174 protein-coding genes and 1 riboswitch are annotated in these 184,122 nt (G+C 62.2%); of the genes, 106 read left to right on the forward strand and 68 right to left on the reverse strand.

Annotated features, from left to right (window positions below; translation table 11 throughout):
• Positions 1 to 298: 298 nt before the first annotated feature.
• Both IWX85_RS06540 and IWX85_RS06545 read right to left on the reverse strand, forming a co-directional pair.
• On the reverse strand, positions 299 to 1,849 hold the full coding sequence (locus tag IWX85_RS06540; RefSeq protein ID WP_196869189.1) for an acetyl-CoA hydrolase/transferase family protein: 1,551 nt from the start codon (positions 1,847 to 1,849) through the stop codon (positions 299 to 301).
• Between the two features lie 242 nt (positions 1,850 to 2,091).
• Positions 2,092 to 2,514 (reverse strand): hotdog fold thioesterase, encoded by a 423-nt coding sequence (locus IWX85_RS06545; RefSeq protein ID WP_196869190.1) that lies wholly within the window; start codon positions 2,512 to 2,514, stop codon positions 2,092 to 2,094.
• 128 nt (positions 2,515 to 2,642) lie between these two features.
• Here IWX85_RS06545 and IWX85_RS06550 point away from each other — a divergent pair, with 128 nt between their 5' ends.
• Together IWX85_RS06550 and IWX85_RS06555 are read left to right on the forward strand one after the other, a co-directional pair.
• Entirely contained in the window at positions 2,643 to 3,968 is a 1,326-nt protein-coding gene (locus IWX85_RS06550; protein ID WP_196869191.1) for an AsmA-like C-terminal region-containing protein, read from the forward strand.
• A gap of 121 nt (positions 3,969 to 4,089) precedes the next feature.
• A complete protein-coding gene (locus IWX85_RS06555; RefSeq protein WP_196869192.1) occupies positions 4,090 to 4,461 on the forward strand; it encodes a hypothetical protein in 372 nt (123 codons plus the stop codon).
• Positions 4,462 to 4,623: 162 nt separating this feature from the next.
• Here IWX85_RS06555 and IWX85_RS06560 read toward each other — a convergent pair whose 3' ends face one another.
• The 3 genes from IWX85_RS06560 to IWX85_RS06570 all read right to left on the reverse strand — a co-directional run bounded on the left by IWX85_RS06560 (position 4,624) and on the right by IWX85_RS06570 (position 8,661).
• Positions 4,624 to 5,910, reverse strand: a complete 1,287-nt coding sequence (locus IWX85_RS06560; protein WP_196869193.1) for a solute carrier family 23 protein — start codon at positions 5,908 to 5,910, stop codon at positions 4,624 to 4,626.
• A gap of 128 nt (positions 5,911 to 6,038) precedes the next feature.
• Positions 6,039 to 7,526, reverse strand: a complete 1,488-nt coding sequence (locus IWX85_RS06565) for an iron-containing redox enzyme family protein (RefSeq protein ID WP_196869194.1) — start codon at positions 7,524 to 7,526, stop codon at positions 6,039 to 6,041.
• A gap of 175 nt (positions 7,527 to 7,701) precedes the next feature.
• A complete protein-coding gene (locus IWX85_RS06570; RefSeq protein WP_196869195.1) occupies positions 7,702 to 8,661 on the reverse strand; it encodes a methyltransferase in 960 nt (319 codons plus the stop codon).
• A gap of 153 nt (positions 8,662 to 8,814) precedes the next feature.
• Here IWX85_RS06570 and IWX85_RS06575 point away from each other — a divergent pair, with 153 nt between their 5' ends.
• Both IWX85_RS06575 and IWX85_RS06580 read left to right on the forward strand, forming a co-directional pair.
• A complete protein-coding gene (locus tag IWX85_RS06575; RefSeq protein WP_196869196.1) occupies positions 8,815 to 10,059 on the forward strand; it encodes an efflux RND transporter periplasmic adaptor subunit in 1,245 nt (414 codons plus the stop codon).
• A gap of 15 nt (positions 10,060 to 10,074) precedes the next feature.
• Positions 10,075 to 11,340: an FtsX-like permease family protein gene (locus tag IWX85_RS06580; RefSeq protein WP_196869197.1), complete on the forward strand. Its 1,266-nt coding sequence runs from the start codon at positions 10,075 to 10,077 to the stop codon at positions 11,338 to 11,340.
• On the opposite strand, the gene IWX85_RS06585 is transcribed toward IWX85_RS06580, so the two are convergent.
• Positions 11,330 to 11,989, reverse strand: coding sequence for a phosphatase PAP2 family protein (locus IWX85_RS06585; protein WP_051984161.1), 660 nt, complete (start codon positions 11,987 to 11,989; stop codon positions 11,330 to 11,332). The two genes, IWX85_RS06580 and IWX85_RS06585, sit on opposite strands and share 11 nt — an antisense overlap.
• A gap of 222 nt (positions 11,990 to 12,211) precedes the next feature.
• Here IWX85_RS06585 and IWX85_RS06590 point away from each other — a divergent pair, with 222 nt between their 5' ends.
• The 3 genes from IWX85_RS06590 to IWX85_RS06600 all read left to right on the forward strand — a co-directional run bounded on the left by IWX85_RS06590 (position 12,212) and on the right by IWX85_RS06600 (position 14,112).
• A complete protein-coding gene (locus IWX85_RS06590) occupies positions 12,212 to 12,907 on the forward strand; it encodes an ABC transporter ATP-binding protein (RefSeq protein ID WP_036807320.1) in 696 nt (231 codons plus the stop codon).
• 441 nt (positions 12,908 to 13,348) lie between these two features.
• Entirely contained in the window at positions 13,349 to 13,786 is a 438-nt protein-coding gene (locus tag IWX85_RS06595; RefSeq protein ID WP_196869198.1) for a hypothetical protein, read from the forward strand.
• Positions 13,787 to 13,788: 2 nt separating this feature from the next.
• A complete protein-coding gene (locus IWX85_RS06600; RefSeq protein ID WP_231379590.1) occupies positions 13,789 to 14,112 on the forward strand; it encodes a hypothetical protein in 324 nt (107 codons plus the stop codon).
• A 264-nt stretch (positions 14,113 to 14,376) separates the two neighbouring features.
• Here the strand turns inward: IWX85_RS06600 and IWX85_RS20900 are convergent, their stop codons facing one another.
• The gene (locus IWX85_RS20900; protein WP_370584233.1) at positions 14,377 to 15,810 is read right to left on the reverse strand and encodes an ATP-binding protein; all 1,434 of its coding nucleotides are present in this window, start codon (positions 15,808 to 15,810) and stop codon (positions 14,377 to 14,379) included.
• Positions 15,807 to 16,268, reverse strand: coding sequence for a molybdopterin-dependent oxidoreductase (locus IWX85_RS06610; RefSeq protein ID WP_231379591.1), 462 nt, complete (start codon positions 16,266 to 16,268; stop codon positions 15,807 to 15,809). Before IWX85_RS06610 ends, IWX85_RS20900 begins: the two co-directional genes overlap by 4 nt.
• 331 nt (positions 16,269 to 16,599) lie before the next feature.
• Between IWX85_RS06610 and IWX85_RS06615 the strand changes: the two genes are divergently transcribed.
• Positions 16,600 to 18,672: an acetoacetate--CoA ligase gene (locus IWX85_RS06615; RefSeq protein WP_196869199.1), complete on the forward strand. Its 2,073-nt coding sequence runs from the start codon at positions 16,600 to 16,602 to the stop codon at positions 18,670 to 18,672.
• Between the two features lie 12 nt (positions 18,673 to 18,684).
• Here the strand turns inward: IWX85_RS06615 and IWX85_RS06620 are convergent, their stop codons facing one another.
• Complete coding sequence (locus tag IWX85_RS06620) at positions 18,685 to 20,193, reverse strand: CYTH and CHAD domain-containing protein (protein ID WP_196869200.1); 1,509 nt, start codon at positions 20,191 to 20,193, stop codon at positions 18,685 to 18,687.
• A 274-nt stretch (positions 20,194 to 20,467) separates the two neighbouring features.
• Here IWX85_RS06620 and IWX85_RS06625 point away from each other — a divergent pair, with 274 nt between their 5' ends.
• The gene (locus IWX85_RS06625; RefSeq protein ID WP_196869201.1) at positions 20,468 to 20,875 is read left to right on the forward strand and encodes a DUF305 domain-containing protein; all 408 of its coding nucleotides are present in this window, start codon (positions 20,468 to 20,470) and stop codon (positions 20,873 to 20,875) included.
• Positions 20,876 to 21,052: 177 nt separating this feature from the next.
• Here IWX85_RS06625 and IWX85_RS06630 read toward each other — a convergent pair whose 3' ends face one another.
• The 3 genes from IWX85_RS06630 to IWX85_RS06640 all read right to left on the reverse strand — a co-directional run bounded on the left by IWX85_RS06630 (position 21,053) and on the right by IWX85_RS06640 (position 22,859).
• Complete coding sequence (locus IWX85_RS06630) at positions 21,053 to 22,111, reverse strand: DMT family transporter (protein WP_196869202.1); 1,059 nt, start codon at positions 22,109 to 22,111, stop codon at positions 21,053 to 21,055.
• Positions 22,112 to 22,299: 188 nt separating this feature from the next.
• Positions 22,300 to 22,443, reverse strand: coding sequence for a hypothetical protein (locus IWX85_RS06635; protein ID WP_196869203.1), 144 nt, complete (start codon positions 22,441 to 22,443; stop codon positions 22,300 to 22,302).
• 44 nt (positions 22,444 to 22,487) lie between these two features.
• Positions 22,488 to 22,859 carry a histidine phosphatase family protein gene (locus tag IWX85_RS06640; protein WP_370584234.1) on the reverse strand — a complete coding sequence of 124 codons (372 nt, stop codon included), beginning with the start codon at positions 22,857 to 22,859 and terminating at the stop codon, positions 22,488 to 22,490.
• Here IWX85_RS06640 and IWX85_RS20355 point away from each other — a divergent pair.
• Together IWX85_RS20355 and IWX85_RS06645 are read left to right on the forward strand one after the other, a co-directional pair.
• Positions 22,858 to 23,010, forward strand: a complete 153-nt coding sequence (locus IWX85_RS20355; protein ID WP_231379612.1) for a hypothetical protein — start codon at positions 22,858 to 22,860, stop codon at positions 23,008 to 23,010. The genes IWX85_RS06640 and IWX85_RS20355 overlap by 2 nt on opposite strands.
• 30 nt (positions 23,011 to 23,040) lie before the next feature.
• Complete coding sequence (locus tag IWX85_RS06645) at positions 23,041 to 25,464, forward strand: PAS domain-containing protein (RefSeq protein WP_196869204.1); 2,424 nt, start codon at positions 23,041 to 23,043, stop codon at positions 25,462 to 25,464.
• A 41-nt stretch (positions 25,465 to 25,505) separates the two neighbouring features.
• On the opposite strand, the gene IWX85_RS06650 is transcribed toward IWX85_RS06645, so the two are convergent.
• The 4 genes from IWX85_RS06650 to IWX85_RS06665 form a co-directional block, all read right to left on the reverse strand.
• Positions 25,506 to 26,408 (reverse strand): DMT family transporter, encoded by a 903-nt coding sequence (locus tag IWX85_RS06650; protein WP_036807299.1) that lies wholly within the window; start codon positions 26,406 to 26,408, stop codon positions 25,506 to 25,508.
• A gap of 74 nt (positions 26,409 to 26,482) precedes the next feature.
• Entirely contained in the window at positions 26,483 to 27,001 is a 519-nt protein-coding gene (locus IWX85_RS06655) for a flavin reductase family protein (RefSeq protein ID WP_196869205.1), read from the reverse strand.
• 295 nt (positions 27,002 to 27,296) lie between these two features.
• The gene (locus IWX85_RS06660; RefSeq protein ID WP_196869206.1) at positions 27,297 to 27,593 is read right to left on the reverse strand and encodes a hypothetical protein; all 297 of its coding nucleotides are present in this window, start codon (positions 27,591 to 27,593) and stop codon (positions 27,297 to 27,299) included.
• Between the two features lie 125 nt (positions 27,594 to 27,718).
• Complete coding sequence (locus IWX85_RS06665) at positions 27,719 to 29,077, reverse strand: D-amino acid dehydrogenase (RefSeq protein WP_196869207.1); 1,359 nt, start codon at positions 29,075 to 29,077, stop codon at positions 27,719 to 27,721.
• A 109-nt stretch (positions 29,078 to 29,186) separates the two neighbouring features.
• Here IWX85_RS06665 and IWX85_RS06670 point away from each other — a divergent pair, with 109 nt between their 5' ends.
• The 3 genes from IWX85_RS06670 to IWX85_RS06680 all read left to right on the forward strand — a co-directional run bounded on the left by IWX85_RS06670 (position 29,187) and on the right by IWX85_RS06680 (position 34,813).
• Positions 29,187 to 30,101, forward strand: coding sequence for a LysR family transcriptional regulator ArgP (locus tag IWX85_RS06670; RefSeq protein WP_036807287.1), 915 nt, complete (start codon positions 29,187 to 29,189; stop codon positions 30,099 to 30,101).
• Between the two features lie 132 nt (positions 30,102 to 30,233).
• A complete protein-coding gene (locus tag IWX85_RS06675; RefSeq protein WP_196869208.1) occupies positions 30,234 to 30,605 on the forward strand; it encodes a hypothetical protein in 372 nt (123 codons plus the stop codon).
• A gap of 158 nt (positions 30,606 to 30,763) precedes the next feature.
• Entirely contained in the window at positions 30,764 to 34,813 is a 4,050-nt protein-coding gene (locus tag IWX85_RS06680; RefSeq protein WP_196869209.1) for a PAS domain S-box protein, read from the forward strand.
• Positions 34,814 to 34,974: 161 nt separating this feature from the next.
• On the opposite strand, the gene IWX85_RS06685 is transcribed toward IWX85_RS06680, so the two are convergent.
• Both IWX85_RS06685 and IWX85_RS06690 read right to left on the reverse strand, forming a co-directional pair.
• Positions 34,975 to 35,397 carry a universal stress protein gene (locus IWX85_RS06685; RefSeq protein WP_036807278.1) on the reverse strand — a complete coding sequence of 141 codons (423 nt, stop codon included), beginning with the start codon at positions 35,395 to 35,397 and terminating at the stop codon, positions 34,975 to 34,977.
• Positions 35,398 to 35,476: 79 nt separating this feature from the next.
• Positions 35,477 to 36,343, reverse strand: coding sequence for a metallophosphoesterase (locus IWX85_RS06690; RefSeq protein WP_196869210.1), 867 nt, complete (start codon positions 36,341 to 36,343; stop codon positions 35,477 to 35,479).
• 183 nt (positions 36,344 to 36,526) lie between these two features.
• Between IWX85_RS06690 and IWX85_RS06695 the strand changes: the two genes are divergently transcribed.
• Complete coding sequence (locus tag IWX85_RS06695) at positions 36,527 to 36,703, forward strand: hypothetical protein (RefSeq protein ID WP_196862641.1); 177 nt, start codon at positions 36,527 to 36,529, stop codon at positions 36,701 to 36,703.
• Positions 36,704 to 36,739: 36 nt separating this feature from the next.
• Here IWX85_RS06695 and IWX85_RS06700 read toward each other — a convergent pair whose 3' ends face one another.
• A complete protein-coding gene (locus IWX85_RS06700) occupies positions 36,740 to 37,714 on the reverse strand; it encodes a LysR family transcriptional regulator (protein WP_196869211.1) in 975 nt (324 codons plus the stop codon).
• 130 nt (positions 37,715 to 37,844) lie between these two features.
• Between IWX85_RS06700 and IWX85_RS06705 the strand changes: the two genes are divergently transcribed.
• Positions 37,845 to 38,354 carry a hypothetical protein gene (locus tag IWX85_RS06705; RefSeq protein WP_196869212.1) on the forward strand — a complete coding sequence of 170 codons (510 nt, stop codon included), beginning with the start codon at positions 37,845 to 37,847 and terminating at the stop codon, positions 38,352 to 38,354.
• Positions 38,355 to 38,480: 126 nt separating this feature from the next.
• Here the strand turns inward: IWX85_RS06705 and IWX85_RS06710 are convergent, their stop codons facing one another.
• The 3 genes from IWX85_RS06710 to IWX85_RS06720 form a co-directional block, all read right to left on the reverse strand.
• Positions 38,481 to 40,349 (reverse strand): phosphoenolpyruvate carboxykinase (GTP), encoded by a 1,869-nt coding sequence (locus tag IWX85_RS06710; RefSeq protein ID WP_196869213.1) that lies wholly within the window; start codon positions 40,347 to 40,349, stop codon positions 38,481 to 38,483.
• Between the two features lie 340 nt (positions 40,350 to 40,689).
• A complete protein-coding gene (locus tag IWX85_RS06715; RefSeq protein WP_231379593.1) occupies positions 40,690 to 41,337 on the reverse strand; it encodes an ATP-binding cassette domain-containing protein in 648 nt (215 codons plus the stop codon).
• Between the two features lie 139 nt (positions 41,338 to 41,476).
• Positions 41,477 to 41,644, reverse strand: a complete 168-nt coding sequence (locus IWX85_RS06720) for a hypothetical protein (RefSeq protein ID WP_196869214.1) — start codon at positions 41,642 to 41,644, stop codon at positions 41,477 to 41,479.
• Between the two features lie 122 nt (positions 41,645 to 41,766).
• Here IWX85_RS06720 and IWX85_RS06725 point away from each other — a divergent pair, with 122 nt between their 5' ends.
• Positions 41,767 to 42,231, forward strand: coding sequence for a glycine zipper family protein (locus tag IWX85_RS06725; RefSeq protein WP_196869299.1), 465 nt, complete (start codon positions 41,767 to 41,769; stop codon positions 42,229 to 42,231).
• A 10-nt stretch (positions 42,232 to 42,241) separates the two neighbouring features.
• The gene (locus IWX85_RS06730; protein ID WP_196869215.1) at positions 42,242 to 42,820 is read left to right on the forward strand and encodes an MOSC domain-containing protein; all 579 of its coding nucleotides are present in this window, start codon (positions 42,242 to 42,244) and stop codon (positions 42,818 to 42,820) included.
• Positions 42,821 to 42,998: 178 nt separating this feature from the next.
• Here IWX85_RS06730 and IWX85_RS06735 read toward each other — a convergent pair whose 3' ends face one another.
• A complete protein-coding gene (locus IWX85_RS06735) occupies positions 42,999 to 44,201 on the reverse strand; it encodes a threonine ammonia-lyase (RefSeq protein WP_196869216.1) in 1,203 nt (400 codons plus the stop codon).
• A gap of 203 nt (positions 44,202 to 44,404) precedes the next feature.
• Between IWX85_RS06735 and IWX85_RS06740 the strand changes: the two genes are divergently transcribed.
• The gene (locus tag IWX85_RS06740) at positions 44,405 to 46,774 is read left to right on the forward strand and encodes an ATP-binding protein (RefSeq protein ID WP_196869217.1); all 2,370 of its coding nucleotides are present in this window, start codon (positions 44,405 to 44,407) and stop codon (positions 46,772 to 46,774) included.
• 118 nt (positions 46,775 to 46,892) lie between these two features.
• On the opposite strand, the gene recQ is transcribed toward IWX85_RS06740, so the two are convergent.
• Positions 46,893 to 48,791 (reverse strand): DNA helicase RecQ, encoded by a 1,899-nt coding sequence (gene recQ / locus IWX85_RS06745; protein ID WP_196869218.1) that lies wholly within the window; start codon positions 48,789 to 48,791, stop codon positions 46,893 to 46,895.
• Positions 48,792 to 49,049: 258 nt separating this feature from the next.
• On the opposite strand from recQ, the gene IWX85_RS06750 reads away from it, so the two are divergent.
• A complete protein-coding gene (locus IWX85_RS06750; protein ID WP_036812769.1) occupies positions 49,050 to 50,096 on the forward strand; it encodes a homocysteine S-methyltransferase family protein in 1,047 nt (348 codons plus the stop codon).
• 141 nt (positions 50,097 to 50,237) lie between these two features.
• Here the strand turns inward: IWX85_RS06750 and IWX85_RS06755 are convergent, their stop codons facing one another.
• Positions 50,238 to 50,822 carry a cyclic nucleotide-binding domain-containing protein gene (locus IWX85_RS06755; protein ID WP_196869219.1) on the reverse strand — a complete coding sequence of 195 codons (585 nt, stop codon included), beginning with the start codon at positions 50,820 to 50,822 and terminating at the stop codon, positions 50,238 to 50,240.
• A gap of 66 nt (positions 50,823 to 50,888) precedes the next feature.
• A riboswitch (S-adenosyl-L-homocysteine riboswitch) is annotated at positions 50,889 to 50,980 on the forward strand.
• A 14-nt stretch (positions 50,981 to 50,994) separates the two neighbouring features.
• On the opposite strand from IWX85_RS06755, the gene metH reads away from it, so the two are divergent.
• The gene (metH, locus tag IWX85_RS06760) at positions 50,995 to 53,826 is read left to right on the forward strand and encodes a methionine synthase (protein WP_196869220.1); all 2,832 of its coding nucleotides are present in this window, start codon (positions 50,995 to 50,997) and stop codon (positions 53,824 to 53,826) included.
• Between the two features lie 127 nt (positions 53,827 to 53,953).
• Here the strand turns inward: metH and IWX85_RS06765 are convergent, their stop codons facing one another.
• A complete protein-coding gene (locus IWX85_RS06765; RefSeq protein ID WP_196869221.1) occupies positions 53,954 to 55,498 on the reverse strand; it encodes a YifB family Mg chelatase-like AAA ATPase in 1,545 nt (514 codons plus the stop codon).
• Positions 55,499 to 55,835: 337 nt separating this feature from the next.
• Here IWX85_RS06765 and glnK point away from each other — a divergent pair, with 337 nt between their 5' ends.
• The 6 genes from glnK (at position 55,836) to glcF (ending at position 62,285) form a co-directional block, all read left to right on the forward strand.
• Positions 55,836 to 56,174 (forward strand): P-II family nitrogen regulator, encoded by a 339-nt coding sequence (gene glnK, locus IWX85_RS06770; RefSeq protein ID WP_196869222.1) that lies wholly within the window; start codon positions 55,836 to 55,838, stop codon positions 56,172 to 56,174.
• Between the two features lie 34 nt (positions 56,175 to 56,208).
• On the forward strand, positions 56,209 to 57,765 hold the full coding sequence (locus tag IWX85_RS06775) for an ammonium transporter (RefSeq protein WP_196869223.1): 1,557 nt from the start codon (positions 56,209 to 56,211) through the stop codon (positions 57,763 to 57,765).
• A gap of 143 nt (positions 57,766 to 57,908) precedes the next feature.
• Complete coding sequence (locus IWX85_RS06780; protein ID WP_196869224.1) at positions 57,909 to 58,835, forward strand: SMP-30/gluconolactonase/LRE family protein; 927 nt, start codon at positions 57,909 to 57,911, stop codon at positions 58,833 to 58,835.
• A 269-nt stretch (positions 58,836 to 59,104) separates the two neighbouring features.
• Positions 59,105 to 60,256: a glycolate oxidase subunit GlcE gene (gene glcE, locus IWX85_RS06785; protein WP_196869225.1), complete on the forward strand. Its 1,152-nt coding sequence runs from the start codon at positions 59,105 to 59,107 to the stop codon at positions 60,254 to 60,256.
• A gap of 8 nt (positions 60,257 to 60,264) precedes the next feature.
• On the forward strand, positions 60,265 to 61,029 hold the full coding sequence (locus IWX85_RS06790; protein WP_036807234.1) for a YoaK family protein: 765 nt from the start codon (positions 60,265 to 60,267) through the stop codon (positions 61,027 to 61,029).
• 8 nt (positions 61,030 to 61,037) lie between these two features.
• Positions 61,038 to 62,285, forward strand: coding sequence for a glycolate oxidase subunit GlcF (gene glcF, locus IWX85_RS06795; protein ID WP_196869226.1), 1,248 nt, complete (start codon positions 61,038 to 61,040; stop codon positions 62,283 to 62,285).
• 439 nt (positions 62,286 to 62,724) lie between these two features.
• Here glcF and IWX85_RS06800 read toward each other — a convergent pair whose 3' ends face one another.
• From IWX85_RS06800 to lplT, 3 genes are read right to left on the reverse strand one after another with little or no spacing between them, the layout of a single operon-like run.
• Positions 62,725 to 63,222, reverse strand: a complete 498-nt coding sequence (locus tag IWX85_RS06800; RefSeq protein WP_196869227.1) for a glutathione peroxidase — start codon at positions 63,220 to 63,222, stop codon at positions 62,725 to 62,727.
• Between the two features lie 34 nt (positions 63,223 to 63,256).
• Positions 63,257 to 64,189, reverse strand: a complete 933-nt coding sequence (locus tag IWX85_RS06805; protein ID WP_231379594.1) for a DMT family transporter — start codon at positions 64,187 to 64,189, stop codon at positions 63,257 to 63,259.
• Positions 64,189 to 65,469, reverse strand: coding sequence for a lysophospholipid transporter LplT (gene lplT / locus IWX85_RS06810; protein ID WP_196869228.1), 1,281 nt, complete (start codon positions 65,467 to 65,469; stop codon positions 64,189 to 64,191). The genes IWX85_RS06805 and lplT overlap by 1 nt, the downstream gene beginning before the upstream one ends.
• 221 nt (positions 65,470 to 65,690) lie before the next feature.
• Between lplT and alr the strand changes: the two genes are divergently transcribed.
• From alr to IWX85_RS06825, 3 genes are all read left to right on the forward strand, one after another.
• Positions 65,691 to 66,785, forward strand: coding sequence for an alanine racemase (gene alr / locus IWX85_RS06815; RefSeq protein WP_196869229.1), 1,095 nt, complete (start codon positions 65,691 to 65,693; stop codon positions 66,783 to 66,785).
• 109 nt (positions 66,786 to 66,894) lie between these two features.
• The gene (locus IWX85_RS06820; protein ID WP_036807222.1) at positions 66,895 to 67,290 is read left to right on the forward strand and encodes a nucleotidyltransferase domain-containing protein; all 396 of its coding nucleotides are present in this window, start codon (positions 66,895 to 66,897) and stop codon (positions 67,288 to 67,290) included.
• Positions 67,280 to 67,708, forward strand: a complete 429-nt coding sequence (locus IWX85_RS06825; RefSeq protein ID WP_036807219.1) for a DUF86 domain-containing protein — start codon at positions 67,280 to 67,282, stop codon at positions 67,706 to 67,708. Before IWX85_RS06820 ends, IWX85_RS06825 begins: the two co-directional genes overlap by 11 nt.
• Positions 67,709 to 67,795: 87 nt before the next feature.
• Here the strand turns inward: IWX85_RS06825 and IWX85_RS06830 are convergent, their stop codons facing one another.
• The 3 genes from IWX85_RS06830 to hpaI form a co-directional block, all read right to left on the reverse strand.
• Positions 67,796 to 68,770: a 2-dehydropantoate 2-reductase gene (locus tag IWX85_RS06830; protein WP_196869230.1), complete on the reverse strand. Its 975-nt coding sequence runs from the start codon at positions 68,768 to 68,770 to the stop codon at positions 67,796 to 67,798.
• 100 nt (positions 68,771 to 68,870) lie between these two features.
• Positions 68,871 to 69,275, reverse strand: a complete 405-nt coding sequence (locus IWX85_RS06835; RefSeq protein ID WP_196869231.1) for a 5-carboxymethyl-2-hydroxymuconate Delta-isomerase — start codon at positions 69,273 to 69,275, stop codon at positions 68,871 to 68,873.
• Between the two features lie 59 nt (positions 69,276 to 69,334).
• On the reverse strand, positions 69,335 to 70,141 hold the full coding sequence (gene hpaI, locus IWX85_RS06840; protein WP_196869232.1) for a 4-hydroxy-2-oxoheptanedioate aldolase: 807 nt from the start codon (positions 70,139 to 70,141) through the stop codon (positions 69,335 to 69,337).
• A gap of 236 nt (positions 70,142 to 70,377) precedes the next feature.
• Between hpaI and IWX85_RS06845 the strand changes: the two genes are divergently transcribed.
• From IWX85_RS06845 to IWX85_RS06865, 5 genes are all read left to right on the forward strand, one after another.
• The gene (locus tag IWX85_RS06845) at positions 70,378 to 70,734 is read left to right on the forward strand and encodes a diacylglycerol kinase (RefSeq protein WP_196869233.1); all 357 of its coding nucleotides are present in this window, start codon (positions 70,378 to 70,380) and stop codon (positions 70,732 to 70,734) included.
• Positions 70,735 to 70,850: 116 nt separating this feature from the next.
• Positions 70,851 to 71,456, forward strand: coding sequence for a phosphatase PAP2 family protein (locus IWX85_RS06850; protein ID WP_196869234.1), 606 nt, complete (start codon positions 70,851 to 70,853; stop codon positions 71,454 to 71,456).
• Between the two features lie 50 nt (positions 71,457 to 71,506).
• Positions 71,507 to 72,883 carry a bifunctional DedA family/phosphatase PAP2 family protein gene (locus tag IWX85_RS06855; RefSeq protein ID WP_231379595.1) on the forward strand — a complete coding sequence of 459 codons (1,377 nt, stop codon included), beginning with the start codon at positions 71,507 to 71,509 and terminating at the stop codon, positions 72,881 to 72,883.
• A gap of 108 nt (positions 72,884 to 72,991) precedes the next feature.
• A complete protein-coding gene (gene radA / locus IWX85_RS06860) occupies positions 72,992 to 74,371 on the forward strand; it encodes a DNA repair protein RadA (protein ID WP_196869235.1) in 1,380 nt (459 codons plus the stop codon).
• A 34-nt stretch (positions 74,372 to 74,405) separates the two neighbouring features.
• A complete protein-coding gene (locus IWX85_RS06865; RefSeq protein ID WP_370584235.1) occupies positions 74,406 to 75,206 on the forward strand; it encodes a metallophosphoesterase in 801 nt (266 codons plus the stop codon).
• Between the two features lie 115 nt (positions 75,207 to 75,321).
• On the opposite strand, the gene IWX85_RS06870 is transcribed toward IWX85_RS06865, so the two are convergent.
• Complete coding sequence (locus tag IWX85_RS06870) at positions 75,322 to 75,567, reverse strand: hypothetical protein (RefSeq protein ID WP_196869236.1); 246 nt, start codon at positions 75,565 to 75,567, stop codon at positions 75,322 to 75,324.
• 225 nt (positions 75,568 to 75,792) lie between these two features.
• Here IWX85_RS06870 and IWX85_RS06875 point away from each other — a divergent pair, with 225 nt between their 5' ends.
• The 4 genes from IWX85_RS06875 to waaF all read left to right on the forward strand — a co-directional run bounded on the left by IWX85_RS06875 (position 75,793) and on the right by waaF (position 78,785).
• Positions 75,793 to 76,206: a glycerate kinase gene (locus IWX85_RS06875; RefSeq protein ID WP_196869237.1), complete on the forward strand. Its 414-nt coding sequence runs from the start codon at positions 75,793 to 75,795 to the stop codon at positions 76,204 to 76,206.
• Between the two features lie 124 nt (positions 76,207 to 76,330).
• Positions 76,331 to 77,272 (forward strand): branched-chain amino acid transaminase, encoded by a 942-nt coding sequence (locus IWX85_RS06880; RefSeq protein WP_196869238.1) that lies wholly within the window; start codon positions 76,331 to 76,333, stop codon positions 77,270 to 77,272.
• A 51-nt stretch (positions 77,273 to 77,323) separates the two neighbouring features.
• The gene (locus tag IWX85_RS06885; protein WP_036807201.1) at positions 77,324 to 77,533 is read left to right on the forward strand and encodes a zinc-finger domain-containing protein; all 210 of its coding nucleotides are present in this window, start codon (positions 77,324 to 77,326) and stop codon (positions 77,531 to 77,533) included.
• Positions 77,534 to 77,762: 229 nt separating this feature from the next.
• Complete coding sequence (gene waaF, locus IWX85_RS06890; protein ID WP_196869239.1) at positions 77,763 to 78,785, forward strand: lipopolysaccharide heptosyltransferase II; 1,023 nt, start codon at positions 77,763 to 77,765, stop codon at positions 78,783 to 78,785.
• Between the two features lie 236 nt (positions 78,786 to 79,021).
• Here waaF and IWX85_RS06895 read toward each other — a convergent pair whose 3' ends face one another.
• The 3 genes from IWX85_RS06895 to IWX85_RS06905 all read right to left on the reverse strand — a co-directional run bounded on the left by IWX85_RS06895 (position 79,022) and on the right by IWX85_RS06905 (position 82,630).
• Positions 79,022 to 80,353: an ATP-binding protein gene (locus tag IWX85_RS06895; RefSeq protein ID WP_370584236.1), complete on the reverse strand. Its 1,332-nt coding sequence runs from the start codon at positions 80,351 to 80,353 to the stop codon at positions 79,022 to 79,024.
• 7 nt (positions 80,354 to 80,360) lie between these two features.
• Complete coding sequence (locus IWX85_RS06900) at positions 80,361 to 81,083, reverse strand: response regulator transcription factor (protein WP_196869240.1); 723 nt, start codon at positions 81,081 to 81,083, stop codon at positions 80,361 to 80,363.
• A 161-nt stretch (positions 81,084 to 81,244) separates the two neighbouring features.
• Positions 81,245 to 82,630, reverse strand: a complete 1,386-nt coding sequence (locus tag IWX85_RS06905) for an MFS transporter (RefSeq protein WP_196869241.1) — start codon at positions 82,628 to 82,630, stop codon at positions 81,245 to 81,247.
• Positions 82,631 to 82,661: 31 nt separating this feature from the next.
• Between IWX85_RS06905 and IWX85_RS06910 the strand changes: the two genes are divergently transcribed.
• Both IWX85_RS06910 and IWX85_RS06915 read left to right on the forward strand, forming a co-directional pair.
• Entirely contained in the window at positions 82,662 to 83,504 is an 843-nt protein-coding gene (locus IWX85_RS06910) for a M48 family metallopeptidase (protein WP_196869242.1), read from the forward strand.
• 739 nt (positions 83,505 to 84,243) lie between these two features.
• The gene (locus IWX85_RS06915; protein ID WP_036807186.1) at positions 84,244 to 84,804 is read left to right on the forward strand and encodes a transcription termination/antitermination protein NusG; all 561 of its coding nucleotides are present in this window, start codon (positions 84,244 to 84,246) and stop codon (positions 84,802 to 84,804) included.
• Positions 84,805 to 85,157: 353 nt separating this feature from the next.
• Here IWX85_RS06915 and IWX85_RS20360 read toward each other — a convergent pair whose 3' ends face one another.
• On the reverse strand, positions 85,158 to 85,304 hold the full coding sequence (locus IWX85_RS20360; protein WP_231379596.1) for a hypothetical protein: 147 nt from the start codon (positions 85,302 to 85,304) through the stop codon (positions 85,158 to 85,160).
• Between the two features lie 60 nt (positions 85,305 to 85,364).
• On the opposite strand from IWX85_RS20360, the gene IWX85_RS06920 reads away from it, so the two are divergent.
• The 18 genes from IWX85_RS06920 (at position 85,365) to IWX85_RS20905 (ending at position 110,232) form a co-directional block, all read left to right on the forward strand.
• The gene (locus IWX85_RS06920) at positions 85,365 to 87,596 is read left to right on the forward strand and encodes a polysaccharide biosynthesis tyrosine autokinase (protein ID WP_196869243.1); all 2,232 of its coding nucleotides are present in this window, start codon (positions 85,365 to 85,367) and stop codon (positions 87,594 to 87,596) included.
• Positions 87,577 to 89,100, forward strand: a complete 1,524-nt coding sequence (locus IWX85_RS06925) for a mannose-1-phosphate guanylyltransferase/mannose-6-phosphate isomerase (RefSeq protein WP_231379597.1) — start codon at positions 87,577 to 87,579, stop codon at positions 89,098 to 89,100. Before IWX85_RS06920 ends, IWX85_RS06925 begins: the two co-directional genes overlap by 20 nt.
• A 26-nt stretch (positions 89,101 to 89,126) precedes the next feature.
• Positions 89,127 to 90,260, forward strand: coding sequence for a GDP-mannose 4,6-dehydratase (gene gmd, locus IWX85_RS06930; protein WP_036807180.1), 1,134 nt, complete (start codon positions 89,127 to 89,129; stop codon positions 90,258 to 90,260).
• A gap of 6 nt (positions 90,261 to 90,266) precedes the next feature.
• Positions 90,267 to 91,376, forward strand: a complete 1,110-nt coding sequence (locus IWX85_RS06935; protein WP_196869244.1) for a GDP-L-fucose synthase — start codon at positions 90,267 to 90,269, stop codon at positions 91,374 to 91,376.
• Positions 91,377 to 91,605: 229 nt separating this feature from the next.
• Entirely contained in the window at positions 91,606 to 93,165 is a 1,560-nt protein-coding gene (locus IWX85_RS06940) for a lipopolysaccharide biosynthesis protein (protein ID WP_196869245.1), read from the forward strand.
• A 28-nt stretch (positions 93,166 to 93,193) separates the two neighbouring features.
• The gene (locus tag IWX85_RS06945; protein WP_196869246.1) at positions 93,194 to 94,186 is read left to right on the forward strand and encodes a glycosyltransferase family A protein; all 993 of its coding nucleotides are present in this window, start codon (positions 93,194 to 93,196) and stop codon (positions 94,184 to 94,186) included.
• An 83-nt stretch (positions 94,187 to 94,269) separates the two neighbouring features.
• Positions 94,270 to 95,673 (forward strand): hypothetical protein, encoded by a 1,404-nt coding sequence (locus tag IWX85_RS06950; RefSeq protein ID WP_196869247.1) that lies wholly within the window; start codon positions 94,270 to 94,272, stop codon positions 95,671 to 95,673.
• A 12-nt stretch (positions 95,674 to 95,685) separates the two neighbouring features.
• A complete protein-coding gene (locus IWX85_RS06955; protein ID WP_196869248.1) occupies positions 95,686 to 96,771 on the forward strand; it encodes a glycosyltransferase in 1,086 nt (361 codons plus the stop codon).
• A gap of 31 nt (positions 96,772 to 96,802) precedes the next feature.
• The gene (locus IWX85_RS06960) at positions 96,803 to 97,969 is read left to right on the forward strand and encodes a glycosyltransferase (protein ID WP_196869249.1); all 1,167 of its coding nucleotides are present in this window, start codon (positions 96,803 to 96,805) and stop codon (positions 97,967 to 97,969) included.
• A gap of 190 nt (positions 97,970 to 98,159) precedes the next feature.
• A complete protein-coding gene (locus IWX85_RS06965) occupies positions 98,160 to 99,314 on the forward strand; it encodes a glycosyltransferase (RefSeq protein ID WP_196869250.1) in 1,155 nt (384 codons plus the stop codon).
• 31 nt (positions 99,315 to 99,345) lie between these two features.
• Positions 99,346 to 99,921: a putative colanic acid biosynthesis acetyltransferase gene (locus tag IWX85_RS06970; RefSeq protein ID WP_051984476.1), complete on the forward strand. Its 576-nt coding sequence runs from the start codon at positions 99,346 to 99,348 to the stop codon at positions 99,919 to 99,921.
• Between the two features lie 42 nt (positions 99,922 to 99,963).
• Complete coding sequence (locus tag IWX85_RS06975; RefSeq protein ID WP_081932496.1) at positions 99,964 to 101,940, forward strand: acyltransferase family protein; 1,977 nt, start codon at positions 99,964 to 99,966, stop codon at positions 101,938 to 101,940.
• Positions 101,941 to 102,078: 138 nt separating this feature from the next.
• Positions 102,079 to 102,927, forward strand: a complete 849-nt coding sequence (locus IWX85_RS06980; protein WP_196869251.1) for a carbohydrate deacetylase — start codon at positions 102,079 to 102,081, stop codon at positions 102,925 to 102,927.
• Positions 102,928 to 103,036: 109 nt separating this feature from the next.
• Entirely contained in the window at positions 103,037 to 103,924 is an 888-nt protein-coding gene (locus IWX85_RS06985; RefSeq protein ID WP_196869252.1) for a glycosyltransferase family 2 protein, read from the forward strand.
• Between the two features lie 84 nt (positions 103,925 to 104,008).
• Positions 104,009 to 105,256 (forward strand): glycosyltransferase WbuB, encoded by a 1,248-nt coding sequence (locus tag IWX85_RS06990; protein ID WP_196869253.1) that lies wholly within the window; start codon positions 104,009 to 104,011, stop codon positions 105,254 to 105,256.
• Between the two features lie 253 nt (positions 105,257 to 105,509).
• Positions 105,510 to 106,583: an acyltransferase gene (locus IWX85_RS06995; protein WP_196869254.1), complete on the forward strand. Its 1,074-nt coding sequence runs from the start codon at positions 105,510 to 105,512 to the stop codon at positions 106,581 to 106,583.
• A gap of 156 nt (positions 106,584 to 106,739) precedes the next feature.
• The gene (locus IWX85_RS07000) at positions 106,740 to 108,107 is read left to right on the forward strand and encodes an undecaprenyl-phosphate glucose phosphotransferase (protein ID WP_231379598.1); all 1,368 of its coding nucleotides are present in this window, start codon (positions 106,740 to 106,742) and stop codon (positions 108,105 to 108,107) included.
• A gap of 76 nt (positions 108,108 to 108,183) precedes the next feature.
• Positions 108,184 to 110,232, forward strand: a complete 2,049-nt coding sequence (locus tag IWX85_RS20905; RefSeq protein ID WP_196869255.1) for an acyltransferase family protein — start codon at positions 108,184 to 108,186, stop codon at positions 110,230 to 110,232.
• A gap of 510 nt (positions 110,233 to 110,742) precedes the next feature.
• Here the strand turns inward: IWX85_RS20905 and IWX85_RS07010 are convergent.
• Positions 110,743 to 111,417, reverse strand: coding sequence for a GntR family transcriptional regulator (locus IWX85_RS07010; RefSeq protein WP_196869256.1), 675 nt, complete (start codon positions 111,415 to 111,417; stop codon positions 110,743 to 110,745).
• Between IWX85_RS07010 and IWX85_RS07015 the strand changes: the two genes are divergently transcribed.
• The 8 genes from IWX85_RS07015 to IWX85_RS07050 are packed head-to-tail and all read left to right on the forward strand — an operon-like array spanning position 111,416 to position 117,811.
• Entirely contained in the window at positions 111,416 to 111,715 is a 300-nt protein-coding gene (locus IWX85_RS07015; RefSeq protein WP_196869257.1) for a hypothetical protein, read from the forward strand. The genes IWX85_RS07010 and IWX85_RS07015 overlap by 2 nt on opposite strands.
• Positions 111,716 to 111,720: 5 nt before the next feature.
• Positions 111,721 to 113,394, forward strand: coding sequence for a malonate decarboxylase subunit alpha (gene mdcA, locus IWX85_RS07020; RefSeq protein WP_196869303.1), 1,674 nt, complete (start codon positions 111,721 to 111,723; stop codon positions 113,392 to 113,394).
• 9 nt (positions 113,395 to 113,403) lie between these two features.
• Positions 113,404 to 113,724, forward strand: a complete 321-nt coding sequence (gene mdcC / locus IWX85_RS07025) for a malonate decarboxylase acyl carrier protein (protein WP_196869258.1) — start codon at positions 113,404 to 113,406, stop codon at positions 113,722 to 113,724.
• Positions 113,721 to 114,611 carry a biotin-independent malonate decarboxylase subunit beta gene (locus tag IWX85_RS07030; RefSeq protein WP_196869259.1) on the forward strand — a complete coding sequence of 297 codons (891 nt, stop codon included), beginning with the start codon at positions 113,721 to 113,723 and terminating at the stop codon, positions 114,609 to 114,611. The genes mdcC and IWX85_RS07030 overlap by 4 nt, the downstream gene beginning before the upstream one ends.
• Before the next feature lie 9 nt (positions 114,612 to 114,620).
• The gene (locus tag IWX85_RS07035; RefSeq protein ID WP_196869260.1) at positions 114,621 to 115,319 is read left to right on the forward strand and encodes a biotin-independent malonate decarboxylase subunit gamma; all 699 of its coding nucleotides are present in this window, start codon (positions 114,621 to 114,623) and stop codon (positions 115,317 to 115,319) included.
• Positions 115,252 to 116,013, forward strand: a complete 762-nt coding sequence (mdcG, locus tag IWX85_RS07040; RefSeq protein WP_370584237.1) for a malonate decarboxylase holo-[acyl-carrier-protein] synthase — start codon at positions 115,252 to 115,254, stop codon at positions 116,011 to 116,013. Before IWX85_RS07035 ends, mdcG begins: the two co-directional genes overlap by 68 nt.
• Positions 116,007 to 116,897, forward strand: coding sequence for a triphosphoribosyl-dephospho-CoA synthase MdcB (gene mdcB / locus IWX85_RS07045; protein ID WP_196869261.1), 891 nt, complete (start codon positions 116,007 to 116,009; stop codon positions 116,895 to 116,897). Before mdcG ends, mdcB begins: the two co-directional genes overlap by 7 nt.
• Positions 116,894 to 117,811 carry an acyltransferase domain-containing protein gene (locus tag IWX85_RS07050; RefSeq protein ID WP_036812737.1) on the forward strand — a complete coding sequence of 306 codons (918 nt, stop codon included), beginning with the start codon at positions 116,894 to 116,896 and terminating at the stop codon, positions 117,809 to 117,811. Before mdcB ends, IWX85_RS07050 begins: the two co-directional genes overlap by 4 nt.
• A gap of 75 nt (positions 117,812 to 117,886) precedes the next feature.
• Here the strand turns inward: IWX85_RS07050 and IWX85_RS07055 are convergent, their stop codons facing one another.
• The 5 genes from IWX85_RS07055 to IWX85_RS07075 form a co-directional block, all read right to left on the reverse strand.
• The gene (locus IWX85_RS07055) at positions 117,887 to 119,257 is read right to left on the reverse strand and encodes an NAD-dependent succinate-semialdehyde dehydrogenase (RefSeq protein WP_196869262.1); all 1,371 of its coding nucleotides are present in this window, start codon (positions 119,255 to 119,257) and stop codon (positions 117,887 to 117,889) included.
• Between the two features lie 99 nt (positions 119,258 to 119,356).
• Complete coding sequence (locus tag IWX85_RS07060; protein WP_196869263.1) at positions 119,357 to 120,040, reverse strand: type 1 glutamine amidotransferase domain-containing protein; 684 nt, start codon at positions 120,038 to 120,040, stop codon at positions 119,357 to 119,359.
• A 165-nt stretch (positions 120,041 to 120,205) separates the two neighbouring features.
• Positions 120,206 to 121,315 carry an alkene reductase gene (locus tag IWX85_RS07065; protein WP_196869264.1) on the reverse strand — a complete coding sequence of 370 codons (1,110 nt, stop codon included), beginning with the start codon at positions 121,313 to 121,315 and terminating at the stop codon, positions 120,206 to 120,208.
• 113 nt (positions 121,316 to 121,428) lie between these two features.
• Positions 121,429 to 122,586 (reverse strand): iron-containing alcohol dehydrogenase, encoded by a 1,158-nt coding sequence (locus IWX85_RS07070; RefSeq protein ID WP_196869265.1) that lies wholly within the window; start codon positions 122,584 to 122,586, stop codon positions 121,429 to 121,431.
• A gap of 94 nt (positions 122,587 to 122,680) precedes the next feature.
• Positions 122,681 to 123,286: a TetR/AcrR family transcriptional regulator gene (locus IWX85_RS07075; protein ID WP_196869266.1), complete on the reverse strand. Its 606-nt coding sequence runs from the start codon at positions 123,284 to 123,286 to the stop codon at positions 122,681 to 122,683.
• Positions 123,287 to 123,378: 92 nt separating this feature from the next.
• On the opposite strand from IWX85_RS07075, the gene IWX85_RS07080 reads away from it, so the two are divergent.
• Complete coding sequence (locus tag IWX85_RS07080) at positions 123,379 to 124,224, forward strand: PA4780 family RIO1-like protein kinase (protein ID WP_036812733.1); 846 nt, start codon at positions 123,379 to 123,381, stop codon at positions 124,222 to 124,224.
• A 1-nt stretch (position 124,225) separates the two neighbouring features.
• Here the strand turns inward: IWX85_RS07080 and IWX85_RS20910 are convergent, their stop codons facing one another.
• Entirely contained in the window at positions 124,226 to 124,927 is a 702-nt protein-coding gene (locus IWX85_RS20910) for an ATP-binding cassette domain-containing protein (RefSeq protein ID WP_370584238.1), read from the reverse strand.
• A gap of 252 nt (positions 124,928 to 125,179) precedes the next feature.
• Here IWX85_RS20910 and IWX85_RS07090 point away from each other — a divergent pair, with 252 nt between their 5' ends.
• Positions 125,180 to 125,407, forward strand: a complete 228-nt coding sequence (locus tag IWX85_RS07090; protein WP_036807126.1) for a hypothetical protein — start codon at positions 125,180 to 125,182, stop codon at positions 125,405 to 125,407.
• 130 nt (positions 125,408 to 125,537) lie between these two features.
• On the opposite strand, the gene IWX85_RS07095 is transcribed toward IWX85_RS07090, so the two are convergent.
• On the reverse strand, positions 125,538 to 126,443 hold the full coding sequence (locus IWX85_RS07095; protein ID WP_196869267.1) for an exodeoxyribonuclease III: 906 nt from the start codon (positions 126,441 to 126,443) through the stop codon (positions 125,538 to 125,540).
• A 52-nt stretch (positions 126,444 to 126,495) separates the two neighbouring features.
• Here IWX85_RS07095 and pyrE point away from each other — a divergent pair, with 52 nt between their 5' ends.
• Both pyrE and IWX85_RS07105 read left to right on the forward strand, forming a co-directional pair.
• Complete coding sequence (gene pyrE / locus IWX85_RS07100) at positions 126,496 to 127,209, forward strand: orotate phosphoribosyltransferase (protein ID WP_036812731.1); 714 nt, start codon at positions 126,496 to 126,498, stop codon at positions 127,207 to 127,209.
• A gap of 10 nt (positions 127,210 to 127,219) precedes the next feature.
• The gene (locus IWX85_RS07105; protein WP_196869268.1) at positions 127,220 to 127,891 is read left to right on the forward strand and encodes a DUF4124 domain-containing protein; all 672 of its coding nucleotides are present in this window, start codon (positions 127,220 to 127,222) and stop codon (positions 127,889 to 127,891) included.
• Positions 127,892 to 127,981: 90 nt separating this feature from the next.
• Here IWX85_RS07105 and gatB read toward each other — a convergent pair whose 3' ends face one another.
• Genes gatB through gatC form a run of 3 tightly spaced genes read right to left on the reverse strand, consistent with a single transcriptional unit; the run spans position 127,982 to position 131,252 of the window.
• Positions 127,982 to 129,439 (reverse strand): Asp-tRNA(Asn)/Glu-tRNA(Gln) amidotransferase subunit GatB, encoded by a 1,458-nt coding sequence (gene gatB, locus IWX85_RS07110; protein WP_196869269.1) that lies wholly within the window; start codon positions 129,437 to 129,439, stop codon positions 127,982 to 127,984.
• A complete protein-coding gene (gene gatA / locus IWX85_RS07115) occupies positions 129,436 to 130,956 on the reverse strand; it encodes an Asp-tRNA(Asn)/Glu-tRNA(Gln) amidotransferase subunit GatA (protein WP_196869270.1) in 1,521 nt (506 codons plus the stop codon). Before gatA ends, gatB begins: the two co-directional genes overlap by 4 nt.
• Positions 130,953 to 131,252: an Asp-tRNA(Asn)/Glu-tRNA(Gln) amidotransferase subunit GatC gene (gene gatC / locus IWX85_RS07120; RefSeq protein ID WP_036807113.1), complete on the reverse strand. Its 300-nt coding sequence runs from the start codon at positions 131,250 to 131,252 to the stop codon at positions 130,953 to 130,955. Before gatC ends, gatA begins: the two co-directional genes overlap by 4 nt.
• A 307-nt stretch (positions 131,253 to 131,559) precedes the next feature.
• On the opposite strand from gatC, the gene IWX85_RS07125 reads away from it, so the two are divergent.
• From IWX85_RS07125 to mrdA, 4 genes are all read left to right on the forward strand, one after another.
• Positions 131,560 to 132,603, forward strand: coding sequence for a rod shape-determining protein (locus tag IWX85_RS07125; RefSeq protein WP_036807110.1), 1,044 nt, complete (start codon positions 131,560 to 131,562; stop codon positions 132,601 to 132,603).
• Positions 132,604 to 132,684: 81 nt separating this feature from the next.
• Positions 132,685 to 133,605, forward strand: a complete 921-nt coding sequence (gene mreC / locus IWX85_RS07130; protein WP_036807108.1) for a rod shape-determining protein MreC — start codon at positions 132,685 to 132,687, stop codon at positions 133,603 to 133,605.
• Positions 133,602 to 134,120 (forward strand): rod shape-determining protein MreD, encoded by a 519-nt coding sequence (gene mreD, locus IWX85_RS07135; protein ID WP_036807106.1) that lies wholly within the window; start codon positions 133,602 to 133,604, stop codon positions 134,118 to 134,120. Before mreC ends, mreD begins: the two co-directional genes overlap by 4 nt.
• A 217-nt stretch (positions 134,121 to 134,337) precedes the next feature.
• Complete coding sequence (mrdA, locus tag IWX85_RS07140) at positions 134,338 to 136,470, forward strand: penicillin-binding protein 2 (protein WP_196869271.1); 2,133 nt, start codon at positions 134,338 to 134,340, stop codon at positions 136,468 to 136,470.
• A gap of 30 nt (positions 136,471 to 136,500) precedes the next feature.
• Here the strand turns inward: mrdA and IWX85_RS07145 are convergent, their stop codons facing one another.
• Positions 136,501 to 137,259 (reverse strand): TSUP family transporter, encoded by a 759-nt coding sequence (locus tag IWX85_RS07145; RefSeq protein WP_036807103.1) that lies wholly within the window; start codon positions 137,257 to 137,259, stop codon positions 136,501 to 136,503.
• Between the two features lie 382 nt (positions 137,260 to 137,641).
• Positions 137,642 to 139,384, reverse strand: coding sequence for a GMC family oxidoreductase (locus IWX85_RS07150; RefSeq protein ID WP_036807101.1), 1,743 nt, complete (start codon positions 139,382 to 139,384; stop codon positions 137,642 to 137,644).
• A 243-nt stretch (positions 139,385 to 139,627) separates the two neighbouring features.
• On the opposite strand from IWX85_RS07150, the gene IWX85_RS07155 reads away from it, so the two are divergent.
• The 4 genes from IWX85_RS07155 to IWX85_RS07170 all read left to right on the forward strand — a co-directional run bounded on the left by IWX85_RS07155 (position 139,628) and on the right by IWX85_RS07170 (position 143,614).
• On the forward strand, positions 139,628 to 140,776 hold the full coding sequence (locus IWX85_RS07155) for an ABC transporter permease (RefSeq protein ID WP_196869272.1): 1,149 nt from the start codon (positions 139,628 to 139,630) through the stop codon (positions 140,774 to 140,776).
• Between the two features lie 384 nt (positions 140,777 to 141,160).
• Positions 141,161 to 141,952: an ABC transporter ATP-binding protein gene (locus IWX85_RS07160; protein ID WP_036807094.1), complete on the forward strand. Its 792-nt coding sequence runs from the start codon at positions 141,161 to 141,163 to the stop codon at positions 141,950 to 141,952.
• 13 nt (positions 141,953 to 141,965) lie between these two features.
• Positions 141,966 to 142,898: an MlaD family protein gene (locus IWX85_RS07165; RefSeq protein ID WP_036807091.1), complete on the forward strand. Its 933-nt coding sequence runs from the start codon at positions 141,966 to 141,968 to the stop codon at positions 142,896 to 142,898.
• Between the two features lie 92 nt (positions 142,899 to 142,990).
• Complete coding sequence (locus IWX85_RS07170; protein ID WP_231379599.1) at positions 142,991 to 143,614, forward strand: ABC-type transport auxiliary lipoprotein family protein; 624 nt, start codon at positions 142,991 to 142,993, stop codon at positions 143,612 to 143,614.
• A gap of 202 nt (positions 143,615 to 143,816) precedes the next feature.
• Here the strand turns inward: IWX85_RS07170 and IWX85_RS07175 are convergent, their stop codons facing one another.
• The 3 genes from IWX85_RS07175 to IWX85_RS07185 all read right to left on the reverse strand — a co-directional run bounded on the left by IWX85_RS07175 (position 143,817) and on the right by IWX85_RS07185 (position 146,253).
• Complete coding sequence (locus tag IWX85_RS07175) at positions 143,817 to 144,593, reverse strand: fumarylacetoacetate hydrolase family protein (RefSeq protein ID WP_036812727.1); 777 nt, start codon at positions 144,591 to 144,593, stop codon at positions 143,817 to 143,819.
• A gap of 107 nt (positions 144,594 to 144,700) precedes the next feature.
• Complete coding sequence (locus IWX85_RS07180) at positions 144,701 to 145,333, reverse strand: MarC family protein (protein WP_196869274.1); 633 nt, start codon at positions 145,331 to 145,333, stop codon at positions 144,701 to 144,703.
• A gap of 173 nt (positions 145,334 to 145,506) precedes the next feature.
• Entirely contained in the window at positions 145,507 to 146,253 is a 747-nt protein-coding gene (locus tag IWX85_RS07185) for an SDR family oxidoreductase (protein ID WP_196869275.1), read from the reverse strand.
• A 97-nt stretch (positions 146,254 to 146,350) separates the two neighbouring features.
• Between IWX85_RS07185 and IWX85_RS07190 the strand changes: the two genes are divergently transcribed.
• Positions 146,351 to 146,956, forward strand: coding sequence for a 2-hydroxychromene-2-carboxylate isomerase (locus IWX85_RS07190; RefSeq protein ID WP_036807079.1), 606 nt, complete (start codon positions 146,351 to 146,353; stop codon positions 146,954 to 146,956).
• A 74-nt stretch (positions 146,957 to 147,030) separates the two neighbouring features.
• A complete protein-coding gene (locus tag IWX85_RS07195) occupies positions 147,031 to 147,720 on the forward strand; it encodes a dienelactone hydrolase family protein (protein WP_196869276.1) in 690 nt (229 codons plus the stop codon).
• A 204-nt stretch (positions 147,721 to 147,924) separates the two neighbouring features.
• Here the strand turns inward: IWX85_RS07195 and IWX85_RS07200 are convergent, their stop codons facing one another.
• Positions 147,925 to 148,812, reverse strand: a complete 888-nt coding sequence (locus tag IWX85_RS07200) for a LysR family transcriptional regulator (protein WP_036812725.1) — start codon at positions 148,810 to 148,812, stop codon at positions 147,925 to 147,927.
• A 203-nt stretch (positions 148,813 to 149,015) separates the two neighbouring features.
• Here IWX85_RS07200 and IWX85_RS07205 point away from each other — a divergent pair, with 203 nt between their 5' ends.
• The gene (locus IWX85_RS07205) at positions 149,016 to 149,330 is read left to right on the forward strand and encodes a DUF4148 domain-containing protein (RefSeq protein WP_051984147.1); all 315 of its coding nucleotides are present in this window, start codon (positions 149,016 to 149,018) and stop codon (positions 149,328 to 149,330) included.
• Between the two features lie 38 nt (positions 149,331 to 149,368).
• Here IWX85_RS07205 and IWX85_RS07210 read toward each other — a convergent pair whose 3' ends face one another.
• The 5 genes from IWX85_RS07210 to IWX85_RS07230 all read right to left on the reverse strand — a co-directional run bounded on the left by IWX85_RS07210 (position 149,369) and on the right by IWX85_RS07230 (position 154,545).
• A complete protein-coding gene (locus IWX85_RS07210; RefSeq protein ID WP_196869277.1) occupies positions 149,369 to 149,929 on the reverse strand; it encodes a DUF1003 domain-containing protein in 561 nt (186 codons plus the stop codon).
• An 80-nt stretch (positions 149,930 to 150,009) separates the two neighbouring features.
• Positions 150,010 to 150,447 carry a response regulator transcription factor gene (locus IWX85_RS07215; RefSeq protein WP_231379600.1) on the reverse strand — a complete coding sequence of 146 codons (438 nt, stop codon included), beginning with the start codon at positions 150,445 to 150,447 and terminating at the stop codon, positions 150,010 to 150,012.
• Positions 150,448 to 150,722: 275 nt separating this feature from the next.
• Positions 150,723 to 151,112: a response regulator gene (locus IWX85_RS07220; protein ID WP_196869279.1), complete on the reverse strand. Its 390-nt coding sequence runs from the start codon at positions 151,110 to 151,112 to the stop codon at positions 150,723 to 150,725.
• The gene (locus IWX85_RS07225; protein WP_196869280.1) at positions 151,109 to 152,866 is read right to left on the reverse strand and encodes an ATP-binding protein; all 1,758 of its coding nucleotides are present in this window, start codon (positions 152,864 to 152,866) and stop codon (positions 151,109 to 151,111) included. The genes IWX85_RS07220 and IWX85_RS07225 overlap by 4 nt, the downstream gene beginning before the upstream one ends.
• An 80-nt stretch (positions 152,867 to 152,946) precedes the next feature.
• Positions 152,947 to 154,545 carry an ATP-binding protein gene (locus tag IWX85_RS07230; RefSeq protein ID WP_196869281.1) on the reverse strand — a complete coding sequence of 533 codons (1,599 nt, stop codon included), beginning with the start codon at positions 154,543 to 154,545 and terminating at the stop codon, positions 152,947 to 152,949.
• A gap of 307 nt (positions 154,546 to 154,852) precedes the next feature.
• Between IWX85_RS07230 and IWX85_RS07235 the strand changes: the two genes are divergently transcribed.
• Entirely contained in the window at positions 154,853 to 155,509 is a 657-nt protein-coding gene (locus IWX85_RS07235; RefSeq protein WP_036807068.1) for a response regulator, read from the forward strand.
• Positions 155,510 to 155,552: 43 nt separating this feature from the next.
• Positions 155,553 to 155,891 carry a hypothetical protein gene (locus IWX85_RS07240; RefSeq protein WP_036807065.1) on the forward strand — a complete coding sequence of 113 codons (339 nt, stop codon included), beginning with the start codon at positions 155,553 to 155,555 and terminating at the stop codon, positions 155,889 to 155,891.
• Positions 155,892 to 155,928: 37 nt separating this feature from the next.
• On the opposite strand, the gene IWX85_RS07245 is transcribed toward IWX85_RS07240, so the two are convergent.
• The 6 genes from IWX85_RS07245 to IWX85_RS07270 all read right to left on the reverse strand — a co-directional run bounded on the left by IWX85_RS07245 (position 155,929) and on the right by IWX85_RS07270 (position 165,252).
• On the reverse strand, positions 155,929 to 157,044 hold the full coding sequence (locus tag IWX85_RS07245; RefSeq protein ID WP_036807062.1) for a magnesium transporter CorA family protein: 1,116 nt from the start codon (positions 157,042 to 157,044) through the stop codon (positions 155,929 to 155,931).
• Between the two features lie 110 nt (positions 157,045 to 157,154).
• A complete protein-coding gene (hemB, locus tag IWX85_RS07250; protein ID WP_036807059.1) occupies positions 157,155 to 158,171 on the reverse strand; it encodes a porphobilinogen synthase in 1,017 nt (338 codons plus the stop codon).
• A gap of 598 nt (positions 158,172 to 158,769) precedes the next feature.
• Entirely contained in the window at positions 158,770 to 160,587 is a 1,818-nt protein-coding gene (locus IWX85_RS07255; protein WP_196869282.1) for a family 49 glycosyl hydrolase, read from the reverse strand.
• Positions 160,588 to 160,688: 101 nt separating this feature from the next.
• Positions 160,689 to 162,719, reverse strand: coding sequence for a hypothetical protein (locus IWX85_RS07260; protein ID WP_196869283.1), 2,031 nt, complete (start codon positions 162,717 to 162,719; stop codon positions 160,689 to 160,691).
• 86 nt (positions 162,720 to 162,805) lie between these two features.
• Complete coding sequence (locus IWX85_RS07265; RefSeq protein ID WP_196869284.1) at positions 162,806 to 165,013, reverse strand: hypothetical protein; 2,208 nt, start codon at positions 165,011 to 165,013, stop codon at positions 162,806 to 162,808.
• The gene (locus IWX85_RS07270) at positions 165,010 to 165,252 is read right to left on the reverse strand and encodes a hypothetical protein (RefSeq protein ID WP_231379601.1); all 243 of its coding nucleotides are present in this window, start codon (positions 165,250 to 165,252) and stop codon (positions 165,010 to 165,012) included. Before IWX85_RS07270 ends, IWX85_RS07265 begins: the two co-directional genes overlap by 4 nt.
• Before the next feature lie 468 nt (positions 165,253 to 165,720).
• Between IWX85_RS07270 and IWX85_RS07275 the strand changes: the two genes are divergently transcribed.
• The 5 genes from IWX85_RS07275 (at position 165,721) to IWX85_RS07295 (ending at position 169,931) form a co-directional block, all read left to right on the forward strand.
• Positions 165,721 to 166,143, forward strand: a complete 423-nt coding sequence (locus IWX85_RS07275) for a CopD family protein (protein WP_196869286.1) — start codon at positions 165,721 to 165,723, stop codon at positions 166,141 to 166,143.
• A gap of 76 nt (positions 166,144 to 166,219) precedes the next feature.
• Entirely contained in the window at positions 166,220 to 167,461 is a 1,242-nt protein-coding gene (locus IWX85_RS07280; protein WP_196869287.1) for a VanZ family protein, read from the forward strand.
• An 11-nt stretch (positions 167,462 to 167,472) separates the two neighbouring features.
• Positions 167,473 to 167,856 carry a ferredoxin gene (locus IWX85_RS07285; RefSeq protein ID WP_231379602.1) on the forward strand — a complete coding sequence of 128 codons (384 nt, stop codon included), beginning with the start codon at positions 167,473 to 167,475 and terminating at the stop codon, positions 167,854 to 167,856.
• Between the two features lie 130 nt (positions 167,857 to 167,986).
• Complete coding sequence (locus IWX85_RS07290) at positions 167,987 to 168,631, forward strand: alpha/beta hydrolase (protein WP_196869288.1); 645 nt, start codon at positions 167,987 to 167,989, stop codon at positions 168,629 to 168,631.
• A 91-nt stretch (positions 168,632 to 168,722) separates the two neighbouring features.
• The gene (locus IWX85_RS07295; protein ID WP_231379603.1) at positions 168,723 to 169,931 is read left to right on the forward strand and encodes a D-alanyl-D-alanine carboxypeptidase family protein; all 1,209 of its coding nucleotides are present in this window, start codon (positions 168,723 to 168,725) and stop codon (positions 169,929 to 169,931) included.
• Positions 169,932 to 170,523: 592 nt separating this feature from the next.
• Here the strand turns inward: IWX85_RS07295 and IWX85_RS07300 are convergent.
• Entirely contained in the window at positions 170,524 to 170,772 is a 249-nt protein-coding gene (locus IWX85_RS07300; protein ID WP_196869289.1) for a hypothetical protein, read from the reverse strand.
• Between the two features lie 226 nt (positions 170,773 to 170,998).
• On the opposite strand from IWX85_RS07300, the gene rpsL reads away from it, so the two are divergent.
• The 16 genes from rpsL to IWX85_RS07380 all read left to right on the forward strand — a co-directional run bounded on the left by rpsL (position 170,999) and on the right by IWX85_RS07380 (position 181,888).
• Positions 170,999 to 171,376, forward strand: coding sequence for a 30S ribosomal protein S12 (gene rpsL / locus IWX85_RS07305; protein WP_011799633.1), 378 nt, complete (start codon positions 170,999 to 171,001; stop codon positions 171,374 to 171,376).
• A gap of 205 nt (positions 171,377 to 171,581) precedes the next feature.
• The gene (rpsG, locus tag IWX85_RS07310; RefSeq protein ID WP_011799634.1) at positions 171,582 to 172,055 is read left to right on the forward strand and encodes a 30S ribosomal protein S7; all 474 of its coding nucleotides are present in this window, start codon (positions 171,582 to 171,584) and stop codon (positions 172,053 to 172,055) included.
• Positions 172,056 to 172,261: 206 nt separating this feature from the next.
• Positions 172,262 to 174,364 carry an elongation factor G gene (gene fusA, locus IWX85_RS07315; protein WP_036807043.1) on the forward strand — a complete coding sequence of 701 codons (2,103 nt, stop codon included), beginning with the start codon at positions 172,262 to 172,264 and terminating at the stop codon, positions 174,362 to 174,364.
• A 147-nt stretch (positions 174,365 to 174,511) separates the two neighbouring features.
• Positions 174,512 to 175,702, forward strand: coding sequence for an elongation factor Tu (tuf, locus tag IWX85_RS07320; RefSeq protein WP_036807038.1), 1,191 nt, complete (start codon positions 174,512 to 174,514; stop codon positions 175,700 to 175,702).
• A 27-nt stretch (positions 175,703 to 175,729) separates the two neighbouring features.
• Positions 175,730 to 176,044 carry a 30S ribosomal protein S10 gene (rpsJ, locus tag IWX85_RS07325; protein ID WP_007838118.1) on the forward strand — a complete coding sequence of 105 codons (315 nt, stop codon included), beginning with the start codon at positions 175,730 to 175,732 and terminating at the stop codon, positions 176,042 to 176,044.
• A 234-nt stretch (positions 176,045 to 176,278) separates the two neighbouring features.
• Positions 176,279 to 176,959, forward strand: coding sequence for a 50S ribosomal protein L3 (gene rplC, locus IWX85_RS07330; RefSeq protein ID WP_131422429.1), 681 nt, complete (start codon positions 176,279 to 176,281; stop codon positions 176,957 to 176,959).
• Positions 176,959 to 177,579, forward strand: coding sequence for a 50S ribosomal protein L4 (gene rplD / locus IWX85_RS07335; RefSeq protein WP_196869290.1), 621 nt, complete (start codon positions 176,959 to 176,961; stop codon positions 177,577 to 177,579). The genes rplC and rplD overlap by 1 nt, the downstream gene beginning before the upstream one ends.
• Entirely contained in the window at positions 177,576 to 177,902 is a 327-nt protein-coding gene (gene rplW, locus IWX85_RS07340; protein WP_036807029.1) for a 50S ribosomal protein L23, read from the forward strand. Before rplD ends, rplW begins: the two co-directional genes overlap by 4 nt.
• A complete protein-coding gene (gene rplB / locus IWX85_RS07345; RefSeq protein ID WP_036807027.1) occupies positions 177,902 to 178,726 on the forward strand; it encodes a 50S ribosomal protein L2 in 825 nt (274 codons plus the stop codon). Before rplW ends, rplB begins: the two co-directional genes overlap by 1 nt.
• Before the next feature lie 9 nt (positions 178,727 to 178,735).
• Positions 178,736 to 179,014, forward strand: a complete 279-nt coding sequence (gene rpsS, locus IWX85_RS07350; RefSeq protein WP_007866503.1) for a 30S ribosomal protein S19 — start codon at positions 178,736 to 178,738, stop codon at positions 179,012 to 179,014.
• A 9-nt stretch (positions 179,015 to 179,023) separates the two neighbouring features.
• Entirely contained in the window at positions 179,024 to 179,353 is a 330-nt protein-coding gene (gene rplV, locus IWX85_RS07355; RefSeq protein ID WP_011799641.1) for a 50S ribosomal protein L22, read from the forward strand.
• A gap of 8 nt (positions 179,354 to 179,361) precedes the next feature.
• The gene (gene rpsC / locus IWX85_RS07360; protein WP_036807023.1) at positions 179,362 to 180,267 is read left to right on the forward strand and encodes a 30S ribosomal protein S3; all 906 of its coding nucleotides are present in this window, start codon (positions 179,362 to 179,364) and stop codon (positions 180,265 to 180,267) included.
• A gap of 24 nt (positions 180,268 to 180,291) precedes the next feature.
• A complete protein-coding gene (gene rplP, locus IWX85_RS07365) occupies positions 180,292 to 180,708 on the forward strand; it encodes a 50S ribosomal protein L16 (protein WP_029526555.1) in 417 nt (138 codons plus the stop codon).
• A 16-nt stretch (positions 180,709 to 180,724) separates the two neighbouring features.
• Positions 180,725 to 180,928 (forward strand): 50S ribosomal protein L29, encoded by a 204-nt coding sequence (gene rpmC / locus IWX85_RS07370; protein WP_036807021.1) that lies wholly within the window; start codon positions 180,725 to 180,727, stop codon positions 180,926 to 180,928.
• Positions 180,928 to 181,197, forward strand: a complete 270-nt coding sequence (gene rpsQ, locus IWX85_RS07375) for a 30S ribosomal protein S17 (RefSeq protein ID WP_036807019.1) — start codon at positions 180,928 to 180,930, stop codon at positions 181,195 to 181,197. The genes rpmC and rpsQ overlap by 1 nt, the downstream gene beginning before the upstream one ends.
• 184 nt (positions 181,198 to 181,381) lie before the next feature.
• A complete protein-coding gene (locus tag IWX85_RS07380) occupies positions 181,382 to 181,888 on the forward strand; it encodes a peroxiredoxin (protein WP_196869291.1) in 507 nt (168 codons plus the stop codon).
• Positions 181,889 to 182,049: 161 nt separating this feature from the next.
• Here the strand turns inward: IWX85_RS07380 and IWX85_RS07385 are convergent, their stop codons facing one another.
• Both IWX85_RS07385 and IWX85_RS07390 read right to left on the reverse strand, forming a co-directional pair.
• On the reverse strand, positions 182,050 to 182,538 hold the full coding sequence (locus IWX85_RS07385; RefSeq protein ID WP_196869292.1) for a GNAT family N-acetyltransferase: 489 nt from the start codon (positions 182,536 to 182,538) through the stop codon (positions 182,050 to 182,052).
• Positions 182,539 to 182,595: 57 nt separating this feature from the next.
• Complete coding sequence (locus IWX85_RS07390; protein WP_196869293.1) at positions 182,596 to 183,282, reverse strand: cytochrome b/b6 domain-containing protein; 687 nt, start codon at positions 183,280 to 183,282, stop codon at positions 182,596 to 182,598.
• A gap of 180 nt (positions 183,283 to 183,462) precedes the next feature.
• Here IWX85_RS07390 and IWX85_RS07395 point away from each other — a divergent pair, with 180 nt between their 5' ends.
• Positions 183,463 to 183,918, forward strand: a complete 456-nt coding sequence (locus tag IWX85_RS07395) for a cytochrome c (protein WP_196869294.1) — start codon at positions 183,463 to 183,465, stop codon at positions 183,916 to 183,918.
• Positions 183,919 to 184,122: the final 204 nt, after the last annotated feature.

Consider the following 184,122-nt stretch of genomic DNA (forward strand, 5'->3'; position numbering starts at 1 on the left):
AGCTCAGCCCACCCTCGGCAACCATCAGACACATGCCTGTGCACTGTCAAGTCGTTGTTTCTAAATGAGCTTTCTCTTAAGGTAGTGCCATTGGGACTTGATCCGCAATCCATGACCCCGCTGGGGAGAAGGCATGGATCCCGGGTCGAGCCCGTGATGACAGAGAAGGGATAACAGATAAGGGATGACAGACAGGCGGGATGACATTTCCTTCCTCTCTCGTTGGACGTTCACCTGAAAGCGACCCGGGTAGTCACAAAACCCCGCAGCCAGGCCTGGCGCAATCCACCCAACGCCATCAAACCAGATGCACCGGCTCCTGCGAGGCCGTGACCGGCAGCATGTCGCCGGTTTCAAGATAGCGCGAATGCCACGACAGTGCTTCTTCCAGCAGGTGCGGCGTGTGCTTGCCCGAGGCACCCGCGAGCGAGCGCTCGAAGTAGTCGCGCAAGGCGGGGCGGAAATCCGGATGCGCGCACTTTTCGATGATCAGCCGCGCCCGCTGTGTCGGCGACAGGCCGCGCAGGTCGGCCAGGCCTTGCTCGGTCACCATGATTTCCACATCGTGCTCGGTGTGGTCCACATGCGAGACCATCGGCACGATGCAGGAAATGGTGCCGTTTTTGGCCACCGACGGCGTCATGAAGAACGACAAATACGCATTGCGCGCAAAGTCGCCCGAGCCGCCAATGCCGTTCATGATGCTCGACCCCATGATGTGCGTCGAGTTGACGTTGCCGTAAATATCGGCCTCGATCATCGCGTTCATGGCAATCACGCCTAGGCGGCGCACCACCTCGGGGTGGTTGCTGATTTCCTGCGGCCGGAGCACGATGCGCTGGCGGTAAAAATCGATGTTCTGGTTGAAGTCGGCCAGCGCGTCGGGGCTGAACGACAACGCAGTGGCCGACGCCATCGCCAGCGTGCCCGAGCGCAGCATGTCCAGCATACCGTCCTGCAGCACTTCGGTGTAGGCCGTCAGGTTCTTGAACGGGCCGTCGTCCAGGCCGGCCAGCACCGCGTTGGCGATGTTGCCCACGCCCGACTGCAAGGGCAGCAACTCGGGCGGCAGGTGACCGAGTTTCACCTCGTGCTGCAGGAATTCGATGATGTGCGCGGCTATGCGCTTGGAGTTTTCGTCGGGCGCGGCAAAGGCCGAATTGCGGTCAGGCTGGCGGGTCGGCACCACGGCAATCACCCGGCTCAAATCGCACGTCAGATACGCCTCGCCGATGCGTTCGCCGGGTTCTGTCAGTGGAATCGGCACGCGGTGCGGCGGCAGGCGGGTGCCGTAGTAGATGTCGTGCATGCCTTCCAGACCGGCGTTTTGCAGGCTGTTGACTTCCAGGATGATCTTGTCGGCCTGGTCCAGCCAGGTCTTGTTGTTGCCGACCGACGACGACGGAATCAGGCGGCCGTCGGGCAGGATGCCAGCAACTTCCACCACCGCCACGTCGAGCTTGCCCAGGAAGCCGAACCAGACAAACTGCGCCACGTTGGACAGGTGCATGTCGGTGTACTGCATGTCGCCGGCGTTGATCTGGCGGCGGCAGGTCGGGTCCGACTGGTAGGGCAGGCGCATGTCGATGCCGTGGACCTTGGCCAGTGCGCCGTCGAGTTCGGGCGCGGTCGAGGCGCCGGTCCACAGGCCGATGCGGAATTCCTCGCCGGCGGCATGCAGCTTTTCGATGCGCCGGGCCAGCGCCTGCGGCACCGACTTGGGGTAGCCCGCGCCGGTGAAGCCGCTCATGCCGACATGGGCGCCCGCCGGGATCAGCGCGGCGGCCTCGTCGGCCGACATGATTTTTGCTCTCAGGGCAGGGTTTTGCACGCGATCGGCGAAAGACATCTGAAATCACTCCGGGTAAGGCCATGGCGCGGGAACGCGCGAGGGCTGCCAGAATTTTATCAGTCGATGCGGTTTTAGTTAGGGTAAACCCTTGATTTTGGGGCCAAACCAAACGTTCCAATGCTTCCACATTGCAACGCCTCAGGCTGAATACCTTGGCTGACGCCGCAGACGCTATGACTAGCTCATCTATTCATAGCTGCTAACGCATGTCCCATAAGCGCAAACGCCGGTTTTCACCCCTATTTCGATGCCAGAACCGCCATCGTGATGCGCGACACGCAGGTCAGCGCGCCTGCGTCGTTGCGCAGTTCGATGGACCAGACCTGCGTGCTGCGGCCGATGTGCACCGGCCGCGTGATGCCGGTGACCCAGCCGCCGGTCGTTCCCTTGAGGTGGTTGGCGTTGATGTCCAGCCCCACCACGCGCTCGCCTGGCCGCGCGCAATAAGCCGCGCCGCAGGAGCCCAGGGTTTCGGCCAGCACCACCGACACGCCGCCATGCAGCAGGCCGTAGGGCTGGATGGTGCGGCTGTCCACCGGCACCCGGGCGCGGATGAAATCGTCGCCGACTTCGAGGAACTCGATGCCCAGGTGGTGGACGGCAGTGTCGGCGTTCGAGGCGGTGAGCAGTTCGACCGAGATGGCTTGCTTCCAGATTCGCATGGCGGGTCCATAAAGAGAAACAGCCTTCACTATAAGGTGGTCACCTACAGCGGATGGGTCCCTTGTCGCGCCCGCGTCTGCTGCGTCCGGCTTAAGCTGCAGCTTATGGCAATGAACCCGGAAACCGCATGATGCGCACCCGCAAATGGCTGCTGGGCGCGGGCCTTGTCCTGGGCGCGCTGGGCCTGCTGGCGATTGTCCTGGTCCGCCTGGTTCCTTCCGACGAGGAACTCAGGCTGCGCGCCACGGCCGAACTGGAGGCGGCGCTGGGGGTTCCGGTCAGCGTGGGCGCGCTGCACTGGCAGTTGCTGCCATCGCCCCGCGTGGTGATTGAAAACGTCGCGACAACGCAGACCCAGCCGGTTGAAGTGAAGAAACTCACGGCCTACCTGAATACGGCGGCGCTCTGGCGGCGCCGCCTGAAGCTGGATAGCGCCGAACTGGAGGGCGCCGTTCTGCCGCAGCTTTCATTGCACGACCTGGGTAACCAACAGCCCTTGGAAGTGACGCAAAAACCGGAAAAACGGGAAGAAGCGCCAAAGACGGGTCCATTGCCTTTTGATGAACTGCCGCTGGTGCAATTTGCTTTTCGCGATGTGACCTGGATTTCGCGAACCGGCGTGCGGATCGGTTTTGACGGAGAAGCCGACTTTGATGCCGGCTGGCGGCCGCGCTCGGCCCGGATTCGCCGCCCGGAGATCACGCCGCCTGCCGATCTGGCGCTGACCCGCCAGGGACAGGAGGACCGCTGGGAAGCACGCATCAACCTGGGGGGCGGCACGGCCCATGGCGAGCTGCAGCTGCAGCCCCGGGACAAGGGCGGGCTGCGCCTGAGCGGCAAATTCAAGCCGCAAGGCATTGAGGTCGACAGTGCGCTGCGGGCGATCAACCAGCCGCCCATCGTTGCGGGCAAGGCGTCGGGCGACACCACCGTGTCGGCCAGCGGCGACACGGCGGGCGCGTTGGCCCGGTCGCTGCACACCACCACGTCCTTCACCATGGGCCGCTCGACCTTGCTGCGGTTTGACCTGGACAAGGCCATTCGCAGCCTGGGGAAAGCGCATGCCGGAAAAACCCCGCTCGACGCCATCACCGGCCAGCTGGACACGCAGAACACCGCGCAAGGCATGGTGGTGAGCCTGACCCGGCTCACCACCAGCTCGGGCGTCCTGAGCGCATCGGGCCAGGCGCGCATCGCCAGCCGGAAGATCGACGCCGAGTTTTCGGTCGATCTGGTCGATGGCGTGGTCGGCGTTCCGCTCAGGCTCAGCGGCCCTCTGGACAAGGTACAGGTGTCGGTGCCCGCCAGTGCCCTGGCCGGCGCTGCAGCGGGTTCGGTGGTGCTGCCTGGTGTCGGCACCGCCATCGGCGCGCGCATCGGGGCGGCCATCGGCCGGATGCTGGGCGCGGAGCCGGCGGGCGGGCCGCGTCGCCTGGCGCCGGTCGAAAAGTAGTTCCGGTCCTGCCGGCAGTCCAGCGGCGCGGCCGGCCCTGCAAGCCTCGATACCGGCGTTTCCGGACGTGTTTCTGCTAAGCTTGATCGCTTCTTTCTCCTCCCATCCATTGCCCGCGACCATGCCACAAGCCCAGAACGCCTCCAATTCCACCGCGCTGGAGCACGCGCTTGACAAGAACGAGGCCATTCAGGAAGCCGTCGGACAGTCGGCCGCCGAACTGTGCGTCGTCAATGCCGTGCTGACGCAGGAAGTCCCGGCGCACCTGCAAACCGGCGAGGTCGCCCTGGCCATCGAGCGCACCGAGGAGCTTGAAAATCGCATCCAGAATTCGGCCGACGAACTGGCGCAGGTCAACCTGGCGCTGAAGGAAGAAATCATCCTGCGCGCCGACCTGGAGCGCCAGCTGGCCTCGGCCCAGGCAGCGCTTGAGCAGACGCCGGGCCATTTCAAGGCCAAAGACCGTCCGGGCCAGGGCGCGGCTGCCCGCTAGACTGCAACCCCGTTGGACTGGCCACTGCGGCCTGCCGGAACTGCCGCATGTTTTGCTACGGTATTCATAGCTGCCAGCACAGACTCAGTCTGCGCAAAAAGCCTTTTTGATACTGAAAATGTCGTTTTCCGGCCAGTGTGAATCCGCGCCAGCCTTGCCCGGCTATTGCCTGCGGTCCAGCAGCGCGTAGAGCAGGATCGCGCCAAAGGTCGCCGTGCCAATGCCGCCCAGTGCGAACTGGCCGAACTTCAGCGTGAAGTCGCCGGTGCCCAGCACCAGCGTGATGGCGGCGACCAGCAAGTTCTTGTTGTCCGAAAAATCGACCTGGTTCACCACCCAGATCCGGGCGCCGGCCACGGCGATCAGGCCGAACACGACGATGCTCACGCCGCCCATCACCGGCAGCGGAATCGCCTGGATCAGCGCGCCGAACTTGGGGCTGAAGCCCAGCAGCAGCGCAACCAGCGCCGCGAAGACAAACACCGCCGTCGAGTAAATGCGGGTGGCCGCCATCACGCCGATGTTTTCGGCATAGGTGGTCACGCCGGTGCCGCCGGCGCTGCCCGACACCATGGTGGCAATGCCGTCGCCGATGAAGGCACGGCCCATGTAGACGTCCAGGTTCTTGCCGGTCATGGCCGTCACCGCCTTGATGTGGCCCAGGTTTTCGGCCACCAGAATCACCACCACCGGAACGATCAGCAGCATGGCATTGGCGCTGAACACCGGTGCGGCAAAGCCGGGTAAGCCAAACCAGTCGGCCGTCGCGATGCCGGACAGGGCGATGGGCTTGCCCAGGCCCAGACCGTTGGTCAGCAGCGCATAGACCAGCGACGAGACGACCAGGCCGATCAGGATCAACAGGCGCTGGAGCATGCCGCGCGCCATCACTGCCACCAGCGCCACGCTGACGAAGGTGACGACCTGCATCCAAGAATCGAAGTTGCTGGCCGCCATGTTCTTGATCGGAATGCTCGCCAGGTTCAGGCCAATCACGGCGACCACTGCGCCGGTGACCACGGGCGGCATGAGCCGCTCAATCCAGCGCGTGCCGACCAGCTGCACCAGGGCGCCAATGGCCGCATACACCGCGCCGCAGGCGATGATGCCGCCCAGCGCCACGCCGATGTTGGCATTCGGCCCTTTGCCGGCGTAACCCGTGGCGGCAATCACCACGCCGATGAAGGCAAAGCTCGACCCGAGGTAGCTCGGCACCTTGCCCTTGGTGATGACAAAAAAGATCAGCGTGCCGATGCCGCTCATCAAAATGGCGATGTTCGGGTCAAACCCCATCAGCAGCGGCGCCAGCACCGTCGCGCCAAACATCGCAATCACGTGTTGCACGCCCATCAATGCCGTTTGCGGCCAGGGCAGCCGCTCGTCCGGCCCGATGACGCCGCCTTGCCCCAGCACCGCGCTGCTTTTTTCCGTCCAGTCCAGCATGCCCATTGATCGCTCCAGTTTTGAAAGTGGGGCAATGCTAAAGGCAATTTGCCGCGCCTGGCCTTTCCAGGCGAGCGCGGAGCGAAGAAACCGGTTTGCGTCACCCAGGCGCGCTGACCGGCAAGAAGCAAAGCTCAGGCGGTGGACTGCATGAATCGGCGGGTGGCGTACAGGCCTGCCGGCGTCCAGTGCAGCTCGGGCGACATGGCCCGGACCAGCAGTTGCCGTTGCTGCTCAGCGTCAACGCTGGCGGCCAGTTCGGCCTTGAGCGCTTGAAGGTCCGGGTCAGGCGCTTCCTCCTGTGAGGTTTCCAGCACCTTGAGAAGGCCGGGATTGAAAACGCCTGCCTGGTGCTGCACCAGGCGGGAATGCGCGCGGAAGCTGGGGCGGCGCCGGCCGGGCAGCAACGGGGGTTCGTCATGCGCCTGGCCATCGGCGCTGGCGTCGCCGCGAATCCAGTCGTGGATGACCTGCAGCTCGTAGGGGCTGAACACGCCAAACATTTCAGCCTTGTCCCCCTGCAGCAGTTTCCAGAAGCGGCTCTCACCCACCGGCGCGTCGCGCTTGATCCAGCCGGCCTGCTCCAGCGCCGCCAGAAAAGCAGGAATGCCGTCAGGCTGCGCGAGCCAGTCGTTGACGCTGCGTCCCGCCACCCGGCAGTAGTCGGAATGCGCGCCCTGGCCGGTCATGCGCTTGCGCGAGAAAATCGCTTCGACTTCGCACTGCATGTCAAAGCCGGCAATCACGTCGGTGGTGCCGACGCCCGCGTTGCTGAGCTGGCAGCCAGCCTGCACGCGCTGCCAGAATCCGGCGCTGTCGCCAAAGCGCGGCAGCGTGTCCAGCACCGCCTGCACCGCCCGCTGCGCATGGCCGCTGTCGGCGTTGTCCACCGTGATGTGCAGGGTGAAGTAATACGGGTCGATGCCCAGTTCGTTCAATTCGTAGGCCGTGACCAGCAGGTGCAGCGGCAGCTGCTCGTAGCCCAGGTTGAAGCCGATGATTTCAGGCAAGAAATCGCGGGCGTTCCATCCCAGGGCCAGTTGCAGCACGCCTTGCGTATGCAAAACGTCCGGCAGGCCGTGCAACGGATTCAGGCCATGGCGCTCCAGCAGCTTGCGGTAGAGCAGCACATGGTTCTTGTCGGCCCGGCCTTCGCCCAGTTCTTCAACATAGGTGGCAACAAGGTCGGCAAAACGCGGATTCTGTGCATGCGACAGCAGGCCGTACAGCCAGGCGCCGTCGACCAGCTTGGTCGGCGCCACGGCGCGCAAGAAATGCAGCGCATGGGCGCGGTTCTGAAAATAGCGCCGTGGCGCGCCCGCCTTGCGCGCCAGCAGGTAGTCCCGGTAGCTGTCCCCGGCACGCTGTGCCGATTCATGCATCCAGGCGGCCAGGCCGTGCGGCGACCCGGGCAGGTCGCTGTCATCAGCCGCTGCCTGTTCCAGGGCCTGACGCAGAAAGACAAGGGATGCGTTCCGGGTCGCTTCGTCGGGTACGCCGCCAGCCAGCCGGCGATACAAGTCACGCGTGCCGTCCGCTGGCAGGTCCACGCGCTTGGCCGATGCGGCAGCGTCACCGACCGCACTGCCAGGCAAGGTCCATTCATGGGCTGCAACAAACATCGATTATTTTCCGGAGTTGAGTAGTTTTCAGTCTGAGCCAAGCAGCGTGGCGGTTTTATAGGTTCGTGGCCCTATTGCCCGTCGGTGTGTTCCTACCGGCACGGCCCGCGCGTTTCGAAGCCAGCCCGGTATTTGCAGGCGAGCCAAGCCGTTGGTTTTGCCAATGTCAGAAACCTCATGGCGCGGGCCCGCCAGGCTGGGTCACGACCAGTGCCACGGCGGCGATGCGTTCGGTGTCCGCATAGGCGGGCGAATCGAGTTCCTCGCCAAACACGTCCGGGTCGATCTCGCGGTAGCTGAAAGGGCAACCGGCCCTTTCCAGCAGCGGCGTCACCCCATCCAGGAACGGGTCGCGACCCTCGACAATGGGCGCGCCGGTGTACAGCACCAGCCGGCCGCCAGGCGCCAGCCGCGCCAGGCTGCCCTGCACGATGCGCAGCGACAGGCCGCTGCCGAGCGGGCCGCCGCCATGCCGGTAGGTGCGCTCGCCGGCATCGACCAGGTAGGGCGGATTGGCCACGATCAGCTCAAACCGCCCGGCCAGCGACTCGAACAGGTTGCTTTGCTGAAAGCCTGCCGTGGCCAGGCCCGCCAGCGCCGCATTGGCCCGGGCAAACGCCAGCGCCCGGGGGTTGATGTCGGCCAGCAGCAGGCCGGGCTGCGCCGCCGGGCTGGCCAGCGCGGCCACCATGCCACCGGGTCCGGCGCCGCAGCCGATGTCCAGGATGCGCGCACCCGTGCCCAGCGGGCGGCTTTGCAGTTCGGCCGCGATCAGGCTGGCAAAGCGGTAAGTGTCCGGCCCGAAAAACACCGCATCCGCCTCCAGCGTCGGGTAGGCCGAATGCGCGTACAGCGCGCTGCCCAGGCTGGCAAACCGCACCCGGCTGCGCAGCAGATGACCGCTTTCATCGAGCAGCCCGGAATCGCGCAGCCAGGCCAGCGCGTTGCCGGGCAGCAGGCCGGTTGCAAAGGGCCGGCTCCAGCCAAACACATCGCGCAGGTTGCCCGCGGCATTGGCGCCGCCCCGGGCATTCACCCGGGCGTGGCTTGCCGGCGTGATGGCGGTGAACCGGTAGCCGGTTTCTTCGAGCCAGCGGCCCAGCAGGACCAGCGCGTCGGGAACTGAAAGGGCCATGTGCGTCACGCCTCCGGGAAAAAGGAAACAGGCAATCTACGCCATGCAGGCCCGCAGGGTGTGTCGGCCGTCCTGCCGACGGACCGTAGGAAGTTGGCAAGCCTTGACCTTGAACAGCCTCGCACGGCTGTTGAACTGCTACGCTTGCCGGCTATGAAACCTCTTGTCAAATGGGGCATGGCTGCCGCGCTGGTCCTGACCGTGTCCGCCGCAGCGTTGCTGGCCAGCCGGCGCGGCACGCCGGTGCAGCTGGTGTCCGTGGCGCGTACCGGCATCGTGCAGTCGGTGGTCGCCACCGGGCGGCTGAATGCCCCGGCACGCATGGACATTGGTGCTGAAGTCACCGCCACGGTGCGGGAAGTCCGGGTGCGCGAAGGCGACCGGGTCAAGGCCGGCGACGTGCTGCTGCGCCTGTCGGATGCCGAAGCCCGCGCCGCGCTGCAGCAGGCCAGGGCCGCGCTGACCGAAGCGCGCGGCCGTGCCACCCAGCAGGCCACGGTGGCCGCGCCCGTCGCCTCGCAGGCGGTGGTGCAGGCCGAAGCGGCGTTCACCGCCGCCCAGCGCGAACACCAGCGCGCCCGGGATCTGGTGGCGCAGGGTTTCTTTTCGCAGCAAAAGCTCGACGACGCCCGGCGCGCGCTGGACATGGCCAAAAGCGCGCTGCAATCGGCCCGCGTGCAAGCGCAGGCCAACCAGCCCAGCGGCATTGAACACACACTGGCTGCGGCGCGCATCGACCAGGCGCTGGCGGCGGTCGGCGTGGCCGAGGCGCGGCTGGCACGGCTGACCATCGCCAGTCCGGTCGATGCCATCGTGCTCACGCGCAGCGTCGAGCCCGGCTCCATGGCCCAGCCCGGCCATGTGCTCTTGAGCCTGGCTGCGCAGGGCGGCACCCGCATCGATGCGAATGTGGATGAAAAAAACCTGCGCCTGCTGGCGGCCGGCATGCCCGCCAGGGCAGTGGCCGATGCCTATCCCGGCCAGTCGTTTGATGCGCAGCTCAACTACATCGCCCCGGCCATCGACCCGCAGCGCGGCACGGTCGAGGTGCGGCTGGCCGTGCCCAACCCGCCGCCCTTCCTGCGGCCCGACATGACGGTGTCGGTCGAACTGGTCGGCGGCCTGAAAAAGGATGCGCTGGTGCTGCCCTCGGGTGCGGTGCGCGACGCCGACCGCCAGGCGCCCTGGGTGCTGGCGCTGCAGGACGGCGTGGCGGTGCGCCTGCCCGTCAAGCTGGGCCTGCGCGGCATCGGTTCGGTGGAAATCACCGAAGGGTTGAAAGAAGGCGACGCGGTGATTCCGCAGACCGAAAAAGCCGTGGCCGGCGACCGCGTGCGGCCCGGCCCGGTGCTCGCGCCCGTCAAGGGCATGGAAACGCCGTCCTTCATCTCGCGCTGAGCCCAAACCTCCACCATGACCACTTCCCGCCACCGCCCCGCCTTGAGTTCCTGGACCCGCTGGATGCCGTTCGAGCTGTTGGTGGCGCTGCGCTTTCTGCGTGAAGGCCGCATGCAAAGCGTGCTGATCCTGGCCGGCGTGACCGGCGGCGTGGCGGTCATTATTTTTTTGACCCAGCTGATCAACCAGCTGCAATCGACCATCATCGACCGCGTGCTGGGATCGCAGGCGCATGTGGTGATCCGGCCGCTCGAGGAAGTCACCCAGCGCGTCGTCACGCCCGGCGCCGACCGTGCCGTGGCCGCCGTGGTGCAGCCGCGAGCGCAGCGCCTGCGCTCGGTGGACCAGTGGGAGCGCATGGCCGGCCTGGCGGCTGACACGCCCGGCGTGCTGGCGGTGTCGCCGGTGGTCAGCGGCCCGGCCTTTGCATCGCGCGGCAACAGCAGCAAGAGCGTCGCGCTGCTCGGCGTGCAGCCCGACGCCTACCGCCGCGTGGTGAAAATGGACGACTACATGACGCGCGGCCGCTTCGACGTGACCGGCAGCAACACGCTGATCGGCATTGACCTGGCCAGCGACCTCGGCGTCACCGTGGGCGACAAGCTGCGCGTGACCAGCGCCAGCGGCCGCAGCGAAACGCTGGACATCACCGGCCTCTTTGACATGGGCAACCGCGACCTGAACCGGCGCTGGGTCTTCGTCACCCTGAAGCTGGCGCAGACGTTGCTGGACCTGCCCGGCGGCGTGTCGAACATCGACGTCACGGTCAAGGACCTGTTCGGCGCCAACCAGGTCGCCGATGCGCTGCGCGCCCAGACCGGCCTGACGGTGGACAGCTGGATGCAGACCAACTCGGGCCTGCTCAACGCCCTGAGCAACCAGACCGTGTCGAACAACCTGATCCGCAGCTTTGTCATCATCATCGTGGCGCTCGGCATTTCCAGCGTGCTGGTGGTCAGCGTGGTGCAAAAACAGCGCGAAATCGGCATTTTGCGAGCCATGGGCACCGGGCGGCGGCGCATCATGACGGTGTTTTTATTGCAGGGCGGGCTGGTCGGGCTGGCCGGCTCGGTGCTGGGCTCGGCACTGGCCTTCGGCCTGCTGGTGGTGTTTTCGCACATCTTCAAGAGCCCCGACGGCGGCTCGCTGTTTTCGCCGCAGCTTGACCCGATGCTGGTGCTGCTGGCGTCGGTGGTGGCGTGCGGCGTGGGGCTGGCGGCGGCGGCCATACCGGCGCGCAGTGCGGCGCGGATGGACCCGGTGCAGGCGATCAGGGCGTGAGGAGCGGTTCGCGGCGCATCAGGTCGCTGCGCGTGAACGGCGTCTCGTTTCCGGACATGGACATGGCCAGGCGCACCACCAGAGAATGGGTGGGCGAGGCGTGCAATTTAAAAGGCATGACGGCCACCCATGCCATCAGGACAACCGGCACGATGGGCCGGATGCGCAGGGGCGATGTTTGGCAAACAGCCAGCGCCGCCGCGCTCACGGCGCCGCCCACGGCCCAGCCGGCCAGCACTTCGGACCAGGAATGCGCCCCCACTTCAACGCGGCTCACGCCTACCAACAGCGCAAGCGCACCCCCCAGTGCAACCGCCAGCCCGTGACGGCCGCGCAAGGGCGCTGACAAAAAAGCGACCATCAACATGGGGTAAATCGCGGCGGCAAACATGGAGTGACCCGAGACACCCGTGAAGTTGATGGCGGCCCAGCCAATGCCCCATCCCATGAATGCGACCTTGCTGGCGGTGGTGATGACAGCGGCGGCCGCGATGAGCGCCATCCAGCTCACCGCCAGCCTGCGCGTTGGCGCTTGTGCAAACAGCACCAGCACGGTCATCGCTGCGGCGGGCAGGAGGATTTGCGCGTCGCCAAGCCGGGTCAGCAGCTGCCAGAGGTGCAGGGTCGTCGAAGCGTGCGAAAAGATCATGCGCCGATTTTAGGGGGACACCCTATACCCGTCGCAAGCGCTGGCGATCGGGCAAGCGGCCTGGACATTTGAAAATCCACTGCCCGCCTACTGCAATCCGCCGTTTCACAGGGCAGCCCAAAGCCAGGTTCTGCCCCATTTGATGGCCGTGGCGACATGCTTCAGAGCGCTGCCATTCAAGCCGCCGACCTCACAAACCCATGCGTTCACAATACAAGGCGCATGAACACCCCATCCGCTCCCATCCTTCGCCTGGCCGACATTCACCGCAGCTACAACGTCGGCACGGAAGTCGAAACCGAGGTGCTGCACGGCATCAGCGCGAGCCTGCAGACGGCCGAGTTCGTCGCGCTCAAGGGGCCGTCGGGTTCGGGCAAGAGCACGCTGCTCAACATCATCGGCCTGCTGGAGCGGCCCACGTCGGGCACGCTGGAAATTGCCGGGCAGCCCACCCAGTTGCTCGACGACGCCGGGCTGACGAAGCTGCGCGGCGCCACCATCGGCTTCGTGTTCCAGTTCCACCATCTGCTGCCCGCCTTTACCGCGCTGGAAAACGTGTTGCTGCCCTCGATCATTGCCCACGGCACCGCTACCGCGCAGGCTGAAGCGAATGCGCGGGAACTGCTGGCGCGCGTTGGGCTGAAAGGCGCCGAATACAAGCGCCCCGGTGAACTCTCGGGCGGCATGCAGCAGCGCGTGGCGATTGCACGGGCGCTGTCGCTGCGGCCGCGCCTGATCCTGGCTGACGAGCCGACCGGCAACCTCGACACCGTGTCGGCCGACGAGGTGTTCGGCCTGCTGCGCGAGTTCAACCGCGACCACGGCAGCGCCTGCCTGATCGTCACGCACGACCCGCGTCTGGCGGCCGGCTGCGACCGGGTGATCGAACTGGTGGACGGGCGACTGGTGTCGGCTTGAAGCCATCAATAAAGCCGCTGCATATGCCGGTGCTGCATGCACCAGTGCACTGAAGGATGCTGAAAATGGCCAGTTCTGCAGCCTTTTCAGCGCTTGCGGCCTGCCGGGGCCGTTCCTGCCACTGAGGGCGAATTTTCAGTCAAGTTTCAAGCCATACAGCCCGTTCGCGCAAATGCCACATACGTAAGCAGCTATCATTTTTGATATTTTTACCTGCGCAGGCTCATGCGTCCACTGGTGCATTGCCAAGTGCGCCGGCTTGGGGATTTCATCGCGCACAAACGCTATGCGTGGGCCTTGGCAAAGGTGGCGTACGCCTTTTCCGGAGGTTTTGCAAATCCTCAGCCTACAGGACAAGGGTAAACCGACCCACACGCAGGCTTGGGCAACGATCGTCCAATAGCGACTGGCGCTGTTGCCAAAAAGATTCAAAGGACCGCCATGACTGACGACTTCAAGACTTCCTCGCAGATTGCTGATGAGGCCAGGCAAACCGGCCAGAACGCTGCCAGTGCGGCGGGTCAGCTGGCCAGCGAGGCGAAGGCCAACCCGGCCAGTACCGTGCAGGCCTTGCGTCCTGCCCTTGACGATGCCAAGGACACCGGCCGCGACGCCCTGAACACCGCCAAGGGTTTGGCGAACGATGCCAAGGCGATTGCCGGCGATGCCTGGAACACGGCCCGGGGCTACGCCAAGTCTGCAAGCGGCGTGGCAAGCGAAAAGCTGGGCGACTTCAAGGCCAAGGCGTCCGATTTTCAGGAAACGGCCGTCCGCCGGATTTCGGATGAGCCCCTCAAGGCGGTAGCCATTGGCGCTGCGGCCGGCGCATTGCTGGCGGCGCTGGTCATGCGCCGTGGGCGCGACCGAAGGGACGACTGAACATGGATGCGATGAAGTCCATGAAACCGATGGAGCCCCTGAAGCCCCTGAAGCCCCTGAAGCCCATGGAGGCGCCTGATTCCAGCTGGTGGCCCCCGGGGCTTTCGAACCCCTCCAGCAGCGCAAGCCAGAACGGTGTGCGCTATGCCTTTTTTGCCGACCAGCGTCGCCTGGCGGTGGAGCAGGAAGGGAAAGTCAGGCAATACGATACGGGCGAGCATCGCATTTCCGGGGTGAGCCAGGCGCAAGGCAGCCAGGGCGGCACCCTGCGCTTCACCAGCCAGCGCGGCGATGTTGACCTGGGATCACTCAAGGAAGTGCGCTGAAATGCGCTGACCGGCGAGGTGCGACAAGGCACAGCATCCTTCCCGGTTCGTCTCGGTTTGCGTTTCTTTGACAGATCCGGCCACGGCGGGAATGCTGTTCCAACCCGGTCGCGTCCCTTTGAACTCTGGCCGCCATCATGCGTTCCTCGCGGCCGGCAAGACCGCTGGCGGGTGCTTGGCCATCGTTCGTTCCAGTCCCTTGCGCGTCAATGCAGGGCGGCAGGCCGGCAGCACTTGAGGCCAGGGCGATGTTGGTCCCGGCGCCTAGCCCGGTGCCTCGACAGCGCGCAGGGTGAAGTAAAAGATGGCGCCCTCGTTTTCCCTGCCTTCAGCCCAGACGCGCCCGCCATGACGGTCAATGACGCGTTTGACGGTGGCCAGGCCGATGTCGGTGCCCAAAAAATCCGAGGGCGAGTGAAGTCGCTGAAAGGTGCCAAACAGCTTGCTGGCATAAGCCATGTCAAAGCCGGCGCCATTGTCCTTCACGAAATAAACGGTTTCTCCGGCTTTTCCCGGCTGGCTGCCGACCTCGATGCAAGCGAGTTCGCGCCGGGAGGTGAACTTCCAGGCATTGCCCAGCAGGTTCTGCAAAATGACTGACAGCAGGCGCTGGTCGCCAGTGATCGGCATCGTGTCCTGAATCACGACTTGAGCCTGGCGTTCCGGGTCCCGTTCCCGGCATTCCTTCTCGATGTTCCGGGCGATGTCGGCCAGATCGACCTCAGTGCACTGCAGCTTGTCGCGTGACAGCTGGGCCAGGAACAGCAAGCCATCGATCAAATCGCCCATTTGCTGCACGCTGCTGCGAATCCGGTTCAGGTAATGCGCTGCCTTTTCGCCAGGCTTGTCCCCAACGGTTCGCGCCAGCAAGTGGCTGAATCCATCGATGGTTTTCAAGGGGGAACGCAGGTCGTGCGACACCGAGTACGAGAACGCTTCGAGCTCCTGGTTCGCCGCCTCAAGCTGCGCGGTGCGCTGGCGCACGCGTTCTTCGAGTTCGCCGTTGAGCAGCAGAATTTCGTCCGTGGCCCGGCGCAGTTCGTGGCTGCGCTTTTCAAGCGAACGCAGCTGACGAATCAGCATGGCGGCGAAAGCCAGCGTCAGCAGGCCCTGAAAGACAGTCAACGCAATGCTGATGTAAACCTGTTCGCGCGCGGTAGCGTTGCGCTGGCCGATGGTGGTCACCATGACCTGGCTGATCCGCAAGGTTATGTCATGGATGGGTTCGCCGAGCGGCTCCACCTGGCGCATCAGCTTCACGATCGCGCCGGGTGTCAGGGCCGCTTGCGAATTTTCCGACAGGAAGCCATCAGCTTGACGGATGAATTGCTCGATCAGTCTTACCTTGGGCGTTTGCTCTGGCAAAGGCGCCACAAAGGGGCTGATGCGTATGGATTGCATCAGCGAGAAACGGCTGAGAAAAATTTCGTAGCGCTCGCGCAGTGCCTCAGGGTTGATTTTTTCGGGGTAGCGCTCTGCCTGGCGCAGGCTGTCGGCAAGCATCAGGTACTCATGCTCCAGCTGGAAATAGACCCAGGAAATATTCTCTTCGTTGTAGTAGATCGAGTTGTCGATGTGCTTGATCTGGTGCGTTTGTATGGCGCCTATGGCCATGAACACGGCAATCAGGCCGGCTGACACGGCCAGCGTCCAGCGTCCCGATGGCACTGAACCCAAGGCTGCGCCGGCTTGGGTCACTGGACGTCGATGGTGCGGAGTTGCCAGGCTGAGCGGCTGTAGTAGCGCGCCGTGTGAAGCCCGGTGTTGGTGTCGAACGGGTAGACGATGAACAGCGGCCCCTTTTCCCGGATCGGCATGGGTTTGTCGTCCATCAGGCGCGCCAGCACCATAGGGAACTGACGAGTATCCGCGAGGGGAATCTCGACCTTGAAGTTGTTCAGCGTCTGTGCCTGGAGCACGCTTCCCTGAACGCCAACGACTTCCAGCACGTCGCGCAACAGCGGCCCGGTGAACTTCTTCAATTTCTTGTACCAAGGGGTGTTGGTGGTGAAGCTGTGCTGGGGCAAGGCCGCCAGCATGTCCATGTCGAAGTTGGCGCGGTCATCGGCGTCTTTCAGCCGGATGTTGTCGGTGATGGAAAGAATCACCTTGCCTTTGGGCGTGTCCAGCGCATGGGACCTGCCGGCCAGGAGCAAGGCAGTGGCGCCCAGAAGGCATTGCCGGCGACTCAGGGTTGAAAACCTAGGGCATTCCTGGAAATTGGGGTCTTGGCAAAAATTTGCAGTTGTCGGGAAAAATTACGGTCGCATCCGAAAAAAAAAGTTGCAATTTAACAAGATGTTGCAATTTTTCAAGTTAACACGAAAAAACTTACAAATACGTGAACACGCATGTGCTTTGCAAGAATCGTCAAACGCATGCACCTAACCGGCCATTCCAAAGTTGGGCCTGCCGGGAGCCGCAACATCCGCCCGACGCTGCTACCCTGACCATTCCTGGAAACTGGCAAACACGGAGACACAAGAAATGAACCAGACAAGCAAACCACCCCATGTGGCGCAAATCCGCCTTTACCAGGACTGGCTGCGCGACCGGCATGGCCTGGCGTTCGACAGCCACGACGCGCTCTGGCGCTGGTCCACCACCGAACTGGACGCGTTCTGGCAAAGCATCTGGGACTACTTCGACCTGCAGTCGCCCACGCCGCACGACGCGGCGCTGGCGCGCAACGTCATGCCCGGCGCCCGGTGGTTTCCCGGCGCCCAGGTCAACTATGCGCGGCAGGTGCTGCGCCATGTCGATGCGGCCCATGCCGCCGGCCTGCCGGCCCTCGTCAGCAGCAATGAAAAGGGCCAGCGGCGCGACCTGTCCTGGCCCGAGCTGCGCCGCCAGGTGGCGTCGCTGGCGCTGCACCTGCAGGCACAGGGCGTGCAGCCGGGCGACCGGGTGGCGGCGTATCTGCCGAACATTCCCGAGGCGATGGTGGCGTTCCTGGCGACGGTCAGCATCGGCGGCGTGTGGAGCCTGTGCGCGCCCGACATGGGCACGCACGCAGTGCTCGACCGCTTCCGGCAAATCGCGCCCACGGTGCTGATCGCCTGCGACGGCGTGACCCACGGCGGGCGCGACCACGACCGCCTGGGCGTGCTGGCCGAGTTGCGTCAGGCGCTGCCCAGCGTGCGTCACACGCTGCTGCTGGGCAACCTGGATGCTACAGTTTCGATAGCCGGTTGCGCAGTATGGACAAGCGCTACAGCCCTAAATAATGATGAAACCGAGGCTTTCGAGCCGCTCTGGCTGGGGTTCGACCATCCGCTGTGGATCGTGTATTCGAGCGGCACCACCGGCCTGCCCAAGCCCATCGTGCACGGCCATGGCGGCATGCTGCTGGTGCAGAGGCAGCTTGGCACGCTGCACAACGACGTGGGCTGCAGCTACCAGCCCAATTCCTTCGGCGAGCGCTACCACTGGTACAGCTCGACCGGCTGGGTGATGTGGAACGCGCAGCTGGCCGGGCTGCTGGGCGGCACGACCTGCGTGATCTTCGACGGCAACCCCGGCGGCCCCAAGGACCGGCCCGACTGGACCACGCTCTGGCGCTTTGCGGCCGACACCGGCGTGACCTTCTTCGGTGCTGGCGCGGCGTTTTACGCCAGCTGCATGAAGGCCGGCATCGCGCCCGCAGCCTGCGGCGACCTGAGCCGCATCCGGGCTTTGGGCTCGACCGGATCGCCGCTGAGCGCCGAGGTGCAGCAATGGGGGTCAGCCTTCATGGCCATTGCCGGCGTTGACGACATCTGGTGGTGCAACATCTCTGGCGGCACCGACTTTGCCGGTGCCTTCATCGGCGGCCACCGCGAACTGCCCCAGACACCCGGGAAAATGCAGTGCCGCCTGCTCGGTGCGGCGGTCGAGGCCTGGGACGACAGCGGCCGGCCGGTCATCGGCGAGGTCGGCGAGCTGGTCTGCACCCAGCCGATTCCGTCGATGCCGCTGTTCCTCTGGGGCGACGACAGCGGCGCGCGCCTGCTGGCCAGCTATTTCGACATGTACCCGCCCGGCCACGGCCGCCGGCCTGGCGGCGGCGATGCCGGGCCGGCGCTGGGCGCGGTCTGGCGCCATGGCGACTGGCTGAAGATCGACCCGGGCGGCGAAGGCGGCTGCGTGATCTACGGCCGCTCGGACGCCACCATCAACCGCCACGGCCTGCGCATGGGCACCAGCGAGTTGTACAGCGCCATCGAGGCGCTTCCCGACGTGCTCGACTCCCTGGTGGTGGACCTGGAATACCTGGGCCGCGCCAGCTACATGCCGCTGTTCGTGGTGCTCAAGAGCGGCGCGGTGCTCGACGAGGCGATGAAGGCCCGGCTCCACCACGCCGTCAAGACCGCGCTCAGCCCACGTTTCGTACCCGACGACATCTTTCAGGTGACTGAAATCCCGCGCACCCTGTCGGGCAAGAAGCAGGAGCTGCCGATCAAGAAACTGCTGCTCGGCCAGCCGCTGGAAAAAGTCCTGAACCAGGGCGCGATGGCCAACCCGCACTGCCTGGACTGGTATGTCGATTTTGCGCAGCAGCGGCTGGCGCAGCTTGGCTAAAGCGCCTCCGGTTCAGCGCGGCCCTGGTTGCCCGGCGACGACACCGCGCAGGAATTCGGCCAGCCCGGTGTCAATCTCCAGCCGGGCTGCAAGCACGCTGGCCTGCTGCAGGTCACGTGCGCCGCCGATGTCAGCCTGAATCTGGATGGCCTGCGGGAGCCAGCGTTTCGTCTGGCGCCTGGGCAGCAGGGGCCACAGCGCCTCGATGGCGTAGCGCAGCCGCTTGGCCAGGAGGCGGGCGCGGTGCAGGCTTTCCGGTTGGGCGCTGTCAGCCAGCGCGCGCTGCAGGTTGCGGTGCAGCCGCCGGGTGCGCTGCCGTGCCCAGCGGCGCAAGGACTTCCTGGATGCGTCAGCCTTGTGGTTGGTCGGCACTTTCTGCCTCGGCAGGTCTTCCAGCCATTGCGTGATGGCCAGCAGCGTGGCGCCCACGGCGGGCACTTCGAGCGCATGCGCAATCGATTTGCCTAGCAGCCCGGCGGCGTCCGACAGGGCCTGCAGCATCGCCTGCCATTTTTCCGCCCGCTGCGCGTTGCCCGCGCGGTAGGCCTCGGCCAGCGAAGGCAGGGTTTCGGTCCGGGCGACGTCGATGTCGCGCAGCTCGCCGATGAAGTCCAGCAGCGGCGCCAGCGGCTGCCAGTCGGGCAGCTGCTCGGCCGCCAGCCCGGGTTTGAAAAGCCGCACCGCGCTTCTGAAGCGCCGCCAGCCCACGCGCGCCTGGTGCAGCACTTCCGGATCGTCCGTCTGGCCCAGCAGCTTGAGGTTGCTGGTGAACTGGCAAAACATTTCACGCAGCACGCTCTGCGCCGCCAGCGGCAGCGGCATGCCCTCGGTCAGCGCCGGCGGCCGGGCGCGCAGTGGCTGCATCAAGCGCTCCTGCAGCAGCGCATAGCCGCGCTCGGCCTTGCTGACATTGAGTGGCAGCACCGCCACGCTGCGGGCAATCTGCTGCGCGACCTCGAACAGCGCCGCCGGCTTTCCGGCCATCAGTTCGAGTTCCAGCTCGCACAACGGTGCGCATTGGTCGCCCGCCACGATCTGGCCGATGTCCAGCGACACCTCGACCACGCTGCCACCGCGCCGGCGCACCGACCAGGAGGTACGTTCGAAGGCGGTGACCAGGCAGGGCGCCAGCGCATCAAACCGGCTGCCGTCCGGGTCGAACTCGGGCCAGGGCGTGGCCTCCAGCGCTTCGCGCGACAGTCCGGCGCCGGCCAGCGGCACCTCCCACTCGCCGCGATGGCTCAGGGCCGAGTCGCTGCGGCCACCCATCTTCAGCGTTTGCCGCCACTGCGGATCGGTGCTGCTGCCCACGCGGCGCAGGCGCAGCGCCACCCGCTCCTCGTACAGGTCCTGCCCGGGCGTGTCGTAGTAGATGTTGTGCAGCGGCTGCTGCGTGGGCTTGCGGCGCGCCAGCAGCGGCGTGCGCGCGAGCCGCTGGACCAGGCCCTGCGGGTCGGCGGTGGGCAAGGCCAGCTTCAGTTCGATTTCTTCCGGGCGCGGAACAGGGGCAGGTGATTTCATGGGGTTCCGGCTGCCAGTGCGGTGCCGGCAGGGTTCGCTGATTCGGCGCAAGTCGCACTGGACGGGTTGGAGTGTTGGGCAGGGTTTGCATGGCAAAGGCAAGCCTCACAGTAGCAAAAAAACCCCTGCGCAGGCGTAAGAAATTGGCACCGTTCAAAAGGCCGTTTTTTCATGGGAAAAACGCGCTTGACCTTCCCCCCGTGGGAGGCTTCACGATGGCGCCAGCATGCACCGGCATGGCACTGATCTGATCCACCTTCCAGGAGATTTTCCGATGAAGAATTACCGCTTTTCCCGAACCCTGGCCTGCGCGCTCAGCGCCATGGCCTTGTCCGCCGCAGCCTTCACCGCGCAGGCGCAGCCTGCCGCGTCCATGCCGGCGGAGCACGCGGGCATGAACCGCGCAGCAGCAGATGCCAAGGCCTCTGACGCGACCCGGGCCTTCCAGCAGGGCGAGGAAAAGATGATGAAGGACATGGGCCGCCCCTACACCGGCAATGTCGACAAGGATTTCGTGGCGCACATGATGGCGCACCATCAGGGCGCAGTGGACATGGCCGAGGTGCAGCTGAAGTACGGCAAGGACCCCGCGCTGCGCAAGATGGCCCGGGACATCATCAAGGCGCAAAAGCAGGAGATTGCCTTCATGAAAAAGTGGCAGGCCCGGAACGGCGTGAAATAAGGATTGGGCAATCAATAACTTCCCGTCCGTCATTTCCGCGAAGGCGGGAATCCAGCGACACGGGCTGAAACGCTCACACGCGTCTGGATACCCGCCTTCGCGGGTATGACGCAGAAAAGCTGTTTTTGCCTGCCTCCCGAGGCAGGCCACCCGCGCCCTGCGCGCCGCCTCATAACGTCAATGCGGATGCCGGTGGTGAATGTCCGGGTAATGCGCATGCGTGTGCGCCAGCGGTTCATGCTGGTGCGGATGTGCATGTGGCGACGTGCCATCCCATGAAAAATCATGCGCATGCTGGTGGTGCGCGTCGTGACGGTGCGGGTGGCTGTGCCACAGTGTTTCATGCGTGTGTTGATGCGCATGCCGCTCGCTCAAGTGCAGCCAGACGCCCAGCCCCATCAGCGCGGCCGCCGTCCAGAACAGCCCGCCCGGAAGGTCGGGCCAGAGGACCAGCGAAATCACCACACCGAACAAGGGCGCTACCGAAAAGTAAGCGCCGGTGCGTGCGGTTCCCAGCGTCCTGAGCGCCACCACGAACAGGCTCAGGCTCAGCCCGTAGCCCAGGAAGCCCACCAGGGCGGCATAGCCCAGTGGCGCCGTGCCTGGCAGTGCCGCGCCTGCAGACAGCGCGATGGCGGTGTTGGTCACGCCGGCGAGCAGGCCTTTCAGGCAGGCCACCAGCAGGGCATCGTTGCTGGACACCCTGCGCGTCAGGTTGTTGTCCAGCGCCCAGCCCAGGCAGGCGCCGGCGATCAGCAGGGCGCCGGGCGAGAAACTGGCGCCGCCCGGTTGCCAAGAGAGCAGCACACCACCGAGTGCGATGGCCGCCATGCCCAGGACGACGCGGCGATCGGCGTTTTCACGAAAGGCCAGCCAGGCCACCACCGCCGTCAGCACGCCTTCCAGGTTCAGCAGCAGCGACGCCGACGCGGCGCTGGTTTGTGCCAGGCCGAGCATGAACAGCGCAGGCGCCAGCATGCCGCCGGCTACGATGGCGCCCAGCAGCCAGGGCCGTTCGGCGCGTGAAATGTGCAGCCGGGTCACGGGCTGGCCGCCATGGTGCTCGCGCAGGCGCCTCAAAACGAGCAGCGCGCCCAGGCCAAAGCCGCTGCCCAGGTAGAGCAGGCCGGCCAGCAGCAGCGGCGGCATGTTCCCCGCCAGCAGCTTGGCCAGCGGCGTGCTGGCGCCGAACAGCAGCGCGGCGAGTAGGGCGGGAAGGGCAGGGCGAAGCAGCATGGCAAGGTCCGGAAAAAGGAGTCAGGCCCATTGGAACGCATCGTGCGGCAGACGGCGCGGGCCGACAAGGAAACCCTGTGCTGCTTTCACCGGCGCATTGGGCTTGCCGGGGGACGATGTCAGGGATCGCGCATGACCGACGAAATTTCCCGCGCCAGAAAGCCCAGCCGGCCATGCCGCCAGGCCCGTCATGCTGCCCGCCAGCACGTCGCCCCGGTAATTTCCCGGCTGCCGGCGACCACCAGCACCTGTCCCCGGTCTCCCTTGTCAGAGGCATTGCCCGGCTGCGGCAGCGGCCAGTTGCGCAGTGCCAGTCTGTCAAGGGTCCGCATGCGGGGGCCCGGGGGTGGTTGATGCGCAGGGCGGTGGACCGGGTTCAGGAACTGGGTGCGACGGGCGCATCGGGCTCGGAGGTCACCGGTATGCCTTCTTCCAGCAGCGGCGCCAGAAAGTTCACCAGGTCGAGCACCTGCCGGGGCTGGTCATTGCCACCGTTGTCGCCCACGGTCCGGTAAGAGGTGACGCTGCAGTTGGGAACGTCGCCCCGCCGGTCGATGTCCAGGATGGTGGCCTCGTCCATCTGCTCGACCAGGTAGCGCATGCAGTTCACGGTCACCTGGTGGGCCACGACCCGCACGCGCTGGCCGGCATATTCACGCGTCATCATTTCCAGCAGGCTGCGCAGCCGCAGGATCACGTCGCACCAGCTTTCGCCGCCAGGGGGGGCGAAAGCAGAACTTGCCGACATGGCCGCGCTGCTCGCTCAGTTCCGGGTATTTCCGGGTGATGCCAAGGTGCGTCAGGCGGTCCAGGAAGCCGAAAAGCGGGTGTTCGACATCCCCAAAATAGCGCAAGCTGGACCGATACCGCCATGTTCGATTAGCATCCGTCCTGTGTAACTTAATTAACTTAGTTAAAAAAATCAAATTTTGACTCAAGAATCAAAAGCATCCCCCGGCTTTTTGAGGGACGGCGGCACGGCGGGCGCGTTGATGCGCAGCCATGGCTGGGCCCGCTCGCCGCTTGGCCCGCCGGATTCATGGCCGCAAGCGCTCCAGACCGTGGCCGGTCTCATGCTGCGTTCCGCAACGCCAGTGTTTGTGGCCTGGGGGCCTGAGCTGTGCCTGCTGTACAACGATGCCTGCCTGAAAATCCTCGGACAAAGGCACCCGGCGGCGCTGGGCCAGCCCCTGTACCAGGTGTGGCCCGAAGTGCGGCCCGATATCGAACCGCTGATCAACCAGACCCTTGCCGGCGAGGCAGTTCATAGGGAATGCGCGCCTTTCCTGCTGCGCCGAAATGGCGTGGACGAACAGGCCTGGTTCAACTTTTCGTATGCGCCAGTCGATGGTCCGGACGGCACGGTGGCCGGACTGTACTGCGCGCTGGCGGAAATCACCGCCAAGGTCCTGTCCGAAAAAAACCGCCGGACCGAAACCCAGTGGCTCTACAGCATGTTTGAACAGGCTCCCAGCTTCATGGCGGTGGTGCGCGAGCCTGGTCATGTGTATGAACTGGCCAACAGCGCTTACCTGCGGCTGGTCGGACGCGACGGGGTGGTCGGCAAGACCTTCATGGAGATTGGCCGCAAAGTGGAGGGCCAGGACTATGGCGCGCTGCTCGATGCGGTCTATGCCACCGGCAAGCCCTTCATCGGGACCCGGATGCCGGTGATTTTTTCGCAGCATGCCAAGGGCCAGCCGGAGCGGCGCCTGATTGATTTCATTTTTCAGCCCATCACCAGTCCCGAAGGAGTCGTCAGCGGCGTTTTTATCGAGGGCAATGACGTCACCGAACATGCCCGCGCCGAAGACGCGTTGCGTCAGACAGTCCTCAAGTACCACACGATCGCCAATGCCATACCGCAGATTGTCTGGGGCACGCAGCCTGACGGCTTCCACGACTACTACAACCAGCAGTGGTATGACTACACCGGCGTTGCGCGGGGCGCTACCCACGGCGAAGCCTGGAAGGAGCTGTTTCATTCCGAAGACCTGTTGCTGGCAGTGGAAAAGTGGCGCCACTGCATGGCCACCGGCGAGTTCTATGAGGTCGAATACCGCCTGCGCCACCACTCCGGCCAGTACCGCTGGGTGCTGGCCCGAGCCCGGCCGATGCGCGATGCGCAGGGGCTGATCGTCCGCTGGGTGGGGACCTGCACCGACATTCATGAGCAAAAGCTGGCGCAACAGGGCCTGCAGCACGCGGACCGGCTCAAGGACGAGTTCCTGGCCATGCTGGCCCATGAACTCAGGAACCCGCTGGCACCGATTGCGACCGCCGCGGACCTGCTGTCCAGAGGCACGCTGGATCAATCTGGCGTCTTGCAATTGAGCGAAGTGATTTCGCGCCAGGCCAGGCACATGACCCGCCTGATCGACGACCTGCTGGACGTGTCTCGCGTCACCCGGGGCCAGGTGAAGCTGGACCGGCAGCCGGTGGACCTGAAAACCATTGCCAACGAGGCGCTGGAGCAGATTCGCCCCCTGCTGGAGGCTAAGGCGCACCATCTGGACATCCAGCTGTCGCCGGAATGCACCCAGGTGATGGGCGACAGGCTGCGGCTGGTCCAGGTGCTTGTCAACGTGCTTGGCAACGCCATCCGGTACACGCCCAATGGCGGCCGCATCGACCTGCGGATGCTGGCGGACGACGGCCACCTGACCCTGCGTGTGCTTGACAACGGGATTGGCATGTCCAGCGAACTGCTGGAGGTTGCCTTCGAGCTGTTCACCCAGGGCGAAAGAAGTTCTGACCGCTCCCAGGGCGGCCTGGGCATCGGCCTGGCGCTGGTCCGCAGCCTGGTACAACTGCATGGCGGAAGCGTCAAGGCGCACAGCGACGGAATCGGCAGGGGCAGCGAAGTGACGGTGGTCCTGCCACGCCTGGCGCAAGATCACGAACAGCACGGCGTCGATGCTGGCGCTGCGGCTTGCGGCCCTGAAGGCACGCCGCTGCGCATCCTGGTGGTCGATGACAACGTCGATGCGGCGCGCCTGCTGGGAATGTTCATCGAACTGCTCGGGCATGAAGTGTTCGTGCAGTTCCATCCCGCCGATGCCATCGAATGCGCGCGCCGGGTGTTGCCGCACCTGTGCCTGCTCGACATCGGCCTGCCCGACATGGATGGCTACACGCTGGCGCGCCAGCTGCGCTTGATTCCGGGCATGCAGACGGCGGTCCTGGCGGCGGTGACCGGCTACAGCCAGCCCCGGGACAAGCAGGCCGCCTTTGCGGCGGGCTTCAACTTTCACTTTGCCAAGCCGATCGATTCGGGCCAGCTGCAGGTCTGGCTGGCGCAGGTGACCGAGCAGGCCAGGCGTCAGGACCAGCCGGTCATCGCGCAGGCGTGACCAGGGCATGCCTGCAGCTTCGCGTCCCGGTGCCCCATCGGTCAGGCTGCGACGCGCGGCCTGCGGTTGACCAGCATGATGCCCGCTGCCACCGTGGCCAGCGCCGCCAGCAAACCGGGCGTGACTGCCTCGCCCAGCCACAGGGCGCCGAACAGCAGTGCAAACAGCGGCGTGAAAAACACAAAGGTTGAAATTTGCGTGGCCGGGTAGCGGCCCAGCATCCACATCCAGGCCAGGTAGCTGGCAAAGGCCCCAATCACCGTCTGCGCACCGAGCGACGCCAGGCCAAAGGCGCTGAAATGCCAGGTCCAGACTTCGCCCAGTCCCAGCGACAGCGCCGGGAAGACGGCAGCGCTGACGGCCAGCTGGTAGAACAGCAGCTTTTCCGCCGGAATCATCACCAGCCTGGACGCCCGGATCACCACCGTCGTCAGGCCCCACAGCATGCCGGCCGCGAGCGCCAGCAGGTCGCCGCGAACGGTCGATGCCGCGCCGCCGGAAAAGCCTTCGCGCAGGGCGAAGACCACCGCCACGAAGGCGCACAGCAGCCCGACCCACTGCAGGCCGCGCAGCTTTTCCGAGTGCGCCCAGAAAGGCACCAGCACCGCGACCCAGAATGGCGAGGTGTACAAAAACACTGTCAGGCGCGACGCCGTGGTGTGTTGCAGGCCCAGGTAGATGCAGGCAAATTCAGCGCCAAAAAGCGCGCCCGCCAGCAGGCCGGCCGCCAGCGAGCCGTCGCGGCTGAACAGCGGAATCCGGCGCCAGGCGCACCACAGCCAGAGCAGCGCGGTCGCGCCCACCAGGCGCAGCGACGCCTGGAACATCGGCGGTATTTCGGCCAGCGTGGCCTTGATCAGCACCTGCTGCAGGCCCCAGAACAGGCAGCAGCCGAGCAGCAGGGAAACGGCCAGTGCGTCGAGATGGCTTTTTCGTTCAATCATGAAGAATCCGTGGCATTGGAAAACGCAAAAATACGGGCGGTGGTCGCCCTCTGCCGGCAGGCCGTGACGCCGGATTAAAGGGGGTGTTCGGTGTAGAACCTGCCGCCGTGGTAGAGCAGCGGTGCAGCGCCGGCCTGGTGGCTGCAGCGCTCGACCTCACCGACAAAGATCACATGATCGCCTTCCTCGTAGCGGCTGCGGTTGAAGCATTCGAAGGTGGCGACCGAGCCGGTCAGCAAGGGCGCGCCGCTGGCGCCTTCGGTGAAGGCAACATCCGTCCAGCGGTCTTCATGCCGGCTGGCAAAGCGCTCGGCCAGTTCTTTCTGGCCTGCCGACAGGATGTTGATGGCGTAGTGCGAGCCGGTGCTCAGCGCGGCCATCGAACTGGCGCTTTGCGACAGGCTCCAGAGCACCAGCGGCGGGCTGAGCGAAACCGAATTGAAGGAATTGGCGGTCAGGCCGACCAGGACGCCGGCTGGCGTGCGTGCCGTAACGATGGTCACGCCGGTGGCAAACATCGCCAGCGAGGCGCGGAATTCCCGGGGTGAAAAGCTCGGGCTGCTCGCTTTGCGAAGGGGGGAGAAGGGCAACATAGGGGGCTAATTTAACTGAAGCCGCTGGTACGCGCCGGCTTCAGGGTTTGCGCTGCGCTTTTGCGGCGCACGAGGGCGGGGCACGTGGCGGTGCGCGCCGCCTGCCTTCGCTGGGCAAAGGCAGCGCCCAATTCGGCTTGAGCGCTATGCAATAAATAGCTGAAGGTCTATGTGCAACAAGCGCAAGTGTCATTTTTGATGCAAAACGGGAGGTGACGGCTCAAGCGCCCGTCTGCCTGCCACAGGACACGGCCCGGATGGCAGACGCACCGCGCGCCGGAGCGCCGGCAACGGCTCAGAGCTTTCTGTACGCCGCGTCCATTTCAGGCGCCTTGCTGGTGTCCTTCTTGCCGTCCTTGAGATCCTTGGCAGCCTGCTCGATCTGCGGGCTGGGCTGGCCGCTGGTCATGTCCTGCGCCTGGTCGCGGTCGCTTGGCAATTCCAGTTGGCTCGCGGCCGAGCCGTCCTTCAGGTCGGGCTGCCTGCCGACCATGGGCGCTTGCCCTTGCGGGTCCTTGGCTGGCATGCCCTTGCCAGCCGCCGGCTGGTCAGGGGTGTTGGCAGGCGAGGTGCGGGATTTTTGGGATGTCATCTTCTTAATATGGCTGACTTTGGTCCTGATGGCTGTCAGCCTGAAAAAGCATTGGCTGTAGGAAAAGGTGACGGTGCGGGCACTGCCAAAGCAGCCGTGCCCCGGGAATGGCACAAGGAAAAGGCTCAGGCGGCAGACAGTCCGGGCTGGCGGCGGCTGTGCTCGTAGCCGTAAAAGCCAAAAGCCATTGAAGGCGCCTCACCGCTGATCAGCTCGGCCATGGCCTTGCCCGAGCCCGCACCGTGCGTCCAGCCCAGCGTGCCGTGGCCGGCATTGACCCACAGCCGACCCACCCTGGTTTTGCCGATGTAGGGAATGTTGGTCGGCGTGGCCGGGCGCAGGCCGCACCAGAAGTTCGGCTGTCCGCCTTCTTCTTCCAGACGCGTGTCGCACACGCCGGGCAGCACCTGCTCGATGCGCTGGGCCAGCATGCGGCACCTGGCCTTGGCCAGCGGCGTGTCGAGCGACAGGTCGTAGCCGCCGACCTCGATGGTTCCGGCCACGCGCAGCTCGTTGCCGAGCCGGCTGATGGCGCACTTGACCTCGTCGTCGATGGTGCTCACAAAGGGCGCCAGCTCGGGCTTGCGCAGCTTGAAAGTGGCGCTGTAGCCCTTGCCCGGGTAGATCGGCAAGTCCACGCCGACGCTGCGCAGCAGTGGCGCGCTGTAGGAGCCGCAGGCCACCACCACCGCATCGGCCTTTAAATGCGTCAATTGAGCATCTTTTATGCTGCTGGCGCTTGTCCCGCGGGCGCGTATTGCTACGGATTCAATAGCATTGCCGGTTTTTTCCAGCCGCAGCACGTCATGGTTGTACAAAAACTCGACGCCACGTTCGGCGCAGCGCCGGGCCAGCGACTGGGTAAAGACGCGTGCATCGCCGCTTTCGTCGCTGGCGGTGTAGGTGCCGCCGACAATGCGGTCGGCAAACTGGCTGAAGGCCGGCTCGATCTTTAGCAACTCGGCGGTAGAAACCACCCGGCGCGCCACGCCGTACTTGCGCATCAGCGCGGCGGCGTCGCCGGCGGTGTCGAAGGATTTCTGCTCGGTGTAGTAGTGGGCAATGCCGCGCTCCAGCCGGTGGTAGTCGATGCCGGTGGCCTGCACCACGTCCTTGAGCGCGGCGTGGCTGTAGGCGCCCAGGGCGACGAGCTGCTGCACATTGCGCTCGAAGGCGGCATCGTTGCACTGCGCCAGGAACTGCAGGCCCCAGCGCCATTGCTGCCAGCCTTCGCCAAACGGCACGCGCGGCCGGAACAGCAGCGGCGCATCGTCGCGGAACATCCATTTCAGCGCCTTGAGCGGCGCGTCGCGGTTGGCCCAGGGCTCACAATAGCTGACGGAAATCTGCGCGGCATTGGCAAAGCTGGTTTCCAGCGCGGCATCCAGCTGCCGGTCGACCACCGTGACCTCATGCCCGCGCTCCAGCAGATGCCAGGCAGTGCTCACGCCAATGATGCCTGCGCCCAAAACCACAACCTTCATGCCGTTCCCCTTGTGCAAAACGCAAGTGTGCAGGAGCTTGGCGCGGGATAACAGTCAAATTAAACTGTCAGCTAAATCATCAGGCCAACTAATACTGAAAGCCCTCCCAATGAGCACTTTTGACCCGGATGCGCTGGAATGCCTGGCCGCCATCGTGGAAGAGGGCGGTTTTGAGCGCGCGGCGCGGCGCTTGTCGATCACCCAGTCGGCGGTGTCGCAGCGGCTGCGGGCGCTCGAAGCCCAGGTGGGCACGGTGCTGATTGTGCGCAGCCGGCCGCTCAAGGCCACCTCCGCCGGGCAATTGCTGCTCAAGCACACCAAGATGCTGCGCCTGCTGCGCGCCGACCTGGAGCGCGACCTGAAAGAGCTGGCACCCAGTTCGCTGCGCGGCGCGCGCGAGGAAGAGCGCATTTCGATTGCCATCAATGCCGACAGCATCGCCACCTGGGCGCTGCCGGCGCTGACCGGGCTGGCGCAGTCGGGGCTGCCCATGGAAATTGTCACGGACGACCAGGATTTCACGCAGGAATGGCTGCGCCAGGGCGAGGTGCTGGGCTGCGTCACCACGCTCAGGCAGGCGTTGCGCGGCTGCAAGGTGGTGCCGCTGGGCGCGATGGAATACGTGGCTGTCGCCACGCCCGCACTGGTGCTCGAGCGCCTTGGCGGTGAAGTGCTGACGGCGCACAACTTTCGCGAGATCGTCTTTGTCGCCTTCAACCGCAAGGACGACATGCAGAGCGAATTTGTCGGCAAGGCCTTCGGGCTCAAGCGCGTCATGCTGAACCAGCTGTTCGTGCCCTCGTCCGAAGGCCAGGTGCGCGCCGTGCTGGCCGGCTGGGGCGCTAGCGTGCTGCCGCGCCTGCTGGCGCAACCCCTGATTGACCAGGGCCTGCTGGTCAACCTGGCGCCTTCCTGCGTGCTGCCGATCCAGCTCTACTGGCATTGCTGGAACCTGGAGTCCGAAGTGCTCGATGCCCTGACCTGCGCGCTGACGCGGTCGGCTGAAGTGGCGCTGGCCACCTGAATCCGGGTGCACATGATTCAAAGGCTTTGCAACCCGAGGCTGACTTTGTCAAGCCGCTGGTGTCATGGCGGGCTGAAAATTGAGATTTGTACACACGTTGTTTCATATACTCGGGTACTCAGGAGATCTTCAATGTTTTATTTGCGCGCCAGCGGTCTGCCTGTCGTGACCGCAATCGCAGTGTCCCTTGGGGACGCGCTGACGGCCCGGCTGCTCAAACCAGTGCATGTTGCCCGGTTTCCGCCGGGGATGAAGGCCCAGGGCGAAGAGCCCAAGATGGTCGGGGCAACCGGCGCCAACCGCGCCTTGAGCTACGCCGTCGGCCCGGAAAACGCGGTGATTGCCCGCGCCCTCCAGTCACTGCGCTGGAAGGTGCAGCACGTCGGCGCCTGGATGCTGTCGTTTCCCTTTTCCATCGACGGTGCGATGGAAGCAGCCGAGGGCACGCTGATGGCCCAGACCTTCATGGCCGAACCCGGCAACGCCAGGGTGACCTTTGCATAACCCGAAAACGCCAAGCGCAACCTGTTCGTGCCGCGCAAGCAGCAAGTCCGGAGCGCCGGTCTGCCAGACCCCGCCACGCTTTTCATCCAGGCGTTCGCCCGAACGCGTGCCCGCATCGCGTTTGCCCTCCTTTTATTGACCCCGCACGGAAATTCCCGATGTTGAGCCGGCTCGGTCTTCGTTCCCGCCTGGTGCTGCTGATGCTGGCTGCGCTGCTGCCGGTGTTTGGGCTGTTTGCCTGGTCGTCGGCAAAAAACCAGCAGACCGTGCTGACGCTGGCCCAGGCCGGCCTGCAGTCCCAGGCGCTGCTGGCGGCGGCGCACCAGCAGCGCCTGGTAGAACGGGCCGCCCAGCTGCTCGGCGACATTGCCAGCGGCCCTTCCATCAAGGACACGCGAAACCGCTTGTGCGTTCAGTACCTGAAAAACCTGCAATCGCAGGATACGGCGTATTCCAACCTGGGCGTTGTGGACCTGAACGGCAAGCTGTCGTGCCATGCAGCGAGTCCTGATGACGACATCTATGTCGGCGACCGGACCTTTTTTACCAGTGCGCTTGAGCAGCGGGCATTTTCAGTTGGCGACTACGCCATTTCCCGGTCAACCGGCCGGCCCGGCGTGGCGTTCGGCATGCCGGTGTACAGCGCCGGGGGCGTTCTCAACGGCGTGGCCTTTACCGCTGTAGACCTGATGAAGTTTGCCGAAGCCCTGGCGACAGAAAAAATCATGGAGGGCGCGCAACTGCGGGTGATCGACCGCCAGGGCACTGTCTTGGCATCCCATCCGGCCACCGGACTGGCCGGCAGCCGTGAGCAGGATTCGGTGGTGCTGGACGCGGCTCGGTTGTTCTTGCCGGGGGTAGGCCAGGCGACCGATGGCAGCGGCGTTGAGCAGGTGTATGCCTATGCGCCCGTCGGCGGATCCGGCGGCGGGCTGTTTGTGGCCCTCAGCGTGCCGCGCGCTATCCTGGTTGCCACGCCGCGCACGCTGCTGATGGCTGATCTGGTTGCCCTGCTGGGCATGGCCGCCCTGGGCATGGCCTGCGCCTGGGCGATGGGCCAGCGCCTGGTGGTCAATCCTGCCAATGCCATCCTCAAGGAAGCCAACGAAATCGCCCGCGGCAATTTTCTGGCGTGTGTCAGCCTGGGGGTATCACCCCAGAATGAGATCGGCCAGCTGGCGCTGGCCTTTAACCGCATGGCCGCCTCGCTGCAGGCGCAACGCAGCGAACTGGACGCCGCCTTGCACCAGGCCGATGCCGAGCGCGCCATGCTCGACCTGATCCTCAACAGCATGAGCGAAGGCGTGATTGCCATCGACACCCAGGGCCGTTTCCTGCTGTTCAACCAGACCGCAGGCAAGCTCTTTCCCGCGCCCGCAGAAGATGCCCTGTTCAGCGACTGGCGGCACGACAACCCGCTCAAGTCGCTTGATGGAAGCACCCTGCACTCGAACGGGCCGCTGATGCAGACCCTGGCGGGCGCCCGCATCGACAACCGGGATATGCGGCTTTCCCGGGTGGGCGCGCACGACCGCATCCTGCGCATGAGCACCCGGCCGCTGTTCGGCGCGGCGCGCCGGCAGGTCGGCGCCCTGGCGGTGTTCGTCGATGTCACCGACCTCAGGGCCGCCGAAAGCTTCGCACTGGCGCAGGAAGAAGTGCTGGTCCTGATCGCCGGCGGCGCACCGGTGCGCGAGTCGATTGAAGCCATCCTCCGGCTGATCGAAAGCAGCGCACCGCACAGCCTGTGCTCCATGCTGATGTCGCAGGGCGGGCAGTTGTGCCAGGCCATTGCACCCAGCCTGCCGCCAGCCTTCATCCAGGCTACCGAAGGCCTGAGAATCGCCGAAGGCATGGGCGCCTGCGGAACCGCCGCCTTTCGCCGCGAAAGTGTGATCGTCGAGGACGTCACGTGCGACCCGCTGATGCAGGGTTTCCGGAACCTGCTGGCCACCCACGGACTGCGGGCCTGCTGGAGCACGCCGGTCATGGCAACGGACGGTGAAGTGCTGGCCACCTTTGCCATCTATCGCCGCACGCCTGGCAGGCCGCAGCCTGCCGACCAGCTGCTGATTGGCGCGGCCATCCGGCTGACGCGGCTGGCGCTGGAACGCGCGCGCGCCGAGCAAGCGCTGGTCGGCAGCGAGGCGCGCTTTCGCGAACTGGCTGACAACGTCGAGGACGTGTTCTACAACGTCGATGCCCGCCAGGGCCGGGTGCGCTATGTCAGCCCGGGCTATGAAAAAGTCTGGGGCCGGAGCTGCGAGAGCCTGTACGCCACACCGGGTTCCCTGGTCGATGCCGTCCTGCCCGAAGACCTGCCGGTGCTGGCGCTGGCCAATGCGCTCAATGACGCCGGAAAAAACGCCAGCGTGGAATACCGTATTCGTCCACCAGACGGCCGGATTCGCTGGCTGCGCGACCGCTCTTACCCGGTGTCCAACGACGCTGGCGAACTTGAGCGCGTGGTGGGCACCATACGCGACATCACCGACAGCAAGCTGGCCGAGCTGGCGCTGGCCGCTACCCACCGGGCATTGGAGATGCTGAGCCGTTCAGGCATTGCCATCAACCGGATTCATGACGAAGCCGCCCTGCTGGCCGAGGTGTGCCGCGTGGCGGTGGAGGTGGGCGGCTACCGCATGGCCTGGGTGGGCTTTGCGAACGATGACGAGGAAAAAACCATCCAGCCGGTGGCCCATGCGGGCGCCGAACAAGGCTATCTGGAAACCATCAGGCTGTACTGGCGCGACGACCGTCCGGAAGGGAAGGGGCCGGCGGGCCGGGCCATTCGCACCGGGTTGCCGCAGAAAACCGAAGACGTCAGCCGGCTGGACAGCGGGTTTCACTGGCGAGCGGCGGCGGTGCAGCGGGGTTATTGCAGCACCCTTGCATTGCCTTTGTGCAGCAAAGAACACAGTTTTGGCGTGCTGTGCCTGTATGCCGGCGAGCTTCAGCGGTTTACCTCCGAAGAGGTCCAGCTTTTGCAGGAGCTGGCCGACAACCTGGCCTTTGGCATTGTCAGCCTGCGTACCCGGCTGGAGCAGCAGCGCAGCGAGGCGGCCGAGCGCAAAACAGCAGCGCGGCTGCATGAACAGGCGTCACTGATCGACCTCGCGCCGGGCGCCATCGTGGTGCGCAACCTGGACCTGAGCATCCGCTTGTGGAGCAAAGGCGCGGAGCGCCTCTATGGCTGGCCGGCGGAGCAGGTACTGGGCAAGACCATGCAGACGCTGATGTACCGCGACCCGCAGGTCCTGACCGCCGCCATCGAACAGATCAAGGCGGCCGAGGGCTACTGGACGGGCGAGGTGGCGCAGGTCGCCTGTGACGGCTCACCGGTGTATGTCGAGATGCGCGGTACCGTGGTGCGCGATGTCAGCGGACAGGTCAACGGCGTGATGATCGTCAACACCGACATTCGCGAACGCCGCCAGGCGCGTGAAGAAATCCTGCTGCTCAATGCCAGCCTCGAAGACCGGGTGCAGCAGCGCACGGCGCAGCTGAAGTTTGCCAACGAGCAGCTGGAGGCGTTTTCCTATTCGGTCTCGCATGACCTGCGCAGCCCGCTGAGCAGCATCAACGGCTTCAGCAACCTGCTGGCCAAGTCGATCACCGGTCAGGGCGCGACGCCGATGACCGAGCGCAGCCAGCATTACCTGGCGCGCATTCGCGCCGGCGTCGGGCAGATGGGCGAGCTCATCGATGCCATGCTGTCCCTGGCCCACGTGTCGCGTTCCAGCCTGGCCTGGGAAACGGTTGACCTGAGCGCCACCGCCGAGGTGCTGCTGTCCGCCCTGCAGGAGCGCGACCCGGGCCGGGTGTGCCGCCTGGAGGTGCAGCCTGGCCTGATGGCCAAGGGCGACTCGCGCCTGCTCCGGCAGGTGCTGTACAACCTGCTCGGCAATGCCTGGAAATTCAGCGCTGGCAAGGCCTGCACCTGCATCACGCTGGGCCGAATGGCCAGCCCTGATTGCGGAGATGTTTACTCCGTTCGTGACAACGGCGCCGGCTTTGACATGGCGTATGCCCCAAAGCTGTTTGGCGCTTTCCAGCGCCTGCACACCGCTGCGGAATTTGCCGGCACCGGGATCGGCCTGGCGACGGTGCAGCGCATCGTTGCGCGCCATGGCGGCAGGGTCTGGGCCGATTCGGTGCAAGGCGAAGGCGCCACGTTCTACTTCACCCTGGGCGCTGAGGCGGCCTGATCCCGACCAACAGCTTCCCGACGGGATTTTCAAGTCTTTTAGGCCTTTCCCGCTTGCTGGCTAAGCAGTTTTTGCTATGCTATAAATAGCAGGCCCGTGCCAGCAGGGTCGTGGCGTCCATGGACAAGACCGCCGCCTGTCATGACCCGCCTGCTGCGGTGCTATCGAACCAGCAGCACCGGGACCTGGCAGCGCGACAGGACCTGCGTCGCGACCGAGCCCATGACCAGGTTGCCAATCGAACCATGGCCGTGCGAACCCATCACCAGCAGGTCGAACTTGCCCTCGTCGGCAAAGCTGGCAATGGTTTCACCTACATGCCCCACCTTCCATTCGCTCTTGGCCGCCAGATTGTGGTGCGCCAGGAATTCAGTGATGGGCGCCATCACCTTTTGGGTTTCTTCGGTGTAGTAGCTGTCGACGACCTCCTTGCCCACGGCCGCCCGCGCCCGGGGCGGCAAGGGAGGCTGCACCGTGAGCAGGGTGTATTCGTTGCGCGGGCCGAACAACTCGTCGTGCGTGGTCAGGTAAGCCAGCATTTTCTTGGTGTAGGGGCTGCCGTCAACGGCCAGAAGGATCTTCATGGGGTGTACTCCTTGTTCAAAACCGTAGTTTAGCCAGCCGCAGGCCGCTGGCGCATCAATTCAACACGGGGCATCAGGCTTATGGGTGGACCGCTATGCGCAGCGACGGCCGGAAGCCGTCCTGCTCGCCTTTGCGCGCATAACCCAGCGGATTGGCCACCACGCGGCAGCCCTGCCGGACGTAGTCGTTCGGGCAATGCAGGTGGCCATGCAGCCAGACCTTTGCCAGCGGCAGCAGCTCGTCCAGCGAATTGCAGAACCCGGCCGAGCCCGGCGTCAGCCCATAGCGCGGATCGGCGCTGAGCAGGCTGGGCGCAAAGTGCGTCACCACCACCGTGGGACCGTCGAAAGGCTGCGCCAGCGCCTGCCGCAGCCAGGCCTGGCTTTTCAGGCTTTCCTCGCGCATGGCGTCGGCGAGCATGGGCTGGCCCTGGCGCAGCGCATGGTTCTTCTTGAGGTAGAAATTGGCCGCGCGGAAGGCTTTTTCACGCATCTTGAGCTGCTCGCCCAGCGTGATGCGGCCTGCCGCCGCCGGGTCCCGGTTGTTGGCGGCGGTGGTCAGCGCATCAAAATCGGTCCACAAGGTGCAGCCGATGAAACGCACGCCCTGCAACCGCACGCACTCGCGTTCTAGCCAGACCAGCCCCAAGCGCTGGCAGGCTTCGCGCAGCCGGGCGTCGGCTTCGCCCCATTCCAGGCCGTCGTATTCATGGTTGCCCGGCACAAACAGCACCGGCGTGGGCCAGCCCGCGCCGCCCTGCGCCACCGGCAAGGGTGAAAACCGTGCCAGGCCAAAGTCCTCAATCGCCAGGCGGGTCAGCAGCGAGCCTGCCTGGTAGGAGCCAATGTCGCCTGCCAGCACCAGCACGTCGGCACCTGGCAGCGGTGTCGCCTTGAAGTAGGGGTTGGACTCGAGGTGCAGGTCGGAAAGAAGCTGGATGTTCACACCACCGATTGTGCGGGAAGGCGCCAAAGACCTCCTTCACCAGGATTTTTTATGTTGCAAAGACCCGCTTGAATGCGGCCATGCCGCATCGGCATGGCTTTGTGCATGGCATGGACTGTACAAAATTAGGGAAAACCCTTACTATCGATCCATCACCACTTCAAACACAGAACCGAGTTTCTTATGTTCCGCATTCTTTCCAAAATCGCCGGTTTCATGTCTTCCCGCAATGCCGTGGCTGCTGCTGGCGGGGTCGCGCACCAGTTGATGGAGCGCGCCGATGCCGGCGCCGGACGCGACCCGCGCCAGGCGCAGGAGCTGCGCCACGCCGCCCGCGCCTTCCTGAGCGTCATTCGCTGAACACCAGCCGCCCACCGCAAAGCAGCGGCGGCCCATTCAGGCCGTGAAGGCTTTTTCAGCTGCCCGCAGGACGGCGCGCCGCAGCCAGGCATGCGCTCTGAGCCGGTCCGAGCGCCGGTGCCATAGCGAGTCCACATGCACCGGCGACACCGCAAACGGCAAAGGCTGCAGCACCAGTTGCCGGGCAATGCCGGTGACGCGCACGAAATGGCGCGGCAGCACCGTGAGCAGGTTGGAGTGGGCGACCACCCGGCCGGCGGTGAAGAACTGGTTCACGGTCAGCACCACCCGCCGCTCGCGGCCCAGCGCCGCCAGTGATTCGTCGATGAAGCCATAGGGCCGGCCGGAAAAACTCACCAGCATGTGGCGGGCCGCGCAAAAATCGTCCAGGCTCAGCCGCCCGCCCGCCAGCGGATGGTCCTTGCGCATCACGCAGACATATTCGCCGTCATACAGCCGCTGGAAAAAAAATGGCATCGTCTCGCCGTTTTGCGCCTTGGCCGTCAGGTCGGGCAGCACCGACGGGAAATGGCCGACGGCCAGATCGCAAGCCTGCGTCTCCAGCAGCTGCCGGGGGTCGCGCGTGGTCAGGGGAACGACCCGGAGGCTGACGCCTGGCGCTTCCTGCTCCAGGGTGTCACTCAAGCCCGGTATCAGCTCGGCGGCGGTCGCGTCGGCCATGGCCAGCACAAAACTGCTGGTCGCCTGCCCAGGCACGAATTCGTCGGGAATCAGCGACGCCTGCAACTGCCGCAGGGCTTCGCGCACAGCGGGCCAGATCACCACTGCGCGCGGCGTGGGCGCCATGCCCTGGCCGCTGCGCTGCACCAGCTCGTCACCCAGCGTCTCGCGCAGCCGGCGCAGGGCGTTGCTGACGGCGGGCTGCGTCAGCGAGAGGTTGCGCGCGGCCCGTGTCAGGCTGCGCTCGGCCATGACTTCGTCGAATACCCGCAGCAGGTTCAGGTCGAGCGTGCGGAAGTTGGGCGGTCTGACAGGGTTTTGTGATCGCATGGCGGTTAATTCATCAATTTCATGAATGAATACCATCACATATATAAAGTTGAATAGTATTAGTAAAAACCCTAATATTCCCTTACCCGCTGCCCATACCCGGAAGCACATCAGACCGAAGGAAATCACCATGACCCGCTTTATCAACACCCCCCATCCCGACCATCACCATGGCGCCGACCGCATGGAGGCCCTCATGGATGCCGTGCAACACGTTCCGCGCGATGTCCTGGGCAAACGCGGCGCGGCGTTGCTGCTGGGTTCTGCCCTGGCGGCCGCTGTGGCCGCAGTGGCTTATGAAGTCATGGACAGCGCGGCTGAAAGCCACTTGCTGATGATCTGGATGGCGCTGTGGATCGCGCTGTTCGCAGTGCTCGCCCTTTTCGCCGACACCCTGCGCGCCGCCGGCCAGCAGGTCAAAAGCAGCCTCGACGGCTGGTCGCGCGGTTTTGCCGAAGCCCGCGCCGACCAGCGCCTGTGGGCCATTGCCCGGCAGGACGGTCGCGTGATGGCCGACCTGCAGTCGGCGATGTCGCGCAGCGAAGCCGTGCAAGACGCCATGGCCCCGGCCGCGGTGGGCGAGCCTGCTGTGAAACCGACCGCCTTGATGTCCCGGCCACACGCGCGCTACCACATCTGAGCGACCCTGAGTGAAACCAACCGGCGCGCTTTCGCAGCGCCCCAACGCAAAAAAGCCACCTGGCCCAGGTGGCTTTTTTGCGTCTGGCTTCTTGAAAGGAAGCCAGTGCCTGGAGGCGAAGCGGTATCAGGCCGTCAGGCGGCGCTCGATCTCGGCCTTGGTGTTGCCCAGTTCCTTGGGCAGGTGGTAGGCCAGCTGCTGGAACAACTCGTCATGCAACTCCAGCTCCTTGATCCAGGCGGCCTTGTCGATGCTGGTAACGGTGTTGAATTGCTCGGCGCTGAAGTCCAGGCCGGTCCAGTTCAGGTCTTCGTAGCTCGGGCTGACGCCGGTCACATGGTCCTCGCCCTGGCCCTTGCCTTCGATGCGGTCGATCATCCAGGCCAGCACGCGCATGTTCTCGCCGTAGCCGGGCCAGACGAACTTGCCGTCGGCGCCCTTGCGAAACCAGTTGGTGGTGTAAATGCGGGGCAGCGTGGCGCCGGAAGCAGCCAGTTTTTCGCCCAGGTCCAACCAGTGCTGGAAGTAGTCGCTCATGTTGTAGCCCATGAACGGCAGCATGGCGAAGGGGTCGCGGCGCACCACGCCGGCCTGGCCGGTGGCCGCCGCCGTGGTTTCGCTGCCCATGGTTGCGGCCATGTACACGCCTTCGACCCAGCTGCGCGCCTCGGTCACCAGCGGCACGGTGGTCGAGCGGCGGCCACCGAAGATGAAGGCGTCGATCGCCACGCCTTTCGGGTCGTCCCAGGCAGGGTCGAGCGCCGGGTTGTTGGTGGCGGCGACGGTGAAGCGTGAATTGGGGTGCGCGGCCTTGGCGCCGGTTTCTTTCGCAATTTGCGGCGTCCAGTCCTTGCCCTGCCAGTCGATCAGGTGCGCCGGCAGCGCCTTGCCGGGCGCATCCTGCTCCATGCCTTCCCACCACACATCGCCGTCGTCGGTCAGCGCGACGTTGGTGAAAATGGTGTTGCCGCGAACACTCAGCATGCAGTTCGGGTTGGTCAGCATGTTGGTGCCGGGGGCCACGCCGAAGTAGCCGGCTTCGGGGTTGATGGCGTAGAGCTTGCCGTCAGCGGCGGGCTTGATCCAGGCAATGTCGTCGCCGATGGTGGTGACCTTCCAGCCGTCAAAACCGGCGGGTGGCACCAGCATCGAGAAGTTGGTCTTGCCACAGGCGCTCGGGAAAGCCGCCGCCACGTGGTATTTGCTGCCTTGCGGATTGGTCACGCCGAGGATCAGCATGTGCTCGGCCAGCCAGCCTTCGTCGCGGCCCATGTTGGACGCGATGCGCAGCGCAAAGCATTTCTTGCCCAGCAGCGCATTGCCGCCGTAGCCCGAGCCGTAGGACCAGATTTCGCGGGTTTCGGGGTAATGCACGATGTACTTGGTCTTGTTGCACGGCCAGGCCACGTCCTGCTCGCCTTGGGCCAGCGGGGCGCCGACGGTGTGCACGCAGGGCACGAAGTTGCCCTCGGTGCCGAGCACGTCGAACACGGCCTTGCCCATGCGCGTCATGATTTTCATGTTGACGGCCACATACGGGCTGTCGGACAGCTCGATGCCGATGTGCGCGATCGGCGAGCCCAGCGGGCCCATGCTGAACGGCACGACGTACATCATGCGGCCTTTCATGCAGCCGTCAAACAGCGGCTGCAGCGTAGCGCGCATTTCGCTGGGCTCCATCCAGTTGTTGGTCGGGCCGGCGTTCTCTTTCCGGGCCGAGCAGATGTAGGTGCGGTCTTCAACCCGGGCCACATCGGTCGGGTCGGAACAGGCCAGGAAGCTGTTTGGGCGCTTGGTTTCGTTGAGCTTCTTGAACGTGCCGGCGTCCACCAGTTGCTGGCACAGGCGCTGGTATTCGGCGTCGCTGCCATCGCACCAATAGACCGAGTCGGGCTTGCACAGGGCGACCATGTCGGCGACCCAGGCAATCAGTTTTGCGTTTTTGACATAGGCGGGCGTGTTGATTTCAAGCCCTTGCATGCTAGGTTGGTTCATCGAAAAAACTCCAAAGTAAAAAATCAGGATTTCGGTAAACGTCAGCCTACGACACGCATGACAGCTGCAGTGGGGTGCGGACGTTTGTCGGAATGCGGCTTTTTGCTGCTTCACCAGTGGTTGGCGAGAGAGCCATTTTAGGAACATCGGCTTCGGTTACCACCGCGTTACCTGCAAAAGTTATGCAAAACAAGCATGAGGTTATGTTTGTTTAACCTTAAAAGGGTGCCCTTTTTCGACATGCATGGTGTGCGGAGGCCGGCCTAGATGCTATTTTTTTAATAGCGTAAAAATCAAGCTGATTATGCGCAAAAAGCAGATTTCAGTCTTGTTTCCGGGTTCAGGCCAGCAGTTCGAGGGCGGTGGCCAGCGCCACACCTGGCGGCGCTTCGTAATCCGCCACCACCCAGACGCTGCCGGCGCGGCGCGCCGCTTCGGCCAGCAGATGCAGCAGGTAGTCGGTGGATGGCCGGTCCAGCGCCATGAAAGGCTGGTCCAGCAAGGTGAGCGGCGCGCTTGCCGCCAGCGTGGCGGCGATCAGCACCTTGCGCCGGGTGCCGCTGGACATCATGTAAAGCGCCTTGTCCAGGTGCGGCGCCAGGCTCAGCCCGGCAATGTGCGCCTGCAGCACGTCCGGATTCCAGCCGGCGTGGTGCGCCGGCATGTCGGCAAAGATCGCGCGGGCGGTTTGGGCGTCGCGTGCATCATCGCGCGGGTCCAGCCAGGCGACCTGCCGCTGGTAGGCCGACCGGTCTTGCGCCAGGCTGACGCCGTGGAGCCGAAGCTGGCCCTGCACCGCATTGCCGGGCAGGGCACCGGCCAGCAAGCGGAGCAGGGTGGTTTTCCCGCTGCCTTCGCCGCCGCCCAGCCAGGTCACCCCGGGTGGCAGCCCAAAAGACAGGCGGTCAAACAGCGGCGGCGCGGGTGGCGGGGAATGGCGGAAGAGCAGGCCTTGCGCCTTCAAAACGGTCGTTTCCGGATGCATCATGCGAGCCCTTTCAATGGTTGCCGGGTGTTTGCAGTTCCGGCGGTCACGCCTGGCTTTTGCAGGCCTGTGCCCCATGCCAACGAAAAAAAGTCCGCACGCGGCGGACTTTTTCAGCGGGCATGACAGCGGCCGGGCCGAATCAAGCCATGGAGACGGCGATGAAGGCCAGCAGGAAAATCAGCACGCCGCCGACGATGGGCAACACCACGGGAATCATCGGGACAATGGCGTCAACCGCGTCCTGCTCTTCGGCCGGCGTCGGGCTGCTGTGGGCTGCGTTGGTGGTGTGGTCGGCTGACGGGTTCATGAGGGCTCCTGAAATGCTTGGAAAACTATGGCAAGTTTACCTTCTTGACATGAACGAGCGCTTCTTGCGGACTTCAGCAATTGCGCTAACCTTGCAGCATGCAGATGCCCGCAACCCCGATGATGAATTTTTCGATCCGTCTTTTTCCGTTCGCGGCTATCCCGGCGCTGGTGCTGGGACTGGCCGGCTGCGCCAGCAGCGGCCCCAACAGCGCCTCGGCCAGGCCGGTGCTCTACCCCAATGCCACGCTCAGCCGTGTCGGCGATGCACAGGGCCGGATGGAAGTGAACGCCTGCCTGTCGCGTGCGCAGGCATCTGGCCTGAGCCCGTCGCAAAACACCAGCGAAGTGGGCCGCCGCGCCGGCGAAGGCGCTGCCACGGCCGGTGTGGCGTCCGTTGTGGGTGCGCTGATCACCGGCCGGGGCAGCGAAGGCGTGTTGCGCGCGGGTGCGGCAGGCGCGGCCGTCGGCGGCTCGGCCGGCGCCGTGTCGGGCGCTTTTCACAACGACCGGCCCAATGGCGTTTACCGCAATTTCGTTCAGCGCTGCCTGAGTGAAAAAGGTTTTGACGTCATTGGCTGGAACTGACCGGCGCGCCATGCAGCAGCTTCTTTCGGTTCAGGTGGGCACGGCCCGCCGCATCAGGGTCGCAGAGCGCAGCATCCTGACCGCCTACGGCAAGCAGCCGGTGGCCGGGGCCGTGCCGGTGTTGCCGCTGGGCTTGCGGGGTGACGAGCAGGCCGACCTGTCGATTCACGGCGGACTGGAAAAAGCCGTCTATGCCTATCCGTCGGAGCATTACGCCTTCTGGCAGGCCGCGCGGCGCGAAGCCGGCCTCGGTGCAATCGACGACAGCCTGCCCCCCGGCAGCCTGGGCGAAAACCTCACCCTTGAAGGCCTGCTCGAAACCGGCGTCTGGGCCGGCGACGTGCTGAGGTTTCCCGGCTGCGAACTGCGCGTGACGCTGCCGCGCGAGCCTTGCCACAAATTCAATGCGGCGATGGGCTTGGGCCGTGCTTCAAAGCTGATGGCGCAAACCGGCTTTTGCGGCTTTTACCTGGCGGTGCAAACGCCCGGAACGCTGCGCGCCGGCGATGCGTTTGACGTCATCCCAGGCCGGCGCGGCGTCGGCATTCCGGCGCTGTTTGCCGCCAAGCTGTTCAAGCACCTGCGCTGACCGTCGATGGCGCGAAATCACCCTGGCCCTCCCGCATGGCGCTTCAAACGACAACCGTTTTTTTGCTACTGAATCAATAGCTTGCATCGTTTGTCAGCAATGCGCCAGCGGCCTGTTTGATGCTGAAAAGGGGACGGCTGGGTACAACCAAGTCACCCAGGCGTTCCGGGCGTGCGGCTCAGTGCTGTTCTTCGGCCTCGAAGCCGGCCGCACGCAAGGCCTGCAGCACCTGCTCGATATGCGGCCGGCCGCGCGTCTGCACCACCAGCTCGATCTCGACATTCAGCGCCGCCAGCATGGTGAAGGCGCGCTGGTGGTGCACTTCCTCGATGTTGGCGCCAGCGTCGGCGACCGTGGCGGTGATCCTGGCCAGCGAGCCGGGAATGTCGCGCGCGCTGACCCGGAGGCGCGCCAGCCGGCCGGCGCGCACCATGCCGCGCTCGATGATGGCCGCCAGCAGCAGCGGGTCGATGTTGCCGCCGCACAGCACCAGCCCGACCTTCAGGCCCGCAAAGCGCGCCGGGTACTTCAGCAGCGCCGCCAGCCCGGCCGCGCCCGCACCCTCGACCAGGGTTTTTTCAATTTCCAGCAGCATCACCATGGCCTGCTCGATGTCGCCTTCATCGACCAGCAGCAGGTCATCGACGCGCCGGGCAATGATGGCCTGCGCCAGCACGCCCGGCGTGCCTACCGCAATGCCGTCGGCAATCGTGCTGCTGCCCTGCGGGTGGTGCGTGCCCTTGATGGCGTTGACCATGCCGGGAAAGCGCGAGGTCTGCACACCGATGACTTCAATGCCCGGTTTCAGCGCCTTGGCCGCCGTGGCCATGCCGGCAATCAACCCGCCGCCGCCCACGGCCACCACCAGCACCTCCAGGTCGGGCACGGCCTGCAGCATTTCCAGCCCCACCGTGCCCTGGCCGGCCATGACGGCCTCATCGTCGTAGGGATGGACAAACACCAGGCCTTCGCGTTCGGCCATCTGCAGCGCATGGGCGCGCGATGCGTCGAGCGTGTCGCCGTGCAGCACCACCTCGGCGCCAAAGCCGCGCGTGCGCTCGATCTTCACACCCGGCGTGAAACGCGGCATCACGATGACGGCGCGAATGCCCAGTCGCTGCGCATGGTAGGCCACGCCCTGCGCATGGTTGCCCGCGCTCATGGCAATCACGCCGCGCTGGCGCTCGGACTCGGTGAGCTGCGCCAGCTTGTTGCAGGCGCCGCGTTCCTTGAACGAAGCGGTGTACTGCAGGTTTTCAAATTTCAGGTAAATTTGCGCCCCGGTGAGCTGCGACAGCGTGCGCGACTCGACACAGGGCGTGTTCAGCAAATGGCCCTGCAGGCGCTGGGCGGCTTGTTCGATATCGGTCAGGCTGAGCATGGATTTCCTTGAAGAACACGGCGTAGGGCAGGCAGCCGTCATTTTCCGCGCCTTTGGAGCGCGTCCTGCGGCCATTGCCGGGTGCTACTGCTCAAGTAGTGTCTTCCATGGGGCTTCAGCATGCGTTATGGTGCAGTTGCTTCGAATCAATAAAAATTTAGCGCGGGGGAGTTGGCGATACCGTTGAAAACTGGAGTCTGTCCATGAACAAGCGTTCCCTTGTCGAGCATCCGCAGCAGTGGCTGCTGTCACCCGGGCTGAAAGAAGCGCCGGTGCTGGACCTGATGTGTTCGCATTTCGTGCTCACCCTGGCCGCCCGCCAGGGCGCCAAGTTCAATGTGCGGCGCGACCTAACCAGCCTGCTGTCGCTGTCTGGCCGGCACCTGGTCTGGCCCGTGCCGGCGTTCCAGCGCCTGCGCGAATTCTTGGGCCGCCGCTGCAAGGGCAACGAGTTCTGGCAGGACCATGAAACCCTGAGCGATGCCGAATTCATGGCGCGCCACGGCGTCTGGCGCGGCCCCTACGAGGAAGGCACGCTGTTCTTCTACCTCGACGAGCATGCCAAGGACCAGCCCAAGGACCTGCTGTCGGTGCTGAGCGCCACCGGCGACTGGCTGACGCTGGCGCTGAAAAAGCAGTCCACGCTGGTCGAGAAAAACATCGAGTCGCTGGCCAGTTTGCTTCAGCTCAACCGCGCCGAGCGCGCGTTGCTGCTCTACGGCACACTGGCCCGGTACCAGCGCGACCTGCGCTCGCTGCTGGTCGAGTTCAAGGTCAACAATGCGCCCGAAGCCTATGCGGCGATTGCCGACATCGCCGGCGTCAAGGCGCCCGAAGTGGCCGAGGCGCTGCGGCCCGGCTCGCGGCTGGAGCGCATCGGCATGGTCGAGAACCTGATTTCCGAGCACAACATCACCGACCTGGCCGACCTGATGAAGGTCAGCGAAAAACTGCCGCCGGTCTTGATGCGCAAATACCGCGACCACAGCGAGCTGATGGCGGTCTTCACCCGGCCGGCGACCCGCAGCCAGCTGGGGCTGGCCGACTTTGCCTTTGTACAGGAAGACGCGCAGGTGCTGGTGTCGCTGCTGCGCCATGCGGTGGCCAGCAAGGAGCAAGGTGTCAATGTGCTGCTCTACGGCCCGCCCGGCACCGGCAAGACCGAACTGGCCAAGGTGGTGGCGCAGGCCGCCGGGCTGGATTTGTTCGAGGTCGAATATGCCGACCAGGGTGGCAACTCCCTGAGCGGGCGCGACCGCTACCGCTCGCTGCAGATCGCGCAGGTGTTCCTCAAGGGCAGCATGCATTCGGCGCTGCTGTTCGACGAGGTGGAAGATGTGTTCCCGCCGATTTCCAGCGAAGCGGCGCAGCTGATGGCGCGCTCCGAGCAGCTGAGCGCGCCCGGCAGCCATTCGGTCAGCGGCAAGGCCTGGGTCAACCAGATTCTCGAATCGAACCCCGTGCCCACGCTGTGGGTGACCAACCGCATCGAGCAGATCGACCCGGCGTTTCGCCGCCGCTTTGCGTATCACCTGGAGCTGCGTTCGCCGCCGCCCGGCGCGCGCGAAGGCATTGTGCGCAAGACGCTCGAAGGCGTGCAGGTCAGCGATGCGTTTGTCGCCAAGCTCACCGCCCGCAAGGGCCTGACGCCGGCGCAGATCCGCACGGCGGTGCGCTTTGCCCGGCTGGCCAGCGCGCCCGAAAAAACCATGGACGCGCAGGTCGATGGCGCCGGGCTGCAGGCGATTCTGGCGGGCGGGCGGCCGTCACTGATGGAGTCGCTGATCGAGCGCCAGCTCAGGAATGCCGATGTGGCGCTGGGCAACAAGGCCCAAGCCTCGGGCCGGCGCAACGTCACGACGTATGACCTGGCGATGCTCAACGTCGAGTCGCGCTTCGAGATTGCGCGCATCGTGCAGGCGCTCAAAAGCCGGGGCCACGGCAGCCTGTGCTTTTACGGCCCGCCCGGCACCGGCAAGACCGCGCTGGCCGAGCACATCGCCCAGGCGCTGGAGCAGCCGCTGCTGGTCAAGCAGGCCAGCGACCTGATGAGCAAGTACGTTGGCGAAACCGAGCAGCAGATGGCTGCCATGTTCCGCGAAGCCGAGGCCGAAAAAGCCGTACTGCTGCTCGACGAGGCCGACAGCTTTTTGCAGGACCGGCGCGGCGCCCAGCGGACCTATGAAGTGACGGAAGTCAACGAGATGCTGCAGGGCATGGAGCGCTATGCCGGCATTTTCATCTGCACCACCAACCTGCTGGAAAGCCTGGACCAGGCGGCGCTGCGGCGCTTCACCTTCAAGATCAAGTTCATGCCGCTGACGCGCGAGCAGCGCGAAACGATGTTCGTGACGGAAGCGCTGGCGGGTGATGCCTTCTTGCTCACGCCGCCCCTGCAAAAAAGACTGGCCCAGCTCGCGCAGTTGTGCCCCGGCGACTTTGCAGCGGTCAAGCGGCAGGGCGTGATTCTGGAGGCGGAACTGTCCGCCGAAGAATTTCTGGCGCAACTGGAGGCCGAACACCGCATCAAGCCCGAGGTGCGGGAAGGGCGGTCGATGGGGTTCATGCGTTGACGGTTGCTACATAATTAATAGCTGCTATCACTTGCCTGGATTGCGCCAGAGCCACTTTCATTGTAAATTTTGATTGGAGCCACCGGATTGGCGCCTGCAAAGCCACGGGTGAAGTTTCTCAACCCTCTTGCGCACACACCCGCAACACCTCAGCCCCATACGCCTGCAGCTTTTTCACCCCCATGCCGCTGATGCCTTCCAGGTCGCGCAGGCTGTGCGGCGCCTGCTCGGCAATGGCGCGCAGCGTGGCGTCGTGAAAAATCACGAAGGCCGGCAGGTTGTGCTCGCGCGCCACCTCGGCACGCCAAGCCTTCAGGCGCGCCAGCCGTTCCAGCGCGCCGGCATTCAGCGTGGCTTCCGCCATGCCCTTGGCCGATGTTTTCTTCGCCGACGTTTTGCTGCCGCGTCTGGGTCGCTCGGCCTTGGCGCTGACGGCCTGCTGGCGCAGCAGCACATTGACTTCGCCCTTGAGCACCTGACGCGCATCGGGCAGCAGCAGCAGCGTGTTGAAGGCCTCGGCGTTGACCCGCACCAGGTTGCTGGCAATCAGCTGGCGCAGCACGCCGCGCCATTGCGGCTCGGCCAGATCGGCGCCGATGCCGAAGGTGCTGAGCTGGTCGTGGCCGTACTGGACGACTTTTTCGGTCGGTTTGCCGCGCAGGATGTCCATGATGTGGCCGGCGCCAAAGCTGATGCCGCTGGCTTGCTGCACGCGGTAGATGCAGCTCAGCATCTTGCGCGCCTCCTCGGTCGCGTCCCACACGGCCGGTGGATTCAAGCAGTTGTCGCAATTGCCGCAGGGCTGACTGTCCTCGCCAAAGTAGCCCAGCAGGCTGACGCGGCGGCAGCGCGTGCCTTCGGCCAGCGTCAGCAGCGCGTCGAGCTTGCCGCGCATCACGGCCTTGAATTCCTCGCTGGCGACTTCGCTGGTGTCGATCATCCGGCGCTGGTTCACCACGTCCTGCAGGCCATAGACCATCCAGGCGTCAGCGGGCAGCCCGTCACGGCCGGCACGGCCGGTTTCCTGGTAATAGCCTTCGATGTTTTTCGGCATGTCCAGGTGCGCGACGAAGCGCACATCGGGCTTGTCGATGCCCATGCCAAAGGCAATCGTCGCCACCATCACCATGCCGTCCTCGCGCAGGAAGCGGTCCTGGCGCTGCTGGCGCAGCTTGGCGTCCAGCCCGGCGTGGTAGGCCATCGCCTTGATGCCGGCGTCTTCGAGCATGCCGGCAATTTCCTCCACGCGTTTCCTGGACTGGCAATAGACAATGCCGGCTTCGGCGTCGTGCTCGGTCTGGATGAAACGCAGCAGCTGGCGCGTTGGCTCCAGCTTTTCGACGATGGTGTAGCGGATGTTGGGCCGGTCAAAGCTGCTGACGAACGCGCGTGCCTCTTCGAGCTTGAGCCGCTCGACCATGTCCTGGCGTGTCAGGTGGTCGGCGGTGGCCGTCAGCGCCATGCGCGGCACGTCGGGGAAGGTCTCGTGCAGCAGGCTCAAGGATCGGTATTCGGGCCGGAAGTCGTGGCCCCACTGGCTCACGCAATGGGCCTCGTCAATCGCAAACAGGCTGAGCAGTCCGCGCGCGTGCAAGGAGGACAGCAGGCCCTTCATGCGCGGCGTGTTGATGCGCTCGGGCGCGGCGTAGAGCAGCGTCAGTTCGTTGCGCAGCAACTGTTTTTCCAGCGCGCTGCTTTCCTCGTAGGTCTGGGTGGAATTGAGGAAGGCCGCCGAGACGCCGGCTTCGAGCAGCGCGCCGACCTGGTCGTGCATCAGCGCAATCAGTGGCGAGATCACGACGGTCACGCCATGCCCGGCGTTTTGCCGCACGATGGCCGGAATCTGGTAGCACAGCGACTTGCCGCCGCCGGTCGGCATCAGGACCAGCGCGTCGCCGCCTTGAACGACGTGTTCCACGATGGCCCGCTGCGGACCACGAAAGTCGCTGTAGCCAAACACCTGGCCGAGCACGTCCAGCGGCGTGGGCTGGGAGGAGGAAATGGGCAATGAGGACAAGGGCAGGCCAGACAGGTGAGCGGTGTAAATAATCCGGATCGCTATGAAAAAAATAGCTGTTCGTGCAAGTCAGGCATGCGCAAAAGACATTTTCAACCAATTTTTTCAAAAACAGCCTTTGCAGCGCTTGCCTGGGGGCTGCGCTCCGTCATTCTGGCCGGATGCCGGTTCAGGTTGGTCTTCATCCAACGCCAACAGGCTATTGCCGTATTGTCAGGGAAAGTCAACGGCCATGAACCCCGTCCTAAAATGCATGCCATGAAGCCGATACCCTACACCCGCGCCGCACAACTCCCCGCCCTTCTGGCGCAACGCATCTTGATTCTTGACGGCGCGATGGGCACCATGATCCAGCGCTTCAAGCTCAATGAAGCGCAGTACCGGGGCGAGCGCTTCAAGGACTTTCACAAGGACGTGAAAGGCAACAACGAGCTGCTCAGCCTGACGCGGCCCGACGTGATCCGCGACATCCACGAAGGCTACCTAGCCGCCGGTGCCGACCTGATCGAAACCAACACCTTTGGCGCCACGACCATCGCCCAGGCCGATTACGACATGGCCGACCTGGCGTTGGAAATGAACCATGAATCGGCGCGGCTGGCCCGTGCCGCCTGTGACAAGTTTTCAACGCCCGACAAGCCGCGCTTTGTCGTCGGTACGCTCGGTCCCACGCCCAAGACCGCCAGCATCAGCCCCGACGTGAACGACGCGAGTGCGCGCAACACCAGTTTCGAGGAACTTCGCAAAGCCTATTACGAGCAGACCGAGGCGCTGGTCAGGGGCGGCAGCGACGTGCTGATGGTGGAGACGATTTTCGACACGCTCAATGCCAAGGCGGCGCTGTTTGCCATCGACGAGTATTTTGACAATTCGGGCGAACGCCTGCCACTGATCATCAGCGGCACGGTGACCGATGCCTCGGGCCGCATCCTGAGCGGCCAGACGGTGACCGCCTTCTGGCACAGCGTGCGCCACGCCGAGCCGCTGGCCGTGGGCCTGAACTGCGCGCTGGGCGCGGCGCTGATGCGCCCCTACATCCAGGAGCTGGCCAAGGCCGCACCCGACACCTTCATCAGCTGCTATCCGAATGCCGGCCTGCCCAATCCGATGAGCGACACCGGTTTTGACGAAACGCCTGACGTGACTTCGCGCCTGCTGCACGAGTTTGCCGCCGAAGGGCTGGTCAACATTGTGGGCGGGTGTTGCGGCACCACGCCCGAACATATTCAGGCGATTGCCCGGTCAGTAGCGCTGGTCGGCGGTCGCAAGCTGCAGCGCGGTGTTTTCTACGCCGAAGCGGCTTGAGGGCTGGCTGAGCCTGCGGCGCCGCTCTGGCGGTGACGGCGCATGCTTGCCGACCCATCCGGTGTGGCGTTGCTTTGCCTTGGGGTGCTGCCACACAGGCTGCAGCTTTGCGCCTGATCTCGGACTGATTTGAAAACGGATTCAAGCGTCGGGCCGTGATCCAATCTCCTGCTCCATCGCCTGTGTCAGCTGGACGTACATCTTGAGCTTGCCGGTCACCTCGCGCAGGCGCGTTCCAATGCGCAGCGACACGGCCAGCAGCAGTTTGGCAGCAACTCCGGGGTTTTCCTCCATCAGACGGTTCAGGGCCTCGCGCGTCAGGATGGCGCAGCGCAACTGCGTGGCGGCAACACAGCTGGCGTAGCGGGGCAGGCCGTCGAACATGCCCAGCTCGCCAATCAGGCTGCCCGGGCCCAGCACAGTGATGACGATGGGTTCGACGCGGCTGACCACCAGTGTTTCCACCGTCACTTCGCCATTGAGCAGCAGCATCAGGAATCCGGTGTCGCGGGCATCGCCTTCGCGGATGAAGACCGTGCCTTTGGCCACGATTTGCGGCTGCATGTAGCGCACCACCATGCGCGCCTCTGGCATCGTCAGCTGCATCAGGGCTGTGGGCGCCACCAGCAACTGGGCTGCCAGGTCGGCCGCTTCCGAGCCTTCGGTGGCGTCGTGCCGTGGACCTGCCGAAGGGACGCTTTTTTTTCTGAAGAAGGTGCTTAGCATGGGTCAACCCGGTGGAATTTGATCGCTGGCAACCTGCCTGCCGACATTGGTGCTTAAAATCGAGCTTAACTCAAGGAGCGTTGCAGCGAAACATCGTTTCGTCAGGCTTGGGTAAACAGGGCGCAAAGCGTTCTTTTTGGCAACGACGCTCACCTTTGTTCCAAGGTGAGCCATGTCCGCAATTCAAACTACCCCGCAACTCGCCCCGCATGTCCCGCCCATGAAGCTGTCCGGCCTGGAGCCGGTCACGGTTGGCGCCGATTCTCTGTTCGTCAACATCGGCGAGCGCACCAATGTCACCGGCTCCAAGGCTTTCGCCCGCATGATTTTGAACGGCGACTATGAACAGGCGCTGACAGTTGCCCGCCAGCAGGTCGAAAACGGTGCGCAAATCATCGACATCAACATGGACGAGGCCATGCTCGACAGCCAGGCCGCCATGGTGCGTTTCCTGAACCTGATCGCCGGCGAGCCTGACATTGCGCGCGTGCCCATCATGATCGACAGCTCCAAGTGGAGTGTGATCGAGGCCGGACTGCGCTGCATCCAGGGCAAGGGCATCGTCAACTCGATTTCGATGAAGGAGGGCATTGAGGGCTTCAAGCAGCAGGCCAAGCTGCTCAAGCGTTACGGCGCCGCTGCCGTCGTCATGGCGTTTGACGAGCAGGGCCAGGCTGACACCTACGAGCGAAAAATCACCATTTGCGAGCGCGCCTACCGCGTGCTGGTCGACGAGATCGGCTTTGCGCCCGAAGACATCATTTTTGACCCCAACATCTTTGCCATTGCCACCGGCATCGACGAGCACAACAACTACGCGGTCGACTTCATCAACGCCACCCGCTGGATCAAGGCCAACCTGCCCGGCGCCAAGGTCTCGGGCGGCGTGTCCAACGTGTCCTTCAGCTTTCGTGGCAACGACCCGGTGCGCGAAGCGATTCACACGGTCTTTCTGTACCACGCGATCCAGGCCGGCATGGACATGGGCATCGTCAACGCCGGCATGATGGGCGTCTACGACGACCTGGAGCCGGTGCTGCGCGAGCGCGTCGAGGACGTGGTGCTGAATCGCCAGCCCGTCTACAAGGACGGCGAGGAACACCTGACGCCCGGCGAGCGCCTGATTGAAGTGGCCGAAACGGCCAAGAGCGGTGCGCGCGACGACAGCAAGAAATACGAATGGCGCGCACTGCCGATACGCGCGCGGCTGTCGCACGCACTGGTGCATGGCCTGAACGAGTTCATCACCGAAGACACCGAAGAGATGTACCAGGCGATCCTTGCCGGCGACGGACGGCCGCTGCATGTCATCGAAGGCCCGCTGATGGACGGCATGAACGTCGTTGGCGACCTGTTTGGCCAGGGCAAGATGTTCCTGCCGCAGGTGGTCAAAAGCGCCCGCGTGATGAAGCAGGCCGTGGCGCACCTGCTGCCCTACATCGAGGCCGAAAAGCTGGTGCTGCAGGCCGCCGGCGGCGACGTCAAGACCAAGGGGAAGATCATCATCGCCACCGTCAAGGGCGACGTGCACGACATCGGCAAGAACATCGTCACGGTGGTGCTGCAGTGCAACAACTTTGAAGTGGTGAACATGGGCGTGATGGTGCCGTGCCACGAGATTCTGGCGCTGGCCAAGGCCGAGGGCGCCGACATCGTCGGCCTGTCGGGACTGATCACGCCCAGCCTGGAGGAAATGCAGTACGTCGCCAGCGAGATGCAAAAGGACGACCATTTCCGCCTCAACAACATTCCGCTGCTGATTGGCGGCGCCACCTGCAGCCGCGTGCACACGGCGGTGAAGATTTCGCCGCACTACGAAGGCCCGGTGGTGTACGTGCCCGATGCTTCGCGCAGCGTCAGCGTGGCGCAAAGCCTGCTGTCTGACAACGCCGCCAAATACATCGCCGAGCTGAACGCCGACTACGACAAGGTGCGCACCCAGCACGCCAACAAAAAGCAGGTGCCGATGTGGCCACTGGCCAAGGCGCGCGCCAATGCCACGGTGATGGACTGGGCCAGCTACACGCCCCCCGTGCCCAAATTCGTTGGCCGGCGTGTGTTCAAGAATTTTGACCTGGCCGAACTCGCCGAGTTCATCGACTGGGGACCGTTCTTCCAGACCTGGGACCTGGCCGGCCCGTTCCCGGCGATCCTGAAGGACGAGGTGGTTGGCGTCGAAGCGGTGCGCGTCTATGCCGACGCCAGGCGCATGCTCAAGCGGCTGATCGAGGGCCGCTGGCTCACCGCCAACGGCGTGATGGCCCTGCTGCCGGCCAACAGCGTCGGCGACGACATCGAGATCTACACCGACGAGTCGCGCAGCGAAGTCGCCATGACCTGGAACGGCCTGCGCCAGCAGACCGAAAAAACAGCCGTTGACGGCGTGATGCGCCCCAGCCGCTGCCTGTCCGACTTTGTCGCGCCCAAGCTGCTGACGCCTGAATTGATAGCTTCTCGCGCCCTTGCAGTGGGCGTAAAGGGCCAAAATAGCTCAAAAATTGCCGATTACATCGGTGTTTTTGCCGTCACCGCCGGCCTGGGCGCCGAGAAAAAGGAAAAGCAGTTCGTGGCCGAGCATGACGACTATTCATCGATCATGTTCAAGTCGCTCGCCGACCGCCTGGCCGAAGCTTTTGCCGAAGCCCTGCACCAGCGGGTCCGGCAGGATTTGTGGGGCTACGTGCCGGCCGAGTCGCTCGACAAGGACGCGCTGATTGCTGAAAAATACCAGGGCATCCGCCCCGCACCCGGCTACCCGGCCTGCCCGGACCACAGTGCTAAGAAGGAAATGTTCGCGTTGCTCCACGCCGACGACATCGGCATGGCGCTGACGGAAAGCCTGGCCATGACGCCTGCGGCCAGTGTCAGCGGTTTTTACCTGAGCCATCCCGAGAGCACCTATTTCAGCGTCGGCAAGATTGGCGATGACCAGCTCCAGGACCTCGCCCAGCGTCGCGGCACCCGGGCCGAAGACCTGCAGCGCCTGCTGGCGCCCAACCTGTAATTTCCGCAAACGCAAACGCAAACGCAAACGCAAACGCAAACGCGCACCGCACCTGCAGTGCTGCCCTCCAGCCGGCAGCTTCGCGTCGGGTTCGCGCTGCCCGTGCGAGCCGGAACCACGCCGTCTTTCAGTGCGCCGCCTTCAATGCGCGCCGGTACTGCACCGCCTCGGCCACATGCGTCACCTGCACGGTTTTGGCGCCGGCCAGGTCGGCAATGGTGCGCGCCACCTTCAGGCAGCGGTGAATGCCCCGGCCTGACCAGCCCAGCCGCGTTGCCGCCACATTGAGGAACTTGGCCGCTGCCGGGTCCAGCTGGCACTGCGCATCGATGGCCTGGCCGTCGAGCGCCTGGTTGGCGCTGCCCTGCCGGGCCATCGCGCGTTCCCTGGCCTGCACCACCCGGCTGCGCACCGCCTCGGTGGATTCGCCCGGCGCCGCGTTCACCAGCTCATCGGCGGCCAGGCTGCCGACTTCCACATGCAGGTCGATGCGGTCAAGCAGCGGCCCGCTGAGCTTTCCCTGGTAGCGTGACACGACCTCGGGCGAGCAGCGGCAGGCGCGCAGTCTGGAGCCCAGGTAGCCGCAGGGGCAGGGGTTCATGGCAGCGATCAGCTGGAAGCGTGCCGGGAATTCCGCGCGCTGCGCGGCACGCGAAATCGTGATGTGGCCCGACTCCAGCGGTTCGCGCAGCGCTTCCAGTGCGGCGCGGGGAAACTCCGGAAGCTCGTCCAGAAACAGCACGCCCCGGTGCGCCAGCGAGATTTCACCCGGGCGTGGTGGCGAGCCGCCGCCCACCAGCGCCACCGCGCTGGCTGTGTGGTGCGGCGCGCAGGTCGGACGCACAGCCCAGTGGTCCAGCGTGAAGCGCCCGCCCAGCGAGGCGACGGCAGCGGTTTCCAGTGCTTCCTCCGTCGTCATGGCCGGCAGCAGGCCGGCAAAGCGCTGCGCCAGCATCGACTTGCCCGAACCCGGCGCGCCGACCATCAAAAGGCTGTGCCCGCCGGCCGCTGCAATTTCCAGCGCGCGGCGGGCGGCGGCCTGGCCCTTGACATCGGCCAGGTCTGGATAGGCAGGCTGCCGTGACGGCGCGGTGGACGCCACGCGCGTCCAGCCGTCACCGGCTTCGGGAAGGGCATCGCCTGGCAAAAACTGCCGGACCACGTCGAGCAGATGCTGCGCGCGGTACACCTCGGCTTGCGGCACCAGCGCGGCCTCCTGCGCGCTGCCTTCGGGCAGCACCAGCCGGGGCAACGGTTCCGGCGTACCACGCGCCGGCCGGGCAATGGCCACGCTCATGGCCAGGGAACCGCGAACCGGCCGCAGGTCGCCGCCCAGCGACAGCTCGCCGGCAAACTCATACCCCGCCAGCTTGCGCGCGTCAATCTGGCCGCTGGCGGCCAGGATGCCCAGCGCAATCGGCAGGTCAAAGCGGCCCGAGTCCTTGGGCAGGTCGGCCGGCGCCAGGTTCACCGTGATGCGCTTGTTGGCGGGAAATTCCAGCCCGGCATTCTGGATCGCCGAGCGCACCCGCTCGCGCGCTTCCTTGACTTCGGTATCGGCCAGTCCGACCAGCGTGAAACTCGGCAGGCCGTTGGCGAGGTGCACTTCAACGCACACCGGACGCGCTTCAAGCCCCAGCAAGGCACGGCTGTGCACTAAAGACAGGCTCATTCGGTGACTTCCTTATAAATGCATCAATGTTGTGCGTTGCAATTGCATCAAAATGGTGCGTAACAGCTTGTAAGTCTCTAGCGTAACCCGGTAGCCGATGAAATCCGCCAAGCGTTTTCGGGCGAGCAAAAAATAGCTGGCACGGTCCCTGCTAAACAAGTTCCGCCAACCTTAAAAAATTTTCGGGGATTCCATGAAATCAAGCTTCGTCACCCTCGTTGATAGCGGCCGCTTTCGCATCAAGAACACGCTGGACGTGATGCTTACAACAACCCTGTAATGCGTCGGCAGCGCCATCGGACTGCTGCCTCGTCATTCATCCTGGAGGAAAACTGAAATGAAACTCATCACTGCCATCATCAAACCGTTCAAGCTGGACGAGGTGCGCGAAGCCCTCTCCGGCATGGGCGTGCAGGGCATCACCGTGACCGAGGTCAAGGGCTTTGGCCGTCAGAAGGGCCATACCGAGCTGTACCGGGGCGCCGAGTACGTCGTCGACTTCTTGCCCAAGGTCAAGATCGAAGCGGCTGTGTCCGATGACCTGGTGGAACGCGTGATTGAAGCCATCGAAACCTCGGCCCGCACCGGCAAGATCGGCGACGGCAAGGTTTTTGTGTACGACCTTGAGCAGGTCGTGCGCATCCGCACCGGCGAAACCGGCAAGGAAGCGCTCTGACATCACTCCCCTGAAAAAAAAGAGAAACATTGCCATGAAAAAAATGATTGCTTCCCTCCTGCTGGGACTGAGCTTGCTGGGCACGGGCGCATTCGCTCTGGCGCAGACCCCGGCACAGGCGCCTGCCGCTGCCGCATCTGCCCCGGCTGAAGCCAGTCCCGATGCCGCCGCCGCACCCACCGTGCCCGCTGCCGCGGCCGCACCTGCCGCCGCCACAGCAGCTCCGGGCGCCGAGGCCGCCGCTGCGCCGGCCCCTGTTCCCAACAAGGGCGACACGGCCTGGATGATGGTCTCGACAATCCTGGTGATATTGATGGTCGTGCCTGGCCTGGCGCTGTTCTACGGCGGCCTGGTGCGCAGCAAGAACATGCTGTCGGTGCTGATGCAGGTCATGGTGACGTTCTCATTGATCGTCGTGCTCTGGTTCATCTACGGCTACAGCCTGGCCTTCACCGAGGGCAGCGCTTTCATCGGCGGCTTTGACCGGTTGTTCATGAAAGGCATCTGGGACAACGCCGCGGGCACGTTTGCCAGCGCGGCCACGTTCAGCAAAGGCGTCGTGATCCCCGAGATCGTCTTTGCCGCCTTCCAGGCCACCTTCGCCGGCATCACCTGCACCCTGATCGTCGGCGCCTTCGCCGAGCGCATCAAGTTCTCCGCCGTGCTGCTCTTCATGGTGATCTGGTTCACCTTCAGCTATGCGCCGATGGCGCACATGGTCTGGTTCTGGATGGGGCCTGATGCCTACACCGGCAAGGAAGTGGTCGATGCGATGAACGGCAAGGCCGGCTACATCTGGCAGTCGGGCGCGCTGGACTTTGCCGGCGGCACCGTGGTGCACATCAATGCAGCCGTGGCCGGCCTGGTCGGCGCCTTCATGGTCGGCAAGCGCATCGGCTATGGCAAGGAAGCCATGGCGCCGCACAGCCTGACGCTGACCATGGTCGGTGCCTCGCTGCTGTGGGTGGGCTGGTTCGGTTTCAATGCCGGCTCGGCCTTGGAAGCCAACGGCTTTGCCGCCCTGGCCTTCATCAACACGCTGGGCGCAACGGCCGCAGCCGTGCTGGCCTGGTGCCTCGGCGAGGCGCTGATGCGCGGCAAGGCGTCGATGCTGGGCGCTGCCTCGGGCGCCGTGGCCGGCCTCGTGGCCATCACCCCGGCAGCCGGCAACGTCGGCATCGGCGGCGGCCTGGTGATTGGCTTTGTCGCCGGTTTTGCCTGCCTCTGGGGCGTGCATGGCCTGAAGAAGCTGCTCGGCGCCGACGACTCGCTCGACGTGTTCGGCGTGCATGGCGTGGGCGGCATCGTCGGCGCGCTGCTGACCGGCGTGTTCAACTCGCCGGCCTTGGGCGGCCCCGGCTTTGTGGCCGACTGGGTGACGGCCACCGGCATCGCTGCCGCCGACTACTCGATCGTCTCGCAAGTGTGGATCCAGGCCAAGGCCGTGCTGATCACGGTGGTGTGGTCGGGTGTTGTGTCGTTCATCGCCTACAAGATCGTGGACCTGACCATCGGCCTGCGTGTCAACGAAGAAGACGAGCGCGAAGGGCTGGACATCACCTCGCACGGCGAAACCGCCTACAACCGGTAAAGAGTGCTTGGGTTGAGAAGCTGACAGAAGTCTCTTGGGGAAGTTTGGCCCGCTGGTATCTCGCCAGCGGGCTTTTTTTTTGCCGCTACAGTCGCAGTCGTGGCCGACCCCTTCGCTGAACCACACGGCCCAAGGAGAAAAGCATGCCCTGGCAAATCGCCATTTCACAGCCCAGCGAACTGGGTGAATCCCCGTTTTGGCACCCGGACGAGCAGCGCCTGTACTGGGTGGACATTCCCGCCCGGCAGGTCTGCCGGTCAACAGGCTCGGACGGCAGCGTCGAGCGCTGGAGCCTGCCGTCCGAGCCCGGCTGCATCGCACCGGCCCGCAGCAACGCCCAAGGCACCGGCCTGGTCATTGCCCTGCGCGACGGCATCTACCGCGCCCGGCACTGGGGCGGTGAGCTGGCGCTGCTCGCCCCCGCGCTGCACGACCCGGCCACCACGCGCTTCAACGACGGCAAGGCCGATCCGCTGGGCCGCTTCTGGGCCGGCACCATTTATGAACCGCGCGACGCCGCCCGCGCGCAGCTTTTTTGCCTGGACGCCCGGGGCGGCCGCCCGCCGGTCCTCGACGTGAAGGCGGCCGACGCCACCACGGCCAATGGCCTGGCCTGGTCGCCCGACGCAGCCACCCTGTACTGGGCCGACACGCCGCGCCATGCGGTCCGCGCCTGGGACTGGCATGCCGCCAGCAACACCCTGAGCCGTGAGCGGGTGTTTCATTCATGGCCCGGCAAACCCGAAGGCTGGCAGCCGGGCAGGCCCGGTTATGGCGGCCGGCCTGACGGCGCGGCGGTCGATGCAGAAGGCAACTATTACGTCGCCATGTATGAAGGCGGGCGGCTGCTCAAGCTGTCGCCCGCCGGCGAGCTGCTGGCCGTGTTCGCGGTGCCTGCGCCATGCCCGACCATGCCCTGCTTTGGCGGCGCCGACCTCCGGACGCTTTACCTCACGACCGCGCGCCATAGCCGTCCGTCGGACGAGCTAAAACGCTGGCCTGATTCAGGCTGCATTTTTTCGATGCCGGTCGAGGTGCCGGGGCTGCCGGTGAATTTCTTCACGGATTGAAGACCCACCTGCTGTTTATCGATAAAAAAAGGTGTTTGCGCACGCCGATATTGCATATATAGCTATATTATTGATAGCGTTTTGGGGCGTTTTGGGGCGTTTTGGGGCGTTTTGGGGCGTTTTGGGGCGTTTGCATGGCGCTGCATGGCGCTGCATGGCGCTGCATGGCGTTATATGCCGTTAACAAGCGACAGCCCGCAAAAAACCGCACACGCCGCATTCAAAAAAATCAAACCCCCTGAACGCCTTGCACGCGTACCATTCTGGCCATGAATGCAGACACTGACATGACGACATTGATGGCCGGGCGCGTTCGCGCTGCGGCGCGCACAGGCACGCCCTTGCGCATACGCGGCGGCGGCAGCAAGGACTTTTACGGCCAGGCGCTCCGGGGCGACGTGCTCGACATGGACGCTTATTCCGGCGTCATCAGCTACGAGCCGAGCGAGCTGGTCGTTACCGTGCGTGGTGGAACCCCGCTGGCCGAACTGGAGGCGCTGCTGGCCGAACAAGGCCAGTGCCTGCCCTTCGAGCCGCCGCACTTCGGCCCCCATGCCACGGTGGGTGGCATGGTCGCCAGCGGCCTGAGCGGCCCGGCGCGCGCCAGCAGCGGCGCGGTGCGCGACTACCTGCTGGGCGTGGTGCTGCTCAACGGCAAGGGCGAATGCCTGACCTTTGGCGGCCAGGTCATGAAAAATGTCGCTGGTTATGACGTGTCGCGCCTGATGGCCGGCACGCTGGGCACGCTGGGCGTGCTGATGGAGCTGTCGCTCAAGGTGCTGCCGGTCGCCCCCGGCGAAGCCACGCTGCAGTGCAGCGGCTTGAGCCAGCAAAAGGCGCTGGACCTGCTCAACCGCTGGGGCGGCCAGCCGCTGCCGCTCAACGCCAGCTGCTGGGTGCGCGATGCAAGCGCTGTCCCGACGCAGGACTTGCTGTTCGTTCGCCTGCGCGGCGCGCTGGCCGCCGTCGAGGCCGCATGTCCGCGCATGGTGGCCGATGTGCAGGCGGCCGGCGGCCAGGCGGTGCCCATGGACCCGTCCCAGGCTGGCGCCGACTGGCATGCCTGCCGCGAGCAGACGCTGCCGTTTTTCGCGCAGCCGCCTTCGCCTGATGCCTGCCTGTGGCGCCTGAGCGTGCCGCAGACCGCGCCGGCGATGAATTTGCCGTATGTGCCACTGGTCGAATGGCACGGCGGCCTGCGCTGGCTCTGGGCGCCGGCGTCTGCGGCCGAGCAGCTGCGCCAGCTGGCGGGGCAGGCGGGCGGCCATGCCACCCTGTTCAGGCGCGCCGCCCTGATGCCGGAAAACGTGCCGGTGTTCACGCCGCTGTCCCCGGTGCAGTCGCGCATCCAGCGCGAGCTCAAAAAGCAGTTCGACCCGGCCGGCATTTTCAATCCAGGCCGCATGCCGATGGACGGCTGAAGCAGCGCATGCGTCGTTTTCGCCACCTGACCAGCCAGCACCGGACCGCGTCCACCAACCGCCTGCTCGGCGGCATTCTGGCGTTCAATGCCGGGGCGGTCAATGCCGGCGGCTTCCTGGTGGTGGCGATGTACACCTCGCACATGACGGGCTTTGCCTCGCTGCTGGCCGACAACCTGGTGCTGGGCAACATGCGCCTGGTGCTGGGCGCCATCGGGGCCTTGCTGGCCTTTACCTGCGGCGCGGCCTTCACCGCCATCCAGGTGAACTGGGCGCGCCAGCACGGGCTGCGCAGCGAATACGCGCTGCCCCTGCTGGTCGAAGCCTTGCTGCTGCTGCTGTTTGGCCTGATAGGCGCCACGCTGAACCGCCAGACGCCGTTTGCCGTTCCGCTCACCGTGCTGGTACTGTCCTTCACCATGGGGCTGCAAAACGCGCTGGTCAGCAAGATATCGTCATCGCAAATCCGCACCACCCACATGACCGGCATCGTGACCGACATCGGCATCGAGCTGGGCAAATTGCTGTACTGGAACCGCACGGCCAGCCCGTTCGAATCCCGGGTTCGCGCCAACCGCATCAAGCTGCGGCTGCTCGGCACGCTGCTGGGCGCCTTCATCGGCGGCGGTATCGTCGGCGCGGCGGGCTTCAAGCATGTCGGTTTCGTCTGGGTCATTCCACTGGCCCTGCTGCTGCTTGGCCTGTGCCTGCCGCCCCTGTATTCCGACCTCGTGCGCACCATCCGGCGCAAAACCGCCCGCCAAAGTACCTGAAGACCACCATGCAGACCCAACTCGCCCCCGAATTCCAGAACACCCCCGACGGCCTGCAGGCCGAGGCCATCCTGCGCAAATGCGTGCATTGCGGCTTTTGCACCGCCACCTGTCCGACCTACCAGCTGCTCGGCGACGAGCTCGACGGCCCGCGCGGGCGCATCTACCTGATCAAGCAGGTGCTCGAAGGCGAGGTGCCGACGCGCAAGACCCAGCTTCACCTGGACCGCTGCCTGACCTGCCGCAACTGCGAAAGCACCTGCCCCAGCGGCGTGCAGTACGGCCACCTGATCGACATCGGCCGCAAGCTGGTCGATGAACGCGTGCCGCGTCCAGCCGGCGATCGCGCGGTGCGCTGGGCGCTCAAGGAAGGCCTGCCGTCGCCACTGTTCGCCCCCGCCATGAAAATTGGCCAGGCGGTGCGCGGCCTGCTGCCGCATTCGCTGAAGAACAAGGTGCCCGCCAAACAGGCGGCCGGCGCATGGCCCACGCGCACGCAGGCCCGGAAAATGCTGATGCTCTCGGGCTGCGTGCAGCCGGCCATGATGCCCAACATCAATTCGGCCACGGCCCGTGTGCTGGACGCCGCCGGCATCCAGACCGTGGTGGCGGCCAAGGCCGGCTGCTGCGGCGCGGTGAAATTCCACCTGAACGACCAGGACGGCGGCAAGGCCGAGATGCGCCGCAACATCGACGCCTGGTGGCCTTTCGTGGAGAGCGGTGTCGAAGCCCTGGTGATGAACGCCTCGGGCTGCGGCGTCACGGTCAAGGAATACGGCTTCATCCTGAAGGACGATCCGGCCTATGCCGAAAAAGCCGCGCGCATCAGCGACCTGACCCGCGATTTGAGCGAGCTGCTGCCAGTCATTGCCGAATCGCTGCAGGCCAGCCGGCCCGAGCTGATGGAAAAAATCGCCGCCAGCGCTCCGCGACTCGCGTTTCACCCGCCCTGCACCCTGCAGCACGGCCAGCAGCTGCGCGGCGGCGTCGAGCAGCATCTGGGCCGGCTGGGTTTTGACATCAAGGTGTCGAACAACGAGGCGCACCTGTGCTGCGGCTCGGCTGGCACTTATTCGGTGCTCCAGCCGGAGATCGCCTACCAGCTGCGCGACCGCAAGCTGGCCAACCTGGGCGACATGGCGCCCGAGGTGATTGTGTCGGCCAACATCGGCTGCATCACCCACCTGCAAAGCGGTACGGCAACGCCGGTACGCCACTGGGTCGAGGTGCTGGATGAGGCGCTATTGAATCAGTAGCGATTGATGCCTGCCGGCGTTGCGTGATCGGCCTGTTTGTTCATGAAATGGAAGGTCGGGCATGGCGTTGGTGTGACGGGCCACCGGCAGGCCTTCCTACCTGCGTTTCAAGCCCCGTACTGCCCTGAAGCCCTTTCGCCGGCGCGCCGCGCAAGCAACGGCGCAACAACATACGCCGTCCATCGAGGCACGGCTGCCGTGCCGGTCCTTTCTCAACTTGTTGACGAGGCCATCGAAATGGCATCCCGCAACCAAGGCGCAAACCAGAGCGGTAGCGGCGCCCCGCCCCGGCAGCATGCCCAGGCCGGCCCGGAAAAGCCACAAGAACGACACACAGTCGGTCTGGAATAAAGGGCGCTTCGGCGTCCTGATCCCTGAAAAAAGCCAGCGTCGAGCCGCCTTTTTCAAGTGACGCCAGTCCCGGGGGTGTGCACACGGCTCAGGCTGCCAGCGCCTTTTTAATGTCTTTGGCCAGGTCGGCCGGCTTTTCCAGCGGCGCATAACGCCTGATCACGCGGCCGTCCTTGCCTACCAGGAACTTGGTGAAGTTCCATTTGATGGCCTTGCTGCCCAGCAGGCCGGGCGCCTCGCTGGAGAGCCACTGGTACAGCGGATGGGCCATGGGGCCGTTCACGGCGATCTTGGACATCATTGGAAAACTCACGCCGTAGTTGACCTGGCAAAAACTGGCGATATCGCTGTCCTGGCCGGGGTCCTGCGCGCCGAACTGGTTGCACGGGAATCCCAGCACCACCAGTCCCTGGCCGGCATGGGTCTTGTGCAGTTCCTCCAGTCCGCCGAACTGCGGCGTGAAACCGCACTGGCTGGCGGTGTTCACGATCAGCATGACCTTGCCCCTGAATTCGGACAGCGCGAGGTCCTGGCCGTTGATCTGGCGCGCCTTGAAGTCGTACACCGTGGATGTGTTGCTGGCCATGAATCTGGCTCCTGTTCGGATGAATAAAGACAGCCTATTTTGCGCCAGTTGAGCCTTTTTCTGCAGACGGCGCCACTGACGCCAGCACCGCTGCCAGCACGATCAGGCTGCCGCCGAGCAGCACGCGCGGCGTCAGTTCGGCGGCATCCAGGGCAGCGGACGACAGGCTGGCAAAGAGGATTTCGGTCAGCATCACAATCGCCGTCGTGCCCGCTGCCAGGCGTGCTGCGCCGTACTGCAGGGCCGCGTTGCTGGCCATGAAGGCCAGGCTGAGCCCCAGCAGCACCGGAATGCCGTCTGCGTGGAGTGCCGGGCCCGGCACCAGATGCAGTGACATGCCCAGCAGCGCGGCCAGCGTCGCCATCAGGCCGCTGCCGCCAAACATGGCCAGCATGCAGGTGTTGCCGGGCGCATGGGCGAATTTGCGCAGCAGGCCATTGGTGACTGCAAAACTGAAGCCGCCCCCAATGGCCAGCCAGTCGGCGGCACCCTGCGGCACCGGCCACGCAGAGTCTGGTGCCTTCAGCACGATCAGCACCCCGGTCATGGCCAGCAACAGCCGCAAAAGCGATGCGGCGGTCGGTTTTTCACCCAGCAGCAGCCACGCCACCAGCACCGACCAGGCGGGCATCAGGTAAAACAGCAGCACCACCCGCACCACGTCGCCCACGGTGACGGCCCAGTTGAAGCCGATATTCGTCAGTCCCGCCGCCAGGCCCAGCAGCCACAGCTGCGGATGCGCCGCAAAGCCGCGCCAGGCCTTGAACTGCACGAGCAGCAGCCCGGTCACGATCATCAGGTACATCAGCGCCGTGGCCCACAGCGGATGCAGGCCGTAGCCCTGCAGCTGGCGAAACGGCCACCAGGAAACGCCCCACACCAGCGCATTGAAGACCAGCGCTGCGGCTGCCAGCGTGACGGTGCGTCCCTTGGCCGTCTGCCCGGCCGCCATGTCGCGCCCCGTCATCAGTGCGATTTGTCGCTGCGGGCAATGCTCAGCAAGTGGTCCAGCTGCACCTTGTGCTTGACGGTATTGCTCTTGTGCCAACGCTGGATCAGCCACATGAAGCCGGCCACCACGATACCGAAGCCGGTGATGGCACCAAAAGCCGACAACCCCATGCCGGTGGACAGGCTGTAGCCTGCGCCCAGGCTCAGGATGCAGGCCTGCTCGTTGAAGTTCTGCACGGCAATCGAGCGGCCCGCGCCCATCAGGTTGTGGCCCCGGTGCTGCAGCAGCGCGTTCATCGGCACCACCAGGAAGCCGCCCAGTCCGCCCAGCAGGATCAGGAAGGGCGCGGCCACCCAGACGTTGCTGATGAAGTTCATCAGGATCACCAGCACGCCCATGGCAATGCCCAGCGGCATGACCTTGGGCGCATGCTCCAGCCGCATGCGCATTGACGCCAGGATGGCGCCGACGGCCGTGCCGATCGCCACCACACCGACCAGTGACGAAGCCTGCGTGGTGCTGTAACCCAGCGCCGCTGCGCTCCATGCCAGCACGATGTAGCGCAGATTGCCTGACACGCCCCAGAACAGCGTGGTGGTGGCCAGCGAAATCTGGCCCAGCTTGTCGCGCCAGAGCGCCGAGTTGCAACTCCAGAAATCGGGCAGCAGTTCAAACTTGTTGCGCGGCATCGGACGCATCTCGACGCCGGTGTCGAGGATGCGCAGGTTGAACCACGCGGCAATGGCATACAGCAGGATCAGCAGGGTGATGGCCGCTTCGGGCGGGGTGTCGATGCCGGTGTTGATGTAGGGAATATCAAACGCCAGCAGATGGCTGGAGATGGCGGGGCCGACCAGCTGTCCGCCCAGCAGCACGCCCAGAATGATCGACGCGATCGTCAGGCCTTCAATCCAGCCATTGGCCTTGACCAGCTGCGAGGCCGGCAGCAATTCGGTCAGGATGCCGTACTTGGCCGGTGAGTAGGCGGCGGCGCCCAGGCCGACGATGGCATAGGCCAGCAGCGGATGCGAGCCGAACAGCATCATCAAACAGCCGACGACCTTGATGGCGTTGCTGGCAAACATGACGTTGCCCTTGGGCCGGGCATCGGCATAGGCGCCGACGAAAGGCGCCAGGATCACATAGAAAAGTGCGAACATCGGCACCAGCGCGGCCGGTTGCCATTTGGGTGCCCCATTGGTTTTGAGGAGTTCTACAGCCGCTACAAATAGCGCGTTGTCAGCCAGCGAACTGAAAAACTGGGCTGCCATGATGGTGTAAAAGCCGCGCTTCATTGAACTGTATTGATCACCGCAGAAAAATGCACCAGTGGGTCCGGTGTCTCAAGATAGGGGTGAATGTCTCCAAAATATGGCTGTTTATAGCATGGGGGCCGGATGTCAAAATGAAGGGTGTCCCGCCGTCCGATGCCAGCGCCGATTGCATCCGTCCGCACCTGCCCGTCCTTTGCCACACTTTGTCGTCCGTTCCTGTCCTTACCCACTTTCATTGCACCATGCCCCGTCCCATTCTTGCCACCGTCCACACCGCCGCCCTGAGCCACAATCTTGCGCGGGTGCGCGCTGCCGCGCCGGATTCCCGCGTCTGGGCGGTCGTCAAGGCCAATGCCTACGGCCACGGCATCGAGCGCGTGTTTGACGCGCTGCGCAGCGCCGACGGCTTTGCGCTGCTCGACCTGTCCGAAGCGCAGCGCCTGCGTGCGCTGGACTGGCGCGGCCCGATCCTGCTGCTCGAAGGCTGTTTTGACGCGCGCGACCTGGAGCTGTGCTCGCGTTTGGGGCTGTGGCACACGATCCACTGCAACGAGCAGATCGACCGGCTGGCCGCGCACAAGACGCAGCTGCCGCACCGTGTCTTCCTGAAGATGAACACCGGCATGAACCGCCTGGGTTTCGCGCCCGAGCGTTTTCGCGCCGCCTGGACGCGGCTGAGCGCGTTGCCGCAGGTTGAGGAAATCTCGCTGATGCAGCATTTTCCCGATGCCGACGGACCCCGGGGCATCGACGCGCAGCTGCAGGCCTTCGACGCTGTCACCCATGACCTGCCCGGCGAGCGCAGCTTGAGCAACAGCGCGGCGATCCTGCGCCACGGTGCTGCGCTGGCCGGCTGCTCCGACTGGGTCCGGCCCGGCATCGTGCTGTACGGCAGCGCGCCCGACGTTCCCGAGCACAGCGCTGCGGACTGGGACCTGCAGCCAACAATGACGCTGTCGTCGCGCATCATTGGCCTGCAGCAGCTGCAGGCCGGTGACACCGTTGGCTACGGTTCAAGCTTTGCCGCCGACCAGCCGATGCGCATCGGCGTGGTCGCCTGCGGTTACGCCGACGGCTACCCGCGCCACTGCCCGACCGGCACGCCGGTGCTGGTGAACGGCGTTCGATGCCGCATGGTTGGCCGCGTCAGTATGGACATGATCACGGTGGACCTGACGCCGGTGCCCAAGGCCGGCATGGGCAGCGAGGTCACGCTCTGGGGCATGGCCTCCAGCGGCGCGGTGCTGCCCATCGACGAGGTGGCGCGGGCCGCCGGTACGGTGGGCTATGAGCTGATGTGCGCCGTGGCGCCGCGCGTGACGATGGGGGCCGATTGAAAAACCTGTCGAACTGGCGCTCGGCGTGGCTGATCAGCGGCCGGTTCTGCAGGACAAATCCGATCAGGCGGTACCACCTGGCACTGCCCGAGCTGCGTTACGCTAGGGCATGAACCGAAATGCCCTTCTTGACATGCTGCGCAGCCGCGTGCCGGACCTGATGGCGATTTATGCTTTTGGCAGCCGCACACAGGGCACGCACGGGTCACAAAGCGATCTGGACTTGGCCGTGCTGGTGGCAGGGTATGCGGAGCCGCTGGCCTTGTGGGCATTGTCTGGCGAACTGGCGGATGTGGCGCAATGCCCGGTTGACTTGCTGGACCTGCGCGCGGCGTCTACCGTGATGCAGTACCAGATCATCACGACGGGCATGCGCTGGTGGGCCCGTGACGCGCAGGCCGCCTTGTACGAAGCCGCCATCCTTAGCGAAAAAACCGCGCTCGACACGGCCCGGGCCGGCCTGCTGGAAGACATCGATAAAAGGGGGCATGTTTATGGCCGATGACGTGCTCATCAACAAGGCCGCCACCATTGAGCGCTGTGTGAAACGGGCACGCGAGGAATATGACCGCGACCCGGTTACCTTCGCCACTGATTTCTCACGCCAGGATGCCGCCATCCTGAACATCCAGCGCGCCTGCGAAGCGGCGCTCGACATGGGCCAGCATTTGATTCGCCGCGAAAGACTGGGCGTGCCGCAAAGCGCCCGCGACGTGTTTGCACTGCTGGCGCAAAGCGGCTGGATAGACGCGGCGCTGGCCGATGGCCTCAAGCGCATGGTCGGCTTTCGCAACATTGCGGTGCATGACTACCAGGCGCTGCAGTTGCCGATCACGGTGGCCCTCATTCAAAACCACTTGGACGAGTTTTTGCACTACAGCCAGGCCGTGCTGTTGCGCGATGCAGCGCAATCGGGCGGGTGACGGGAAATTCTTGCGCTTACGCTTGAGTTGCTGCGCATTTGATAGCTGCTTGCGCCCATGCAGCAAGCGCAAAAACCATAAAACTCCCTAATACAGCCCATGCACCTGCGCCTTCAACCGTGCCAGGCCCAGCAGCGCATCGGTGAATGGCGTCGCCACGCCAGTCAGCTGGCCCAGTTCCCGCACGGCGCCTACCAGCGCATCGAGTTCCAGCGCCTTGCCGGCTTCCACGTCCTGCAGCATCGACGTCTTGAAGGCGCCCAGCTTCCGGGTGATCTGGTGCCGGTCTTCGGGCTGCTGGTCAATCGGAATGCCGATGCGCGCGCCGACTTCCTTGGCTTCGAGCATCACCTGCGAGATGAAGCCGCGCACCAGCTCGTCATTCATGATCAGGTCGGTGGTGGCGCCGGTCAGCGCGCTGATCGGGTTGACGGTCATGTTGCCCCAGAGCTTGAACCAGATGTCTTTCTGGATCTGGTCGGAGACCGCCACGTCGAAGCCGGACTTTTCCAGCAGCGCGGCCAGTTGCTGCACGCGCCCGGTTTTCTCGCCCGACGGCTCACCCAGGATGAGCTGGTTGCCGAAATGGTGGCAGACCTGCCCCGGCTCGTCGACCGAGCAGCTGGCATGCACCACGCCGCCGACAATCTGCTGCACCGGCAAGGCCCCGGCCAGCGTGCCGTCCGGATCGACCGAGTTCAGCCGCGTGCCGGCCAGCGCGCCGCCAAAGCCCTGCAAAAACCACCATGGCACGCCGTTCATGGCCGTCAGCACCAGGGTTTGCGGCCCCAGCAGCGGCGCGATCTGGCGCGCCACCTCGGGCAGCGACGGCGCCTTGATCGCCAGCACCACCAGGTCTTGCACGCCAAAGTCAGCCGGCGTGTCGCTAGAGGCGACGGCCTGCGAAGTGACCTGATTTCCCGTGCGCAGGCGCAGCCCGTGCAGTTGCAGCGCGTCGAGCGTGGCACCGCGCGCCACCACGCTGACGCTGCAGCCGGCATGCGCCAGCCCGCTGCCTATCCAGCCGCCAATGGCGCCCGCGCCGTAAATGCAAACTTTCATGGTGACGGTCTCCAGATGTCGAAATTTAAGAGAAAAAGGCCTTTTGCGCAATGCACACCGATGCTGGCGGCTATTGATTAAATAGCAGATTGGTCCAGACTCAGGCCGGCGTCAGGTGCGCCGCCAGGTTGTTGTGCTTGCCTTCATAAACCGGCGCGCCTTCGTGGACCTGCAGCGTCAGCCCGACAGCATGGGCTGCAAACACCGGCGCCAGGTGTGCCTTCACGCTGGCCAGCACCGCTTCGCCGGCGCGCGCGACCATTGCCGGGCTGCGGCCCGGCGTGATGAGCAGGTTCAGGTAGACGAAGGCCCGGTCGGGCTGGCCGTCGGCCACCGCAAAATGCGGCGCCGGCCAGGCCATCACGCGCGTGCCGGCCACCGGAAACAGCGCGGCGCCGTCGTCATGGCGCAGCGCCACCAGCGTGGCCGCCAGGGTGGTGCACAGCGTGCCCATGTCGGCTGAAGCTTCAAGGTTGGCGGTGTATTCGATCGTCAAATGCGGCATGGCGAACTCCAAGGGGGAAAACGAAACGTGGGGACAGGGCAAAAATGAAACGGTCGCTCTCAGTAGGTCGGGCTGGCCGGCGCAACCGACACGCTGGTTTTGAAGCGCGCTGCCAGCGCGCTGGTGGTCTTGGCCAGCAGGCTGGTGTCCAGCCCGACGGCGACAAAGGTGGCGCCGAGTTCCAGGTAGTGGTGGGCCAGCGCCTCGTCGGGCGTCAGGATACCCGCTGCCTTGCCGGCTTTGACGATGCGCGCAATGGCGTCGGCAATCGCCGCCTGCACCTCGGGGTGGCCGGGGTTGCCGACATGGCCCATCGAGGCCGACAGGTCGGCCGGACCGATGAACACGCCGTCCACGCCTTGCGTCGCGGCAATCGCGTCCAGGTTGCGCAATGACAGCGCGGTTTCGGCCTGCACCAGCAGGCAGACCTGCGCATTGGCGTCATGCACATAGGCCGGGTTGCGGCCCCAGAGCGACGCCCGTGCGCCGCCCATGCCGCGAATGCCCTGCGGCGGATAGCGCATGGCGCGCACCAGGTCGGCGGCCTGCTCGGGCGTGTCGACCATGGGCACCAGCAGTGTCTGCACGCCCAGGTCGAGGTATTGCTTGATCAGCGTGGTGCCGATGTGGCCGTGGCCGACCGGGACGCGCGCAATCGGGTGCGACGCATACGGCGCAATCGCCTGCAACTGGCCCAGGATGCTGCGCAGGTCATTGGGCGAGTGTTCGCCGTCGATCAGCAGCCAGTCGAAGCCGGCGCCGGCGCAGAGTTCCGCGCTGTAGGCATCGGCCAGGCCCAGCCAGAGGCCGATTTGCGGCCGGTTTTCGGCCAGTGCTTGCTTGAAGGGATTGATCGGGGTGGTCATGCGGGGTGTCCGGTGTCGGGTTGGAGGAAGCAAGGCAGACAGGAATGCTACAACGTGTCCGCGCTGCCGGCGTCACTTTGCCTCCTCGATGCCGACTGGCACCGGGAAAGGCACCAAACGACGAAAAAAAAGAAGGTGTAAAAGACGACAACCGACGCCATGAAATGCGTGCAACGTGCACCGGCGCATCCAGCCCCCACGTCGGTCCGGCTTTCAGAAATCAACCAGAACCCGCCATGAAAAACCAGTCTTTTCGCCAACGTGCCGGATTTGCCGTGCAAGGCATCGTGTGCGCATGGCGCGGCGAAGCGAGTTTTCGCCAGCAGTCGGTGGTGGCCGCCGGCGTGTTGCTGCTCCTGCTGTGGCGCCGCCCGGCCCTGGTGTGGTGGGCGTTGCTGCTGATGAACTGCGGCCTTGTGCTGGCGGCCGAGTTGTTCAACACCGCGCTGGAAAATGCGCTGGACCATCTTCATCCGGAACAGCATGATGCGATTCGAATTGCCAAGGACTGCGCGGCCGGCGCGGTGCTGGTGTTGAGTCTGACGGGATTTGGCGTATTTATTACCTTCCTGGCATCGACCTGGCTCGCGTAGACTATTTATCAAAACATTGATCGCAATTTCTCTGGCCCTGATGACGAAACAAGGCCATGAACCGCTTGAGTGCCTTCCCGCCATTCGGCTCGCATCTCTAAACCCACCAAACCTCGATGGACACTCTGGAAGCGCTCAACCTGGCAACTTTTTTGGGCATCAATGCCGACCTGAACACGCCCCATTGGCGGATCGGCACGGCGATTCTGCTGGCGAATGGCTTAATCTATCTGATTCCGTTGGCGTTGATTGGCCTGTGGTGTTGGGGAAAAGAAAGGCAACGCAACCTGGCGCTCAAAGGGTGCTTTGTGGTGCTGCTTGCATTGGGAATGAATCAAATCATTATTTTGCTCTGGCCTCATCCGCGGCCCTTCATGATGGGCTTTGGCCATTCGTTCATGGCGCACGCAGCTGATTCGTCCTTTCCCAGCGATCACGCCACTATTTTTGTGGGTATCGGGCTGACGCTGGTTTTCAATTCCGTGCGTTCACTGATCGGCTGGAGCGTTCTTGCAGCCGGTGCGGTTGTGGCGTGGGCACGCGTGTATCTGGGCGTGCACTTTCCGCTGGATATGGTGGGGGCTGTGGCCGTGGCAATCCTTGCTTGGCTTGCCATCCACATGATGTGGCTCAGGGTTGGCGAGGCCGTTACGTGGCGGATTGAGCAGTTCTACCGGCTCGTTCTGGCGCAACCCATCTCGCATGGCTGGATTCGCCGCTGAGCCACTAATGGTGACCGGGCCCTCATGCCCAAAACAACGCAGGAAAGTCGATGTTGCAGTACCTGGTCAATGTGGTTGAGCGGCTTGGGCAGTGGGGCTACCTCATCATTTTCCTGGGTGCAATGCTGGAATCGGCGGCGTTTTTGGGGCTGGTCATTCCTGGCGAGAGCCTGGTGCTGGTGGCCGGTTTTCTGGCCGCTCAGGGCTCTCTGGACCTCGATGTGCTCATCGTCGCCGTGGCGGTCGGGGCCGCCATCGGCGACAGCATCGGCTATGAAATGGGCCGCCAGATGGGGCGCCCGGCCCTGTTGCGCTACGGCGGGCGTTTTGGCCTGAACGAGGCGCGCGTGCAAAGCGCTGATGACTTTTTTGCGCGGCACGGCAGCAAGGCAGTGTTCCTGGGCCGGTTCGTCGGTTTTGCCCGAGCGCTGGTGCCCTTTCTGGCCGGCTCCTCGCACATGGCTTACCGAACGTTTTTGCCCTACAACGTGCTTGGCGCGGTACTTTGGGCATCTGCGGTGGCGTTACTCGGTTACTTTCTGGGTGCCAGCTGGCAAACGGCTGAACGTTGGATTGGACGAGCCAGCGCCATCGTCGGCGGCCTGGTGGTGGTCGCATTGCTGGTTTCCTGGCTATGGCGTTGGGCGACCCGGCATGAAGCTGTCCTGGGGCAAGCATGGAGCCGCTTTCTGGAGCGTCCACGCATCAGTGCAGTGCGCCAGCGCTTCGCACCGCAGATTTCTTTTGTCCAGGACAGGTTCTCGCCCACCAGCTATTTGGGCTTGCAGCTGACGGTGGGGGCGGCAGTGTTGATCGGCGCGAGCTGGCTGTTCGGTGGAATTGCCGAGGACGTGGTGAGCGGCGACCCGCTCACCGTCATCGACCTGCAGGTGGCGCAATGGTTTCATGCGCACTCCACCCCGCTGATGACCGGGGCGATGCTGGCGGCGACAAACATTCTCGGCCCCATTGCGATTGTGCCGGGGGTGATATGGGTGGCTGCCTATCTGGCCTGGAAGCGAAACTGGTACTGGCTGCTGTGTGTCGGCTTGACAGTGCCTTCCGGAATGCTGCTCAACGTTGTCATGAAGTACGCCTTTCACCGTGTCCGCCCGAGCTTTGACGACCCCTTGCTGATACTGACCACCTACAGCTTTCCCAGCGGCCATGTGGCCGGCGCCACGCTGTTTTACGGCGTCATGGCGGCGATGGTGGTGGCCAGGACCCCGGTCTGGCACTGGCGCGTGACGGCAATCCTGGGCGCCTTCACGCTGGTGGCGCTGGTGGCGCTGACGCGGGTGTACCTGGGCGTGCATTACCTGAGCGACGTGCTGGCCGCATTTGCCGAAGGCATTGCCTGGCTGACGCTGTGCCTCACCGGAATACACACTTACTGGGCGCATCGCCTTGCCGCCAAAAAATCCTGACGAGGCAAGGCCGGCACCGTGCAGGCATGCCCGGTTCCTGTCAATGACTTCAACGGCACCGACGGCCAGGCTGACCTGGCCTGGGCGCGCCGTCAATACACTAGGCGCATGGCCAAAGAAAAAACGATTTACACCTGCACCGAATGCGGCGGCATCAGCCCCAAGTGGCTGGGCAAGTGCCCGCACTGCAACGCCTGGAACACGCTGATCGAGTCGGTTGCCGAGAACCCGGGCGCTGTCAAGAACCGCTACAGCACCCAGCGCCAGGGGCTGGCAAAAGCGTCTGAAGTCACCGCGCTGGCCGACATTGAGGCCAGCGACATGAGCCGCACGCCGACCGGCCACGAGGAACTCGACCGGGTGCTGGGCGGCGGCATCGTCGAAGGCGGCGTGGTGCTGATCGGCGGCGACCCGGGCATTGGAAAATCGACGCTGCTGCTGCAGGCGCTCGATTCGCTGCAGCGTGCCGGGTTGAACACGCTGTACGTGACCGGCGAGGAAAGCGGCGCGCAGGTAGCGCTGCGCTCACGCCGCCTGGGGCTGGACGGCTCGCAGGTGAAAGTCATGGCCGAGATCCAGCTCGACAAGATCCTGGCGACGCTGGAGGGCACGCAGCCAGCGGTTGCCGTGATCGATTCGATCCAGACGGTGTATTCCGACCTGCTGACGTCAGCACCCGGCTCGGTGGCGCAGGTGCGTGAATGCGCGGCGCACCTGACGCGCACGGCCAAGTCCAGCGGCGTGTGCATCATCCTGGTCGGCCATGTGACGAAGGACGGCGCGCTGGCCGGCCCGCGCGTGCTGGAGCACATGGTCGACACCGTGCTGTATTTCGAGGGCGACACGCATTCGAGCTTTCGGCTGGTGCGCGCCATCAAGAACCGCTTTGGCGCGGTCAATGAAATCGGCGTCTTTGCCATGACCGAAAAGGGCCTCAAGGGCGTGACCAACCCGAGCGCGATGTTCCTGAGCCAGCACAGCGAGCCGGTGCCCGGCAGTTGCGTCATGGTGACGCTCGAAGGCACGCGGCCGCTGCTGGTCGAGATTCAGGCGCTGGTCGATGACGGCGGCGCCAATCCGCGCCGCCTCAGCGTCGGCCTGGACAAGGACCGGCTGGCGATGCTGCTGGCGGTGCTGCACCGCCATGCCGGCGTCGCCTGCATGGACCAGGACGTGTTCGTCAATGCCGTGGGTGGCGTGCGCATCAGCGAGCCGGCAGCCGACCTGGCAGTGATGCTGGCGATTGCGTCCAGCCTGCGCGGCAAGGCCATGCCCAAGGGTTTCCTGGCATTTGGCGAGGTCGGCCTGGCGGGCGAGGTGCGTCCCGCGCCGCGTGGCCAGGAGCGGCTGCGCGAAGCGGCCAAGCTGGGCTTCAGCGTGGCCGTCGTGCCCAAGGCGAATGCGCCCAAAAAGCCGATTGAGGGACTGACCATCCACCCGGTCGAGCGGATCGAGGAAGCACTGGATTTGGTGCGCAGCTTGCAGTGAACTGGCCAAGTATGTTTGCAGCCAAAAGCACACCATGAAAATCGCGGTCATTTCAGATATTCAGGGCAATTTGCTGGCGCTGCAAGCCGTGCTGGCTGACATCGCGCGGCAAGGCGTTGAGCAGACAGTGAACTTGGGCGACATGCTGAGTGGCCCGTTACAGCCCGCTGAAACAGCGGATTCGCTGATGGCACAGCACTTTCCGACGATTCGTGGCAACCATGAGCGGCAACTGCTGGCCTTGCTGGCCCGGTCCGCCGCGCTGATCGACCCGGTTACTTCCGATGGCTACGCCGCCACGCGGTTGTTGCCAAACCACATGGCCTGGCTCGAATCCCTGCCGGTCTCCATGGCCCTGAACAGTGACATCTGGCTGTGTCACGGCACGCCGGACAGCGACCTGCAGCACTGGCTGGAAACCGTGGTGCCCGGCTTTGCGCAGAGCCAGAGCACCGGCGTGAGGGCCGCTACGCTCGCCGAAGCAATGGCCCGGCTGGGCCAGGCCACACATCCCGTGCTGCTGTGCGGCCCTACGCATGTGCCGCGGCTGGTGCAGTGTGGCGGCGTGTTGGTCGTGAATCCTGGCAGCGTGGGCCTGCCGGCCTATGACGACGACCGTCCTAATCCGCACGTAATTGAAAATGGCGCCCCGCATGCGCGCTATGCAGTGCTGGAAAAAACCGGTCAGGACTGGCAGGTCGATCTGCGCGCCGTGCCGTACAACCACCTGGCACAAGCTGAAGTGGCGGCGCGGCCGGGCAGACTGGGCACATGCGCTGGCAACGGGATTTGCCAAACGCGCAAACTGAAAACTTCGCATTTTGCTACAAAATAAATAGCTGCTTGCGCAAGCTCTATATGCGCAAAAGCCCTAAAAGGCTTAAAGATCAGATGTAGCCTGTCCGAATTGCGCTGCTACTGGAAAGCGCCGTCGGTTACCGCGCCCCGGCTCAGTTCCACTTGACATAAAGCCATCCGCACAAACCCGCGCCGACCGCCCAGAGCAGCCAGGTTTGGGGCACTGCATACGGGTAGAGCATCAACGCCACACCGGTCCAGGTCATTGACGCGGTCGATGTCTTGCGGCCGCGCCTGAACGCCACGTAGCCAATGATGCCGAACAAAATAGCGCCCCCTATGTAGGCCGGGCTGGGCAGGACAAGTCCTAAAGATGCAAGCTGGTTGAGTTCATCCATCGCCCGCATCGTAAACCCGTCGCGCTGTCCGCAGGCGCTCCTGAAGAATTTGTCCGCTGATTGGTTGGCGGCAGATGTTGCCCAGCGGCGGCACCCGCCAGGGCGACGGATCCAGCCGACGGACCGAGGCGTTCCCGCGCAGAACAAATGCCTTGAAAAAATTAACCGTTGCCGCTACGCATTCCCCGCAGGCCGGCGGCCCGCCGGGGCTGCGAAAATAAGGCCATGAACTTTCAGAAAATCTTTATTCCTGTCGCTGGCGTGGTGGCGGTCGCGCTGGCTTACCGGCAGTATGGCTGGCTTGGGGTGGTGGCGGTTGCCACCGGTCTGGTGATGTGGATGCTGCTGCATTTCACCCGCATGATGACCGTCCTCAGGCGCGCGGCCGACCGGCCGATAGGCTATGTGGGCAGCGCCGTGATGCTCAACGCCAAGCTCAAGCCCGGCGTGAACCTGATGCATGTGATTGCCATGACGCGGGCGCTGGGCAAGCCGCAGTCCGAAAAAGACGTGCAACCCGAAGTCTTTCGCTGGACCGACGGCACGCAGTCGCATGTCACCTGCACGTTTGTCGGTGGCAAGCTGGCGCATCACGAGTTGTTTCGGCCCGCTGAAAACGGGCTGCCGCCCGCGCCTTAGAATCGTTGTTTCGGGTTTTGTCACCGCTTGCGCCGGCTGTTTTTTGCGAAGCAGGAAGCAGGAAGCGGGCAGCGGGCCAAGCCCGTGTTCAGGCCCACCCCTTTCACTCACCACAGGATCACTCATGTCCCCAGCAGCACCCTCCATGGAAAATCGCGACGGCAAAATCTGGATGGACGGCCAGATGGTCGAGTGGCGCGATGCCAAGATTCATGTGCTGACCCACACCCTGCATTACGGCTGCGGCGCCTTCGAAGGCGTGCGCGCCTACAGGATGCCCGACGGCGGCACGGCGATTTTCCGGCTGGAGGAGCACACCGAGCGCCTGTTCAACAGCGCCAAGATTCTGCGCATGAAGATCCCGTTCACGCCGCAGGAGGTGATGGACGCGCAACTCGCCGTGGTGCGTGAAAACAAGCTCGAAAGCGGCTACATCCGCCCGCTGACCTGGATCGGCTCCGAAAAACTCGGCGTCAGCCCCAAGGGCAACACGATTCACCTGATGGTCGCCGCCTGGACCTGGGGCGCGTATCTGGGCGAGGAAGGATTGAAGCGCGGCATCCGCGTCAAGACCAGCAGCTTCACGCGCCACCACGTCAACATCACCATGATCCATGCCAAGGCGGTGAGCAACTACACCAACTCGATCCTGGCCAACATGGAAGCCACCGACGAAGGCTACGACGAAGCGCTGCTGCTGGACCCGCAGGGCTTTGCCTCCGAAGGCGCGGGCGAGAACCTGTTCATCGTGCGCAAAGGCGTGGTGTACACGCCGGACTCCAGCGCCGGCGCGCTCAACGGCATCACGCGCAACACGATTTTCAGCATCTGCGAGGATTTGGGCATCACCATCAAGGAAAAGCCGATCACCCGCGATGAAATCTACATTTCGGATGAAGCCTTCTTCTCGGGCACGGCGGCTGAAGTGACGCCGATCCGCGAGCTCGACCGCATTGAAATCGGCAGTGGCTCGCGCGGCCCGATCACCGAGAAAATCCAGGCTGCATTCTTTGACATCGTCAATGGCTGCAACCCCAAGTACGCTTCCTGGCTGACCAAGGTTTGAACAGTCAATTTCAACCCCTCCACGTCAAAACAACAAGCGAAGCCTGAAATCATGAGTCAATCATCCACCATCGAGCTGCTGGCCAGCGACCTCAATGCACAGGGCTGTGTGATCTGCCCCAGCCCCAAGGCCGACATGACGCTGTGGAACAACCACCCCCGGGTTTACCTGGACGTGGCACGCACCGGCGAGGCCAAGTGCTCTTACTGCGGCACCGTGTACCAACTCAAGGCGGGTGAACACTTTGGCGGTGGCCATTAACAAGCCGCCACGCGTGTCGCTGCGCGTACTGCGCTGCCCCCCAAGGGGGCCGCTGCGCCTGCGGCCCGGCAAAGCCGTAGATGTTGCCCCCACGCTCAGCCGCTGCGCGGGTCGCCGCCCCCCGAGAGGGCTGTTGCGCCTGCGACCCGGCAAAGCCGGTTCTGCGGCCCCTGCTGGGGGAGAGGGGCGCCCCCACGCTCCGCCGCTGGTGTGCGGCGCTAAACCCTGAATGTCCAACGCCCTCGTCATCGCGCCGCAGTGGATAGGCGACGCGGTCATGACCGAGCCGTTGCTGCGCCGTCTGGCTGCGCGCGGCGAGCGCCTGACGGTCGGCGCCTTGCCGTGGGTGGCGCCGGTGTACCGCGCCATGCCGCAGGTGGCTGATGTCATCGAACTCCCGTTCGCCCATGGCGGCCTGCAGTTCAAGGCGCGCCGCAGCATTGCCAGGCGCCTTGAAGGGCAGTTCGACAAGGCCTATGTGCTGCCCAATTCGCTGAAAAGCGCGCTGCTGCCGTTTCTGGCGAGCATCCCCGAGCGCATCGGCTACCTGGGCGAGGCGCGTGTCGGCCTGCTCACGCACCGGCTGAAAAACCCGAAAAACAAGCCACCCATGGTGGCGTTTTATTCGGCCCTGAGCGGGGAAAGCGGTCTGGAGGGCGACCGGCCCCAAATGCACCTGGAGGCGGCGCAGGTCGAGGCCACTTTGCGCGAACTGGGCTTGTCGCGCGGTGCCTATGTGGTGTTTGCGCCTGGGGCCGAATTCGGCCCCGCCAAGCGCTGGCCCGCCCGCCATTTTTCAGAACTGGCCGCCCAGCTGGACGCGACAGTCGTGCTGCTCGGCTCCGGCAAGGAAGCGGCGCTGTGCGACGAGATTGCCGCGCCGGTGAATGCGCAGCAATTGGGCAAATGCCTGAACCTGGCGGGAAAAACCTCGCTGCCGCAAGCATTGGCGCTGATCGCTGCCTGCCGCAGCACGGTCAGCAATGACTCCGGGCTGATGCATGTCGCGGCCGCATTGGGCGTGCCGCAGGTGGCTATTTTTGGCTCGTCCAGTCCGCTGCACACGCCGCCCTTGAATGCGCATGCCCGCATGCTCTGGCTGAAAGCCGACCCCGACTACCACCCGCCCCTGGACTGCTCGCCGTGCTTTGCACGCGAGTGTCCGCTGGGGCACACGCGCTGCCTGAATGACATCGACGCAGCGCGGGTGCTGACGGCGCTTCATTCCAGTGAATGGGTGCTGCCGGTGTGAAAAAGTGTTGCAGGTATTGCCGCAATGAGCAGGCAAAAAAAGGCCACCTTGCGGTGGCCTTGTAAAAGTCCTCTCAGAAAAATCTTGTGTGGTGAGGCGCTGAATCTTTCTTGTTCGATAGCCCTGGCCGAATTTTTGTTAATCTTTTCTGATTTCCAGTGTTGTGACAGCAACACCTGTACTGTGCTTCAGCTTGGGTGGTACGAACATCCCTAAAAGAGGGGATTTTCGTATTTTTAATTGAAACTTCCAGTTTCGTGAACTAATTCACGGTTGGGTTCACCCACGGGCAGCTCGACAATGAATGAGGCGCCACCGCCCGGCCGGGCCTCGCAGCGCACGGTGCCGCCATGGCGCTCGCTGATTGACTTGACCAGCGCCAGCCCCAGGCCCACGCCGCCTTCGCGCTCGCTGGCGCCGGGCAGCCGGTAAAACGGCTCGAAGATACGCTTTCGCTGGTCGGCCGGCACGCCTGGGCCCCGGTCGTGCACGCGGATCCTGGCCTTTTGCTGCTGGCCTGCGCCGCTCTGGTCCAGCTCCAGCGTGATGTCGCCATGGGTGTAGCGCCGCGCATTTTCCAGCAGATTGCGGATCAGCCGGCGCAGCAGCCGGGGCGAACCCTGCACCGTCAGGCTGTGGTCCGCATCCGGCCCGGATGGCAGCTCTGCCATCAGCTCGGCATTGACGCGTGCGCATTCCTCGGCGGCCAGGCCTGTCAGGTCCAGCGTCTCGAACGGTTCGGCGTCCGCCTGCTTGGTATCCAGCCGGCTGGCCAGCAGGATTTCATCGATCAGCTGGTCCAGCTCGGTGATGCTGCGCAAAATCTCGGCCTTTTGCTTGCTGGCAGTAGCGCCAGCCAACGGCCGCCGCGAAGCAAGGCCAGCCCCCTCGGGGGGCAGCGCAGTACGCGAAGCGACAAGCGCGGGAGCCTCTTGCTCCATCAGTTCCAGTCCCATGCGGATGCGCGCCAGCGGCGAACGCAATTCGTGCGACGCATTGGCCAGCAAGGATTTGTGCGAGTCCATCAGCGTCTCGATGCGCTCGGCGGCATGGTTGAAGCGCCGGGCCAGGAAAGCCACTTCGTCGTGGCCTTCGGTGTTGATGCGCGCCGACAGGTCGCCCGCGCCCCAGCGCTCGACGCCGCGCTGCAGGGCTTCGAGCCGCAGCGTCAGGCGCCGCATCACCGGGTAGGCGCCCATGGCCACGGCAAGCCCGACCAGGCCCAGCATCCACCCAAAGCTGAAGCCGAACGGCGGGCGGTTCCAGGCGCTGCCGGGTGGGCGTTGCGGGCGGGGCAGCAGCAGGTTCAGTGTCTGGCCGTCGCTGGTGAGCACTTCAAACTCGATGTCTTCGCCCCGCTGGCGGTCGGGCTTGGTCTGGGCCTTGCCGATGACCTCGCCCACGGCGTTGTGCACCAGCACTTCCCGTATCGGCAATTGTGGCGGGTCAGTGCTTAAATGCCAGGCAGCGGCGACCAGAAAGGTCAGCACCACCACTGTGGCCACGACGGCCAGCCAGATGCGCACATACAGGTGCGAGGTGAACCGGGACCAGATTTGCGAACTCACGCGGCGCTCAGTCTTGCTGCTTGGCAAACACGTAGCCAACGCCGCGCACCGTCAGGATGCGCTTGGGGTCCTTGGCGTCCAGCTCGATGGCGCTGCGGATGCGGCCCATGTGCACGTCGATCGAACGGTCGAAGGCTTCGAGTTCGCGGCCGCGCACGGCTTCCATGATCTGGTCGCGGCTCAGCACGCGGCCGGCGCGCTCGCTGAGGGCCACCAGCAGGTCGAACTGGTAGGAGGTCAGATCGCACGGGTTGCCCGACACCGACACCGAGCGCGCATCGCGATCGATCTCCAGCGAGCCAAAGCGCATCACCTTGTGGCTGCCCGCCGAAACGCCATTGCCGCCGCCGCTGTCGCCACCCCGGCGCAGCACAGCGCGAATGCGCGCCAGCAACTCGCGCGGCTCGAAGGGCTTGGGCAGGTAGTCATCGGCACCGATTTCGAGGCCGACGATGCGGTCCATCGGGTCGCCTTTGGCAGTCAGCATCAGCACGGCGGTGCGGGATGCGTCGCCATCTTGGCCCTTGATGCGGCGACACACTTCCAGGCCGTCCATGTCGGGCAGCATCAGGTCCAGGATCACCAGGTCCGGCGGTTTGGCCTGCAGCGCTTGCAGGCCACTGGCACCGGTGGCGGCATGCGCAAAAGCATAGCCGGACTGGCGCAGGTATTCGCCCACCATCGTGGCCAGTCGGGTGTCGTCTTCGATCATCAAAAGTTGCTGTGTCATGGACGGTCCTCTTGTTGGAATGGCGCATCCTTTCTCAGGACGCGGCGCCATGGATTTTCCATGGTGCGCCGGGCGCAACAATTACGCTTGAAGCCGCCGTAAAGTTGGCGTAAAAAATTATTTCGATATGCTATTGAAATAATAGCTGTGAGCATGGGTAGTTACTGCGCTGGCGCCGTCTTTGAACGTGAAGCCAGTCCAATCAGCAGCAGCACCGGCAGCCCCAGTAGGGCCGTGGCTGTAAAAAAGTTGCTGTAGCCGAACGCATCCACATACACGCCCGAATAACCCGCCAGCGTCTTGGGCAGCAGCAGCATCATCGAGCTGAACAGCGCGTACTGGGTGGCCGAATAGTTGATGTTGGTCAGGCTCGACAAATAGGCGATGAAGGCGGCCGACGCTATGCCGCTGGACAGGTTGTCGGCCGAAATCACGAAGATCAGCGACGTGACGTCATGGCCGCGCGTGCCCAGCCAGGCGAACAGCAGGTTGCTGGCAGCGCTCAGCACCGCGCCCAGCATGAGCACCTTCATCACGCCAAAGCGCATTGCCAGCCCGCCGCCCAGAAAGGCGCCGACCAGCGTCATGATGACGCCGTAAATTTTGGTCACGGTGGCCACCTCGTCCTTGGTATAGCCCATGTCGACGTAAAACGGATTGGCCATGATGCCCATCACCACATCGCTGATGCGGTACATCGCAATCAGGCCCAGGATCAGCAGCGCCTGCTTGCCGTAGCGGCGCAGGAAGTCGGCAAACGGCTCGATCAGCGCGCCCCTGAGCCAGTCGGCGGCGTTCTTGCTGGGCGGCAGTTCGCGGCGCTGCGGTTCGGGTGAAAACAGCACGGTCACCACGCCCAGCAGCATCGACGCCGCCATCACCAGATAAGCCGTTTGCCAGGCGCCATGCTGGTAGGCCGTCACACCGACGATTTCCGCGCGCGCGGCAATCCACAGTGCCCCGGCACCCGACCAGATCATCGCCAGCCGATAGCCGGTCTGGTAGGCAGCGGCCAGCGCGGCCTGGCGCTGGATGTCGGCCGATTCGATGCGGTAGGCATCCAGCGCGATGTCCTGCGTGGCCGAGCCAAAGGCCACGGCCAGCGCGCACCACACCACCGGCAGCAATGCCAGCTTGGGGTCAGTCAGGGCCATGCAGACCAGGGCCACCGTGATGGTGACCTGGGACAGCACCAGCCAGCTGCGCCGCCGGCCCAGCCAGCGCGTGAGCAGCGGAATTGGCAGCCGGTCGACCAGCGGCGCCCAGGCCCACTTGAAGCCGTAAGCCAGGCCGACCCAGCTCAGGTAGCCAATGGTGGTGCGGTCAATGCCCGCTTCGCGCAGCCAGAAGCTCAGCGTGCCAAACACCAGCAGCAGCGGCAGCCCGGCCGAAAAACCAAGCAGCAGCATGCGCAGCGTGGCCGCTTCCGCATAGACGCGCCAGACCTCGCGCCAGCCAGGCTTTGGCGCAGGCGCGCTTTGGGCAGGCCCGGCGGCTGCAGAAGATGGCGAGGTGGTGAGAGGAGAGGAAAAGGTTTTGTCTGACATAGGGGTTGCAGTTTGTGGCTATTATTCCCGCATGTGCTTTTTATGCGATGTCAAACACTCTGCCTGGTCGGGCCGGCGCGGCTTTTTACTGGCGGCTGCCGGGTCGGCCGCCACGCTGGTCTCTGCGCCCCTGCTCGCCCAGGTGGACGTGGGCCGGTCGTCAAGCCTGCGCAACCTGGTGCCGGCCGAAGAACTCGAATCTGCCGCTGTCCAGCAATATGCAAAACTCCTGGCCGAAGCCAGGTCGCAAGGTGCGCTGGCGCCAGCGGGCAATGCACAGCTGCAGCGCTTGAGCGCCATTTCCCGGCGGCTGATTCCGTTTACGACGCAGTGGAATGACCGCGCACGGCAATGGCGCTGGGAAGTCAACCTGATTGGCAGCAAGCAGATCAACGCGTTTTGCATGCCCGGCGGAAAGATCGCTTTTTACACCGGCATCCTGGAGCAGCTCCGACTCACCGACGACGAGGCGGCCATGATCATGGGCCACGAGATGGCCCATGCCCTGCGCGAGCACGCCCGTGCGCGCATTGCCAAAAGCCAGGGAACCGGCACGCTGCTGTCGCTGGGCGCGCAGTTGCTGGGGCTGGGCGAGCTGGGCAACGTGGCCGCCAATGTCGGCACCGAATTGCTCACGCTGCGCTTTAGCCGTGACGATGAAAGCGATGCCGATCTCGTCGGCCTTGAGTTGGCTGCGCGCGGCGGCTACAACCCGCAGGCCGCCGTCAGCCTGTGGCAAAAAATGGCCCAGGCCGGCGGCGGCGCCAGTGGGCCGAGTTTTTTGTCGACCCACCCCTCGGGTCCGCAGCGCATCCAGGAACTCCAGTCCAATGTGCCCAAGGTCCAGGGCTTGTACCAGCGGGCACGCAGTTAGCCGACTTCCGGGCGCCCCGTTTTTGCCTCGTGCGCCTGCGTGACCTGCACGCTCGGCTGGTTCTGACCCAGGCTGGCAAAGCTTTTCCCAATCCTCAGGTCCGGCCCCAGGGTGGCAAGCCCCAAGCCGCCCCGCAATTTCCGGCAATTCTGTGGCAGGGCTGATGCCAAGCACGCTGGAAAAGTATTCGGCCATCAGCGCCGGGCTATCCCCGTTAGAAAATTCGCAGTTTGCAAGCCTCCATGCGCTTGCGATTGCGCCGGCTTTTCTGCGCCGCGCACGTTAAAAATCCTTTGAAGGAATTTTCAGCAAGGTGCTTGCACCTGTCTTCGAACGCTTCGAACCGATCGAAACTTAAAACGAAATCCTTTGATTACACATAGTAACGACTTAGATACATAGAAACATTTATTTTCAAGCTCATCAGCGCAATTTGACGATCTTCCGGTCCCTCTGAAAATCCCTTTCGCAATGCCTGAACACGGGCAAACAAGTTAACTATTTCTCATATACCCAACTCCAAGATAAAAGTTGTGCATTTGTACGTTTCCGGTGGCAGAATTTAATCAACAGTTTTTCCGGTAAGGATTTGCAAAAATGCATGGCAGTAGCCAGGAATGCTGGGTAATTAAAGAATAAATAAGCCTACGAGAGTTTTTAATAAGAAACCGCATGGTTTGCTACTGAAATTAAAGTTAATTGCTTTAAATAAAAAATACGGAACAAGGGAGTTGAGGGAATGAATATTGCGCTGTCACGTGTTGAACCTTCCGAGCCTGCCAAGGGAGAATCGGACGAGCCGGGCTGGTATGTTGCATATACCCAGCCTCAGCGTGAGCAGCTTGCACAGATCAACCTGGCACTTCAGGGGTTTGAGGTTTATCTTTGCCAATATAAAACATTCAAGAAATCTCCAGAGGGCTTGATGGCGGTGTGGCAGCCCATGTTTCCGCGCTATATCTTTTTCAGGCCCGCACATGCCGGCCAATCCATCTCAGTGGTGAGCTCCACACGCGGTATTTCCTTTGTCCTTCGGTTCGGCTTGATTCCTGCCAGGCTGAAACCAGAAGAACTTTGCATGCTCAAGGCATTGGAAAGTGCGCAGAATCAGGTCGATGCGGGCCAAACCAGCCCTTTTCAGCCCGGACTCAGGGTGCGTCTGCAAAATTGCGGCTTGAATGGTCTTGAAGGTCTGGTTCATTCGGTTTCCAGCAAACGCGTCACCTTGCTGATTCAACTGTTGGGCCGAGAGAAAAAACTGCAGCTGGAACACCACCAGGTAGAACTGCTGGATCAATAAACATTCCTTTTAAAAGAAAGCAAGGACAGCGTTGTCTGGACTGTGCTGTTTGTATTGACAGGCTAAACAGGGTTGAAATCGGTTGAATGGGCGTAAAGGAAGAAGAAGAAAAGTGTTTTTAGGCCTTAAAAAGCCAGAAACACTGCGGCAGCCATCCACTTTCAGGTTTCAGCAGGAAAACAGGCGTGCATCACTCTGAATCTCGGACAAGCGGACTGAATGAAATAACCATAAGGCCAGGCTGCCTTGAATACTGCGGCATTGATCTTTTTTTCATTCCCCGACAAGCTACACCTGCCGGTTAATCCTTCAGGTTGATCAAATATCTGAATCAACCATATTTTTTATTTAATTTAGAAAATATGGCGCAAGTATTCATTTCCGCTGGTGGCAAGTAATGGCGGAAGATGATTTCTTTCAGCTCCTAAGCCGTTATTTTTTGTTGCAAAAGCTGATGTGTCTTCACCCTCTGCCCAGCAGCACTGTTTCTGCTTGGTCAAGCAAATTCTGTTTTTAATGTAACTGGGCCAACACTGCCCATTCAAAAAGCGAGGTCCGTCATGTACATCCAGCAGCTTAATCTTCCACCTCCACCGACCGTCTTGCGCCAGGACCCGGAAACCAATCTGTTTGACCTGCTGGGCGTGGTGGCGGACAACCGTTGGCTGATTGCAGGCATCACCGCACTGGCACTGCTGCTCGGAGGCGCTTATGCGGTCCTGACGACGCCGGTGTACGAAGCCAACTCTCTCATACAGGTAGAGGAAACCAAGGAAAACACAGGCACGACACCCAGTGCGCTGGGGGCAGCAGCCAACCTGTTTGAAATCAGGTCGCCGGCATCGGCCGAAATGGAAATTCTTCGCTCACGCCTGGTCGTCGGACAGGCGGTGCAAAGTCTTCAGCTCGATTTGTCGGTCTGGCCCAAATATGTTCCGGTCGTCGGCAAGTGGCTGGCCCGTGGGGCCACATCGCCCTCGGAGCCTGGTTTTCTGGGAATGAAGGGTTATGTCACCGGCAACGAATCTCTGAAGGTGGAGAGTTTTGTCGTTCCTTCCAAATTCGAGACCAAGCGCTTTCTGGTTCGCCTCAATGGCGATGGCTACGAGCTGGTTTCGCCCGATGGCGGCACCCTTGCAAATGGCCGTTTTGGAACACCCCTTGCGTTCACGGTGGGAGGTCAAAAGGGACAGATGCTCGTCAGCACGGCTGTCGGAAACCCCGGGGCTGAATTCAACCTGGTGCGATTTCCCAGGTTGGCCGTCATTGAAGAGTTGCAGCGCTCACTCCTGATTGTTGAGCAGGGCCGCCAGTCGGGCGTGATTCTGACCAGCCTGACCGGCAACAACCCTGAAATCATTGCGCAAACCCTGAATGAAATTGGCCTGACGTATGTTCGCCAGAACGTGGCACGTAAAGTGGCCGAAGCAGAAAAGATGCTGGGGTTCCTGAAAGTCAATTTGCCGCAACTGCGCGCAAAAATCGAACAGTCTGAAAACAAGTTCAACCAGTTCCGCAATCGCAACGGCGCTTTCGACCTGACCACCGAATCCAAGGTGGTGCTTGACCAGTCGGTCAAGCTCCAGACTTCATTGCTCGAACTGCAGCAAAAGCGCTCGGACCTGGATGGGCGCTTTGGCTCACAGCACCCCAGCATTCAGACCATTGATGTGCAGATCAAGAGCCTTACCAGTGAGCTGGCTTCGATCAACAACCGGATGAAGACGTTTCCGACGGTCGAGCAGGATTTTCTGCGGCTGACGCGCGACATGAAGGTCGATACCGAACTGTACGCAAGCCTGCTCAACAGTTCGCAGCAACTCCAGCTGGTCACTGAAGGCAAGGTCGGCAACGTACGCATTGTCGATGTGGCGGCGGTTCCCCAGATTCCCATCAGGCCGTTGCCCATGAACATCACGGCCATCGCCGGGATGCTGGGCCTGCTGACGGGTCTGGTGTTCGCATTTTTGCGCAACAGCATGCGCGACGGCATCAAGCACCCTACGGACATCGAGCAGCGGGCGGGCTTGCGCGTGTTTTCAACCATTCCGTTCAGCAAGGTACAAGCCCGGCAGTTGCTCAGGATTGGCGGCAAGGCCACCGGGCAGCACATTCTGGCCATCACGTCTCCGGATGAGCCGGCCATTGAAAACCTGCGCAGCCTGCGCACTTCGCTGCAGTTCGCCATGGTCGATGCCACAAGCCCGATCGTGCTGGTGACCGGTCCGACCGCAGGCACCGGCAAGTCCTTTATCAGCAGCAACTTTGCGGCGGTTCTGGGCGCGGCCAACAAGAAAGTGCTGCTCATTGATGCCGACCTTCGAAAAGGCCATCTGCACCATTACTTTGGACTGGAACAGGGCAGCGGATTCAGTGACGTTTTGAGTGGCCATGTGAAGCTGGAAGACGCGCTGCACCGCAAGATTGCGCCCAATGTCGATTTCCTGGCGGCAGGATCCATCCCGGCCAATCCGGCGGAACTTCTGATGACCGGTGCCACCCAGCAGTTGCTGCAGCTTGCCGCCAAGTATTACGACATGGTCATCGTGTGCCCGGCGCCTGTGCTGGCGGTGTCAGACGCGGCGATCCTGGCGCCCATGGTGGGAGCGGTGTTTTTGGTGGCCCACGCCGATGTCACCAGCCTGGGCGAACTTCACGAATCCGGCAAGCGCCTGTCGCAAAACGGTGCCCAGGTCAAAGGCGTGATTTTCAACGGGCTCAACCTCAGCAAGAGCCGATACAGCCGGGGCTATGCCTTCAACGATCACCGTTATGCCAGCAACCAGTATTGAGGTGCGCACCATGTTTCAAGCCCCTGAACTGTCAGCCGATTATTTCAGCGGATTGCCTGCCGATCACCATGTGGTGCAGCCGGTTATTCTTTGCGGCGGGTCCGGCACGCGCCTTTGGCCGCTGTCGCGCAAATCGTTTCCCAAGCAGTTTGTTCCCTTGATCGGTGACAAAAGCCTGCTGCAACTGACGCTTGAGCGTGTGGCCCAGCTGGGCGGCGCCACGGCCGTCGAGGTACTTTGCGTGGCCGCTGAAGAGCACCGTTACCTGGTAGTCGAGGCCATGCAGGCCGCCAGGGTCAGTGGCTCGGTGATTCTGGAGCCCGTGGCACGCAATACCGCGGCAGCCATGGCGCTGGCAGCCTTGAAGGCGCAACCCAACCAATGGCTGCTGTTTTGCCCGGCAGACCACCACATCCCCGACGCGCGGGCCTTTGCTGCCATGGTCGAGCAAGGCAAGTCGGCAGCGGGGCAGGGCGCCATTGTTTCCTTTGGCATCAAACCGAGCTACCCCAGCACGGCTTACGGCTACATCGAGCAGGGGGAACTCCGTTCCGACAGCAGCTATTCGGTGTCACGCTTCATTGAAAAACCTCTGGTGGAAAAGGCCGAAAACCTGATCCTGCAAGGCAACGTGTTGTGGAATGCGGGTATCTTCCTGTGCAAGGCCAGCACCTTGCTCGAAGCACTTGGCCAGCATGCCCCCGACATCCTGGCCAGTTGCCGCAAGGCAATGGACGCGGCCATTTCCGATGAACCGTTCATTCGTCCCCAGACGCAGGCCTTTACCGCATGCCGTTCGGAAAGCATCGATTACGCGGTGATGGAAAACTACCCGAATATTGCCGTGGTGCCTTTCGCCGGTGCCTGGAGCGACGTCGGCAGCTGGAACGCGGTGGCCGACATGACCCTGGCGGATGGCAATGGCAACCGGGTCGATGGCCAGGGCCTGGCCATCGAGGCAACCAAGACCTATATCCATGCGCCCTACCGACCCGTGGTGGCGCTGGGCACGCATGACCTGCTCATCATCGACACGCCCGATGCGCTGCTGGTGGCCACCTCCAGCCATGCCGAAAGCGTCAAGATCGTGGTGGCTGAACTCGAAGCGCGCCGGACCCCGCAAGCCGCCATGCATCGCAAGGTGTCCCGTCCCTGGGGCTCGTACGACAGCATCGACATGGGGGAACGGTTTCAGGTCAAGCGCATTGTCGTCAAGCCTGGCGGGACCCTGAGCCTGCAAAAGCACTACCACCGGGCCGAGCACTGGATCGTCGTCAAGGGGACTGCGAAAGTGACACGGGGGGATGAAACCTTTCTGCTGACTGAAAACCAGTCCACCTACATTCCCATTGGCGAACTTCACCGCCTGCACAACCCCGGCAAGACGCACCTGGAAATGATTGAGGTGCAGTCCGGAAGTTACCTGGGTGAAGACGACATCGAGCGCCATGAAGACAGCTACGGCCGCGTGATTCCGGTTGAACTGAGCAAGAAACGGGCTTGATGCCTGCCCACTCACACTGCCACCACATGAACAAAAACACCACCCAAAAAGTCGCCCTGATCACCGGTATCACCGGCCAGGATGGCTCCTATCTGGCTGAATTCCTGCTGTCCAAAGGCTACATGGTGCATGGCATCAAGCGGCGCGCCAGCCTGTTCAACACCACGCGTGTCGACCATATCTACCAGGACCCGTGCATCAACAACCGCAACTTTGTGCTGCATTACGGCGACCTGAGCGACAGCTCCAACCTGATCAGGATTGTTCAGCAGACCCAGCCAGACGAAATCTACAACCTGGGTGCCCAGAGCCATGTGGCGGTGAGTTTCGAGTTGCCTGAATACACCGCCGACGTCGATGCCCTGGGCACGCTGCGGCTGCTGGAGGCCATTCGCATCCTGGGGCTGGAGAAAAAAACTCGCTTTTACCAGGCTTCCACCTCCGAGCTGTACGGCCTGGTGCAGGAAACGCCACAGAAGGAAACCACGCCGTTCTACCCACGCAGCCCTTACGCAGTGGCCAAGCTGTATGCCTACTGGATCACCATCAATTACCGCGAAGCCTATGGCCTGTATGCCTGCAACGGCATTCTCTTCAACCACGAAAGCCCGCGCCGCGGCGAAACCTTCGTCACGCGAAAAGTCACGCGTAGCCTGGCCAACATTGCACTGGGGCTGGAGAACTGCCTGTACATGGGCAACATCGACTCGTTGCGCGACTGGGGCCATGCCCGCGACTACGTGCGCATGCAGTGGCTCATGCTTCAACAGGACCATCCGGAAGACTTTGTGATTGCCACCGGGCAGCAGGTCAGCGTGCGCGACTTCATCACGCGCAGCGCGGCGCAGCTCGGCATTACCCTGGGTTTTGAAGGGCATGGCCTTGACGAGGTCGGCATGGTCCAGGCCATCAGCGGCGACAACGCGCCGGCATTGGCTGTGGGTGACGTCATCGTCAAGATCGACCCGCGCTACTTCCGGCCCGCCGAAGTCGAGACCCTGCTGGGCGACGCTGGCAAGGCCAGGAGTTCCCTGGGATGGGTGCCGGAAATCACCCTGGACCAGTTGATTGAAGAAATGGTGGCCCACGACCTGGACCATGCCCGTCGCCATGCGCTGCTCAAAACGCACGGCTATCCAACGACCGTCAGCGCGGAGTAAACCAGCATGCTCAATGAACCCAGAATCTTCGTGGCGGGCCATCGCGGCATGGTCGGCGGTGCGGTCATGCGCTGCCTGGTGGCGCAGGGACGAAAAAACATCGTGACCCGCAGCAAGGCTGAACTTGACCTGACCCAGCAACAAGCCGTCCGCGATTTTTTTGCCAGGGAAAAGATTGACCAGGTGTACTTTGCTGCTGGAAAAGTAGGTGGAATTCATGCCAACAACACCTATCCTGCCCAATTCATCTATCAAAACCTGATGATGGAAGCCAACGTGATCCACGAAGCCTGGCATTCCGGCGTACAAAAGATGCTGTTCATGGGCAGCAGCTGCATCTATCCCCGGCTGGCACCGCAACCCATGGCGGAAAACGTCTTGCTGAGCGGCCAGTTGGAGCCTACCAATGAGCCCTACGCGATTGCCAAAATCGCAGGCATCAAGCTTTGTGAAAGCTACAACCGTCAATATGGCAAAAGCCATGGCATTGACTACCGCAGCGTCATGCCGACCAACCTGTACGGTCCCGGCGACAACTACCATCTTCAAAACAGCCACGTCATTCCCGCGCTGATCCGCCGCTTTCATGACGCGAAGCTCTGCCAAACCCCTGGCGTGGCCATCTGGGGTTCGGGCACACCGAGGCGCGAGTTCCTTTACGTTGGAGACATGGCCGCCGCCAGCGTGCATGTCATGGACATAGACAAAGCGACCTACGACGCGCATACGCAACCCATGCAAAGCCACATCAACATCGGATTTGGCAGCGACATCGACATAGCCGGCCTGGCATTTGCGGTGGCGAAGGTCGTGGGCTACACCGGCACCATCAGTTTTGACAAAAGCAAACCCGACGGCCCGCCGCGCAAGCTTCTGGAGTCATCCAAACTCAGGAACCTGGGTTGGTACCCAAAGGTCAAGCTGGAAGCAGGCTTGGCACTGGCCTACGCTGATTACTGCAAGACCGAAGCAGGCCTTCCCCTTTGCATCGTCGTGAAAGAAAAGAAGCAATCGATCAGTGAATTTGCCAGTCCCTGGTTAAGGGATGTCACGCCAATGACGGCACCGAACCACCATGCCACCGGCCTGCATCCTTCGCAGCCATGCAGTCCCTGATAAATTTTCAGGTGCTTTGACGTCCACGTGCAAAGAAGAAAAACCGGGTTTGAATACAACCCTGAAACGGTTGAACAGCGGGCCTGGCTGGCATTCGAACTGTCAGGCTGTTGCTGCAATCAGCACAAGCGCTGATGTCATTTTATTTTCATTTCAATCCAGCAAGTCGTTGTTTTGCCTCGCCATTCCAATGTGCTGTCCTCGAATTCGCCCCTGAACACCTCCTGAAATGAAAACGGAATCAATCGTCAAAAGAGTCGTTTCTGGAAGCCTGGCGTCGTGGATGCGGATTGCGGTGACAATTTTCAGCCAGATCATTGCAGTTCCCATTTACCTGCATTACTGGTCCATTGAAACCTATGGTGCGTGGATTCTGGTGCAAAGCATTGTCAGTTTTTTGACCATATTCGACATTGCACATCACAATTACCTGGGCAACGAATTCCTGAAAACAGGCCGGCAAAACCGCAGTGAAATTGCCGCGATGTTTTCTACCGGCATGCTGGTGGCATTTATTGTTTCAATTTTCACTTTTACAATTATTTGTATTCTTGCCCTTTCAGGAACCATAAGCCAGTGGGTGGGAATCAGTGCCGCCACAGCGCAGCCTTTTGAAATCGCACTTTTATTGACCTGCGGCACCTGGGTTCTCACCATCACTTTCACGGGCCTGCTGGGCCGTGTGCTCAATCCCTTCGGCTATTTCCCCCTGTCAGCCTGGAGCGGGGTTTTGTTCGCGATTATTTCCACCGCTGCATCCGTGGCTGCCGTCTATTTTGGCGCTGGTCTCGTGGCAACAACAATTGCCACATGCGTTGCGACCTTCATCTGCCACAGCATGCTGGCAGTCATACTTTTTCGAATCGCGCGGCAAGAAAAACTCATCTCTGCCAAATTTGAAATGGCCAAGGGATTTTCAAGATTTCATGCATCGCTTGCACTGGGCGTTCAGTCCGGACTCGAAATTCTCCGCCAGCAAGGCGTGCGCTTTATCTTGCTGCCTTTGTCGGGTATGGGCCAAATGATTGCATTTGCAACCATGCGCACCGGTGCGAATCTTGCCCTGCAGGGTGTGGGGACCATCACCGCGCCCCTGATGCCCGAACTGATGGCTTTTCTGGTGAACCGGGACCAACCCCGGACAGAAAGCGCTTTTTCCGTCATTTGGCTGATGTTGTGCGTGGTGCTGGTGCCAGCTGTACTGGTCGTTCAATACCTTGCACCCACACTGTTTCCAATTTGGACACAGGGCAAGATTGAGTTCGATCCCGTCCTGTTTGCATTGCTGTCGCTAGCAGTCCTCGTTTATGCGCTGGCGCAGCCCGCCATTGCCGTGGTGAACGGAAACAACCTGATCCGCGAGCAAGTCGCGATTTCAACTTTTGCCACGGTCATCACGGTGGGGGGAATATACCTGCTGGTTCCGCTCATGGGGGTCAGGGGCGCGGCGCTGGCCCTGCTGACAGGAGAAGTCGGCACCTTGCTTTTATATGTCCATACTGCAAAAAAATGGCTCACCGGCGTGGGCATGCGGTGGCCTACTTCCGCTTTTGCCACTGCATCCCTGTCGCTGGTTGTCGCGGGCCTCGGCATGTTCTCCATAATATTTTTTCAAAGCCATGCCGGCTTGTGCCTGATGCTGGCATTGGTTGCCCAGGTCTTGGTATTGATCAGCTATTGGTCACAGCTGCCTTTGATTGCCCGTGAAGCGGCGACAACACAGGCGGTTCGATTTTTGCCACAGTTACTGCGAAAACGGCTGGACAAGACAGTCGGCAGCACCAGTTGAGAATCACTTCTGTCCGGAGTAATGAAGAATGCGAATTTCAGTGCTTATTCCCGTATACAACGGCAAGCTATTTATCGCCGAAGCGGTGGATTCTGTTTTGGCGCAGGAATGCCGTGACTGGGAACTTGTCATCAGCGACAACGGCTCGACTGACGGAACCTGCGATTATTTGCGAAGCTTGTCCGACCCACGCATCCGTGTATACGAACAGCCAGTCAACCTTGGAATCATGGGGAATCTGAATTTTCTGCTGGCCCAGGCATATGCCCCGATTGCAAAAATCATGGGGCATGACGACCTCTTGCTGACCGGAGCACTCGAAACAATTACACGCTTCATGGAGGAACGCCCCGACTGTGCCGTCAGCCGTTGCTGGGCGCTCGGGGATGAACTTCGCTACTCAAAAGGCGGAGCGCTGGAGTGGGAAGGCTTGTTGCCTTCAAGGCTTGAGCCTGCTGCCTCAGTCCTGGCATTTGCCACGTTCGGCAATCTGGTGGGCAACATTTGCCGGGCTGCATGCCGCCCCCGCATGGTGCTGCAAGCTGGCGGGTTTGACAAAAAATTTCCTTCTGCCGGTGACTACGAAGCCTGGCAGCGCGTGGCGGGAATTTTTGGAATATGGTTGCAGAATGAAGAACTGGTCTTTGAGCGCATTCATGAATTGCAGGATTCAAACTTGCGCACCGAAAGAAATGAAATAGACACGCAGGTCAATTCAATTCTGGAAATTCTGGCCCGGGAAGTGGATCCTTCGCTGCTTCATGTGTTGCGGCGCCACTGGACCATTCATGTTTTTTCACACAGGTGTTCGCGGTTTGCAAGGCAGGTTTTTACCGGCCGGTTTTCCTTGGCCGCATCGGTCTGGAGAAATTTACCGCTTGGTGTCTCGGCATTTTCAAGTATTGCCGCCTATCCGCTTGTCAAGCTGAAACTCGCCCGGGCCAATGCAACCACAAATTACCTGCTCGACCACATACTGAAAAATAATAAAAAGCTGCCCGCATCGATAAGCCAGGCATGATTCGCTCCAATGAAAAAATATCTTGAATATCCGGCATAAATCATTTCCGGCTGAATGCTTTGGGGATTGAGATGAAATACTTGATGAACAGTTTGTTTTTGCTTTTATATTGTGGTTTTTTTCTGGTTTTCCAGCCGGACAGTGCCCTGGTATTTTTTGTTATCTCGTTGGTGCTCAGTATTTTGGCGGTGGGCAACGTTATAAAGTACATCCGGATTCCTTCGGATATATGCATATATGATTTTTTCGCAACTTCCCTGCTTCTTGCTTATGCACTCAGCACTTTTGTAACGCAAATAAAAATTTACTCACTCAAGTCAATTGACGTGGGTCGTTATTTCAGTATTGGCCAGGCATCGCTTTCAATGGCGTTGGCAGGTGTTTCTTTTTCGTGCGCATTGCTGGTTTTTTTCAGTCGTTTTTTTCCTGAGAAAATTCAGTTCCCCGTTTTTGGCAAAGGCCAGATTCGGGAAAGCTTGCTTGTGACTGCGATCGTCACTTTTTCAGGCATTTACTGCATATTCACCGGAATCATTGGATTTCAGGGGTTTATATTTGCCGACATCAGTCAGCAGTCTGTTTCCCCAGTGGCCTTGATGGTAAATTTTGCACTGGCTCCTGTGGGTGTACTTGCCATATTTCTGGCCTCTGGAAGATACGAAGTCAGTCAGACTGACAAGTGGCTCTTATATATATTTGCTGGCCTGCTCTGGGTTATTATGTTTACCCAGGCCCGGCGCCTGGTGGTATACCTGGCAATGCTCTATGTTATTTTTTATGCCATCGATTCATACGGCCGGCCTGTCTGGCGAAAGAAGATATTCTTTTCCGTGCTCGTGTTCTTTGTGGCTTACTTTGGCGTGAAGTTGTTTTATGCATTCAGGATTGCCGGCTGGGAGCTGGCCGGCACGAAGGATGCAGTTTTACTATTGAAATCCGGGATCGATGTAATTATCAACCCATCGAAATACGATTTTGATTACCTGCTCAGTGAAAATACACTCGAACGTCCTTTTGTCATCAAGTATCTTGCGCAGGTCATGGAAAAGGTCAGTCTTGGCAGACAACTGTCCGGCGAGGCTTTGTACGCCACTATTTTGTACAGCATTCCTTCTGCTCTGATTGGGTTCAAGACGTTTGCCACTGACGAGGAATTGATCCATCCCCGGATTGGCTTGGTCATCAATGACGATGCCAACACGATCTTGACCACGGGGGTAGCTGATTTTGGATGGACCGGATTATTGCTGTATCCCGTCCTTGTGGTACTTGTTTTGAAATTTTTGCTGTTCATGGTTAAAAAGTCAAACATCAGGTGGATGGATTATTTTGTCCAGTTCGGGGCTTTGTTTGTACTTTTGAACGTCGAAAACTCAATGACCCAGTACTGGTCGTTTGTGCGAAGCACCGTGATTGTATTGATCGTGGCTTTTGCTTTGAGGTTCATATTGAATGGTATTTATATTCGTAAAAACGGATTGGCCTGAAAGTCCTATTGCATGACGTCCATTCTTTACATCGGTGATTCTTCCCGTGGCGCAACCAGTTGTCATCGGGCAAACGCCCTGCGGCGTCTGGGTCATGACGTTGTGGTCGCCGATCCCTACCTGATATGTCACGGCAGTATCGAGAATCCCTGGTTGGGTGCTCTGCATTTCAGGACCGGTTATCGGCTTCTTCAGCCACGAATAAAGCAGTGGATCGCCACGCTGCTGTCCGGAATTCATGGTTTCGATATGGCCTGGGTTGACAACGGCGAACTTCTTGGCGCAGATTCTGTTCGCTTGCTGGGCGAATCCGGACTGCTGACAGTGCTTTACAACCACGACGATCCGACTGGCTCGCGTGACGGCCGGCGGTTTGACTCACTGCTGAAAGCGTTTCCTTTTTATGACATCTGTGCGGTTGTTCGTCAGAACAATGTGCTGGAATACCAGGCACTCGGGGCAAGGCGTGTCATACGGGTATTGATGAGTCATGACGAAGTCATGCATGCGCCATATCGGGACACCAGCGAGCTGGCGCCAACCTTTCGTTCAGAGGTTGTTTTTATCGGAACCTGGATGCGGGGCGAGGCGCGTGATCAGTTTTTGCTTGAACTCGTCCAACACGGAATACCTGTTTCCATCTGGGGCCAGCGATGGGAAAAGTCTCCGCTCTGGGTTCATCTGAAGGCCTTTCACCGGGGCGGTAATCTCACCGGACGCGATTATGTCGCCGCCATTCAGGGTGCCAAAGTCTGCTTGGGCATGCTGTCCAAAGGCAACCGTGATTTGCACACCACGCGCACCATGGAGATTCCCTATGCCGGGGGCGTTCTGTGTGCTGAACGCACCAGCGAACATTTGGAACTGTATGCGGAAGGCGTCGAAGCGGTCTTTTGGCGTGATGCGGAGGAATGCGCCAGGCAGTGCCGCCGCCTGCTTGGCGATGATTCGTGGCGTGAGTCGGTACGCGTGGCAGGCATGGCACGGGTCAGGGCCGCCCGCCGGGGTCATGAAGACATGTGCCGGGTGATCGTCGAGGCGGCATGGCAATCTCAAGCGCAATCTCCGTCAGCAAGCCTTGTCGCGAATGGGCGCTGAATTCTGTCTGCGTCGATAAAGAGAAATTGCCATGCACATTGTCCAGTTTGTCCATCCTGATTTCCTGAATTCGCAAAGCATGCCGCGCTTTGCAAAAATGATTGCCGAAGGCATGCGTGCACGCGGACACCAGGTTGACATCTGGACCGCCAGGCCGCTGGCCTATGGCGTTCCGGCCCCGACACGGCTCAAGAAATGGCTGGGCTACATTGACCAGTTCATCTTTTTCCCCCTCTTGGTGCGCTGGCGACTTCGCCGGCTTGAGGCCAATACCTTGTTCGTGTTTGGCGACCAGGCCCTGGGGCCGTGGGTTCCCCTGGTGGCGTGCAGGCCGCATGTGATCCATGTTCATGACTTCATGGCGCTGCGCTCGGCGCTGGGAGAGTTTTCGCAAAATCCGACAGGCTGGGCCGGGCGCCAGTACCAGGCGCTGATCCGGCGCGGCTTCAGCCGGGGGCGTCATTTTGTTTCGGTGTCCGACAACACGCGCCACCAGTTGCAGCGGTTTTTGCCACGCCAGCCTGACGTGTCGGAGGTGATTTACAACGGGTTGAACTATCCGTTCCGGCGCATGAACGCGGCCGAATCCCTGGCTGAACTGCTGCCCGCCGGGCTGGTACCGCCGCCCGAGGGCTTCCTGCTTCATGTGGGTGGAAACGAATGGTACAAAAATCGTCAGGGCGTGCTTGAGATTTACCAAGCCTATGCGCGGCAAGCAGAAAATCCTTTGCCGCTCTGGCTGGTGGGAACGGAACCCACAATGGCCTTGAAGGCGCTGGCCCGGCAGACGGCAGCCAAAGGCAAGGTGCGGTTTATTTCTGGTCTGTCCAACAAACAGGTTTGCGCTGCGTATTCGGCAGCACGGCTGATGGTGTTCCCCAGTCTGGCCGAAGGCTTTGGCTGGCCGATTGCCGAAGCCATGGCGTGCGGTTGCCTGGTGCTGACCACCGGCGAGGCGCCCATGACGGAAGTGGGCGGCGATGCTGCGTTTTACATTCCCTCCAGGCCCCAGCGCAATCCCGGGGCATGGGCCGAACAGTCCGGTGCCCGTGTTTTGGAAATACTCCAAACCAGGCCTGATGAAACTGGCAGTCGCCGGCAACGGGGCTACCGCCAGGTTGCCAAGTTCGATGCCGAGCAGACGCTCAATGCGTATGAGCGAATTTATCGGCAAGCGCTCGGAAAAGCCCCGTCCTGAGCTTTTTGCCCAGCGCCTTCGGTTTCACCGAAGGGAAAATTTTTACACATGAAATAAGCTATTTGCGCAATAGCAGTGGTTATTAATCGCTATCTATTTTGTAGCGCGCTGATTCGCCTGTCTTGAAGAATTTCAGGCGGCCGAGTCTTGTCTGCATCTTTCAGCGCCATTCGTCTGGCGCCATTTATCCATGAAACTCCTCCAGGTCATCTCTTCCACCAATCCCCGGGACGGCGGTCCGATTGAAAGCGTGAGGCAGCTCTGTGAGCCTTTGAAGGATCTGGGCGTGAGCGTCGAGATTGTCTGCTGCGATGCGCCTGATGCGCCAGACCATGTGGCAGACGGCATGCCGACGGTCCATGCCCTCGGGCCTTCGCGGCTGGGTTATGCCTACACGCCCAGCCTGGTGCCCTGGTTGCGCCGCAATGCCGCGCGCTTTGACGCTGTGATTGTCAATGGCCTTTGGCAGTACAACGGCCTGGCGGTGCAGCAGGCCCTGGCGGACAGCAAGGTGCCGTATTTCGTTTTTTCGCACGGCATGCTGGACCCTTGGTTCAAGCGCACTTATCCGCTCAAGCACCTCAAGAAGTGGCTGTACTGGCCCTGGGGTGAATACCGTGTGTTGCGCGATGCGCGGGCGGTGATCTTCACCTGCGAGGAGGAGCGCCTGCTGGCACGGCAGTCGTTCTGGCTGTACCGCGTCAAGGAGGCCGTCACCGCCTTCGGCACATCCACCCCTCCGGCGAATGGCCGTGAACTGGCGCAAAAGTTCCTGGCCGCCCGCCCGCACCTGCAGGGCAAGCGGATTGCCCTGTTCCTCAGCCGCATCCATCAAAAAAAGGGCTGTGATCTGTTGCTTGACGCCTTTGCCCGGGTGGCTGACCGGGACGAACGCCTGCATCTGCTCATGGCCGGACCGGACCAGACGGGCTGGTCGGCGGGGCTGCAGGCGCAGGCGGAAAAACTCGGCATTGCCGATCGCATCAGCTGGCCCGGCATGTTGCGGGGCGATGACAAATGGGGTGCTTTCCATGCGGCCGAGCTGTTTTGCCTGCCTTCGCACCAGGAAAATTTTGGCATTGTGGTGGCCGAGGCCCTGGCCTGCGGCAAGCCTGTCTTGATCAGCAACCAGGTCAACATCTGGCGTGAAATCGAATCGGATGACGCCGGTTTTATCGACGAAGACACCGTTGCAGGCACCGAGCGCAGTCTGCGGCGATGGCTGGCGCTGGATGCGCCGGCGTATGCGCAGATGGCCGGGCGGGCAAGCCTGTGTTTTGCCCGTCGCTTTCACATTCAGCGGGCGGCCGAGCGGCTGGTGGAAATTGTCAGGGAGCATGCGTGATGATGACTTTTATCCAGGCAGGCGGCCTTTCATGATCAACACCAGTCCGCTGGACCTCCTTCCGCGCAAAAAAGGTTTCGTCGGGCCCACCTTCAGTTTGTCGAACCGACTGAAAAGGGTGGCGTGGAAATTGACGTGGCTGCTGGCGGCCCGCTGGACGCCACCGCCTTTTCGCCGCTGGAGGATTTTCATATTGCGGCTGTTTGGCGCCCAGGTGTCGTGGCAGGCGTTTGTCTATTCAAACGTCGAGGTATGGGCACCCTGGAACCTGACGATTGAAGACCACGGCTCACTGGGTCGGGGCGTGAATTGCTACAACATCGCGCCCGTGTGCATCGGCAAGCGTGCAGTGGTGTCCCAGGGCGTGTACCTGTGCACCGGTTCCCATGACTACCGCGACCCCGAATTCCCCCTGGTTGCCAGACCCATCACGGTCGGGCGACGCGCCTGGGTGTGTGCCGATGCCTTTGTCGGGCCGGGTGTCGCAGTGGGTGACGGTGCCATTTTGGCCGCCCGGGGCGTGGCCTTCGACAACCTGGCGCCGTGGACGATTTCAAAAGGCAACCCGGCCATTGTTTTGCGCAGTCGGCCCGTGCTCGCCGATTGAAACACCGCCCACTGCCTGGCATCACGTTTTCTTGAAGGCCTTATGCAAGCTGTACCCCATTCATTGCTGAGCCACCCCAAATATCGCGCTGACATTGACGGGTTGCGTGCCCTGGCGGTGTTGTCCGTGGTCGTTTTCCATGCCTTTCCGACAAGGCTTGCGGGCGGCTTCATTGGCGTTGACATTTTTTTTGTGATCTCGGGTTTCCTGATTTCCACCATTGTCTTTGGCAACCTTCGGAACGACTCCTTCAGTTTTCTGGAGTTTTACCAGCGGCGCATTCGCCGGATATTTCCCGCGCTGGTGGTTGTTCTGCTGGCTTGCCTGGGCCTGGGCTGGTTCGGCCTGCTGGCGGGCGAATACCAGCAGGTCGGCAAGCACACGCTGGGCGGCATCGGTTTCATCTCGAACCTGATGCTGTGGAGCGAAGCCGGCTATGACTACTTCAACACCGCCAGCGAATCAAAGCCGCTGCTGCATCTGTGGAGCCTGGCGATTGAGGAGCAGTTCTACATCGTCTGGCCCTTGCTGCTGGTCGTGCTGTACAAACGCCGGTGGAACTTTGCCGGGGTGGCCTGCGGCATCGCCCTGGTGTCCTTCAGCTTTAACGTGCTGAGCTTTCCCGAGCATGCACAAGCCGCTTTCTATTCGCCGCTTTCGCGTTTTTGGGAGTTGATCATTGGCGGGTTGCTGGCCTATGCCCTGCTGTACAAGGCCGATTTGATGGCCCGGCACACCCACGTTCAATCCGCCCTGGGCATGGCCTTGGTGGTGGCCGGCCTGGTCTTCATCAACGACGAACGCATGTTTCCGGGCTGGTGGGCGCTGTTGCCCACAGCAGGCGCAGCCTTGCTGATCTCGGCAGGGCCGCAGGCATGGCTGAACCGAAAGGTGCTTTCGAACCCGATCGCCGTCTGGTTCGGCAAGATCAGCTATCCCTTGTACCTGTGGCACTGGCCTTTGCTGTCCCTGGCGATGCTATGGAACAACGAAGAAACACCCGCCGGGCCGGTTCGTCTTGGCCTGGTGCTGCTGGCCATTGCATTGGCATGGCTGACTTACAAATTCATCGAGTTGCCCATACGGGCTGGCAACTCTGGCTCGATCCCGCAACTCGTGGGTGCCTTTTGTCTGGTGGGGGTGCTGGCCACGCCGATCATTTTTCTGAATGGCGTTCCGGGCAGGAACATCAACAAGGACGAAACCCGGGTTTTCCTGGACCAGTATAAAAAATTTACCCGGCTGGGCCTTTCCGATTACTACCAGGAGCGGTGCGACTTTTCAGACTGGACCACCGGCAAGAACAAGGGTTCGATCGACGCTGCCTGCACCGCTACCAGTGGCGACCGCCCGGTCTATCTGTTGTGGGGAGACTCGCATGGCCAGGCCCTGTCGTTTGGAATTCGAAAAAACATCTCGCCTTCGGTGCAACTGGCCCAAGTGATCACCAGCGGGTGCAAGCCAAAACTGCATCCGGATTCAAAGAACGGGACTGACCGGCTGGCCTGCCAGGCCAGCAACGAATTTGCGATTGATTTCATCAAAAAGAACAAACCGGCACGCGTGTTTATCGTGCAAAGCGGTGACCACCAATTAACCGACTGGAAAGAAATGGCCAGATTGGTGGAAGCCAACCAGGGTGAGCTGGTGCTTGTCGGGCCGTTGCCGCAGTGGAGACCTTCTCTTCCCGTCATTGTCGCCAGAGACCTGAAAGTCAGGCGTGACTATATTGGCGAAGGCCTTGATCACAAGATACTGGAGATAGACAAAAAACTCCATGCAATGTATGCAGCAACCAAGGTCCGGTTTGTCTCTGTCATCGACAAGTTGTGCAGAGCCAGCGAATGCCTTGCAAAAGTGCCTTCCTACGACGGATTTGACTTGATTGCCCTCGACTATGGTCACCTGACGCCAGCGGGTTCTGATTTTGTTGTCAAAACGACTTTGCAGAATTTCTTGAACCCGACTGGCAGTACGAAGATGTTGAATGCAGATGTCATCATTTCAAGCAAGAAATGACTCTTCAATTGCTCCAAATTAATAATGGCAAGTCTTTTTTTTAAATAGGCGAGTCAATATTGAAAAAAAGTTGACAGGGGTCTTGTTGTATTCATGAGCAGGTTCGGGCGGGCGCAGATTTTTTAAAAACAATATTGCATGAAAAAAATATTTGGACCTGCACTGCAGGAAATTATTATTAATGCCGATGATTTCGGTCATGACCCGGACAGTGTCCTGGCCACCATTGAATGCTTCAGGGCCGGTGCGCTCACAAGCGCCACGATCATGCCAAAAATGCCAGCGACTGCGTTGGCGACGAAATTTGCGCGGGCAAATCCGCAACATGCATACGGCATTCATTTGACCTTCGTGCGCGATACGGTGGAGTCCCCCGTTGCTGACCCGGGCATGATTCCTGCCCTGCTTGACAAAGAGGGCGCATTTTTTCCTTCGTATCAGTTGCGTTTAATGGCTCTTTTGGGAAATATTCCAGTTGACCAGTTGTGCATAGAAATTTCTGCGCAGATAGAACGTCTGATTGACGCTGGCGTGCCGATCAGCCATGTGGATTCACACGGGCACTTGCACAAGTTCAAGCCTTTTGTTCAGGCCCTGTCGTCAACCCTTCCCAGGTATGGGCTGTCGAGGGTCCGAAATGTCCAGAACCAATACACCGCCATGCCCCTGAAGAGCCCTACCTACTGGATGGGCGCTTACTGGCGCAGAAGAATCATGCGTCATTTCGTGACCACGCCGCACTTCTTCATGGACACCAATTCCAACGATCCCCGGTGGATCGAGAAAATACTGGCGCGTCCCATCAACGGCGTACTTGAAGTGGGTTTCCACCCGGGAAGCCCGCTCCATGGGGATGCCTGGCGAAACAATGAACGGTTGGCTTGCCTGGCTTTCGCAGTGCAAGCACGTGAACGGCAGGTTTCCTTCATCAGCTGGAACGATATTTCCACACAGCCCCAACTTTTTCCGTCCAACGCCACCATTTGAATCGTTAAAAGCAACCGCAAAGTCCAGAGTCACGTTATCTGACGTGAGCTCTTAAAGTAGTCGCTATGCAAGTTGAGTCAGAACATGTCATCACCAGAGGAGTTTTTTAATGCCTGGAATATCCATCCTTGTGTATACCAAAAATGAGCAGCTTGATATTCTGGCTTGTCTGCAGAGTGTTGCATGGTCGGACGACATTCATGTTCTCGACTCGGGAAGCAACGACGCAACCGTGGCAATTGCCAGAAATTTTGGTGCCCATGTCATCGAACGCACTTATGGCGAAAACAAACTTGCCTTTGGTGGCGATGAAGCAGGACATCGAAACTGGGGTTTGAAAAACATCAGCTTCAAGCATGAATGGATTTATATCATTGATGCCGACGAACGAATGACGCCTGAACTCTTCAGTGCTGCCGAGTCTGCGATTGCATCACCCGGGCGGCATGTTGCGTTCCGCGTTCAACGGCATGATTTCTTTCTGGACACCTGGATCAAGCATGTGACGCCGTCGCCTTTTAACATCCGCCTTTTTTTGCATGGAAAAGTGCATTACGAGCGCCTGGTCAATTCGATAACGGTCGTCGATGGCCCGGTCGGTGAAATAGCCGCGCATTTCAATCATTATTCTTTCAGCAAGGGCATGAGCAATTGGTTCGACAAGCACAACCGATACAGCTCCCTGGAGGCCGCCCAGATTGTCTTCAATACAAACAGCAAGGCGAAATTTAGCTTGCGCAAAGCTTTTTTCTCCAAAGCCATCAATGAACGGCGATTTCACCAGAAAGAAATGTATTACCGGGCCCCTTTTCGACCTTTGTTGATGTTCGGACTTCTTTATTTTGTCAAGCGCGGATTCCTGGATGGCCGGGCAGGCTTGACCTATGCCTTGCTGCGTTCCATTTATGAATACATGATTGTTCTCAAGGTGCGTGAAATGAAAACGCTGGAGCCAGCCGTCAGCAATGAGTCGCATCAAACTGCCGTTTCCGGGTGAGTCGGTTGTCGTGAAGTTTGGCCATGCAATGCGCCCTGTGGATTGAACAACTTTTCTCTAACCGCGACGATGTCGCCAACGCCTGTGAAAATCCTTATTTATTGCATCAATTTCGCGCCTGAACTGACAGGTATTGGCAAGTACACGGGCGAGATGGCCGCATGGCTGGCCGCACGCGGGCATGAGGTACGGGTGGTGACCGCGCCGCCGTATTACCCGGACTGGCAGGTCGGCGCTGGCTATTCGCGCGCGTCCTGGAACCGCGAGGAGTGGCAAGGCGCGCAAGTCTGGCGATGCCCTTTGTGGGTTCCGGCGAAGCCCGGGGGAATCAAGCGGGTGCTGCACCTGGCCAGCTTTGCACTCAGCAGCCTGCCGGTGATGCTGCGGCAACTGCTGTGGCTGCCCGATGCCGTGTGGGTGGTCGAGCCGCCGCTCTTTTGCGCGCCTACCGCCTGGGTGGTGGCCCGGCTGTCAGGTGCACGCGCCTGGCTGCACATCTCTGACTACGAAGTCGATGCCGCATTCGACCTGGGCCTGCTCAAGGGCAAAAGGCTCAAGCGCGTGGTGCTTGCCGCCGAGCATTGGCTGATGCGCCGCTTTGACGTGGTTTCCACGGTGTCGCAGCGGATGCTGGAGCGTGCGCGGTCAAAAGGCGTCGATGCCCAACGACTGGTCATGTTCCCCAATTGGGTGGATGTGGGCTCGTTCATTTCTGCCAACGGACAGACTTACCGCGATGAACTGGGCATCCCGCCGGGTGCCGTGGTGGCGCTGTATTCGGGCAACATGGGGCGCAAGCAGGGCCTGGAAATCCTGGCCCAGGTGGCCCAATCGTGCGCAGAACAGCGCCATGGCAGCGACCGGCTGTGGTTTGTCTTTTGCGGCAATGGCGTGGGCAGGGCTGACTTGCTAGCCCAGTGCGAAGGCATTCCCAATGTGCGTTTTCTGGACTTGCAGCCTGCTGTGCGGCTGCCCGATCTGTTGGCGATGGCCGACATTCATCTCATGCCCCAGCGAGCGGGGGCGGCTGACCTGGTCATGCCCAGCAAACTGACCGGAATGCTTGCCAGTGCAAGACCCGTGGTGGCCACCGCACTTGCCGGCACCGAGCTTGCCAACGTGGTTCAGATGTGCGGCATTGTGGTGCCGCCTGAAGACCCGGCTGCCATGACCGGTGCAGTCCTTGCACTGGCAGCCAATGGACCGTGGCGTGAGTTGCTCGGCCAGACAGGAAGGAACCACGCAGTGCATCAGATTGACCGTGAATCCGTGTTGCAGCGGTTTGAGAAAAGCCTGACAGACATACCTGAGGGCGCTGTCGAGCAGCTGTAGCGCATGCCACTGCACTAAGTGCCATGCCAACCATGGTGTCCTTGTTGCGCAAACCCGGGCGGCCATGCCTGCTTGTTTCAAGTCCCACGGGTAACCGCCATTGCCGTGTCCGAGACAGTTGCTCGTTTTCATAAGTAAAAAGCGGGTATCCATGTATCCGGCTGCGCCAGAGTACAGCAGAACGCTTGGGCCACAACGCCGTATTCTGGCAATTGACATCAACAACACCTAACCAGCCCACTGACTGCATTTGATGGCTAAACTTGAAAAACTTGATGCATTAAGAGGCATGGCAGCGCTTTATGTTGTCATCCATCATTCAGTTTCCAGCAGCACCACGCTTTTTGGCCTGAACATCGCCTTGATGTTCAGGTTTGGCGAGGAAGCTGTGATTCTGTTCTTTCTGCTGTCCGGATTTGTCATCAATTTTTCATTTGCCAAAACCAAGGACAAAACGTTCCAGACGTATTTTTTCAAACGCGCCACGCGCATTTACATACCGTTGCTGATTGTCATGGTGCTGGGCTATTTCATGGAATGCTATGAAGCCGGTGAAGTCGTCAATGCACATCCAAGAGAATTGCTGCTGAACCTCTTGATGCTGCAGGACATCAGCAGCCTGAAACCTAACGTCGTCGTTGACCCTTACATGCACAACTCGCCACTATGGTCGTTGTCATATGAGTGGTGGTTCTACATGCTTTATTTTCAGGTCCAGAAACATATTTCGTCCAGCAACAGGAAAGACATGTTTGTATTTGGCCTGGCAATCGTTTCAGCACTGACGTATGTCTATTTCCCCGTGTTTCTGCCCAGGCTTCTCATGTATATGGGCATATGGTGGCTTGGCGTCATATTGTCAAACAAATATATGAAAAACGATGAAATAACCTTGCAGTCGCTGGCCATGCCACTGGCGGGAATTGTTGTGGTTTTCCTGATATGCGGGTTCGGCGTGTACCGCGCGTCACTCTCCGGGACGCTGCGCGGCATGGGTGTTCATCCCGTTCTGGAAATGAGAGATCATTTTTCTGCACTGGTGATCGTGGCTGTCGGGGTTTTCTGGAAATCAAAAGGCTGGATATTTTTTGACCGCATGGTAAGGCCTTTTCTGATTTTTGCACCAATATCTTATGTTGTTTATATAAGTCATTATTATTTTGTGGTGAGCGCGCATTATTTTTCATTCATGACAAATCAGGCACTTGAGTTCATGGCTTACGTCATGCTGATGCTGGCATTTTCATACATCGTCGAGATAATAATCTATCCAAAAATTCTGAAGGGATTTTCCGGTGTGCTCAGGGCACCTGTCCGGGTGACTTGAAGCACAGCCTGGAGAATCAATTGCAGCATCTCGCACCCGAGTGACATGAAATCAAACAAAACGCTGAAGGTCCGCTTTTCCGTGTTTGTATAAGCAATCGAAGGCATCATTATGTCGACAAAGCCCATTTCTTTTAAAACAGATCAACAATCCGCAATGGCCACTCCAGCCGGAAATCACCTTGCTGGAATGGCTGAAGGAATATATACCGGACTGGTTCTGGTGCTGTCGCTCTGCGCGCTTGCATTTCATTTTGAACATATGCTCCGCCCGGCCTACCTGGCGCTTTCGATCGCGGTCTTCATGCTGTCTGCCTGGAGTGCGATGAAATTCAAGCCATCGGTGATGGAAAACTCAATAAACATCGCGATTTTCTGGTGCTGCATCGCCATAATTTTCAGGCTGAGCGATTTTTCTGAATATTACAGCCGGTATTTTTCAAGAGAGGTTATGGTTACTTGGCTATGGGTTGCGCCGGGCTCCCAGATCGGCGCGCACCTTGTTCTTCGCGGCATATTTCCCGGACGATTAAAAATGCAGCCCGCATCTCGCAGGATGGTCATTGTCGGCATGAACAAACAGGGAATCGAACTTGCAAGAAAAGTCGAGTTTGCGCCCTATGCTGACATGCAATTCCTGGGATTTTTTGAAGATCGAAACATGGACCGCATCGGCAAGGAAAACCGACACCGGATGCTGGGAAAAATCGGGAGCCTGGCCGACTTTGTGAAAAAGCATCGCGTTCAGTCTGTTTACCTGTCATTGCCCATGACCGCACAGCCAAGAATCCTGGAAATTCTTGATGACCTCAAGGATACGACCTGCTCCATTTATTTCGTTCCCGATATGTTCATCACCGACCTGATTCAGGGTCGTAGCCAGTCGGTATGCGGCGTCGATGTCATCTCTGTCTGCGACACTCCGTTTCGTGGCTTCAGGGGTTTCCTGAAGCGCGCGAGCGACATCGTTCTTTCAATCGCCATATTGCTGGCCATTTGCCCGTTGCTTTTGGCAATCGCCGTGCTGGTGAAGGCCGGTTCGCCAGGTCCCGTCATATTCACGCAGCGGCGATATGGCCTGGATGGCGAACAGATCGTGATTTACAAGTTTCGCTCCATGGCGGTCACCGAAGATGGCAGGACGATTCGGCAGGCGACGAAGAATGATTCACGAATCACCCGGTTGGGTGCGTTTTTGCGCAGGACGTCGCTTGATGAACTGCCGCAATTCATCAATGTGTTGCAGGGCCGCATGAGCATCGTGGGGCCGCGACCGCATGCAGTCGCCCACAACGAGATGTACCGCACCTTGATCAAGGGTTACATGGTCAGGCACAAGGTGCGGCCCGGCATTACCGGCTGGGCACAGGTCAACGGTTTGCGCGGTGAAACCGACAAGCTGGAAAAAATGCAGGCCCGCGTCGATTTTGACCTGGACTATTTGCGTAAATGGTCGTTGCTGCTGGACATGGTGATTATTGTCAAAACCATCCGCCTGGTTTTTAAAGACAGCACGGCATATTGACAAAAACGGCCTTCGTACTGCGCTGAATGAAGCGCGCCAGTTGCCTTGTGCGTGACCCCCAAAACAGGGCATCTGCGTGAACCAAAACCCCAGCACCTCCTCCAGTTTCAGAACCGACATCAATGGCTTGCGCGCCTGGGCTGTTGCAGCGGTCATTTTTTACCACTTCCGCATTCCTGGTTTCAGCGGCGGCTTTGTCGGGGTCGATGTTTTTTTCGTGATTTCAGGTTTTCTGATGACCGGCATTGTGGTCGCCAGCCTGGAACGCGGACATTTCTCGCTGCTCGCCTTTTATCTGGCCAGGGCGCGGCGCATCATGCCGGCCCTGATGGCGCTGTGCGTGGTCCTGCTGGCACTGGGCTGGTGGGTGTTGCTGCCGGTCGACTATGCGGCGCTGGGCGTTCATGCGGTGTTCAGCCTGGTTTTTCTTTCCAACATCAGGTTCTGGCGCGAAGCGGGTTATTTTGACGCGGCATCGCATGAAAAATGGCTGCTGCACACCTGGTCGCTGGCGGTGGAGTGGCAGTTTTACCTGTTGCTGCCGCTGCTGCTGATGGCCGTGTGGAAGTGGCGCCCGGGTCGCCGTCCGCTTGGCATGGCGATGGCGGTGGTGCTGCTCATTTCACTTGCCTTGTCGGTGGTGACAACACCGCTGCGCCCTACGGCGGCTTTTTATCTGTTGCCCACGCGCGCCTGGGAAATGCTGGCCGGTGGGATGGCCTGCCTGCTGGCGAATCGCGGCATTCTTACGGCACGCCAGCGCAACGCACTCGAAGCGGCCGGGCTGGCGCTGGTGATCGGCGCCATGGCTGGCTTTGATACAGCCTCGCCCTGGCCGGGTTGGCATGCCTTGGTGCCAGTGCTGGGCACGGTGGCTGTACTGCTGGCCGCGCGTTCTGCTTCGCCCTGGACCGGACACGCTGCCGCTCAGTGGCTGGGCACGCGCTCCTATTCGCTTTACCTTTGGCACTGGCCGGTCATGGTGGCGCTGGGCTACCTCGAATGGCAGACAGAGGCCCCGGCCGTTGCCGCCGGTCTGGCCCTGACGCTGGTGCTTGGCGACCTGTCCTATCGCCTGGTCGAGCGGCCCGCCCAGATGCAATTGGGCCGTCTGCGCCAGGGATGGGGCGGGGCGGTCTTGCTCGGGATGGCGCTGGTCGTGATGACGCCAGTGCTGGGGATTCGGGCGAATGATGGCGTTGCCGGGCGGTTTTCTGCCGCCATTGACGTGATGTCGGCGGAATCAAAAAACATCAATCCGCGCCGGGACGAGTGCCACTCTGACAAGGGCGGCAACTCATCGCCTTCCTGCCTGCATGGCGGGCAGCATCTGAGCGCCATCGTGATCGGCGACAGCCATGCAGATGCGGTCACGACCGCGTTGGCGGCCGCGGTTGCGTCTGCGACCGATGGCATCATGCAATGGACTTACGGCGGCTGTCCGGCCTTGCCGGGCGTGTCGGCATCACCGGCATTCAAGGAAGCGCAAGCGACCGAAGGGTATGCGTGCGGGGAATTCATGGACTGGACAATGCGACAACTCGATGCAGTTCCCGGGAATGTCCCGGTCGTTGTCGTGCACCGGTTGAGCTTTTATGCCTTTGGCGAACCCGATCCCTCAAAAGTCGCCGTGCCGCTGGTTTTTTTCTCGCAGTTGCATGCGTTGGCCACGCCGGAATTTTTGCGCGAATTTACAGCCAAGGTCACCGACATGGCCTGCCTGATGGCAAAAGACCGAACCGTCTACCTTGTCCGGCCCATCCCGGAAATGCCTGTTGACGTGCCAAAGTCCATGTCCCGGGCCTTGCTGTTCGGACAGGACAAGGACATTTCCATTTCCCTGGCGGCGTATCACCAGCGCCATGCGTTTGCCTGGGCTGCGCAAGATGCCGCACGCGACCGCTGCGGCGTGAGAATCCTCGACCCCTTGCCTTACCTGTGTCCGCAGGGCCGCTGCCAGGGCGCCAGGGACGGCCGGCCGCTCTACCACGACGATGACCATTTGAGCGAATACGGCAACAAGTTGCTTGTGCCGATGTTTGCCGAGGTTTTTCAATCCCCTGGCGGTGGCATGCCCGACCCGCACCATTCCCGCATGAAAAACCAGCCCGGCTTTTTCCGGTGAATTAAAACCTTGAAACCTTTGTCGTGCCGCAAACGCGCTACCCGGCGTGCCATCGGCTCTGGTTCCGCATCGGTCCACGGCGCAGCAGCCATGACTTCGCAACTGCCCGGGTGATCAGGTCGCACCCGGTCCCGGGTTTGAATTGCTCCTTGTGGTCTTTGGGGTTGGGATGGGGGCTTTGGCAGCATTGACGAAGGCTTCAAATTCATGGAGCCCGCGCTGCGGTCCAGGGCGACGTCAGCGGCCGAGAATGAATGGCCTGCGCTGGCCCCCACCATGCCAGCATTCCCCAGCGGGGGAAGGTGTCAAACGGTGAATCACCGTCTTGCGGCCTGTGAACGACCTGCGTAGTCACGCTGATTTCAGCGAAATATGGCTTCTGCGCACTCTCTGCATGCGCTAATTGCTATTTATTTAATAGCAGAGAAGTCATCGCCAACGGACCCGGTTCAGCTTCTGGTTGACGACTTCATGGAGGCCTGCGCCGGACTCTCGCTGCCATTCACAGGGTCAAGGGGCCAGCGTGGGCGTCTTGGCATCGAGAGCGGTCAGGCCGGCCAGCAAGTCGGCAAAACGCTCGCCCTGCACTATCACATGGCTGCGAATCGACTGGACCGCCAATTCAGTCTCCTCATTTCGCAAGGCATCCAAAATTTCCTGGTGTTCCTCAAACGAGTGCCGCAAGCGGTTGCGTACCCGGAGTTGCAACCGTCGGTAAGGGCGGAGTTTGCGTTGCAATGCATGCGCCTGATCGCTCAAAAAGGTGTTGTGGCCCGCGGCATAAATTGCACGATGGAAGTGCTCGTTGGCATAGAAATAGGCATCCGAGTCGCAACTGGCCGCTGCAGCCCTGCAGTTTTCATGGGCTTGTTCAAGTTGCTGCAATTCAAGCGGGGTGATGCGGCGCACGGCAAGACGCACGCACATGGCTTCCAGTTCCGCCATCACCTCGAACATTTCAATCAGGCGCTGGGGGGCGATCTGAGCGACCACAGCACCCCGCCGCGGCCTGAGTTCAACCAGCCCTTCACCCGCCAGAATGCTGAGCGCCTCGCGCACAGGGGTGCGCGACACTCCAAACCGTTTGGCGAGTTCGATTTCGTCCAGATGGGTGCCGGGCGTGAGTTTTCCGACGGCGACTTCCTCTTCGATGGCTTCCCGGAGGGTTTCAGATAAGCGGTTCATGGCATTAATTTTAAGCCCGACTGCATACAGGATTTGTTCTGTTTCTGCATGTCAGGGTATTTACCTAATGCAAAATGGCATTCAAATAATACAATTTCTGAGTAATAAAAAACAAAAACTTCCATTCTTCATCACGACGAACCCAAGCGCTGCGTCAACGGATATAAATATGACACTCACGAGACGCACCCTTGGTTCAAGCAGGCAAAGCCAGGCCGTGATGCTGATTTGCATCTTTCCTGGCATCGCCACCGCGCTGCCTGAGGCCGTGATGGGTGGGGTGGCGGCCAAGTCATGACGGCCATGGCCGAGCCACGCGTCTGGAATCTCCGGGCCACCAACCGCAACGACCGGCTGGCGCGGGTGGCCCGCGTCCTGGGGTCGGCGTTGCGCGGCAAATACCTGCCCAGCGACCAAACCGTCACCCTGCTGAACACAGTGCTCGAACCGTTTGACCGCGTCTGCCTGGAGGGCAACAACCAGAAGCAGGCTGATTTCTTGGCGCGCGCACTGGTGCAGGTGGACGTGCAGCGGGTCCACGACCTGCACATGGTCCAGTCGGTGCTGTCACTGCCCGAGCACCTGGACATTTTTGAGAATGGTGTCGCTTCCCGGCTCGACTTTTCCTTCTCCGGCCCGCAGGGCGCGCGCCTGGCGCAGCTGGTGTCCAAAAACCGCCTGCAGATCGGCGCCATCCACACCTATCTGGAGCTGTTTGCACGCTATTTCGTTGACCTGACACCCAAGGTGTCGCTGATCGCCGCCCATTCGGCCGATGCCCAGGGCAACCTGTACACCGGGCCCAACACCGAAGACACGCCAGCGATCGTCGAGGCCACGGCCTTCAGCGGCGGTATTGTGGTTGCGCAGGTCAATGAAATCGTCGATTTTCTGCCGCGCGTGGATGTACCCGCCGGCTGGGTGGACTATGTCATCCAGGCCCCCACGTCCAACGTGATCGAACCCCTGTTCACCCGCGACCCGGCGCAGATCTCGGAAATTCAGGTGCTGATGGCCATGATGGCCATCAAGGGCATCTATGCGGAATACGGTGTGCAGCGCCTCAACCACGGCATAGGCTTTGACACCGCAGCGATCGAGCTGCTGCTGCCGACCTATGGCGAATCGCTCGGGCTGAAGGGCAAGATCTGCCAGCACTGGGCGCTCAATCCGCACCCGGCCCTGATACCGGCCATTGAAGCGGGCTGGGTGCAGTCCATCCACTCTTTTGGCTCCGAGCTTGGCATGGAGGACTACATCCGGGCGCGCTCCGACGTTTTCTTCACCGGTGCCGACGGCTCGCTGCGCAGCAACCGGGCGCTGTGCCAGGCGGCCGGCCACTATGCGTGCGACCTGTTCATCGGCTCGACGCTGCAGATTGACCTGGCGGGCAACAGTTCGACGGCCACCCTTGGCCGAATCGCCGGTTTTGGTGGCGCGCCCAACATGGGCGCCGACGCGCGCGGACGGCGCCACACCAGCCCGGCCTGGCTCAAGGCCGGCCGTGAGGCCCGCGACGGCCTGAGCGGCGCGCGCGGCACCCCGCGCGGGCAAAAGCTCGTGGTGCAGATGGTGGAAACCTTTCGCGAGCACATGCAGCCCGCGTTTGTTGAAACGCTGGACGCTTGGCAACTCGCAGCGCAATCGAACATGGATTTGCCGCCGATCATGATTTACGGTGACGATGTGACCCACATCCTGACGGAAGAAGGCATTGCCAACCTGTTGCTGTGCCGCAATGACGAGGAGCGAGAGCAGGCCATACGCGGCGTGGCGGGCTACACCCCGGTCGGCCTGCAAAGAGACCGGCGCATGGTGGAAAACCTGCGCGCACGCGGCATCATCCGCCGGCCGGCGGACCTGGGCATCGACGTTCGCGATGCCACGCGCAACCAGCTGGCCGCGCGCTCCATGCGGGACCTCGTGCGGGCCAGTGGCGGTCTGTACCAGCCCCCCAAGAAATTCCGTAACTGGTGAGGTGTCGCAATGACTGCAATGGAATCGCTAAGCTATGAATACCCGGGCACACAGTCCGTGGCGCCTTTCGCGCCGGTCCTCGTGGGCGTCGTCGGGTCGGGCAACCTTGAGGTGCTGCTGGAAGCCGCCGCCTCGGACCGCAGCACTTTTCACGTGGAAACATCCGCACGCGGCTTCGGTGTGATCTGGGAGGCGGTGCTGCGGGACTTTCACGAACGCCATGGGTTTGCAGGCCTCAATGTGTCCATCAACGACATGGGGGCCACCCCGGCCGTCGTCAGCCTTCGGCTCGACCAGGCGGCGGCCGGCCTGAAAGGATGGGCGCCATGAGCACCAGCTTCGCCGAGTGTTCCGCCCGCCAGCGCGTCGGCCTGATGCTCGATGCAGGCAGCTTTCAGGAGTGGCTGCCCCCTTCTGCACGGGTCATGAGCCCGCACCTGGCGCAGTTGGGCGTGCCTTCGGCCTTCGACGACGGTGTGGTGATTGGCCAGGGGTTGCTGCAGGGGCAGCGCGTGTTCATGGCCGCCCAGGAGGGCGAGTTCATGGGCGGCGGTGTCGGCGAGGTGCACGGCGCCAAACTCGTGGGTCTGCTGCAGCGCGCCCTGCGCGACCAGCCTGCTGCCGTGCTGCTGCTTGCGGAATCGGGCGGCGTGCGGCTGCACGAGGCCAATGCCGGTCTGATTGCTGTGTCTGAGGTGATGCGCGCCTTGCTCGATGTTCGTCACGCCGGCATCCCCGTCATCGTGCTGATCGGGGGCGCCAACGGATGCTTCGGCGGCATGGGCATCGTGGCCCGGTGCGCTGACCACATCGTGATGAGCGATGCCGCGCGGCTGGCAATGTCCGGACCCGAAGTGATCGAGGCGTCCAGCGGGGTCGAGGAATTCGACGCGCGCGACCGCGCCTTGGTCTGGCGTACAACCGGCGGCAAGCACCGCTACCTGACGGGCGACTGCGATGTGCTGGTTGATGACGACGTGCAGGCGTTTCGCGCCGCCGCCATCGACGCGCTGGCGCAGTCCCGCGCCATCACGCTCGACAGCCTGGAGCGTGAGCACCGGCTGCTGGTCCGGCGTTTCCACGAAGCGCCCGAAGGCGCTGACGCGGCGGCGTTGTGGTCGCAGCTGGGGGTGGTCGATGCGCTTCAGGTGCCCGACCTGGACGCGCCGGCGATACGCGGCTTGCGCGGCGCATTGGCCGCATCACTGGCAAATTAAGGAGCCCCCATGCAATGGACGCTACTGGCCGAGAAGCTTTTCGGGCTTGACCATGGAATCAGCGTGCAGGACGATTTCCTGTCGGGGACGGTTCAATTCGAGGGCGCTGCGCTGACGGTGATCGGAACGACCAACCATGCGCCCATTGGCGTGGAAATGGCGCTGAAGCAGGCGCGCCGGGTGCTCGATACGCTGGCGCAACACCCGGGCCGGGCCATCTTGCTGCTGATCGACACGCAAGGCCAGTTGCTGCGCCGGCGCGACGAGCTGCTGGGCATCAACCGGGCCATGGCGCACCTGGGGTGCTGCATCGATCTGGCCAGGCGGCGCGGGCACCGGGTGATTGGCCTGGTGTATGACCAGGCCCTCTCGGGCGGCTTCATCACCTCGGGCCTGATCGCCGACGCCTGTTATGCGCTGCCAGAGGCTGAAATCCGTGTCATGCGCATTCCTGCGATGGCGCGCGTGACCAAGATTGCCGAAGAGCGCCTGGCTGAACTTTCGCAAACCAACCCGGTATTCGCTCCGGGGGTTCAGAACTATGTGGCGATGGGCGGCGTGCAGGCGGTGTGGAAACACGATCTGCAAGCCGGCCTGCGCAGCGCGCTGCGGGACGCGCCGACAACCGACCAGCGCTCCCGTGACGGCCGGTCACGCGGCGGCAGGGCGCTTGCCTACGCCGTGGCGCAGCAGGTTCTGGCGGCCTGAGGCGCTGGCGATGCTGGTGTTGCAGCGCCATCAGCTGGTTGGCCTGAGCCAGGCCGGTTGGGACGCCATTCAGGCCAGGCCCTGGGATGACACGGCCCGCGCGTGTCTGGCGCACTGGGCTGCCAGGCGCTTGCCGCTCGTCGTCACCCAGCAGCGCGCCGGCCTGCAGGGCGGCGTCATGGCGCTGGGGCTTGCCGCACCCACCCAGTGGCAGCGACGCAAGTTTGCACTGCAGGTGCCGCGCGGGCATCTGCGCCATCACCACGATTGCCGCGAATTTCCTGCCGCCATCGACGTGGCCGGGCTGTTGCTGCCGGCGGTCCGTCCTGGCTGGCTTGGCTTGTGCGAAAAGCTGGCGTCTCTGGGCAGTGCCGCCCGCGTCTACGGCAGTCACGGCTGGCAGCAACTCACCGGGCTGGACTATCTGCACCCGGCATCGGACATCGACCTGCGCCTTGCGGTCAGCACCCCGGCGATGGCCGATGCCATCGCGGCGGCGCTTGATGGTGCCGTTTTCGGCGGGCCGCGCCTGGACGGTGAACTGGTGCTTCCCGACGGCGCTGCCGTGGCCTGGCGGGAGTGGCTTCAATGGCGCGCGCGCAAGGTCGATGGCATCCTCGTCAAACGCCTGGGCGGCCCCGCGCTGGAACGCGGCGATGGCTGGCTGGCGTTGAAAAAGTGTCCGTCATGCTGAACCGTCAACCCCGCCTGTCGCCCCTTGTGCCCCTGTCGGCGCAGGTCACGCCAGCATCCGGCCTTTACGCCCAGCGCCTGGGCCGCGCCGCCATCGCGGCCTTGTATGACGAACTCGCGCTCGAACCCAAGCCCGGCCTGGTGTCGTTTGCCGATACCGGCAGCCACAGCGATATGGATGCCCACACCTTCATGCGCAGCCTGTTCTCGCTGCGCCACTATTTTCCGCAGATCGCCCGACACGGCAGCGTGCGGGCACCGTTTGAACAGCTCGAAGCGCTGGGCATTGCCGCCGAAAGCCGCATGCTCAAAGCCACGGGGGGCATCAATACCCACCGCGGTGCGGTGTTTACGCTCGGCTTGTTGTGCGCCGCCGCAGGTGCTTTGGGGTCAAAGGGCGAACGGCCGTCAGCCGCACAGCTTCAGCGCATGCTCATGCTGACATGGGGCGACGCCTTGCAATTGCGCTGCCATCGCAGCACGGCATCCAACGGACACCGCGCAGCCCAAGCGCACCGGCTGCGCAGTGCGGGTGAAGAGGCTGCGCTGGGTTTTCCGACCTTGTTTGAGTGTGCCGTTCCTGCGCTGACGCAGGCGCGCTGCCTGGGGCTGGATGACGGGCACAGCCGTTTGCACACCTTTTTTCACATCATGGCGCGGCTTGACGATACCAACCTGGTGCACCGTGGCGGCCTGCCCGGGCTGCGCTTTGCGCAGCAGCAGGCCCGTGCGTTTGTGCAGGCGGGCGGTGCGGCGCGGCCTGATGCACGGGTGCATGCACTGGCCATTCATCGCGCCTTCGTGGCCCGGCGCCTGTCGCCGGGCGGCGCTGCCGATGTGCTGGCAGCGGCCGGGCTGGTCGAGCGCGTGTGCCTGCCGGCATGACCCTGGCCCTGCTGTTTCCCGGCCAAGGCATTCAGCATCCCGACATGCTGCCCTGGCTTGACCGCCATCCGCTGGCGGCGCCCGTGCTCGCCCGCATGGCGGACCATGTGGGCCACGACTGGCGCGCTCGACTGGGCGACGAAGACTGGCTCAGCCGCAATTCGGTGGCGCAATGCCTGGTCACCGGCGTGAGTCTGGCTGCGTGGTCCATCCTTTGCCCCCTGCTGCCGCGGCCGGCCGTACTGGCTGGCTACAGCGTCGGTGAACTAGCGGCCTATAGCGCGGCAGGCGTGATGGATGCTGGCAAGGCACTGGATCTGGCCGCCTGCCGGGCCGGCGCAATGGACCGCTGCGCGGCGGGCCGCCCGGCCGGGTTGATGGCGGTCAGCGGCTTGAATGCCGGCGTGATTGACTCGATGTGCGAGTGCTTCGGGCTGGCGATGGCCATTCGTATCGGCCCGGATCGGTGCGTGCTGGGAGGGCTGAGCGCGTCGCTGGACGCCGCCCTGCCTGCGCTGGCTGCCCACGGCGCCGAGGTCACACGCTTGCGCGTTCGCATCGCATCGCACACGCCGTGGATGACCGCCGCCGCTGCCGAGATTGCGGCGCGTATCGCGCCGATGGATTGGAACAACAGCCAATCCATCGTTGCCAACAACGTTGACGGCACAGGTCGCCGAGACGCCGCCGGGCTCAAGGCGGCGCTGGCCAGCCAGATGGCCAGCACCGTTCAATGGGACCGCTGCATGGATACCCTGGCCGAACGACAGCCGCGCTGCGTGCTGGAAGTCGGCCCCGGCAGCAGCCTGTCGCGCATGTGGCAAGCCCGCTACCCGGGTATTCCGGCTCGCGCAGTCGATGCGTTTCAAAGTGCGCAAGGCGCGGCAAGCTGGGTCAGGCGATATTTGACGTAAAAATAGCCGCTGGCGCACGGTGGACGTGCGCTGGCAGCTATCTTTTCAAGAGTGACTGCCGCGTGGCAAGCGGCCTCAGTTCACCCGGATCAGCTTCTTGTTGACAAATTCCTGGATGCCCGCGCCCGACAACTCGCGGCCATAGCCTGAGTTCTTCACACCGCCAAAAGGCAATTCAGGCGAAGAAGTGGCGCCGGAGTTGATGAACACCATGCCGGTGTCGATGCGCCGCGCGACGCGCTTGCCGCGCTCGATGTCCTGCGTGAACACCGAGCCGCCCAGGCCGAACGGCGAGTCATTGGCCAGCGCCACGGCCGCATCTTCGTCGGCCACGCGGAAGAACATCGCCACCGGGCCAAAAAACTCCTGCATGTACGCCGGGTTGCCCTTGTCGATATCGGTCAGGATGGTGGGCTGCATGAAGTTGCCCGCCTGGCCTTCAATGCGCTTGCCGCCCGTCAGCACGCGCGCGCCGCCGGCCACCGCCTCGTCCACCTGGCCCAGCAGGTTCTTCAGCGCGTCAAGCGAGGACAGCGGCGCCAGCGTGGTCTGCTTGTCCATCGGGTCGCCGGGCTTGAAGTTTTCCAGCGCGGCCTGGAATTTTTCCAGGAAGCTGTCGGCCATCGCTTCGACCACGATGAAGCGCTTGGACGCGGTGCAGGCCTGACCCGAATTGCCCATCCGGCCGCTGACGGCATGCTTGACCGCCTTGTCCAGGTCGGCGTCGTCGAGCACGATGAAGGCGTCGCTGCCGCCAAGTTCCATCGTCGTCTTTTTCAGGTTTTGCCCGGCCCGCGCGGCCACCACGGCGCCTGCGGCTTCGCTGCCGGTCAGCGCCACGGCGCGGATGCGCACATCGTCAATCACCTGCGCCACCTGGTCCTTGGAGATGAACAGGTTGGTGTAGGCACCCGCCGGCGCGCCGGCCTCCAACATCAGGCGCTCCCAGGCCAGCGCGCACTGCGGCACGCTGGAGGAATGCTTGACCATGACCACGTTGCCGGCCATCAGGTTGGGCGCGGCAAAGCGGGCGATCTGGTAGTAGGGGTAGTTCCACGGCTCGACGCCGAACAGCACACCAATGGGGCTGCTTTCGACCATTGCTTCTCCGCGCGGGGTGGCGATTTTTTCGGGGGCCAGGAAACCCTCGGCATGCTCGGCGTAGTAGTCAAGGATGGCCGCGCTCAAGGCAACCTCGCCCAGGCTTTGCGGCAGCAGCTTGCCCATTTCCAGCGTGATCAGCTCGGCAAATTCCTGTGGTCGCTCGCGCAGGATGGCGGCGGCGCGTGCCAGCACGGCGGAACGCTCGGCAAAGCTTTTGCCGCGCCAGTCGCTTTCAAAGCAACGCGACGCCTGGTCGAGTTTTTCCTCAAGCTGTGCGTCACTGATTTCGTCAAATGTCTGGAGAACTTTTCCGTTGTAGGGATTGGTACTTTGGTAGGCCATGAATTCCTTTTGTATCGGTTGACAGGGGGACGATTGGACCCGTGGGCGGCTTGCCCGGCCATCGGCCATCAGGCTGCATGCCCGTGGGGCGATGCCGGACTATTCGCCCTTCAATTGGCGCAGCACGGCTTGCGCCGCAGGCGCTGACGACGCCGGGTTCTGGCCGGTGATCAGCTTGCCGTCGGTGACCACATACGGCTGCCAGTCGGCGCCCTTGCTGTAGTGGCCGCCATTTTTCACCAGCATGTCTTCGATCAGGAAAGGCACGATGTCGGTCAGCTGCACGCCGTCTTCTTCGGTGTTGGTGAAGCCGGTGACTTTTTTGCCCTTGACCAGCGGCGAGCCGTCGGCGGCCTTGGCATGGCGCAGTGCTGCGGGCGCATGGCAAACGGCGGACACTGTTTTGCCGGCGGCGGCCATGGTTTCGATCAATTTGATGGAGTCGGCATCTTCGGCCAGGTCCCACAGCGGACCGTGGCCGCCGGGGTAGAACAGCGCGTCAAAGCCATCGCCGGACACCGCCGACAGTTTGCCGGTATGGGCCAGTGCCTGTTGTGCGGCCGGGTCAGCCTTGAAGCGGCGCGTGGCATCGGTGTGCGCGTCGGCCTCGTCGCTTTTCGGGTCGAGCGGCGGCTGGCCGCCTTGCGGCGACACCAGCGTGATGTCGGCGCCCGCGTCCTTGAACGCGTAGTAAGGCGCGGCGAATTCCTCCAGCCAGAAACCGGTTTTCTTGCCGGTGTTGCCGAGTTGGTCGTGCGAGGTGAGAACCATCAAAATTTTCATGTCATGTCCTTTTTGTGCCGTTCCCGCCTCAGCCGGGGCCAGAACGGGTGTCGACGTCGTTGAAATGGCTGCGTGGCTGCTCTTTATCAATGAAAAAGTGCTGTTGCGCAAGTACCATGAGCGTAATCAGCTATTCATTTAATAGCGCCATTGGTTGTCTGGGCCTTACGCTGGCTGCAAGTCCAGTGTCGGGTAATCGGTGTAACCGTGTGCGCCTCCGCCGTAGAACGTCGAGCGGTCGGGGGTATTGAGCGCAGCGCCCAGGCGAAAGCGCTCGACCAAGTCAGCGTTGGCAATGAAGGGCCGGCCGAATGCCACGGCGTCGGCCGTGCCTTGGACCATCAGCGCATCGGCTTCCTCTGCCGTGTAGCCGCCGCAAAAAATCAGCACGCCGTTGAAGGCCGCGCGAATTTGCGCGCGGAAAACGGGGGTCAACTCAGGGCCGCCGGCCCAGTCAGGCTCGGCGATGTGCAGGTAGGCAATACCGCGCTCACTGAAGGCTTTGGCCAGGTACAAGGCGCTGGCCTCGGCCTCGCTGTCGGCCATGTCCATTCCTATGAAGTGTGGCGACAGTCGAACGCCGACCTGCTTGGCGCCGATCTCTTCAATCACGGCATCGAGCGCTTCCAGCGTCAGGCGGGCGCGGTTTTCCAGACTGCCGCCATAGGCATCGGTTCGCTGGTTGCTGTTGGTGGCCAGAAACTGGTTCAGCAGATAGCCATTGGCCGCATGCAGCTCCAGAAAGTCAAAGCCGGCCCGTCTGCCGCGCACCGCCGCCTGGCGGTATTGCGCGACGATGCCGGGCAGTTCTTCGGTGTCCAGGGCGCGCGGCATTTCGGTCGGCACGTTGGCTGCGGTGCCGTCGGGCTGGATCACGAAGCACTGGCTGTTTTTGGCAATCAGCGCCGACGGCGCGACCGGAGCAGCGCCGTTTTCCTGCAGCAGCGAATGCGAGATGCGGCCGACATGCCAGAGTTGCAGCGCGATATGGCCGTACTGGGCATGCACCGCCTGCACGACCTTTTTCCAGCCGGCTTCCTGCGCGTCGGTGTAGATGCCGGGCGTTAGCGCATAACCCTGGCCTTGCCGTGACACCTGCGTGGCTTCGGTGACGATCATGCCGGCGCTGGCCCGCTGGGTGTAGTACGCGACATTGAGCGCATTCGGAATGTCGCCTGGCTGGCCGGCCCGCGAGCGGGTCAGCGGCGCCATGATGACGCGGTTGGGCAGGGTGGTGTTGCCCATCTTCAGGGGGGTGAGGAGTTTTTTCAGCATTCGGGTCTTCCGGGTTGAGGGATAAAAATGAGGCCGTTGGCGCCAGTGGTGCCGGCAGGACGGCCCGGGGCTGCGGACGTCGACAGTCCGCAGGGCGGGGCGATTTCAATGATTCACAGCGCAGCTTCCAGAATGGTCCGGCTGACTTGGAGGCTGATGTCCTGGTGTTCGCCCAGGCTGGTCATGCCGTGGCTTTGCAGTTGCCTGACCACCGCATCGACCGCTTCGCTTCCCAGCTCGTAGCCCGACAGCCGGGTGCGGATGCCCAGGCTTTCAAAAAACGCACGGGTGCGGGCGATGGCCGAGTCGATCCGCTCGTCGTCGGTGCCGCTGGTGAGGTGCCAGACGCGCTCGGCGTATTGCAGCAGCTTGGCGCGTTTGGTGTCGCGCTGCACGTTGAGCAGCGAAGGCAGCACGATGGCCAGCGTGCGCGCATGGTCGATGCCATACAGCGCCGTCAGTTCATGGCCGATCATGTGGGTGGCCCAGTCCTGCGGCACACCGGCGCCAATCAGGCCGTTGAGCGCCAGCGTGGCAGTCCACATCAGGTTGGCGCGGGTGTCGTAGTCTTCCGGCTCGGCCAGCGCCTTGGGGGCGATTTCAATCAGCGTCTGCAGCAGGCCTTCGGCAAAGCGGTCTTGCGCCAGGCCCTGCACCGGGTAGGTCAGGTACTGCTCGACCGTGTGCACAAACGCATCGGCGATGCCGTTGGCGATCTGCCGGGGCGGCAGGGTGAAGGTCTTGGTCGGGTCCAGCACCGAAAACACCGGAAAGACGTGGCGGCTCATGAAGGCCAGCTTGGTCTGCGTCGCCTTGCAGGTCACGACCGAGCCGCTGTTCATTTCCGAACCGGTGGCAGGCAAGGTCAGCACCGTGCCGAAGGGCAGGGCGCGGGTCACGTTGCTGCCACGCTGCAAAAGGATGTCCCATGCATCGCCGTCAAAACAGGCGGCGGCCGCGACAAACTTGGTGCCGTCAATCACCGAGCCGCCGCCGACAGCCAGCAAAAAGTCGATCTTTTCGCGCTTCACCTGCTCGACCGCCTTCATCAGCGTTTCGTAGGTCGGGTTGGGCTCGATGCCGCCAAACTCCTGCACCACGCGTTCACCCAGCGCCGCCCTGACTTCAGCCAGCGTACCGGTTTTCTGGGCACTGGCGCCGCCGTACAGCACCAGCACTTTGGCGGTGGCGGGCACCAGCTTGGACAGCTCGGCGACCTTGTCGGGTCCGAAAACGATTTGGGTGGGGTTGTAAAACGTAAAACTCTGCATGCGCATTTCCTCAAATAGACCAGTCGGCTAATAGGGGTGGGAAAAAAATGGCTCGCAGGGTGGAAACCGTGCGGGCCGGGATGGGTAAAAAAGCTCAGGCGGCTGTCAGCCGTGGCAGTTTCAGCAAGCCCAAGGTAGCGGTCATGGCGGCGTCCATGGCGCTGCGCTCGCGCCGGATTTTGGTCAGCAGTGCCGCTCCCAGCCACAACTCGTACAGCGTCAGCGCCGTCTGCTTCGCATCGAAATCGTTGGAGAGGGAGCCGTCTGCCAGGCCTTCCCGAATGCACAGGCCCAATCGCTCGATGATCAGGTTGGTGCCGCGCAGCAAGGCCACGCGCATGGCTTCAGACATGTCGGACACCTCGCCGCTCAGCTTCACGACCAGGCAGTTGCATTCGGCGGTCTGTCCGTCGCCCGTGCTGGCCCAGCTTTGCCAGTAGCGCATCAGGCGCTCGGCGGCAGGCGTTCCGTCGGGCAGGAGCAGCAGGTCGACATGCGTGAGGTAATCCTTCATATAGCTGTCCACCAGCGCCTCGCCGAACGACTCCTTCGATTTAAAGTAGTGGTAGAACGAGCCTTTGGGCACCTGGGCGGTGGCGAGAATTTCGTTCAAACCGACAGCCGAGAACCCTTTGCCCAGGATGATGGTGCGTCCGGTGTCGAGAATGTGCTGCTTGACATCCGTGTGTTCGTTGCTCATGGGCTGGAGTTTACCGATTAAATTAGACCGGTCGTCTAGTGTGGTTTTTCAGGGCTGTCGAGCTGGCATTGTTGCGGGGCACAATGGCAGGCATGAAAGCACCTCCAAGACTGCAATCCCTCGTTGAAGAGGGCCTGATCGACACCGTCGTCCGCCAGCTCATGAGCGGCAAGGAAGCGATGGTTTATGTGGTTCGCTGCGGCGATGAAACGCGTTGCGCCAAGATCTACAAGGAAGCCGACCAGCGCAGCTTTCGCCAGGCGGTCGATTACACCGAAAACCGCAAGGTCAAGAACAGCCGCCAGGCGCGCGCCATGGCCAAGGGCACAAAATTCGGCCGGCAGGCCAGCGAAGCGGCCTGGCAGAGCGCCGAGGTCGATGCCCTGTACAAACTGGCCGACGCCGGCGTGCGCGTGCCCCAGCCGTACAATTTTTGCGACGGCGTGCTGCTGATGGAGCTGGTGACCGACGCCAACGGCGACGCCGCGCCGCGCCTGAACGATGTCGATTTCACGCCCGAGCAGGCGCGCCGTCACCATGCCAGCTTGATCACCGAAGTCATCCGCATGCTGTGCGCCGGCATCGTCCACGGCGACCTGTCCGAGTTCAACATCCTGCTGGCCGAAGACGGCCCGGTCATCATCGACCTGCCGCAGGCGGTGGATGCCGCCGGCAACAACCACGCCAGCCGCATGTTGCTGCGCGACGTGGCCAACCTGCGCAACTTCTTCGGCCGTTTCGCGCCCGACCTGCTGAAGATCGACTACGGCAACGAGATGTGGGATTTGTACCAGCGCGGCGTGCTGTACCCCGACTCGGTGCTGACCGGCCATTTCAAGCGCAAGACTGGCCCGGTCGATGTGCGTGGCGTGCTGCGCGAGATCGACGACGCCAGCGCCGAGGAAGCCGCGCGCCGCGTGCGCATGGCGCAGTCGTAAATTACGGCCGTCGATGGAGACCACCACAACGCGCCGGCCTGGCCACTCGCCCATTTGCTGGCGCCGCATGGCGCAATACAGCCCCTTGGCTTTGAGCAGTTCCGCAGGGCTGCTGCTTTCCACGATGCTGCCTTTTTCCAGCACGAAAAGGGTGTTGGCAGGCAGGAGGGTCGAGAGGCGGTGGGCAATCAAGAGCGTGATGCGGCTGCGGCTGGTGCATCGCACGGGTGATCGAAGCGAGCGCCGACGCGGCCTCGTCAAAAATCAGCAGGCGCGGATGGCGGATCAAGGCCTGGGCAATCGACAGCCGCTGCTTTTCGCTGCCAGAGAGCTTCATGCCCGTCTCGCCGATGACCAGGTCCAGCCCTTCGGGCGGCCAGGCCATCAGGTTCTTGTCGGTGCGCCCGTGGGCGCAGTGGTCGATGATCCGGCCAAATATGTTCGGATTGACCGGCGACAGCACCTGGCTGACGACTGACGGCTGAGAGCAGCAGCGCAAGCGAGGCAAGCTCGGGGTGGGGCTGCAGTCAGGCGTCCAGAGCATGCGCATGAAGTGGGTTTTTCGAACCGCGCATGCGCTGCAGTGTCTCCAAAAGCGCGGTTGACCAAACCAGAGACAAAATTCCAGCGCCGCAGCAACCCCAAACGGGCGCCTCTCCCTTGCACAGGAAACAACCATTTGCTTTCCCTCTGGCAGGTCCATCAAACTCTTTAAGGCAAGCCACCAACGATGGCATGTTGAATTTACATTCTGTTTCCTAGTAAAACGTTTTTTATCCCTTGTTGGGGGGATGTGCTGGAGGTGCTATTTACCCAAAAATTGTCTCGTCTGGCGGCTGGGCTTTCCTGTCGTGTCAGCACCCCGTGTTAACTGACTGGTTTTGCACCAGCGGTGACAGCTAAAGTCCTGATGACCACGGGTCAGGCGCATAACGATTAAAGACAAGGCTCTTGCATGTTCGCTCCAAAATACAAAATTGAAAGTAACGGTACGCTTGCCAGCGAGTTGTTACTGGACATCAATTTTGACCACCTCTATGACAGCAGTTCGCTGGCCGTTGCCATCGCGGCTAAAAGCATCACCTTGCCGGTTCAACAAGAGGTTCGCGTGGTGCGGGTGCCTGACGGGGAAGTGATTTTCCGCACCAAGGTCGGGGAAGCGGCAAACACGACCTTTTCCTAGGAATGGTCGAGGCTGGATTTTTTTGGCGAGCGCAGCCAAGCCAAGCTTGACGCCCTGTTGCGGGTCGTCGCACAGCAGCCCGACACTCGCCATCGCATGGCGTTTGTGCCGTCGCGCAGCACGCAGCCGCTCAAAGCTTCCAGTCGTAATCGATTGTCAGGGGCGCATGGTCGCTAAAGCGCTGCGCCTTGTGGATGGCCGCCGAGCGGGCGGTGGCGCCAAAGCCCGGTGTCGCCAGCTGGTAGTCCAGCCGCCAGCCAACGTTCTTGGCATAGGCCTGGCCCCGGTTGCTCCACCAGGTGTAGGCGTCGCCGGTGGTCTCGGGATGGAGCCGGCGGTACACATCGACCATGCCGCCGCCCGGTACCCAATCCGCCGGTGGCGGCGCAGCAGCCTCCTCCTCTGGGGGCCGCGAACCACAAGCAATGGGGAGCGCGGCGGCAACATCATGCCGCAGCAGTTCAGTCATCCAGGCGCGTTCCTCGGGCAGAAAACCGCTGTTCTTGCGGTTGCCCTTGAAGTTCTTCAGGTCGATTTCCTGGTGCGCAATGTTGATGTCGCCACACAGCACGAATTCGCGGGGGGTGCCGCCGCACTGTTTCAGGGCTGCCAGGTGCGGGTACAGTTCGGCCAGGAAACGGAACTTGGCCGCCTGACGTTCTTCGCCTGACGAGCCGCTCGGAAAATAGCAACTGATGATGGACAGTTTGGGGCTGTGTGCGCGGCCGGGTCGGTCAAAACGCAGTTCGACATAGCGGCCTTCGGCATCGAACTCGCGCGAACCGTAGCCAACGATCACGTCGCTGGGCGCGTGACGGGTGTAGATGCCCACGCCCGAATAGCCCTTTTTTTCTGCAAACTGAAAGTAGCCCCTGTTTCCGGCAATTTCGTCAAATCGTCCGCTCAGGTCGGCCTCCTGCGCCTTGAGCTCCTGCACGCAAATACAATCCGGCAGGGACTGGGCCATCCATTCCTGAAGGCCCTTGGTGGCGGCGGAACGAATGCCGTTGAGGTTGAGGCTGGTTAATTTGAACATGGGATTTTCAATGAATAAGACAACAGGGCAGGCAGCCTATCAGGACGAGGAAATGCCGCAAGTTGGCAGCCTGGCCCAGGAATTCGTGCAGTTTGCCGTCGAATCTGGGGTGCTGCGCTTCGGCCAGTTCAAGACCAAGGCCGGCCGCATGAGCCCCTACTTTTTCAACGCCGGGCTGTTTGACGACGGTGCCAAGCTTGGCCGGCTGGCGCAATTTTATGCGCGCCAGCTGCTGGCCGAGGAGCAGCGCAGCGGCTTGGCATTCGACATGATTTTCGGCCCGGCCTACAAAGGCATTCCGCTCGCCGCTGCCGTCGCCATCGAGCTGGCGCGGCTGGGGCGTAACCTGCCGTTCGCCTACAACCGCAAGGAAGCCAAGGACCACGGCGAAGGTGGCACGCTGGTCGGCGCACCGCTCAAGGGGCGGGTGCTGATCGTGGATGACGTGATGTCTGCCGGCACCGCCGTGCGCGAGTCGATTGCGCTGATCCTGGCGGCCGGCGCCACGCCGCATGCGGTGGCGATTGCGCTGGACCGCCAGGAAAAAGCCACCGAAAACGGCGTGGACGTCGAACACAGTGCAGTGCAATATGTCACGCGGCAACTCGGCTTGCAGGTTTGCGCCATTGCGCGCCTGAGCGACTTGCTGCAGTATCTGGCCTTGCACAGTGACTGTTCGACTGGCGGCGAAAGCGCCGACGCAGCGCTGCTGCAAAATCATTACCAGTCTGTTCTGGCTTACCGCGAACGCTACGGCGTCAACTGAAGAAACAAAATTGCGCCTGTCCTCCTTGCTCACGTCCGGTCTTGCGGGCCTGGCTTTTTTTCTGGGAAGCGCTTCGGAGGCGCAGGAAATCTACTCGTGCGTGGATGCGAAAGGCCGCACCCTCACGGCGGACCGGCCGATTGCCGAATGCACTGACCGCACCCAGCGTGCGCTGTCGCCGTCCGGTACTGTCAAGCGCCAGATCGGGCCCTCGCTGACCGCGCATGAACAGGCCGCGCAGCATGAAAAGGACCGGCGTGCGGCCGAGCAGCGTGCCCGCCAAGCCGAAGACCGGCGCCGTGACAAGGCGCTGCTGCTGCGCTATCCGACGTTGGCGGTGCATGACCGCGAACGCGCGGCCGCGCTGCTGCAAATCGATGAGGTCATCAAGGCGTCGAGCAAGCGGCAGGGCGAACTCGGCAACCAGCGCAAGTCACTTGGCGGCGAACTGGAGTTTTATGTCAAGGACCCGTCCCGGGTGCCGGCTTCGCTCAAGCGCAGACTGGAAGAAAACGACGGCAGTGCCGCCGTCCAGCAACGACTCATTGCCGACCAGGAGCAGGAAAAAAAACGCGTCAATCAGCGCTTTGACGAAGATCTGGCCAAGCTCAGGCAGCTGTGGGCGCTGGCGAATCCGCCAACCCCTGCCGTCGGTGGCGGTTCCCGGACTGTCCGGAATTGAATTTTCAAGCCAGATTGCCTGTTTGCGCAATACCGGCGTGCATTAGTAGCTACAGTTTCGATAGCATTTTGGCGCAGGGAGCGCGGGCCGTCATGCCAGCTTTTTTTTCAGCAGTTCATTCACCTGCGCCGGGTTGGCCTTGCCCTTGGTCGCCTTCATGGCTTGGCCGACCAGCGCGTTGAAGGCTTTGCTGTTGCCGGCGCGCACCTCTTCGACGTTTTTGACATTGGCGGCCAGCACGTCGTCGATGATTTTTTCGAGTTCGCCGGTGTCGCTCATCTGCCGCAGGCCCTTGGCGTCGATCAGCGTGTCAACGTCCTGGCCCGCGCCAGTCCACAAGGCGTCAAACACCAGCCGGGCCGCACTGTTGGAAATCGTGCCATCGGCAATGCGGTTGACCAGGGCCCCCAGCTGGCTGGCACTGACACTGGACGCTTCAATCAACTTTTCCTCTGCATTCAGGCGGCGCGACACCTCGCCCATGACCCAGTTGCTGGCCAGTTTGGCCTGCTTGCTGGCATGTGCCACCGCTTCGAAATAAGCCGCCGTCGCCTTGCTCTGCGTCAGCTGGCCGGCGTCGTAGTCGCCCAGGCCGTAGTCGGCCATGAAGCGCGCCGCCATCACGCGTGGCAATTCCGACATTTCCGAGCGGGTCTTTTCCACCCAGGCTCTGGAAATCACCAGCGGTGGCAAGTCCGGGTCGGGAAAATAGCGGTAGTCGGCGGCGTCTTCCTTGCTGCGCATCGAGCGCGTCTCGCCCGTGTCCGGGTCGAACAGCACGGTCGCCTGCTGAATCGCGTGGCCGTCCTCGATCTGCTCGATTTGCCAGCGCACTTCGTAGTCCATCGCCTGCTGCATGAACTTGAAGCTGTTCAGGTTCTTGACCTCGCGGCGCGTGCCCAGCTCCGCGCCGGGTTTCCTCACCGACACATTGGCATCGCAGCGAAAACTGCCTTCTTGCATGTTGCCGTCGCAAATGCCGATCCAGGTGACGATCTTGTGCAGCTCTTTGGCATACGCCACGGCCTCGGCGGTTGAGCGCATGTCGGGTTCGGTGACGATTTCCAGCAGCGGCGTGCCGGCGCGGTTCAGGTCGATGCCGCTTTGGCCGATGAAGTCTTCATGCAGCGACTTTCCCGCGTCTTCTTCAAGGTGGGCGCGCACCAGGCGCACGGATTTCTTTTCACCATCCAGGAAAAACTCGACCATGCCGCCCTGCACCACCGGAATCTCGAACTGGCTGATCTGGTAGCCCTTGGGCAGGTCGGGGTAGAAATAGTTTTTTCGGGCGAACACGCTTTGCTCGGCAATGTGCGCATTGACGGCCAGGCCGAACTCGATGGCGCGCTGCACCGCGCCCTTGTTCATCACCGGCAGCGCGCCGGGCAGGGCAAAGTCCACGGCGGATGCCAGCGTGTTCGGCTCGGCGCCAAAGCCGGTCGGGGCGCGGCTAAAGAGCTTGGACCGGGTGGTGAGCTGGGTGTGGGTTTCAAAGCCGATGACGACTTCATAACCCTGTACCAGCAAGGAGGGGGTGGTTTTGCTCATGCTGCGGTTCCGGGTGCTTTTTGGTGCCAGTCGGTCGCCAGCTGAAACTGGTGCGCCGCGCCCAGCAGCTGCGCTTCCTTGAAATAGTTGCCGATCAGCTGCAGCCCGACGGGCATGCCGCACGCGCCAAAGCCAGCTGGCACGCTCATGCCGGGCAGGCCGGCCAGGCTCGACGAGAGTGTGTAGATGTCGGCCAGGTAGTTCGCCACCGGGTCGTTCGATTTTTCGCCGATTTTCCAGGCGACCGTGGGCGACACCGGCCCGGCAATCACGTCGCATTGCGTGAAGGCGGTCTGGAAGTCCTGCGCGATCAGGCGGCGGATTTTCTGCGCCTTCAAATAGTAGGCATCGTAATAACCGTGCGACAGCACATAGGTGCCGATCATGATGCGGCGCGTGGCCTCGTCGCCAAAGCCTTCGCTGCGCGACTTTTTGTACATGTCGGTCAGGTCGCCGTACTGGGCGGCGCGGTGGCCGTAGCGCACACCGTCAAAGCGGCTCAGGTTGCTGCTGGCTTCGGCCGGGGCAATCACGTAATAGACCGGAATCGACAACTCGGTCAGTGGCAGGCTGACATCGACCAGCGTGGCGCCGAGCTTTTCAAACTCGCTGAGCGCCGCGCGCACGGCGGCTAGCACGTCGGGTGCGCAACCGGCGCCGAAAAACTGGGTGGGCAAGCCGATTCTCAAGCCTTTTAAGGGCTTTGCGCTTTTGCCATCTGATTTTACTGCTATTAAATCAGTAGCGTAGTCAACGGCGGGCAGGTCCAGCGAGGTGGAATCGCGGTCCAGGTCGGGCCCGGCCATGGCGGACAGCAGCAGCGCGCAGTCGAGTGCGCTGCGCGCCATCGGGCCAGCCTGGTCCAGGCTGGAGGCAAACGCCACCATGCCGTAGCGCGAGCAGCGGCCGTAGGTCGGCTTGATGCCGGTGATGCCGGTCAGCGACGCCGGCTGGCGGATCGAGCCGCCGGTGTCGGTGCCGGTGGCGGCGGGCACCAGCCGGGCTGCCACGGCGGCCGCCGAGCCGCCCGACGAGCCGCCGGGCACGCGGCTCAGGTCCCAGGGGTTCTGTACTTTTTGATAGGCACTGTTTTCGTTGCCCGAGCCCATCGCGAACTCGTCGCAGTTGAGTTTTCCCAGCGTGACCATGCCGGCGCCGCCGAGCCTGGTGACCACCGTTGCATCAAACGGGCTGCGGTAGTTCTCCAGCATTTTGGAGCCGGCCGTGGTCGGGAAGTCGCGGGTGACGAACACGTCCTTGTGCGCCAGCGGCACGCCCAGCAGCGGGGTGTGTTCGCCGGCGGCCAGCCGGGCGTCGGCGGCACGGGCCTGCGCCAGCGACACGTCGGCGTTGGTGGACAGGAAGGCGCCCAGGCTGTCGTGCTGCTGGATGCGGGCCAGAAAATGCTGCGTGACTTCGACGCTGGAAATATCGCCGGCAGCCAGTTTGGCGGCGATCTGCGCCACGCCGAGGTCATGCAGGTCAAGGTTCAGGGGGCTAAGGGAGGGGCGGCTCATTCGATCACTTTCGGCACAAGGAACAGGCCGCGCTCGACGGCCGGAGCGCTGGCCTGGCTGGCCTCGCGCTGGTTGGGTTCGCTGGCGATGTCATCGCGCAGGCGCAGGGCCACGTCGCCCAGCACCGCCGCCGGGTGCGCCAGCGGCTCCACGCCGTCGGTATCGACTGCCTCCATCTGCTCGACCAGGGCAAAAAAACCGTTGAGCTGGCTCAGCGTGCGCTCGGTTTCATCTGGCCGGAGTTCCAGCCGCGCCAGATTGGCCACGCGTTCAATGTCTTTAAATGTCAATGCCATAAATGCCAATAAGCGCTTGTGAAATGATGTGGTGAAAGAAAAAGCGCCTGGACGAGGCGCGAAACCGGCAATTGAAACCAACCGTAACGCCAAAAAAACGGGCATTGCGCCACGCTGACTCGGGGTGGATGCGTTATTATCCCGCCTTTGGCGTGAATTCAAAGCCTGATCGACCCTTTAGGCGCTTTTTAGACGCTTCAAACAGGTTGCGCAACCTGATCTCCTACGTCCTCAATTTCACTGCTGATCAATAATAAAAGGCGATGCGGCAACGAAGCTTGCCCATGCCCCAACCGGATTTCTGAACATGTTTGAAGCATTCCGTCGGTACTTTTCCACCGACCTGGCGATTGATCTGGGCACCGCCAACACCCTGATCTTTGCACGCGACAAGGGTATTGTGCTGGATGAGCCGTCGGTGGTGGCCATACGCCATGAAGGCGGGCCCCACGGCAAGAAAGTGATCCAGGCCGTTGGCCGTGAAGCCAAGGCCATGCTGGGCAAGGTGCCCGGCAACATCGAGGCGATCCGCCCAATGAAGGACGGCGTGATCGCCGACTTCGTCATCACCGAGCAGATGATCAAGCAGTTCATCAAGATGGTGCATCCGCGCCGCCTGCTCACGCCCAGCCCGCGCATCATCATCTGCGTGCCCTGCGGCTCGACCCAGGTCGAGCGCCGCGCCATCAAGGACGCTGCCGAGGCCGCCGGCGCCGCCGCCGTGTACCTGATCGAGGAACCGATGGCCGCCGCCCTGGGCGCGGGCCTGCCGGTGTCCGAGGCCAGCGGCTCGATGGTCGTCGACATCGGCGGCGGCACCACCGAAGTCGGCGTGATCTCGCTCGGCGGCATGGTCTACAAAGGCAGTGTGCGCGTCGGTGGCGACCGTTTTGACGACGCCATCATCAACTACATTCGCCGCAACTACGGCATGCTGATTGGCGAGCCGACGGCTGAAGTGATTAAAAAGACCATCGGTTCGGCCTTTCCCGGCTCCGAAGTCCGGGAAATGGAAGTCAAGGGCCGCAACCTGTCGGAAGGCGTGCCGCGCAGCTTCACCATTTCAAGCAACGAAATCCTCGAAGCCCTGACCGACCCGCTGAACCAGATCGTCTCGGCCGTCAAGAACGCGCTGGAGCAGACGCCGCCCGAACTTGGCGCCGACATTTCCGACCGCGGCATGATGCTGACCGGCGGCGGTGCGCTGCTGCGCGACCTGGACCGCCTGCTGGCCGAGGAAACCGGCCTGCCGGTGCTGGTGGCCGAGGACCCGCTGACCTGCGTGGTGCGCGGCTGCGGCATCGCGCTGGAGCGCATGGACCGCATGGGCTCGATCTTCACCACGGAATAGGCTTTTTTCACGACGCCATCCTCAAGCCCGTCCCATGCAGCGCGCCTGCAGCACCACAGCGGACCGGCCTGACCACGCACCATGGCTTTAGGAACCCTCGACCGATCCCTGCCGCCCTTTTTCAACCAGGGGCCATCGGTATTTTCCAAGCTGATTTTTTTTGGCGCGCTGTCGCTGTTCCTGATGGTGGCCGACGCGCGTTTCAACGTCACCCAGCCGATCCGCGCCGCCATTGCCACCGCCCTGTACCCGGTGCAGTGGGTGGCCCTGCAGCCGGTCCATGCGGTGCAGAGCGCCAGCGGCTATTTCAACGACCTGGGCGAGGCGCAGCTTGAAACCGCCCAGGCCCGGGAAAAGCTGGCACTGCAGTCACTGCGCGCCGGCCAGGTCGAGCTGTTGATGCAGGAAAACAACCGCCTGCGCAAGCTGCTCGACCTCAAGGCGCAACTCGCCACGCCGGTCATCGCGGCCGAGGTGGTGTACGACGCTGCCGATCCCTACACCCGCAAGGTCATCATCGACAAGGGGCAGGTTCATCAGGTCGCGCTGGGTTCGCCGGTGCTTGACGAATCCGGCGTACTCGGGCAAGTGACGCGGGTGCACCCGCTGGTCAGCGAGGTCACGCTGGTGGTCGACCGCGACCTGGCGATCCCGGTGCTCAATGTGCGCACCGGCGCTCGCAGCGTGGCCTACGGCGACCCGACGGTGGGCGGCAGCGGCATGGAGCTGCGTTTCATGGGCAGCAATGCCGATGTCCAGGAAGGCGACCTGCTGACCACCAGCGGCGTCGATGGCGTGTACCCGCCCGGGCTGCCGGTGGCACGCGTCAGCCGGATCGAGCACCGGGCCGAGTCGGCGTTTTCCAAGATTTACTGCGTGCCGCAGGCGCTCACCACTGGCGCGCGGCATGTCATCATCGTCCAGCCGGTCACGACGGACCTGACGCTGCCGCCTTCCAGCATCGCGCCGGCTGCGCCTGCCCGAAGGGGGTATGCCAAATGATCATGCGCTCCGGCCAGCAGCTGTTGCTGCCCGCCAGTCCGGTGTTCATCTGGAGCAGCCTGGTGGCCGCCTTGCTGCTCAACATGCTGCCGCTGGGCCGGGTGCCGTGGATGCCGGATGTCCTGGCGCTGGTGCTGGTGTTTTGGAGCGTGCACCAGCCGCTCAGGGTGGGCATCGGCATCGCCTTCATGTTCGGCCTCGCGATGGATGTGCACCAGACGTCGCTGCTCGGACAGCACGCCTTTTCCTATGTTGCGCTGAGCTTTTTTGCGGCCATGGTCCAGCGCCGGCTGCTGTGGTTCACGGTGCCGCTGCAGGCCTTGCAGGTGTTGCCGCTGTTCGCAGCGGCGCACGCCGCCGAAATGATCCTGCGGCTGCTCGGAGGCGGTATTTTCCCAGGCTGGATCGTGCTGGTCGCGCCGCTGGCAGAGGCCCTGCTGTGGCCGGTGGCGAGCGTGCTGCTGCTGGTGCCGCAGCTGCGCACGCCGGACCGGGATGAAAATCGCCCCTTGTGATATGGCCCCCACGCTCCCCACTGCGTGTGGTTCGCTGCCCCCCGAGGGGGCTGCTGCGCCTGCGGCCTGGCAAAGCCAGTTCCGCGGCCCCTGCTGGTGGGGTTCGGACTGCCGTCCTCACGCTTGCTGGTATGCCTGGCTTGCTGTCCTATGAGGGGGCTGCTGCCTTGTCTTCGGAATCGCGGGCACTTTTTCTTGCCCCACGGGTCGCAGCACCATGACTGAACTCAGAAACGTTGAAGCCGAGCTGTCGCGTTTTCGCGTTCGGGTGCTGGTGGCGGGCCTGGTCGTTTTTCTCTGCTTTTCGCTGGTGGTGGCCCGGCTGGCCTACCTGCAGGTGTATCGGCACCAAGACCTGCGCGCGCAGGCTGAAAGCAACCGCACGGCGATTGTCCCCATCGTGCCAAATCGCGGCCTGATCCTGGACCGCAACGGCATCGTGCTGGCTTCCAACTATTCGGCCTACACGCTGGAAATCACGCCGTCCAAGGTGGCGAACCTGGACGAGACCATCGCCGCGCTGGAAAAGCTGGTCGATATCCAGCCCCGGGACAAGCGCCGCTTCAAGCGCCTGCGCGAAGAGTCGAAGAGCTTTGAATCGATTCCGCTGCGCACCCGCCTTTCCGACGAGGAAGTGGCGCGCTTTGCCGCCCGGCGCTTCAGTTTTCCCGGCGTGGACATCAAGGCCCGGCTGTTCCGCAACTACCCCTATGGCGAACTGGGCAGCCATGTCGTGGGCTACATCGGCCGCATCAACCAGACGGAAAAGGACGCGATCGAGGAGCGCGAGGAAGAAGGCAACTACCGCGGCACCGACCACATCGGCAAGCTCGGCGTCGAGCAGAGTTTCGAGCAGCAATTGCACGGCCAGACCGGCGTCGAGCAGATGGAAACCTCGGCCGGCGGGCGCGCGCTGCGAAAGCTGGCGACCAGTCCGGCCACGCCGGGCAACACCGTGATGCTGTCGCTGGACATCGGCCTGCAAAAGCTGGTCGAGGACCTGTTCGGCACGCGGCGCGGCGCCCTGGTGGCGCTGGACCCCCGAAACGGCGAGGTGCTGGCGTTTGTCAGCAAGCCGACCTTCGACCCCAACCTGTTTGTCGATGGCATCGACCAGGAAAGCTGGCAGGCGCTCAACGAGTCGATCGACAAGCCGCTGCTGAACCGGGCGCTGCGCGGCACCTATCCGCCGGGTTCGACCTACAAGCCCTTCATGGCCATGGCTGCGCTGCAAACCGGCAAGCGCGCGCCCACCACCATCATCCATGACCCGGGCTTCTTTATGTTCGGCGGCCACCGCTTCGGCAGCCCGGAAAACGAGCGCGGCGGCGCGATGGACATGAACCGTGCGATTGTCGAGTCGAGCAATGTGTATTTCTACACGCTGGCCAACGAAATGGGCGTCGAGGCGATCCACGACTTCATGGCGCCACTGGGCTTTGGCCAGGCCACCGGCATCGACATCAATGGCGAGGTGCGCGGCGTGCTGCCCAACCAGGCCTGGAAACGCGGCTACTTCAAGCGGCCCGAGCAGCAGAAGTGGTTCGCCGGCGAAACCATCTCGCTGGGCATCGGCCAGGGCTACAACAGCTTCACCATGCTGCAGCTGGCGCAGGCCACCGCGACCCTGGCGAACAACGGCATCAAGCACAAGCCCCGGCTGGTGATGGGCACGCAGGACACGGTGACGCGCGCGCTGCACCCGCTGCCCGCCGACCCGCCGGTCGACCTGCACTACAAGCCCGAACACGTGGCCATCATCCGCAAGGCGCTGGTTGGCGTGACGCAGGGCGGCACATCGACCCGGGTGTTTGCCGGCGCGCAGTACCTGTCGGGCGGCAAGACCGGGACGGCGCAGGCGGTGAGCATGGGCCAGAAGGAAAAGTACAACAAGTCGCGCATGGAGGAAAGCCAGCGCGACCATGCGGTGTACATGGCGTTCGCGCCGGCCGACAACCCGAGGATTGCGCTGGCGGTGATCGTGGAAAACGCTGGCTGGGGCGCGGGCGTGGCCGCACCGATTGCCCGCAGGGTGTTCGACTATGTGCTGCTGGGCCAGTACCCGAGCGAGGAAGACATGCTGGCGGTGCAGGCCGGACGGGCCGCCGCGCCGATCGGCAAGCCCCGCCTGGCCGCCGAGATGAATGCGCTGCTGGTCGGCGACACGCCAGGCGCCATGGTGTCGGCTGCCGGATCAAAATCCGTTGCTGCTCAGAAGGCCGAGCCGGCTGGCGCCAGGGACAAAGCCGTCCAGGCGGCAAAACCGGTCAAGGCGGCCAAGGCCACGCCCATCCAGAAGCCGCCCCGGCCGGCTTCTGCGGCCATTCCTGCGGGAGGCGGCCCGCCTTAGCCGGGCGCGAGCCTGCAGGCGCGGCCGGGGCTATTTCAGAAACGCGTCAAAACCGGTTTTCAGGATCAGCGCGCTGACCACGCCAATGAACACCAGCCGGACAAAACCCGCCCCGTGCCTGAGCGCCAAACGCGTGCCCAGCAGGCTGCCTGCAACATTGGCCACGGCCATGGTCAGCGCGAAATGCCACCAGACATGCCCCTTCCAGGCAAACAGGCCCAGCGCCGCCAGGTTGGTCGCGGTATTGAGCAGCTTGGCCGAGGCCGAGGCATTCAGGAAATCGTAGCCCAGCCAGCGCACGAACAGGAAGACGAAAAAGCTGCCCGTCCCAGGACCGAAAAACCCGTCGTAAAACCCCAGCACCAGGCCAATGCAGCAGGCCGCCAGGGTTTCGGCATGGCCGGTAAAACGCGGCGTGTGGTGGCGGCCCAGGTCTTTTTTGACCAGCGTGTAGGCCAGCACGGCCAGCAGCACAAAAGGCAGGACCTTGCGCAGGAAGCCCGGATCGATCACCGTGACCAGCCAGGCGCCCGCCAGCGAGCCGCAAAACCCGGCGCCCGCCGCCGGCAGCAGCGCCGACCAGCGCATCTGGACCCGGCGTGCGTACTGGGTCGTGGCGACCGCCGTTCCCCACACCGAAGCCCCCTTGTTGATACCGAACAAGGTCGCCGGGTGGGTGGTGGGAAAGACCGCAAACAGCGCCGGCACCAGAATCAGGCCCCCGCCGCCCACAATAGCGTCCACAAACCCGGCCAGCAACGAAGCCAGTGAAACAAGCAGCAATTCCATAGCGGCGATTGTCGCACTCGGTGGATCGGGTTTTTGCTCAGTTATTAATAGCAATAAACGATTTAATCACGGGCGGAAAAGCCATTTTTAATGCTTGAACGGCAAGGTTTGGACGAAAAAAAGCGCTGGGGTTGCCAGCGCTTTTGGTCAAACAAGCATTTTTTGCAATGCTGTGTGTTCTATTTTTAAATGTCTCCTCGACTCCCCGCGTTGCGAGCAGCAAGGCCCGACAGCAAGTTCTCCAATGTAACGGGTGCATTGAGAGCGTGCATCAGGGATTTCCCGCAAGTGAAACGTTCAGGCCACGCCAGCAAGCCCTTCTCGGCGCTCGATCTGAGCCTGACGATGGCTGGCGCAGCGGCTGGCCGTCTTCGCATACTGGTCAGATGCCGGCCTGTATCCACTGCGCCGCTTTCTCGGCAATCATCAAGGTGGGCGAGTTGGTGTTGCCACTGGTGATCAAGGGCATCACACCGGCATCGACCACGCGCAGCCCGCGAATGCCGCGCACGCGCAGGTGCGAATCGACCACCGCCAGCGGGTCGTCGGCCCGGCCCATTTTTGTCGTGCCAACCGGGTGAAAAATTGTCGTGGCGATGTCGCCGGCCAGCCGCGCCAGGTCTTCATCGGTCTGAAACTGCACGCCCGGCTTGAACTCCTCCGGCTGGTATCGGGCCAGCGCACCCTGGCTGACAATCTTGCGCGTGATGCGCAGCGAATCGGCCGCCACCTGCCGGTCCTCGGCGGTGTTCAGGTAGTTGGGCGCAATGGCCGGCGCGTCGGCAAAAGCGCCGGTCTTCAGGCGAACGCTGCCACGGCTGGTCGGGTTCAGGTTGCAGACGCTGGCCGTGAAGGCATTGAAATTGTGCAGCGGCTCGCCAAAAGCGTCGAGCGAGAGCGGCTGGACGTGGTATTGGATGTTTGGCCAGGGCTGGTCGGGCGAAGAGCGCGTGAAAGCGCCGAGCTGCGACGGTGCCATGCTCATCGGACCGGTACGGCGGGCCGCGTATTCAAGCCCGATGCGCGCCTTGCCCCAGAGTGAGTTGGCCATGGTGTTGAGCGACAGTCCCCAGCGCTTGCTGTCCTTGTCGCCCTGGATCTTGTACACCGAGCGGATCTGCAGATGGTCCTGCAGGTTGGCGCCCACGCCTGGCAGGTCCTGCACCACCGGGATGCCATGCTGCTGCAGCAGGCTGGCCGGGCCAATGCCGGAAAGTTGCAGGATGTGCGGCGAGCCAATGCTGCCGGCGCACAGCAGCACCTCGCCCATGTGACCCGAATCGCGCGTCGCCAGCGCCGTGACCCGCTCCTGGCCGGTCCAGACCTCGACGCCCGTGCAGCGCTGGCTGCCGTCGGCCTGCGGCACGATCACCAGGCGGCTGACCTGCGCATGCGTCCAGAGTTCAAAGTTCGGCCGGCCCAGGCAGGTGGGCCGCAGGAAAGCCTTGGCCGTGTTCCAGCGCCAGCCGTCCTTCTGGTTGACTTCAAAGTAGCCCACGCCCTCGTTGCTGCCCCGGTTGAAGTCCGGCGTCTGGGGAATGCCGGCCTGGGTGGCCGCCTCGGCGAACGCATCGAGGATATCCCAGCGCAGGCGCTGCTTTTCCACGCGCCATTCGCCGCCGGCGTTGCGGTGGCGCAGAATTTTTTGGTAGGGCTGGCCCTTGTCTTCCATCAAGGCTGGCGCCGTGCCGCGCGCGCCGTGCAGCGCGTCCGCGCCCTTGTAGTGGTCTTCATGCAGCTTGAAGCAGGGCAGGGCGTTGTCCCAGGTCCAGGCGCTGTCGCCGGTCAGCTCGGCCCATTTGTCGTAGTCACGCGCCTGGCCGCGCATGTAGATCATGCCGTTGATGCTGGATGAGCCGCCCAGCGTCTTGCCGCGCGGGTAGCGCAGCGAGCGCCCATTCAGGCCCGCGTCGGGCTCGGTGTTGAACAGCCAGTCGGTGCGGGCATTGCCGATGCAGTACAGGTAGCCGACCGGAATGTGAATCCAGTGGTAGTCGTCCTTGCGGCCGGCCTCGATCAGCAGCACGCGTTTGGACGCGTCGGCGCTGAGCCGGTTGGCCAGCAGGCAGCCGGCCGTGCCCGCGCCGATGATGATGTAGTCGAAAGTCAGGTTCTGGTCGTGCATGAAGTAGGGTTCCGTTGGACTCACCTTGCATTGTGGCAAAACCCGGCGCTGGTGCGTGACGGGGATTACCCCTTTGCCTGCCCGGTTGCCAAATCCATTGAGCCGGGCCGGCAAGCGCCAAGCCCTGTAGGACCATGGCGAATCCCGACCGGACGCCGGGCTTGTGCATTTTCAGCAGTTACCATGACGGCTTTGCGTTAAACCCTCCTTGCCTACCGGCGCCTGTTTCACCCTGTTGACCGCATGCCTCTTGATGACTTACCGCCGCGCCTTGACGTTCAGGATCTGCCTGAAGGCCAGGTCGTGCGCCTGCTGGGAAGCTGGACCGCTGCCCAGCTGACGCTGGCGCCCGCCTGGGCTGCGCTGGGCGAACAGCTCGACAGCTTGCACAGCGCCCCGCCGCCCCATGCGTCCACGCCCGCCCGGTGGCGCCTGGAAGAGATTGAAAAACTCGATTACCTGGGCGCGCAGGTGCTGTGGACGGCGTGGCGCCATCGCTGGCCAGCCGACGTGCAACTGGCGCCTGAACAGCGCGAAATGCTGCAGACGGTGGAAAAATTCACGGTCGGCCTGGCGCCGCCGCGCCGTTCGCCCTGGTCCGAACCGCTGGTGGTGTTTGGCGAGCGGCTGCTCAGCCTGATCGACCATGTCAAAGGCCTGCTGCGCCTGCTGGGCCAGTTGCTGCTCGACCTGTTGCGGCTGTTTCGCCATTCGAAGCAGGGGCCCTGGCGCGACCTGTCGGGGCATCTCTACCATTTTGGCGCGACGGCGCTGCCGATCACGGCGCTGGTCGGCTTCCTGATCGGCGTGGTGCTGGCCTACCTGATTTCGCAGCAGCTGCGCCAGTTCGGCGCCGATGCCTTCATCGTCAATATCCTGGGCATTTCGCTGATCCGCGAGTTGGGACCGGTGCTCGCCGCCATCTTGATTGCCGGGCGCAGCGGATCGGCCATCACCGCGCAGATCGGCGTGATGCGGGTGACCGAGGAAATTGACGCGATGCGCGTCATGGGCATTGCCCGGGGCTTTCGGCTGGTGATGCCGCGCGCCATCGCGCTGGCGGTGGTCATGCCGCTGATCAGCGTCTGGACCACGATGGCCGCCTTGCTGGGCGGCATGCTGGCAGCCTATATTTCCATGGACGTGACGTTTTCGTATTTCATCAACGCGCTGCCCGCCGCCGTGAAGGTGTCCAACCTGGTGCTGGCAACGGCCAAGTCGGTGGTTTTTGGCCTGCTGATCGCGTTGGTCGGCTGCCACTACGGCCTGCGCGTCAAACCCAACACCGAAAGCCTGGGCAAAGGCACCACGGCGTCGGTGGTGACGTCGATCACGGTGGTCATTTTGGTCGATGCGCTGTTTGCGATCTTGTTTAGAAGCGTAGGCATCTGATGGCGGTGATGATGGCCCCCACGCTCCCCACTGCGTGTGGTTCGCTGCCCCCCGAGGGGGCCGGCCCGCCTGCAGCCTGGCAAAGCCATGAATGTTGCCCCCCCGGTCGCTCACTGCGTGTAGCTTCCTGTCCCCCGAGGGGTCTGCTGCCCTTGCAGGGCGCCACGCCGCCAGAGGCGGCGCATCTGCAGGCTGTCCAAGCCCGCGCAGACGGGCTCGGAGCCTCAGCCTGCAGCCTGCGGCCCGGCAAAGACTGCTCCACGGCCCTCGCTAACAGGGTGTATCACCTCCAGGCTTGTCGTTTCGCTTGCTGCGCTGCCCCCAAAGGGCTTGGCTTGGGGTGGACCAGCGCGGCGGTCGTGGTTTTTGGAAACGGGGTGAAAAATGACTGAACCCGTAGTGGAAATCAGCAAGCTGTGGACGGTGTTCCAGAACGGCGACAAAAAGTCGGTGGTGCATAAAGACCTGGATTTGACGGTCGAGCGGGGCGAAATCATGTCGCTGGTCGGCGGCTCGGGCACCGGCAAGACGGTGCTGCTGCGCCAGATGCTGGGGCTGGAAACGCCGACGCAGGGCGACATCACCGTGCTTGGCAGGCCGGCCGCCGAACTGGGCAAGCGCGGCGCGGCCAGCCGGGTCGGCATGCTGTTCCAGCAGGGCGCGCTGTTCTCGGCCTTCACCGTGCTGGAAAACATTGCCTTTGCGCTGCGCGAACTGAAGTCTTTGCCAAGCGAGCTGATCCGCGAGGCGGCCCTGGTCAAGCTGCAGATGGTCGGCCTGCCTGCCGACGCGGCCGACAAGATGCCGAGCGACCTGTCGGGCGGCATGATCAAGCGGGTGGCGCTGGCGCGCGCGCTGATCATGGACCCGCCGTTGCTGCTGCTCGACGAACCGACGGCCGGGCTCGACCCGGAAAGCGCCGACAGCTTTTGCAACCTGCTGCGCTCGCTGCACCAGGGCATGGGGCTGACGGTGGTGATGGTCACGCACGACCTGGACACGATCTTCGAGCTGAGCACCCGCATTGCCGTGCTGGCGTCGCAGAAAGTCATCATCAATGACGTGCCGCAGAAGGTGGTGGCGTTCGAGCATCCCTTCATTCACGACTTTTTTCTGGGCGAGCGGGGGAAGCGGGCGATGGCGCTGCTGAACCACCCTCCCGCCCTTTCGATCTAGAAAGGTTTTCATCATGGAAAACAAGGCCCATGCGCTGATTGCCGGCGCGTTCGTGGTGCTCGTCACCGCCCTGCTGGCATTGCTGGCCATCTGGCTCACGCGCGACAACACCGCGCGCAACCTGTACGAGATGAGCACCTCCGAGACCGTTTCCGGCCTGCAGCCGCAGGCCACGGTCCGCTACCGGGGCGTGGCCGTCGGCAAGGTCGAACGCATCGGGTTTGACCAGAAGGTCAAGGGCAATGTGCTGATCCGCGTGTCCATCGACGAGGCCGCTCCGGTGACGCGTTCCACCTTTGCCACCGTGGCGTCCCAAGGTGTCACCGGCCTGGGCTTCATCCAGCTCGACGACGACGGCAGCTCCGCCCAGCGGCTGGCGCCCAACGACGACGACCCGCCGCGTATTCCGCTCAAGCAGGGCGGCCTCGACAAGCTGCTCAAGCAAGGCGAGGTGATCTTTGACCAGGCCGAGCAGGTGACCACGCGCATCAACCAGTTGCTGTCGGCGCAGAACGAAGCGGCCATCAACACCGCCGTTACGCAGCTCGCCGAGGCCGCCGGCAGCATCAACCGCGTCGCCAAAGCGCTGGAGCCGGCCGTGGCGACGCTGCCCGCGCTGTCCAGGGATGCGCAGGCCACCCTGCGCTCGGTCAAGACCGCGACCGACGAAGTCACCCTCACCGCGCGGCGCCTGAATGAAAAAGGCGGCGCACTCGACCGGCTCAAGGAAGGTGGCGAGGCATTGGCCGCCGGCGTGGAAACCTTCAGCGCGGCCACGCTGCCCAAGCTGGGCGAGGTGGCCGACGAAACCGCGCGCACCATGCGCCAGCTGCGACGCACCGTGAATGCTGTCGATGACAACCCGCAAGCGCTGATTTTTGGCAACGGTCCGGCCGTGCCGGGCCCCGGCGAAGCCGGCTTTTCCGCCAACGGAGACCGACCATGATGACGTTCAAGCCGCTTTTCACTACGATGGATTCAGCAGCTGTCAGCGCCCGCCTGCATTGCGCAAAGAGGGTTATTTGCCTGATAAGCGTGATGGCGCTCGCCACCGGATGCTCGGTGCTTGACAAACCGACCCGCGCCACGATGTACGATTTCGGGCCAGGCGAGCTGACCACCCAGCTCGCGACATTGCCCCCGGCCGCTGTGGCGGCACCCGCCTTGTCGCCGCTGGCGATTGCCGACATTGCCACCTCGGGCGGCGCGCTGGAAAACCAGGCCGTGCTCTACCGGCTGGGCTACGTTGACGACCAGCAGCTGCGCCCCTATTCACAGGCGCGCTGGACCATGCCGCCGGCGCAGCTGGTGCGCCAGCGCATGCGCGAGCGCTTGAGCCAGCAGCGCGTGGTGCTCACGGCCCGTGAGGGCGTGGCGCTGAACCGCAGCCAGAACGCCAACTTGCCGATGCTGCGGCTGGAGCTTGAAGAATTCAGCCAGCTGTTCAGCGCGCCTGACACCAGCATCGGCCTGATCCGGGTGCATGCCACGCTGGTGGACATCACGCCCGCCGGAGAGCGGCTGGTCGCGCAGCGCAACCTGTCGGTGCAGCGGCCGGCGACCAGTGCCGACGCCGGTGGCGGCGTGCGCGCCCTGACCGCCGCCACCGACGCCGCCATCGACGAGCTGGACCAGTGGCTGCGGCAGATGCCCGCACGCTAGCGCGTCCGCGCTTCGACCTGCAAACTGCTTTTGAGCATCAAACTGGCCTCTGGCGCAGTCCCGGTGAGCATGAACAGCTATGAATTCAGTAGCAATAGAGCTGGGTGCCCTGAATGCCATGCTGGAAACAGCCGGCGTGATTCCCCTTTAGGGCACCCGTTCCAGGCCATCCTGCACGGCGGTTGCAACGGCAGCGGCAAGATCAGGCGTCGAAGCTGACGCGCGCCTCGCCGATGCCGTCAAACGACACCGTGACCGTCTCGCCCTGCCGGGCATGCAGGACGCCGCACCAGGTACCGGTCGTCACCACGCTGCCGGCCGGCACGGTGCGCCCGCCCAAGGTGGCGTGGCGCAGCAGGCTCGGCAGCACATGGGCCGGGTCGCCCAGTGAATGCGTGCCGCGAAACGCCTGTGCCGGCGCATCCCCTGTCTGCACCCGGCAGCGCTGGGCCGACCAGTCACGGGCCGCTTCAAAAGACCGCCAGTTTCCCAACACCAGTGCGCCATGCGACTGCAGGTCCGCCAGCCTGAGCAGCGCCGGCGCCTCCAGGCCTTGCGTCCAGCGCGAATCGACCACCTCGATGGTGACGGCCATGGCGTCCACCAGCTTGCGGGCGCCCTGGAGGTCCAGGGTTGCGGCCAGTGCCGCATCCACCGGCGCGGACAGGCGCAGGGCAATTTCCGCCTCGATGCCGCGCAGGGCAAAGGGCCAGCCGGTGCTTGCCGGGCTCGGCCAGATGCCGCCCTCCGGCAGCCGGGAATGCGTCAGCACCGCATCGCGCGACGGACCACCCGATTTCCAGTGTTGCGGCGTTCCCGGCCGGAACCACGCGAGGCGGTCGGCCACGCCTTGCGCAACGGCATAGGCCTGCCCGGGGCTGGACACGGCATCAAGCAGGAACCGCGCATCGACCAGGCCCTGGTGCGCGCGTGCATGCACCAGGGCGTCAATGGCCGCTTGCAGGCTGGCATGGGTCATGTCGGGACTTTCCTTGGCAAGGTTGACCGGTTGAGGTTGTGGCGGTTTTCGTTGGCCGGCGGCTGATGCCTCGGATGCATTGGGACTGCCCGCCAAAGCAACGATGCTCAATGCCGCAGGATGGGAAACAGCTTGCCCAGGCCGTCGGCCATCACCTCGACGGCCAGCGCGGCCAGGATCAGCCCCATCAGGCGCGTCATGACATTGATTCCGGTCTTGCCCAGCACCCTGGAAATCGGTTCGGCCAGTGAAAAGCACAGCGCCGTCGCCAGTCCAATCACCATGCCGTAGCCGACCAGCGTGCCCAGCTGCAGAAAAGTCTTGGCTTTTTCGGCATAGATCACCACCGTGGACATGGTGGCCGGGCCGGTCAGCAGCGGAATCGTCAGTGGCACCACCGCAATGCTGGCGCCCCGGGCGGCCTTTTCTGCTCCGTCTTCATACTCGTTGGTCAGCGGCTTGGCCTCGGCCGGCTGGGCATTGAGCATGTTCATCGCGCTGATCAGCAGCAGCAGGCCGCCGCCGACCTGAAAGCTGGCCAGCGAGATGCCGAAGAATTCCAGGATCTGCAAGCCCAGCAGGGCGCTGACGGCAATCACCACGAAGGCGCTGAACGAGGCCACCGCCACCGTTCGCTGCCGCTGGGGTTTGGAAAAGCCCTGCGTGTAATGGATGAAAAACGGCACGATGGCCAGCGGGTTGACGATCGCCAGCAGCGTCACCAGGGGTTTGAAGTCCACGAATCAACCTTTTTCAAACAAAGAATTCTGGGGCACAAAACAGCGCAGCAGCACTTGGCAAAGGGCGTTCCCTGCCAGCCAGGGCCACGGAGTCGGCTTTGCCGGGCCGCAGGCGCAGCGGCCCCCTCGGGGGGGGGCAGCGCAGTACGCGAAGCGACAAGCGTGGGGGCCATTCACCTTCCGCCCGTCACGTCGAGCAATGCGCCGGTCGTGTAGCTGGACGACTCGCCCAGCAGCCAGACGATGGATTCAGCCACTTCCTGGGCGCTGCCGGCACGTTGCATCGGCACCTGCGGCGCCATGTCGCGCACCCGGTCGGGCAGGCCGCCGGAGGCATGGATGCCGGTCTCGATGATGCCCGGCCGCACCGCGTTGACGCGAATGCCTTCGGCTGCCACTTCCTTGGCCAGGCCGATGGTGAAGGTGTCAATCGCGCCCTTGGCCGCCGCATAGTCAACGTACTGCCCGGGCGAGCCCAGCCGGGCGGCGATGCTGGACACATTGACGATGGTGCCGCCCGCGCCGCCGTGTCGCGTGCTCATGCGCCGCACCGCCTCGCGGGCGCACAGGAAGGCGCCGAACACATTGATTTCAAACATCCGCTGCAGCCGCGCCAGCGTGATGGCCTCGACCCGCGTGGCCTGGTCCACCACGCCGGCGTTGTTGACCAGCGCGGTCAAGTGGCCGAATTTGGCGTCGATCTTTTCAAACATCGCCACTACCTGCGCCTCCACGGCCACGTCGGCCTGCACGGCCATGGCCTGGCCGCCGGCCTGGCGGATCTGCCGCACCACCTCGTCGGCGGCCAGCGAGTTGGCGGTGTAGTTGACGGCGACCGCATAGCCATGCCGGGCGGCCAGCAAGGCCGTGGCCGCGCCAATGCCACGCGAGCCGCCGGTGATCAAAACAAGTTGGGACAAACCAGTCTCCTGCAAAAATTGGCGATCCCGGTTACAAAGGGCATCGCGCTGAAACCCTTGACTGTAATGACTTCCTGACACACACCGGAGAAAAACCTTGAGCACCACCGTGGACTACTACTTCACCCCGCAAAGCCCCTGGACCTACCTGGGCCACGAGCGATTTGCAGACATCGCCCGCCGCACAGGTGCCACGGTTCGCGTGCTGCCGATCGACCTGGGCGGCAAGGTGTTCCCGATTTCAGGCGGCTTGCCGCTGGGCCAGCGCGCGCCGCAGCGCCAGGCCTACCGGCTGCTGGAACTCCGGCGGCATGCGGACTTTCTGGGCTTGCCGCTGCAGGTCAAGCCCAAATTCTTTCCGGTCTCGGGCGACGATGCCTCGCGCCTGATCATTGCCGTGGACCTGCACGACGGCGTGGAGGCCGCGATGAAGATCGGCAGCGCCGTCTTTGGCGCCTGCTGGGCACAGGCGCGGCACATTGCCGACGAGAAGGTGCTGGCTGAACTGCTCGATGAATGCGGCCTGGATGCCGCGCGGCTGGAACAGTCTTACAGCCAGGCGGTCCAGGAGCGCTACGAGGCCAATACCGCGCAGGCGATCGAGGCCGGCGTGTTTGGCGCGCCCAGCTACCTGATCGACGGTGAATTGTTCTGGGGCCAGGACCGGCTTGATTTTGTCGAGCGCCGGCTCCAGGCCGCCTGAGGGAGTCACCCGGCTTTTTCGTTTTCCTGCGTTCTCCGCTTTCAAAAAAATTTCCAACAGGAGCTTTTCACACCATGGGTCAATTCACCACTCTCCAGGCTGCCGACGGTTTCACGCTGTCCGCCTATGTCGCGCAACCCGAAGGCAAGCCACGCGGCGCCATCGTCGTGCTGCAGGAAATCTTCGGCGTCAACTCGCACATCCGCGCCGTCGCCGACCGTTTTGCCGCCGAGGGCTACCTGGCGGTGGCGCCTGCTACCTTCGAGCGCGTCAAGCCCGGTGTGGAACTGGGCTACACCGAGGACGACATGAAGGCCGGGTTTGAGATCAAGACCGCCGTCGACGCGCTGCCGGGCGCTGGTGTGCTGCCCGACCTCCAGGCCGCGATCGACCATGCGGCCGAACTCGCCGGCGGCAAGGTCGGCATCATCGGGTTTTGCTGGGGCGGCCTGCTCACCTGGAAGGCCGCCTGCCTGCTCAAGGGCCTGTCGGCGGCGGTTCCCTACTATGGCGGCGGCATCACGGCCGAAAGCGAAATCGCCCGCCAGCCGCAATGCCCGGTGATGGCGCATTTTGGCGACCAGGACCACTGGATTCCGATGGAAGGCATCGAGGCGTTCAAGACGGCGCACCCCGAGGTCGAGGTGCATGTCTATTCCGCCCACCATGGCTTCAACTGTGACCAGCGCGGCTCCTACGACGAAGCGGCAGCCAAACTGGCGCGGAAGCGCACGCTGGCTTTTCTGGCCGACCATGTCGGCTGATCGTTTGGACGGCTGTTTGCTGGAAAACTTGAGCGTTTCCAAGTCTTTTTTCCAGTATGCGTGACCGCTGGCAGGTGTTGTGTTGGTCGCAAGTTACCCGCTGGCACTTGGTCGGATGGCTTGCCGCTTCAATCCGTCAGCTGGTTTGCATGCGCTGTCGCCTTACTCAGGCACCGCCTGCGTTCGCAAAAGTCGCCAACAGATTCAGTCAACCTTCCAGCGTTTTTCCAGAAATGCCAGCAGCGCCTTTAGCGCGGCGCTGTTCTGGCGGCGCTGCGCATACGCGGCGTACAGCCAGCGCGGTTCGGGGCTGAACTCTGGCAGCACATCCTGCAAGCTGCCATCGGCGAGCAGCTTTTTCACCAGCAGGCAGGGCAGTTGGGCAACGCCCATGCCTTGTAATGCCATCTGCACCAGCGTCCCGGAGTCGGTCGCGTCCATGCGGCTGCGCAGGGCGACGCTGTGCGGTTTGCCTTCCACCTTGAATGACCAGGCCGGTTGCATGCCGGAAAGCGACAGCGTCAGTGCATCGTGCTTCGCCAGTTCATCCGGGTGCCCGGGCCTGCCGCGCTGCTCCCAGTACCCCGGAGCGGCGCAAATGACCATGTGAATGGGCCGCAGCCTGCGCACGATCAGGTTGGGGTCAGGGGTCGCGCCGATGCGCAGCGCCAGGTCCATGCCTTCTTCGACCATGTCCCGTACGCTGTTGCTCAGGTCCAGGCTGACCTGCACCTCAGGATAACGCCGCATGAAATCGGACAGCAAGCCGGACAGCTCCACGCTGCCGATGCCATACGGCGCGGTCATGCGAAGGCGTCCGCTGGGCTCCCGGGAGCGGTGCAGCAACTCGTCGCGTGTCAGGGCCATCATTTCCAGCAAGGGCGTGCTGCGCTCAAGCAGCAGGCTGCCCGCATCGGTCAGGCTGATGGTGCGCGTGCTGCGGTTGAGCAGGCGCGTGCCGAGCTGTCTTTCCAGCTCGGCAACGTATTTGCTGACATTGGCCTTGGAGACCTCCAACGCTATCGCGGCGCGGGAAAAACCGCCGCGGGCGGCCACTTCGCGAAAGGTGTTGATGAGTTTGAGGGTGTCCATTGTTTCCATGTCTGAAACAGAGTGGTTCTGCTTCAAGGTATTTAAAAGCGCAACCAAGTGCATAGCTGCTAATCACAACAGACGCAAGGTTGCAAACCCTGCGAATCGCGTTTTCGGCAAAGCCGGGCTTGACTGAGTGCCCAACGCCGGAAAGGGTTCCCGATTCAAGGGACGCACTCACTCCATTTGAAAGAAATGACACCATGAACACTACGAAAATCCTGGCTTCCACCATCATTGCCCTGGCTTCGGCAATGGCCGGCAACGCTTTTGCCCAAGCCCCGGACCATCAGTACCCTGCCGTCAATGCCACCTCAAGCACCCTGACGCGGGCGCAAGTCCAGTCCGAACTGGTCCAGGCGCAGCAAAACGGTACGGCGTTGAGCCAGGCGACTGACCACGGCTATGCCAGCGTCACTGTCATGAATGACGGCGTGGGCAAAAGCCGTGCGCAAGTACAGGCTGAACTGCGCATGCAGCCAAAGAACGGCGGCAGCGTTCCCTACGACCACAGCTGAGCCAGGCACTGACTGCAAAGACCCGAACCGCCGGGCGCTCAGGCGTCAGGCGGTTTCGCCGGGCTTTTCTGCTGGCCCTGCTCAATCTGGGCAATCAGCTTTTCCGGATGCGTGACCTGCTTGAGAAAGCGCAGGTCGGCGTCCGTGCTGACATCAACCCCAAGCTTGGCGGCAATCTGCTCCAGCAACTGGAGCGTCTTGGTGTTTTCCTGTTCGGTCAGCAGGTTGATCTGCAAGTCGAGCTGGTTGCGCCGGTCGCTGACGCGCAGTTCGTAGTTCTGGCTGATCAGGATGAAGGCCGAGAGAAAAATCGCCTCCAGCGACACCACCAGCGTTAAAAAAGTGTACGGGTAGGGATCAAAATGCCTGAGCCCCGGCCACGAATTCCAGCCAAGCCAGGTGCAAAAAATCAGCACATGCAGCCAGACAAAAGGCATGGAGCCGCAAAAAGTGGCCACGAAGGCGGCAATGCGGTCCGCCCGGCTGCGCTTGTCCATGGCCTGCGCTTCCATCCGGCGCATCGACTCGACGTTGTCCTGGGTCAGGTCATCGGCGCTGGCCTCGGCCGTGCCGGGGTCGGTGGAAAATATTACGGGCATCAACAATCCTTGTTCTTTGCGGTGCGGCCCCGCCGCTTTAGTCTCGCACGGCATGGGATGGCAAGGCATTGTGACGTGCGTCAGTGCAGAGTTTCTATTGCCGTTGGAAGGGTGCCTGACCTTTCGCCCGATGCCAGACTTTCCAACACCCATGTCTTTAGACTTTTTGGACTGACGGGTTTGATGAAGTAGGCGTCAGCACCCAGTTCCACGCCCCTTTCCAGGTCGGATAACTGTCCGCGGCCGCTAAGCATCACCACGAGGATATTTGCCAATTGCGGATCGGACTTGATAGCCGCAAGAACTGCCAGCCCGTCAAGCCTGGGCATCTTGCCATCAAGAATCACCAGGTCCGGCCGATGGTCGAGCACCATCTTGAGTCCAGTGACACCATTAGCGGCTTTAAAAACCTCGTAGTCATATTCGAAAGTAGCCGACAGAAGCCGACGTGTCTGGGCGTCATCATCAACAATTAACAGCTTCTTCATTCTTGCAAGTGTAAAAATTTTAAGGCTCAAGACGCGAAATTCACCATGGAATACGGTTCGACCGCAGAGGCACTAAAGCGGCATCTCAAAATTGGGTCAGGGGCATATTTAATTGCAAAATTTAAATTGACAAGCTTTCTTCTCATGGCGTCATTTACGTGAAAGCCTGGCGCCAGTGGCCCTGCGCCAGCGGCGCGGTTCAAACTTTCAGGGTATCCGTGTTCGCGGGGATGACGGCAAGGTTTCAGGCGGCGTTACAGGAATGGGCGGCAAGGCTGGGCGGTGAAGCAAGTTTCGTTGACGGATCAAGGCGAGTTATGCGCGTCCAAAGTCACCGGCAGGGCATTGGCCATTTGCTGGAATGAAACCGGCTTGATCAGCACCTGGTCGAATCCAGCGTCCAGGATGGGCTGCAGGGCTTCTTCCATGCAATGCGCGGTGTAGCCCACCACGCGGATCGCCTCACCTGGAAACTGTGCCCGGATCTGGCGCACCAGTTCATCGCCCGACAGGCCGGGCATGCGAACGTCAAGCAGCAAGGCATGTGGCCGCGCCTGCTTCAGGCTGCGCATGACGTCATGGCCATTGGCAAATTCCTCGACTTCCCAGCCCAGCCGCTCCAGGTAGGCGCGCGCCAGGATGCGGTTCACTTCTTCATCGTCAACGACCCAGACCACGGGGTGAAGCTGCATCATGCTGGTTTTCTTTCTGCGGGGAAGTGGTGAGGAATGAAGAGTTCAACCGTGGTGCCGTGCCCCACTTCGGAGGACAGGGTGATTTTGCCGTGCATGAGGTGCAGCAGTTCTCCGCACAGTGCCAGACCCAGTCCGGAGCCTCTGGCGCCGGAACCGCGCACTGGCGCGTCGATGGTGTTGAAGCGTTCAAACACCTGGGCGGTCTTGTCGGCCGGAATGCCGATGCCGGTGTCAATCACGGAAATCAGCAGACCTGAGTCCCCGGCGGGCTTGATCACCACAAAAATGGTGCCCGTAGGCGTGAACTTGATGGCGTTGTGGATCACGTTGTTCATGACCTGCACCAGCTTGGCACGGTCAGACAGCACCGTGCCCAGCACGACACCATCCAGTGACAGCGACAATTCGACATTTTTCTCGTCGGCATTCACCTTGTGAATCGCTACCAGTGTTTCCAGCAGTTGGGGCATGTCGACGTGCTCCAGCGTCAGGCCCATGTTGCCCGACTCGATCTTGGTCAGGTCCAAGATGGTGTTGACCAGCGCATGCAGATGGGTGCCGCTTTTGTGGATCAGGCCGGCGTACTGGCTGATCCGGGGTTCGTTGCCGGTGTCGCGGATCAGCTCCGAAAAGCCGAGTATCGAGTTCAGCGGTGTGCGCAGCTCGTGCGACACCGAGGCCAGGAAGCTGGACTTGGTCTGGGTGCTCTCCAGTGTCCGCAGGCGGTTTTGCTCCAGCAGGCCGAAAGAGCGCTTTTGCTCCTTCGCCAGCCGGGCAATGGTGGCGGCGACCATGGTCAGCACCGCCGCCAGCGCCAGCGCCAGGCTCCAGATCAGGTTCCAGCGCACCTCGAAATTGCGCAGCTGTTCATGCAGTCCCGTGCCCACCGCCACCAGCAGCGGATAGCCCTCCACCCGGTGAAAGCCGATGCGGCGGTAAATTCCGTCGACAAGGCTCGATTCGTCATAAATACCGGCCGGCAGGGTGCTGGCTTGCTTCCAGTGGGGTGATGCCTGGTCATTCTGGCCTGCGCTGAAGCCCAAGTTGGTCAGCCGGAAGCGAACGATCCCATCCAGGCCGACGATGGACAGCCTGCCCTGGTTGTCAAGCGCCTTCATGTCGGTGAAATAGGTCTTCAGCAGTTCCGGATCGATGCTAGCCACGATCACGCCCAGAAATTTTCCGTCGGTCGCCAGCATTGGCCGCACCAGCTGCAGCGACTGCCTTTTGGATACCCGGCCCAACACCGGCTCGCTGATGAACAGACGGTCTTCGGGATTGTTCTTGAAGACCCGGAAATGCACCCGGTCAGCGATGCTGACAGGCGGGTTGGGCATGCCAAGCGAGCTGTCCACTACCAGTCCCCCGGCATTGGCCACGGCAACCTGCAGCACCAAGCCGTTGAGCTCTTTCAGGCGGCTGTTCATGACGGTTTGTGCAGGCAGACGCAGGCCCTGAAGGTGCTGCTCGCGCAGCGCCGTGAGCTGCCGGTCAATGATGGCCAGATTGAGCGAGACAAACTTGGCGTAGCCCTTGGCGTCCAGTGAAACGCTGGTGTCCAGCGCGTTGTTGACTCCCTTCCTGTCTGCCTGGTGCACCAGCAAGGCAACACTTGCCAACACCACAATGCTCAGGCCGCAGGCAGCCCAGGCCAGGCGCGCAATGCCCATGGCACGGACCAGATGCCACCATGAAGCGAAGTTCTGGTTGACACCGGCGCCATTGACGGGGAATTCAACGGGCAATGCAGGCATGTGTGGCGTTTCAGCTGGGGGTCAATGTCAGGAAGAGGACAGGGTGAAAATTTCGGGAGACCGTGCTGAATTTGGCTTTTTTAGAATTCGGCGCTACCTGCCTGGCGGGCTTCGAGCAACGACGTCAGCTTTTGCAGCACCGCCACCCGCGACAGCGGCTTGGTCAGGCTGTCGGTCATGCCAGCGTCAAGGCAGCGGGCCACGTCTTCACTGAATGCGTGTCCGCTGATGCCGATGACGGGAAGGGTCGCCAGGTAGCGCTGGCGCGCAGGCGAGTCCTGCGGCTGGGGCTGACGGATGTGCCGGGTGGCCGTCAGTCCGTCCATCACCGGCATGGAAACGTCCATGAGCACGGCGTCAAAATAGCGCTCCCTGGACAGCTCTTCGAGCGCTTCCTGACCATTGGCGCGGCATACCGTCACTGCCTCTGCCTGGTGCAGCCAGGCTTGCAGCAGCGTCTGGTTGGTCAGATCGTCTTCAACCACCAAAATGCGGGCGCCTGCCAGTGGCTCCAGACGGGCCGCAGGGGCTGTTTCCATTGACGCCACAGGTGAATGGCTGGGCTGCAGATCGAGCCAGAATTCAAAGGTCGAACCCTTGTCCGGCTGGCTCTTCACCGAAAGTTCGCCGCCCATCAGCTCGACCAGTTCCCTGCTGATGAACAGGCCCAGACCCGAGCCGCCATGGTGCCGGCTGACCGATACGCTGGCCTGATGAAACGAGTCAAAAAGCCGCGCTTGCTGTTCAGGCTGGATGCCCATGCCGGTGTCGGTCACTGAAATCGTCAGGCGCCACAGGTCCTGGTCTGTGAGCAGCATTTGGGCGTAAACAGCGACGCGCACGCTGCCCTGCAGTGTGAATTTGAGCGCGTTGCTCACCAGGTTGTTGAGCACCTGCGACAGGCGATGCGGGTCCCCGACGTAGCATGTATGGGCCAGTGCGTGTTCAAGTTGCAGCGCAACGCCCTTGGCCCTGGCCAGCGGGGTGAAGGCCTGAACCACAGCGCTGAGGATTTCAACCAGGTCAAAAGGCACCTGCTCGGTTTCAACCATTCCGGCCTCGATTTTCGAAAAATCCAGAACATTCTTGATCAATGCACGCAAGTTACGGGAGCTTTTTTTCAGGCTGGACAGGTAGGCCCGCTGCTGGGCATCGAGCGTTGACGAGGCGAGCAGGTCAATCATGCCCAGCACGCCGTTCAGGGGTGTCCGGATTTCGTGGCTCATGTCGGCCAGGAAACGGCTCTTGTTTTCACTGGCTTGCTTGAACTCCAGCACCTGCTCTCTGGCCAGGCGCAGTTCGAGCTCTTCAATCAGGGTAAAGCGCAGCGACAGGCAGGCATGCGGCTGGCCCTGCCATTCGAAGTGCGCGACTGATATCTTGGCCTTTTTGAGTTGCAGGTTTTTATTGAGAACCCACATGGCAACGTCTTGCGCCACCGGCTCTTCTGCTGGCGCGGCGGCCGGCGGGCGCAACAGCGGGTTTAGTTTTTGCTGATCGATGGGCGTGAACAACTGGAAAACAGGGCTGCCGAGCAGGCTGCTGGTGCGCCATCCAAGTAGCCGGGTGACGGGTTTGCTGGCATAAACAATGGTGCCATCGGCATTGACGACCAGGGTTACGCAAGGCAGCAGATCAAGCGCCTGTCCGGCCAGCCCGTCCATGCATGCGGGGGGCACGGCAGGGGCGTCGGAATGCTTCGGTAAAAATGCTTTAAGTAAACGCTTCATGACGTGGCTTCAGCGCGCTGGTCCTTGGATGGTTACCCAGGAATTTGACGTTTTGTTAATGTAAAAAATCACAATATTCGTTTAATTATATGTTTTATCATTAATAAATAATAGAATTTTGTTATTATTCAGTAGATTTGTGATTTTTTGCGTTGCCAAGTCGCTCGCTGGCTTGTGGCGGTCTTGCGCGGGCGCCTGCCATTACCCGCTGCGGTGCGAACACAACCTCACCTGAATTTCATTAAGGTCATCAATAGTGAATGAAGATTTTGTGGGCATCGGCGAGGCATCAAGGATTCTTGGACTGTCCAGGACATCGGTGCAAAAGCTGGTCGATACCGGAAGGATTCCGGCAGTCAAAACCGCAGGCGGCCACCGCCGGCTGACACGTGACGCAGTCGATGCCGTGAACCATAAAACCGGGCCAAAGGCCTTGCTCCGTCTGGTTGAGGTGCCAGCCGCTGGTGCGGGCGCGCTTGCCGATGACCGGCGTGAAGCGCTGACGGTTCTGGTGGTCGAGGACGATGCCCCGACGGCAGCGCTCATCGCCAACCTGTTTGGAGACTGCTACCCCGGCGTGAACTTCCTGCTGGCGACCGATGGCCTTGACGCCGTGCTGATGCTGGAGCGCAACCGTCCCCAAATCCTGATCACCGACCTGAACATGAAGCCGTTTGACGGTTTCATGCTGCTGCAACTGGTGAGCGGGCGGCCTGAATACCAGTCGGTCGCGCTGGTGGTCATCTCGAGCATGAACGACCAGGAAATCGACCGGCGCGGAGGACTCCCACCCAATCTGCTGTTTTTGCGCAAGCCGCTTGATTTGCAACGGCTGCGGGGCTTTGTCGATGCGCATGTCCAGATTTGTGCAGCCAACGCACAGCGTGCCCTGATGATGTGGAACAAGGTATGAGCCCCGTCTGCCGCTGTCTGGCCTTGGCTTGCCGGGTAGGCCCATGAGCAGTGAAATTGACTTGATGAAATTTGAGCAGTCTTCGGGCAACCTGAAGTGGCTGCCCATGGTGGCGGCTGCCTTTCTGCGGCAGCTACCCCAGTGGCGCTTGGATTTTGCTGCCGCCCTGGCCGCACAAGACCCTGACCATCAGGTCGATCTGCTGCACAAAATAAAGGGGTCTTGTTACGCCGTGGCGGCGTACAACACCATTGAGGTGATTCATCAGGCCGAAGCGGCGCAGGCGCTCGGCAAGCCGTTGGCGCCGCTCCAGCTGCTTCGCCATCTGGAATGGGTCGAGGCTGAATTGCGCGCCATCGTTGCCAGCGCGCCGGCCGAATGAATGGCGCGGGCCGGCGGGTGCCTGTGCACAAGCCGCCTCAGCGACTGACCCGCGCCAGGTAGCGCTTGCGCCAGAACACCGACACGACGACCACGACCAGCGAGACCATCAGGCCGAATGTCCACCAGAACCCGGCCGAACTGTGGATGGCGGGCAAAAACTCGAAGTTCATGCCAAAAAAACCGGTGATCAGGTTCAGCGGCAAGAACACGGCCGTCAACGCCGTGAGGGTGCGCATGATGTCGTTGGTGCGGTTGCTCTGCGCCGAAAAATGCATCTGCACCGCCGTTTCGGCGCTTTGCTCAAGGCGCCGTACATGGTGGACGACGCGCTCGATGTGCTCCAGCACGTCGCGCGAGCGCACCTTGAGCAGTTCGCGCTCGCGCTTGCCCAGCGGCGTGTCGGCATCAGGCCAGGTTTCAATCGAATCGATCCAGTCCTGCAGGGCGGCCCGCTGGTCTTCGCAAATTTCGTCGAGCAGGTGCAGCGCCAGCCGGGCGTCGAGCACCGAGTTCCAGTTGGTGAAGCGGCTGCCGGGCTTGAGCAGCTCGGACTGCCAGTGGTCCATCTGGCGCGTGAGTTCGCGGCGCAGCGCCAGGTAGCCGTCCACCATCTGGTTGACGACGCGCAGCATCAGGTCGGCCGGGCTGGCCGGCAGCTTCACGCCGTTGGCGCGCGACTCGGACGAGGTGGCATTGAGCAGCTTGAGCGCGTAGGCGTCGCGCACCGTGCAGCTGGCCGGGTGCACCGTCAGCAGTACCCGGTCGAACACCGCAAAGCCCACCGGGCTGGTGTCGATGCGCTTGAGCACCGGCGGACCGCTGCGCTTGCTGGGCTGGTGCAGCGGCTCGCCCGGATGGGCCAGGTCGGTTTCAGTATGGCCCGCGGCCAGCCGGCGAAACACCAGCATGTCGTACTGCGAGGTGTAGTCGTAGTGCGAGGGCAGCTGGTTGTTCAGCAGGTCGGACACGTGCAGGTCGACCAGCTGGGTGCCGCAGAGCAGCTGCAGCGTTGACTGTATCGGCGCGAGCATCACCTCGAATTCGCGCCGGGCGCAGGCAATCCAGACAAAACCCTGCGCCGGCAGTTCGGTCGGCAGGGCATCGCTTTCGGTGACGCCCAGGCTGCCGGAAATGATGGTGAACACGCGCATGAAGGCTCAAGTCTCTGGGTTAAGCATCAAATTGGCTGTCTGCGCATATCGGACGGGCGCAGGCAACTATTATTTTGGTAGCAAATGGCTTTGAAGCCGGTGGTGACGCTTCAGCCCCGGCGCAGCTTGCGGGCCGCGTCCAGCGCGAAATAGGTCAGCACGCCATCGGCCCCGGCGCGCTTGAAGGCCAGCAGGCTTTCCATCATCACTGCATCGTGGTCAAGCCAGCCGTTCAGCGCGGCGGCTTTCAGCATGGCGTATTCGCCGCTGACCTGGTAGGCGAAGGTCGGCACCTGGAATTCGTCCTTCACCCGCCGCACCACGTCCAGATAAGGCATGCCGGGCTTGACCATCACCATGTCGGCGCCTTCGGCAATGTCCATGGCCACTTCGCGCAGCGCCTCGTCGGAGTTGCCCGGGTCCATCTGGTAGACCTTCTTGTCGGCCTTGCCCAGGTTGCCGCTTGATCCGACCGCGTCGCGGAACGGCCCGTAAAACGCGCTGGCGTACTTGGCGCTGTAAGCCATGATGCGGGTGTGGATCAGGTTCTGGCTTTCGAGCGCAGCGCGGATCGCGCCGATGCGGCCGTCCATCATGTCGCTGGGCGCGACGATGTCCACGCCGGCCTCGGCCTGCGTCAGCGCCTGCTGCACCAGCACTTCGAGCGTCTCGTCGTTCAGGATGTAGCCGTTGGCGTCCGGCAAGCCGTCCTGGCCGTGGCTGGTGAACGGGTCCAGCGCCACGTCGGTCATCACGCCGAGTTCTGGGAAACGCCTTTTGAGCTCCCGCACCACATGCGGCACCAGTCCCTCGGGGTTGGTGGCTTCCTCGCCATTTTCGGATTTGAGCGACGCGTCGATCACCGGGAACAGCGCCATCACCGGAATGCCCAGCTTCACGCACTCTTCGGCAACCGGCAGCAACAGGTCCAGGCTGAGACGCTCGACCCCGGGCATTGAGCCCACCGGCTCGCGCCGATGCTGGCCGGCCAGCACGAACACCGGGTAGATCAGGTCGTGCGCGGTGAGGGCGTTTTCACGCACCAGGTTGCGCGTGAAGCTGTCACGGCGCAGGCGACGGGGGCGGCCCATCGGGAAAGGAGCGAAGTTGGAAGCATGCAGTGTCATGGGCAAATTGTGCCAAAGCTTGGTGTCCGGTTTTGGATCAGGTTCTAAGTCAGGTTCTGAATCAGGTTGTGAAGCGAAACCACGGCGTCTTTTTTGCCACAGAAAGTAGCAGGTTTTTACAAGCACTTACCCCGTGTTCTGTCAACCATGGGTGTCCATCCCAGACTGCGGGACTAGAATAAAAACGTGCAGCCGCCAGCCCCCTGGTGCTCGCACCCCGCTTTTCCTCCCTGAGCGGGGCCTTGGCGTGTGACAGCAAAAAGGCACTTCCATCCCGGCGGACCCTTGAGGTCGTCGGGATTTTTTTTGGCCATCCGGCGGTTGGGGGCGGTCTGACATCAAGGTTCGGGCGGACTTGTTTCAGCGACGGTATTTTTTTCTGACAGCCCTTACACCAGGCACACCCACGCGCGAGTCCTGCAGCGTTGGCCTGCGTCAACATGCAAAAGTGACAGGCGCCAGGTGAACCGACACAGGGCCAGCCGCTGGCGTTCAAGCAAATATCTCGTTTGATTTGCATCGCACCCGGCGGCCGGGTGCGATGCGTTGGATCTTCCGGCGCTCCTGGCGCAACCAGACGGCCTACCGGGCGCACGTTTTACTGTGCATTCCAGTTCTCCCACAGCGCGGGATCGAAATTCAGACGACCGGGCCTGTCAGCGGGCCAGTTCCCGGCTTCCTTCGTGATGCGCTCGCCGCCAACCCTGTAATTGAGGATCGAGAGTCCTGAATGTTCGCGAAGCTCATTGCCGATCGTCACGGAAAGTCCTGCGCCGTTCGACAGCGCCTCAAACCGGCTGGCCTGCCTTGCGCTGCCCAGCCCGTTCCATTGTTCTATCCACAGGTTCTCGATGTGGATGTTGCGCCAACTCGACAGGGCATGAATACGCATGGCGCACAGGTTCATGCCTTCGGAGCGGATGTTCGACAGCCGAATGTCGGACACGAGTTTCTGGGGATCGGCCAGCACGTCCGAGCCGGGATCGCGATAGTGCTTTGCGGAATTGATGAGGCAGCTGTTGTGGTCATCCCTGTGCAGGCGGTTGTGGATGACGTCAATGCCGTTGACAACCACCTGCCCGATGTTTCGCGGCGTCCATCCCCACTGGATCACCGGACCGTTCTCCAGCTTCCAGACCACGATGCGGTCGACCCGGGTGTCGCTTCCATAGAGTTTGAGCACGTCGTCGTTGAGATGGAAGAACATGTCGCTCATCGTGCTGTGGTCGTACATCTCAAAGCCGTCGGTCTGCCAGTACCAGCCACCCACCTGCTTGCCGTGCGACACAGTCGCGGCCATGGTGGGCGCGCCGTGAATCACGAACGAGTGATACGGTGCGTTCGCCATGGTGATGCCATGAATCGTCAACCCCTCGGCCGAAGGACCCGATGCGAACTCCAGCAGCTTCACGCAGGACCCATGGCAATCCCGTGTGTTTGCCGCCCGGTGCCGGTAGCCGTTGGCACGGTCAGCCTCATAAACGTACTGCTCGCCCGAGAGCACGCCGAAGCCGGTGACCCCCAGCACCGCCGGCTCGGCAAACGCCGCCGGTGAAGCCTGGAACTGGAACGCGCCCTTCACGTACGCGCCGGGCGCCAGGTAGATCCAGCGAACATTCGGGTGCAAGTTCGCGTGGTAATTTGCGCCCATGTAGTACGTTCCTGCGCGAAAGTAAATCACCCGGTCAGTCACCTCGTGAAGGTTGGAGACCAGCCCTGGCGCGGGATAGTGGATCGTGTAGGCGGTCGAGCGGGGATCGGGCGTCAGCCGTTGGGCGTCCCTTCCGGTCAGGAGGGGCTCGGCAAAGACCATGAGGCCATTGCGCGGCTCGGTATGCACCGCCCGGTTGCCAGCGGATTCGGTCGTCAATGCGCCGTCCGGGCCTTCGTAACTCGTCATCTGCTGGCTGTCGAATTCAACCGAAAAGCGCAATCCCTCCGGAGCCCTTGGGACGCGTATTCGCACGGTTCTTTCGTTCACCAGCTCTTTTTGCAAGGTCAAGGGCGTCGGCCGGATCGTCACCTCGTCCGCAGAAGTGAGCGCGGGCCCGTTCACCAGTTCCACATGGACCCACACGTCCTTGTCATGGAGAAACGACGACCAGCTCATGGTCATGGCGGCCTGCGCCGAGAATTCGGCACCGTCTTCGTCGGTATAGCCTGCCTTGTCAAGCCCGCTGCGCGGAATGCTCATGTAGACGAAGGCGTCCTGCGCCTTGTCGGGCTGCGATACCGGCGCAACACGCACCCGATACACCGTCGAGCTGCGTACGTTTGCCGGCGCGACGGCCGTTGAGGCGTTGGCCTCGGCGTTCGGATGGTGCCAGGTCTGGACGCCGACATTGCTTACTGAGCAAGCCCCAAGCCCCACAACGGCCAGGCAGCCGATCAGGAATCGGCACACGTGAATGGTCATGACCGTGGCGCGCACTTGTCCCGGTTTATACACACCAGATGGTGGGTGCTTTCTGATGTACACAACAGGGGCGGACTCTGGTGACGTTCACGGCAAGGGTCTTAGTAAATGCCGCGGGACACCCGCTGCAATGAATATTTGAGCGTGAGATCGTCAAAGGTCACCCGATAAAAACCGTCTTCCGGAACCGAGAACCGGATGTTGGCGCCGCCGCCCGTCGTGGGCGTCGCCACGCTCGAGAGGCCTTGCGCATTGCCCCAGTCCTCCTTGCTGAAGTTGTTGGAATTCGTGAACTTGAGTTCGTGGTTGCCCGCCGGAATCTGCACCGCCTGCGCAACCCACAGCTCGTCCTTGAGCTGCATTTCGATGTTCGCCGCAAAGTTGGTGAAGCTGGCGCCGATGTACATCGCCGGCTGGTGTCCGCCGAGGACCGCGAATGATTTGGTGACCGGAATGGCCGCGCACCAGGTGCCATCGCCCGGCTGGGTCGCGACGACATAAACGATCCCGGACTTGCCGGTCGGCTGTGCCTGGTTTGCCTTCAGCTCCGCCGCGCCAAGCGCGACCTCGAACTTCACCGGCAGCCCGGAGGTGGCGGTCGCCGACAGCAGGGGGCCGGGATTGCCGTAGTTGACATCGTCGATGGCGCCGACCGCGATGGACTGCGCCTTGCAGGTCGTGCTTGCACCCGGCGTGATCCGCAAAACCATGCTCGCATGCGGTGCAAGCTCCACGGAAATGGCACTCATGGCGTGCAGCGGCGCGCGTTGCCACAGATCCCTGATGGCAAAGTTTCCCTCGATGCCGACGTCGGCGAGCGAGATCGACCGTGATTTGGGCGTCGACTCACGGTTGAAGAGACCGACGATCACGTCGCCGTTCGACATCTTTCCGGTCCAGATCTGGCTGGCCTGGTTGGTCGGGTCGTTCACGCGCGGTTGGCCGACGAACCCGTCCTGGTTGAGCGCCAGCATCTCCTTGTTTTGATAGACCTGCAGCGCCTTGCCAATCGTGTCGTATCGGTCGGCAACCGCAATGGGCCCGCCCGCGATCAGGTTCATGGACAGGGCGGTGCGCCGCTCGCTGTCGGTCGAAAAGGTTGTCATCCGAAGGAAGTCGCCATCAAGGCGCACCTTGTCGCGGCCCGACAGGTAGGACCAGTAGGTGATGCCATCGGCGGCGTTCGCCCATTGCGACCAGTTGTAGAAACGGTTGCCGCGGTCCTTCTCGCTGAACTTCCACCATTCGCCGTAATCGACGTCTTCGTTGATGCGGATGCTGTTGGCGTACTGGCGCTCCAGCTCGGCTTCCTGGTAAAGGTGCGCCATGGCGACGCTGAGGTACATGCCGTGCTCGTCGGCCGCCTCGCGCATCCAGCGAAGCGCCGTTGCGTAATTTTCCCGGGGCCGGTTAGGCCCGACCCGGCCGAGATAGCGGTCAAACCCGTTTTCGTACCAGGCCAGAAAATCGATCCGCAGGAAATGGATGCCCATGTTGGCGTAGTACGCGATGTATCCCTTCACATACTCCTCGGCCCCAGGCCGGTCGACCTGCACCCACCGGAAAATGCTGTCCTCGGTCGGATCGATCAGGCTGCTGACGGGAATGTCGGTCCCGACGATCTTTGTCTCGGTATCCGTTGAAGAGACCAGCACGGTCAGCGGGTTGGCGTACACGCCAAACCGCATGCCCCGGGAGCGCAGGTGCTCGGACCACCAGGCATAGTCGTGCACCCACTTCTGCGAGTGCGACGCACGGTAGCCGTTCTTGCTGAGGGTGAACGTGTCGCCCCAGCCGTCCATCGCCACCAGGTCGTAGCCAAACGGCTTGAGGTTCGCCTCGACCCAGTCGACATTCGCCTGAAGCTCGGTTTCCGGAATGTAATTATCCAACGTCGTGCTGAAATCGTTCGGCCGGCTGCTGAATTCCGGGGTACTGCTTTCCTCCTGTTGCCGCACGATGTGGTACCCATACACGCTCCAGTAAAGCGGCGGTCTGGAAAGCGATGGCTTGGCGAGCGGGGGCGAAGATGGGTCGGCGCGATCAGCTGCGCCATCGCTCCCGCCGCCACAAGACCCAAGTCCCAGAACGGCAAGACAGGCAATCAGGAATCGATTCAGACAAGTTTTCATGGTTCTCGGCCTGCCAAAGAATAAAACCCCAAGCCCCCCCGACCAGCGGCATTGCCCCCGACGCCGTCGGAAAGGGGTCTTCCTGCCTAGGAGCCCCGCTTCACAACAATCGTGCGTCCGGCAATGCTCTCCAGGTCAATCTTGAGAAGGCCGGAGGCAGACACCGTGCCTGCATTCTGGCCAGAGATGGCATCGACGGCTGCCACGCCCCCGACCGTTCCGGCCGGGATGCCCGGCGGGATCTGGGTGAGATCGACTTCGACGCTCGTCGCCTGGCGTCCATAGTTGAGCGCGGTGATCGCCAGACCCTTTGAATCAGGCAGCGTCATGACCACCACGGCAACACTGGCGTTGGTCACAGGCGGAACGGCATTCATCGTTGCGTCCTTGACGCCGTATTTCTCGCGTGCCGCCAGCATCTTCTTGATTCCGCTCATGAACGAGTTCGGGTCCTTCAGCTGCTGGGGCAGCGGGCCGTAGAGCGACTGGGCCTTGGGCAGCTCGAAGATCGCGGTGGTCGTCCGTGTGCTGGTGCCCATCAGGTCCACGCCACCCCGGTTCACCCAGCGAACGTCCCCGCCTCCAGTCAGCTTTTTCGGAACGCTGTCCAGCGGAATCGGCAGGGCTCCAACGGCATCCCATTCCGAAAAGGAGAACACGCCTGGAATCATCGCATTGGCGTGCGCGACCAGCAGGTGCCCACGCCGGATCCGGTCCACCTCGGCGGGGCTGGCGTTGTACGGGTCGTTGATGCCGAGGGCGGGCGCGATAAAACCGGCGAATGTGGTGGCAATACCGTCCTCTGCGGCGCGATAGAGCTTGTTGTAAGGCCGGGCTCCGGCGGAGGTTTGCATGGCCGTCTGAATGTCTTTGCGAATTTTCCCGCCGTTGAGCGTCTTGCCCTCGAACTGGAAGTCACCTTTGCTGCCAAGCTCGAACATCTGGAACGTGATCTCGTCGTGGTTCTGCATATCATGAACCAGCGTGTTCGCCTGGATGCCGGCCTCCAGCAGGAAGTGATGTGCCAGCCGCAGCGGCAGCGCATCGCCGTTGATCAGGCCGTAAAGGGCCTGGGCGCGGGTGAAGAAGTCGTACGACAAGTCCGGGCCGTTCGGCGCAAAGTCCTTCAGTGTCGCAAGCGGCCCGGCAAACTCCTGGTAGGTGAATCCGCCGAGCTTGCGGGCTGCCATCGCGATTTCGGTCGAGGCCACCTTCGCCAGCGGGGTCAGGTAAATCTGCGCATCGGAGCCGGGATTTTGCGGTTCGAGCCCAAGGAAGGTGTTGGCGTCCAGGCGCAGCATCGATACGCCGCGGTTCAGGATATGGTTGGCGACATCGCCGACGTTGAGGCGTTGCGCGTTGAAGCTGGGGTCAAGCCAGTTGTAGAGCGGCTGGGCCGGCTTGAAGACGTGCGCATAAACCGAGCGCCGCGTCTTGCCGTCAGCGCCGACGATGGGCGCCAGCGCTCTCCAGCCGCTCCATTTGCTGGCATCCGGGTCAGAGTCGGCAACACTGAAGACGCCGGGAATGAATCCCAGTTCCTTCAGCTTCTTGGCGTTGGGAATCGACACGAATTCACTGCTCCAGATATCGTTGACCGCCGGCAGAAGTCCCCAGTGCTGCTCCGGGATCTGGACCATGCTGTACAGGCCCGGGTAGTCCTTGTAACCACGCGCGGCCAGCCAGAAGTCAGGCCCCAGGCCAGAATGCGTAGGCACCAGATCGCTGCCGACCGTTGCACCGTTCTCCTTGGCATTGGCAACCAGCTGCCGGAATTGATCATCGTTCCCGAGCTCCGGCGCAATGGTGTAGCCGATGCGGTCAAAGAAACCGTCCACCGTCGGGGTGAATTCCTTTTCCACGATTCCACCCGAGCGTTGCACCGGATTGGTACGCAGCAGCTTGACCCCGACGTCCTTCGCAGCAGTCCAGAACGTCGGGTCCGCCCAAGTGGCAACGACCGTCGAGCCTTCATTGGGGATCGTGGACAGCGGATAGCGAAACAGCCACACCGAGGCCAGGTCCCGGGCCGCTTGCGGCTTGGGCGTGCCGAACTCCTTGCGCCATTGCGTCCCGTCGCCCGAGATCGGAGCGGCCACCAGATTGGCCTGATAGAGCATCGAGTTTTTTTCCAGAAACTGCAGGTATTCGGCCCTGACTTGCGCGGGGTCCTTCGCTGGGTCTGGCGCTGTCGGGGGTGGGACGGAGGCCACCGGATCGTTGCTGCTCCCTCCACCGCAGCCGCCCACGGCCGCAAGTACCAGCGCGGCAAGTAATGAATTGATCTTTTTCATGTGACTGGTCCTTTGAATGGATGAGAAATGGCAACGCAATCGCAAAGAAACGGTGGCCGCCTGTTTCCACCCAACTGGGCCAATGGCGGTGAGCACGGGAAGGCTGTGATGACGAGTTGTTGCAGGGAGATTTCCTGCAGATGATCTTTCTGCTCTTTGGCGTGGATCGCCAGTGCGTGGTCTGCGTCAAACAGCGTGGCTTTTGATACCGCGATGAACGCTTTCCGGGAAACTTTCACAAGGTGGTTGATGCAACACCAAGAAAATTTAAAAAATATCCAGCGCAAGTCGTGTGAGAAAAAGTCAGCTATCCGTGTAGGAATTCTGTAAGGGACCTTCCAGAATTTAATCCGTCGCTTTGACTGCCCACCCGGACTTTGTTCACCCCTTGGTTCCTGCTGGACACGGGCGCTGCAATCAAGCCGCGCTGGGTCAGCCAGGTTCGTTGACGGTCGTCAGAATTTGCCTGACAGGCTCCATGCCATCACGGGTTTCATCTGCGCCCGGAGTTCGCGTTGGCGGGATTTTTTCCAGTGCACATCGAGGTTCGGAGGGGCTTTTTTCATCGGCTGCAATTTTTTCTGGCAGCACTTGCTTTAGGCCCCGGAACGCGGGAGTGGCGCAAGGTTTTCCTGGGGGGCAGGCAGTGCCCGGGCGGCGCCATGGTCATGGCAGGCGGGGGAAACATGGGGGACTAAACTACGCGGATGCTCTGGATCAAATCGTTTCACATCGTCTTCATCGCCAGCTGGTTCGCCGGGCTTTTCTACCTGCCGCGCATTTTTGTCAACCTGGCCATGGTGGCGCCCCAGAGCATTGCCGAGCGCGAGCGCCTGATGCTGATGGCCCGCAAGCTGATGCGCTTTACCACCGTGCTGGCGGTGCCGGCGCTGGTGCTGGGCCTGTGGCTGTGGCTGGGCTACGGCATCGGCCGGGGCAGCGGCTGGATGCATGCCAAGCTGGTCGTGGTGGTCCTGGCGATCGGCTACCACCATGCCTGCGGCCGCCTGCTGGCAGGCTTTGCCGCCAACCGCAACACCCGCAGCCATGTCTGGATGCGCTGGTTCAACGAAGTGCCGGTGCTGCTGCTGGTCGCTGCCGTCATTTTGGTGGTGGTCAAGCCGTTCTGACGGCGATCCACTTCAGCAAGACGTGGCAAACCCTTCTTCGCCAGCAGACGCAGGCAGGCCGGCTTCGCCGGATGCCATGCTTCGCCCCCTTCAAGGGGGAAAGGAAGTACACGAAGCGAAGCGCAGTGACGACGATGGGGGTGTGCCAATTCTTCTGGAAGCGGGGGCGCAACCGCACGCAGCGAAGCGCCGTGAGCACCTCGGAGGTGCAACCGCCACCACGGCCTGGCCGCTGGCGCTGGCGCTGGTCTGCCTGATCATTTATGCCAGCCTGTATCCGTTTTCGGAATGGCGCAACCAGGGGCTTTCGCCGCTGCGCTTCCTGGCTTCACCCCTGCCGAAGTACTGGACCGGCTTTGACGTCGGCATCAATTTGCTGGGGTATGCACCGCTCGGGTTCTTGCTGGCCATGTCGGCGCTGCACAGCCGGCGCGTGGCCTGGGCGGTCAGTGTTTCGGTACTGGGCGCCGGCCTGCTGTCGCTGGCGATGGAAACGCTGCAGAACTACCTGCCGTCGCGTATTCCTTCGAATGTTGATTTCGCGCTGAACACGCTGGGCGCCTGGCTTGGGGCCTGCTGCGCGCTGGCGCTGGAACGGTCCGGCGTGATCGACCGCTGGAGGCGCGTGCGGGCGCGCTGGTTTTCAGCCGATGCGCGCAGTGTGCTGGTGCTGCTGCTGCTCTGGCCACCGGCCCTGCTGTTTCCGGCGTCGGTCCCCATGGGGCTGGGGCAGGTTTTCGAACGGCTGGAGTCGGCGCTGGCCGATGCGCTGGCCGACACGCCTTTCCTGGAATGGCTGCCGGTGCGCGAGGTCGAGCTCCAGCCGCTGGTGCCGCTGGCCGAATTGTTCTGCGTGGCGCTGGGCGCGCTGATTCCCTGCCTGCTGGGCTATTGCGTGATCCGCCGGCTGGGCCAGCGCGCGGTGTTCGCTGCTGTCGCCCTGGCGGTGGGGCTGGGTGCGTCGGCCCTGTCGGCGGCCCTCAGCTACGGACCCGAACATGCCTGGGCCTGGCTGGATGCGCCGGTGCGCGCCGGCATCGGCCTGGGCGTGGTGCTGGCGGCCCTGCTGCTGGCCGTGCCACGCCGGGCTGCGGCTGCGCTGGCCTTGCTGGCGCTGGCGGTGCACCTGGGCCTGCTCAACCAGGCGCCTGCCGATCCTTACTTTGCCCAGACACTGCAAATCTGGGAGCAAGGCCGCTTCATCCAGTTTTACGGCCTGGCGCAGTGGCTGGGCTGGCTGTGGCCGTATGCCGCGTTGGCCTGTCTGCTGGCGCGGATTTCCGCCCGGGAGCCGCAAGCGGGCGCCGGTGAAACGTAAAATTTGCCGTTATGACCCTTTCCACCGTGCCCCATCCCCTGCCCGAAGCCGCCCCGGCTGCTCTGGCTCCTTCCTACTATGAACGGCATATCTTCTTTTGCCTGAACCAGCGCGACAAGGGCGAAGAATGCTGCGCCGACCAGGGCGCCCAGCAGGCTTTTGACCGTTGCAAGAAGCTGGTCAAGGCCGCCGGGCTGTCCGGGCCGGGCCAGGTGCGGGTGAATAAGGCCGGCTGTCTGGACCGCTGCGCTGCTGGGCCCGTAGCGGTGGTCTACCCGGAAGGCGTCTGGTACAGCTATGTGGACGCCAGCGACATCGACGAGATTGTCGAGTCGCACCTGAAAAACGGCCAGGTGGTCGAACGCCTGCTGACGCCGCCGCACCTGGGGCGGTGAGGGCCGGCGCGACGGCCGGATCGGTAAAAATGGCATGATTCAAGCCATTTCCGCAATACCAGTGGGTACAAGCTGCTATTATTTGCATAGCAGCTAAATGCTCCAAAAAGAACGAGAGAAAGCGGTTTGCATGAACTCCAAAACCCAGAAGTCCAGCATCGCCGGCCCGGCCGGTGCGCTGGAAATTGCCCTGGACCTGCCGGCGGGCGTCTCGCGCGGCATCGCTGTCATCGCCCATCCGCATCCGCTGTTCGGCGGCACGCTGGACAACAAGGTGGTACAGACATTGGCCCGCGCCTTTGTGCAGACCGGCTGGACTGCCGTTCGCTTCAACTTTCGCGGCGTTGGCGGCAGCGCCGGCAGCCATGACGAAGGCCGGGGTGAACTGGAAGACCTGCTGGCGGTGGTGCAGCATGCCGCGCCCGCTGGCCAGGGGCAGGCGGCGCTGGCGCTGGCGGGTTTCTCGTTCGGCGCCTTTGTCACCACCCATGCCTTTGCCCGCCTGCAGGCCGGCCGGCCGATTGAAAAACTCGTCCTGGTTGGCACCAGCGTCAGCCGCGCCCCGGCCGCGCCCATCGACAGCGCGGCGCACAACCGCACGCTGGTGGTGCATGGCGAGCAGGACGACACGGTGCTGCTGGCCGACGTGATGGACTGGGCGCGGCCGCAGGCACTTCCTGTTACGGTTGTGCCCGGGGTCGGTCATTTCTTTCACGGACAATTGCCGCTGCTCAAAAACCTGGTGACCTGTCACCTGGCGTCGCCCACGGATTGAAGTGTCCCGAGCCGGCGCGGTTTGCCTCTTGCGCCTGCCCGGTGCTTTCGCCCTTTCAAAATTTTTCGACTTTCACCAACCGGTTTTTTCCATGCACTGCTTCCTCAAGGCCCCTGCCGGCCTGCGCGGCCTGGCCGCCACCCTCGTCCTGTTTGTTTCGGTAGCGCTGCCCGCAGCCCATGCCCAGGCGCCGCAGGTGCCCGAAATTGCTGCCCGTTCCTATCTGCTGCTCGACGTCACGGCCAACCAGATCCTGGCCGCCAAGGACATCGACTCGCCGGTCGAGCCGGCCTCTCTCACCAAGCTGATGACCGAATACCTGGTGTTCGATGCGCTCAAGTCGAAAAAAATCACCCTGACCCAAACCTTCGGCGTCAGCCCCCGCGCCTGGAAGATGCCGGGTTCGCGCATGTTCATCGACCCCAAGATGCAGGTGCCGGTCGAGGACCTGATCAAGGGCATGATCGTGCAGTCCGGGAACGACGCCACCATGGCGCTGGCCGAGGGCGTGGGCGGCACGGCCGAGCATTTCGTCGAGCTGATGAACCAGCAGGCCAAGGCGCTGGGCATGAATTCGACCAGCTACAAGAACCCCGAAGGCCTGACCGAGGCCGGCCACACCACCACGGCACGCGACCTGAGCATTTTGTCCACCCGCCTGATGAGCGACTTCCCCGACTACATCGGCTACTCGGCCATCAAGAAGTACCGCTATCCCGGCACGCCGGCGACCAACGACACCAACCGCAACACGCTGCTGTTTCGCGACCCGACGGTCGATGGCCTGAAAACCGGCCATACCAATGCCGCGGGCTACTGCATGATTGCCACGGCCCGACGCGAATTTCCCAACCTGGGCACGGCCGGCAAGGCCGGCGAACGGCGCTTGCTGGCCATCGTACTGGGCGCTTCAAGCGACAGCGCCCGCGCCAATGAAACGCAAAAGCTGCTGAACTGGGGCTACACCGCCTTCGAGGCGGTCAAGCTGTTCGACGCCGGCCAGGCCGTGGTCACGCCTGCGGTCTGGAAAGGCAAGGACGCCGTCGTCAAGCTGGGCCGCCCGGAAGCGATTGTGGTGGCCGTGACCGCCGGCACCGCGTCCAAGCTCAAGACCCAGGTGGCCCGACCCGAGCCGCTGGTCGCGCCGTTCAAGAAGGGTCAGCTGGTCGGCAGCCTGAAGATCATGAATGGCGACGACCCCGTGCCCATGGCCGAAGTGCCGCTGATGGCGCTGGCCTCGGTGGAAGAAGCCGGCATCATTGGCCGGGCTTGGGACTCGATTCGGCTCTGGATCAAATAAGCGCGAGAATCCTTGTCCTGGCGCATTCGCCTGAAGCCGAACGCAAGCAAATGCCGGATTCTGCCCGCCGCCATGTCTTGGCCGGTCCCGATGCAGGTGCAGGTGCAGGTGCAGGTGCCGCTGATGCGGCGGTCGTGCAGCTGTTGGTTCTTGGCAGTGAATGGAAATTTCGACAGGTCGGCAAACTGCTGCAGGTCGCCAGGATGAACCCCCCTGGCATGTAAAGCGTTGCGGCAACGCGTCGCATGGCCATGCGCATGCTCAGCGTGTCGTGCAGGCGCTGCAGCCGCAGCGCGCTGATCTTGTGGCGCTGGCTTGCTCGATCGGTTCGAGGTCGCCAAGGGCAGGCCGTTTGATGGCCATCCGTTCCTGCGGCGGTTTCGAACCAGGGGCAATTGCCAGCTTGCCATTGAATCCATTTCCGGCAGCTGGATGCCCGCTTAATCAGCGGAACGCCAGCTGGCGGTCGCAGATCGCCTGGACGCGCCGGGGCCGTAACCATGCGGGAGCCCGAAGCCGCGGTCCTCGCCTTGTAGAAGTTGCAGGCGAAGGAAAAATCCGAATCGGCGAGTGCCGAAATCAGTCTGCCTTGTCAGGTCCGCTGACCGTTGAGCATGTCTTCACACACCGTCATCGACAGCAGCGCGATGCCCGACATGACTTCCAGCAATTGAACTCCCATCGTCCAGGGTGCCCGGTCATTGACAAACATGCGCTCATCCACCCGAGGGGCGTTTTGTTGCAACAAATGCGTGGTGATGGGCACTTCCCCGGAGGCTATAAAGATCAAAAGAGATTTTTTTTGACCTCGGCCGATCGGTAGATGTTCATTTTTGTGCATGGCCTATCAAGCCAATTATGGAAAGAACAAACCCTTGGTCGTTCGGTATGTTGGCCAGGGTAATGAACGCGGCTTGTGCCTGGCCCTCAAGACCCACGCTGCCTTGGCCAAAACAACTGTTTGAGATTTTTCGGCATCCCGCATACAATCGAAAGCTTTTCCGCTTTTGGTGCGGGGAAGTTTTTCGCAGTTTTATACCGTTTTCAGACGTTTAGGGACGTTTCCAATGCCAACCATCAATCAGTTAGTCCGTCAGGGGCGCGAGGTCGAAAAGATCAAGTCAAAAAGCCCCGCAATGGAGAATTCTCCACAGCGCCGTGGCGTTTGCACCCGTGTGTACACCACTACGCCTAAAAAGCCAAACTCCGCTTTGCGTAAAGTCGCCAAGGTGCGCCTGACCAACGGATTTGAAATCATTTCCTACATCGGCGGCGAAGGCCACAATCTGCAGGAACACAGCGTCGTGCTGGTTCGTGGCGGTCGTGTCAAGGACTTGCCAGGTGTGCGTTACCACATCGTTCGTGGCTCGCTCGACTTGCAAGGCGTGAAAGACCGCAAGCAGTCGCGTTCCAAGTACGGCGCCAAGCGTCCAAAAGCCAAGTAATTGGCCCATCGGTTCGAACTTCACCGTTCGCGCCCGAAGAAGCTGTCAAAGGTTTTTTCAAAAAAAAGTGCTTGATTCACCCTGGCCGGTGTGTTGAGCGAAGTGACCCAAGTGCAAATTGTTTGCGCCGGTCGAGTAAGTGAGGGTTTGCTAACTCTCGCGGTGTTGCCGAAAGCAGCGCCAACTGAAGCAAAGAGGTGAAAAAATGCCACGTCGTCGCGAAGTCCCTAAACGTGAAATTCTTCCTGATCCAAAATTTGGCGATGTCGATCTTGCCAAATTCATGAACGTGATCATGCAAGGCGGCAAGAAAGCCGTCGCAGAGCGCATCATTTATGGCGCCCTGGAGCAAATCGAGAAAAAGAACCCCGGCAAAGATCCGCTGGAGGCTTTCCATATGGCCATTGGCAATATCAAGCCCATGGTTGAAGTGAAGTCCCGCCGCGTCGGTGGTGCAAACTACCAGGTGCCGGTTGAAGTGCGTCCTGTCCGCCGCATGGCCCTGGCCATGCGCTGGTTGAAGGAGGCGGCCAAGAAGCGCGGCGAAAAATCAATGTCATTGCGCTTGGCCAATGAATTGATGGAAGCCACCGAAGGCCGTGGCGGCGCCATGAAAAAGCGTGACGAAGTTCACCGCATGGCCGAAGCCAACAAGGCTTTCAGCCACTTCCGCTTCTAATTCAATCGATTGCAGTGTTGACTGCGTGTTGATTTGAAGGGTTGCTGATCGGATCTTCAAGGAACCAAAATCCTTGAATCCTGATGGTTCAACCCCAACTTCTGCCGGCTCGGTGCCAAAAGCGCCCGGCCGGCAGACGCGTAGAAAATCAAGAGAAGTATCTTGGCAACGAGTCTTTGTTCGCAACACCGAACTGAAAGTAATTTATGTCCCGCGCTACCCCCATTAAAAACTACCGCAATATCGGTATTTCCGCGCACATCGATGCCGGCAAGACCACCACCACCGAGCGCATCCTTTTTTACACCGGGGTGAGCCACAAGATTGGTGAAGTTCATGACGGCGCAGCCACCATGGACTGGATGGAGCAGGAGCAAGAGCGTGGCATCACGATCACTTCTGCTGCAACCACCTGCTTCTGGAAAGGCATGGACTCATCCTTCCCGGAGCACCGCATCAACATCATCGACACCCCGGGCCACGTGGACTTCACGATTGAAGTCGAGCGTTCCATGCGTGTGCTGGACGGCGCCTGCATGGTTTACTGCGCAGTGGGTGGCGTACAGCCACAGTCTGAAACCGTTTGGCGTCAAGCCAACAAGTACAAAGTGCCGCGCTTGGCCTTTGTCAACAAGATGGACCGCACCGGCGCCAACTTCTTCAAGGTGGTTGAGGGCATGAAGCTGCGTCTGAAAGCCAACCCTGTTCCCATGGTCATCCCTATCGGCGCTGAAGAAAACTTCACCGGCGTCGTGGACCTGATCATGATGAAAGCCATCATCTGGGATGAGGCGTCGCAGGGCATGAAGTTCGAATACCGTGAGATTCCAGCCGAACTGCTGGAATTGGCCAAGGAATGGCGCGAAAAGATGGTCGAGGCTGCTGCCGAAGCCAACGAAGAGCTCATGAATAAATACCTTGAAGAAGGTGATTTGTCTGAAGAAGAGATCAAGTTTGGCATCCGCACGCGCACCATCGCCAGCGAAATTCAGCCGATGTACTGTGGTTCTGCTTTCAAGAACAAGGGCGTGCAGCGCATGCTGGACGCCGTGATTGACTTCATGCCTTCGCCAATCGACATCCCGCCAGTCAAGGGCACCGATGATGATGAAGAGCCGGTCACCCGCAGGGCTGACGACTCGGAGAAATTCTCGGCGCTGGCCTTCAAGCTGATGACCGACCCGTTCGTCGGCCAGTTGACCTTTGTACGCGTCTATTCCGGCGTGCTGAAAAAAGGCGACACCGTTTACAACCCCATCAAGGGCAAGAAAGAGCGAATTGGCCGAATCGTGCAGATGCACGCAAATGAACGCCAGGAAGTCAGTGAAATTGTCGCTGGCGATATCGCCGCCTGCGTGGGCCTGAAAGACGTGACCACTGGCGAAACGCTGTGCGATCCGGATGCGATCATCATGCTGGAGCGCATGGTGTTCCCTGAGCCGGTGATTGCCCAGGCCGTTGAGCCAAAAACCAAGGCTGACCAAGAAAAAATGGGCATCGCCCTGCAGCGCCTGGCCGCAGAAGATCCATCTTTCCGCGTCAAGACTGATGAAGAATCGGGCCAGACCATCATTGCCGGCATGGGCGAGCTGCACCTGGAAATCATTGTTGACCGCATGAAGCGCGAGTTCGGTGTGGAAGCCAACGTCGGCAAGCCGCAAGTGGCCTACCGCGAAACCATCCGCAAGACCATCGAAGATGCCGAAGGCAAGTTTGTTCGTCAATCGGGCGGTAAGGGCCAGTACGGCCACGTGGTGCTCAAGATCGAGCCGAACGAACCGGGCAAGGGCATCGAGTTCATCGACGCCATCAAGGGTGGCGTGGTGCCGCGTGAGTACATTCCTGCCGTCGAAAAGGGCATCAACGAAGCCGTGACGGCGGGCGTGTTGGCCGGCTACCCGGTGGTTGACGTCAAGGTCACGCTGCACTTCGGCTCTTACCATGACGTGGACTCGAACGAGCTTGCATTCAAGATGGCGGCCATTTTTGGTTTCAAGGAAGGCTGCCGCAAGGCTAGCCCGGTCATTCTTGAGCCGATGATGGCGGTTGAGGTTGAGACGCCCGAAGACTATGCCGGCAACGTGATGGGCGATTTGGCCTCACGCCGCGGCATGGTGCAGGGTATGGAAGACATGATTGGTGGCGGCAAGGTTATCAAGGCCGAAGTGCCTTTGTCCGAAATGTTTGGCTACTCGACCACGTTGCGCTCTGCAACGCAAGGCCGTGCAACCTACTCGATGGAGTTCAAGCACTACACCGAAGCGCCGCGCAATGTGTCAGAAGCCATCATGGCTGCTCGCGCGAAGTAAACCCAAGCCGATGACTGCATTGAAAAATGCAGGCATCAAAATTTTCATGTCTGCGATTGTGTGCCCTTCACTGCCCGTGGTGATGGAATCAGCAACACAGTGCAAACGTTAAACCTGTCACGGGCATGTTCTTTACTGGAGTTGGAAATGGGAAAAGAGAAATTTTCGCGGACCAAGCCGCACGTCAACGTTGGCACGATCGGCCACGTTGACCATGGCAAGACCACGCTGACGGCGGCGATTGCCACCGTGCTGGCGGCCAAGTTTGGCGGCGAAGCCAAGGCTTACGATCAAATTGACGCGGCGCCGGAAGAAAAAGCACGCGGCATCACCATCAACACCGCCCACGTCGAGTACGAAACGGCTGCGCGCCATTACGCCCACGTTGACTGCCCAGGCCACGCTGACTATGTGAAAAACATGATCACCGGTGCAGCCCAGATGGACGGTGCGATTTTGGTGTGCTCGGCTGCTGACGGCCCGATGCCCCAGACGCGCGAGCACATCCTGCTGGCCCGCCAGGTCGGCGTACCTTACATCATCGTGTTCCTGAACAAGTGCGACATGGTGGACGACGCCGAACTGCTTGAGCTCGTCGAGATGGAAGTGCGCGAGCTCCTCGATAAGTACGATTTTCCGGGAGACGACACCCCGATCATCCACGGTTCTGCCAAGCTCGCCCTTGAAGGCGACAAGGGCCCGCTGGGCGAAGAAGCCATCATGAAGCTGGCCGACGCCCTGGACAACTACATTCCATTGCCGGAGCGCGCGATTGACGGCGCTTTCCTGATGCCTGTGGAAGACGTGTTCTCGATCTCCGGCCGCGGCACCGTCGTGACCGGCCGTATCGAGCGCGGCATTGTCAAGGTTGGTGAAGAAATCGAGATCGTCGGCATTGCCGACACGCAAAAGACGATTTGCACCGGCGTGGAAATGTTCCGCAAGCTGCTCGACCAAGGCCAGGCTGGCGACAACGTCGGCATCTTGCTGCGCGGCACCAAGCGTGAAGACGTGCAGCGTGGTCAAGTGCTGTGCAAGCCCGGCACGATCAAGCCGCACACGCACTTCACCGGCGAGATCTATGTCCTGTCCAAGGACGAGGGCGGGCGCCACACGCCTTTCTTTAACAACTACCGTCCCCAGTTCTACTTCCGCACGACGGACGTGACGGGCGCGATCGAGTTGCCAGAAGGCAAGGAAATGGTCATGCCTGGCGACAACGTGTCGATCACCGTCAAGCTGATCAATCCGATTGCCATGGAAGAAGGCTTGCGCTTCGCCATTCGCGAAGGCGGCCGTACCGTAGGCGCTGGCGTTGTGGCCAAGATCCTCGCGTAATTCCCCAGACTAATCCAAGGAATTACCATGGCCACCAAGCAAAAAATCCGTATCCGTCTCAAAGCGTTTGACTACAAACTGATTGACCAGTCAGCCGCCGAGATCGTTGACACCGCCAAGCGCACCGGTGCGATTGTCAAGGGCCCCGTGCCTTTGCCGACCCGCATGAAGCGTTTCGACATTCTGCGTTCGCCCCACGTCAACAAGACGAGCCGCGATCAGCTTGAAATCCGCACGCACCAGCGCCTGATGGACATCGTCGACCCGACGGACAAGACCGTTGATGCATTGATGAAGCTCGACCTGCCTGCTGGCGTGGACGTCGAAATCAAGCTGCAGTAAACAAAAAATCAAGGCGGGCTGTTGTTGTTGGGTGCAAATCCAACAGCGCACCTGCTGTATTTTCTATCCTTAGCGCAGATTTGCCATTTTTGGCAGTCTGCGCTATAATTTTGGGCTGTCCTGAATTTGCCGTCAAAAGCACATGAATTTGGGAGCAGTTTTATTAACAGTCTTTCACATCAAAACGTCTGTGGCCAATTGAAGTCGCAGCGGTGGAAGTTACGAAAGAAAATCATGAGTCTGAGCAACTCCCTCGGGTTGCTGGGCCGCAAGGTGGGCATGATGCGTCTGTTCACTGATGATGGGGACACAGTTCCTGTCACAGTGGTGGATGTGTCCAACAACCGTGTGACCCAGGTTAAAACCGAAGCAAATGACGGCTACGATGCCCTCCAGGTGGCATTTGGATCGCGCAAAGCATCGCGCGTGACCAAGCCGGCCGCCGGCCACCTTGCAAAAGCAGGTGTTGAAGCTGGTGAGATCCTGAAAGAATTCCGCGTGACGGCTGACGTCGCAGGCAAATACGCTGCAGGCACGGTTGTACCTGCAGCCGATATTTTCGCTGTGGGTCAGCTGGTGGATGTGCAGGGCACGTCTATCGGTAAAGGCTTTGCCGGCACCATCAAGCGTCACAACATGAAGTCGCAGCGCGCGTCGCACGGTAACAGCCGTTCGCACAATGTGCCCGGCTCCATCGGTATGGCGCAGGATCCCGGTCGCGTTTTTCCCGGTAAGCGCATGACGGGTCACATGGGTGACTGCACCATCACCACGCAAAACCTCGACATCGTGCGTATTGACGAAGCCCGTCAGCTGCTGATGATTCGTGGCGCTGTGCCTGGTTCCAAAGGCGGTTTTGTGACGGTTCGCGCCGCCATCAAGGCCAAACCAACCGCTGCCAAAGGAGCGAACTGATGCAGGTCGAACTCCTGAATGACCAGGGTCTGTCATCGTCCAAAGTGGACGTGTCCGACGCCGTTTTTGGTCGTGAATACAACGAAAGCCTGATTCACCAGGTGATCGTGGCCTTCCAGGCCAATGCCCGTCAAGGCACCCGTGCGCAGAAGGACCGTGAGCAGGTTCGTCACTCGACCAAGAAGCCTTTTAAACAAAAGGGTACGGGTCGCGCACGTGCAGGCATGACGTCTTCGCCATTGTGGCGCGGCGGCGGTCGTATTTTCCCAAACATGCCTGATGAAAACTTCACGCACAAGATCAACAAGAAAATGTATCGCGCCGGGATGGCTTCGATCTTTTCGCAACTGGCGCGCGAAGGCCGCCTGGCTGTGGTTGATTCGCTGACTGTGGACTCACCCAAGACGAAAGTCCTGGCTGACAAGTTCAAGGCCATGAACCTCAATTCGGTGCTGGTGATTGCTGATCAGGTTGACGAAAACCTGTACCTGGCATCGCGCAACCTGGTCAACATCCTGGTTGTTGAGCCCCGCTATGCCGACCCATTGTCCCTGGTGCACTACAAAAAGGTGCTGGTGACCAAGGCCGCCATGGACCAACTGAAGGAGATGTTTGCATGAGCGCCGTGAACGCCCAAACCAAATACAACGAAGGCCGCCTGATGCAGGTTTTGGTCGCTCCCATCGTGTCTGAAAAGGCCACGATGATTGCGGAAAAATCCAATTCGGTCACCTTCAAGGTCCTGCAGGACGCTACCAAATACGAAATCAAGGCCGCTGTGGAATTGATGTTCAAGGTAAACGTCAAGGCTGTGGCCGTACTGAACATCAAAGGCAAGACCAAGCGCTTTGGCAAGTCTGTCGGCCGCCGGGACAACCTGCGCAAAGCCTACGTGACGCTGCAGGCCGGTCAAGAGCTGAACCTCGGTGGGGAGTCTGCATAATGGCTGTCATTAAGATGAAACCCACCTCGCCGGGTATGCGCGGCATGGTGAAGATCTCCCGGGATCACCTTCACAAGGGTGAGCCTTACGCGCCGCTGCTCGAACCTCAGTTCCAGAAGTCCGGCCGTAATAACAACGGACACATCACGGTTCGCCACAAGGGCGGTGGTCACAAGCACCACTACCGCGTGGTTGACTTCAAACGCAACAAGGATGCCATTCCGGCCAAGGTCGAGCGTATCGAGTACGACCCCAACCGCACGGCCCACATTGCGCTGATCTGCTACGCCGATGGCGAGCGCGCCTATGTCATTGCCCCTCGCGGCCTTGAAGTCGGTGCCACGATCCTGAGCGGTTCGGAAGCACCGATTCGCGTCGGTAACACGCTGCCTATCCGCAACATTCCCGTGGGCTCGACGATCCACTGCATCGAGATGCAAATCGGCAAGGGTGCGCAAATTGCGCGTTCCGCCGGTACATCTGCGACGCTGCTGGCGCGCGAGGGCACTTATGCCCAGGTGCGCATGCGCTCCGGTGAGGTTCGCAAGATTCACATTGAATGCCGCGCCACCATTGGTGAAGTTGCCAACGAAGAGCACAGCCTGCGCCGCCTCGGCAAGGCCGGTGTGAAGCGCTGGATGGGTATTCGCCCGACCGTTCGCGGTGTGGTCATGAACCCGGTCGATCACCCACACGGTGGCGGCGAAGGCAAGACCGGCGAAGGTCGCCATCCTGTCGATCCATGGGGTAACCTGACCAAGGGCTACCGCACCCGCAACAACAAGCGCACGCAAGTGATGATTGTTTCGCGTCGCAAGAAGTAAGGGCAGGAAATGACACGTTCACTGAAAAAAGGTCCATTTGTCGACCATCATTTGGTAGCAAAGGCCGATAAAGCCGTTACCAACAAAGACAAAAAGCCGATCAAGACCTGGTCGCGCCGCTCCATGATCCTGCCCGAGTTCATCGGCCTGACCATCGCCGTGCACAACGGCAAGCAGCACGTCCCCGTCTACATCACCGATCAAATGGTTGGCCACAAGCTGGGTGAGTTCGCACTCACCCGGACTTTCAAAGGTCATCCGGCTGACAAAAAAGTTGTGAGAAAGTAAGGAAAGACCATGGAAACACGTGCAACCCTCCGGGGCGTTCGTCTGTCGGTCGACAAGGGCCGTCTGGTCGCTGACCTGATCCGCGGCAAGAAAGTGGATCAAGCACTCAACATCCTGAACTTCACGCAGAAAAAAGCTGCTGGAATCATCAAGAAGGTTGTCGAGTCCGCCATCGCCAACGCTGAACACAACGACGGTGCCGACATCGACGAGTTGAGGGTGAAAACCATCTACGTCGAACAAGGCGCCACGCTCAAGCGTTTCTCCGCGCGCGCCAAAGGCCGCGGCAACAGCATCAGCAAGCCTACGTGCCATGTGTACGTGGTCGTTGGAAACTAAGGGCAGACATGGGACAAAAAATCAACCCAACCGGTTTTCGGCTGTCCATCAGCCGCAACTGGTCCAGCCGCTGGTACGCCAACAACCGTGACTTCGCCGGCATGCTGGCCGAAGACATCAAGGTGCGCGAGTACCTGAAGAAAAAGCTGAAGAATGCCGCTGTGTCGCGCGTTCTGATCGAGCGCCCTGCCAAGAATGCCCGCATCACGATTTTCTCGGCACGTCCGGGTGTTGTCATCGGCAAAAAAGGCGAGGACATCGAAGCCCTGAAGAAGGAACTGAGCCGCCAGCTGGGCGTGCCGGTTGCCGTGAACATCGAAGAAGTTCGCAAGCCTGAAATCGATGCCAAGCTGATCGCCGACAGCATCACCCAGCAGCTTGAGAAACGCATCATGTTCCGCCGTGCCATGAAGCGCGCCATGCAAAACGCCATGCGTCTGGGTGCCCTGGGCATCAAGATTATGTCGTCGGGTCGCCTCAACGGCATCGAAATCGCTCGTTGCGAGTGGTACCGCGAAGGTCGCGTGCCCCTTCATACCCTGCGCGCTGACATCGACTACGGCACCTCGGAAGCCCAGACCACCTACGGCATCATCGGTGTCAAGGTCTGGGTCTACAAGGGCGACACATTGGGCCGCAACGACGGCACAGGCGCCAAGATGATCGAAGTGGCTGACGAAGAGCGCAAGCCGCGCGGCCCGCGTCGTGACGCCCGTCCGGGTGACCGTCCGGACCGTGGAGCGCCTCGCGGTGCCCCGCGCGCACCACGCAGTGCGGTCGGTGGCAACACCGCACCGGCTGACGGCAGCGACAAGCCGGCCGAGGCGTCTGGCGCCGAAGCCCCGAACAACACCGTTAAGCGCGTCCGCAAAGCCGCGCCAGCTGCAGCAGCTGACGGTGCCAAGACCGAGTAATCGGTCTACTCACGGAGAATTTAAATGCTGCAACCCGCTCGCAGAAAATACCGCAAAGAGCAAAAAGGCCGTAACACGGGTGTCGCCACCCGTGGCAACACCGTTGCATTTGGTGACTTCGGTCTCAAGTGCACCGATCGTGGCCGCCTGACTGCTCGCCAACTTGAAGCCGCACGCCGTGCGATTTCCCGTCACGTCAAACGTGGCGGCCGTATCTGGATCCGCGTCTTCCCGGACAAGCCGATTTCCCAAAAGCCCGCTGAAGTGCGCATGGGTAACGGCAAAGGCAATCCAGAGTACTACGTGGCTGAAATCCAGCCCGGCAAGATCGTTTTCGAAATTGTCGGTGTGACTGAAGAACTGGCCCGCGAAGCGTTCCGCCTGGCATCTGCCAAGCTGCCGCTGCGTACCACGTTCGTCAGCCGCATGATCGGCCAGTAATCAGGAGAATGAAGAAATGAACACTACTGAATTGCGCCAAAAAGATGTTGACGGCCTGAAAGCCGAAGTCAATGCGCTGCAAAAAGCCCACTTTGGCTTGCGCATGCAAAAAGCCACGCAGCAACTGACCAACCTGGCTACGCTGCGCTCGACGCGCCGCGCCATCGCTCGCGCCAAAACTATTTTGGCCGAAACCATCGTCAAACAAGGAGCAAAATAATGACGGAAGTTAAAAAATCCCTCAAGCGCACCCTGGTTGGCAAGGTGGTCAGTGACAAGCGTGCCAAGACCGTCACGGTCCTCGTCGAACGCCGTGTGAAGCACGAGCTCTATGGCAAGATCGTTTCCTTGTCCAGCAAGTACCACGCTCATGATGAAAAGGGCGAGTATAAGACGGGCGACGTGATCGAGATCACCGAAAGCCGTCCTATTTCCAAGACCAAGAACTGGGTTGTGACCCGTCTGGTACAAAAGGCCGCTATCGTCTAAGTCGCAGGACTTGGCGTGATGCGCTCTTAAAAAGGCCCACTTTGTGGGCCTTTTTTGTTGTGGACTTCGGGCAATAAGCCGGTCAGTGTGGGGCCAAAGACCGCAGTAGCCCGGTGCTTCTTCCGGTAGGACAAAATGCGCGTTACAACGTGATTTTTCGTTGAAAACAAAACCAGGAGCATCCATGATTAAAGTAGGCGACACCCTTCCAGCAACCACGTTGATGGAGTATGTCCAAGTTGAAGCCAACGGTTGTAGCCTGGGCCCGAATCCGGTCGAGGTGGCGCAGGCCACAGCCGGCAAAACCATTGCACTGTTTGCCGTGCCAGGCGCTTTCACGCCGACCTGTTCGGCCAAACATGTACCAGGTTATGCGATGAAGTTTGCCGAGTTAAAGGCCGCTGGCGTTGATGAAATATGGTGCCTCAGCGTGAACGACGCGTTCGTGATGGGCGCATGGGCGCGCGAGCAGAAAACCGAAGGCAAGGTGCGCATGCTGGCCGATGGCGATGCCGCTTTTGCCAAGGCCACCGGCCTGACGCTGGACTTGAATGGCAAGGGACTGGGACTGCGCAGCAACCGTTACTCCATGCTGGTGAAGGACGGCAAGGTCGTGAGCTTGAACGTCGAAGGCCCGGGAAAATTTGAAGTCAGCGACGCCGAAACGCTACTGGCTCAGGCCACTGCCTGACATCCGCTCTGCTTAGCCAAGCCGCCGGTTCTTGAACCAGGCGGCTTTTTTCATGGCGAATGTTTTCCAGCTTGCACCTCATGCCTTTTGAAGATTTACTATGTTTTTAATAGCCCGATGTGCAATGGGAACGTGTGCAACAGCCATTTTTTAAAGTTGGCTTATAAATCAACCATCAGGTAATGGGCGCCTGCCATGGGGTTGTGATAGTAGGGCGGAATGTCCACAAAGCCCAGGTCGGCATACAGTGCCCGCGCAGATTCCATGTCGTTCAGTGTATCGAGCAGCACGCTTTGGTAGCCCGCCATGCGCGCCTGGTCCAGCATCGTTTCGGCCAGTTGCCGGCCCAGGCCAAAGCGGCGAAACGCCTTGCGCACATACAGCCGTTTCATTTCAGCTGCATTCGGATAGTCGACCGAATCCAGGGCGCGCAAACCGCAGCAGCCTGCGATTTCTCCATCCACGAGCGCCAGCAGCAAGGCGCCCCGGGGTTCGCTGTATTGACCCGGCAGGTCGGCCAGTTCGTCATCGAAATTCTGAAAACACAGGTCAATGCCCAGCTGCATGGCGTATTCGGTGAAGATCTGCCGCGTGGCAGCCAGCCAGTCGGGAGAATCGGGCGTGATGAACTGGAGGGTGGGTCGTGGCACGGTGTCGCTTGGAGGGAAAACGGCCACCAGTTTAGCGCCATGCCACGGATGTGCTTTTCAGAAGGCGACGTGTTCCAGTGTGGAAATCCAATAGCTCAGTCCTGCGCACAGCGTGAAGACGAGCAACGCTGCCGTGCGGGACGCCAGGTCATCACGCGAGGCGGGCACTGGCAGCACCAGTTCCTTGTCGCCATGCACCATTGCCTGCACCAGATTGTGCTTGCGCAGAAGGTAAAACACGATGGCCGCGATGTGCAGCACCACCAGGCCCAGAAGTATCCATTTGCCAATATTTGCATGGTAGTTTGTCGCCAGGCTGACGGTGGCATTGGAGACGAAGGCCGTCAGTGGCCCGGCAAAAGCGACTTCGTCGTCGCTGACCAGACCGCTGCCGACCTGTAGCACCAGGAACGCCAGCATCGCAAAGACCGACAGGGCGCCGACCGGGCTGTGGCCGACGTTGTGCTCTGGCTTGCCCTTGCCTTTGAGATAGTCGATAAGGCTTTGCGGCGCATAGATGAAGGCGCCAAAGCGTGACCAGCGGCCGCCGACCAGCCCCCAGACGATGCGAAACAGCAGCAGTGCCAGCACCGCATAACCGAAGCGGAAGTGCCAGGCCATGGCGTTTCCGCCGACCGTGCCGCTGATGGCCAGTCCGGTGATGCCGATGGTCAGTCCCCAGTGGAAAAGCCGCGTCGGCAGGTCCCAGACGCGTACCTTGGTCAGTGTTTGGTGGTTGTACATCCGTCACCTGATTTATTTTTTGTAGCAAAGACGCGCCCAGTTGGGCGCTGGCGCGTTGGTGCCTTCCCGCGGTCGACAAGTTCCAGCGGAACTTGTGGGCACTGGCTAAACTCCAGCAGTCCGGCAACAAGCGTAGCAGTGTTGTCGTTCTGACCACTCTTGAAAATCACGAGGAATCGCATGAAAACTTTTGTCTGCCTTGCCGCTGCGGCTACCTTGCTGCTCATGGCCGCCCCGGTCGCGGCCCAGTTCGCCAAGCCTGAAGATGCCGTCAAATACCGCCAGAGCGCGCTGTCCGTCATGGGCACGCATTTTGGCCGCCTGGGCGCCATGGCCAACGGCAAGGTGCCGTTCGATGCCAAGGTGGCGGAGGAAAATGCCCATCTGGTCGCCGTGATGGCCAGGTTGCCATGGGTCGGTTTTGGTCCCGGTACCGACAAGGATCCCCGCAGCAAGGCCATGTCGGAAGTCTGGACAGAGCAGGCCAAGTTCAAGATTGCAGGCGACAAGATGGTGGCTGAAGCCGACAAACTGGCCGCCGCCACCAAGACCGGAAATCTGGACGCACTGAAGACCTCGTTTGCGGCAACGGCCGACACCTGCAAATCCTGCCACGATACTTTCCGGAATAAATAAGCCCCCACGGTCGTTCGCTGCGCGTAACTCCCTGCCCCCCGAGGTGGCCGCTGCGCCTGCGGTCTGGCGGAGCCAGTCCCGCGGCCCCTGCCTGAGTAAAGCGGTGCCTTGCCCCCACGGTCGTTCGCTGCGTGCAGCTCCCTGCCCCCGAGGGGGCCGCTGCGCCTGCGGTCTGGCGGAGCCAGTCCCGCGGCCCCTGCTTGA

The organism is Polaromonas sp. CG_9.11 (assembly GCF_015752225.1).
GTDB lineage: Bacteria > Pseudomonadota > Gammaproteobacteria > Burkholderiales > Burkholderiaceae_C > Polaromonas.

What these genes read in the sequence shown, in the direction of transcription:
- IWX85_RS06540 (WP_196869189.1), bottom strand. Translation starts at nt 1,849, where the DNA reads ATGTCTTTCGCCGATCGCGTGCAAAACCCTGCCCTGAGAGCAAAAATC.
- IWX85_RS06545 (WP_196869190.1), bottom strand. Translation starts at nt 2,514, where the DNA reads ATGCGAATCTGGAAGCAAGCCATCTCGGTCGAACTGCTCACCGCCTCG.
- IWX85_RS06550 (WP_196869191.1), top strand. Translation starts at nt 2,643, where the DNA reads ATGATGCGCACCCGCAAATGGCTGCTGGGCGCGGGCCTTGTCCTGGGC.
- IWX85_RS06555 (WP_196869192.1), top strand. Translation starts at nt 4,090, where the DNA reads ATGCCACAAGCCCAGAACGCCTCCAATTCCACCGCGCTGGAGCACGCG.
- IWX85_RS06560 (WP_196869193.1), bottom strand. Translation starts at nt 5,910, where the DNA reads ATGGGCATGCTGGACTGGACGGAAAAAAGCAGCGCGGTGCTGGGGCAA.
- IWX85_RS06565 (WP_196869194.1), bottom strand. Translation starts at nt 7,526, where the DNA reads ATGTTTGTTGCAGCCCATGAATGGACCTTGCCTGGCAGTGCGGTCGGT.
- IWX85_RS06570 (WP_196869195.1), bottom strand. Translation starts at nt 8,661, where the DNA reads ATGGCCCTTTCAGTTCCCGACGCGCTGGTCCTGCTGGGCCGCTGGCTC.
- IWX85_RS06575 (WP_196869196.1), top strand. Translation starts at nt 8,815, where the DNA reads ATGAAACCTCTTGTCAAATGGGGCATGGCTGCCGCGCTGGTCCTGACC.
- IWX85_RS06580 (WP_196869197.1), top strand. Translation starts at nt 10,075, where the DNA reads ATGACCACTTCCCGCCACCGCCCCGCCTTGAGTTCCTGGACCCGCTGG.
- IWX85_RS06585 (WP_051984161.1), bottom strand. Translation starts at nt 11,989, where the DNA reads ATGATCTTTTCGCACGCTTCGACGACCCTGCACCTCTGGCAGCTGCTG.
- IWX85_RS06590 (WP_036807320.1), top strand. Translation starts at nt 12,212, where the DNA reads ATGAACACCCCATCCGCTCCCATCCTTCGCCTGGCCGACATTCACCGC.
- IWX85_RS06595 (WP_196869198.1), top strand. Translation starts at nt 13,349, where the DNA reads ATGACTGACGACTTCAAGACTTCCTCGCAGATTGCTGATGAGGCCAGG.
- IWX85_RS06600 (WP_231379590.1), top strand. Translation starts at nt 13,789, where the DNA reads ATGGATGCGATGAAGTCCATGAAACCGATGGAGCCCCTGAAGCCCCTG.
- IWX85_RS06615 (WP_196869199.1), top strand. Translation starts at nt 16,600, where the DNA reads ATGAACCAGACAAGCAAACCACCCCATGTGGCGCAAATCCGCCTTTAC.
- IWX85_RS06620 (WP_196869200.1), bottom strand. Translation starts at nt 20,193, where the DNA reads ATGAAATCACCTGCCCCTGTTCCGCGCCCGGAAGAAATCGAACTGAAG.
- IWX85_RS06625 (WP_196869201.1), top strand. Translation starts at nt 20,468, where the DNA reads ATGAAGAATTACCGCTTTTCCCGAACCCTGGCCTGCGCGCTCAGCGCC.
- IWX85_RS06630 (WP_196869202.1), bottom strand. Translation starts at nt 22,111, where the DNA reads ATGCTGCTTCGCCCTGCCCTTCCCGCCCTACTCGCCGCGCTGCTGTTC.
- IWX85_RS06635 (WP_196869203.1), bottom strand. Translation starts at nt 22,443, where the DNA reads ATGCGGACCCTTGACAGACTGGCACTGCGCAACTGGCCGCTGCCGCAG.
- IWX85_RS20355 (WP_231379612.1), top strand. Translation starts at nt 22,858, where the DNA reads ATGGCCGCGCTGCTCGCTCAGTTCCGGGTATTTCCGGGTGATGCCAAG.
- IWX85_RS06640 (WP_370584234.1), bottom strand. Translation starts at nt 22,859, where the DNA reads ATGTCGGCAAGTTCTGCTTTCGCCCCCCCTGGCGGCGAAAGCTGGTGC.
- IWX85_RS06650 (WP_036807299.1), bottom strand. Translation starts at nt 26,408, where the DNA reads ATGATTGAACGAAAAAGCCATCTCGACGCACTGGCCGTTTCCCTGCTG.
- IWX85_RS06655 (WP_196869205.1), bottom strand. Translation starts at nt 27,001, where the DNA reads ATGTTGCCCTTCTCCCCCCTTCGCAAAGCGAGCAGCCCGAGCTTTTCA.
- IWX85_RS06660 (WP_196869206.1), bottom strand. Translation starts at nt 27,593, where the DNA reads ATGACATCCCAAAAATCCCGCACCTCGCCTGCCAACACCCCTGACCAG.
- IWX85_RS06665 (WP_196869207.1), bottom strand. Translation starts at nt 29,077, where the DNA reads ATGAAGGTTGTGGTTTTGGGCGCAGGCATCATTGGCGTGAGCACTGCC.
- IWX85_RS06670 (WP_036807287.1), top strand. Translation starts at nt 29,187, where the DNA reads ATGAGCACTTTTGACCCGGATGCGCTGGAATGCCTGGCCGCCATCGTG.
- IWX85_RS06675 (WP_196869208.1), top strand. Translation starts at nt 30,234, where the DNA reads ATGTTTTATTTGCGCGCCAGCGGTCTGCCTGTCGTGACCGCAATCGCA.
- IWX85_RS06680 (WP_196869209.1), top strand. Translation starts at nt 30,764, where the DNA reads ATGTTGAGCCGGCTCGGTCTTCGTTCCCGCCTGGTGCTGCTGATGCTG.
- IWX85_RS06685 (WP_036807278.1), bottom strand. Translation starts at nt 35,397, where the DNA reads ATGAAGATCCTTCTGGCCGTTGACGGCAGCCCCTACACCAAGAAAATG.
- IWX85_RS06695 (WP_196862641.1), top strand. Translation starts at nt 36,527, where the DNA reads ATGTTCCGCATTCTTTCCAAAATCGCCGGTTTCATGTCTTCCCGCAAT.
- IWX85_RS06700 (WP_196869211.1), bottom strand. Translation starts at nt 37,714, where the DNA reads ATGCGATCACAAAACCCTGTCAGACCGCCCAACTTCCGCACGCTCGAC.
- IWX85_RS06705 (WP_196869212.1), top strand. Translation starts at nt 37,845, where the DNA reads ATGACCCGCTTTATCAACACCCCCCATCCCGACCATCACCATGGCGCC.
- IWX85_RS06710 (WP_196869213.1), bottom strand. Translation starts at nt 40,349, where the DNA reads ATGAACCAACCTAGCATGCAAGGGCTTGAAATCAACACGCCCGCCTAT.
- IWX85_RS06715 (WP_231379593.1), bottom strand. Translation starts at nt 41,337, where the DNA reads ATGATGCATCCGGAAACGACCGTTTTGAAGGCGCAAGGCCTGCTCTTC.
- IWX85_RS06720 (WP_196869214.1), bottom strand. Translation starts at nt 41,644, where the DNA reads ATGAACCCGTCAGCCGACCACACCACCAACGCAGCCCACAGCAGCCCG.
- IWX85_RS06725 (WP_196869299.1), top strand. Translation starts at nt 41,767, where the DNA reads ATGAATTTTTCGATCCGTCTTTTTCCGTTCGCGGCTATCCCGGCGCTG.
- IWX85_RS06730 (WP_196869215.1), top strand. Translation starts at nt 42,242, where the DNA reads ATGCAGCAGCTTCTTTCGGTTCAGGTGGGCACGGCCCGCCGCATCAGG.
- IWX85_RS06735 (WP_196869216.1), bottom strand. Translation starts at nt 44,201, where the DNA reads ATGCTCAGCCTGACCGATATCGAACAAGCCGCCCAGCGCCTGCAGGGC.
- IWX85_RS06740 (WP_196869217.1), top strand. Translation starts at nt 44,405, where the DNA reads ATGAACAAGCGTTCCCTTGTCGAGCATCCGCAGCAGTGGCTGCTGTCA.
- IWX85_RS06750 (WP_036812769.1), top strand. Translation starts at nt 49,050, where the DNA reads ATGAAGCCGATACCCTACACCCGCGCCGCACAACTCCCCGCCCTTCTG.
- IWX85_RS06755 (WP_196869219.1), bottom strand. Translation starts at nt 50,822, where the DNA reads ATGCTAAGCACCTTCTTCAGAAAAAAAAGCGTCCCTTCGGCAGGTCCA.
- metH (WP_196869220.1), top strand. Translation starts at nt 50,995, where the DNA reads ATGTCCGCAATTCAAACTACCCCGCAACTCGCCCCGCATGTCCCGCCC.
- IWX85_RS06765 (WP_196869221.1), bottom strand. Translation starts at nt 55,498, where the DNA reads ATGAGCCTGTCTTTAGTGCACAGCCGTGCCTTGCTGGGGCTTGAAGCG.
- glnK (WP_196869222.1), top strand. Translation starts at nt 55,836, where the DNA reads ATGAAACTCATCACTGCCATCATCAAACCGTTCAAGCTGGACGAGGTG.
- IWX85_RS06775 (WP_196869223.1), top strand. Translation starts at nt 56,209, where the DNA reads ATGAAAAAAATGATTGCTTCCCTCCTGCTGGGACTGAGCTTGCTGGGC.
- IWX85_RS06780 (WP_196869224.1), top strand. Translation starts at nt 57,909, where the DNA reads ATGCCCTGGCAAATCGCCATTTCACAGCCCAGCGAACTGGGTGAATCC.
- glcE (WP_196869225.1), top strand. Translation starts at nt 59,105, where the DNA reads ATGAATGCAGACACTGACATGACGACATTGATGGCCGGGCGCGTTCGC.
- IWX85_RS06790 (WP_036807234.1), top strand. Translation starts at nt 60,265, where the DNA reads ATGCGTCGTTTTCGCCACCTGACCAGCCAGCACCGGACCGCGTCCACC.
- glcF (WP_196869226.1), top strand. Translation starts at nt 61,038, where the DNA reads ATGCAGACCCAACTCGCCCCCGAATTCCAGAACACCCCCGACGGCCTG.
- IWX85_RS06800 (WP_196869227.1), bottom strand. Translation starts at nt 63,222, where the DNA reads ATGGCCAGCAACACATCCACGGTGTACGACTTCAAGGCGCGCCAGATC.
- IWX85_RS06805 (WP_231379594.1), bottom strand. Translation starts at nt 64,189, where the DNA reads ATGACGGGGCGCGACATGGCGGCCGGGCAGACGGCCAAGGGACGCACC.
- lplT (WP_196869228.1), bottom strand. Translation starts at nt 65,469, where the DNA reads ATGAAGCGCGGCTTTTACACCATCATGGCAGCCCAGTTTTTCAGTTCG.
- alr (WP_196869229.1), top strand. Translation starts at nt 65,691, where the DNA reads ATGCCCCGTCCCATTCTTGCCACCGTCCACACCGCCGCCCTGAGCCAC.
- IWX85_RS06820 (WP_036807222.1), top strand. Translation starts at nt 66,895, where the DNA reads ATGAACCGAAATGCCCTTCTTGACATGCTGCGCAGCCGCGTGCCGGAC.
- IWX85_RS06825 (WP_036807219.1), top strand. Translation starts at nt 67,280, where the DNA reads ATGGCCGATGACGTGCTCATCAACAAGGCCGCCACCATTGAGCGCTGT.
- IWX85_RS06830 (WP_196869230.1), bottom strand. Translation starts at nt 68,770, where the DNA reads ATGAAAGTTTGCATTTACGGCGCGGGCGCCATTGGCGGCTGGATAGGC.
- IWX85_RS06835 (WP_196869231.1), bottom strand. Translation starts at nt 69,275, where the DNA reads ATGCCGCATTTGACGATCGAATACACCGCCAACCTTGAAGCTTCAGCC.
- hpaI (WP_196869232.1), bottom strand. Translation starts at nt 70,141, where the DNA reads ATGACCACCCCGATCAATCCCTTCAAGCAAGCACTGGCCGAAAACCGG.
- IWX85_RS06845 (WP_196869233.1), top strand. Translation starts at nt 70,378, where the DNA reads ATGAAAAACCAGTCTTTTCGCCAACGTGCCGGATTTGCCGTGCAAGGC.
- IWX85_RS06850 (WP_196869234.1), top strand. Translation starts at nt 70,851, where the DNA reads ATGGACACTCTGGAAGCGCTCAACCTGGCAACTTTTTTGGGCATCAAT.
- IWX85_RS06855 (WP_231379595.1), top strand. Translation starts at nt 71,507, where the DNA reads ATGTTGCAGTACCTGGTCAATGTGGTTGAGCGGCTTGGGCAGTGGGGC.
- radA (WP_196869235.1), top strand. Translation starts at nt 72,992, where the DNA reads ATGGCCAAAGAAAAAACGATTTACACCTGCACCGAATGCGGCGGCATC.
- IWX85_RS06865 (WP_370584235.1), top strand. Translation starts at nt 74,406, where the DNA reads ATGAAAATCGCGGTCATTTCAGATATTCAGGGCAATTTGCTGGCGCTG.
- IWX85_RS06870 (WP_196869236.1), bottom strand. Translation starts at nt 75,567, where the DNA reads ATGGATGAACTCAACCAGCTTGCATCTTTAGGACTTGTCCTGCCCAGC.
- IWX85_RS06875 (WP_196869237.1), top strand. Translation starts at nt 75,793, where the DNA reads ATGAACTTTCAGAAAATCTTTATTCCTGTCGCTGGCGTGGTGGCGGTC.
- IWX85_RS06880 (WP_196869238.1), top strand. Translation starts at nt 76,331, where the DNA reads ATGTCCCCAGCAGCACCCTCCATGGAAAATCGCGACGGCAAAATCTGG.
- IWX85_RS06885 (WP_036807201.1), top strand. Translation starts at nt 77,324, where the DNA reads ATGAGTCAATCATCCACCATCGAGCTGCTGGCCAGCGACCTCAATGCA.
- waaF (WP_196869239.1), top strand. Translation starts at nt 77,763, where the DNA reads ATGTCCAACGCCCTCGTCATCGCGCCGCAGTGGATAGGCGACGCGGTC.
- IWX85_RS06900 (WP_196869240.1), bottom strand. Translation starts at nt 81,083, where the DNA reads ATGACACAGCAACTTTTGATGATCGAAGACGACACCCGACTGGCCACG.
- IWX85_RS06905 (WP_196869241.1), bottom strand. Translation starts at nt 82,630, where the DNA reads ATGTCAGACAAAACCTTTTCCTCTCCTCTCACCACCTCGCCATCTTCT.
- IWX85_RS06910 (WP_196869242.1), top strand. Translation starts at nt 82,662, where the DNA reads ATGTGCTTTTTATGCGATGTCAAACACTCTGCCTGGTCGGGCCGGCGC.
- IWX85_RS06915 (WP_036807186.1), top strand. Translation starts at nt 84,244, where the DNA reads ATGAATATTGCGCTGTCACGTGTTGAACCTTCCGAGCCTGCCAAGGGA.
- IWX85_RS06920 (WP_196869243.1), top strand. Translation starts at nt 85,365, where the DNA reads ATGTACATCCAGCAGCTTAATCTTCCACCTCCACCGACCGTCTTGCGC.
- IWX85_RS06925 (WP_231379597.1), top strand. Translation starts at nt 87,577, where the DNA reads ATGCCAGCAACCAGTATTGAGGTGCGCACCATGTTTCAAGCCCCTGAA.
- gmd (WP_036807180.1), top strand. Translation starts at nt 89,127, where the DNA reads ATGAACAAAAACACCACCCAAAAAGTCGCCCTGATCACCGGTATCACC.
- IWX85_RS06935 (WP_196869244.1), top strand. Translation starts at nt 90,267, where the DNA reads ATGCTCAATGAACCCAGAATCTTCGTGGCGGGCCATCGCGGCATGGTC.
- IWX85_RS06940 (WP_196869245.1), top strand. Translation starts at nt 91,606, where the DNA reads ATGAAAACGGAATCAATCGTCAAAAGAGTCGTTTCTGGAAGCCTGGCG.
- IWX85_RS06945 (WP_196869246.1), top strand. Translation starts at nt 93,194, where the DNA reads ATGCGAATTTCAGTGCTTATTCCCGTATACAACGGCAAGCTATTTATC.
- IWX85_RS06950 (WP_196869247.1), top strand. Translation starts at nt 94,270, where the DNA reads ATGAACAGTTTGTTTTTGCTTTTATATTGTGGTTTTTTTCTGGTTTTC.
- IWX85_RS06955 (WP_196869248.1), top strand. Translation starts at nt 95,686, where the DNA reads ATGACGTCCATTCTTTACATCGGTGATTCTTCCCGTGGCGCAACCAGT.
- IWX85_RS06960 (WP_196869249.1), top strand. Translation starts at nt 96,803, where the DNA reads ATGCACATTGTCCAGTTTGTCCATCCTGATTTCCTGAATTCGCAAAGC.
- IWX85_RS06965 (WP_196869250.1), top strand. Translation starts at nt 98,160, where the DNA reads ATGAAACTCCTCCAGGTCATCTCTTCCACCAATCCCCGGGACGGCGGT.
- IWX85_RS06970 (WP_051984476.1), top strand. Translation starts at nt 99,346, where the DNA reads ATGATCAACACCAGTCCGCTGGACCTCCTTCCGCGCAAAAAAGGTTTC.
- IWX85_RS06975 (WP_081932496.1), top strand. Translation starts at nt 99,964, where the DNA reads ATGCAAGCTGTACCCCATTCATTGCTGAGCCACCCCAAATATCGCGCT.
- IWX85_RS06980 (WP_196869251.1), top strand. Translation starts at nt 102,079, where the DNA reads ATGAAAAAAATATTTGGACCTGCACTGCAGGAAATTATTATTAATGCC.
- IWX85_RS06985 (WP_196869252.1), top strand. Translation starts at nt 103,037, where the DNA reads ATGCCTGGAATATCCATCCTTGTGTATACCAAAAATGAGCAGCTTGAT.
- IWX85_RS06995 (WP_196869254.1), top strand. Translation starts at nt 105,510, where the DNA reads ATGGCTAAACTTGAAAAACTTGATGCATTAAGAGGCATGGCAGCGCTT.
- IWX85_RS07000 (WP_231379598.1), top strand. Translation starts at nt 106,740, where the DNA reads ATGGCCACTCCAGCCGGAAATCACCTTGCTGGAATGGCTGAAGGAATA.
- IWX85_RS07015 (WP_196869257.1), top strand. Translation starts at nt 111,416, where the DNA reads ATGGCATTAATTTTAAGCCCGACTGCATACAGGATTTGTTCTGTTTCT.
- IWX85_RS07010 (WP_196869256.1), bottom strand. Translation starts at nt 111,417, where the DNA reads ATGAACCGCTTATCTGAAACCCTCCGGGAAGCCATCGAAGAGGAAGTC.
- mdcA (WP_196869303.1), top strand. Translation starts at nt 111,721, where the DNA reads ATGGCCGAGCCACGCGTCTGGAATCTCCGGGCCACCAACCGCAACGAC.
- mdcC (WP_196869258.1), top strand. Translation starts at nt 113,404, where the DNA reads ATGACTGCAATGGAATCGCTAAGCTATGAATACCCGGGCACACAGTCC.
- IWX85_RS07030 (WP_196869259.1), top strand. Translation starts at nt 113,721, where the DNA reads ATGAGCACCAGCTTCGCCGAGTGTTCCGCCCGCCAGCGCGTCGGCCTG.
- IWX85_RS07035 (WP_196869260.1), top strand. Translation starts at nt 114,621, where the DNA reads ATGCAATGGACGCTACTGGCCGAGAAGCTTTTCGGGCTTGACCATGGA.
- mdcB (WP_196869261.1), top strand. Translation starts at nt 116,007, where the DNA reads ATGCTGAACCGTCAACCCCGCCTGTCGCCCCTTGTGCCCCTGTCGGCG.
- IWX85_RS07050 (WP_036812737.1), top strand. Translation starts at nt 116,894, where the DNA reads ATGACCCTGGCCCTGCTGTTTCCCGGCCAAGGCATTCAGCATCCCGAC.
- IWX85_RS07055 (WP_196869262.1), bottom strand. Translation starts at nt 119,257, where the DNA reads ATGGCCTACCAAAGTACCAATCCCTACAACGGAAAAGTTCTCCAGACA.
- IWX85_RS07060 (WP_196869263.1), bottom strand. Translation starts at nt 120,040, where the DNA reads ATGAAAATTTTGATGGTTCTCACCTCGCACGACCAACTCGGCAACACC.
- IWX85_RS07065 (WP_196869264.1), bottom strand. Translation starts at nt 121,315, where the DNA reads ATGCTGAAAAAACTCCTCACCCCCCTGAAGATGGGCAACACCACCCTG.
- IWX85_RS07070 (WP_196869265.1), bottom strand. Translation starts at nt 122,586, where the DNA reads ATGCAGAGTTTTACGTTTTACAACCCCACCCAAATCGTTTTCGGACCC.
- IWX85_RS07075 (WP_196869266.1), bottom strand. Translation starts at nt 123,286, where the DNA reads ATGAGCAACGAACACACGGATGTCAAGCAGCACATTCTCGACACCGGA.
- IWX85_RS07080 (WP_036812733.1), top strand. Translation starts at nt 123,379, where the DNA reads ATGAAAGCACCTCCAAGACTGCAATCCCTCGTTGAAGAGGGCCTGATC.
- IWX85_RS20910 (WP_370584238.1), bottom strand. Translation starts at nt 124,927, where the DNA reads ATGGACCTGCCAGAGGGAAAGCAAATGGTTGTTTCCTGTGCAAGGGAG.
- IWX85_RS07090 (WP_036807126.1), top strand. Translation starts at nt 125,180, where the DNA reads ATGTTCGCTCCAAAATACAAAATTGAAAGTAACGGTACGCTTGCCAGC.
- IWX85_RS07095 (WP_196869267.1), bottom strand. Translation starts at nt 126,443, where the DNA reads ATGTTCAAATTAACCAGCCTCAACCTCAACGGCATTCGTTCCGCCGCC.
- pyrE (WP_036812731.1), top strand. Translation starts at nt 126,496, where the DNA reads ATGCCGCAAGTTGGCAGCCTGGCCCAGGAATTCGTGCAGTTTGCCGTC.
- gatB (WP_196869269.1), bottom strand. Translation starts at nt 129,439, where the DNA reads ATGAGCAAAACCACCCCCTCCTTGCTGGTACAGGGTTATGAAGTCGTC.
- gatA (WP_196869270.1), bottom strand. Translation starts at nt 130,956, where the DNA reads ATGAGCCGCCCCTCCCTTAGCCCCCTGAACCTTGACCTGCATGACCTC.
- gatC (WP_036807113.1), bottom strand. Translation starts at nt 131,252, where the DNA reads ATGGCATTGACATTTAAAGACATTGAACGCGTGGCCAATCTGGCGCGG.
- IWX85_RS07125 (WP_036807110.1), top strand. Translation starts at nt 131,560, where the DNA reads ATGTTTGAAGCATTCCGTCGGTACTTTTCCACCGACCTGGCGATTGAT.
- mreC (WP_036807108.1), top strand. Translation starts at nt 132,685, where the DNA reads ATGGCTTTAGGAACCCTCGACCGATCCCTGCCGCCCTTTTTCAACCAG.
- mreD (WP_036807106.1), top strand. Translation starts at nt 133,602, where the DNA reads ATGATCATGCGCTCCGGCCAGCAGCTGTTGCTGCCCGCCAGTCCGGTG.
- mrdA (WP_196869271.1), top strand. Translation starts at nt 134,338, where the DNA reads ATGACTGAACTCAGAAACGTTGAAGCCGAGCTGTCGCGTTTTCGCGTT.
- IWX85_RS07145 (WP_036807103.1), bottom strand. Translation starts at nt 137,259, where the DNA reads ATGGAATTGCTGCTTGTTTCACTGGCTTCGTTGCTGGCCGGGTTTGTG.
- IWX85_RS07150 (WP_036807101.1), bottom strand. Translation starts at nt 139,384, where the DNA reads ATGCACGACCAGAACCTGACTTTCGACTACATCATCATCGGCGCGGGC.
- IWX85_RS07155 (WP_196869272.1), top strand. Translation starts at nt 139,628, where the DNA reads ATGCCTCTTGATGACTTACCGCCGCGCCTTGACGTTCAGGATCTGCCT.
- IWX85_RS07160 (WP_036807094.1), top strand. Translation starts at nt 141,161, where the DNA reads ATGACTGAACCCGTAGTGGAAATCAGCAAGCTGTGGACGGTGTTCCAG.
- IWX85_RS07165 (WP_036807091.1), top strand. Translation starts at nt 141,966, where the DNA reads ATGGAAAACAAGGCCCATGCGCTGATTGCCGGCGCGTTCGTGGTGCTC.
- IWX85_RS07170 (WP_231379599.1), top strand. Translation starts at nt 142,991, where the DNA reads ATGGCGCTCGCCACCGGATGCTCGGTGCTTGACAAACCGACCCGCGCC.
- IWX85_RS07175 (WP_036812727.1), bottom strand. Translation starts at nt 144,593, where the DNA reads ATGACCCATGCCAGCCTGCAAGCGGCCATTGACGCCCTGGTGCATGCA.
- IWX85_RS07195 (WP_196869276.1), top strand. Translation starts at nt 147,031, where the DNA reads ATGGGTCAATTCACCACTCTCCAGGCTGCCGACGGTTTCACGCTGTCC.
- IWX85_RS07200 (WP_036812725.1), bottom strand. Translation starts at nt 148,812, where the DNA reads ATGGACACCCTCAAACTCATCAACACCTTTCGCGAAGTGGCCGCCCGC.
- IWX85_RS07205 (WP_051984147.1), top strand. Translation starts at nt 149,016, where the DNA reads ATGAACACTACGAAAATCCTGGCTTCCACCATCATTGCCCTGGCTTCG.
- IWX85_RS07210 (WP_196869277.1), bottom strand. Translation starts at nt 149,929, where the DNA reads ATGCCCGTAATATTTTCCACCGACCCCGGCACGGCCGAGGCCAGCGCC.
- IWX85_RS07220 (WP_196869279.1), bottom strand. Translation starts at nt 151,112, where the DNA reads ATGATGCAGCTTCACCCCGTGGTCTGGGTCGTTGACGATGAAGAAGTG.
- IWX85_RS07225 (WP_196869280.1), bottom strand. Translation starts at nt 152,866, where the DNA reads ATGCCTGCATTGCCCGTTGAATTCCCCGTCAATGGCGCCGGTGTCAAC.
- IWX85_RS07240 (WP_036807065.1), top strand. Translation starts at nt 155,553, where the DNA reads ATGAGCAGTGAAATTGACTTGATGAAATTTGAGCAGTCTTCGGGCAAC.
- IWX85_RS07245 (WP_036807062.1), bottom strand. Translation starts at nt 157,044, where the DNA reads ATGCGCGTGTTCACCATCATTTCCGGCAGCCTGGGCGTCACCGAAAGC.
- hemB (WP_036807059.1), bottom strand. Translation starts at nt 158,171, where the DNA reads ATGACACTGCATGCTTCCAACTTCGCTCCTTTCCCGATGGGCCGCCCC.
- IWX85_RS07255 (WP_196869282.1), bottom strand. Translation starts at nt 160,587, where the DNA reads ATGACCATTCACGTGTGCCGATTCCTGATCGGCTGCCTGGCCGTTGTG.
- IWX85_RS07260 (WP_196869283.1), bottom strand. Translation starts at nt 162,719, where the DNA reads ATGAAAACTTGTCTGAATCGATTCCTGATTGCCTGTCTTGCCGTTCTG.
- IWX85_RS07265 (WP_196869284.1), bottom strand. Translation starts at nt 165,013, where the DNA reads ATGAAAAAGATCAATTCATTACTTGCCGCGCTGGTACTTGCGGCCGTG.
- IWX85_RS07275 (WP_196869286.1), top strand. Translation starts at nt 165,721, where the DNA reads ATGCTCTGGATCAAATCGTTTCACATCGTCTTCATCGCCAGCTGGTTC.
- IWX85_RS07280 (WP_196869287.1), top strand. Translation starts at nt 166,220, where the DNA reads ATGCTTCGCCCCCTTCAAGGGGGAAAGGAAGTACACGAAGCGAAGCGC.
- IWX85_RS07285 (WP_231379602.1), top strand. Translation starts at nt 167,473, where the DNA reads ATGACCCTTTCCACCGTGCCCCATCCCCTGCCCGAAGCCGCCCCGGCT.
- IWX85_RS07290 (WP_196869288.1), top strand. Translation starts at nt 167,987, where the DNA reads ATGAACTCCAAAACCCAGAAGTCCAGCATCGCCGGCCCGGCCGGTGCG.
- IWX85_RS07295 (WP_231379603.1), top strand. Translation starts at nt 168,723, where the DNA reads ATGCACTGCTTCCTCAAGGCCCCTGCCGGCCTGCGCGGCCTGGCCGCC.
- IWX85_RS07300 (WP_196869289.1), bottom strand. Translation starts at nt 170,772, where the DNA reads ATGCACAAAAATGAACATCTACCGATCGGCCGAGGTCAAAAAAAATCT.
- rpsL (WP_011799633.1), top strand. Translation starts at nt 170,999, where the DNA reads ATGCCAACCATCAATCAGTTAGTCCGTCAGGGGCGCGAGGTCGAAAAG.
- rpsG (WP_011799634.1), top strand. Translation starts at nt 171,582, where the DNA reads ATGCCACGTCGTCGCGAAGTCCCTAAACGTGAAATTCTTCCTGATCCA.
- fusA (WP_036807043.1), top strand. Translation starts at nt 172,262, where the DNA reads ATGTCCCGCGCTACCCCCATTAAAAACTACCGCAATATCGGTATTTCC.
- tuf (WP_036807038.1), top strand. Translation starts at nt 174,512, where the DNA reads ATGGGAAAAGAGAAATTTTCGCGGACCAAGCCGCACGTCAACGTTGGC.
- rpsJ (WP_007838118.1), top strand. Translation starts at nt 175,730, where the DNA reads ATGGCCACCAAGCAAAAAATCCGTATCCGTCTCAAAGCGTTTGACTAC.
- rplC (WP_131422429.1), top strand. Translation starts at nt 176,279, where the DNA reads ATGAGTCTGAGCAACTCCCTCGGGTTGCTGGGCCGCAAGGTGGGCATG.
- rplD (WP_196869290.1), top strand. Translation starts at nt 176,959, where the DNA reads ATGCAGGTCGAACTCCTGAATGACCAGGGTCTGTCATCGTCCAAAGTG.
- rplW (WP_036807029.1), top strand. Translation starts at nt 177,576, where the DNA reads ATGAGCGCCGTGAACGCCCAAACCAAATACAACGAAGGCCGCCTGATG.
- rplB (WP_036807027.1), top strand. Translation starts at nt 177,902, where the DNA reads ATGGCTGTCATTAAGATGAAACCCACCTCGCCGGGTATGCGCGGCATG.
- rpsS (WP_007866503.1), top strand. Translation starts at nt 178,736, where the DNA reads ATGACACGTTCACTGAAAAAAGGTCCATTTGTCGACCATCATTTGGTA.
- rplV (WP_011799641.1), top strand. Translation starts at nt 179,024, where the DNA reads ATGGAAACACGTGCAACCCTCCGGGGCGTTCGTCTGTCGGTCGACAAG.
- rpsC (WP_036807023.1), top strand. Translation starts at nt 179,362, where the DNA reads ATGGGACAAAAAATCAACCCAACCGGTTTTCGGCTGTCCATCAGCCGC.
- rplP (WP_029526555.1), top strand. Translation starts at nt 180,292, where the DNA reads ATGCTGCAACCCGCTCGCAGAAAATACCGCAAAGAGCAAAAAGGCCGT.
- rpmC (WP_036807021.1), top strand. Translation starts at nt 180,725, where the DNA reads ATGAACACTACTGAATTGCGCCAAAAAGATGTTGACGGCCTGAAAGCC.
- rpsQ (WP_036807019.1), top strand. Translation starts at nt 180,928, where the DNA reads ATGACGGAAGTTAAAAAATCCCTCAAGCGCACCCTGGTTGGCAAGGTG.
- IWX85_RS07380 (WP_196869291.1), top strand. Translation starts at nt 181,382, where the DNA reads ATGATTAAAGTAGGCGACACCCTTCCAGCAACCACGTTGATGGAGTAT.
- IWX85_RS07390 (WP_196869293.1), bottom strand. Translation starts at nt 183,282, where the DNA reads ATGTACAACCACCAAACACTGACCAAGGTACGCGTCTGGGACCTGCCG.
- IWX85_RS07395 (WP_196869294.1), top strand. Translation starts at nt 183,463, where the DNA reads ATGAAAACTTTTGTCTGCCTTGCCGCTGCGGCTACCTTGCTGCTCATG.